Source organism: Neorhizobium turbinariae, from assembly GCF_023223505.1.
GTDB lineage: Bacteria > Pseudomonadota > Alphaproteobacteria > Rhizobiales > Rhizobiaceae > Neorhizobium > Neorhizobium turbinariae.
The window spans coordinates 225,688-445,333 of sequence record NZ_JALPRY010000001.1 but is presented as its reverse complement, the minus strand read 5'-3'; the positions used below and the strand labels follow the sequence as shown (position 1 = coordinate 445,333).

Genomic DNA, 219,646 nt, shown 5'->3' with positions numbered 1-219,646 from the left:
GTCCCTGTGCGGCACACATGGGGGTCGGGGATGATGATGTCGCCGGGCTTTCGGGTCCGTCGGGAAGCCTGGGATCAAACGCCAGCCTTTCCGCCACCGGCGAGAAGCATCGTCGTCCTGCAACCCTCGCAGAGAGACCCAAGTCGCGGGCAAAAACCGCCGAACGGGGCGCCGAAAGGTGCCACATACTACAAACTACCGAGGCAGCTTCCGGCGCCCCGTCCATTCATCAAATTTTTCGAGATCGCCAAGGGCGGAGTCTGCCTTGCCCTTGAGTTCCGGTTGAAAGACCCGCCGCACGACGGGCGACGATCGACGGCGGCGATCGGAGACCAGGCCCACCCCATCCAGTCCAAGGAGTTTCTTCATGACCGACACCCCTGACATACCCGACACTGCCGCGTCGGAGCCGCTCGACCTCAAACTCGCGATATGCGTCGTCGAGATGCTCGCCACGCCGCAGCTTGCCTGCCGCCACCGCAAGTGCCGGCGTGGCAACCGCTGCCACTATCACGTCATTGAGGAAGGCGTACCGGCTTGCGTCGGCAATTTCCGGCAGGCTCAGCTGGACGCATTCGTCGCGCTTTACGCCGACGCCTTTTATGTTCGCAACAACTGGCGCGGCCTCGACCTGATCCCGCCCGAAGCCGAGCAGCGCGAACTGCGCGACGCGGCGTTCGAAGTGGTCCGGCGAACCCTGCCCCGCCACGAATGGCCCGCCTTTTCGCGGCGGCTGCGCATTCGCGAGCGAGCGGCTTGATGATGCCCGCCGGGTTCGGGCGCATGGGATGCGCGTGGGGCGGCGGTGGTGCGGGAACATCGCCCGCACCCCACAGTTCTCCATCACAACCCATGAGGAGCCAGCCATGCCAGACCTGTCCAAGACCTTCATCGACGCCCTTGGGCGCCTCGAAACCGCCCGCGACGTCGAGACGATTGCCAGCCTGTTTGCCGACAATGCGGAAGTCTCCAACCCGCTGGTGACCTACCAGGATGGCGGCGCCGATGCGGCGAAAACCTTCTGGTCGCAATATCGCGACGCCTTTGACGAGATCCGCTCCGAATTCCGCACCGTGACGGAAAAGGACGGCCTCTCCTTCCTCGAATGGACCAGCAAGGGCTCGATCGACGGCAAGGGTTTTGATTACGAAGGCGTCAGCATCCTGGAAGGCGATGGCGACCGCATCACCTCCTTCCGCACCTATTTCGACACCCGCCACCTGCCGACCGCCCGCACCAGGGGCGGCGAAGGCACCGGCCGCGTCGAGGCCTCCGGCGAAGGCAACGGGAAAAGCGATGGCGGAAAGGACGACATGGTGGAGGCGCAGCGTGACGCGGCCGAGCAGCGCGCCGCCGGGGGCTACAGCTGATCAGGCCTCGTTCCCGGCGTTAAACGGACATCAACCTCCGCATGGCATGGTTCCGACCGCCAGCAGCATAAGGAGAGTCGGATGGCGCTGATCGGTTTCAAGAACACCCATAACCAGCCGGTTTACGTCAATCCCGCCCAGGTGGCCTATGTCACCACCTTCGAGGAAGGCGTCACGATCATCGCGCTCGCCGTCACCGGTGCCGGCGGCAAGCCGGTGGCGCTCTATGTCCGCGGCGACATCGATTACGTCCAGCACCGGCTGGTCACGCCGCCCGCCCGCCACGCGGCCTGAGCTCCTACGCCTCTAGTCGGCGTCGAGCGTTTCGCGCACCACCACGGCAAGCTGCTTCAGCGAGAACGGCTTCGGCAGGAAGCCGAATTTCGCATCCGCCGGCAGGTTGCGGGCAAAGGCGTCTTCGGCATAACCCGATACGAAGATGAACTTCATGTCCGGATAGGACTTGCGCAACTCGGTGAGCAGCGTCGGCCCGTCCATCTCCGGCATCACCACGTCCGACACGACGATGTCGACCTTGCCGCCCAGCTCTTCCATGATCTCCAGCGCTTCGGCGCCCGATCCCGCCTCGTGCACCGTGTAGCCGCGCGTCTCAAGCATCCGCTTGCCACCGCGCCGCACCGCCTCCTCGTCTTCGACAAGCAGAACCACGGCCGACTTGCCCGTGAGGTCGAGCTCTTCGGCGGCAGGCATCGCCGGTGCCGCGACCGGTGCAGGCGCTGCCGCTTGCCGGGGCTGGCCGGCGAGTGCCGGAGCAACAGGCTCCTGCTGGGGCTGCACCACGACTTCCGGGATATGCCGCGGCAGGAAGATCCGGAAGCTCGTTCCCCGACCCACCTCCGATTCCGGATGGATATAACCGCCGGACTGCTTGACGATGCCGTAGACCATCGACAGCCCAAGCCCGGTGCCCTTGCCCACTTCCTTCGTCGTGAAGAAGGGTTCGAAGATCTTGTCCATGATCTCCGGCGGAATGCCGGTGCCCGTATCCGACACCTCGACCATGACGAAGTCTTCGGCCGGCACGTCGCCCTGCCCGAAGGCAATTGCCTCCGCCGCCGTGACGTTGCGCGTCTTGATCAGGATCGTGCCACCGTTCGGCATCGCGTCGCGAGCGTTGACGCACAGGTTGATCAGCACCTGTTCGAACTGCGACAGGTCGGTGCGCACCGGCCAGAGGTCGCGGCCGTAATCCACCTCCAGCTTCACGTTGGTACCGGAGATCAGCCGGTCGACGAGCATCCGCAGGTCGCCCACGACGTCCGTGAGGTTCAGCACGGCCGGTCGCATCGTCTGCTTGCGCGAGAAGGCGAGGAGCTGGCGCACCAGGACCGCAGCGCGGTTGGCGTTGCGCTTGATCTCCATCAGGTCGGCAAAGCTTGGATCGGACGGCCGTGCCTGCAGCAGCAGATGGTCCGACGACAGGAGGATCGCGGTCAGCACGTTGTTGAAGTCGTGTGCGATACCGCCCGCCAGCGTGCCCACCGCATTCAGCTTCTGCGTCTGCGCCATCTGCGTCTCGAGCGCTTTCTGCTCCGTCGTCTCGACGGCGTAAACGATCGCCGCCTCTTCCGGCGCCTCGTCGCTCTCGTCGATCACGGCATTGACATAGAAGCGGACATAGCGGTTTTCGTCGCCCGGATGGCGGGAGTCGATCGGCGGAATATCGCCCTGCCGGTCCTTGGCCGCCGCCAGCGCCTGCATCAGGTGGGCGCGGGAGGTTTCGTGGACGATCCGCTCCAGTTCGACGCCGGCCTCGACATCGTCGCGGGAGACGACGCCGTGGTAAAGCTTGAGGAACGGTGCGTTGATGCGCAGGATGCGGCCGTCGCCGTTGACGGAGGCGATCGCCATGGGGGTATTGTTGAAGAAGCGGGTGAACCGCATCGCAGACGCCGACTGGTCGCCCTCGCCGCCCTTCGGCCGTGTCAGAACGATCGTGCGGCTTTCGCCCGGAGCGCCATCGCGCGCGGCGCTGACGTTGTGCACGAGGCGCACCGGCAAGCTCTGGCCGTTGGCGCGCCGCAAGTCGAGATCGAGCGTTTCGGTGCGCTTCAGCCCGGGTGCGGCCTGGACCGATTCAATCAGCGCCATGCCCTCGCCCGCAACGATGTCGGAGATCGTCACCGAACGTGGCACGAACTGCGTCAGGTCGAGGCCGAGCCACTCGGCAAGCGTGGCATTGAGGTAGAAGAGCTCGCCGTTCCTGCCGGCCGAGAAGAAGCCGACCGGCGCATGGTCCAGGTAGTCGATCGCGTTCTGCAGTTCGCGGAAGAAGCGCTCCTGGTCTTCCCGCTCGGAGGTGATGTCGGTGATCTGCCAGATATCGAGCGGGCCGCCACGGCCTTCCACCGGCGTCAGGATGCGGGCTTTCAGCCGATACCAGTGCGCGCCTGCATTCTTGCCCACAGCGCGGCCGAGCGGCTGCATCAGGCGGAATTCCTCATGCCCCTCACGGCCCTCGCGCAGCGCGGTGGTCAGGCGGTAGAGTGCTTCGGTGCTCTCGCGGGTCTTGGAAAGCAGCGCTTCAAGGCTTTGCGCGTCGCTCGCCTTCGTCGCACCGGTCATCCGCCCATAAGCGGCGTTGGCGTAAAGAATGCGGCCCTTGGGATCGGTGATCAGGATACCGTCCGGATGGCTCGCCAGAAAGCTGCGCGCCAGTTCGTCAGACCGCGACTGTGGCATCACCTCGACAAGGCCGATGATCGACGACACGAGGAAGAATATGCCGACCATGGCAAGGATGCCGAGAACGCCGAGCACGACCTCGTTGTCCAGCGCATCCTGGAAAAGCACGAATGCCGCAGCGACGCCGCAGAGAACCAACGCCAGGAGAACGATCCGGATGATGGTGCCGCCTCGTGCCCCGTGATCAACCAAAGGCGCGTCGTAGTTGCCGCCCTGCTGCAACTTCGTCATCAAGTCCTCGCATCTCGGCCGGTCTCGCGGCCATACAACACCTCGGGAGGCAATCCCGCGATTCTCTCTTAGCAAGTTGGGGGTAAAGCAAAAAGCTCTTGATGGGTATAAAACCCGGGACAGTTTGCGTTCGTGACCTATGTCTGCATTTTTAGCACCTCGTTTTACGCGGGAGCAGCGCCATCGGCGGCTTGCTTCACCCTGTAAAAAGTCGTCTGCTGCAACGGAATAGAGTCACGGAGTAGGATGAATGATTGAAGAACTGATTGGCGCATATGGCGGTCGCGTGATTGTCGCGATCCTGGGCGTAGGCGTCGGTTTCCTGCTTCTGATCGGCATCCTTTGGATGATCCGCGGGCGTGGCGCCTCCTCGCCCTTCGTGCGGGGCGGCAAGAACCGCCAGCCGCGCCTGCAGGTACTGGATGCCGCAGCGGTCGATACACGGCGTCGGCTTGTCCTTGTCCGGCGCGATGATGTCGAGCACCTGATCATGATCGGCGGTCCAACCGATATCGTGGTGGAAAGCCGCATCATGCCGGCGCAATCTCGCGACACGGCGCAATCTCGCGATCACTTCGTGTCGCCGGACGCCTTTGCCCGGCAGGAGCCGGTCGCTTCAAGATCCCAAGCAGTCGAAACGGCGGTGCAGCCACAGCCCCCCGCACCCGTGCGGCAACCGGTCCCGCCGCGCGTGGCACCAGGTGCACCTGAGGCGAAAGCCGACGCGATCAATCAGGCAGCCGCAACGCCCATGGCTCGTCCCCAGCCCGCACCGACACCTGCCCCGGCGCCCCAGCCTGCTCCGGTTCCGCGCCCGGCTCCCGTTGCGACGCCCCCGGTCAGCGCCGTACCGCCACGGGTGGAGCCCCAGCTTCGTGCCGCAACGCCAGACGTGCGCCCGGAACCACCAAAGCCACAGCCGGCTCCTGCACCCGTCATCGCCGAACCGGCCCCAGTTGCAGCCGCGGTGAAGCGTGATGTCGAACCGACGCTGATCGTCCCGGCGAGCGCTCCCGCGATTCCGGAGCAGTTGCAGGTCGCAGCAGAGCGCCCGAAACAACTCGGCACTGATTTCGACAAGCTTCTCCAGCAGGAAATGGAAGCGAACCTCGCCGCCCAGGAGGCGCCCAAGGTGCAGGCGCCGGGCACGGAACCGAATGCAGCTTCCACAACCGAAAAACCCAAACCGGCGTCCCTGAAAGACGAAGTGGAAGCCGTCTTCGGAGAAATGTCTGCCACGCGCGACCGGTAGAAACGATCCGGTCCTGCAGGCAATAAAAAACCCGGCCGAGGCCGGGTTTTTTATTTGATCAGACGAGGCGGCTTTGTTCGAGCGCCGCTTCGATGAAGCTTGCAAACAGCGGATGCGGATCCAGCGGTCGGCTCTTCAGTTCCGGGTGGTACTGGACGCCGATGAACCACGGATGATCCGGGTATTCGATCGTTTCCGGCAGCAGGCCGTCCGGCGACATGCCCGAGAACACCAGGCCGCAGCTTTCCAGCTTGTCCTTGTATTCGCGGTTCACCTCGTAGCGATGGCGGTGACGCTCGGAGATCTCCGTCGAGCCATAGATCTCGGCGATCTTGGTGCCCTTCTTGAGCGAGGCCTTGTAGGCGCCAAGCCGCATCGTGCCGCCGAGGTCGCCCTTGGCCGAACGCTTCTCGAGTTCATTGCCCTTCAACCATTCCGTCATCAGACCGACGACCGGCTCCGGTGCCGGACCGAATTCGGTCGACGAGGCTTCCTCGATGCCTGCAAGGTTACGTGCAGCCTCGATCACAGCCATCTGCATGCCGAAGCAGATGCCGAAATACGGCACCTTGCGTTCGCGTGCAAAACGAGCCGCGTTGATCTTGCCCTGCGCGCCGCGTTCGCCAAACCCGCCCGGAACAAGGATGCCATGCACCTTTTCAAGCCAGGGTGCCGGATCTTCCTTTTCAAAGACTTCCGATTCGATCCAGTCGAGCTTCACCTTCACATGGTTGGCGATGCCACCGTGATGCAGGGCTTCGATCAGAGACTTGTAGGCATCCTTGAGGCCAGTGTACTTGCCGACCACTGCGATCGTGACCTCGCCTTCCGGCGTGCGGATCCGGTTGCAGACCTCTTCCCAGGCGTTGAGGCGCGGCTTGGGTGCCGGCTCTATCCCGAAGGCTGCCAGGACCTCCGAGTCGAGGCCTTCCTTGTGATAGGCCATCGGCACGTCATAGATGTTCGCCACGTCGAGCGCCTGGATGACGGCAGATGGACGGACGTTGCAGAACAGCGAAAGTTTGCGGCGTTCCGCTTCCGGGATTTCCCGGTCGGCGCGCACGAGCAGGATGTCGGGCGCAATGCCGAGTGCCTGCAGTTCCTTGACGGAATGCTGCGTCGGCTTGGTCTTCAGTTCGCCGGCAGCCGGGATGAACGGCATCAGGGTGAGGTGGACATAGATCGCAGCGCCGCGCGGCAGGTCGTTGCCGAGCTGGCGGATCGCTTCCATGAACGGCATCGCTTCGATATCACCGACCGTGCCGCCGATTTCGCAAATGACGAAGTCGTATTCGTCATTGCCTTCAACCACGAAATCCTTGATCTCGTTCGTGACGTGCGGAATGACCTGGACGGTTGCGCCGAGGTAATCACCGCGCCGTTCCTTGTCGATGATGTTCTTGTAGATGCGACCCGTGGTGATGTTGTCGGTCTTGGTCGCCGAACGGCCCGTGAACCGCTCGTAGTGACCGAGGTCGAGGTCGGTCTCAGCGCCGTCGTCGGTCACGAAGACCTCGCCGTGCTGGGTCGGGCTCATGGTGCCCGGATCGACGTTAAGATAAGGATCGAGCTTTCTCAGCCGAACCCGGTAACCCCGTGCTTGTAACAAAGCTCCGAGTGCCGCGGCCGCAATTCCTTTCCCAAGGGAGGAAACCACGCCGCCAGTGATGAATACATATCGCGCCATGGGAGTCACCGGATACCTTCTCATTGGCGATTCCGCCAGCCCAAATCGTACAATTCCGACATCGGCTGCAGAATCTTCACAAAATAAAACCGGCAGGCTTTTGGCCTGCCGGAGCTTGAATGCTTGACCTTGCCTTACTGGCCGGTCGGTACGCCGCCCTCTGGGGCAGCTGGAGCGGCCGGAGCCGAAGGTGCTGCGGGCGCTGGTGCGGCAGGTGCTGCATCCGTTGCCGGAGCGGCCGGCGCCAGGGTGGCCGGAGCGGGTGCTGCAGCACCGGCACCCGACGGCACGCCGTTTTCAGACTGGTTCGGCGTCGCCGGACCAAGCTGGTCCAGAATGCCGGCGCCAGTGCCCTGCTGGCTCTGCGGAATGCGGTTCAGGATGTCGCTTGGACGCGAGTCGTAGCGGGCCATGATGCCGAGCGCGAGCGAGGTGATGAAGAACAGCGTCGCCAGGATGGCCGTTGTGCGCGTCAGGGCATTGGCAGTACCACGTGCCGACATGAAGCCGGAGCCGCCGCCGACGCCGAGCCCGCCGCCTTCCGAACGCTGGATCAGCACCACGCCAACAAGCGCGAGCACGATCATGAGATGAATAACAATCAGAACGGTCTGCATATCGTAATCCAGGCCTCCGGATGGGAGGCAGCGAATGAGGTTGGCGGCTCTTTACATGAGAGACGCGGCCATTCCAAGCCCTTATGGAAGCTTTGCCGCCATCAGATCTTCATAGACGCCGTAGATGGCGAGGAAGTCGGCCGCTTTCAAGCTGGCGCCGCCGATCAATGCACCATCGACATTCTCGATCGCCATCAACTCGGCGGCGTTGCTTGGCTTGACGGAACCGCCATAAAGGATGCGCATGCGCCGCCCCTCCTCGCCAAACCGCTCAACGAGTTCGGCGCGCATGAAGGCGTGCGCGACGGCAACGTCGGCCGCGGTCGGCGTCAGGCCGGTGCCGATCGCCCAGACCGGCTCATAGGCAACAACCGTATCGTCGGCCGTGGAATCATCCGGCAGCGAGCCGAAGATCTGCCGCTTCAAAACCTCCAGCGTCTCGTAGGCATCCCGCTGGTCGGCCGTTTCACCGACACAGACGATTGCAGCCAGACCCGCCTCGTGGGCAGCCTGCGCCTTGGCGCGCACCACTGCGTCAGTCTCCCGGTGATCCTGACGACGCTCCGAATGGCCAACGATGACATAGGTCCCGAAACAATCCGCAATCATCTCCGCGGAGATGTCACCCGTATGGGCGCCGCTCTGCTTGGCGTGGCAATCCTGCGCGCCGATCTGCAGCGGGCTGTCGGTCGCAAGCGCGGTCGCGACATAAAGGAGCGTGGCGGGTGGGCAGATCAGCGCCTCCACCCGTTCGGAGAGCGGCTGCAGGACCCCTTGCGCCATAGCCTTGATCTCGGAAAGGCTTTCGCGGGTGCCGTTCATCTTCCAGTTTCCGGCAACAAGCGGGCGCACGTCGGGCGTCATCGGCAACACATTCCTCTTCTCATGGCTCCATTGAAGGAGCTCCTCCACATGGGAAGCAAGCTCGTCGCCTCCTCCACCCACCTTCCTAAGCGAGGAACGGAGAGCACATCAAGGGCTTCTGCTTCAGTTCGACACCGAATCGGGCAAGTCAAGCGCCGCAGCCAGATGCCGATCACCGGCTGCGGGACGAGAGGATGAAGTTGAGGAGCTTGCGCCAGTCCACCATGCGAATGGGCGTGCCGTGCCCGCCGGTCTGAAACATGGTGAAGCGGGTCGGATAGCTGGATTTGCGCAGCTGGCGGAAGATGCCGAGTTGGTCGGTCGCCTTGTAGACGCTGTCGGCGCTGCCATGCGCGAAATAGATCGGCAGCTTGTTCTTCACCGCCGGCGTGGTTGCCAATCCGGGATCGGGAGGTCCGCCGAGCAGTGCCATGCCGCCAAGATATTGCACAGCCTCGCCATTGCGGCTGATATGCTGGCAGATGATGCCGCCCATGGACGCACAGGCAAGGATGACCGGGCGCCCGGCGCTCTGTTCGAAGGCAAAACGGATAAGGTTCGCGACATCGGCCGCGCCCTTTTCATCGAAGGACCGGATGCTTGGCGCGTAATAGACACCCCGGGATGCGACGACGAGGTTCTTGAGCCGGTTGAAATTGCCGCCAAAGCTGTAGTCGTTGGCGCCGAGGCGCCGGTCGCCACCGCGCCCGTGGATGAAGATCACCGAGAAGGCCGCATTCGCCTCCTGTCCCACCCTGGTGACATCGAGCTTGCGGCCAGCGAGGTTGAGTGTCTCATTCGCCTGGTAACGCCGTACCCCGAGCGAAACATAGGCATCCTTGACGCGCCGCTCCGGTTCCCGGTCGCGGCCGTTGATGTCGCGCATCTCCTGGTAGTCGATGACTTCGTAGGCGCCGGAATCAGCGGTTTCGAGCACGGTCATGCGCGAAAACAGCTCGTCCTTGAACGGACCGACGGGGCCCTGCTGCGCCGACACCGGAAGCGCCACGAGAAAGGCGAAAACGGCAAAAACAGCGTGACGAACGAAATGAACTGTGGACATGCCCGGCTCCACCTGCTTACTGATCGGCAAACGCCTTGCTAACGCAGGCTGCGCAACGCATTTCTCCAAGACGACCGTTTCCTCGCGGCATCGCGAACTCGCCGCCTTTCTGGCAGAATCGCGAGTGATTCGAAACAGCATGAGATGGGTATGGCTTCCTCTTCCGCGCCCCGACAGGTAGTAACGACGCAATCCATGGATGACAACAACGACCTCTTTGGCGACCTGACCGTGACGCCGAAGGTGGCTGCCAATGAAGCGGCTCCTGCGGCGCGGGCTGAACGTGCTGCACCGCGCCCTGCCCCGGCACCGACGGGCGGCGATGACTACGGCGCATCCTCCATCCGCGTCCTTGAGGGGCTTGAGCCGGTGCGCATGCGTCCCGGCATGTATATCGGCGGCACGGACGAAAAGGCGCTCCACCACCTGTTTGCTGAAGTCATCGACAACTCGATGGACGAAGCGGTTGCCGGCCACGCCAACTTCATCGAGGTGCATCTCGACGCCGATGGCTTCCTGACCGTCACCGACAATGGCCGCGGTATTCCTGTCGAAAACCACCCGCAGGTGCCGGGCAAGTCGACGCTTGAAGTCATCATGACCAAGCTGCACGCGGGCGGCAAGTTCGACGGCAAGGCCTATGAGACCTCCGGCGGTCTGCATGGCGTCGGTGTCTCGGTCGTCAATGCGCTTTCGGATGTGCTCGAAGTCGAGGTTGCCCGGAACCGCAAGCTGTACCGGCAGCGATTCTCGCGCGGTGTGCCGCAGGGTGGGCTCGAGGAGCTGGGCGACGTCCACAACCGTCGCGGTACCCGTGTGCGCTTCCATCCCGATCCGCAGATCTTCGGCGACACTGCCAGGTTCGATGCCGGCCGCATCTTCCGCATGGCGCGCTCCAAGGCGTACCTGTTCGGCGGTGTCGAGATCCGCTGGAGCTGCGACCCCGTTGTTCTGCCGGCTGGCGGCGAGATCCCTGAAAAGGCGGTCTTCCACTTCCCCGGCGGGCTCAAGGACTATCTGGCCGCAACGCTCGGCAAGGACTTCACCGTAACCCGCGAGATCTTCGCCGGGCGGACGGAAAAGACTGGCGGCCATGGCGCCATGGAATGGGCGATCACCTGGTATGGCGGCGACCCGCAGCTTCATTCCTACTGCAACACCATCCCAACGCCCGAAGGTGGCACGCACGAGGCAGGTCTTCGCATCGCCCTGACCAAGGGGCTCAAGAACTACGCCGAGCTGACGCAGAACAAACGCGCCGCGCAGATTACCACCGATGACGTGATGATCTCGGCTGTCGGCATGCTTTCCGTGTTCATTCGCGAGCCCGAATTCGTCGGCCAGACGAAGGACAAGCTGGCGACGGTGGAGGCCCAGCGCATTGTCGAAAACACGCTGCGCGACCCCTTCGACCACTACCTCGCCGGCAACCCGGCCGAGGCGGCGAAGCTGCTTGACTGGGTGATCGAGCGGGCCGAGGAGCGCCTGCGCCGCCGCAAGGAAAAGGAAGTCAACCGCAAGACTGCGGTGCGCAAGCTGCGCCTGCCGGGCAAGCTGGCTGACTGTTCGCAGAACACCGCCGAAGGCGCCGAACTTTTCATCGTCGAAGGTGACTCGGCTGGCGGCTCGGCGAAACAGGGCCGCAACCGTGCCAACCAGGCGATCCTTCCGCTACGCGGCAAGATCCTGAACGTCGGCAGCGCAAGCCGTGACAAGCTCTCGGCCAATCAGCAGATCGCCGACCTCATCCAGGCGCTCGGCTGCGGCACGCGCAGCAAGTATCGTGAAGAAGACCTCCGTTACGAGCGCGTCATCATCATGACCGATGCGGACGTCGACGGCGCCCATATCGCGTCGCTGCTGATCACCTTCTTCTACCAGGAAATGCCGGAGCTGATCCGCGGCAACCATCTCTATCTCGCGGTGCCGCCGCTCTATGTGCTGCGCCAGGGCGGCAAAACCGTCTACGCCCGCGACGACGCGCATCGTGCGGAGCTGATGAATACGGTGTTCAAGGGCAAGAAGGTCGAAATCGGGCGCTTCAAAGGCCTTGGCGAAATGATGCCGGCGCAGTTGAAGGAAACGACGATGGACCCGGCGCACCGGACGCTGCTTCGGGTGTCGATCGACGAGGTGGATTTCGAGGGCACCCGCGAAGCCGTCGATAACCTCATGGGCACCAAGGCCGATGCCCGTTTCCGGTTCATCCAGGAGCGCGCCGCCTTCGCCCAGAACCTCGACATCTAGCGTCGAAGCCTACAAAGCCTTCAAGACGACTGGGTGCCGTTCGTACGAGACACCAGCACGTTGGTCACGGCGCTGATCAGCGTCGCAGCCTCATACGGCTTGCGCACCACTGGTGCCGAGAAGCTCGACGGGATGATTGAGCGGTCGCTGTAACCGGTTGCGAAGACAAACGGGATGTCTCGGCGGATCAATTCCTCTGCGATCGGCAATGACGTGCCCGAGCCGAGATTGACGTCGAGAATTGCAAAATCCGGGGTGTACTCCTTCAGGCGGCGGAAGGCATCGGCCGCCGATGGCGTCGTCGTCACCTTGTTGATGCCGTGATCGGCAAGCATCGCCTCGACATCCGCTGCAATCAGCATCTGGTCTTCAACGAGTAGCAGTTCGAGATCCGCCAGACTTGCCGCGCCATTGGTGGCGGACGGCAACGCATCCGCTGAGACGACGACGGGTTCGGCTGGATCCGTTTCGACGTGGATATGCTTGCTCGGGATGAGGAAGCGCGCCTTGACGCCCTCAGGCCGGTAATCCACTGTCGCCTGGCCATCCAGTTCGTACGGAACGCTGCGTCCGATCAGCACGCTGCCAAAGCCGCTGCGCTGGGGCGGACGCACGAGAGGCCCACCCTCTTCGAGCCAGTTCAGTTCGCAATCGCCGTTCGGCAGATGGCTCCACTCGATATCGAGCCGTCCGCCGTCCTGCGACAGCGCGCCATATTTGGCGGCATTGGTGGACATCTCATGCAGCACCAAGGCCATGACTGAAAATGTCCGGCTATCGAGCCATACCCTCGGGCCCTTCAGGGTCACCGTGCGGCGACCCTCGCTATAGGGCTTGAGCTCGGCCTCAAGAAGATCGCAAAGCAGGCCGCCATCGCTGCCGCGCACGACCTGGTCATGCGCCAGCGCCAGCGCCTGGATGCGGCCCTTCAGGGCGGCAATGTAATCCTGAAGGCTGACCTTGGCATCGACCGAGTGGCCAACCAGCGCCTTGATGATCGACAGGATGTTCTTGACGCGGTGGTTCAACTCCTCGTTCAGCATCCGCTGGCGCACATCGGCCTTGTCGCGTTCATCGGCCAGGAGTTCGTTGTGATGCAGGACGATCTCCACCAGGACCGCACGGATCGCGTCGGCAATTTCCCGATCGCCGTCCGTCCAGGGCTGCGCCTGGTGATGGACGAGTTCCTTCCAGATCGCAAAGCTCTTGCGCGGCGTCAGGCGATCCCCCAGCGGCCCCACATTGTAGGACTTGTCAGGATTGCCGGCCCAGTTGAGCGTCTGCACAACCTCGCGGCGGAAGAAGAACAGGTAGTCCCTCGGACGCTGCGACAGCGGGATGGCGATGACGCCGCAGACATCCTCCGGGGACACACGCGAATCCGGCAGGTCCCGCGAGAGGTAGGATGTCGTCCAGACGCGTCCGCCACCGGCAACGCCGATCAGCTCCGCCAGTTCGGCAGCGAGTTCTTGCGACGGTGCGGTGCCGTTGCTCGACCAGATGCCGTCCAGCCACAGCCCGATGCCGTCGCACGGGATCATGGCGGAGAAGTCTCCGAGGGAGGTGCGCAGAAGCTCGCCGATATTGTCGTGATGCGAGGCCGTATGAAGGAAGCGGTCGAGCGAGCGGCGGGCGCCGCTGACGGTTTCCATCAACTGCCGCTGCTTCAGCGTGTTGAGGTGGAGAGAGAAGAACTCGCCAAAGGTTTCGGCCGCCACGCGCTGCGGCATCGACAGCGTCTTCGGCGAATAATGGTGACAGGCGATCAGGCCCCACAACTCCTCGTCGACAACGATGGAGATCGACATGGAGGCGGCGACGCCCATGTTGCGAAGGTATTCGCAGTGCACGGGGGACACGCTGCGCAGATGCGCGAATGAAAGGTCCAGCGGCTCCCCCGCCTCGTCCAGTTCCGGCACGATCGGCACGCGCTCGCCGCTGGCGTCGGCAATGATGCGAACGGTGTTCTTGAGGTAGAGTGCGCGGGCCTGCTTCGGGATATCGCTGGCCGGGAAATACTGGCCCTTGAAGCTTTCCAGGTCACGGCGCTTGTATTCGCTGACGACCTTGCCGGACCCATCCTCTTCAAAGCGGTAGACCATGACGCGGTCATAGCCGAGCATCGCATATGTGAGCCGCGCCGCAGCGTCGCTGAGCCGGTCGAGGCTGCCGACATTGCGGATGCGGCTGATCAGCATGCGGGCCACTTCAAGCGGCTGGTCGGAATCGGTCGAGGCCGGCTCGAACTCAAGGATGACGGCGGATGCCAGCCGATGGATGGCGATGTCGAAGATGCCGCCGGACGGCAGCCTTACCGCGTGCCGCAGCGCTGGTCGTGCCGGGTCATCGGAGGTCGCGAGCGCGTTGCGCAGGCTGTGGGCCGCCTCTCCACCGACAATGTCTTCAAGCCGCTTGCCGTTCAGGCCATCGCCGATGGACAACATCTCTGGCGCATTGGCGGAATACCGCAGGATCTCTGAGCCCGCGGAATCGCAGGCGAGAAGACACCCATGAGGCTGGATGCTGCCGGGAATGTGGATGGGCTCTCGGTCGCAGTTGGTGAGATCGACCGTCTGCATGGGGGGCATGTCAAAGTTCCTGAAAGCCGTCTCCGCCAAACGACATGAGCAGCAAAAGCACTGGTTCCCGCCAAAGACTGAAAACGGTCACCTCATTACGATTAGCATCAACTCCGGCACAAACCGGCACACAGCAACATATTTCTATCGCATCTGCTGTTTAGGGCAAGCAGATGCTTGCCTAATTGGCGTTACAAAGTCTTGCGGCAAGAGGCTCCGTCAGCCATATGATGACGGGGAAACCCCAAGGAATGAAGCTGGTGAATGGAAGTGTAGATCATAAGGCCGCCCCGGAGCCGCGTTGGCTGGGCCCGGCGGCGCCTAGTCGTGTTGCGTTGATCCCTCCCATTTCTGCAGCCCGATGGCTTCTCATCCTCGTTGTTGCGGCAGGCATCTACTTCTTCCACGGCTTCCTCGTGCCGGTGCTGGCAGCCCTCGTCATCGGTTTTGCAAGCTGGCCTCTCTATCGCAGGCTGCTTCGCGCTGTCGGCGGCAGCACCACGATCGGCGCAACGCTTGCCATCATTGCCATCCTCGTCTTCCTGATCGTTCCGCTCGCGGTAGCCATCACCTATACGATCGGCGAAGTTCGCCAGTGGATCGTCTGGGCTGCCGAGGTCAACCGGTTCGGTGCGCCCCCACCGGCCTGGATTACCGGCCTGCCATGGGTCGGTGAATGGCTCGGCGTGCAATGGGTTCAGCGGATCGGCTCGCCTGGCGCAATCGGCGAGCTCATCCAGATCGTCAGCGGTGCGAATATCGGCAATATCTACCGTGCGATCCTGGCGGCCGGCGACGGCGCCTTCCACCTTGCGCTGACCCTGATCTTCATGCTGATTGCGCTGTTCTTCGTGTATCGCGACGGCGCTTCCTTCAGCCAGCAGATCGACCTGCTTGGGGAACGCATCCTGCCGTCGCGGTGGGAGCGGATCTCGCGTGTCGTTCCCGCCACCATCAGTTCCACGGTCACCGGCCAGACGCTGATCGCCATCGGCGAAGGCATCGTGCTCGGCATCGCCTACTGGATCGCCGGCGTCCCCTCGCCCGTGACGCTTGGCGTCATCACCGGTTTCATGGCGCTCATTCCGGGTGGCGCGCCGCTCTCCTTCACGCTGATCTCCTTCTACCTCGTTGCCAATGGCAACTATGTTGCCGGCCTCGGGCTACTGACCTGGGGGACGGTAGAGCTCTTCATCGTCGACAAGACGCTGCGGCCCCGACTGGTCGGCGGCCCGATCAAGCTGCCCTTCCTGCCCACCTTCTTCGGACTGGTCGGCGGCGTCAGCACGATGGGCTTCCTTGGCCTGTTCATTGGCCCGGTGCTGATGGCACTGCTTGTGTCGATCTGGCGGGAATGGATCCGGGAAGTGCGCAACGCCGAGACAGGCGAGATCGAGGCGGCAGACCTCGCGACCGGTCCCGCCGAACATCCGGTGGTCCGGACCGCTGCGTCCATCAAGAACTGATTGGCTAAGGCTCAGGCTGCGATCGAAAGACGGCTTGCGTAAGAGCGGGCATTGAGGCGCTCTTCAACACGGCAGAGCTTTTCGAGCATGTCGAGGACTTCGATCGGCGCGGCGAGCGTGTTGCGGTCCTGGCGCAGTCTTTCGAGAAGACGCAGTGAGATGCTGCCGACGGCGAGTTCGGACGCGGCCTGACGCCACAGGAGCACGGCTTCCACGAATACTTCAGCCAGTTCCCGGCCGAGGCCTGCAGCTTCGAACAGCGCGCGCACGGCGTGAACGCGGGCAGTGGCTAAAATGGCGCGGACGCGCCGCTCCTCCAATCCTGACAGGGACACCATGGCTTTGGCAAAGAAATCTACCTTGCCGGTGCAGAGCGCGTGGATGAGGAAGGCAGGCGTCAGGTGACCGCCAGCACGCAGGTGCTCGACGAGCGCCACGACCTCGTTGCCGGCTGCCGTGCCGGCGATGGTGACGGTTGCCGCTTCGCCGGCCTCGCGCATGACGTGTTCGATGCGGCCGGATGCCATGGTCCCGCAGACGAGCGGCGAGCGCAGCAAGGTGTCGGCGACGCAGGTGACCAGCATGTGGCGGGCATCAGCCGGCAGGTCTTCGCGATCAAGCAGCATGTTGCGGATGTCGCAGCGATGGCCGAAGCGCTCAGCCAGGCGCCGCAGCGATGCCCGGGTGATGGATGCAGTCTCGTTTTCGAGCAGGATCAGCGCCTCGCCCTCGTCGCCGATTTCGGCGATCGCGGCGGCCACGCAGCGCGAGAGCGACGGGCGGGCGGCAATGATGCCTCTCCTGAGGCTGTCACCGCGCCCGGCGAGATCGACGAGGTCGTCATCCGTCAGCACGGGAGAGCGGGTAATGACGGTGCAGGCGATTTCCGGCTGGTCTTCGGCGAGCGAGATGATCACGCCCCGCGGGGCGATGTCAGCGTCAGCGAGCGCTTCGGCCAGAGCCAGGCGTACACGGGGAGACGGGTCATCAAGCAGGTAGGTCATTGCGAGCCCTGCGGCGCGCTGACGCTCCGTGCCTGCAAGACATTGCAGATAGGCGCGTCCCAATGCATTCGCCGCCTTGGCCCGATCACCCGCCTTTGCCGTTTCCGACCAACGAAGAAATGCCTCTACAATCACGCCCCAGCCCCAGAACACATGCCGGAGGAACTCCGGTCGGCTGTCATGAAAGGTAGCGCTTAATAGTTTAAGATTAGTTCACCATGTTTATTAAGGCTGAAAGGCCCGGATACCCCGGCCTTTCGGAGCCGAAATTCAGCCTCGGGCAACGGCCGGGCGAGACATCTGGAACACGTCCGTGCCCCCATCGGCATAGTCCATGTAGCCCATGCGGGCGATAGGCTTGGCAAGCGACATGTCGATTCGCCCGTCGCGCAGAATCGTTTCGCTGATGTGGATGCCGGTCACCTCGCCCAGCACCATGAACGAGTCTGACGCTTCGCCATCGAGCCCCTTGGGGTTGATGATCTCGGTCACGCGGCACTCGAGCACCGTATAAGCTTCCGCCACGAAGGGCGCATCCACCGTTACGGCCATCTTCGCCGTCAGGCCCGAGAGCTCGAATTCACTGACGCCGTATTCGACGGCCGCAGACGAGGCGTTCACCTGCTCGGCAAGATGCCGGCTGGCGAGGCTCGCAGTAAAGACGCCAGTTTCCTCGGCGTTCTTCAGGCTGTGCTTGCGCCCGCTCGACGAAAACATCACGAGCTTCGGCTGGTCGGAGACGATGTTGAAGAAGGAGTAGGGCGAGAGGTTCAGCGAACCATCTCTGCCCTTCGTTCCGATCCAGCCGATCGGCCGCGGCGCAACGATCGCCTTGAACGGATCATGCTTGAGGCCATGCTGGTTGGTGTCTGTTGTGTAGAACATCTGGCGTTACACCTCGCCGGCATAGGTGACGACCTGCGAGAGTTCAGGCCGCGGGCGGTCCGGCGTCGGGAAGTCACTCGAGCCGATATGGACGAAACCTGCCACCTTCTCGCCGGGCTTGACCCCGAGAACGTCGAGCGCGGCATCATCATAGGCGATCCATTCGGTGCGCCAGTTGGCGACATAGCCATGCGCTTGCGCCGCAAGCACGAGGTTGAAGGCCAGCGCGCCAGCCGAAAGAACCTGTTCCCACTCCGGGATCTTCGGATGTGGAGCCGCCGTGCTGACCACCCCGACGACGAGCGGCGCGCGGGTGAAACGGTTAAGTTCCGCCTGCCGGGCAGTTTCCGTCATCTCCGGGTCCTTCTCGAGCGCCAGCTTCAGGAACGCCTCGCCGAGCTTCTGCCGCAAATCGCCACGGTACACAACCAGCCGCCATGGTGCGATCTTCCCATGGTCGGGAACGCGCACGGCAAAGGTCAAGATCTCATCCAGTTCCTCCTGCGTCGGCCCCGGTTCCTTGATCTGGGCAACGGGGGTGGAGTGTCGGTCGCGGAGAAAGTCAATGAGCTTGATATCGTTCTGCATTATGTCATCTTTCGAGCGGGAGAGGATGCATCGGGAAGGCCTTGAAATCGCCCCGACATTAGTCTCAAGTGGCTCGCGGTAAAACAAGAGTCAATTGGTACCGTAATCATGTCAGGCATCATCACTGTGGCACGCACCCTTGTGGCGGGAGGGCTGGTCGTCGGACTGGCGTCGTCCGTGTGGGCTCAGGAAGATGCCTTCAAGAGCTTTCGTCAGCTCGACAGCACGGCCAAGATGCCGAAGATCAATGCCTTTTCGGCCGTCGGCAGCGAAGAAGCGAATACGAATGCGCGCGATGTCGCCTTCGATGCCAAGCTGACAGCGGATGGCGAGGTCATGCAGGAAGGCTTGGTCTGGCGCGTGTTCAGCCCGATTGCCGGTGAAGATGGCAAGCTTCCCCTTGTCGCAAGCTCAGAAGGTGGTCCGGCCGCGTTCCAGCTGTCGCCGGGCGAATATTTCGTCAACTGCGCCTTTGGCCGGGCGGGCGTCACGAAGAAACTGACCGTGCCTGAGACGGGTGACGTGCCAAAGCAGACGCTGGTGCTCGATGCCGGCGGCTTCGTGCTGAACGCCGTGGCTGGAACTGACCAGCGCATTCCGCCGAAGCAGTTGAGCTTCTCCGTTTATGCAGCCGAGCAGAAAGAGAATGGCGACAGGGCGCTGGTGATGGCCGACGTTGCGCCGAATACCGTTGTACGCCTCAACGCCGGCACCTACCACATCGTCTCCGAATATGGCGATGTGAACGCCGTGGTGCGCGCCGACATTCAGGTCGAGGCAGGCAAGCTGACCCAGGCTGTCCTGCAGCATCGTGCGGCGCAGATCACGCTGAAGCTGGTGTCACAGCCGGGTGGTGAAGCGATTGCCGATACGGCCTGGTCGGTGCTGACGGCGGCCGGCGACGTCGTCAACGAGAGCGTCAGCGCCTTTTCGACCATGGTGCTGGCGGAAGGTGAATATCTTGCCGTCGCCCGCAACAAGAACAAGATTTACCAGCGTGAGTTCAGCGTCAAATCCGGCCGCAACAGCGATGTCGAGGTGTTGATGCGGGACAGCAAGCAGGTGGCGGGCGCCACGAGCGACGTGAACTGATCCAAGGATCGCAGATTCCATAAGAAAAAGGCAGCGCCCGGTAACGAGCGCTGCCTTTTCTGTTTTAAGCGGCAGTCTTTGCCTTCTTCGCTTCCTGGCGGCGCAGGACATCCGGCGGCGTTGCCTCGAGTGCAAGCGAAGCGATTGCCTCGTCCAGCGACATGGAGGTCTGCGCCTGAGAGCCGAGGCGGCGGATGTTCACCGAACGGTTCTCCGCTTCCTGACGGCCGCATACGACGATCACCGGAACCTTCGTGACCGAATGCTCGCGGATCTTGTAGTTGATCTTTTCGTTGCGGAAGTCGGTCTCGACGACCATGCCAGCATCGCGCAGCGCTTCTGCGACTTCGCGCCCATAATCATCCGCGTCCGATGTGATCGTTGCGACGACGACCTGCGTCGGCGCGATCCAGAGCGGCATGTGGCCCGCGAAGTTCTCGATCAGGATACCAAGGAAGCGCTCCATCGAGCCGCAGATCGCGCGGTGGATCATCACCGGCTGTGTCTTCTCGGAGTTCTGGTCGATGTAGAAGGCGCCGAACCGCTCCGGCAGGTTGAAGTCAACCTGGGTGGTGCCGCACTGCCATTCGCGGCCGATCGCGTCCTTCAACGTGTATTCGAACTTCGGACCGTAGAACGCGCCCTCGCCTGGCAGAATGCCCGTCTTGATGCGACCGCCGGATTGGGCTTCGATCGTCTTCAGCACGTCCATCATGACGGATTCGGCGCGATCCCAAAGCGCATCCGTACCGACGCGCTTTTCAGGCCGCGTCGACAGCTTCACGACAACTTCCTTGAAGCCGAAGTCTTCATAGACGGACAGGATCAGGTCGTTGATGCGAAGGCATTCGGCTGCCATCTGCTCGTCGGTGCAGAAGACGTGTGCATCGTCCTGGGTGAAGCCACGAACGCGCATCAGGCCATGCAGGGCGCCGGAGGCTTCGTAACGGTGCACGGTACCGAATTCAGCAAGTCGAATCGGCAATTCGCGGTAAGACTTCAAGCCATGCTTGAAGATCTGCACGTGACCCGGGCAGTTCATCGGCTTCAGCGCGAAGACGCGGTTGTCGGCTTCCTTGTCGTCCGGATGCGTGAACGCATAGGCCGACTTCACGGCGAACATGTTCTCCTGGTACCAGCCCCAGTGACCGGAGGTTTCCCAGAGCGACGCATCCAGCACCTGCGGTGCATTGACCTCTTCATAAGTGCCGGCCAACCGACGGCGCATGTAAGCAGTCAGGGTCTGGAACATGCGCCAGCCCTTGCCATGCCAGAAGACAACGCCCGGGCCTTCTTCCTGGAAGTGGAACAGATCCATCTCACGGCCGAGCTTCCGGTGGTCGCGCTTTTCGGCCTCAGCCAGCACATGCAGGTACTGGTCGAGTTCTTCCTGCGTGGCCCAGGCCGTTGCGTAGATACGGGTCAGCATCGGGTTGTTGCTGTCACCGCGCCAGTAGGCGCCAGCTACCTTCATCAGCTTGAAGGCCGTGCCGATCTGGCCGGTCGAGGCCATGTGCGGGCCACGGCAAAGGTCGAACCACTTGCCCTGGCGGTAGATCTTGACATCATCGCCTTCCGGGATCGCGTCAACAAGCTCGACCTTGTAGGTCTCGCCCATGTCGCCGAACACCTTGCGGGCCTCATCGCGCGACCAGACTTCCTTGGTGAAAGGCTCGTTGCGCTGGATGATCTCCTTCATCTTCTTTTCGATCTTCGGCAGATCGTCAGGTGTGAAGGGCCAGTCTTCGCCCGTCTCCTTGTTGACGCGCTTGAAGTCGTAATAGAAGCCGTTCTCGATCACCGGGCCGATGGTGACCTGGGTTCCCGGCCACAGGGACTGCACCGCCTCGGCCATCACGTGGGCGGCGTCGTGGCGGATGAGCTCAAGCGCACGCGGATCGGTGCGCGTGACGATCTCGATCTTGCCGTCGGTTACGGGGTCGGAAAGGTCGCGCAACTGGCCATCGAGCGCGATCGCCACGGCCTTCTTTGCAAGCGACTTAGAAATGGATTCGGCGACAGCAAGGCCGGTCGTTCCGGCTTCAAAAGCGCGAACGGAGCCATCGGGGAATGTAAGGGAAACGGACATCTGAATTCTCCTGTCCAGTCCCGCCAACGAATGCGGGTGGTCAAAAAGGGCCGCCGACGCAGGCCAGCAGCATGAACGCGTGCGTATTAGTGAAAACAGGCGGACAAGTAAAGGTTTTAGGCGCTGTGGCTTGGCCGCCAATAACGCCACGGCATCCACCAATGCTGGCGCCCCGCCAGTGTCTCCGGCACCGGATCAAGTCCGCTGGCGCCGCCCGGCCCGCAACGCGCGACGCGAAACAGCGTCATCCAGCCGCCCGGCCACAAACCATGGCGGGCGACGGCCTCGTAACCGAATTCGGAACAGGTCGGGATATGCCGGCAGCTATTTCCGATGAAGCCGGAGAGCGTGAGTTGATACAGCCGGATCAGGCCCATGCCGAGCAGACGGTCCGGGGTCTTGCGGAAGGGACCGCGCCAGTTGCGTCCGGCGGAACGCGCCGGGGCTTCAGGATGTCGACAATCAGGCGCGCCGCACATGCCGGTCAGCCGACCGCCACGCTGGCCTGCGTCTTCGCCTCGATCTGGTCGATCGCATCGACCACGGCGTCGAAGGTCAGCATCGTGGAGGCGTGGCGGGCCTTGTAGTCCTTGACCGGCTTCAGGTAGCGCATTTCCTCGAAGCGACCTTCCGGCCCCTCACCGCCTTCCTTCAGCATCGCAAGCATGTCCTGGCGTGCCTGGCGGATCTCGGCGGCGCTGGCGCCAACGACGTGGCGCGCCATGATAGAGGACGAGGCTTGGCCCAACGCGCAGGCGCGCACCTCATGGGCGAAATCGGTGATGCGATCGCCGCTCATCTTCAAGTGCACTTTGACCTTGGAGCCGCAGAGCTTCGAATGCTTCTCCGAGCTAGCATCAGCATCGGGCAGAGTGCCGGCGCGCGTGATGTTGCCCGCGAATTCCAGGATCTTGCTATTGTAAATGTCGTCCATGGGGCTGTTTTGCCTGTTGGCTGGTGAACACTCTGTGCTCGCTGGCGATCTACCAGAATGAATCTCGGACCCTTATATGTGATGGTGCGCAGGGATCATCAAGAACGGATCTTTTCACGAAATCCTATCGAAATGAGGATAGGATGTCTTGTAAAAGAGCCGGGCAGCGGTCAGATAACGCCCAATTGCCTTACTATTCGTGGCGCTTCGGGGCCCGCTAAGGCGTGAGTGACGAACAGTCGGATGCGGCCTTGAACCGCATCGGGAGACGATAGATGGATGCCATCGTGAAGAATTTCCCGGGCACGCAGGAAAAGCAGGCCCGTCCAACCCAGCAGGAGGCAGAGGAAGCCGTTCGCGTTCTTCTGCGTTGGGCCGGCGACGACCCGAGCCGGGAAGGCCTGCTGGATACGCCCAAGCGCGTTGCTGCGTCCTACCGCGAGCTTTTCTCCGGTTATGACCTGGCCGCCGAAGACGTGCTGGGCCGCACCTTCGAGGAAATGTCCGGCTTCGACGACATCGTGCTGGTGCGCGACATTCCGTTCTTTTCGCATTGCGAGCACCACATGCTGCCGATCAAGGGCAAGGCGACCATCGCCTACCTGCCGTCCGGCCCGGTTCTCGGCCTGTCGAAGATCGCCCGCGTTGTGGAAATCTTCGGTCGCCGCCTGCAGACGCAGGAAAACATGACGGCGCAGATCGCCCAGGCAATCCAGAACACGCTGAAGCCGCGTGGTGTTGCCGTGTTGATCGAGGCGGAGCACATGTGCATGGAAATGCGCGGTGTGCAGAAGCATGGATCGCATACGCTGACGACCACCTTCACCGGTGAGTTCAAGACCAACGCCGCCGAGCAGGCTCGCTTCTTCACGCTTGCCCGCAATCGCTGACCAGAGGCGCCTCATGTCCATCTCGTTCGCAAGTCCATCTGCCGACAAGGCAGAGCTGGAAGCTGCCGGTCCGTTCACGCCACGATTCGATGCCAATGGCCTCGTCACAGCCGTCGTGACGGACGTGCGCGACGGCGAACTGCTGATGGTGGCGCATATGAACGCCGAGGCGCTGGCGTTGACGGTGGAAACCGGTGTAGCCCACTATTACAGCCGCTCGCGCGGCAAGATCTGGAAGAAGGGCGAATCTTCCGGAAACCTGCAGACAGTGCATGAACTGCGCACCGATTGTGACCAGGACGCCGTGTGGCTGAAGGTTTCCGTCGCAGGACATGACGCCACCTGTCACACCGGCCGGCGCTCCTGTTTCTATCGCACGGTCACAAAAGTTGACGGCGCGGCGGTTCTTGAAGTCAATGACGATCAGCGTCATTTTGATCCAAGTGTCGTTTATTCGGACGCGGGAACACGTTAGGCGTCTGCCCCGATTTCGGTCGGTTGCTCCCATCTGATGAACGGATTCGAAACCCTTTGAGGCGCTAGATTGGCGCCAAGGGGTATTCAGCTTTTCTTGGGGGTGTTTGCTGATGCTGAACTGGAGCTGGAACCGTCAGGAACCTGACGCCACCGCTGCCGAAGCAGGCGGCACAGCCGTTACGCCCCCGACCCCGCCGGAAAACGAAGCACCGCGGAAGGCAAAGCTTGCGCTCGCGCTTGGCGGCGGTGCAGCCCGAGGCTGGGCCCATATCGGCGTCCTGCGTGCACTGGACGAAGCCGGCATCGAGGTCGGCATGATCGCCGGCACCTCGATCGGCGCGCTGGTCGGTGGCTGTTACCTTGCCGGAAAGCTCGATGAACTTGAAAGCTTCGCCCGGTCGCTGACCATGCGCCGCATTGCAGGCCTTCTCGACCTGACGATCGGCGGCGGCGGACTGCTTGGCGGCATGCGGCTGACCAAGCGGATGCAGGAACACCTTGAGGGTCTCTCCATCGAGGATCTCGACCGGCCGTTCGTGTCCGTGGCGACCGAACTGCATACGGGTCATGAAGTCTGGATCTCCAGCGGCTCGCTGATCACGGGCTTGCGCGCTTCCTACGCGCTTCCCGGCATCTTCGAGCCGGTGCGGAGCAACAACCGCACGCTGGTGGATGGTGCTTTGGTGAACCCCGTTCCGACATCGGTGTGCCGGGCCTACGAGCAGCCCCTGGTCGTCGCGGTGAACCTCAACTACGAAATCTTTGGCCGTTCGGCGGTCGTGAAGCTGAACGCCAGCGTCCAGACGCCCGAAGAGCGGAAGAAGCAGGAAGAGACGCGGGTCAGCGTTACCGGAACCATGGTACAGGCCTTCAACATCATCCAGGAGAGGATTTCGCGGGCGCGTCTTGCCGGCGACCCACCGGATCTCGCGCTTCATCCGCGGCTGGCCGATATCGGTCTTTCCGAATTCCATCGCGCAGGTGAAGCAATCCAGCGTGGCTATGATGAAACCATGGCCCAGATTTCGGCGCTGAAGCGCATGCAGGAAGTCTTCGCCCGCTAGGAAGCGGGCGACTCCTCCTCGGCGGCGGCCTCAGCCGGCGATATAGGCCTTGATCTGCTCGGCCTCGAACTCGATCTCGCGAATACGCGATTTCACGACGTCACCGATCGACACGATACCCGCCAGCTTTCCCTCCTGCTCCACAGGCACGTGCCTGAAGCGTCCGGCGCTCATGATGCCCATCAGTTCATCGACGGTCGTGTCTTCCGTGCAGCGCTGCACGGTGGATGTCATCGCCGAGCGTACCGGCTGATCGAGGACCGAAGCGCCGGACCCGGCGACGGCCCGCACAAGGTCGCGTTCAGTAAAGATGCCTGCGACCCTTCCATCGACGCCGGTGATGACGACGGCACCGATCTTGTTGTCATTGAGGACACGGGAGACGTCGAGCAATGTCATGTCGGGCTTTACGGTCACGACATCACGGCCTTTTGCATCCAGCATATTCTTGACGTTGATTGCCACAGGTCTCTCCTCAAACCATTCGGCTTCCGGGTCCCCCTCCCCAGGACGGCACCGGACGCGCTATTTGTCCCACGCGCTGGCGAAAGTTTAGGACGGTCTGAAATGGAGATCAAGCTTGCGTGAATGCAGTCAGCGTCGTGCAGGCACCGGATCAAACAAGCCAAAGGTAAGGAAGCCGAACAGGAAGCCGCCGATATGGGCATCCCAGGCGATCGGTCCCACATCTGCGCCGAACAGCGTTACCCCGAAGGCGACGAGCAGGTTCCCGAGGAACCACATGGCGGTGAAGATCACTACCGTCCGATTGCGGAAGGCGCCGAGGATCGACTGCCGCGGCAGAAGGTGTCCGTACATGCGGTCATAGCCGCGCTCGCCCGGGAAGGCGAAACGGCAGGCAGCGCCCATCAGAGCGGATACAACGCCGGAAGCGCCGATCAGCAGTGTTTCATCACCCCAGTTGATCCAGGCATGGAAGAAGGCGGAGGCGACAGCCGATAGTGCCCAGAAGACCAGGTAGCGGACTGTCCCGATGCGACGTACAACAGGCGCGCCGAACGCCATCAGCCACAGGCTGTTGAAAAGGATGTGCTCGATGCTGCCGTGGAGCAGCGAATAGGTGACCGGCGTCCAGAGCCATTCATATCCCTGCTCCGCCAGCGGGTAAGCATAGCGGAGCGGCGCGAAGGCCAGGTCGATAACAAGGTAGGCGCGTTCCTCAGGGCCGAGCAGATATTCCTGCACGACATAGATGAGGGCGAGCAGCGCGAGCGTGAAAACGAGGCTGTTCGGCAGGTTGAATATTGGCGGCGACGGCTCGATTTCCTGCCCGCTGCCTTCCGGCTCCGCCGGCATGTCCCGCCCATCAACCATCGTAACCTCACCATGCATGTTCCCTTCGAGCCATACAGAAGCGCCCGGCCAAAGGAAAGGCGCAGCAAGGCTGTTGACCACGACGCATTGCCGCAACGAATCCTTAACCATGGCGGGCCTGCCATGGCACGCTTTTCGCTGAAGGAAGGCGAACGGTCGCGCATGACGCGCGGTTTTGGAATGAAATGTTACAGGTGCAGTGAATGCAAAACCATGCAAGCCGGTCCTTTTTCGACTACTGGCTGAACATCAAGGGCGATCGGATCGCGCCGCTACGAACCCAGGTTGACCCATCCGCACTGCGCCATCTCCTGCCGGACCTGTTCATCATCGCAAAGAGCAACACCGGCGCGCCAACGTTCCGCCTGGCGGGGACCCGTCTCTGCGACCTGTTTGATCGCGAGTTGAAGGACCAGTCCTTCGGTTATCTCTTCAGCGGTTCGAACGCGACCGATGGTGCCGATCTGGCACACAAGGTGCTCGAATACGAGACGCCGGCGCTTCTTGAACTCGTTCTCCCAGAGATCCGAAAGGATCAGCCATACCAGATGTTGCTGCTGCCGCTCTGGTCGACAGAGTTCGATGGCTGCGACCGGGTCCTGGGATCACTGATGCCGGTCATGCCCGGCCAGCCCCGGCCACGCTCGCCTGTCCCGGGCTTCCGGCTGAGGGACTGGACCTTCCTCACCGGCAGCGACGCCCACTTCGGCGTACCACTGACGGCAGACAAGGCCGACCAGCCAAACACGCGGCGGACGCCACAGCCGATGGTGGCGCGTACAACCTGAGGTGCAACAACCATCTGTTAACTCGGCCACGCTATTGTAGACGGGACGCACCAACAGGGCCGCACCCCTAATGTATTCATTCCAGCCGGCACCAACCCAGACGCAGGTTGCTCCCACGCAGCGGGCATTCCAGAGCGTGACGGTCAACGTGCCCGGTCGGCTGATGCTGGCGTCCTACGAAGAATTCCCGTGTGACGCTGTCGACATGTCGCCTGGCGACGTGAGCTTCACCTGCGCCGGCCGCCCGGCCGTCGGCGAGCGCGTCGTCGCCTATCTCGATCACCTGGGTCGCCTCGAGGGCAATGTCACCGCCCTCACAGCTAACGGCTTCGTGATGTCGATCAACGCGACGGACCGCAAGCGCGAGAAACTGGCCGCCCAGTTGACGTGGATCGCCAACAAGCACGAACTCGGCCTTCCGGAAGATCGCCGACATGATCGTCTTGCTCCGCGCAATACGCGCGCCGAGATCACTCTTGATGACGGCCGCCGTTATGCCTGCCGTATCATGGACCTTTCGCTGTCCGGCGCGGCAATCGACATCGATATCCGGCCTGCCCTTGGCACGGCCGTGCGCCTCGGCAGCATGCGGGGCCGCGTGGTTCGCCACTTCATGGAAGGCGTCGCGATCGAGTTCAGCTCGGTCCAGTCGCGCGAAACTCTGACCGAGTTTCTCTAAGCTTCATCCATTCCCTCTGTGATCAGCCCGTGACGACCTAAAGCGCCTGCGCCATGCGCATGCGCGCTATCACCTGTGTCATCGGCCCACATCGCACCTCTGCTGTCCCATTACGACCAGAAAAAAATGTGCCGTTTCGAGATTATTTTCTTGAGACGTTGCGGCGTAAAACCGGCGTGTGACGTGATTTTTCATGACAGCTTGTATGGATCAGCGCATCTCAGCCAGGCTTCGCGTTAACCTTTCACCGCGGTCTGCCACCATCGACCTGCTTCTTCCCCCTCGAACAAGCCCGAGTTCATTGGCCGACGAGCATTCCGCCGCGGTTACGGACGCTCTTCCGGCGTGCCATCTTCGATAACCCGATCGATCCAATTTTATCTGTATTCGATTGGTAATTTAGCAGAATTGAGTTCAAATAAGCATTTGTTTTTACTACGGGATTTTGCCGTCGCTCAAACCCTGCCTGGCATTGTCCTTCCCATAACGGGGAGACAAGAACATGAGCCACCTCAAGGGAATACGCCTCGCAGCCATCACCGCCGTCATGGCCGTCATCTCGGCCGGATCGGCCTTCTCCATGCCCGCCGGCGCCATGCGCGTCATCGGCCAGGCGAACCCGCCGATCGGGCATTACGAGTTCTGCAAGACCTATACGAGCGAGTGCACGGCTTCCTATAAGGATCGCGGGCCGATGACGCTGACCGAAGAGAAGTGGCGCACGCTTCTCGACGTCAACTACACCGTCAATTCGTCGATCACCCCGATGACCGACCAGGAGATCTACGGCGTCGAAGAGCGTTGGGCCTATCCCCGCACCGTCGGCGACTGTGAAGACTTCGTGCTTCTGAAGCGCAAGATGCTGATGACCAAGGGCTTCTCTCCCTCGGACCTGCTGATCACGGTCGTCCTGCAGCCAAATGGCGAAGGCCATGCCGTGCTGACCGTCCGCACCGATCGCGGCGACTTCGTTCTCGACAACATGCGCAACAAGGTGATGGTGTGGACCGACACGGAATACACCTTCCTCAAGCGACAGGCGAGCGACAACCCTGCGCGCTGGGTCAAGCTCCAGGACGGCCGCGCCATGGCCGTGGGTGCGGTTTCGAAGTGATCGTCAGGCGGACAGTTCAGCTCTGCTTGGCGTCCGCCTCCACGCATTTACTCCGCATTAACCAAGACACGCCAGAGTGACCGTCGCTTCGTCTTGCTGCGTTTCGGGTCCATCCCTACCCACGCGCGACGAGCCAACGACGACGGAGCGCATCGGGCAGTGTCTGGCCATCATTCTCAAACAGAAGAGGCACCGCTGATCTCCAACCGGTTCATCTACCGGTTGACGGCCGTGATTGCCCTTCTCGCACTCCTGACTGCCGGAATCAGCCTTGGCGGTCGCTGGTTCGGTGAAAAGATTTCCCTCGCAGGGCATACGGACAGCGAAGAACTCGTTTCGCTGCAGATCGGCCAGGATAAGTTGGAACTTCCCGCCAATGTCATCCGCTTCCGCGACCAGCGCCGTTCCGGGACATCCGAGCGCGCCGATCTTTACCTGACATGGCCGGAAATGTCGGGTTTTCGCCCCGAACTGCGCGCGCGCTTCGATGACGCCGGCCAATCGTCTACCCTGATTTTCCTGCAGCTTTCGCAAAGCACGATGTCGCGCGACATGTCGGGTCGGGTCGATCCCATCTACTCGAAGCTGTTCGACGGGCCACCCGAACAGGCGGAGTCCGGCCTCACCCTTCATCGACTCGATCCCGAGGCCGGCTATGGCCCGGAAGTGCTGCTGACGGCGTCACGTCCTGGCGAAGATGATTATGCCGTTCGCTGCCTCCTGCCTGCTGCGGGAGAGAGGTCAACGGGCGGTGACTGCCAGCGAGATATCCACGTCGGACAGGATCTTTCTGTGCTTTATCGCTTCTCCAGCGACCTTTTGGAGGACTGGCAACATATTGATGCCGCAGTTAGATCCTTTGTCGAAGCCCGGCTCTCCACCAGGTGAAATGCCCGCTGCTCCGCAAGGTTCGGATGCAGCAAACCGGGGCAACGGATTGTTCATCATAAACCTCTTGGTAACGCTATTCCCCTAGATTGCTGGATAACGGCTGCGATCGGGGGAGCGGCCGGATGTAATAACGTGAATGCAAGCGATGAGTGCGGCAGTGTCAAAAACAGTGTTTTCCGCATCCCCTAAGAAGGATGCTGCGGCCATCCCGGGGTGGTTCCTCGGTTATCTTCTCACCCTAGTGATAACCCTGACGGCGTTTGCGGCTCCCGCGGCTGCGGCTCCCAAATATGCCGGCATCGTTGTCGACGCGAAAACCGGCAAGGTGCTCTATTCGGAAGATCCGGATGGCCTGCGTTATCCCGCGTCGCTCACGAAGATGATGACCCTCTACCTCACCTTCGAAGCGCTTGAGGCCGGCCGCATCCGCCTCGACAGCACCGTTCCCGTTTCCGCCAATGCCGCCAAGGAGCCTCCGTCCAAGCTCGGCGTCCGCGCCGGTGGCTCGGTCACGGTCGACCAGGCGATCCGCGCCCTTGTCACGCGTTCGGCAAACGACATCGCAACGGCTCTCGGCGAATTCGTTGGCGGATCCGAAAACCGCTTCGCGCAGATGATGACCAGCAAGGCCCGTGCGCTCGGCATGACCCGCACAACTTACCGCAACGCGCATGGCCTGCCGAACACGGCCCAGATGACGACGGCACGCGATCAGGCTCGTCTTGGTATCGCGCTTCGCCAGCACTTTCCGCAGTACTACCACTATTTCAGCATCCGCAGCTTCAACTTCGGCAAGCAGGTCATCGGCAACCACAATCGTCTGGTTGGCTCCGTGAAGGGTGTCGACGGCATCAAGACCGGCTATACCCGCGCCGCAGGCAGCAACCTCGCAACCTCCGCAGAACTTGACGGCCGCTCCATCGTCGCCGTTGTACTTGGTGGTCGCTCCAGCGCCGCACGTGATGCAACCATGCGCAAGCTGGTCGCCGAATATCTGCCGAAGGCATCGCGCGGCGGCACATCGAACCTGATCGCCCAGGCTGCACCGACCGCACCGGTTGCCGTCCCGACCGCTCCCGTTCGCTCCGAGCCGAAGGTTTCCGAAGCCCGCCAGATGGCAGCGCTTGACCTGCCGCCGGCTGGTCCGCGTCCGGAATCCCGTTACAGCGAACAGCCTGCTGCATCGATCGCTCCGGCCGCCACCGCCTATGCCGGCGAATCGTCACAAAAGAAGGTGATCAACCAGGTCATGGACAAGGCTATGGCGAATGTCTCCGCCGTCCCGACGCCTGCCCCGGAATTCATTCCCGAGCGCCGCGAAGAAGTCGCTGCCGTTCGCACCAACAAGCCGGCGCTCGACCAGGTCACCACCGCGTCAACCAAGGCTTCCAAGGCTGCAGCGCTTCCGCAGGGGTGGGTCATCCAGATCGGTGCGTCGCCTGACGAGAAGATGGCCCAGGGCCTGCTTCAGAATGCGCAGGACAAGGGCGGCAAGGTGCTGCGTTCCGCAACGCCGTTCACGGTCGCCTTCACCAACAATGGCGAACAGATGTACCGCGCCCGTTTCGGTGGCTTCGGCGACCAGAAGAAGGCGGTCGAGGCCTGCAACATGCTCAAGAAAAAGGGCATCAGCTGCTGGGCTGCCCAGCAGTAAGCGAGAGTCTCGCCTGACGTAATGCCCGCGCCGGCTGTCGGCGCGGAGAAATCTCGAGAGTATAGCGTAAGCGGGGTTTCCTATGGGACTGAACGAAAACAGCGCGGATCTTGCATTCCGCAGTCCGTCTAAGAACCGGGCACGGGGCATTGCCCTCAACCCGCTTCACGAGGCGGCGATGCGTCTGGCCGGCATCGGGATCGGCCGCTCCAAGGAGAAGACGCGCGATCTCGTGGCACTGCTGCTCAGCCATGGTGCACGGGCATGGCGCCACACGCAGCCGGAAGCGCAGATCCATCTGCACGTCGCCGGCCGCTCCGGGCGGGCCCCGGTTCGTCTGAAAATCCGCTAAGAGATTACAGCAAGCCAAGCTCGGCGAGTTCGCGCCGAAGCTCTTCAGGAAGCGCCGTCAGGTCCTCGCCGAGATTTCCGAGGTCACGCGGCGCTTCTTCATGTTTCAGGTATCGCCAGCCCTGGAACGGCCGCTTCGGCTGCGGCGCCGTCTCGATCACTTCCGGGCCGAGGAATAGCTGGCAACGCTGGATACCGTCGCCGCCGGTCACCGTCTCGATCTTGAGCAGCTTCTGCCGCGCCATCACCTGGCCCTTGATCACCCAATAGAGCGAGCCATTTTCAAGCAGCTCGTCGATGCGCTTGGGAACCATACGCGTGGTGTGCACGCTGTGCGGCTCGAGGCCGGCAGCGATCGCATTGAGGGCGCGTTCGGCAACCCAATCCCGCAGATCCTGGATGGAGTCGGCCCCGACGCAAAGCTTGATCAGATGTAGCGACATCCGCTTCTTCAAGACCCATTCGCCGTGGAGGTCAAGGCGCATGACCTCCCCTCCACAGCGACGAAACGACTCAGCACTCCACCACGTTGACGGCGAGGCCGCCGGTCGAGGTTTCCTTGTATTTCTCGCTCATGTCGTTGCCGGTCTGGCGCATGGTCTCGATGCAGGCATCAAGCGGCACGAAATGAGCGCCGTCACCCTTTAATGCGAGCGAGGCCGCAGTCACGGCCTTCACGGCTCCGAGCGCGTTGCGTTCGATGCAAGGCACCTGGACGAGCCCCGCCACCGGGTCGCAGGTCATGCCAAGATGGTGCTCGAGCGCGATTTCGGCGGCATTCTCGACCTGCTCCGGTGAACCACCCATCACGGCAGCAAGCCCTGCCGCGGCCATGGCGGCAGCAGAACCGACCTCACCCTGGCAGCCGACCTCGGCACCGGAGATGGAGGCGTTGTGCTTGATGATTCCGCCGATGGCGGCCGCGGTCAGCAGGAAGTTGCGGATATCCTCCTGCGTCGCATCCTCATGAAAATGCAGGTAGTAGCGAACCGTTGCCGGGATGACACCGGCCGCGCCATTGGTCGGTGCCGTCACAACGCGACCACCGCCGGCATTCTCCTCGTTCACCGCCATGGCGTAGACGGAGAGCCAGTCATTGGCGAGCAGCGGATTGAGCCGGTTGCTGCGCCATTCCTCGTTCAGCTTGTCATGGATCGCGCGGGCCCGACGCCGAACCTTCAGCCCACCCGGCATGATGCCGTCGACCTTGAGACCGCGGTCGATGCAGCTCTTCATCGCTTCCCAGATTTCGTCGAGCCCCGCATCGAGATCCGCGCGGCTCATCCTGGTCTCTTCGTTGGCACGCTTCATCTGCGCGATGGTGAGACCGGAGCCTTGCGCCATCTCGAGCATCTGCTTGGCAGTGGAGAAGGGATACGGCACCCGCGCATCGCTGCTGGACTTCTTCGAAGCCCGCATGGCCTCAAGCTCGGTATCGGTCACGACGAAACCGCCACCGATCGAATAATAGATCCGCTTCAGGAGAAGCCGGCCATCGCGATCGAAGACGGAGAAGCTCATGCCGTTCGCGTGGCCCGGAAGAGGCTGCTTCTTGTCGAAGATCAGGTCGGTCTTCGGTTGGAACTCGTAAATCGGATGGCCGGGAGGCGAAACGCGTCCGGTCCGCTCGACCTCGGCGATGATCTCGTCCATGCGGTCGGGATCGACCTTTGCCGGCGCCTCGCCCATAAGGCCGAGGATGACCGCCCTGCCCGTTCCATGGCCGATGCCGGTAAAGGCAAGCGAGCCATGCAGGCTCACCTTCAGCGCTGCGACATGCGTGCCCGCCGGGCGCGGCCAATCATTGGAAAGTATCAGCTCGAGGAAGCGATTGGCAGCCGACATGGGTCCCATCGTGTGGGAGCTTGAAGGGCCTACACCAATCTTGAAAACGTCGAAGACGGAAAGAAACATCTGTATCCCGCTGACTAACCCGATGATGAAGTCTAGGTCGTCAGTTCCTATAGTTCAGGTGGTGATCCGACATCCACTTGGATGGCCGCGACACTGTTCTGAAATAGGAACGGCGCGGTAGCAATACCACGCCGCCAGGATCTTTTTAGGCTGGTCAGAATGCGCCGAAGAGATAGGCGAGCGCGAGAGCTCCTGCAAATCCCGCAAGCGCCTTGAAGGTTACGCTCCAGCAGGATGTCTGTGCAGTCTCTTCCATATCGTCTCCAAGGTCTCTAGACATTTTTCTACGTCCTTGCGCGGCCGTATGGCTAACCGTCTATTAAATTACCGCCGGCTCCGCAATCACCAAGATGGCGGAAAGAAGGCGGCAGCCACAGCTTTGTCATGTTTCAATGCTGCTGGACCGTCCAAGTTCCCTCCTGCCCTCTGACTCTTGCGAGACTCTGAGAAACCTCTCATGAGAGAAGCACGACCACCGTCCCCCAAGGTTGACCCATGACGACGCTCGACTATGCCGCACTAGCCCTCTTCCTCGTGCTCTGGTGGGTCTATTCGTGGATAACTGCCGGGTCCGGTGCGCGGCTGCTTCCGCGTGCGAGCCTCAATCGCGCCATGGCGGAAAGACGCAAGCTGTGGATCTACAATTCTCTGCGGCGCGACCTGAAGATGATCGACACGCAGATCATGGCCGGCCTGCAGAACGGCACGGCCTTTTTCGCCTCCACCTCGATCTTCGCCATGGGCGGCTGTTTTGCGCTGCTCGGCGCCACCGACCAGGTCGATGCCGTGTTTCGCGACCTTGCCTTCGTCGCCTATAGCGGACGCACGACCTTCGAGCTGAAGGTTGCAGGCCTTACAGTGCTGTTCGGCTATGCGTTCTTCAAATTCGGTTGGTCCTATCGGCTCTTCAACTACTGCACGATCCTGTTTGGCGCGCTGCCGATGATGCACGAGACCAATGTCGACCGCGCAGCAGCGGAAAAGGCGGCGGACCAGGTGGTCGAAATGAACATCATCGCGGCGCGGAACTTCAATGCCGGGCTGCGAGCAATTTTTCTGTCGATCGGTTATCTCGGCTGGTTCGCCGGGCCCTATATGTTCATGGCGACGACGGTGGTTGTGATCGCCGTCCTGACGCGCCGCCAGTTTTTCTCCGAGGCACGGCTCGCCTTGATGGAACCCGACGCCAAATAAGACGCCAGGTAAAACACGAAAGATCCCCGTGACACTCGCCGACGCTTCCCAGACCTCCACGAAATTCCCACGTATCCCACTGATCGACACGCTGCGCGGCGTCGCGCTGGTGGCGATGGCAACCTACCACTTCACCTGGGACCTGGAGTTCTTCGGTTACCTTGAGCCCGGAACGGCAACCCAAGGCTTCTTTCGCATCTATGCTCGGTGCATTGCCAGCAGTTTCCTGTTTTTGGCCGGTGTCAGCCTCGTGCTTGCCCACTACCCGGTGATCCGCTGGTCTTCCTTCTGGAAACGCTTTGCGGTGGTGGCAGGTGCAGCGCTCTTGATCACCATTGCGACACTCATCGCCGTCCCGAACGAGTGGATCTATTTCGGCATCCTGCACAACATCGCCCTGTCCAGCGTCGTGGGATTGGCGTTCCTGCGCGCGCCCATTGCACTAACGGCGGCCTGCGTTCTTCTGGTGATCATCCTGATGGTTGCCGACAGCAGTTTTGCACCAGGCTTCCTCCACTCCGCAGTGTTGGACACGCGATGGCTGAGCTGGCTCGGTTTTGCAGCCATCCCGCCCCGGTCGAATGATTACGTGCCGCTGTTTCCCTGGGTTGCCGCTTTGCTGGCTGGCATTGCCGTCACGCGGCTGGCGCTGTCACGCAACTGGCTGCCCCGGCTTGCAGCCGTTCAGCAACGGACAAATATCCTGTCGAAGGCCGGCCGCCATAGCCTGGCGATCTACCTGTTGCACCAGCCGGTGCTGATTGCATTTGTTTATCTGTTCTCGCTGGTGTCGCCAGCCCCGGTGCCGGATCCACGTACGACCTATGCCCGCAGCTGCGAGGCCGGCTGCCTGCAACAGGGCAATGATGCGAAAATCTGCGAGAACTTCTGCGGCTGCACCACAGACCAGCTGGCGTCACAATCGCTGCTCACTCCGCTTCTCCAGGGAAGCATCAAGCTGGAGGACGACCGCGTGCAGATGATCGCGCAGGAGTGCTCGGCGATCGCCCAGCCGCAGGAATAACTCTACAGATTGGTGGGGATCAGGTGCCGACGCCGATTTCCGCGAGGCGCGTGAGGCAGGCTTCTTCGGCCGTGTCCAGCTCGCTCAGCGTCTCGTCAATGTCCCGACGCTTCTGGCGCAGCTCGTCGCGCTTTTCGTCGATGCGCTTCATCATCAGCTTCAGCTGGCCCAACTCGCCCGGTGGCTCCTTGTAGACCTGGATGATCTCGCGGATCTCGGCGATGGTGAAGCCGATACGGCGGCCCCGCAGGATTTCCTGCAGGAGACGGCGGTCAGCAGCGCGAAACAGCCGTGTGCGGCCACGCCTTTCCGGATGGATGAGGCCCTCATCCTCGTAGAAACGAAGAGTCCGAGTCGAAACCCCGAATTCCCGTGTCAGCTCCGTAATGGTATAATACTTATTCACGTTCTCGCCCTGCTTACGTGCAGGAGCCTAAGTGACTTTTACGTTCAAGTCAATTTTCAGGGTGTCACGGCAAAAGCCAGATCGTGGCCAGCCCGAGGAATGCGAAGAATCCGGTAGTGTCGGTAATGGCGGTCACGAAGACAGCAGACGACACGGCGGGATCCGCGCCGGCCCGATCCAGCAGCAGCGGAATCATGATGCCTGCCATGGCCGCCGCAAACATGTTGATGAGCATGGCGGTCGCGATCAGTCCGCCGATATGGGGATCCTGAAACCACAAGCCTGCCACCGTGCCCACAAGAACCCCGATCACGACGCCGTTGATAAGCCCGACCCCCGCTTCGCGCCGGGCCACGCGCCACGCGTTGTGGATGTCGAGATTGCGCGTCGCAAGCGCCCGCACGGTCACAGTCATCGTCTGCGAGCCGGCATTGCCGCCCATGCCGGCAACGATCGGCATCAGAATCGCCAGTGCGACGACTTCCTCGATCGTTGCCTCGAAGAGCGAGATGACCGAGGCGGAAATGAAGGCAGTGAACAGGTTGACGAGCAGCCAGGGAATGCGTGACCGCGACGTCTGCTTCACGGAGTCGGACAGTTCTTCGTCACCCACGCCGGAGAGGCGCATGATATCCTCTTCCGCCTCTTCCTGGATGACGTCCACGACATCGTCGATCGTCAGCACGCCGACGAGGCGACCGTTGTTGTCGATGACGGCGGCGGAGAGAAGGTCGTATTGCTCGAAAAGCTGCGCGGCCTCTTCCTGGTCCATGTCCGCGGGAACCGGATAGTTGGTTTCCCGCATGATCGCCTCGATCTTCACCCCGCGCTTGGTGCGCAGGATCTTGTCGAGATAGACTACGCCGAGCAGCTTGAAGGTCGGGTCGACGACAAAGATCTGCGTAAAGCTTTCCGGCAGGTCCGCTTCTTCGCGCATGTAGTCAATCGTCTGCCCCACCGTCCAGAACGGCGGCACGGCGACAAACTCCGTCTGCATGCGGCGCCCGGCTGACTGCTCGGGATAATCCAGCGCCCGGCGCAGCCGCACCCGCTCGGTAAACGGCAGTTGCGCGAGGATCTCTTCGCGATCCTCCTGGTCGAGGTCTTCTAGAATGTAGACGGCGTCATCCGAATCAAGATCGCCGATTGCTGCTGCGATCTGCGCATTCGGCATCTGGTCGACGATTTCCATGCGGATCGCTTCGTCGACCTCGGTCAGCGCCGTCAGGTCGAAATCGTCGCCCAGCAGCCGAACAAGCGCCAGACGCTGTTCGGGCGGAATCGATTCCAGCAGGTCGCCAAGCTCGGACTCATGCAGGCGCGCCACATGCTTGCGCAGGAAAGACGTATCGGCATCGGCGATGGCCGCACCAACGGCGGCAAGGAAATCGCCCCGGATAGAGCCGTTTTCGGCGTAGATGTCGGCAGTTGCCTCATCAAGCTTGGTGCGGGGGCGAATGTCTTCACCGGTATCGCTCATCTGCCGCCCTCGCCGTTTGACGTTCACTGGAACACCTGGGACAGGACCGGCCACGACGCAAACGACTCTGCCGGACCCACCCTATCAACCGTCTGCTAAAACAATCGGTTGGAGGCGTCCAGCCAAGAACCTAATTCCGCAGCTTGAGCCACCAAGCCCCCGCCGGGTAAATGTCTGGCGAAAAGATCTCAAAGAGGCTGCCATGACCGTACTTCCGCTGGTGAAATATCCCGATCCACGACTTTCACAACCCTGCGACGCCGTGACGACCTTCGATGACGAACTATCAAGATTCGCGCATGACCTGCTGGACACGATGCGGGCTGCCCCCGGCGTCGGCATCACGGCGGCGCACGTCGGGGTGCTGCAGCGCCTCGTCGTGCTTGAGCTGTCGGCGGAGATGGGACCGCGCTTCTACGTTAATCCCGAACTTCTCGATGCCTCTGCGCAGATCATGCGCCACATGGAAGGCAGTGTCTCGATGCCGGGCGCGACCGAAGAGGTGGAGCGTCCGCGGCGGATCCGCTTTCGCTACCAGGATCTGAAGGGCGAGACGCACGAGGAGGAGGCGCAGGACTTCTACGCCATCTGCATGCAGCACGAGATCGACCAACTGAACGGTATCTTCTGGCTGAAGCGCCTCTCGCGGTTGAAACGCGACCGCGTCATCCGCAAGTGGGAAAAGGGAAAATCGTGAGCCTCCCCAGAACCAAAACCCGCTTCGTCCGTTGTTTCTCCACAGACGCGTCAGGCCCGCCCTGACCGGTAACGCGGTGCCTACTCCAGCCAGTTGAAACGCTCGGGGACACACCGGACATACGACAGGAGACAGACATGCCAGCCAAGCGCAACGTCGACGAGATCAACAGGGAAGAAGACTTCCGCGATTACGACACTCGCAACATCGATCAGGGCTGGCCATACGACGACGCCAGTGGCGCCGGCGCCAAGCCGATCGAAAACGCGGCCTATGGCGACCCCAACGCCAATTTCGACGACGAGCGCAACCGCGGCTTTACCGTCGACAAGACCGAGGCCGACGGCCAGGAAGAGCGCCTTGTAGACAGCGATCGGCCGGGTACCGAGGGCCTGGAAGAATCGGACGATCTCGAAGAGCGCATCACAGACGCGATTGAGAACCTTGACCTCGTCGACATGGCGCTGATCGACATTCATGTCGAAGACGGGGTCGTGACGATCGACGGCGGCGTCGACGATGCGCAGACGTCACGCACGATCGGCCGCCACATCCAGGCCCTGCGAGGCGTCAAAAGCGTCGTCAACAACCTGCGTATCGAGGGTGTCGACGCCCGCATACCTGACGACGACTAGGCGGTTCTCACCTCGAAAGAAGGAGAGCCCTTGAGCGTATTGCCGACGGTGCAGATCTCTTCCGCAAGACGGATGATCTGCATCTTCTCGTCGACGCCGAAGTCCCCATAGATCGCGAAGTCGATCGTGAACTCCTCGATCCGGGTTGGCTCGCTTTTGGCTTTTTCGCCCGTCACATGCACCCTCACCTCGACTAGCCGATCCAGAAGTTGGAGACGGCCTGCCGCGATGCGCGCGCTCAGCACCAGGCAGGCGGCAAGTGAGGAGAACATAAGGTCGAGTGGGTTGAAGCCCGGCTCCGACGCGCCGGTGACAATGGCCAGTCCACCGCCAGTCTCGCTTGTCACCTGCGGGTGACCATGGCGGCCAACGGTGGCGGTTGCGCCGATCGGACGCGGCTTTACCTTGATGTCGACCAACTCAGCGCGGCCCCTCGTTTACAGTCGGGCCAAAGATGTCTTCGAATGCTTCGCGCAGGGGCATGTCGACATCGGCCATCATCACCGGCAGCCCGAGGTCAACAAGGCTGGTGACGCCATAGGCGCTGATTCCGCAGGGCACGATTCCGCTGAAATGCGAAAGATCCGGATCGACGTTCAACGACAGGCCGTGAAAGCTCACCCAGCGCCGCAACCGGATGCCGAACGCGGCGATCTTGTCCTCCGCCATCGAACCATCGGTAAGCGGCGGCTTTTCCGGCCGGCGCACCCATACGCCCACCCGGTCCTCGCGCCTCTCACCTTTGACGTTCATCACGTCGAGGGTGCGGATCACCAGTTCTTCCAGTGCCGCAACATAAGCGCGCACATCCTGGCGGCGGCGCTTCAGGTCAAGCATGACATAGGCCACGCGCTGGCCGGGGCCATGATAGGTATATTCGCCGCCGCGGCCGGTGGCATAAACGGGAAATCGATCCGGCTCGATGAGGTCACTCGCGTCCGCGCTCGTACCGGCGGTGTAAAGCGGCGGATGCTCGAGAAGCCAGACAAGCTCGTCCGCCCGCCCGTCGGCGATCGCCGCAACTTCCGCCTCCATCTCCGCCACCGCCTGCTCATAAGGAACCGGGCTGTCGGAGATTCTCCAGCGCACGGGCGGCGAGCCTTCCTTGGGAAACATGGTGGCGTTGAGTTCGGTGCGCGTCAGCATGGAAAATCTTCTTCTAAGGGCTGTTCAAGGGTCGAGACAGGGCGCGAATACGCCCGGTTCATATAGGGATGAAGAACCAAAAATTTTATCCCTGAAAAATCTGTCGCAGTGCACTTGTGCCCGCCAAATCCTTTTGCTACATGCTCCCCCGCCGGCGCAAGTCGGACCTACCACGATGCGGTCGTGGCGGAATTGGTAGACGCGCAGCGTTGAGGTCGCTGTGTCGCAAGACGTGGAAGTTCGAGTCTTCTCGACCGCACCAAATCAACCCGGCTTCGGCCGGGTTTTTTGTTGTTTTAGCCACCGCTGATCAACTCTGGTGCATGGGCTGTGCAAAAGGGCGGATTTTAACCTCTCGTTAATCTTGCCGTCGCCATGTTCACCTTCGCTATCACTTGTGCGGAGTACGATATGCGCGCGTCCAATACCGGCTTGCTTCTACTTGTCCCCCTCATTGCTCTCCTCCTGTTCGGCGTCTCGGTTGCGTGGGATCGCCTCGAAACCATTGATCCGACTGTGACTGGTTCGATCGGCGTCTTCGAGACCCGACCGCCCGCTCCGGTGCCCTGAGCGTCAGCCGATTTCCCGCGGGAACAAAGGGCGATGCTTCAGGTTGGTCAGCCAGACTTCTATGGAGGCGACCCCGATGAAACTGACGATCCTTGCGGCATCTGCTGTGCTTTCCATCTCGTCCACGCTGGCACTCGCGCAGGCACCGACTGACGCGCCCGCCACGCCTCCGGCCTCGCCGGCTGACGCGGAGCGACGGCCTGAAGCACCACCCGCGCCACCTGAAGACGACCGCGACGAAGGCGCCAGCGCCGACACCGCGACCTCCCGTTCCTGGCGTGAGCGCGCCGCTCGTTTTCGCATCGAGGCAGGCGGAACGGTGATCGATTTCCGGTGTGCGGAAGGCGAGCCGACCAAGGAATGTGCCGACCTGCTCATCCAGGTCCTCGATCGCCTGCGCGTCGAGCGTGGAGACGATAATGACCGGCGCAGCTACGGCCGCGATTCAGACAGTGACCGGGATGATTTCCGGCCGAGGTCACGCGACGACTTTCGCTAGAAATCAGCCAACTCTGGGCGACACAAATTTTTCTGCGCAAAGCATGGAACGATCGGCGAAGAAGATCATTATGTGCATGTCGCGAGGGCAGTCCCCCCGTCCCCCCGGTAAGAGATTCCCCCCATCTCGCGCCCTCGCGACGCCCCCTCTCAAGGTTTAATGATGCTGCAGAACGTAACCATCATCGGCGTGGCCATTGCCGCGATCTTCGTGACGGCGAATCTGGCCCAGAGCGTCCTGTTCTTCCTGCTCTAGAGCTTGAAGAAGCCGGTTGGCTGTGGTTGAACCGCTGCTCATCGAAAGCGGCTCGCCATGAATCATTCCACCCCTGAAAATCCGATCAAGGGCATGGCCCTTATGGCAAGCTGCATGGTGGTCCTTCCCGTCATGGATGCGATCGCCAAGTACATGGCGACATTCGAGGCGATGTCGCCAGGCCAGGTCACCTTCTACCGGTTCTTTTTCCAGCTCGTCTGCCTGCTGCCCCTGGCGGTGGTGACGGGTTCGGCGCTCATCCACTCCCGACGGCCATGGATGAACCTGCTGCGGGGCGTGCTGCACGCGGCGGCCAGCCTGATGTTCTTCACGGCGGTGAAATACATGCCGCTTGCGGATGTCTTCGCCATTTATTTCGTCGAACCCTTCATGCTGACGATGATGTCGGCGGTCTTCCTCGGCGACCGGGTGGGCTGGCGTCGCTGGCTCGCGATTATTGTCGGGTTTGCCGGGGCGATGATCGTCATCCAGCCGAGTTACGCGATCTTTGGCTGGACGGCGCTGCTGCCGGTGGTCTGCGCCTTCCTGTTCACGCTCTATCTCTTCCTCAACCGCGCGATTGGTGATGGCGATTCGCCGCTCGTGATGCAGACCATGGCCGGCGTCGGCGGCACCGTGTTCATGGCTGCAGCCTTGCTGGCGGGCGATGCGCAGGGGATTGTCGATTTCGAGCCCTCGCTTCCGGCGACATGGCTTGGCCTGATCCTGCTGGTCGTGCTCGGCTCACTCTCCGGCTACGTCCACCTGCTGGTGGTCCGCGCTTTCCGGCTGGCGCCTTTGTCGCTGCTGGCGCCGTTCCAGTATTTCGAGATCATCTCGGCAACAGTGCTTGGTTATGCACTCTTCGGTGATTTCCCGACTGCCTCAAAGTGGGTTGGCATCGCCATCATCGTTGGCTCGGGCCTCTTCATCATCTGGCGTGAGCGTGCCAGGGAGGCACAGGCGGCCTCTGCCTGACGCGGCGGTAAACTGGCGTTAAGCATGTCTCCGCACCGCGCCTCAACTTCTCGAGGCAGCGCTCCACATCTTGTGCTGGATGAAAATGGAGATGGAAGATGAGCGCGTTCCGCTTCTCGTTTCCGGCCTGTGTCATCGCCGGCGCAAACCGTATCTCGACCGATGAAATCCTGCTGCTGCGTAAATACACCTTTCCGGACGGTGTTCGCACGCTGGAAGACGCTCGCACGCTTCTTGCACTTGCACATTGCTGCCCGGAAGCGTCTCCGGAATGGGTGGTCTTCTTTATCGAGAGCCTAACGCGCTACCTTGTCCAAGAGACGCCGCCTGCAGGTGCGATCAGCGAAGCGGGCGCCCGGTGGCTGATGCGAAACATTTCCGATGACGGCATGGTCACGTCCGTGCTGGAACTGGAACTGCTTCTGCATGTGATGGAGGTATCCGCCGAGGTGCCGGACAGCCTCTCCGCCTTCGCGCTGGACCAGATGCGGCACGCGATCGTCTCGCGTACAGGAGCCTATGCGGTGAGCCGCCCCGACTCGCGCAGCGTCTGCATCCACGATCTTCATTATCTCTGGCGGATCTTGAGAGGCGCGCTTGTGCGCGGCCGGCTGATGTTGTCTTCCCGCGAGGCCGCCATCCTCAAGGCGATCGACCGTGCCGCTCCCATATCGGAGCATCATCCGGCATGGCGAGAAATGATGGCTCTGGTCGTGACACTCGATCGGCCGGCCGACGACTTGCGAAGCGACCGATGGCTGGAGATGGATAATCTGCCGCCTCTGGACGATGACATCGCTGCCTGAACGTCGATGGCTGCAATCCCATTGACATGATCGTCGGAACGAGTTCCAAAACGATCCATGATCGAAGAACATCCCGCTCTTTCCACCGGCTACCACGCTTTGCCTCCGGGCAAGATCGCGACCATCGTAACCTTCCTCCAAATGCACGCCAGACCCGCCGTCAGGCCGGTGCGCGACCCTGCCGCTTTTGCCTGGACACGCTGGCACCCCGCGTCGCTGGATGAGTACCGGGCGCTGTTTCGCGAGGTCGGGGAATACTGGCTGTGGGAATCGCGTCTTGTCATGTCCGATGAGAAGCTCAATGCGATCCTCTCCAATCCGCAGATCGAGCTTTATACGCTGCAGGATCAGGGGCGGCCCGTCGGCCTCGTGGAACTGGACTTTCGCGAGGAAGCGGAGTGTGAACTTGTGTTTTTTGGCCTGGTGGGTGATGCGATCGGCAAGGGCGCCGGGCGCTTCATGATGAACCAGGCTATCGAGACGGCGTGGTCGAGGCCGATCAAGCGATTCTGGGTGCATACCTGCCACCTGGATTCGCCCGAAGCACTGCCGTTCTACCAGCGCTCAGGCTTCACGCCTTATGCGCTGAAGGTCGAGGTGTTGAACGATCCGCGGCTGACGGGGCTCCTTCCCCGCAGCGCCGCGCCCAACGTTCCGGTGATCGACCCTTAAGCAAGCAAGTCGTTGTGACTGCACAATCGTCCGTTCCCGCTTGAGCCGACGCATCGGCACGTGGCAAAGTCCGCCCGAAACAAAAACAGATTCTAGAACCCTCAAGGGAGAGACACCATGGATGTCCGCGCCGCCGTCGCCGTTCAGGCTGGAAAACCGCTCGAAGTGATGACCGTGCAGCTCGAAGGGCCGCGCGCCGGCGAAGTGCTGATCGAAGTGAAGGCGACCGGCATCTGCCATACCGACGACTTCACGCTCTCGGGCGCCGACCCGGAAGGCATCTTCCCCGCCATCCTTGGCCATGAAGGCGCAGGCATTGTCGTGGATGTCGGCCCGGGCGTCACCTCGGTGAAGAAGGGCGACCACGTCATCCCGCTCTACACGCCTGAGTGCCGCGAGTGTTATTCCTGCCTGTCGCGCAAGACCAACCTCTGCACCGCGATCCGCGCTACGCAGGGCCAGGGCCTGATGCCGGACGGCACGAGCCGCTTCTCGATCGGCAAGGACAAGATCCACCATTACATGGGTTGCTCGACCTTCGCCAACTACACGGTTCTGCCGGAGATCGCGGTGGCAAAGATCAACCCCGGCGCGCCTTTCGACAAGGTCTGCTACATCGGCTGCGGCGTCACCACCGGCATCGGCGCCGTCATCAACACGGCCAAGGTCGAGATCGGATCGACGGCAATCGTGTTCGGCCTTGGCGGCATTGGCCTCAACGTGCTGCAGGGCCTGCGGCTCGCCGGTGCGGACATGATCATCGGCGTCGACATCAACCCGGACCGCAAGGCCTGGGGCGAAAAGTTCGGCATGACGCATTTCGTCAATCCGAAGGACGTGGGTGATGACATCGTGCCCTTCCTCGTCAACATGACGAAGCGCAACGGCGACACGATCGGCGGCGCCGACTACACCTTCGACTGCACCGGCAACACAAAGGTAATGCGCCAGGCGCTCGAATCCGCGCACCGCGGCTGGGGCAAGTCTGTCATCATCGGCGTTGCCGGCGCCGGGCAGGAGATCTCGACGCGTCCGTTCCAGCTGGTCACCGGCCGGCAGTGGATGGGCACAGCCTTCGGTGGCGCCCGTGGCCGCACCGACGTGCCGAAGATCGTCGACTGGTACATGCAGGGCAAGATCCAGATCGACCCGATGATCACCCACACCATGCCGCTCGAGGACATCAACAAGGGCTTCGACCTGATGCACCGGGGCGAAAGCATCCGGGGCGTCGTCGTCTATTGATGACGGCGCAGCCTTACAAGGTCGACGTGCGGAGCCTGGACGCCTTCTCCGCGCGTGACCTCTACGCCATGCTGAAGCTGCGGGTGGATGTGTTTGTGGTGGAGCAGGAATGCCCTTATCCTGAACTCGACGGAAACGACCCGCAGTGCCTGCACCTGCGCCTGCTGGATGGAACCGACCTGCTGGCCTGCGCCAGGATCTGGCGCCCGGACCCGCAGCGCCCTCCCCGCATCGGCCGCGTTGCCGTATCCCCTGTCCATCGCGGAAAGCGGCTGGGCGAAGCGCTTATGCGCGAGGCGATCGCCGAATGCGAAAAGCTTCACCCTCATGAGCCGATCGAGCTGTCGGCCCAGAGCCACCTCGTGAAGTTCTACGGATCCTTAGGCTTTGAGCCCGTGTCGGAGGAATATCTCGAGGACGGCATCCCGCACACCGACATGCGCAGGCCCGCCTCATGATCTATGTCGACGCCGATGCCTGCCCGGTCAAGCCGGAAGTGCTTAAAGTGGCCGAACGGCACGGGCTTGAAGTGACCTTCGTGGCCAACTCAGGCTTGCGACCGTCTCGCGATCCTATGGTCCACAACGTGATCGTCTCCGGCGCATTCGACGCGGCGGACGACTGGATCGCCGAACGGGCAACGACGGGCGACATCGTCATCACCGCGGACGTGCCGCTTGCGGGGCGATGCGTGGCCAAGGGAGCGCTTGTCACCGGTCCCACCGGCCGTGTGTTCGACGAGGGCAATATCGGCATGGCGACCGCCATGCGGGATCTCGGCGCTCATCTGCGCGAAACAGGCGAGAGCAAGGGTTACAACGCCGCCTTCTCTGCACGCGATCGCTCCAAATTCCTCGAAACCCTCGACCGGCTTTGCCGCCGCGCCAAGAACACCCAATCCTAGGAAGAACTCCATGAAAGTCATCTCCCAGAACACCGCCTTTGGTGGCATGCAAGGCGTCTTCCAGCACGAGTCTGAAACGTGTCACTGCGAGATGACATTCGCAGTCTTCGTTCCGCCCCAGGCGATCCACGAGCCGCGCCCGGTGCTCTGGTACCTGTCCGGCCTCACCTGCACCCATGCCAACGTCATGGAAAAGGGCGAGTATCGTCGACTGGCCGCGGAGCTCGGCCTGATCATCGTTTGCCCGGATACGAGCCCGCGCGGCAGCGATGTCGCGGATGAACTGACGAACTGGCAGATGGGCAAGGGCGCCGGCTTTTATCTCGACGCGACCGAGGCGCCCTGGGCCGAGCATTACCAGATGTACTCCTACATCACGCAGGAACTACCCGCCCTGATCGGCCAGCAGTTCCGCGCCGACATGAGCCGCCAGGGCATCTTCGGCCATTCCATGGGTGGCCACGGCGCCATGACGATCGCGCTGAAGAACCCGGATCGCTTCAAGAGCTGCTCGGCCTTCGCACCGATCGTTCAACCTTCAACGGCCGACTGGTCTGCACCTGCGCTCGAAAAATACCTCGGCGCTGACCGGACTGCATGGCGCGCCTACGACGCTTGCGCGCTCGTGGAAGATGGGGCGCGTTTTCCGGAGTTCCTCATCGACCAGGGCAAGGCGGATGGCTTCCTGGAGAACGGGCTTCGACCGTGGCTGTTCGAGGAGGCGATCAAGGACACTGGCATCGGCCTGACGCTGCGCATGCACGAGCGTTACGACCACTCCTACTACTTCATCTCGACCTTTATGGACGACCACCTGCGCTGGCATGCCGAGCGCCTGGGGTAGCTCACGGAAACAGCGCATTGACGATGGCGGGTCGTCCGGGACCATCTAGGCGAAACTCGGTGGTGATCCGGTCTGCGATCCGCTGGGCCAGCGCTCGGTCGGCGCCGGCATTGTCGAGCAGGAAAACGGATGTCCTGAATGACCCTTCGGCGATCGGGTCGCCGCTTGCGACGGCAATCACCTTGACCGTCACCTTCGCCTCGTGACGGCTGCCGATCATCAGCGGCAACCTGGAGATCTGGTCGATCCGCACCGAGATAATCGTCCGCGGCAGCATGGTCTTGCGCACCGTTGCGCGAACCGCCTCGTCCACCAGCATGTCCGTGGCGATGACCAACTCTTGTGGTACGGTCGGGCGCGCTGTCACAAACGCACCGCGAACGTCGTAAAGCAGGCTTTCGGGTGACTCACTCGCTGCCGGCATCCGGAATGCCATCAATGGCAGGACGGTCAGGGCAACCAGAACGGGACGCGATACACAACGGAGCATGGAGGAACCCGAAAACGACGGTTCCTCATGTTGTTCCAGACACGGTTAGAGAAGCTTTAAGTCCGACGCCCCAGCGCGAGAAAAACCGCGGCGGCTGCCTGCAGTTCTTCGTGCCGCTTCTCGCGTCGATGCTGGGCCTCAGCATCCGTGCCCCAATGCTCGTTGGTCCAGTCCTCGTCGAGGTGGGCTAGATCCCAGACCTCTTCAGCAGACAGGCGCCCTTCTGCAAAGGCAAGAGCAAGGATGGCCGACCCCGTCAGCGTGGTGACCGCATGGAGCGCCGCAAGCTCGACCGGGCTCTGGTACTTCCGCAGCGTCACCGAAAAGGCCGCTGTCGCATCCCGCGGCTGTTCCTGCGGCATGATGCCTTCGATCAGGATGAATCGCGCGCCGAGATCATTGGCCGCCCAATCAATGATTGGATCCCAGCGCTCGGTCTGGCGGGCAACGAGGTTGTCCGGCCCGTCGGCGCGGTAGCAGAGCATGTCGCTGGAGGAAAACCGCAGTATGTCCTCGAAGACCGGCTGCGGATCGGGCGCGATCCCATCGAGCGCCGTGTTCATGAGCCGGGTGATCGGCATGATCCGCGGGTCGATGACCTCGACCTGATTCGCCCATTCATCGCGAATGAGTTCGGCAAGCTCGGGCGTCGATGCTGTCAGGGCCTGCCGCGCGGGCGTCTTCACCGGCTTTCCATCGAGGTGAATGGCATAACCGCCATCCACTTCGGCGACCGAGACCTCCTTGTAGAAGCGCTTCGGAAGCGGCTTCTGCATCTGGATCTGGGCACGCCGGGTGGGGTCCTCGTGGCTGAGGATTTCGGACGGGTCGGGAAAAATGTCACGCATGCGTATAAACCTGCCAATGAACCTATGTGCGCCGGGTTTAACCGATCAGCGCAAGAAGCTCTCGCGGATGATGGACGATGGCGTCGGCACCGGCCTGCTTGAGTTCGTCAATGGAGGCATAACCCCAAGCCACGCCGATGGCAGTCGCGCCGGCTGCCTTTGCCATCTGCATATCGTAGATGGCGTCGCCGATAACAAGGGTTTGAGCCGGATCGACGCCGGTTTCGCTGCAACATTCCGTCACCATGGCCGGATGCGGTTTTGACGGACAATCATCAGCCGTGCGACCGACGATGAAGTACTTGTCGAAGGCGTGCGTCTCCATCACCAGTTTCAGGCCGCGCCGCGACTTGCCGGTGACAGCGCCGATCAACAGGTCGTCGCGCGGACCGATCGTATCGATGACCTCCCGGATACCGTCGAAAAGCGGCTCGCGGAAACCGAGATCCTGGCGCACGACCGAAAACAGTGACTTGTAGTAGGCCATCATCTGGACGGCCTCGTCGTCGGCATGCGGCTTGCCCTGCATACGCGCAATCGCGATATCGAGAGTGAGGCCGATGATCGACTTGGTGGCGGCAATCTCGGGCTCCGGCTTGCCGAACTGGACAAAGGTTCGGCGCATGGTTTCGTGGATCAGCGCCGCGCTGTCGACCAGCGTGCCGTCGCAATCAAAAAGAACAAGTTTCATCAGTCGTCGTCCCGCGCGCCATTTTCCATGTCGAAGCCGAGCAGGTTCCAGCTCTGGACCATGTGCGGCGGCAGCGGTGCCGTGACGCGCAGGCGCCCGCCGCTCGGATGCGGGATATCGATATGGCGCGCATGCAGGTGAAGCTTCTTCTGGATGCCACCCGGGAACGCCCAGTTCGGATCATCGTCGAAATATTTCGGATCCCCGATGATCGGATGGCCAATGTGGAGGGCATGAACGCGAAGCTGGTGCGTGCGGCCCGTGTAGGGCTCCATTTCCAGCCATGCAAGCGTCTGCGCTGCCGTCTCGAGCACGCGGTAGTAGGAGATGGCGTGGTCTGCCCCCTCCTCGCCGTGCTTGGCAATACGCATACGGTCGCCGTCCGGCGTCTGTTCCTTCACGAGCCAGGTGGACAGCTTGTCCTCGTGCTTGCGCGGCACGCCCTTCACCAGCGACCAATAGGTCTTCTTCGTGTCGCGCTCGCGGAATGCGGCCGTCAGCTTCTGCGCAGCACCCCGGGTGCGGGCGATAACGAGGACACCGGAGGTATCGCGGTCGAGCCGGTGCACGAGGCGCGGCTTTTCGCCCTTCTGGCTGACGAAGGCGTCGAGCATCTGGTCGATATGGCGCGTGACGCCGGATCCACCCTGCACCGCAAGGCCGGCAGGCTTGTTCAGCACGATCACCTTGTCGTCTTCATGAAGGATCATGCGTGACAAGAGTTCGAAGTCGCTCGAATGCTTGAGGTCCTTGCCGGCGATCGGGCCAGACTTCTTGGCATCCACGTCCATGGGCGGAACGCGGACCGTCTGGCCGGGCTGCAACCGCGCATCGGTCTTCACCCTGCCCCCATCGACGCGCACCTGGCCCGAGCGAAGCAGCTTCTGCAACGCTCCGAAGCCGAGGCCCGGATAGTGGATCTTGAACCAGCGGTCGAGACGCATCCCTGCCTCGTCCGCCTCAACGCGAACATGCTCGATGCCTGCCATCAAAGCTCTTTCTATTCTTGGGTCGGCCCTGCCCTTTAGAGCATTGCCCGTCCTAAAGCCAGCCCGCCGAACACCGCTGCAAGTGAGATCACGACACTGAGGACCAGATAACCGGCTCCCGCAAAGCCCGATCCCCGTTCAAGCAGCGCTACGAAGTCCAGCGAGAAGGCCGAGAAGGTGGTGAAGCCACCGAGCATGCCGGTGATCAGCAGGAGCCGCATTTCGCTCGACGCGCCAAGACGCCGGATGATCCATTCGCTCACGAAGCCGATCAGGAAGGAGCCAAGGATGTTGACGGACAGCGTTCCCCAAGGGAAGCCCGGTCCGAACTGCCGGAGCGTCCAGGCGCCGACGAGATGACGGCAAACGGAACCGAAGGCGCCGCCAACTGCGACGAGGAGCACATTGATCATGATGTTTGGTGTAGTTCGCTACAGGAAAACGTCAATTCGTTAAAATGCGAACATCCCTGTTAATCACTGGCCAGTTGCTTTGCCCTTAGGCTCTTGCGATCGATGAACGGTGAGACCAATGACCCTCGTAGCAAGCATATCGGCGAACACGGCTGCAGTCGCCATAGAAGCGATCAAGCACCCGCGCCGGCTGGCGAAGAAGGATCAGGTCGCTGACGTGAAGGCGGACGCCGAACGCAACGCACAGCGCGTCGCCAACGGCGGCGCTCCCAACGGCATCCACACGGCCCCGCCTCCAACAACCATATCGCTTGATCTGTTGGGCGCAGAGCGCCAGGCCCATCAGCAGGCGACCCTGCACCAGGCACGTGCGGCGTATCGCGATCTCGACGTCTGACCTGTCGTAGAGCTAGTTGTGCTGGTGCCCAGCTGGGCCAGCAGCACCCACGGGGAGCACGAGGTCAACGGACCCCGCCTTCTCGAAGGTCAATGTCAGCGGAACGCTGCCGCCAGCCTTGAACGGCTCCTTGACCCTCATGAACATGAGATGCAGTCCGCCGGGCTTCAGTTCCACGGTCGCGCCTGCCGCAACGGGTATGCCGTCGTTCAGTTTGCGCATGCGCATGACCTCGCCCTGCATCGCCATCTCATGCAGTTCGACCATGTCAGCGACTGGGGAAGATGCGGAGACGAGTCTATCGTTGTTCGCGCCCTTGTTGTGGATGGTCAGGTAACCGCCACCGACCGGCTGGCCCGGCAGCATGGCCTTGGTGAAAGCGCCGGAAAGCTCAAGGTCACCCACCCTCACCGATGCTGGAGCCTCGGCAGAATGCGCCGCATGGCCACTGCCATGTGCATGCTGGGCGGACGCCGCACCTGGCCCCGCAACAGCGATCAATCCGGCAAGAGCAATCAGGCCAAGCGTTTTCATGGATCTTCCCTTCCCGAGCCGCGGCTCAAATCTGAGCCCGACATACTCCAAAACATGGGCTGCCGCAAAAGGCGTTCTGTCGCGTTCAGCCGGCGTGGTTCTGCTGCGACATAAATGATGATGGTGGCGACAGGGGGACTTGCCAAATTGCCGCACCAGCCGATAATACCAACGCACTCGCTGGGAGAAGCCGCTTCGATGCGGTGCCGAAGGAGCAACCGCCCCGGAAACTCTCAGGCAAAAGGACCAGTGGGTAACCGACAGGACTCTGGAGAGAGGCCTTCCCGAAAGGGAGGCTCGCCGAAGGGATAACAATCTCAGGCGACAAGGACAGAGGGGGCTCAAACACTGGCGCATCACTGTGCCCGAATCTGAGCCGGCGGAATCCGCCAAACCTGGAGGTGTCCCCATTGGGTGACCAAACCAACGACCAGACCGTTCTCAAGCAAACGCCGCTGCATGCGCTGCATCTGTCGCTCAACGCGAAGATGGTGCCGTTCGCAGGTTATGACATGCCGGTGCAGTATCCGCTCGGCGTCATGAAGGAGCACCTTCATACCCGCGCCGCGGCCGGGCTTTTCGATGTTTCCCACATGGGCCAGGTCATCGTCCGCGCCAGGTCGGGGTCCTATGCCGATGGTGCACTGGCACTGGAGAAGCTTGTCCCCGTCGACATCCTTGGCCTGAAGGAAGGCCGGCAGCGCTACGGCTTCTTCACCAACGAGAACGGCGGCATCCTCGATGACCTGATGATCACCAACCGCGGTGACCACCTGCTCGTTGTGGTCAACGCCGCCTGCAAGGATGACGACGTCGCCTACATGAAGGCGAACCTCGCCGACTGCGACGTCACGCTGCTCGAAGACCGTGCACTGGTGGCGCTCCAGGGCCCGCGTGCGGAAGCCGTGCTGGCGGAGTTCTGGCCGGACGTGACCGGGATGAAGTTCATGGACGTCCGCGATGTCACCATTCATGACGTCTCCTGCATCGTCTCCCGCTCTGGTTATTCCGGCGAGGATGGATTCGAGATTTCCATTCCGGCCGACAAGGCCGAGCACGTTGCCAAGGCATTGCTCGAAGATCCGCATTGTGAAGCGATCGGCCTCGGCGCGCGCGATTCCCTGCGGCTTGAAGCCGGTCTTTGCCTCTACGGCAACGACATCGACACGAGCACGTCTCCGATCGAAGCCTCGCTCGAATGGGCAATCCAGAAGGTTCGCCGTCCGGGTGGCGCCCGCGCCGGGGGATATCCGGGTGCTGAGCGCATCGAGGAAGACCTTGCGAACGGCCCGGTGCGCCGCCGCGTTGGCCTGAAGCCGGAAGGCAAGGCGCCAGTGCGCGCCCATGCCGGCCTGTTTGCCGAAGAATCCCCTGAGTCACCAATCGGTGAAGTCACCTCCGGCACGTTCGGACCTAGCACCGAAGGTCCTGTTGCCATGGGTTATGTGCCCGCCTCGCTCGCAGAACCGGGAAGCCGGGTCTTCGCGGAAGTCCGTGGCAAGTACCTGCCCCTGACCGTGACCGCCCTTCCTTTCATCACCCCCACCTACAAGCGATAGTCTCCGGAGAGAACCATGCTGAAATTCACCGCTGAACACGAATGGCTGAAGCTCGAAGGCGATGTCGCCACCGTCGGCATCACCACCCATGCCGCCGAGCAACTGGGCGATCTCGTTTTTGTCGAACTGCCGGAGGTCGGCGCCGAGCTGACCAAGGACGGCAATGCCGCCACGGTCGAATCCGTCAAGGCCGCCTCCGACGTCTACGCGCCGCTCGATGGCGAGGTGACCGAGGTCAACCAGGCGATCGTCGACGATCCCTCGCTCGTCAATTCCGATCCACAGGGTGCGGCCTGGTTCTTCAAGCTGAAGCTTAAGAACCCCTCAGATGCCGATGCTCTGCTTGACGAATCTGCCTACAAGGACCTGATCGGATGAGCGACAGCACCGATTTCCACTTTACCGACTATCAGCCCTACGACTTCGCCAACCGGCGTCATATCGGTCCTTCCCCGTCGGAAATGGCCGAGATGCTGAAGGTGATCGGCTACCCGACGCTCGATGCCATGATCGACGCAACCGTCCCAGCCTCCATCCGCCAGACGGAGGCCTTGGCATGGGGCCCGGCGCTGACGGAGCGGGAGGCGCTCGACAAGCTGCGCGAGACCGCCAACAAGAACCAGGTTTTAACCTCGCTGATCGGCCAGGGTTATTACGGCACGATCACGCCGCCGGTCATCCAGCGCAACATCCTCGAGAACCCCGCCTGGTACACGGCCTATACGCCCTACCAGCCGGAAATTTCGCAAGGGCGACTGGAAGCGCTCCTGAACTTCCAGACGATGATCTCGGACCTCACCGGCCTCGACGTCGCCAATGCTTCCCTTCTGGACGAAGCGACCGCCGCCGCCGAAGCCATGGCGCTCTGCCAGCGCCAGGCGAAGTCGAAGGCGACAGCCTTCTTCGTCGACAAGGAATGCCACCCGCAGACGCTCGCACTCATCGAGACGCGAGCGGCTCCTCTCGGCTGGCCTGTGATCGTCGGCGATCCCATGACGGATCTCGATCCGGTCGACGTCTTCGGCGCGATCTTCCAGTATCCGGGCACGCACGGCCATGTCCGTGACTTCACCGGCCTGATTTCCCGCCTGCACCAGACGGGCGCCGTGGCGGCCGTCGCCGCCGACCTTCTGGCGCTGACGCTTCTGAAGTCTCCCGGAGAGATGGGCGCTGATATCGCCATCGGTTCCTCGCAGCGCTTCGGCGTGCCCGTCGGCTATGGCGGCCCACATGCAGCCTATATGGCGGTCAAGGATGCCCACAAACGCGCCATGCCCGGCCGCCTTGTCGGCGTTTCCGTCGATGCGCGCGGCAACCGCGCCTACCGGCTTTCGCTGCAGACCCGCGAGCAGCACATCCGCCGCGAAAAGGCGACGTCGAACATCTGCACCGCGCAGGTCCTGCTCGCCGTCATGGCCTCCATGTACGGCGTCTTCCACGGCCCGGATGGCCTCAAGGCGATCGCCCAGCAGGTCCACAAGAAGGCCGTGCTCATGGCCAAGGGTCTCGAAAAGCTCGGCTATACGATCGAGCCAGACACCTTCTTCGACACCTTCACCGTCGAAGTTGGCCACATGCAGGGCCTGATCCTGCGGGCCGCAGTCGCAGAGGGCGTCAACCTGCGCAAGGTCGGCGAGACCCGGATCGGCATGTCGCTTGACGAACGCACCCGGCCGGTGACGCTGGAAGCGGTCTGGCGCGCCTTTGGTGGCAACTTCAAGGTCTCGGACTTCGAGGTCGAGTACCGCCTGCCGAACGCGCTCCTGCGCAAGTCGGCATACATGACGCATCCGATCTTCCACATGAACCGCGCGGAAAGCGAGATGACCCGCTATATCCGCCGGCTGTCGGACCGGGACCTCGCGCTCGACCGGGCGATGATCCCGCTCGGTTCCTGCACCATGAAACTCAATGCGACCGCCGAGATGCTGCCGATCACCTGGCCGGAGTTCTCCGACATCCATCCTTTCGTACCCGCGGACCAGGCGCAGGGCTACAAGGAGATGATCGACGACCTGTCGGCCAAGCTCTGCCAGATCACCGGCTACGACGCCTTCTCCATGCAGCCGAATTCCGGTGCGCAAGGGGAATATGCGGGGCTGCTGACCATCCGCAACTACCACATCGCCCGCGGCGACACGCATCGCGACGTCTGCCTCATCCCGACCTCCGCGCACGGCACCAATCCGGCCTCGGCGCAGATGGTTGGCATGAAGGTGGTGCCGGTGAAGGCCAAGGAGAACGGCGATGTGGATCTTGAGGACTTCCGCGCCAAGGCCGAACAGCACGCCGCCAATCTTTCGGCATGCATGATCACCTATCCGTCGACGCACGGGGTTTTCGAGGAAACGGTCAAGGAGATCTGCGAGATCACCCACCGCCACGGGGGTCAGGTTTATCTCGACGGCGCCAACATGAACGCCATGGTCGGCCTGTCACGCCCCGGAGACATCGGCTCCGACGTCTCCCACCTCAACCTGCACAAGACCTTCTGCATTCCGCATGGCGGTGGCGGTCCCGGCATGGGGCCGATCGGCGTCAAGGCGCATCTCGCCCCCTACCTGCCGGGTCATCCGGAGCAGGACGGACGTGATGGTGCCGTCTCGGCCGCCCCCTTCGGCTCGCCGTCCATCCTGCCGATCTCCTGGTCCTACTGCCTGATGATGGGTGGCGAAGGCCTCACCCAGGCGACCAAGGTGGCGATCCTCAACGCCAACTACATCGCCGCACGGCTGAAGGGCGCCTATGACGTCCTCTACAAGTCGGCAAACGGTCGCGTGGCGCATGAGTGCATCATCGACACCCGCCCGCTTAATGCTTCGGCAGGCGTCACCGTCGACGATATTGCCAAGCGCCTGATCGACTGCGGCTTCCATGCGCCAACCATGAGCTGGCCGGTCGCCGGCACGCTGATGATCGAGCCAACTGAATCGGAAACGAAGGCGGAAATCGACCGGTTCTGCGATGCCATGCTGACCATCCGTGAGGAGGCTCGCGCCATCGAGGACGGCCAGATGGACAAGGCGAACAACCCGCTGAAGAACGCCCCACACACGGTGGAAGATCTGGTCGGTGACTGGGACCGCCCCTACAGCCGCGAGCAGGCCTGCTATCCGCCGGGTGCCTTCCGAGTGGACAAGTACTGGTCGCCGGTCAACCGTGTCGACAACGTCTACGGCGACCGCAACCTGGTCTGCACCTGCCCACCGATGGAAGCCTACGCGGAAGCAGCTGAATAACGGAATGCGAGATCATGGGACGCCGGGCAACAGGCGTCCCATGGCTGTGACAACGGGCGCGGCGTATGCGTTTCGGGCGTCTAAAGGCAAAAAAATGAAGGCCCTGAGTTCTCGCTCAGGGCCTTCTTCTTGATGGCAGATGAACTGAAAAGACGTTTCAGCCGACGAAGGCGCGTTCGATGACGAACTCGCTCGGCTTGTTGTTGGCGCCTTCGGTCAGGCCCGCCTTTTCAAGCAGGTCCTTTGTGTCCTTCAACATGGCAGCCGAACCGCAGATCATTCCGCGGTCAACTTCCGGGTTCAGCGGCGGCACGCCGAGGTCGGTGAAGAGCTTGCCGCTCTCCATGAGGTCGGTTATGCGGCCCTGGAACGGATAGTCTTCGCGGGTGACCGTCGGATAGTGCTTCAACTTGTCACCAACCACTTCCGCAAGGAACTCGTGGTTGCGGATCTCTTCCATGAGGTCGAAGCCGTATTTCAGCTCCGCCACTTCGCGGCAGGTATGGGTGAGGATGACCTCGTCGAACTTCTCATAGGTCTCCGGATCGCGGATCAGGCTCGCAAACGGCGCAATGCCCGTACCGGTCGAGAACATGTAGAGCCGCTTGCCGGGTGTCAGCGCGTCGAGCACGAGCGTGCCCGTCGGCTTCTTGCGCATCAGCACGGTGTCGCCCGGCTTGATCGCCTGCAGGTGCGAGGTCAGCGGACCTTCCGGCACCTTGATCGAGAAGAATTCCAGTTCCTCGTCCCAGGATGGGCTTGCAATCGAATAGGCGCGGTAGATCGGCTTGTCGCCAACCATAAGGCCGATCATTGCGAACTCGCCGGAACGGAAGCGGAAGCCGGCCGGCCGCGTCATGCGGAAGCGGAACAGGCGGTCCGTGTAGTGCTCGACGGAAAGCACGGTCTCAGCATAAACGCCATCGGGAATCTTCACCGCTGCGTTCTGGACCACAAACTTGTCTGTCTTCGCTGGAGCATTCATGCCAATCGTCTTTCAGTCTCGTGTCTCACGAGGCGAAATATACCATCTGCCTCAAGTTTTAAAGCGCGTGCGTCAAGCGGTCGCTCGCCGGCGCCAGCTATAGCCGCCGGACTTCTCAGCCGGACGCGCCGTCGGCTGGTAATGTACCCCAATGCCGGGCAGTCGGCCCTCTTCCAACCGCTTCAGCGCCGTCGCGTTCTTCACGGCAAAACTGTCGATTCCACACCGCAGCATCAGCGGGATCTGATCGATCAGCACATCGCCGACCGCTCGAATTTCGTTCCGGAACGCCAGCCGTTCGCGCAGAAGCGAAGCGTGGGAGAAGGCTCGGCCGTCGTTGAAGGCCGGGAACTCAACCGCAACGATCTCCAGGCGGTAGAGATAGGGCTCAAGCTTGCGGACGTCATCCCCCGGCTTGATCAACACCCCGAGGCCAACGTCGTTGCTCGATTCCGCCTTCTCGATCAGGTCCGCGAGCGGCAGAAGCGCCTTCTGCTCTTCGCTCGCCTTCACCTCGTCGGTTTCGATCACCCAAGGGTCGTTCTCGACGAAACCCGTTTCTCTCCAGATCCGTGCATCCGTCATCACGCTGCCTCCGCCTTGGCGTCACCATAGAGCGCTTCCTTGAACGGCTGCGGCCCGACACGCCGATAGGCTTCGAGGAAGGTTTCTTCCCTGGAGGTCCGCAGACCCAGATAGGTATTGACGATCGTTTCGATCGCGTCCGTCACCTTGCTCGGTTCGAAACCGCGACCGATAATTTCGCCGACCGAAGTGTGCTCGTCGGCCGAACCGCCTAGCGTGATCTGGTAGAGCTCGGCGCCCTTCTTCTCCACACCCAGCAGGCCGATATGGCCGACATGGTGGTGGCCGCAGGCGTTGATGCAGCCGGAGATCTTGATCTTCAGCTCGCCAATTTCCGCCTGGCGCTCGGGCGAACCGAAGCGGGTGGAGATCTCCTGCGCGACCGGGATCGAGCGGGCATTGGCCAGCGCGCAGTAGTCCAGCCCCGGACAGGCGATGATGTCGGTGATCAAACCGGCATTTGCGGTGGCAAGGTTCTGCGCCACCAGAGCGCGATAAAGCGGCTCGAGATCGGCAAGCGCGACATGTGGGAAGATCACGTTCTGCTCGTGGCTGATGCGGATCTCGTCATGCGCGAACTCCTCCGCCAGATCCGCCAACGCATCCATCTGTTCATGCGAGGCATCGCCCGGGATGCCGCCGATCGGCTTCAGCGAAATGGTCACCATGCCGTAGTCGGGATGCTTGTGCGGCTGCACGTTCTGGCTCACCCAGCGCGCAAACGCTTCATCCTGCTTCTTCCAGCTTGCAAGCTGCGCCCAGCCTTCGCTCCGCTCAGGCAGTGCCGGCGGTGCGAAGTAGGCGGCGATCGCTGCCACATCGGCCTCCGGCAGCTTCAGCTCGCTGCCCTGGAGATGTGCAAATTCTTCCTCCACCTGACGCGACAGTTCCTCGATGCCGGTCTCGTGCACGAGGATCTTGATGCGCGCCTTGTATTTGTTGTCGCGGCGGCCGTGCAGGTTGTACACGCGCATGATCGCGGTCGTGTAGGACAACAGATCCTCTTCCGGCAGGAAGTCGCGGATCTTCTTGGCGATCAGCGGCGTGCGGCCCTGCCCGCCGCCGACGTAAACGGCAAAGCCAAGCTCTCCGGCTTCATTCTTCTTCAGATGCAGACCGATGTCATGCACCTGGATTGCGGCGCGGTCGCGCTCGGCACCGGTGACGGCAATCTTGAACTTGCGCGGCAGGAAGGAAAACTCCGGATGCACGGAGGACCACTGGCGCAGGATTTCCGCGTAAGGACGCGGATCGGCGACTTCGTCCGCCGCAGCACCTGCGAAATGATCGGCCGTGACGTTTCGAATGCAGTTGCCCGAGGTCTGCAGGGCGTGCATCTCGACGGTCGCAAGCTCGGCCAGGATGTCCGGCGTGTCAGACAGCTTCGGCCAGTTGTACTGGATGTTCTGGCGGGTGGTGAAATGCCCGTAACCGCGGTCATATTTGCGCGCGATGTGCGCGAGCATCCGCATCTGCCTTGAGTTCAGCGTACCGTAGGGGATTGCGACGCGCAGCATGTAGGCGTGCAACTGAAGATACACGCCGTTCATCAACCGCAGCGGCTTGAACGCATCCTCGGCGAGTTCGCCGGAAAGCCGGCGCGCGACCTGATCGCGGAACTGCTCCACGCGACCCTGGACAAAAGCGTGGTCGAATTCGTCGTAACGATACATGACTTTCCAGATCTTTCGGTATCAGACTGCGATGAATGCCGGATCGGCAGGACGATAACCGGCAGCATATTCCATGGTCGGCCCCTGGGCACGGATGCGCTCGCGCAAGCGGATGGGCCAGAGCTTTCCGTCCTGCTCCTGCACGTCAATAACTGCAACGTCAACGACCTTGTTCGCGCTGAAATCGCGTTTGCCGATCAGTTCAAGGGAGGCGACGGCTTCAGCGTGACGCGCAACAAGCGCGTCCTGCAGGTTTTCAACCCACTGGCCATTGGCGTCCAGCCACACGGCGATGCCATCGGCGAGGCGGTTGGCGGTCAAAACCTTGTCGGTCATTTTCTTATTGTCCCATGTCTTCGCGAACAGCGACTTTCCCATAAGCGGAAAGCGGTTCGGACTTTTCAAAATTGGCACCGGCGACAGCCTCGCCGATGATCACCATGACCGGGCCTGCCAGATCGTCCCGGTGCTCCAGGTCTTCGAGTTCGCCGAGCACCCCGTGCAACAGCTTGCGATCATTGCGGCTGGCGTTCTCGACCACAGCAACGGTGGTGTCGCGGCTCAGGCCTGCTTCGATCAGGCGGCCGGCCACCGAGGCGGCCACGGAGCGCCCCATATAGACGGCGATGGTGGCACCCGATACCGCGAGGCTTGCCCGGTCCGGCAGCACGTCTCCGGCAAGGTCATGGCCGGTCGTGAAAATCAGCGAGGACGCGACGCCGCGCAAGGTGAGCGGCAGGTCGAAATCGGCTGCCGCGGCAAAGGCAGAGGTGATGCCCGGCACGATCTCATAGGCGATGCCGGCCTCGCGCAGTGCCGCCATTTCCTCGCCGGCACGACCATAAACCAGCGGATCACCGGATTTCAGACGCACGACTCGCTTGCCCTGCCGACCGAGGTCCACCAGCAGGCGGTTGATCTCACCCTGCGACTTCGAATGGCAGTTCTTGCGCTTGCCGACAGACAGGCGTTCAGCGTCGCGGCGCCCCATATCGACAATCGACTGCGGCACCAGCGCATCATAAACGATCGCATCGGCTTCCATGAGAACCCGTTGGGCACGCAGGGTCAGCAGATCCTCGGCACCCGGTCCGGCACCCACTAGCCAGATCTTGCCCTCGGCGCGACCGCTCGTCGACAGAAGCACGTTGGCGGCACGACGGGCAGCCGCATCATCGCTGGCGGCAACGGCATCCGCGACATCGCCCGAAAAGAACCGGCGCCAGAAAATCCGACGCGAAACACCCCGCGGCACAAGCCGCTCGACAGCTTCGCGATAATCGGCGGCGAGCCTTGCAAGCCGCCCGAGCGACGGCGGCAGCATCTGGTCAATACGGGCACGGATCATCTGCGCGAGTACCGGCCCAGCGCCTTCCGTGCCGATCGCCACGGCCACCGGCGCACGATTAACGAGCGCCGGAGTGTAGAAATCGCAGAAATCCGGCTGATCCACCGCATTGGCGGGAATGCGTTTGGCGCGAGCCGCAAGAACAATTTCCTGGTCTCGCGCGGCATCACCCGTTGCAGCAAAAACAAGCGCAACACCGTCAAGCTGATCCGGCGAAAATGGCTCGGAAAGAGCAGGAACTCCCTCAGCAGCCAGCCAAGCGGCGTAATCCGCCTCAGGCTTGACGGCGTAAGCGACGATCTCGGCTTGCGTATTCCGCAGCAGGCGGGCCTTTGCGTAGGCCTCGTCGCCGGAGCCGAACACGGCAACCCGCCTTCCGCTCACGCGAAAGAACGCCGGAAAGACCGACAGACGGTTCGTACTGGACGACATGGAGGCTTCCTGACTCATACCTAGCCAATATCGTCGATTGCGTGGGGAAGGTGAAGGAATGGATATCCCGCCTTTGGGCAATACCCGTATTTCTGTTCCTCCGATCGGCGGATTGCGAGCAAAACCACCCGCGCCGCTTTCCCCAGCTTTTCCCAAAGCTTAACGGAAACACCTTCCGCAACTGCGCGCCAGGCAATAAAGTCGTGGAGAAACCAGCAGAAGTGACATCATGACCATAGCAGCCCGTCTCCTCGACGTCATCGAAAACGACATCCTCCCCCTGACTGAACGCGGCGTTGCCGCAGGCAACAAGGTCTTCGGTGCGGCCATCCTGAAAAAATCGGACCTTTCGCTGGTCATCGCCGAAACGAACAACGAGCTGGAAAATCCGCTCTGGCATGGCGAGGTCCATACGCTAAAGCGCTTCTACGAAAGAAGTTCAGGTCTCAAAACCAAGGACTTGATATTCCTGTCGACTCATGAGCCCTGCACGATGTGCATGTCGGCGATCACCTGGGCGGGTTTTGACAATTTCTACTCCTTCTTCACCCACGAAGACTCGCGCGATGCCTTTGCCATTCCGCATGACCTGAAGATCCTGAAGGAGGTGTTCGGCCTGGAGCCTGGCGGCTACCGCCGCAGCAACGCCTTCTGGAATTCCTTCTTCATCGAGGAACTGGTGGAAACGGAGAAGGAGCCGCTGCAGGCCGAACTCAAGGCGCAGGTTGCGCGCATCAAGGCTCGTTACGCGGCGCTCTCTGATAGCTATCAATCCGGCAAGACAAACAACAACATCCCGCTAGCCTGAGCGGCAACGCCTTCCAAGGGACGGATCATGGAAGCCTCCAAAGACATATCGCGCCTGCTCGAGATCATGGCAGCTCTCCGCACCCCCGTGACCGGCTGCCCCTGGGATCTTCAGCAGGATTTTGCGACCATCAAGCCCTACACGATCGAAGAAGCCTATGAGGTGGCCGACGCGATCGAGCGGAGCGACATGGACGACCTTCGCGAGGAACTGGGCGACCTGCTTCTGCAGGTAGTCTTCCACGCCCGCATGGCCGAGGAAGCGGGCGAATTCTCATTTGGTGACGTGGTGGAAGCCATCACGCGCAAGATGATCCGCCGCCACCCGCACGTATTCGATCGCTCGGATGCGGATACACCCGATGCCGTCAAGCTGCAGTGGGACGAGATCAAGGCAGAGGAAAAGCGCGAGCGGGCGGAACGGCGCGCGAGACGCGGCATCACCGAAGACTTCAAGCAGGGTTACCTCGGCGCGGTGCACCGGGCGCAACCCGCACTGACCGAGGCGCTGAAACTGCAACAGCGCGCCGCCAAGGTCGGCTTCGACTGGTCGGAGGCTGAACCGATCCTCGACAAGATCGAGGAGGAAGTCGGCGAACTGCGCGAAGCGTTGCGTACCGGTCGCAAGGAAAAGGTCGTGGACGAGCTCGGTGACCTGATCTTTGCGATAGTCAATATCGGCCGGCATGTGGGGGCCGATCCCGAAGATGCGCTACGCGGTACGAACACAAAATTTCGTCGCCGCTTCCGCCACATAGAAACCGAGCTTCAAAAAGCAGGTGAGAGCCTGGAGGAAGCCTCACTTGAGCGGATGGAAGACCTCTGGCAGGCAGCGAAGGGCGTACAGGACTAAGGGCGCGCAGTTACCGGTTAGCGCTCCCAGTCCTCGCGCTCCGGCTTGGCGCCGTTGCCGAGCTTGCGTTCAAGCTCCGCCGCCTGCGCCTCGGACAGGCGCACATCCAGCGTCACCGAACCGTCGTCGTTGTCGCTGCGTTCGTCGACCATGGCGTTGTCATAGATCCACGACAGCAGCGCGAGCTTTTCCGGCGGCAGCACGATCGTCGTCTCGACCAGAACGCCGGACAAGCGCTTGGAGATCTCCTCCATCAGCCGGTCGATGCCCTCGCCAGTGATCGCCGACACAGCCATGACATTATCGCGCCCTGCGGCACGCTCGGCCATGGCATCATGCGCTTCCGGTTCAAGCTGGTCGATCTTGTTCCAGACCTCGATGAGCCGCGCGGCACTTTCCTTCTCGTCGATCCCGAGATCGCCGAGGATACGCATCACGTCAGCGGACTGGGCCGCATTGTCCGGATCCGACATGTCGCGCACGTGCAGGATGAGGTCAGCTTCCAGAACCTCTTCAAGCGTAGCACGGAAGGCGGCAACCAGATGCGTCGGCAGGTCGGAGATGAACCCGACGGTATCCGACAGGATCACGGTGCGGCCATGCGGCAGCTTCATGCGGCGCAGTGTTGGATCAAGCGTTGCGAAGAGCATGTCTTCAGCCAGCACGCCGGCACCGGTGATGCGGTTGAATAGCGTCGACTTGCCGGCGTTGGTATAACCGACAAGCGCAACGATCGGGTGCGGAACTTTGCGGCGCTTGGCGCGATGCAGCTGGCGGGTTCGCACCACCTGCTCCAGTTCGCGCTCCAGCCGAACAATCCGCTCCTGCAGCAAGCGACGGTCGGCTTCGATCTGGGTTTCGCCTGGACCACCCATGAAGCCCGCACCACCGCGCTGGCGCTCCAAGTGCGTCCAACTGCGGACAAGGCGGCCCTTCTGGTAGTTGAGATGCGCAAGATCGACCTGCAGCGTGCCTTCCTTGGTGGAGGCACGACGGCCGAAGATTTCCAGGATCAGGCCGGTCCGGTCGATGACCTTCGCGTTCCATTCCTTCTCGAGATTGCGCTGCTGGACAGGTGTGAGTGGATGGTCGACGATGACAAGACCGGCGTCATGCTCATCGAGCAACGCCTTGATCTCCTCGATCTTGCCCGTGCCCATGAGCGTTGCCGGACGTGGCTGCGCCACCGGCACGATCAACCCTTGGACAATTTCGAGATCGATGGCCTTGGCAAGACCAACGGCTTCTTCAAGACGCGCTTCATTGGAGCGCTGCGGCACGGGGACACTGCCGTCCACCTGCCCTGCCCTCGGCTTTGCCTGCTTGAGCACCGGCACGATGACGGCCGCGCGCATGTCGTCCCGGCGCTTTTCAGCTTCCGGGACAAGGGATTCGTTCGAGGTATCGCGATTTGAAATACTGTCTGTCCTTAAGCCGCGTTTTCTTCCGTCTCGAACATCTGCATGGGCTGGCCCGGCATGATCGTCGAGATCGCGTGCTTATACACGAGTTGGGAATGTCCGTCACGGCGGAGAAGGACGCAGAAGTTGTCAAAGGACGTAACAACGCCCGTCAACTTCACGCCATTGATCAGGAATATCGTCAGCGAAATCTTTTGTTTGCGGACAGTATTGAGAAATAAATCCTGCAGGTTTTGAGAACGTTCCGCCATGGCGCCGCTTCTTTCTTATTTGCCGGATACACCGGATTCTGATCAAAAATGAAAGGAAAAACAGGGAAACGCCCTCGTGTTTCCCTTCCCCTGTGTCTGGTTATCAAATCGCTGTCTTTTCCGCAACGTCGAAAAAGGCATCACGTATAGCCGACGATGCTGTGCCGGGGTGGCCGTTGGCAACAGGTTTTCCGTCAATTTCCACAATTGGCACGCAAATGCCGGTTGCAGACGTGAGAAACACCTCGCGCGCAGCCATCATCTCATCGACCTTGAAATCCCGCTCCACTACGGTCAACCCAAGCTTGGCTGTCACATCGAGGGCAGTTGTTCGGGTGATACCTCTCAGGATGCCATATTCTGCGGGTCTGGTAACCAGTTCTCCATCCGCCGTCACTATCCACACGTTCGAAGACGCGCCTTCCAGCACAATGCCGTTGCGGTCAACGAAGATCGCGTCCTGCGCGCCGGCTTCCTTCGCCTGCTGCTTGGCCAGTACATTCGGAAGCAGGCCCACCGTCTTGATGTCGACACGGTCCCAGCGATTCTCAGGCACGGTGATGACCTTGATGCCGTTGGCGTACTTCCTGGTCATGATAGACGGATCGGTGCTCTTTGCGGTGATCGTCACCGTCAGCGGCGTATCCTGCGACGGGAAATAATGGTCCCGCCGGGCAACACCGCGGGTGATCTGCAGGTAGAACAGACCGTTGCGGACACGGTTGCGTCGTAGCACTTCGCGGATCACCGTGGTCAGTGCTGCGCGGCTCATCGGCGACGCCATCCTCAACTCGCTAAGCGAGCGATCAAGCCGCGTCAGGTGCCGGGTGAGATCGACAATCATGCCCTGGCGGACCTCGCAAACCTCATAAACGCCGTCCGCGAACTGAAAGCCGCGATCCTCGATATGCACGGCTGCGTCCGAATGCGGGAGATACCGACCGTTGACATAAGCGATACGGGACATCTTGGACCTCGACTAGAAATATTGGATGGAGACGCGGAAAAGCTGTTCGACGTCACGCACCGCATCGGCCGTGGCGAATAGGACGACCCGATCGCGCGCCTTGATTCTTGTCGCCCCATCGGGGCGGATCACGACACCGTCGCGGAAGATCGCACCAACGCGGATGCCGTCAGGCAGGTGAAGCTCGCGGAAGGACTTGCCGACCAGAGGCGATGTTTCCAGCGCCTCGGCCTCGATGATTTCGGCCGCGCCATGCTGCACGGCATAAACCGAGCGGATGCGCCCCTTGCGGACGTGCTGCAACACGCGGGAGATCGTTACCGCGCGCGGGTTGATCTGCGCATCGATGCCAACGGACTGGGTGATCTGGTTGAACGAGGTGGAGTTGATCAGCACCAGGTTCGACTTGCAGCCCAGCGACTTGGCCAGGAGGCCCCCTAGAATGTTGATCTGGTCGTTGTTGGTCAACATCACGATCAGGTCGGTTTCCTGGATATCCGCCTGAGACAGGATGTTCTGGTCGAGCGCCGATCCATGAAGCACGATCGTGTTGCGCAGCGTCTCAGAGATGGTGATCGCCTTGTCGCGATCGCTCTCGATGATCTTGAGCCGCGTCCGCGGCTGGTGTTCCTCGATCGTGCGCGCGACGAAATGGCCAATATTGCCGCCACCGGCGATGATGATGCGGCGCGCCTCCGGCTCCTCGTGGCCGAACAGGCCAAGCGTGCGGCGAACATGTTCCCGCTGGCAGATGACATAAGCCAGATCACCCACTTCCAACTGGTCGGCGGAGCGAGCCACCTTCAGTGAGCCCTCGCGGTAGATCCCGACCACCGTCGCCATGAGATCCGGAAAGAGGTCGGAGAGTTGGTGCAAAGGCGTCGAGACGACCGGGCAGTCTTCCATGCACTCGATCGCGACCATGGCGATCTGGTCGTCAGCAAAACGCATGACGTCCGTCGCGCCGGGGAAGGAGATGCGCCGCAACACCATCTTGCCCACTTCGACCTCCGGAGAGATCGTCACGTCGATCGACATGTTCTGCCGGCTGAAGAGATCGGCATATTCCGGCTGCAGGTAGCTCTGGGCGCGAATGCGGGCGATCTTGGTCGGCACCGAAAAGAGCGCATGCGCCACCTCGCAGGCGACGATATTGACCTCGTCAAAGAGCGTGACGGCGATGATCATGTCGGCGTCTTCGGCGCCGGCCTTTTCCAGCACGTCCGGATGGGCGCCGTGCCCGACATACCCCTTCACATCGAGCGCTTCGGTGATCGCCGCAATCAGCGTCTGCGACGTGTCGATGACGGAGACGTCATTGTCCTCCTGCGAAAGCCTTTCGGCGATGCCGTAGCCGACCTGCCCCGCGCCGCAAATGATCACCTTCATCGACAGAAACTTTCGCGGTCAGACGCCCAGGGATTTCAGCTTGCGATGCAGCGCCGACCGCTCCATGCCGACGAATTCGGCGGTGCGGGAGATGTTGCCGCCAAACCGGTTGATCTGCGCAATGAGATAGTCACGCTCGAACATTTCGCGTGCCTCGCGCAAGGGCAGCGTCATGATGTGATAGTCGCCCTTGGTGGACACCTTTGGCAGCATGTCGCCAAGATCGGTCGGCAGCATATCGGCGGAAATCGGGGTGTCCGGACCATCGGTGCGGGCAAGAATCATCAGCCGCTCGATATTGTTGCGCAGTTGGCGGATGTTGCCAGGCCAATCATGAGCCTGGAGGACCGCCATGGCATCTTCACCAATGCGACGCGGGCGAATACCGGCCTGCTCGGAAATCTGCCGCATGAACATGTCCACCAGAAACGGAATATCCTCGCGCCGTTCTGCAAGTGCAGGAACCTTCACCGGAACCACCGCGAGCCGATGGTAGAGATCTTCTCGGAACGAGCCTTCGGAGATCAGGTTCTCGAGGTTATAGGCCGTCGACGAGATGATGCGGACGTCGACCTTCACCCGCTTTGACCCACCCACGCGCTCGAACTGCTGGTCCACCAGTACCCGCAGGATCTTGTTCTGAGTCTCGCGCGGCATTTCACCCACCTCGTCGAGGTAAAGGATGCCGCGATGCGCTTCTTCCAGCGCGCCAATCTTGCGCGGCTGCCCGGGTGCGCCTTCCGTGCCGAACAAGGCCACTTCCATGCGGTCCGGCGTGATCGTCGCGGCATTGAGCGCCACGAAGGGCCCTCCCGAACGGGCCGAGCGCTTGTGGATCATCCGCGCGACCAGTTCCTTGCCCGACCCTGACGGCCCAAGGATCATGATGCGGCTGTTGGTCGGCGACACCTTGTCGATCGTCTGGCGAAGCTGGGAGACGGCAACCGAGGTGCCGACGAGTTCGGCCGCATCGCCGGTACGTTTCTTGAGTTCGGTCACTTCGCGCTTCAGCTTGGAGTTCTCGAGCGCACGCTCGGCAATCAGAATCAGCCGGTCTGCCTTGAACGGCTTCTCGATGAAATCGAACGCACCACGCTTGATGGCCGAAACGGCGGTCTCGACATTGCCGTGACCGGAAATCATCACCACCGGCAGTTCGGGATGGCGGCTCTTGATCTCATCCAGCAGCGCCAGCCCGTCGAGCTTGGAGCCCTGCATCCAGATATCGAGGAAGACGAGGCGCGGCACGCGATCGGAAATCGACGCCAACGCGCTATCGCTGTCGTGGGCCGTGCGGGTTTCATGCCCTTCGTCAGAAAGAATGCCGGATACAATATCGCGAATATCGGCTTCGTCATCCACGACCAGAATATCAGACGCCATATGCCAGTTCCTTGTTATTATCGTCCGTGCCCGGGACGGCCGCCTTGTTGAGACGCGGCAGCACGACCCTGATCATGGCGCCTTTGCCATGATCGAAATCGGCGGGAGCATCGTGCAATTCCAACTGCCCGCCATGTTCTTCGATGATCTTCTTGACGATCGCCAGTCCGAGACCGGTGCCCTTCTCCCGCATCGTCATATAGGGCTCCAGAATCCGGTGCCGGTTTTCCGTCGGCAGGCCGCTGCCATTGTCGATGATGTCGACAACGTAGGCGTCGCGGTTCGCGTCAAGATAAGAGCGGACCTTGACCTTGCGCCCATCGCGTTCCTGATCGCTCGGCACCGCCTCGATGGCTTCCACCGCGTTCTTCACGAGATTGCCAAAGGCCTGGCCAAGCATGCGCGCGTCGAACATGCCACGCAGCGGCTCATCGCCAAGTTCACGGATGAAGTCGACGTGGGTCGTCCCCATTTCGCGCAGGAAGACGGCGTCGCGGACAACATCCCGCAGGTCAGCCTCTTCCTTGGAAGGCTTCGGCATCCGCGCAAACGAGGAGAACTCGTCGACCATGCGCCCGATGTCGCCCACCTGCCGAACGATCGTGTCGGTGCATTGGTCGAAAACCGCCCGGTCGTCTTCCGCAATATGCTTGCCATAGCGGCGCTTCAAGCGCTCTGCCGACAGCTGGATCGGCGTCAGCGGGTTCTTGATTTCATGCGCAATACGCCGCGCGACATCCGCCCAGGCCGTCGAGCGTTGTGCGATCACCAGGTCGGTGATGTCGTCGAGCGTGATGACGTAGGAATCCTGCGACGAGCGTTGCTCCTCGCGCGTGACCTGCACCGAAAGCGTCCGCTCCTTGCCGCCGCGCATCAGGTTCACCTGCTTGCGGAACTCGCCGCGGGCACGGGCCCGCGCTTCGGTGAGCACCTGCTCGATCTCCGGCGCCACGTCCTGCAACTTCTCGCCGATAAGCTCCTCTGCCGGTACACCCAGGAAGGCTTCGGCGGTCGGATTGACGATGGTGATGCGCCGGTCTTCCTCGACGCCAATGACGGCGGCGGTGACGCCCGACAGCACGGCCTCGATGAAGCGGCGACGGTCATCCACCTCGTCCTTCGCCTCAAGGATTTCATCGCGCTGGCCACGGATCTCGGAAATCATCTTGTTGAAGGTGCGCGACAGGTTGCCGACGTCGCCATCGGCTGCCCTCACCGGTACGACGACGTTAAGATTACCGGTCGCCACGCTGTCAGCGGCGCTGATGAGGAGGCGGATCGGGCGCACGATGCGGTCAGCGACCGCGATGGCCGTCCAAATGGCCGCAAGCAGGACGATTAGTGCAAAACCGAGGTAAAGCACGGCAAAGGCGATCTGCAACGAGGTCCGGCCCGCCTCCATCGCCTGATACTCGGCGGTGTTTTCTTCCATCATCCGCATTGCGGCGATGACCTTCGGGTCGACGGCGCGGATCGTGTAAAGGAAGGCGCCGGGCACCGCATCCATCTTGATGACGGCACCAACGAGGTTGGTCACGCCCGGGGGGATTAGTGTCGGCTGCCCGGCAGCGGCAGATTGCAGCGCATCCTGCGGGATGGCGGGAAGCGGCTTCTCCGTCTTGATATCAGCCTGTACGATCGCCTGGCCGTCCTCGCGCACCAGGAAGGCGCCGAGCATACCGCGACCGCGCGCCTGGCGCGTCATCAATTCGATGAAGCCGGTCCGATCGAGATAGAACATCGCCCGGTTACGTTCGAGGTCGTTCGACATCGAAACCGTCTGGCCCTGCAAATAGCTGGCATTCTCCAGCATATAGGCCCGCGCCACGTCCTGCGACGACTGGACGATCGATTGCGTGCGCAGCGAAAACCAGCGATCAAGCCCGACATTCAAGGTCAGGCTGGCGAAGATCGCGACCAGAACCGCCGGCGTGATCGCCACGATCGAGAACAGCACGACGATGCGCACATGCAGCCGGGCCGCCGCACGGCCACGGTTGCGGGCTCGCACCAGCCGCGCCACCTCACGACCGATAAGGTACACCAACCCGAGAATGAACAGGGAATTCACAGCTGCGGACGCAATGACCACGTTGGTCGTCGGCGCGATCGGCGTCAGGCCAAGCAGAACAAAAAGCGTAAGCGAGGCACAGATGAGCGCGCCGCCAGCCAGCAGCAGACCCGGAAGCGCAAACGACGCCCGACCGTCCTGCCCGCCTGCCTCGCCGCCCGACACGTCATCTTCGGTCGCCGGCGCTGTCACACCATGCATCATCGAAATCACTCCGATCCCCAAGCCCTCGCGGGAGATCGTTTTCAGCCCGCCCGGCGGGAAAACGACAGCCACCTCAGCGATCTGTCAGTGCACTTGAAGCACTGTCGCGAACCGCCACTCCACCACCGGCATTGCGTTGCGTTTAAGCAACGCAATGTGGCGAAAATGCAACGATCGGCGAGTCCTGTCAAGAAGGCTGGAACATTCCTCAGATCACGCTGTGCGTGAACTGCGGTACACGGAGACGCCCAGTTCGCGGATCTTCTTGCGCAGAGTATTGCGGTTGAGACCCAGGAGATCAGCCGCCTTGATCTGGTTGCCGCGCGTCGCCGTAAGTGCGGCGAGGATCAGCGGATACTCCATCTCGGTGAGCACCCGGTCGTAGAGACCTGGCGGCGGCAGGCCGTCGCCGAAGCTCGCAAAATAGCTGCGCATGTTTTCTTCGACTGCCTGGGCAATGGTCAGCGATCCACTGCGGGCGCTGACCTTGTCGATCGGGCTGTCCGGCACATCCGAGCGCAGCTCCGCCTCGATGATTTCGCGGGTGATGACATCCTGCGGATAAAGCGCGGTCAGACGGCGGATCAGGTTTTCCAGCTCGCGCACGTTGCCCGGCCAGGCATAGGCCTTCATCAGGTCCAGCGCTTCGTTGTCGAACCGCTTGTGGTCAAGCCCTTCCTTTTCCGCCATCTGCATGAAGTGACGGACGAGATCCGGGATGTCTTCGGCCCGGTCGCGCAGCGGCGGCAGGCGCAGCGGCACAACGTTCAGGCGGTAATAGAGGTCTTCGCGGAAGAGGCCCTGGTTGATGAGGTGCTTCAGGTCCTTGTTGGTGGCGGCAACGATGCGGACGTCGGTGCGGATCGGGGTGCGGCCACCAACTGTGGTGTATTCGCCCTGCTGCAGGACGCGCAGCAGGCGCGTCTGGGCGTCCATCGGCATGTCACCAATCTCGTCAAGGAACAGGGTACCGCCCTCGGCCTGCTCGAAGCGACCGGTTGAGCGGCTTTGCGCGCCGGTGAAGGCGCCCTTCTCGTGGCCGAAGAGTTCGGATTCGATCAGGTCGCGCGGGATGGCGGCCATGTTGATCGCCACGAAGGGGCCGTTGCGGCGCTTGCCGTAGTCGTGCAGCGCGCGAGCGACAAGTTCCTTGCCGGTGCCCGACTCGCCGGTAATCATCAGCGTCAGGTCCGTCTGCATCAGGCGCGCCAGGACGCGGTAGATTTCCTGCATGGCAGCAGAACGGCCGACAAGCGGCATGCCGTCCTGCGTGTCGTCATCCAGCCGTGCTGGCTTGCGCTTCGGCTCAGCCAGGGCGCGTCCGATGATGGCGATGAGTTCAGTCAGGTCGAACGGCTTCGGCAGGTAGTCGTAGGCACCCTTCTCGGATGCCTTGATGGCGGTCATGAAGGTATTCTGCGCGCTCATGACGAGCACCGGAAGCTCCGGCCGGGCCTTCTTGATCCGCGGCAGCAGATCGAAGGCGTTCTCGTCCGGCATCACGACGTCGGTCACCACCAGATCGCCCTCGCCCGCCGAAACCCAGCGCCAGAGCGTGGCAGCATTGGACGTGATGCGCACCTCGTATCCGGCACGCGTCAGGGCCTGGTTGAGAACGGTGCGGATCGCCGCGTCGTCATCGGCGACAAGGATCGTGGCAGTCATTTCGAGCTTCCTGTGGAATGCGAGGCGCGATCGTCAGCCGCCTCTTCCTTGTGCATGGGCATCAACACCCGGAATGTCGTGCGGCGGGCCTGGCTGTCGCATTCAACGATGCCACCGTGGGCGCCGATGATCTTGGCAACCAGCGCAAGCCCCAACCCGGACCCGTTCGTCTTTGTGGTGATGAAGGGATCAAAGAGATGCGGCAGCAGATCCGCCGGCACGCCCGGACCGTTGTCGATGACGCAGAATTCGAGCGGCAGCGAAATCTTTTCGCGCGTACCGGAGACCGAGAGCTTGATCCCCGGACGATAGGCCGTCGTCAGCATGATCTCCGCATCCGGCTGGTCGCCCACTGCTTCTGCTGCGTTTTTCACCAGATTCAGGAAGACCTGCACCAACTGGTCGCGATTGGCAAAAACCGGCGGCAGTGACGGGTCGTACATCTCCGAGATCTTGATGTTGCGACCGAAGCCCGCTTTTGCCACCGCCTTTACATGGTCGAGCACCGAATGGATGTTGAGCGGCGTGCGCTGTACGGGGCGCTCGTCGGAGAACACTTCCATACGGTCGACCAGCGAGACGATACGGTCCGTCTCATCGCAAATGAGACGGGTCAGGGCGCGGTCCTCGTCCGGCACCGACGTTTCAAGAAGTTGGGCGGCGCCACGGATGCCGGAAAGTGGGTTCTTGATCTCATGCGCCAGCATGGAGGCAAGACCGGTGACGGAACGGGCTGCCGCACGATGCGTCAACTGCCGGTCGATCTTGTCTGCCATGGAGCGTTCCTGGAAGACCACGACAACCGAGCCAGATTCGCTCACCACCGGCGCGACATAAAGGTCGACGAGCTTGTCCTGGCCAAGACGGGGAGACGACAGATCGACCCGGTATTCATTGACCGGCGCCTTGCGCTCACGCACCTGGTCGATCAGTGCGAGAAGCGGGCTGCCGAACGGGATGAAGGTGGAGATCTCGTTCTTGGCGAGATAGGTGGCGCTCGCACCGAAGAAGGATTCCGCTTCCCAATTGGCGAAGGCAACCTTTCCGGCCGAATCGACCAGGATCACCGGATTCTGGACAGAGTTCAAAACGGCCATGGCGAGCGTATTGCCGACCGCGGCACCCAAAGCTCCGTTGGCTCCTTCGGCCTTGCTCATGCGGCCTTCCTTTGCTTCTCGCCATCCTCACCGGCGAAGGCCGACCTCATTCGAGACATGACGTCCTGCGGGTCCTTCGAGATCATGATCGCTGCCTTTTCCTCCACGGCAAGTGACGGCGCATAGCGGTCGAGATACCAGCCGAGATGCTTGCGGGCATGCCGCAGCCCCGGCTCGCGGCCGTAAAGCTCCAGCATCGCCTCGTAGTGCTCGCAAACGAGGTCCGGGATCTCGTTGGTAGCCGGACCCGGCTCGCCTGCAAGTTGGCCGACATGCCAAGGCCGGCCCTGTGCGCCGCGGCCAAGCATCACGGCGTCGGCGCCGGAGCGACGGACGATCTCTGCCGCATCCTCAGGCGTCTCGACGTCCCCGTTGGCAATCAGGGGAAGTGATATGACCTCACGCACATCACGAATGGCGTCCCAATCCGCCCTGCCTTCATAGAACTGCATCCGGGTGCGGCCATGGATGGTAATCAGCTGAACGCCGGCGTCTTCAGCACGCTTGGCGATCTCCGGCGCGTTGATCGAGTTCTGGTCCCAGCCGAGCCGCATCTTCAGCGTCACCGGCACAGAAACGGCCTTGACCGTTGCCTCGATCAGCGTAAGCGCGTGGTCGGGGTCGCGCATCAGTGCGGAGCCCGAATAACCGCCGGTTACCTTCTTGGCAGGACAGCCCATGTTGATGTCGATGACGTCGGCGCCATTGTCCGCCGAGATCTTGGCAGCTTCGCCCATCCAGTGGGCTTCACGCCCAGCAAGCTGCACCATGTGAGGGTTGATGCCGGTGCTCCTCAACCGCGCCCAAGTTTCACCACGGTTCATCACCAGTTCCCGGCTGGCGACCATCTCCGTCACGACCAGGCCTGCACCGAACCGCCAGGCGATCTGCCTGAACGGCAGGTCGGTGACCCCCGACATGGGCGCCAGGACAACACGGTTCCTGATGTCGACAGACCCGATCCGGAAAGGCGTGGAGAGATCCTGAAGCGGCAAATGATGATCTTTCGGGCACATGATGCTACTGCACTATTTTTATTCACCTCAACTGCATTTGCCAAGAGCAAATCAGGAGATGCGCAATATTTAGCTTGCTGGCTGGATTACCCGCCTTTCATTCTATAGTTCTGCGCCTGTCAATCCTCCAGTATCGAGAAACAGGTGCGGCGCATGGGCGACAACGCCATGACAAACAAAGCCATGACGAATGACCACATGCTCATCGGGATCGTCATTGTTGCGGCCGGGCGCGGAGAACGTGCCGGATCCGCTGAGGAAGGGCCGAAACAGTACCGCCCGATCGGAGGCAGGCCGGTGCTGTCGCACACCCTGAAGCAGTTCGTGACCTGGCCCCGCAGCGGGCCGATCGTCGTCGTGATCCACCCGGAGGATCGATCACTTTATGATGATGCAACGTCCGGGCTCCACGACCCGCAGCGGATCATCGTCACCTTCGGCGGCGCGACGCGCCAGCAGTCGGTCTTGGCAGGGCTGCAGGCACTATCGGGAACGAGCGCAACGCACGTGATGATCCATGACGCCGCGCGGCCCTTCATCGATCATTGGGTTCTCGATCGGGTCGCGACGATGCTGGACAGCGGCGCCCCCGCGGTGCTTCCTGTCATTCCCGTTACCGACACCCTGAAGCGCGGCGGAAATGATGGCCTTGTACAGGAGACGGTTTCGCGAACTGGGCTGTATGCGGCGCAGACGCCGCAGAGCTTCCGGCTTTCCGATATCCTTGATGCTCACGCGAAAGCCGCCGCAAGCGGCCGCCATGATTTCACCGATGATGCATCGATCGCCGAATGGGCCGGCCTTCCTGTTACTCTGGCGGAAGGGTCCGTCGACAACATCAAACTGACAGTAAAGCGCGACATGGCCATGGCCGATGAAAAACTCTCTCGATTTGTCGTTCCGGATGTGCGCACCGGCAACGGCTACGATGTGCACCAGTTGGAGCCGGGCGACGGCGTCACGCTCTGCGGCGTCTTCATCCCACACCACCTGAAGCTCAGCGGCCACTCGGATGCCGATGTGGCGCTCCACGCGCTGACTGACGCCCTGCTCGCGACCTGCGGCGCCGGCGACATCGGCGACCACTTCCCGCCAACGGACATGCAGTGGCGGGGCGCGGCCTCGACCATCTTCCTTGAGCATGCGGCAAAGCTGGTTCGCGACCGTGGCGGCGTCATCACCAACGCCGATGTCTCGCTCATCGCCGAAGCACCCAAGATCGCGCCGCACCGTGACCAGATGCGCAAGAATCTCGCCGATACGCTGGGCATCACGATCGACTGCTGTTCGGTAAAAGCGACCACCAACGAAAAGATGGGCTTTGTGGGTCGCAATGAGGGCATCGCCGCCATTGCCACCGCAACCGTCGTTTACCGGAGGAGTGTCGAATGAGCCTCTTTCCTCCGGAGATCATCGGCAAGGCCGAACAGATCATCGCCGGCTTCTCCAGCCGCGGCATGATGGTTGCCACCGCTGAATCCTGCACCGGCGGGCTGATCGCCGGCGTATTGACTGAGGTTCCGGGCTCCTCTGCCGTCGTTGATCGCGGTTTCGTCACCTATACCAATGAAGCCAAGGCCGACATGCTCGGCGTCAGCCCCGCCACGCTTGAGGCTTATGGCGCGGTGTCAAAGGAGACGGCGTTGCAGATGGTCCACGGCGCGCTCCTCCGCTCGCGCGCGACGGTCGCCGTCGCTGTGACGGGTGTCGCCGGGCCTGGTGGCGGTTCGGCAGAAAAGCCGGTCGGCCTCGTGCACCTTGCTGCCAAAAACCACTCAGGAACCATCCTGCATCGCGAGATGCGCTACGGCGATATTGGCCGCGACAAAGTGCGTCTCGCGACCGTTGAGACGGCACTGGATATGCTGGTGGAGGCTGCGGTCTAAGCGTAGATCTTGTCGGCTCTCGCCTCGAACGCTTCGGCAAACATCCGGAAAGCGCGATCGAACATCGATCCCATGAGCGCACCGAGAATCATGCTCTTGAACTCGTAGTCGATATAGAAGTGCACGACGCATGCGTCTGGCGACCCATCCGCCGCCGGTTCAAATCGCCACCGGTTGTCGAGATACTTGAACGGCCCCTCGATATATTTGACGTCGATCGCCTGTTCCGCCGGATTGAGCAGCACCTGGGTCGTGAACGTCTCGCGGATCGCCTTGTAACCGACCGTCATGTCCGCCAGCAAAAGCGTCTTGCCGTCCCGCTCCTTGCGCGAGCGGACCGAAAGCGCATCGCACAGCGGCAGGAATTGCGGGTAGCGTTCAATATCGGCAACCAGTGCATACATTTTCTCTGCACTGTGCTTCACGGGACGGCGGATCTCAAACTTTGGCATGCCCGTGAGTTAAGCCCGCTTCCGCACAATATCAAGCTGTTGAGCGGAGCCGCGACAGAATATCCACGCGACCGCTCCGACCTCTGCCTACGAAAATCAAGGCATGGAACGCCGGACGATCGGACATGGATTTCCTTCGCAACCAGACAATATTATACGGGTTGTCGAAGACCATGCTGCGGCGCCTTCGTGCACCGCAGGTAGTAGAATACGTCATGGTGTTCCGGGACTGTAACGATGAGGATGGGTGCGGTGCGCCGGGCTTGCTGAACGACGGGTTCGGCATCGAGTGACCGCCTCCCTCCTAGCGGAAAGACGTGCAGATGGATGATTTCGCCCAGATGATCAAGTTGCTGGAATCCGCCAAGCAGCTTGCTGACATGAACCAGCTACCCATGCTCGCATACCTGATCGAAATGGCAAAGGGAGAGGCTCGCGGCCACCGTTATACGCTGCGTGAGCGCCGGCGCGGGCAGGCAAAACGCCCGAAGGACGAGGCTGCGGAATAAAGAGAGAAGGATCGCCGCTTATTCAGCGGCGACCATCAGCTTCTGCTCGCGCGCTGCGCGAAGGCGCGCGAAATCGTCACCCGCATGATGCGACGAGCGGGTGAGCGGGCTCGAGGACACCATCAGAAAGCCCTTTGAGTAAGCCACGGTCTCGTAGGACTTGAACTCCTCGGGCGTCACGAACTTCTCGACCTTGTGGTGCTTGCGGGTCGGCTGCAGGTACTGGCCAATCGTCAGGAAGTCGACGTCCGCCGTGCGCAGGTCGTCCATCAGTTGCAGCACTTCGTTCCGCTCTTCGCCAAGGCCGACCATGATGCCGGACTTGGTGAACATGGTGGGGTCGAGTTCCTTCACCCGCTGCAGCAGGCGGATGGAGTGGAAATAACGGGCGCCCGGGCGAACGGTCAGGTAGTTGCCCGCCACGGTTTCCATGTTGTGGTTGAAGACGTCCGGCTTGGCGGCCACGACGCGTTCCAGTGCGCCCGGTTTCTTCAGGAAGTCAGGAGTGAGGATCTCGATCGTCGTGTCCGGCGACGCCGCGCGGATCGCCCAGATCACCTTTTCGAAGTGCTCGGCGCCCCCGTCTTCCAGGTCGTCGCGGTCGACGGAGGTGATGACGACGTGCTCGAGGCCCATCTGCTTGACGGCCTTGGCGACATTTTCCGGCTCATCGAGATCGAGCGCATTCGGGCGACCGGTTGCGACATTGCAGAATGCGCAGGCGCGGGTGCAAATCTCGCCCATGATCATGAAGGTGGCGTGCTTCTTGTCCCAGCACTCGCCGATATTCGGGCAGCCGGCCTCTTCACAGACCGTGACGAGCTTGTGCTCCTTCACGATCGACCGAGTTTCCATGTAGCCCTTGGAGACGGGTGCCTTGACGCGAATCCACTCCGGCTTGTGCATCACTTCCGTGTCGGGACGGTGTGCCTTCTCCGGATGGCGGACACGCTTCTCATCACTCAGAGCAGTCCTGTCGAGAATAGTGACCATCGAAAACCTGCTTTCGACCGCATGCCTGCGGTTCCTTCGTCAACGCCTGACGAGCTTGGCAACAAATAACAAAATGCAGGAGCCGACGAAACCCTGCACGAGGTAACCCAGCCATCCGCTGGCGACATGGATGTCGGCGCTTTCGAAGATGGCATTGGCAATAACGGCACCCACGATGCCGATCACGATGTTCATGAAGATGCCGAAGCGGATGTCCATCAGCTTGCCGGCGAGCCATCCCGCCAAACCGCCGATGATGATTGCCGCAAACCAGCCCACTTCCATGCGTGTCGTCCTTCCGCTTGTCCGAGAGATATGGGCAGTCGCCTGCCCATCTGCAAACTGTCGAGGATCAGGCGTTCAGGACCTTGCCATAGGCATCGAGAACGCTCTCCTTCATCGACTCCGAAATCGTCGGATGCGGGAAGATCGTGTGCATCAGGTCTTCTTCCGTCGTCTCGAGGTTCATGGCGACGACGAAGCCCTGGATGAGTTCGGTGACTTCAGCACCGACCATATGCGCACCGAGGAGTTCGCCGGTCTTCTTGTCGAAGATCGTCTTGACCATCCCTTGGTCCTCGCCAAGCGCCACGGCCTTGCCGTTGGCGGCAAAGGAGAAGCGGCCGACACGGATGTCGCGACCCTGATCCTTCGCCTTAGCCTCCGTGAGACCGACCGAAGCGACCTGCGGGTTGCAATAAGTGCAGCCCGGGATCTTCAGCTTGTCCATCGGATGGACGTTCGGGACGCCGGCAATTTTTTCGACGCATATGACCGCCTCGTGCTCGGCCTTGTGGGCGAGCAGCGGCGGGCCGGCAACGTCTCCGATCGCGTAGATGCCGTCCACGCTCGTCTTGCCATAGCCATCGATGACGATGAAGCCGCGGTCGGTCTTGACGCCGACGGCCTCGAGCCCGATGCCTTCGATATTGGCCTGGACACCGACAGCCGAGATCATCCGGTCGGCGGTGATCTTTTCGGTCGTGCCATCTTTCTTCTCGATGGTGGCAGTTACGGAACTGGCGCCCTTCTCCACCTTGGTCACCTTGGTTTCCAAGTGGATCTTGATGCCCTGGCGGTCAAACTGCTTCTTAGCGAAGGCCGAAATCTCGGCATCTTCCACAGGCATGACCTGCCTCATGATTTCCACCACGGTCACATCGACGCCCATGGTGCGATAGAAGCTGGCAAACTCGATGCCGATCGCGCCGGAGCCCATGACGAGCAACGACTTCGGCATTTCGTCCGGCTTCATCGCCTCGAAATAGGTCCAGATCAGCTTGCCATCCGGTTCGATCCCGGGCAGCGCACGTGGACGAGCGCCGGTTGCGACGATGATATGCTTGGCGGTGTAGGTACCCTCGCCGAGCGTGTTCTTCGGCACGGGGCCCTGCGGCTGGACGATCGGCTTGGAGATCTTGCCGACAACGATCTCGCCGGGCTTGGTGATCTTCGCCTCGCCCCAGATGATGTCGATCTTGTTCTTCTTGAACAGGAAGCCGACGCCGTTGTTCATGCGCGCCGCAATACCGCGCGAGCGTGCAACGATCGCCTTGATGTCCGGCTTGATCGAACCTTCGAGCGTCAGGCCGTAGTCCTTGGCGTGGCTGGCCGTGTGCATCACATCGGCGGACCGCAGCAGCGCCTTGGTCGGGATGCAGCCCCAGTTGGAGCAGATGCCAGCCAGGTGCTCGCGCTCGACGACGGCGACCTTCAAGCCGAGCTGGGCTGCACGGATTGCGGCAATGTAGCCGCCCGGACCGGCACCGATAACGATCAAGTCGTAGGATTGAGCCATAGCTTTGCGCCTTTTCTCTGGGAGCCAGCGGTCGTCGCGGCTCGCCTCTCAACTATTAAAGTCCGAGCATCATCCGGACGATCGGCTCGAGGCCGCGTCCGATGGCTCGCGTATTGTCTGCCGTCAGATGCACGCCATCGATCGGCGTGGTCTTTGCGACCGATCCGGCATCAAAGAAACCGCAGCCCATGTCGTCCGCCAGGTCCCGGTAGAGCGAAGCCAGCATCGCTGACTCTTCCACGCCGCCACGGAACATGGCGGAGAACACAGGATCTGCCGTCTCGCAAAGCGGCGGAGGCGAGACGATCAGCACGTCGGGCGCATCATAGTCGAAGGAGTATTCGTGATGCCGTATCAGCCCGACAAGCCGTTGCATGCCGGAACGCGCCGCGTGCGCGGTACCGGCAATGACCGGCTTCATGTCGTTCGACCCCAGCATGATGATGACGAGGTCGAGCGGCATGTGAGTATGAAGAACCGTCGGCAGCGTCCTCACGCCGTTGCGATCGCAATCGGCCAAATGGTCGTCATAGCCGGTGGTGCGACCGTTCAGACCTTCGGCGATTATCGTGACCTCGCTGCCGAGGGCCGCGCCAAGCACGCTTGGCCAGCGATCCTCATAGGCATGGCGACCGGGGCCATCCGGATTGTAGCCCCAGGTCAGCGAGTCGCCGAAGCAGAGAACGGTTTTCACAAGCCGGCCCTCCGGACTTAGACGAGCATCGCCATCGGATTTTCGATGTAGCGCTTGAAGGCAGAAGCCAGTTCCGCGCCGAGCGCACCATCAATGACGCGGTGATCGAAGGCGAAGGTGGCGGTCATGACAGTTCCGACCTCGATCTTGCCGTTGCGGACAACCGGCTTCTCCACGCCCGCACCGATCGATACGATTGAGGCCTGCGGCAGGTTGATGATCGAGGTGAAGTTCGACACGCCGAACATGCCAAGGTTCGACACGGATGTCGTACCGCCCTGATACTCTTCCGGCTTCAGCTTCTTGTCACGCGCACGCTTGGCAAGGTCCTTGACCTCATTGGAGATCGCAGACAGCGTCTTCGTTTCAGCCTTCCGGACGATGGGCGTGATCAGCCCGTCGGGGATGGCAACTGCCACGCCGACATCGGCATGCTTGTGCATGACCCGTGCAGTCGACGTCCAGGAGGCGTTCGCCATCGGAACGTCACGAAGCGCAAGCGCCATCGCCTTGATGATGAAGTCGTTGACCGAAAGCTTGAAGGCCGGAACCTCGCCCTTCTCGGTCTTCTTCACGGGAGCCGAGGCGTTGATCTCGCCACGCAGCTTCAACAGCGCGTCGATTTCGCAATCTATGGAGACGAAGTATGACGGAACCGTCTGGCTCGACTCGGTAAGGCGCGAGGCGATCGTCTTGCGCATGCCGTCATGCGGCAGAAGTTCGTAGGAACCCTGCTCGAAGAGCTTCAGCACGGCATCGTCCGACTGGCCCTTGGCCGGTGCAACAGCAGGTGCCGCGGCGCCTGCTTCGGCTGACGGAGCAGCCGACTTCGTGCCACCGGATGCGACTGCCTTCTCGATATCCGCCTTGACGACGCGACCGTGCGGGCCGGAGCCGGCAACAGACGACAGGTCGATGCCGGCTTCCTTGGCGAGACGGCGTGCAAGCGGCGAGGAGAACACGCGCTTGCCATCGGCAACCGGCGCAGGTGTCGACGGAGCAGGCTTGGCATCCGCGACAGGCGTCGAGGCCTGCGGCGCGGGCTCAGCAGCCTTCGGAGCCGGTGCTGTCTCCGCCTTTGCAGGCTCGGCCTTCGATGCCTCTGCCTGCGCAGGCGCACCACCACCGGAAGAGGCGGCTGCCGCGACATCTTCGCCTTCGGCAGCAAGGATGGCGATCAAGGCATTTACCTTCACCGCTTCCGTACCGGCCGGCACGACGATCTTCGCCACGGTACCCTCATCGACGGCTTCCACTTCCATGGTCGCCTTGTCGGTCTCGATCTCGGCGATGACATCGCCGGACTTGACCTGGTCGCCTTCCTTCACAAGCCACTTGGCGAGGTTGCCCTCTTCCATGGTGGGAGACAGGGCCGGCATGGTGATGTTGATCGGCATCGAACGCCCTCCCCGTTACTTGTAGCAGACGGTCTTCACCGCCTGGACGACTTCACCGACATTCGGCAGCGCGAGCTTTTCGAGGTTCGCCGCGTAAGGCATCGGCACGTCCTTGCCGGCGATCGTCAGGATCGGCGCATCGAGATAATCGAAGGCCTGCTGCATGACGCGCGTCGCAATTTCGGTGCCAACGGACGACTGCGGGAAACCTTCTTCAACCGTAACGAGACGGCCGGTCTTCTTGACCGATTCAATCACCGTCGGCAGGTCCATCGGACGGATGGTGCGAAGGTCGATGAGCTCGACGTCGATGCCTTCCTTCTCCAGTTCAGCCACAGCCTTGACTGCATAGGTCATGCCGATGCCGAAGGAGACGATGGTGGCGTCCTTGCCGGTCTTGTGGATGCGAGCCTTGCCAATCGGCAGCACGAAATCATCCAGCTTCGGCACCTCGAAGGAGTGGCCGTAGAGAATTTCGTTTTCAAGGAAGATGACCGGGTTCGGGTCGCGGATCGCAGCCTTCAGCAGGCCCTTGGCGTCAGCTGCCGTGTAAGGCTGCACGACCTTGAGGCCCGGAATATGGCTGTACCAGGCAGCGTAATCCTGGCTGTGCTGGGCCGCAACGCGAGCGGCTGCACCGTTCGGACCGCGGAACACGATCGGCGCGCCCATCTGGCCGCCGGACATGTAAAGCGTCTTGGCAGCGGAGTTGATGATCTGGTCGATCGCCTGCATGGCGAAGTTGAAGGTCATGAACTCGACGATCGGCTTCAGGCCCGCCATCGCGGCACCAACGCCGACGCCGGCAAAACCGTGTTCGGTGATCGGCGTATCAACGACGCGACGCGCACCAAATTCCTGCAGCAGGCCCTGAGTGATCTTGTAGGCGCCCTGATATTCGGCGACTTCCTCACCCATGATGAAGACGCTCTCGTCGCGGCGCATTTCCTCAGCCATGGCATCGCGAAGCGCTTCGCGAACGGTGATCGTCGCCATCTCCGTCCCTTCCGGAATATCCGGGTCGGAGGCAACATCAATCTTCGGCTGGGCCGGGACCTTGCTGTCAGCCTTGGACGAAGGCTCTTCGTCGGACTGGCGCGCCTTGCCGCCTGCTGCGTCAGAGGTTGCAGCAGGAGTATCGGCATCTGCCTTCGGCGCATCTGCCTGGGCAGGCTTGGCTTCCGAGATCGCGTCGGCGCTTTCGCCTTCGGCGAGCAGGACCGCGATCTTGGTGTTGACCTTGACGTTCTCGGTACCGGCTTCCACCAGCAGCTTGCCGATCACGCCCTCATCCACGGCTTCCACTTCCATGGTCGCCTTGTCGGTCTCGATTTCGGCGATAACATCACCGGAGGTGACCTTGTCGCCCTCTTTCTTGAGCCACTTGCTCAGCGTGCCTTCCTCCATGGTCGGAGAAAGCGCGGGCATCAAAATGTCGATTGGCATGAAGTTCTCTCCCGCGATCAGAGCAGAATGTCGGTGTAGAGTTCGGACGGATCCGGCTCAGGATCGGCCTGCGCGAAGTCGGCGCTATCCGAAACAACGTCACGGATGTCCTTGTCGATCGCCTTCAGTTCGTCCTCGCTTGCCCAGGACTTTTCCAGCAAACGCTGACGCACCTGCTCGATCGGGTCCTGCTCGGAACGCATCTTCTGCACTTCTTCCTTGGACCGGTACTTGGCCGGGTCGGACATCGAGTGGCCGCGGTAACGGTAGGTGAGCATTTCCAAGATGATCGGGCCCGCGCCAGAGCGGCAGTGAGCCAATGCTTCGTCGCCCGCAGCCTTCACGGCGCGAACATCCATGCCGTCGACCTGGATACCGGGAATGCCGAAGCCGGAACCACGCAGCGAGTAGTTCGACTGCGCGGTGGCGCGGGACGTCGAGGTGCCCATTGCATAACGGTTGTTTTCGACGATGTAGACGATCGGCAGCTTCCAGAGAGCCGCCATGTTGAAGCTCTCGTAGACCTGGCCCTGGTTGGCAGCACCATCACCGAAATAGGCAACGGCAACATTGTCATTGCCGCGGTACTTGTTGGCGAAGGCCAAGCCCGTGCCGAGCGATACCTGCGCACCAACGATGCCGTGGCCGCCGTAGAAGTTCTTTTCCTTGGAGAACATGTGCATGGAGCCGCCCTTCCCCTTGGAATAGCCGCCCCGACGCCCTGTCAACTCAGCCATGACGCCGCGGGCGTTCATGCCGGTTGCCAGCATATGGCCGTGGTCGCGATAGGCCGTGATGACCTGGTCACCTTCCTTCTGGGCCATCTGCATGCCGACAACGACAGCTTCCTGGCCGATATAAAGGTGACAGAAGCCGCCGATGAAGCCCATGCCGTAAAGTTGGCCGGCCTTTTCTTCAAACCGACGGATCAGAAGCATCTCGCGGTAGGCGTGGAGATCCTGTTCCTTGGTGAAGTCCGGCGAATTCTGGCCGGTAAATTCCTTGGAGGAGGATTTGGAAGCAGACTTTGCCGCTGCTTTGCGGCCGGATACAGACGCGGTATTGGGTTGCGCCATCGATCCCTCCCTTTGAGTTCTGCGTTATGCGAAATTGGCACACCCGCTAAGGATGCTGGAACTCCAATCCCATTTCGAGGCGTAACATAGGCAAGAAGTGAGGCCCCAGCAATGCCATATTTGCATGGCACACATTCCGGCTAAAGCCCTGTCATAATTACCAAAAACTGAAGTTAACCAGATTCCGATTAATTCAGTAGTAGCTTTTGAAGATGACGATTTCGTCGCTCCGAGAGACGTTCAACTGGTAACGCGCAATCTCGTCCAGCATATCCTTTTCAAGTGTCCCATCGCTCATCAGCCGCACCTGCCGCTCAAGGGCTTCACGCTTGGCCGTGAGCTTTGCAAGCTCGTCCGCACGCGCCGCGCGCTGACGTTCGAACTCCTCCGTCGCAATCAGACCAAGGTCACCATGCACGGAATGATAGCCGAAATATGAAAGGAAGGCGACGGTGATGAGGGGAAGAACAAGGCGGCCAAACTTCCGCTTCTTATGATGTTTGGTCCACATGCCGTTCTTGATGCCCTGCTACGCTTCAACGGATCTGGGGATTCGATCCGGACAGGATCCAGATTCCCATAACTTGCTTAACCATTCGTTGATCGAGGCAAATGGAAAAGCCCGCGCAGGGCGCGGGCTTGGTATTGCATCACATCGTTCTACGGGCTGACCCGAAAAGGCCTCAGCCCTTCAGGATGCTACGGCCGGCGTAAGCGGCCTGCGGGCCCAGCATTTCCTCGATGCGGATGAGCTGGTTGTACTTGGCAAGCCGGTCGGAACGCGACAGCGAGCCGGTCTTGATCTGACCGCAGTTGGTCGCGACCGCGAGATCGGCAATCGTGGAGTCTTCGGTTTCGCCGGAGCGGTGCGACATGACGGCCGTGTAGCGAGCCTTGTGCGCAGCCTCGACCGCGTCGAGTGTTTCCGACAGCGAACCGATCTGGTTCACCTTGACGAGGATCGAGTTGGCGACGCCCATCTTGATACCGTCGCGCAGGCGAGCCGAGTTGGTGACGAAGAGGTCGTCGCCGACGAGTTGGACCTTCGAGCCGATCTTGTCGGTCAGGTACTTCCAGCCGTCCCAGTCGTCTTCGGCCATGCCGTCTTCGATCGAGATGATCGGGTACTTGCCGGCGAGTTCCGCCAGGTAGTCTGCCATGGCTTCCGGCTCCAGGCTGCGGCCCTCGCCTTCCATCTCGTACTTGCCGTTCTTGAAGAACTCCGTGGAGGCGCAATCGAGCGCCAGGAACACGTCGTCTCCCGGCTTGTAGCCAGCCTTCTCGACCGAGCGCATGATGAAGTCGAGCGCCTCTGGCGCGCTCTTCAGGCCCGGTGCAAAACCACCTTCGTCGCCGACGTTGGTGTTGTGACCCTGGGCAGCAAGCTCCTTCTTCAACACGTGGAAGATTTCCGCGCCCATGCGCACGGCATCCTTCAGCGTGTCGGCGCCGACCGGCATGATCATGAATTCCTGGAAGTCGATCGGGTTGTCGGCATGCGCGCCGCCATTGATGATGTTCATCATCGGCACCGGCAGGAGATGCGCGCTGGCACCACCAATATAACGATAGAGCGGAAGGCCGGACGATTCAGCCGCAGCCTTGGCAACAGCGAGCGAGACGCCGAGGATGGCATTGGCGCCGAGACGAGACTTGTTCGGTGTGCCATCGAGCGCGATCATCGTCTTGTCGATGTGGATCTGGCTTTCGGCATCGAAACCGCCGATCGCATCGAAGATCTCGGTATTGACCGCTTCGACAGCCTTCTCGACACCCTTGCCGTTGTAGCGCTTGCCACCGTCGCGCAGTTCCACCGCCTCATGTGCGCCGGTCGAGGCGCCAGACGGAACGGCTGCACGGCCCATCGAGCCGTCTTCAAGATAAACGTCCACTTCCACGGTGGGATTGCCGCGGCTGTCGAGGATTTCGCGGGCAATGATATCGGTGATGGCGGTCAAGGGTCTCTCCCTGGTTGGACTTTTGAATGTCGTAGAAGCTTGTCTCGCGCCGGTGACACGAGACCGTGCTCAATTGGCCTTGGCGATCGCGTCGAAGGCGAGCAGTTTTTCGAGAAGGCGGCGCATATCCTTCAGGCGCACCATGTTCGGGCCGTCAGATGGCGCATTGTCCGGATCTTCATGGGTTTCAATGAATACGCCGGCGACGCCCACGGCAACGGCTGCCCGCGCCAGCGTTTCGACAAACTCGCGCTGGCCGCCGGATGAGCCACCCTGGCCGCCTGGCTGCTGCACCGAATGGGTCGCATCGAACACCACCGGCGCACCAAGCGAGGCCATGATCGGCAGCGAGCGCATGTCGGACACAAGCGTATTGTAACCGAAGGAGGCACCGCGTTCGCAGAGCAGCACATTCGGATTGCCGCTTTGCGTGAATTTGGCGAGCACGTTCTTCATGTCCCAAGGCGCGAGGAACTGCCCCTTCTTGACGTTGATGACGCGGCCCGTCTTTGCCGCCGCGACCAAAAGGTCCGTCTGGCGGCTGAGAAACGCGGGAATCTGCAGGATGTCGACAGTCTTCGCGACGAGGCCGCACTGCTCTTCGGTGTGGATGTCCGTCAGAACCGGAAATCCGAACTCCTTCTTGAGATCTTCGAAGATCTCCATGGCAGGCTCAAGCCCGATGCCGCGCTTGCCGGAGATGGAGGTGCGGTTCGCCTTGTCGAAGGACGACTTGTAGACCAGCCCGATGCCAAGTTCGGCGCAGAGCTCCTTGAGCGTGCCGGCAATGTCGAAGGCGTGCTCGCGTGTTTCCATCTGGCAGGGGCCGGCGATCAGCGAAAGCCTTGCATCCTGAGCGAAGACAACCTGGCCCGCGCCTTCACCAACGAGCACACGAGAATTGGCCGCAACTTCCATGATCTATTCCTCAAACCCGAACAGAACGCCCTGACCGGGCGCTGCCGAAACAAGCACCCGGCCCTCTCGGCGGATGAATGCGACGTCATTAGCAGCAAGGGTAATCTCTGTCACGGCAAGATCGGTAGTCTTGAAGATCACGGCGCAGCCCTGCAGCCCTTCCCCGCCAGCTTGAGGTGGAAGAAGGAAATGCAGCCCCAGGTCATCGTCGGACATCACCCGTGTACGGACGCCGTTCGCTGCCACGAAACCGGCGCCCAACTCATCCTGCTCATGCTCGAACACCTGCGCCAATAGCGGCACGGCCGCATCGGGCTGTGATGCACCCAGGATGATCTCGCTGATGCCGATCACCGCGTTCGCATGGCTCAGCAGTTCCTCCCGCCCCGAAGGCAGTGGATTCAATCTCTGACAGGAGAACAGAAAGAAATTGGGTGACTGCGAGTCGGCCGCAAAGGCGAGACGAAAGCGTGCCTCCGATTCCGTGCCATCCGGAAGCTTCATCGGCCGGGCGAACTCCAGCATCTCGCCGCCGGATATGCCCTGCGCCGTGAAAGCGGTATGATCCGCCTGCGCATCATCGGTGGCGAGCACGATGGCTGAAAGCCCCTCCCGATGCCTCGTGCGACAGAAGGCAAGATTGCGCTCGGTGAACACATTGCCACGCTTCGCAGCCGCTGCGGCCTGACGACGATTGGCGAATGCGAGCGGCTCCAGATAACTCCCATCCCGCAGGAAAACACAGGCGTTGGCGGTGCCAAATGGGTGCAGCGCATCGGGTGCAACCGTGAACCCAAGGTCACCAAGGCGCGCCCGCGTCACTGCCAGATCCTTCACCGGTAGGACCAGATGATCGATTGCTCTTGCGTTCACGTCATACCCCCGAGCCAGAACCGGCCTTTTAAATTGGCAACCGCGACGCCAGCAGCAAGTGCTCTCACGGCCAGATCACCGGCTCCTGATCAACAAAAATGCATATGACTTCACGGATATTTAGCCACTTGCGGAACACATACTGAACAGATAGTGTCTGTTCTGGATTTGTTTCCGACTCTTGGGGTGCTGACATGCTGACGCGCAAACAACAGGAATTGCTGCTTTTCATTCACGAACGAATGAAGGAGTCAGGCGTACCGCCATCTTTCGACGAGATGAAGGACGCACTTGATCTCGCATCGAAGTCTGGCATCCACCGGTTGATCACAGCGCTTGAGGAACGCGGCTTCATTCGCCGGCTTCCAAACCGCGCCCGGGCCCTGGAAGTCATCAAGCTCCCTGAGGCCTACTCCCCCAGCATGCAGCCCCGCCGCGGTTTCTCGCCGAGTGTGATCGAAGGCAGCCTTGGTAAACCGTCAGCGTCTACCGCGTCCGCCAAACCTGCACCCGCCGCGGCCGACAATTCCAATTCGGCGACTGTCCCCGTCATGGGACGCATCGCGGCCGGCGTGCCGATTTCGGCGATCCAGAACAACACCCACGATATTACCGTACCAGCCGAGATGCTCGGTGCGGGCGAGCATTACGCGCTTGAGGTCAAGGGCGACTCGATGATCGAGGCCGGCATTCTCGATGGCGATACGGTGGTGATCCGCAACGGCAGCACCGCCAATCCGGGCGACATTATCGTGGCGCTTGTTGATGATGAAGAAGCAACGTTGAAGCGCTTCCGTCGTCGCGGCGGCTCGATCGCGCTGGAGGCTGCCAACCCGGCTTACGAAACCCGCATCTTCCCGCCGGACCGGGTCAAGATTCAGGGCAAGCTCGTCGGCCTTATTCGCCGCTACCACTGAGAAGAGCCCGAAGCGGCGCCGGCAGCTCCGCGCTGAAACTTTTGCTCCGCCAGTCGTAATGGCGGTGCCGGTTCCAAGAGCGACTGAGCCCGACCATGGCAGCACTTGCTGTCCAAAGATCGCGTTGCTTCGCGCGGTTGAAGTTGATCTCAAGCGCCCCTGCCTTTCGAAGCGTTTGCCCGCTGATCATCAGCGCGCCGGAGCGACACTCGTGGAAGCGGGCGCTTGGAGCTATGACGATGTCGGAGGCATCACACGCCGCGCCTGCGAAACGTCCATCCTCGACCACCGCGACCGTCACGCTCCCATCGGTTTTGGCCGCACACCACGCCTTGGAGACACAGCTGAACCCGCCTTCCGGTGCTGATCGCATCGCAGAGCGGGCCGCCTCCACTTCCTGTTCCGTCAGCGCCCGCCGCTCACGAGACGGTTCAGTAGGCCTATTATTGTCGCCGCCCGGAGACAGGCTGGTCTTCACATCCGGCTTCAAAGGCTGCGACAGCGTCAGCGCTCTCGTCCACTGGCCAAAGATAAAGTCGGGTGGACGGGCACGATTGGTCGCTACTTGCTGGCCACGGGTTAGCGCCACCAGCGTCCCATCCTCGGAGATCAGAAGATCCGGCAGCCGTTTTGCCCGTTCCTGCCAGGACAAGATGACCGCCAGCATAAGAAGCGGCAGCCCGAGAAGCCGCAGCCGCGTGCGCAGGAGCACGAGCAACAACAATCCGGCGGTAGCGACAGCAAGAAACCACGGATGCTGCCGCCCAAGAGGAACATCGCCGCCCCAGTCGGCAACATGTTTGGCAACGGCGATGACCGCTTCAAGACCATAACCCATCACCGTCAGGAAGGGCCATTCAAGCCCGAACGGCATCAGCAGCATGCCGATCAGGCCTGCCGGCATTACCACGAAGGAAATGATCGGCATCGCCGCGAGGTTGGCAGCAAGGCCGTATGTCGCGAGACGATGAAAGTGTTCAATGGAATAGATCGAGGTGGACAACCCGCCGATGAGAGACGTCACGAAGATGCCGGAGAGGAAGGTCAGTCCCGCAAGCAAAGGCGTCATCAGCGGGTGACGCAGCAGAAAGTGCTCGGCATCCTTGCCCTCGCGGCGCCGCTTCCAGAGCGCGTAACCGGCAACCAGCGCCGCCGTCGCGGCAAACGACATCTGGAAGCTCGGGCCCAGGATCTCGGACGGCGTAAGTGCCATGATGACAAGTGCGGAGATCGCAACATTGCGCATGCTGATGGCGGGCCGGTCCAGGAGCGCGGCGACCAGCATCACCGCCATCATGATGTAGGCTCGTTGCGCCGACACCCCAAAGCCGGAGATCAGGTAGTAGGCGGTCGCCATGGCGAGAGCGCCGACGGCTGCGATCTTCTTGATTGCGTGACGCTGGGCAAATCCTGTGAAGACCGACAGCACGCTGCGCACGCCGATAAAGAAGATACCGGCGGCAAGCGCCATGTTGAGGCCCGAGATCGCCACGATATGCGCCAGCCCCGAAAGACGTAGCGCCTCGACGGTTTCGGCGGATATGGCGCGTCGTTCGTCGGTAACGATGGCGGCGGCGAACGCACCGGCATCTCCGAGTACAGCCGAGCGGATGCGTTCGGCGATCGCGCCACGCAGGCCAAACAGGAAGCGCCTGGTATCGAAATTCCACCCGGCTTCGGCGGGCGCGGCCTGCTCGACCTTCTTCGGCGCACCATAAAAGAAGCCAACGGCGCCAATCCCATCGAAGTAGGACGTAAAGGCGAAGTCATGCAGGCCGGGGAGCGCGGGGCCAGAGGGCGGCGAGAGCCGTGCGCGCCCATTGATGACGTCACCCGGCAGAAATGCCGGATGCTTCGACCTCGCCAGAAGCGAAACCTGCTCAGGCGACCGACCGACCGTCGGCTCCGCCGTCTTCGATACCTTCACGATATATCGCCAGCGCCCGGAGGCATCGACCTCTCGGCGCTCCACGACCCCGGTTACAAAGGTGGTGACGGGCGAGTCTAGGAGCACCGTGCTGCGCCGCCATGCTTCCCACTCGGCAAGCACCATGCCTGCCAGGAACAGCGCCACCGCCGTCAGCGAGAGGGCCATCGCGCCACCGCGGTTGCGCATGGCAATCGCTGCCAACGAGCTCGTGATGAGAAACACCACGAGAGGCCAAAATGGTGGGTCGCGCGCAAGGCTGAACCAGAAGGCCGCGCCGCCGCCCACAGCAACCGGGACGAACAGGAAGCCATGCCCGAAGGCTCTCTCCTCCTCGACAGCCAACGTCATGGCGCGAGGCAACCGTCGCAGCTTGCGACCGGCCGCCTGCTGGAGACGAGCGAGCGGTGCGGCAGGCTTGTCGGTGGGCAAACGCGTCAGCGTCCTGAACAATTGTCCGTGATGACCGACTGCCGGCGGGTCGTGTCTGGGGAGCCCCATGCCCTCCCCGAGCGACAGGTTCAGCTTGCGCGCTTCAAGAGATGCCGTTTCATCCGTCACCGCAACCCCTCAACCGCGGCCACACAAGGCATGTCGCTGCAACCCTAGCGTTTCCCGCCACGCCGTCAACTGGTGTAATCAGCACCTGCTTTCACCGCCTGATTGCCGGATGCACCAGTAGATTGCTCAATGAGTTAACCTGCTCTTTGGCATGCTGATTTCGCGGTGCACAAAATGCCTTTCGTATACCTTGGCATCGGCGGTCGGATCATATAGCAAAGCACGGGACGCTTAATTCTTGTGGCGCTTGTCAGGCGCCATGCCGCCGAACGGTTGGAGGATCAGAATGACGGAACAAAGCGCAAATGTGGTACTGGGCGACAAGAAAGTCGACCTGAAGGTCAAGTCGGGGACCATCGGTCCGGACGTGATCGACATCGGCTCTCTTTACAAGCAGACCGGTGCCTTCACCTATGACCCAGGCTTTACGTCGACGGCCTCCTGCGAGTCCAAGATCACCTATATCGATGGTGACAACGGTATCCTGCTACATCGCGGATATCCGATCGAGCAGCTCGCCGAACACGGCGACTTCCTGGAAACCTGCTACCTGCTTCTTTACGGGGAACTGCCAACTGCAGCCCAGAAGAAGGACTTCGACTACCGCGTGACCCATCACACGATGGTGCACGAGCAGATGAGCCGCTTCTTCACCGGCTTCCGCCGCGACGCTCATCCGATGGCCGTCATGGTTGGCACCGTTGGCGCTCTCTCGGCCTTCTACCATGACTCGACGGACATCACCGATCCACACCAGCGCATGGTTGCATCGCTGCGCATGATCGCCAAGATGCCGACGATCGCGGCGATGGCCTACAAGTACCACATCGGCCAGCCCTTCGTGTATCCGCAGAACAATCTCGACTACGCGTCGAACTTCCTGCGCATGTGCTTTGCGGTGCCGTGCGAAGAATATGTGGTGAACCCGGTTCTGGCTCGGGCCATGGACCGCATCTTCATCCTGCATGCCGACCACGAGCAGAACGCATCGACCTCGACCGTTCGTCTCGCCGGCTCTTCGGGTGCAAATCCGTTTGCCTGCATCGCGGCCGGCATCGCCTGCCTCTGGGGCCCGGCACACGGGGGCGCCAACGAAGCAGCGCTCAACATGCTGCAGGAAATCGGCACCGTTGACCGCATTCCGGAATACATCGCCCGCGCCAAGGACAAGAACGACCCGTTCCGCCTGATGGGCTTTGGTCACCGCGTCTACAAGAACTATGACCCGCGCGCCAAGATCATGCAGAAGACCACGCATGAAGTTCTTGGCGAACTTGGCCACAAGGATGACCCGCTCCTGCAGGTTGCCATGGAGCTCGAGCGCATCGCGCTGACGGATGAGTACTTCATCGAGAAGAAGCTCTACCCGAACATCGACTTCTATTCCGGCATCACGCTGAAGGCGATGGGCTTCCCCACCACCATGTTCACCGTCCTCTTCGCGCTGGCCCGCACCGTCGGCTGGATCGCACAGTGGGCGGAAATGATCGAAGATCCGCAGCAGCGGATCGGTCGTCCGCGTCAGCTCTATACGGGTGAACCGCAGCGCGACTACCTGCCGATCTCGAAGCGCTAGTCGCTTCATCGACACGAAACGAAAACCCCGGAGTTGGCGACAACCCCGGGGTTTTCTTTTGGCGTATTTGAGACTGCTTCAACCGACGCTCCTCGCAGTCGGTACCTGAAAACGAATGATCCGCCTCTAAGGGCGGATCATTGAGTTATAAGGCTTGATCAGGGCTTCGGTGCCGGCGTCGGGGCAGGCTTGGCCGGAGCCGCCGGCTTTGCCGGGGCTGGCTTGGCGGCCGGCTTTGCCGGTGCAGCCGCGCTGGTGTCCACCGTCGGTGCCTCGATCGGCGTTGCGTCGATCACGCCGCGTAGTTTCTCGGTGCTCTGGTTGGTGAGGTCACGCGAAATGCCGTTTGCCCAGATTTCCGCGGCGCGAACGAGTTCGCGGTTCACGAGCGGCTGGTTGGTGAGCAGTTTCTTGCCGGCCTCGGTGTTGAAGAAGGTCGAGATCACCTTCAGCTCATCGATCGAGAAGCTCTTGGCATAGATCGTCGCAGCTTCCTTTTCGAGATCAGCGCGGCGCGGTGCAAGAGCAAGCGCTGCTTCGTCAACCACGTCGGAAATCTGCGACTGGAAGTTCGGCGATGCCTGGATGAACTGAGCCTTCAGGCGTTCAGCCAGGTTCGGCAGGATGTTGTCGTAGCGGTCCGTCACATTCAGCGAAGCAATGGCGTCACGCGCAGCAGCGAGTTGTGCTTCCGACACGTCCTGCGCATGAGCCGGCAGCATGGAAGCGCCGGAGAAGAGGATCGCCAGGGCGGCGGCACGGCCGATAACCGCGAATCTGATCATGAGTTCGTTGCTCCTACTTTATTTCGCCTCAAGCGTTCGCGCTCCTGCCGGACCGGCAATGATCGCGATGGACGCCATTTGAATGAACAGCCCGTGTTCAACGACACCGGGTATGGAAAACAGTTCCGCCGACAGAGCCTCTGCATCAGGAATACGGCCAAAAGATGCGTCGACAATATGGTGGCCGCCGTCGGTCGTGAAGACACCATCGCCTAACCGGCGCAGCTTCAACTCGCCGGTGAGATTGAGCTTGGAAGCCGCGCGTTCGATGGCGATGATGGTCGCCGCTTCGCCGAACGGATTGATCTCGATCGGCAACGGAAAAGCGCCCAGCGTCTCCACCAGCTTGCTTTCATCGGCGATCACGATCATCCGGCTTGAGGCCGCTGCGACGATCTTTTCGCGCAGAAGCGCGCCACCGCCCCCCTTGATGAGGTTCAGCTTCGGATCAACTTCGTCGGCGCCGTCGATGGTAAGGTCCAGTTCCGGCATCTCGTCGAGCGATTTCAGCGGCACGCCAAGTTCGAGGCAAAGCCGCGCGGTGCGTTCGGAGGTGGGTACACCTTCGATCCGCAGCCCGCCATGCACCTTTTCAGCCAGAAGCCGGACAAATTCCTCTGCGGTCGAGCCAGTCCCGATCCCGAGCTTCATCCCGTCTTCGACATACGAAAGGGCGACCTGCGCCGCCTTGACCTTCATTTCCCTGGCGTCCATCCGCCAAAAGCTCCCCGCTATCTCGTTGCCCGCTGTTTACACGCCTCCTTCGGCAAACGAAAGTCCCCCTCGCCTGGCTTTCGCCCGCAAGACTGCCGGTGATTTGCTTTTTGACCCTGCTTTTCGTAAGCAAAAGACTGTCCCAACGCCTCGTGAGGATTCCTTGTCAGCACCCCTCGTCGTCTTTGATCTTGATGGCACGCTCATCGATACCGCGCCGGACCTGATCGACAGCCTGAACTATACGATCGAGGCCGTCGGTCTTGCGCCCGTCACTTTCGATGACCTGACGCATCTCGTGGGCCAGGGCGTCAAGGTGATGATCCAGCGTGCCTTCGAGTTGCGACGCGAGCCCCTGGACGAGGTGACGGCGGCAAAACTGTTCGATCGTTACATGGAGCACTACCAGGCGAACATGCCGGGCAAGAGCCTTCCCTATCCGGGTCTCGTGGCGTGCCTCGATCGGCTTGAGGCGGCCGGCATGCGCTTTGCCATCTGCACCAACAAGGGCAGCCAGCTTGCGACGCTGCTGATGGAGAAGCTTGAGCTCTCCCATCGCTTCGCCGCCATGACCTGCGGTGACACCTTCGCGTTCCGCAAGCCCGACGGCCGTCACGTCCTCCAGACCGTGGAACTCGCTGGCGGTGATCCGCTGAACGCCATCATGGTCGGCGACAGCATCAACGACATCCTGGCCGCCCAGAACGCCGGCGTTCCCGCCGTGGCGGTGACTTTCGGTTACTCTGACGTTGCGGTGGACCAGTTGAACCCCGACCGGATCATCGAAAGCTACGCCGATCTGACACCGGAGATGGTCCTCGAACTGCTGGACCGGGGAGCAGAGCGCTCGCGGCTGGCGCGGTAAACCAGACGCAAAAAAGGCGGCTCAAGGCCGCCTTTTTTCTGTTTTGCCCTAAAGCTTGATCAGACCTTCGTCGCCCGCGCCTTTGTGGTCGCATCGAATGCCTTGGCGACCGCATCGTCACGGCCGTAGACATCGTCGAAGAATTCGACCACGCCATCCTTGTTCGGCCAGGCCGTGAAGTAGGAGATGTAGACCGGGATCTTCACCGGCGCTTTCACTGCCACGTTCTGCCCGCCGGCAATGCGCGCGTTGACGTCCTCGATGGTCGTCCCTAGCACGGCAGCGGCCATCTTTCGCGGCTCCGCCAGGCGCACGCAGCCGTGGCTCAGTGCACGCATGTCCCGCTGGAAGAAGCTTTTCGAAGGCGTGTCATGCATGTAGATCGCATGGCTGTTCGGGAACAGGATCTTGAGGTCGCCGAGCGCATTGTCGCTGGACGGCGGCTGGCGGACCGAAATCTTGTCCGTCGAGCCGTACCAGTTGACGCTGGTCGAGGACACCGTCTTGCCGCCCACGGAAACCTCGTAACCCAAGCGGTCGAGATAGCTCGGATCCTGGCGCAGACGCGGCAGCATCTCGTTGATGATGATCGACTGCGGCACGCCCCAATACGGGTTGAACTCGACGGTCTCGATCTCGTCCTGGAAGAAATAGGTCTGGTTCGCCTTGGAACCGACGACGGTGCGCATCGAGAACTGCTCGACGCCGTTGTCGTGATAATAGACCCGGAACGCCGGCTGGTTGATGAAGACATACCGGTTGCCAAGCTCATCCGGCAGCCAGCGGGCCTGCTCCATCGCGACCACGATCTTCTTGATCTTGTCCTCGGCGGTGTGGCCGGTGAGCTTGCGGATCGTGGCTGCCCCGACGACACCGTCAGGCTTCAAGCCTGCTTCCGTCTGGAACGACTTTACAACGTCCACGAGTTCCGGCGTGTAATCCGGCGTCTGCTGGTAGGAGGCGAGCACGTCCGCATGCTTGGTCTTCAAGGCCTCGGAGGACTTCTGCTGGATCGCGGCAATGATGTTGCCAAGATCCGCGCTGCTCTTGCCAGGCTTCAGGAGGATCTGCGTCGGCAGCTCGATCTGCGGCCCGGCGGCGTTGTCCTCGGCGCGAAGCTTCGCGAGTTCGGCCTTCAGCGCCTGATAATGCGCGCTCTTCGGCTCAAGCCCTTCCAGATATGCAGCCGCATCCGTGGAGGTCTTGGCGAACGGCAGCACTACGGCGAGCTTCATGTCCTTGCGCTTGATGTCATGGTAGCCGGAGATGCGGTTGGCATCGATGCGGCCACGCAGCATGTCCTGCGCGAACATCAGGACCTTACCGGACAGCGCGAGTTCAAACTGCATCAAGGCCCGCTGATGGCCTTCAACCGGATCGGTCGCGCCAGCATCGGTCGCAACGCTTTCGTCCGTCGCAACATTGACGACCTCGGCCGCCGCATCCAGCGGTGCTGCAACGCTCGCCGTGACCAGTGCCGGAACCGTCAGACGGTAGTCGGCCGGATCAAGACCGAACTCTTCGGCGCGGTCGAACAGCGCAAGTACGCCCCTCGCCTTTTCGTTGATGTCGCCGTCTGCCACCCAAAGCGGCTCGGCATTCTTGGCATAATAACCTTCAAGTGCGGCTGCGATATCGGCAGGTGCCGTGACTTTCGCTTCCGCGATGAGCTGCGTGCCGTCGGCGGCAGATGCTGCGGCAAAGCCCGCTGTCTTCACCGCGCGCTGGGCATCAGCCTTATAGGTATAATAGCGCGGCCCGGTGACCTTCGGCAGCGGCTCGGGATCCGCAAGCGCCTTTTCGCTCGGCATCGCAGCACGACCGGTTGCCACACCCGGCACGACCTGCTGCGGTTCGACCTGGCGGTTCTTGCCGGGGCCACCACGCAGGATATCCATCAGTGTGATCGCATTTGCCGGCGCAACGGCACCGGCATAGACGGAGACGCTCGACACAAGCGCTAACGCGAGCGAAATTTTTCGAGATGAATGCTGCAAGGTCTTCCCCGTCTCTGGTCCGCACCGCACTGATGCGGCCTGGAATAAGTGTGACGCCATTTACCCGATCGGGTTCCCGATGAAAAGAATCGCGTGCCGGCGTCAAGGGTTCCATGAACACGGCAACCGGGGCGTGGCGCAGGCGGAACGTTAAGAAAATATTGGTTAATATTTCCTTCATGCGGCGCTGACCGGCGGACTTGAGGCGTGACGATCAGCGGCACTTTTTACCACCTCGTGTCATAAAAGGCACGCCGCAAACCGCGCCAGACAGGCCGCTTCCGGCTTGCAGCCGCAGATCAATCGTATAGTAATGCCGCAGCAAAATTCAGCGCTGGCGCCTGACCAAAGCGCCGCGACATCTACGAAGAGACAGAGGCAGCGAAAATGGCATCAACCCGCACCGAAACCGATACATTTGGCCCGATCGAAGTCGCAAGTGACCGGTACTGGGGTGCCCAGGCCCAGCGTTCGCTCGGCAACTTCAAGATCGGCTGGGAAAAGCAGCCTCTCGCCGTCGTGCGTGCGCTTGGCATCGTCAAGCAGGCTGCCGCCCGCGCCAACATGGAACTCGCCGGCCTCGACCCGACGATCGGCAAGGCGATCATTGACGCCGCACAGGAAGTGATCGACGGCAAGCTCAACGACCATTTCCCGCTGGTTGTCTGGCAGACCGGTTCCGGCACCCAGTCGAACATGAATGCCAACGAAGTCATTTCCAACCGCGCGATCGAGATGCTCGGCGGCGTGATGGGTTCCAAGAAGCCGGTTCACCCGAACGACCACGTCAACATGAGCCAGTCGTCGAACGACACCTATCCGACGGCCATGCACATCGCCTGCGTCGAAACGATCGTTCGCCACCTGATCCCGGCCCTGAAGCACCTGCACGAGGCACTGGAAGCCAAGGTCAAAACCTTCTCCCACATCATCAAGATCGGCCGCACCCATACGCAGGATGCCACGCCGCTGACGCTGGGCCAGGAATTTTCCGGTTACGCGGCTCAGGTCGCTTCCGCAATTGCCAATATCGAACTGACGCTGCCGGCGCTTTCCAGGCTCGCCCAGGGCGGCACTGCCGTCGGCACGGGTCTCAACGCACCGGTCGGCTTCGCTGAAAAGGTCGCCGAAGAAATCTCCAAGATCACCGGCCTGCCCTTCGTGACGGCACCGAACAAGTTCGAAGCACTTGCCTCGCACGACTCGATGGTGTTCTCGCACGGCGCGATCAATGCCGCGGCAACTGCGCTCTTCAAGATCGCCAACGACATCCGCTTCCTCGGCTCCGGCCCGCGCGCCGGTCTTGGCGAACTGTCCCTGCCGGAAAACGAGCCGGGCTCCTCGATCATGCCGGGCAAAGTCAACCCGACCCAGTCGGAAGCACTGACTCAGGTCTGCGCCCACATCTTTGGCAACCACGCTGCGCTCACCTTCGCCGGCAGCCAGGGCCACTTCGAGCTCAACGTCTACAACCCGATGATGGCTTACAACTTCCTGCAGTCGGTGCAGTTGCTGGGCGATGCGGCCGTGTCCTTCACCGACAACTGCGTCGTTGGCATCGAAGCGCGCGAAGACAACATCAAGCGCGGCGTTGAAAACTCGCTGATGCTGGTAACGGCGCTCAACCCCAAGCTCGGCTACGACACCTGCGCCAAGATTGCCAAGACGGCCCACAAGAACGGCACGACGCTGCGTGAAGAAGCTGTCGGCGGCGGCTACCTCACGAACGAAGAGTTCGACCAGTACGTCCGTCCGGAAAACATGATCGGACCGAAGTAAGACTGGAGATCATTGGATTTTCGAGAACCCCGCCTGCCTCAGGCGGGGTTTTTGCTGCTTTCTATCGCTTGAGCCGGCAATTCTACTTCCGACGCCACTTGCCTCGATACGACACGATCAAGCACTCGCACATCAACAGGAGACCTACACCTCTGCGTTGCGATGATCGGCGTTAATTTGCGCCTCTTAATTCTTTTCCAATATTTTTCGCATACCAATTCTCCTAGATAAAACTGGGTGGGAAAAGTGGGGACGTCGATGACGACGGCAACGGCGCAAAAGGCGCAATCCAGCGATCTGGTGAGCCAGATCATTTACGCAGTGCGATCGATGGGACTTGCGCCAATCCCGCGCAATTATCAGCTGTTTTACGAAGCCTATATCGGTTCCAACCCTGACCTGACACGGGATCTTGCAGCGCTTGGAAGCCGCGCCACCCAGGAAGAACTGGACGAGCTTTCGCACCGGCATCTCGGCACGGGACAGGCCGCGGTCATCGAAGACGCCCATTCCAAGCTCCTGGTGGAGCTCGACTCTCTTCTGAAGCTCCTCCGGCAGGAACAGAATTCGCTGGAAAGCTACAGCAAGCTGCTGGGCGAGACGGCTCAGCGCATCAACTCCAAGAGCCATTTCTCGACCGATCTCCTGAGCAACGCCATCACGCTCCTGAGCGAGGCCACGGGCACGACGATCGCGCACGGCGAAAAGACCGTCGGCGGTGTCGAGCAGCGTTCGCAGGAGATGGACCAGGTTCGCCGCGAGCTCGATGAATACAAGCGCATTGCGAATACCGACTCGTTGACGCGGATTGCCAACCGCCGCGCCTTCGATGAACGTCTTGCGGCGACCTACAACAACTCGACGCTGCTTCCGGTCACCGCCCTTGTGCTGGCTGACATCGACAATTTCAAGAAGATCAACGACAGCTACGGCCACCCCGTAGGTGACAAGATCCTGGCGACCGTCGCCTCGGTCATCCGCGCCAACGTCCGCAAGGATGTCTTCGTTGCACGTTCAGGCGGAGAGGAATTTGCGCTGATCGTCGAAGGCAATACTGCCGATGAAGTGATGATCATCTGCGAACGCGTTCGCCGGGCGTTGGAAACCCGCACCTTCCGCAATTCGCGTTCAGGCGTCGACTACGGCCCGGTCACCATATCCATCGGCTTTGCCATGGGCTCGCAGGCGAGCGATCCGGGCGAGCTTTACGCCAGCGCCGACACCGCGCTCTATTACGCCAAGAACGGCGGTCGCAACCGGACCGTCTTCTTCGAGGAGCGGATGCGCAAGGACTACGTCGGCAAGAGCTGGCTGATCTACAAGAAGTAACCTGCCGCGCATCGAGGTTCATGCCGCCGAGCCTGGAGCTGGCGGCTGTTTTCGTGTGCGGCATCACCACATGGTCTTGGCAGCGCGACCGGCCCACTCCCGATCGTAAGTCTCCTGGTCGAAGTCGCTCTTCGCAGCCTTCAGCAGCTTGCCCGGCGTCGGCAAAGCTGCCGGATCGAAAAAATGCTGTGGGTTCCAGAGTTCCGCACGCATCACCGCACGGGCACACTGGAAATAGACTTCCAAGATCGTGATCACGACCACCGTGCGCGGATTGCGACCATCCATCTCGAAGCTGGAGAGTAAATCCGGATCCGCAGACACGGCCGCGCGGCCGTTCACCCGCATCGTCGTGTTGGAGCCGGGGATCAGGAACATCAGGGCGACACGCGAATCACGAACAATGTTGAGGAGCGAGTCGACACGGTTGTTGCCGCGCCAGTCGGGAAGCAGAAGCGTCGACTCGTCTTGTACCCGAACCACGCCGCCGAGGTCTCCGCGCGGAGAGCAGTCCACGCCTTCCGGCCCAATTGTGGCAAGCGCCATGAAAGGCGAGGCCTCGATCATCTGTCGGTATTCGAGCGTCAGCGTCTTCGTCACCTTCGCCAGCGAGGCTTCCGAAACGTCGCCGTAGATCGCCGTCAGTTCCTCGACCGATCTGATGATGTTCATCCCGCCTCCCGCTTGCGTCGCCTCGGCGCAAGACTAGGACGACGGCACCCAGGCATCAAGCGGCGGCGTCCTTGCCTTCTGCCCGCGATGCGGCAGTCTCTGCCGTCAGGAACTGCGCGATCGTGCTGATCACGCCGGCGTCGCTAACGATTCGACGATGCCCGAGCCCATTGGCCCAATGCACCTTGGCGGTATCAACCTCTCCGAAACGACGCGCGTGTTCAGCCGCCACTTCCTTGTCATCCTCTGCATGGATCACCAGCAGCGGAGTGCTGGAGCGCGTGGCTGCGGCAATGGTGTCGAAATCATCAAGCGGAGCGCCGGCGATTTTCTCCGCGTAATGGATCATCAGCTCCCTGACCTTGGGCGACAGCCCGACCATCCGCGCGAAACCGTCAAAGATCCACTGGATATGGCTCGGCGAGCCGATGACGACCGCCTTTGCCGGCGAGATCGTGCCAACGCCCTTGAATACCTTACCGAGCGTCAGCAGCAGGGACGCACCGCCGAAGGAATGCCCTACAACGGCATCAAATGGCCCAAACTGCCTGTCCGCCTGGACGATAACTTCGGCCGCCTGCTTCATGTTGAGGCTGCGACCGCTGGACAATCCATGTCCGGGAAGATCAAGAGCCACCACATGTGCCCCGGCCTCCGCAAGGCCAACCGGCAGCGAAGCGATATAGGCGGCGTTCGAGCCCCAGCCATGCACGACGAGCCAACGCGGCTTCCTGGCACCCGTCTCGGTGTTCAGATGATATGACATCACCGTCGATCGGCCAGCTTGGAATGGGATCTTCCGCGCCGAAGCAAGCTTGCGGAGACCTTCCGCCTGCATCGCTGCTGCCTTGTGCCCTTTCGGTCGTCGCGATGGTGTGAGACAGAAGAGCTTGAACGCGAGCGACGCGGCGAGCCGCGGATAAAGAGGCCCGAGACTTGCAAACCCGAAACGGATGACCTTCAGCCCAAACTTTGCCATAGTGAGACACCTAAGAAAGTTCAATGCTGAACAATACAGTACAACAATGAACAAAAAGCAATCCCTCCCTTGGGACCATCCGCGCTTTCGCAGCTGGATTGCCGTCGCAAGAGCCTGCCAGATGATGCAGAGCGTACTGGCGCGGGAACTGGCGGCGCTCGACATCAAGCCGCCGCATCTCGACATCCTGATCAACCTCTATCGCTTCGAAGGGATTTCGCAGCAGGAACTCGCCCGCAAGCTCCTTGTCGGGCGCTCCAACATGAGCATGGCGCTTCCGCAGATGGAAAAGCGCGGCCTCATCGAACGCCGCGGCGACGAGAAGGACAAGCGCGTCTTGCGCCTTTACCTAACGAAAGCCGGTCGCATCGTGACCGAACAGGCGATGGAGGTGCAGACCTCGCTCATCGAACGGACGCTTGCCAATGAACCGCTTGAGCAGTGCATGGCGATGGCCGACACCATGGAACGGCTCGTCCACCGCCTCCAGTCCGGGCTCTTGGAAGAGCCCGCGGCGGAGGAGGCCATTGAGGAGTAAGGTTGCGGTTCAGGATCGCTTGGGATCGCGGCTCAAGCCCTTCTCGGCAAGCTCCGCTTCATAGGCAGCAAACAGGTCGGCACCGCGTTCACCGAGTTCACGCAGATATGACCAGGTGAAGATCCCGCTGTCGTGACCATCATCGAACGCGATCCGCGCGGCATAATTGCCGGTCGGCACGATGGCGCGGATACCGACATGGCGTTTACCGGGAACCGTCACCTTCTGGCCCGGCCCATGGCCCTGCACTTCGGCCGATGGCGAGAGGACCCGCATCATTTCCGCCGGCAGGGCAAAGACCTGGCCATCGTCGAATGTCACTGTCAGCGTCTGCCGGTCCTTCGAGACCTTCAGTTCCGTGGGCCAGTTGTCGCTCATGCGGTTCTCCATCCATGCTTTGCCTGCTGACTTATGGGCTTGGCGCCACCGCGGCAAGCACTATGCGCGTCAACCGGGCAGAGAGCGCATGCCGCACTTGACGCCTCCCGCCAAAGTGCCCACCTTTGGTGGCGAGGGAGAACCGCCACGTGAACAGTTTTGCAGGACCTTTCCAGGGAGCCTCGCCATTGGTGTCTGACAAGGCACCGATGATCGATCCTTTCGGCCGTGCCGTGACTTACCTGCGGGTCTCCGTCACGGACCGCTGCGATTTCCGCTGCACATATTGCATGGCGGAGAACATGACCTTCCTCCCGAAAAAGGACCTGCTTACGCTGGAGGAACTGGAGCGGCTCTGTTCCGCCTTCATCGCAACGGGCGTGCGCAAGCTTCGCCTGACCGGCGGCGAACCGCTGGTGCGCAAGAACATCATGTACCTCATCCGCCAGCTGGGAGAGCACATCGAGGCTGGCGCTCTCGATGAACTGACGCTGACGACCAACGGCTCGCAGCTCGCGCGTTACGCTGACGAGCTCTACGACTGCGGCGTCCGTCGCATAAATGTCTCCCTCGACACTCTCGACGCTGCCAAGTTCAAGTCGATTACCCGCTGGGGTGACCTGAACAAGGTCATGGAAGGCATCCAGGCGGCTCAGGATGCTGGCTTGAAGATCAAGCTCAATGCCGTCGCTCTCAAGGGCTTCAACGAGTTCGAAATCCCGGAGATGATCCGCTTCGCGCATGGCCGCGGCATGGACCTCACCGTCATCGAAACCATGCCGATGGGGGAGATCGACGAGGACCGCACGGACCAGTATCTCCCGCTTTCCAAACTGCGAGCTGATCTGGAAGAGCAGTTCACGCTGGTCGACATTCCCTACCAAACCGGAGGGCCAGCCCGCTATGTGGAGGTGAAGGAAACCGGTGGACGGCTCGGCTTCATCACGCCAATGACGCATAATTTCTGCGAAAGCTGCAACCGCGTCCGCCTCACCTGCACCGGCACGCTCTACATGTGCCTCGGCCAGAACGATGCTGCTGACCTGCGCACCGCGCTGCGTGCCTCCGACAGCAACGATTATCTCTCCGCAGCCATTGATGAAGCGATTGGCCGCAAGCCTAAAGGCCACGACTTCATCATCGACCGCACACACAACAGGCCGGCTGTCGCGCGGCACATGAGTGTCACCGGGGGGTGACGCCCCCCCCCGCCCTCACCTAAATTTCTTCGGCAGGTCGGCTTCGCCGGAATCTGTACTGGCGAGCACTATGCCATTGCTCTAAGACACTTCGCACAGAGGAGTCGTCGTTTATGCAGTGGTCGGAGAATTCGCGGGGAGCGCTGTTCATGGCGCTGGCAATGGCCTCATTCACCTGCAACGACGCGCTGACCAAATCCGTCACATCAGAGCTTACGACAGCGCAGATCATGTCGGTCCGCGGCGTGCTCACCGTGGCGATCGTCTACGGCGTCGCCCGATATTCCGGCGTTCGCCTTTCGCTCGGCTCCATGCTGCAGCCGCTGGTGCTTTTGCGCACGGGCGCTGAGATCGGCGCAACGCTGACCTTTCTTTATGCGCTGGCGCATATCGAATTCGCCGCGCTGTCGTCGATCATGCAGTCGCTGCCGCTTGTCGTTACCCTGGGTGCTGCGCTCTTCCTGGGCGAGCCGGTCGGCTGGCGTCGCTGGGCCGCGATCAGTGTGGGCCTCGTCGGCGTGCTCTTGATCATCCGGCCCGGCCCGGAAGGTTTCTCTTCCGCCGCGTTGGTCGGCATCGCCGCGATGCTGTTCACCGCCTCGCGCGATCTCATCACCCGGCGCATCAAGGCCAACATCCCGACGCTCACAGTGACGTTGTTCACCTGTCTTGCCAACACGGTGATCGGCACGCTGCTGATCGTGCCGATGGGTGGCTGGCAGCCGATGAGCCTGACAGCCTTCAGCCACCTGGCGCTCGCATCCGTCCTAGTGTTTGCAGGTTACCAGTCGATTGTGAAGGCGATGCGCGAAGGTGAAATCTCCTTCGTTGCGCAGTTCCGCTACACGAGCCTCATCTGGGCACTGCTCATCGGCATGTTCATTTTCGGCGAGCATCCGAACAGCTACATGCTGATGGGCGCCGCCATCGTTATCTGTTCCGGCCTCTACACCCTATATCGTGAGCGCAAGCGGCGGATTGACCTCGCAGACAAGGCAAGCGCCGCTCCCCCCGCGTGACATCCGGGCGAGAAGAAGGAAGACGACGTGCAGCAAACCAGGTTTCTGGATAAACAAAGCCCGCCTCACATCCTCACCCTCGTGATCTGCGCCGGTCTTGGCGCCCTTTCGCTCAACGTCTTCCTCCCTTCGCTGGCGGCCATGGCGGTGCATTTCGGCACCGAATACCATGTCATGCAGTTTGCGGTGTCCGGCTACATCGCCGGCACCGCCCTCCTCCAGCTGGTGATCGGGCCGCTTTCCGACATCTTTGGCCGGCGCCGGGTGATGATCGGAGCGCTGCTGGTGATGCTGGTCGGCACGGTGGTCTGCCTCGCCGCGCCGAGCGTCGAAATCTTCATGTTCGGGCGGCTGCTGCAGACGACCGTCGTTGCCGGTTTCGTGCTGCCGCGCGCCATCATCCGCGACACGGTGCCGATGGAAAGCGCAGCCTCCATGATCGCCTATGTCACCATGGGCATGTCGCTGATCCCGATGGTAGCGCCCACCGTTGGCGGAACGCTCAACGACCTCTTCGGCTGGGAAGCCAATTTCGTGCTGATGCTGTTTCTCGGCGTGCTGACGCTGCTCCTGGTATCCGCGGACCTCGGCGAAACCAACAAGACGCCGGCGGCAAGTTTTGCCGCACAGTTCAAGAGCTGGCCCGATCTGTTCCGCTCACGCCGCTTCTGGGGTTATGCCCTCACCTCCACCTTCTCGTCCGGCGTGTTCTTTGCCTTCCTCGGCGGTGCGCCCTTCATTGGAACTGCGATCTACAACCTGACGCCGACGATGCTTGGCGTGCAGTTCTTCCTGATCGCCGCGGGCTACATGGTGGGCAACTTCATCGCCGGTCGCTACACCAAGCGCTTCGGCACCATGACCATGATGATTTCGGGCAGCGTCGTCAGCCTCATTGGCATAATGGTTACGGCACTGGCGCTGCTGACCGGCGTAGACTCCGCGACCGCCTTCTTCGCACCGCTGGCGCTGACCGGCGTCGGCAACGGCCTGACCTTGCCAAGCTCCAATGCTGGGGTCGTCAGTGTCCGTCCCAAGCTCGCGGGTTCTGCTTCCGGCCTGGGCGGCGCGATCACCGTCGGCGGTGGGGCCGCGTTCTCGATGATTGCTGGCGCCGTGCTCACCCCAGGCAGTGGTGGTTGGCCGCTTCTTGCCATCATGGCGGTTTCGACCGTGCTCGCCATCGCGGCATCGGTCTATGTGCGGCAGGTCGAGCGCAATGAAGAGGCTGCCGGCGCGCAGGCAAATCCGTGAAATCACTCCCACCTGCCCTGATCCTCGCGGGCGGCAAGTCGAGCCGGATGGGCGAGGAGAAGACGCTGCTGACCATCGGCAGCGACACGATCCTCCGCCACATCGTCCGGCGGCTGATGCCACAGGTCTCGTCGGTCTACCTCAATGCTCCCACTACTTTCACGGAACTGCCCAAGCTTCCGCGCGTCCCGGATACGTTGAATGGACAGATCGGGCCGCTCGCCGGCGTGTTGGCAGGGCTCAGACATGCGAAGGGTTCGCATCCAGACCAGACGCACCTGCTGACGGTCCCATCCGACAGCCCATTCCTGCCGACGGACCTCGTCAGCCAGCTATCAGCAGCGGTGAGAGAGAACAACGACGTGATAATCGCCAGTTCCGGCGGGCGCGACCACCCCGTCTTCGGCCTCTGGCCCGTCAGCCTCGCCGATGATCTTGAGGCATGGCTTGCCGAACCGGACAACCGCCGCATCCATGCTTTCTTGCGACGTCACCCGACGGTGACGGTGGATTTCCCATTCAAGGAGACGCCGCAGGGGCTGCTCGATCCCTTCCTCAATATCAATACGCCGGACGATCTCGAACTGGCGCGGCGGTTTGCGGACGAACTGACATGAACGGTCATCGTGTCTTTGGCATTTCCGGCTGGAAGAACTCCGGCAAGACCGGGCTGACGGAGCGGCTTGTCGCAGAGCTGACGGCGCGCGGCTACCGCGTCTCCACCGTCAAGCATGCGCATCACGACTTCGATATCGACAAGCCGGGCGCCGACTCCTTTCGCCACCGCCAGGCAGGCGCGACGGAAGTCGCGATCGTCTCGGGCAAACGCTTCGCGATCATGCACGAGCTACGTGACGAGACCGAACCCACACTTGATGAAATCCTAGCCCGCCTCGCTCCCTGCGATCTCGTCCTTGTCGAAGGTTACAAGCGTGAGCCTATTCCGAAGATCGAGGCACGGCGCCGGGAGGCCCGCAGTCGCGAGCCGCTTTATCCGAACGATCCGCATGTCGTGGCCATCGCCGCCGATCACGCGGTAGAGGCCGGTCATCTACCTGTCTTCGATCTCAATGATGCCCCGGAAATCACCACCTTCATCCTCGACACTCTCGGTATAAAGCCGACATGAAAAAGCCGCCGGGGTTACCGGCGGCTTCACGAGTTCTGTCCCTGCCCCTTACTGCCGGGCAGCGACCGGCTTTACGAGCGGCGTGATACGCCGAACGGTCACGCGCCGGTTTTCCTGGTTCGCCGCTTCCGTGCGAACCTTAAGGTAGCGCTCGCCATAACCCTGCGTCGCCAGGTTTTCCGGCGGGATGCCGAACGCGTCCGTCAGAACCTGAGCCACGCTTTCCGCACGCCGGTCGGAAAGCACAAGGTTGCTTTCATCCGAGCCCACGGCGTCGGTGTGGCCTTCGATCAGGAAGGTCTCCGACGGGTCCTTCTCGAGAACCTTGTTGATCGCATCCGCTACCTTGCGAAGCGACGTTGCCTGGTTCATCGGGATCTCGGCGCTGCCGGTCGCGAAGGTGATGGTATCGAGGTCGATACGGCGCACCTTGTCACGAATACGGGCTGAATAGCGCACTTCGTCCAGCGAGTAGACGCGCTCGACACGTTCCACCGGCGGCTGTTCGAGGAACTCGTAGTAGTCGCGATCCGGCTCCGACGAGGTGTCGATGATGTACTCCTCGAGCGGAACGGTGAGACGCATGGGCGGCAGGTCGTCGCCCGGATCACGCCACACATAGTCCTCGCCGCGACGGTTATCGATGAGATCAGGTGCGTAATAAAGCACGTACTCCTCGCCACCACGAACCTCGCGCGTCCGGCGAACCACTTCGCCATAGCGGTTGCGGATCGTAACGATGCGGGTGCCGTCATCGCGGACGATGATTTCACGCACGCGTCCATCATCCAGGCGCTCGTATTCCGGCTCGCGGCCATCGCGCCAGAAACGACGGCTGTCGTCGTGGCGAACGATCGTCTGGTTGTCGATGGTGATGATCACGCGGTCATCGTCACGGTCGCGGCGGTTGCCGCCGTCACGGTTGCCACCACGAACTTCCCAGCCACGCGGGCGGTCGAAGTCCGGACGACGGTCCAGTCGCTCGCCACGCTGTTCGGCAAGCGCACGGAAGTTTTCCTCCTGCTCACGCGTCAGGCGGGTCGAACCCTGGGCTTCTGCATCGGAGGTCGGAGGCGCGGAAGGCTGCTGCTCGGCCTGCTGACCTTGCGGGCGCCGTGGCCGGTCATTCCCGGAGCGATCCCGTGCCCGAGGCGTTTCCTTGGCGCTGTCGAGCACGGCAGCACCGTTTTCAACCGGCAACACGACCTGCTCGCCGTCTTGTGCGGAAGCGGGATCACGTGCCAGTTCCTTGGCGCGCTCCACCTGTTCCGGCGTCTGCGCGGTCGTCGCTTCGCCCGGCTGTCCCTGTGCCGGAGCTGCCTGTCCGGTTCCCGGCGCGCCCGGAGCGGCAGGAGCCTCAGCTGCTGGCTGCCCTTCGGTCGTCTCGCGCTGCGGCGCCTGAGCATCGGTCGTCACGCCGGGGCGTGCCTGTGCAGGGGCATTGCGACCGGGCGCTACGTCGCCTGGCTTTGCGTCACCGGGTTTGGCGTCGCGAGGCGAGGCCTGATCCTGCGCAGCGTCAGTGCCGGTCTCTGCGTCCTTGCGCTCCGTGTTGCGGCGGGCTGGCTTCTCCGGCTGCTTTTCGGGCGTCGCTGCAGTGTCGCTGCCGCGGGGACGCTCAGCCGGTGTTTCAGCCTGGTCCGCCTCTGGCGCTGCCTTGCGATCGCGCGCATTGCGGCGCTCCTGGCGGTCATTGCCTTCCGGCGCGGCATCGCGCGGCTGCTGCGCCTCCTGCGTGCTAGGCTTTTCGGCTTCCGGTGCAGCCTGCTGTCGCTCGCGACGCGGCCGCTCGGCGCCACCATCATCCTGTCCCGCTTCCTGGCGCTGACGGCGTGGCTGCTCGTTGCCACCTTCGCTGCCTTCAGCCTGCTGTCGGCGTGGACGTTCACGTGCCGGAGCTTCTGCGGCGGGCGCTTCCGCAGCCGGTGCCTCGGCCTCTGCAGGACGCTGGCGACGGGGCTTTGCGGGCTCCTCCTCGGCCGGCGCCTGCTCACGCTGGGCGCGGCGACCCTGGCCCTGGCCTTCACCGGCGCCCTCGCCCTCACCTGCACTCTCGCGGCGACGCGGACGTTCGCGCTCGCCGCCACCTTCGTCGCCATCCTCAGGAACGATGATCTTCTCCTGGACATGGATGACATCCGACGCTGTCTCGGTATTCATTACCGGCTTCAGCGGCACGGCAGCCGCCGGCTGGATCATCAGCGGCAGCGCGACGATCGGCGCCGCGACACTGGCGAACAGTTTGGCTTTAAGTGACATCGACAATTCCTTTTCCTGGGTGTCATCCCTTCGAAGCGCGTCCTTTGGTGCCGGCTGGGGCAGACTTGCGCGCCCACCAATGCGTCTCGCACCATCTTTGTTCCAACACATCTTCGTGCCGTGGCGTGAACCACGGCTGAACGTGCCGTTCATGGTGAGGTGGCGCGACGTGCACGTAAAATGCGTTGCAATTTCAGCGGGGCATGTATCTATAGGCGTGGCTGGCGCTACCACGCGCTCGCCTCCTCCGGCGAAGAAGATCAAGACGCCGTGAGGCCGCCAACAGAGAGGATCATCATGAACATCTCCCATCGCTTCCTTGCCGCCGCTTCCATCGCGGCGCTTTCGCTTTTTGCCGGCTCCGCCATGGCTCAGGAAAAGCTCGTTATCGGCACCGAAGGCGCATACCCGCCCTTCAACAATCTTGAGGCAAACGGCGAACTGACCGGCTTCGACATCGACATGGCCAAGGCGCTTTGCGAGGAGATGAAGGTAACCTGCACGTTCGTCACCAATGACTGGGACGGCATCATTCCTGCCCTGCAGTCGAAGAAGTTTGACGCCATTATCGCTTCGATGTCGATCACCCCGGAGCGCAAGGAGCAGGTGACCTTCTCCAAGAAGTACTACAACACCCCGCCAGCCATCGCCGTACCGAAGGACTCGCCGCTCACCGAAGCCACGGCGGAATCGCTGAAGGGCAAGGCCATCGGCGCGCAGGGTTCGACAAGCCACTCGAATTATGTCGAAAAGCACTTCCCCGATTCCGAGCCGAAGCTTTACCCGACGGCTGACGAATACAAGCTCGACCTCTCCAACGGCCGCGTTGACGCCGTGGTCGACGACATCGTCGTACTGACGGAATGGGTGAAGTCGGACGCTGGCAGCTGCTGCAAGATCCTCGCTCCCCTGCCGCTCGATCCGGAGATCAACGGCGAAGGCGCCGGCGTTGCCGTCCGCAAGGGCGAACAGGCTCTGGCCGACAAGTTCACCGCGGCCATCGCTGCCATCCGCGAAAACGGCAAGTACAAGCAGGTGCAGGACAAGTACTTCGATTTCGACGTATACGGCGACAAGTAAGTCACAGCTTTGATCGCACAATGCGGCGGAAGGGTTGCCCTTCCGCCGTTTTTCTTTTTAATGGCGGGCACACAAGATTAAGCGGCAGCAAAGCCGCAGGGAAACTTATTGCATGAGCGGAATCTTCTCCGCCCTTTTTGGCGCGCTTGATCCGCTTTGCGGGCCGATCGGGATCTTCTCCCTGTTCGGCTCCAACAGCCTCATTGCCTGCGGTGATGCGGGCTGGGGCGATGAGATCGCGTTCGGGGTCCTGGTCACGATCACGCTGGCGGTCGCGACCGTGCCGGTCGGCTTGTTCATCGGCTTCCTCATCGCACTTGCGGCCCAGTCCAAGGACAAGACGCTGCGGCTTGCGGCCGGCATCTATACGACGATCTTCCGTGGCCTGCCGGAGCTGCTGACCCTCTTCATCATCTACTACGGGATGCAGATTGGCCTGCAGGCAGTACTCGCCTGGTTCAACTACGAAGGCCGCGTGGAGATCAACGCCTTCTTGGCCGGCATGATCGCGCTCGCGGTGGTCTTCTCTTCCTATTCGTCCGAGGTGCTGCTGTCGGCCTTCCGGGCCATTCCGCATGGCCAGTACGAGGCTGGCGAAGCACTTGGCTTGAGCCGCTGGCGCACGCTGCGGCTGATCGTCCTGCCGCAACTCATCCGCATTGCGCTGCCCGGCCTCACCAACCTGTGGCTGATCCTTCTCAAGGATACGTCCTATGTCTCGGTTATCGGCCTTGCCGACATCGTCCGGCAAACGGGCATTGCCGCGCGCGTAAGCAAGGAAGCGTTTTTCTTCTACTTCATCGCCTGCCTGCTGTATCTGGCGCTTGCGGTCATCTCCTCCTTTGGCCTGCGTTATGTCGAGCGCTGGGCACGACGTTCGGAGGTGCGCCGATGAGCTTCGTCACCGAGCTCATACCGCCCCGCCCGGCTCCCGCGGCTACGAAACAAGGCCTCACGGTCGCGCGCATCGCTGGCATCTCTGTTCTCGCGCTATGGGCGCTGCTGGCCGCCAGCCTGGTGCTGACGGTCATCAACGGCTGGAACCAGGACAAATTCCTCCGCTACGGCCCGCGCTATCTCCACGGGCTTTGGACGACGATCTCGCTTGTCGGCATCTCGGTGGTCCTGGGTGCGGCCCTTTCGGTACCGATCGCCTTCGCACGGATGTCGAAGAACCGCGTGGCAGGCGCCATCGCCTACGCCTATGTCTATGTCTTCCGCAGCACGCCGCTGCTCGCACAGCTCTTCCTGATCTACTACGGCCTCGGCAGCTTCAAGCCGCAGCTGGAATCGGTTGGTTTGTGGTGGTTCTTCCGTGACGCCTGGTATTGCGGGCTTTTGTCCTTCGTTCTCAACACCGCCGCCTACCAGGCCGAAATCCTGCGCGGCGCGATCGAAAGCGTCCCGCGCGGCCAGCATGAAGGTGCTGCCGCCCTTGGCATTTCGAAAAGCATTGCCTTCCGCAAGATCATCCTGCCGCAGGCGCTGATCGTCGCGCTGCGCCCTTACGGGAACGAGATCATCCTGATGATCAAGGGCTCTGCGGTTGTCGCCATCGTCACTGTCTATGACCTGATGGGCGAAACGCGCTACGCCTTCTCACGAACCTTTGACTACCAGACCTACCTCTGGGCAGCGATCTTCTACCTGGCGATCGTGGAAGTGCTGCGCCACGTCTGGGCGTTCCTTGAAGCGCGGCTGACCCGTCACCTGAAACGTTAGCAGCAGCCGGCGCATACGGCTGCTAAACATCTGAATTAATTCACGTTTCTGCACATAAAGATGAATTGTAAAGCCCGTGTTAAACGTGGCATGCTCCCATTCGGGTGGCGCACCGACGTCCACTCGAGCGACAATATGGGAACCGCTGATGTCTGACATGGAAATGATGCTGAAGGGCTATGGCCTGACCACGGCCCAGATTTTCTACCGCCTTCCCGACCACCCGTCCGTCCTGCAAAGTTACGTCTGGCAGAACTACGATCTCGCGCCGGACTTTCCTGAAATGAACGGCTTCCTGAAGTTCTGGCAGGAAAAGCTCGACGGGCCCCTCCACTCCGTCCGCTACGTCCACCGCAAGCTGATCTCGGCAAGCGAGTGGCGCTCGGTCAAGGGCGAGATCATGCTTCACTAGCATAGGCGCGCCACAGCTTCACACATGCACCTCGCCATGCGCGAACTCGCCGTCGTCGGGCTCGCGATGCAGGGCTGCGAAGATGATGCCGATATAGAGCGCTGCGACGATCACCACCACGATCCAGCCCGGCAGCGGGCCGAGTGCTGCATTGTTGATCGCTTCAGCGACGGAAAACACCTTGTCCGTCTTCGGCTCGTCGGGAAGCAGCTTCGGCGTGGTGATCTTGAGAAGCCATGCGCAGAGCAGGATCAGGTACATCCAGACGTAGTTGCGCCGGATGCGCCGGAACAAGGCTTCGCGGTAGCTGATGAGGAAGCATGGGTTGCGCAGGCTGGTTGCAATCGCTTGCGCCCAGTCGGGCTTCAGGTCGGCCTGCGGGTAAAGCGCCTGTGCAAAGTAATGGCGCTCCAGCTTTCGCACCCGCGCCCGGTAAACGTCGAAGAAGCGATAGCGTCGCGCCTCGATCAGCAGCAGCAGCGACACCAGCAGCATCGCGAACAGAACCACGCCATGGTGCGATGTGGAGGTAGACAATGACACCGAAAGCAGCGCCGCGACCATGGTGATCGCCCAGTTCGACGTCCGGTCGATCCGGTCGCGCCAGCTCGTCATCCTGCCCATCTCGCCACGATAATAGTGGATGATCATATTGGCTTTTTCGGACGAGGTGATCGGCAGCGATGGCGCACGCCGCTCTAAATTCTGCTCCAGAACCGTCTGAGACTGGTCCGCTGCCATGGCTTGAGAACTCCGGGAGGATTGCATTTCGGATGAACGATGAAGCCGGTCCGGCCGTTCCACTGCATGGACAAACACGGACGGTGGGCTTAAACGCCTCCCAAACGAAGGACGAGCCGATGAAGAAAATCGACGAAGAAGCACTGGCCGAGGCCTATAACCGCGCGCTCGCGCTGGAGAAGGCCGGCGATTTCGATGCAGCGGCCAAGGCCTATGAAGAAGTCCTCAAGATTGACCCAGAGGACCACGGCGGCGCCGCCGTCCGGCTTGCCTCCATGGGACGCGGTGAAACACCACCCAAGGCGCCCGACGCTTATGTTGAGACGCTATTCGATCAGCATGCCGAAAGCTTCGAGGATATCCTCGTTGAGCAACTGAGCTATGCCGTCCCGGTCATGGTGCGCCAGCGCCTCCAGGACCTTAAGCTCGGCCCCTTCAAGCGCATGCTCGACCTCGGTTGCGGCACCGGCCTCACCGGCGGCACGCTGCGCGACATGGTGGGAGACATCACCGGCATCGACATCTCCGAGAACATGGTCGAGATCGCCCACGAGAAAGACCTCTACGAGACGCTTTACGTGGCAGAGGTCGAAGATTTTCTGGAAGACAACGACGACGAGCCGTTTGACCTCGTCACAGCGACCGATGTGCTGCCATATCTCGGCGCGCTGGAGCCGCTGTTCTTCGGCGCTGCCGAAAACATGGTGCCGGACGGGTTCTTCATCTTCTCATCGGAAACACTGCCTGCCGATGACGGCCGCCCCTATATCGTCGGTCCGCATCAACGCTTCCTGCATTCCGAAAGCTATATCCGCGAGCGCCTCACCGATACCGGCTTCGAGATCGTCGACCTCAGCGAGATCAACGTGCGCATGCAGGACGGGCAGCCGAGCCCTGGCCATCTGGTAATCGCGCAACTCACAAAAGCTCACGACTAGGACGTCCGCGCAACCTCCGCGTGTCTACGATTGGTAGACACGCGGCGGATACATCGTAATCTCTCGATGCAACCATCGGGGGAAGGTCGTGCTGCAGCAACTTGCACAATGGGCAGAAGCCGACCTAACGACCGCTGCCAACGCCATCTTCACCACGGACGATCCCTTCCGCTGGATTGCACTCGCGATCGCGATACTCGTTCCGATCATCCTCATCTTTGCCCGCAACGAGATCCGCGCCCATCGCCTGCGAGTGATCGCCGATTTTATCGTCTCCTATCCGGCCACAAAACCTGAAGAAAAGGGATCGGACGACACAACGGGCACATCCACCAGCTACAACCCATCGCTTGAATTCGTCACGTCGAAGTATGTGTCGGACCTGCAGCCGGAGCCGGACGTCTACGTGCGGCGCAGCGCCGACGAGACGGCCAGGGACATCCAGAAGCTCGTTCGCCGCTCTCGCATGTTCGGCAATCTTGGCGACTACAAGCTGCTGATCTCATCGATCGGTTTTAGTGCTCTGACCTTCGCCGGCTTTCGGCACCTGTTTCAGGTCATCGATGGCGGCCTGCACGTCGAAGGGGCGACAGACATGTGCACAGGCGGCGCTGCGGCCACCTGTTGCTCGCCTCAAACTTTGTATGGCGAGATCTGCATCGTCGGCGCACTCGCTTTCGCCGGCGCCTTCATCGCGGCAGTGCGCATCTTCATGCGCAGCCTGGCCGTCTTCGATCTCTCCGCCTATACCTTCCTGCGGCAGTCCGTGGAGATATTCGCCTCCGTCCTGATCGTCATCTTTCTCTACACCGCCTTCCCCGACCCCTTGGCGAGCATCGGCGAACTTGTATCGATTGACCCTCAGCCGAGACCATGCGGCGCCGTGCCATGGCTCTGGATCGCGCTTGCGCCGCTGCTCGGACTCCTGCCGCAAAGTTCGACCAAGTTCCTGCTGACGCGCCTTCAGTCGCTTGTCGCCTGGGTGAAGCTGGACGATGACCGCTTCAACAAGCTGACGCGTTCCACGCCGCTCGATGTCATCGACGGGATCGACTACTTCACCCGGTTTCGGTTGGAGGAATGCGGCATCTTCGATATTCAGAACCTGGCGGTCTACAACCCGATCATGCTCTACGTCGAGTCACCCTATGGCATCTACCAGACTGTGGATTGGGTAGCGCAGGCGCAGCTATGCCATATTGTCGGGCTGGAGCGTTTCCTGCTGCTACGGGAAATGCACGTGCGCACGATCTTCGATCTGGAGCGCGCCATCGACTTCAAGAGCCGCTTGGGCGACGACGATGGTGGCGGCAAGACAGATCCGGCTCAAGGCGACCAAGCCCAAACACCACCAGATCCCGATAAACCCAAATCCTCCACTGTCATCGATGGGCCCGACGAGTTTGACAGGATCTATGCCGGCATCCTGTTTGCCTGCACCGACACGATGCGCGAGGCGGCAGGCTTGAGCAAGATCATGCCGCTGATCCCCGACACCGACAAAACAATCAAGGCGGCAAGCGTCGACGACTATTGCAAATGGGCGTGGGAGCATGTCAGCCGCGACGAGAAGCGGCTGAAGATCTGCGTCGAGCACCTGATGGCCTGGATTGCCGACGACCTGCATGTTCGCCGTCTGCGTCGCATCTGGCAGGAAATCTCCGACAGCCTCGGCACCCGCTCCGAACGCCTGGACAAGAGATTGCCCTAACCGGCTTCGAGCCGGAGGTCCAGGCGGCACAATTCGTCTTCTCATCCGGGGGCTTCACCGATAGGTTGCCAGCATCGGAGGGAGTCGCATGACACCGGAGTGCTATCTTCTTGCTCAGGCTTATAACAATGCCTGGGCCAACCACCGGCTGTTGAAGGCATGTGGACAGCTCTCTGCGCAAGAACTGGCCGCACCGCGACTGAGCTTCTTCCCTTCGATCATCCACACGCTGAACCACAACCTGACGGTCGACTGGCTGTATATCAGTGCGGTTGAGGGCGACTGCATTGGCGCAGCTGCCTTCGATCCGGAAATCCCCTTTCCCACCTTCGCCGATCTCGACCGCGAACAGCGCACCGCAGACCGCCGTCTCATCGACCACTGTCGGCTCATGGATGGGAAGGCCCTGGCGGACGAAGTTCGCATTCCCCGGGCAGACCATGTCCAGGTGGAGCGTCGGGATCGCATCCTGCTACATTTGTTCCAGCACCAGATTCACCACCGCGGCCAGATTCATTCCATGTTATCGAGCACGTCGGTCAAGCCGCCGCAGCTGGACGAGTTCTTCCCAGCAGACGAAGAACGGCTGCGCGCCCAAGATTTTGCTGAACTTGGCTTCACCGAAGCCGCTATTTGGAGTTGATGTTCTATGATGTATTTCGTGATCAAGTACCTGCACGTCCTGTCGGACTTCCTGCTCGTCGCCGGCATGCTGATCAATGCCTTCGTGATTTCCATGGTGCCGCCCACCATCCGTGTCGGCGTGATTGCCGCTCTCCGCAAATATGACCGCACGGTCACCACCGCAGCACTCGCCGGTGCCTGGATCTTCGGCATCTGGCTCATTGTCGCCTATGTCGGCTTCTCGGACGGCTGGCTGCATGCCAAGCTGCTGTTCGTCATCCTGCTCTCCGCACTTCACGGCATGCAGCAGGGCTGGATGCGCCGCATGCAGGCCGATCCGAAGCTTGATCCGCCTGCCTTTGTTCGCCTCGGCATGCCGATCATTCTCATCTCGGCGGTCATCATCATCGGACTGGCGATCATCAAGCCGTTCTGATCCAGCAAGCCGCACCAAGGGAACGCGGACGGTTTTCGGCTGGAGCCGGCTTTCGCAAGCCGGCTCCATGTTCTAATCCTCGAACACACGATGCAGGAGGTACAAGCATGGCCAAGGTGGCATTCATCGGTCTCGGTGTGATGGGTTTCCCGATGGCGGGGCACCTGAAGGAAAAGGGCAGCCACGAGGTGACCGTCTATAACCGCACCGCCTCGAAAGCCGATGACTGGGTGAAGAAGTACGGTGGCAGGTCGGCGGGAACGCCGGCCGAGGCTGCCAGGGAAGCGGATTTTGTTTTCACCTGCGTCGGCAATGACGATGACCTCCGTTCCGTCACGATCACCGAAACGGGTGTCCTTGCCGGCATGAAGTCCGGCGCGGTCCTGATCGACAACACGACCGCCAGCGCCGAGGTCGCGCGCGAACTGGAAGCCGCCGCCAAGGAAAAGGGCATCGGCTTCATCGATGCACCGGTCTCGGGCGGCCAGGCAGGCGCGGAAAACGGTGTGCTGACTGTCATGTGCGGCGGTGAGGAGGCGACCTTCGACAAGGCAAAGCCCGTCATCGATGCTTATGCACGCATGGTCGGCCTCATGGGTCCGGTCGGAAGCGGCCAGTTGACGAAGATGATGAACCAGATCTGCATCGCCGGCGTGGTTCAGGGCCTTGCGGAAGCCATCCATTTTGGCAAGCAGTCAGGCCTCGACATCGAGAAGGTGATCGACGTCATCTCCAAGGGTGCCGCCGGCTCCTGGCAGATGGAGAACCGCTACAAGACAATGAACGCGGGGAAATACGATTTCGGCTTCGCGGTGGACTGGATGCGCAAGGATCTCGACATCGTGCTTACCGAAGCGCGCCGCAATGGCGCCAAATTGCCGCTGACGGCGCTCGTCGACCAGTTTTATGGTGACGTTCAGGCCATGGGCGGCAAGCGGTGGGACACCTCGTCGCTGCTCGCGCGCCTTGAGAAGAAATAGAACCAGGAGGGCCGCTGAACCGGCGGCCCGCTCATCGAGCCTATTGGCTCAGTCCTCGCCGGCCTTCTGGTTGTCGAGGATCATGTAATCCAGCGGCAGTTCAGTCGTGTACTTGATCTGCTCCATGGCAAACGCCGACGACACATCGCGAATTTCGATCTTGGCGATCAGGCGCTTGTAGAAGGCGTCATAGGCGCCGATGTCCGGCACGACCACGCGCAGCAGGTAATCGACGTCGCCGCTCATGCGGTAGAACTCGACCACTTCCGGAAAGTCCACCACCACTTCGGAGAAGCGTTTCAGCCATTCGATCGAGTGGCTGGCGGTGCGGATCGACACGAACACGGTGACCTTGGTGTTGACCTTCACCGGGTCGAGCAGCGCCACGCGGCGGCGGATGACGCCGTCTTCTTCCATCTTCTGGATACGGCGCCAGCACGGCGTAGTCGACAGGCCAACCTTCTTCGCGAGGTCCGCAACAGCGAGTGTGGAGTCTTCCTGCAGTATGCGCAGGATCTTGCGATCAAGGCGGTCCATTATATCCCCTTCGAAATGATTTTTCGTTATACACCAGATTCTCCGGAATTAATCGAATTTTCTTCCCCTGATCAAGCTATCCACATGCTCGCGCAGCACCGGAAGCACGTCCTGCTCGAACCACGGGTTCTTGCGCAGCCATCCCGTATTGCGCCAGCTTGGATGAGGCAGCGGCAACACGCGCGGCGCCTGGTTGCCGAAGAAATACTCGCGCCAGTTCGCGACCGTCTCCGTCATTGCCTTCTTCCGTCGTGGTCCGAGATGCCAACCTTGAGCGTACTGACCGATTGCGATGACGAAATCGACCTGCGGCATAGATTTGAGCGCCCGCGTCCGCCAAAGCGGTGCGCATTCACGTCTCGGCGGAAGATCGCTCCCCTTGCTGTCGTATCCCGGGAAGCAGAAGCCCATCGGCAGGATCGCGAAGTTCGCCGGATCATAGAACTCCTCGCGGCTGACGCCGAGCCAGTCGCGCAGCCGGTTACCGGATGCATCGTTAAACGGCAGTCCGCTTTCGTGAACACGCAGCCCCGGCGCCTGCCCCGCAATCAGGATCTTCGCCGTCTGCGATAATACCGCCACCGGCCTTGGCTCGTGTGGCAGTCGAAAAGCGTCACCCTTGGCCGGCGCGTCACGACAGATGCGGCAGGCTGCGATCGCGGCAGACAGGGCTTCAACATTTTCTTCAGCCATGCTCGCCCTCGCTGACCTCTCGCCCCAGGGCATTCGAGATCCAACCGCCGATCATCTCGATGATCCCCGGCGCCTCCATCGAGCCGCGCGCCTGCCGCCAGGCCCGCGGCTCATCGAACGTCCCGCCCCAGAGACGTAATCGATCGCTGCGCGCCGCGACCTGTTCGCGTGCATAACCGCCGGAAGCGACCGCCAGGCCCTGCCGCACCATCTGGGCATTGATGTCGAACTCGCCCGACCGGCAACGCACCAGCAGGCGCCGGTAGCGGTCGCGGCCTCTTCCAACACACTCCACACCGTCCTCGCGCACGAACTCACCGAGCAATTTCTTAGCTTCGCGGCCGCATGCCCATTGCCCGCCGTCGGCATCTTCGCAGATCTGGTCCAGTTCCGGCGCATCGATGCCCTGAAGCCGCAGCCGCTCTTCGCCCACCGCCAGCGTATCCCCGTCCACCACATGAAAGGGGCCACTCATCCGGGTGTCGTCGCTGCCGTTCAGCCTGGCGGCGATCAGCATCATCAGAAACAAAAAGGCGGCAGCTATGCCGCCATCCCGGATTAACCTCGACAGTCGAGCCACATTTGAGCCTTAATCGAAAACGGAAGCTTCAGAGGAATGGCAAACAAATCCTTTCCCGGCAGTACTCTCTTAAGGTTTTAGCCATAGTCTCACAACCACCCGCGCAAGCAGTTCAGTGGCTATGAGTACCGGCGTCAGCACCTCAACCGACAAGATCATCGTCGATCGTTCGCGAAGCCACCGCAACAAGGCTGTGTCGAAGGCTGTCCGCGCGACGCGGGAACGTCTCCAGTCCAGCACCAAGGGCAACCAGGTCTTCGACCGCGATATGCTGGGCATGCACGTTACCTCCGTGCTGCAGGGCGCCTCAGTGGTGCCGCTGTTTGTCGTGCTCGTTACCGCCGTCGGCCTTTACCTCGACTCCGACCCGCAGTTCCTGGCCTGGGCGCTTCTCATGCTCAGCGTCCACGCACTCAACGTGTTCGTGTCGCGCCGGGCGAACCGCAAGGAAATCAGCGCCACCGAGGTCCAGGTCTGGCGACGGCGGCTGATGGCCGCACAGCTTCTCGTGGGCGTCGGCTGGGCAGCCTTTGCGCTGCAAAGCTGTAATGGCTGCTCCGGCGATACCTATTACTTCTACAAGGGCGCTGTGCTGCTACTGGCAGTGTCGATCACCGCGATGAGCAGTTTCATGCTGCGGCTCGGCATGCTGATCGGCTTCCTGCCCACGGTCGCGACCTTGGTCGGCATCGCCGTCTTTTCCCGCAGTGCGCTCGACATCGGCATGGCGGCCATGTGCGCTGTCGCGGTCGTCTTCTTTCATTATATCGGCGACCGGCTCTACCGCTCGAACCTCACCCTGATGTCCTACCAGTCGGAGAAGGACGACCTGATCGCCGAGCTCGAGGTGGCAAAGTCCATGTCCGACGAGGCGCGGCGACGGGCGGAAGAAGCAAACCTTGCGAAGTCGCGCTTCCTTGCCTCCATGTCCCACGAACTGCGGACGCCACTCAATGCGATCCTCGGCTTCTCCGAGGTGATGAGTTCGGAAGTGCTCGGCCCGCTCAACAACCCGACCTACAAGGAATATTCCGGAGACATCCACCGTTCGGGTCAGCATCTCCTCAACCTCATCAACGAGATCCTCGACCTGTCGCGCATCGAAGCCGGCCGTTACGATCTTGCCGAAGAAGCCCTGTCACTGCTGGAAATCGCCGAAGATTGCATCGGCATGGTCCAGCTCCGTGCGCGCGGCAAGTCGATCACCATCCGCCAGCAGTTCGAGCCGGAACTGCCACTCGTCTGGGCTGATGAAAAGTCCATGCGCCAGGTGCTGCTCAATCTCCTGTCCAACGCGGTGAAGTTCACGCCTCAAGGCGGGGAAGTCACGGTAAAGGTCGGCTGGACGGCCGGTGGCGGGCAATACGTCGCGATCAAGGACAATGGGCCAGGCATCCCCGAGGAAGAAATCCCGGTGGTGCTTTCTGCGTTCGGCCAGGGCTCGATCGCCATCAAGAGCGCCGAGCAGGGCACCGGCCTCGGCCTGCCGATCGTCCAGGCCATCCTCGCAAAGCACGACGGCCAGTTTATCCTGCGCTCCAAGCTGCGCGAGGGCACCGAGGCGATCGCCATTTTGCCGGCAACCCGCGTGCTGCAAAGCGTCCCGGCGGTTGCCGATGCACCGGCGGTCGAACGCCGCCGCAAGTCCTTCGCTTAAGCCTGGACAGCCAATCTCTTCATTATTGCTGAATGCCGGGAAGATCCGGACCCGGTCCCGATGGGCTCAGCGCCGGCGGCGGTGAGAGGATCTCGCTCTCCGGTGGAATGATGAACGGAGGTGGCGCCGCCTGCTTCTCGCGTTCCTCTTCCGCGGCCCGCGCGGCGGCGGCTTCCGCGGCCTGCCTTTGTCGCTCCGCTTCTTCCTCCTGAAGGCGCGCCCGCTCCTCGGCTTCCGCCTTTATCCGAGAGGCCTCGCGTTCTGCTGCCAGGAAATTGTAGAGCGCCACCTCGCGACGCAGGCGCTGCTTTTCCAGCACACTCGCCTGCAGGGCCTCCACCCGCCGCCGCTCCTGTTCATAGGCGCGCTGTGACAGGAAATTCGCCATCGGGCCGATCTCGATCCGTTGCTCCGGGCTGCTCAAGTTCCCGCGATACTGCAGTCGAACGGTCGGGTCGCCGCCTGCAAGCGCTTCCTCACCGGCGTCATAGGTCAAGGCCATTTCGGCGCTCATTCTGTCATCCACCACATCAAAGCGGCCGACGCCGACGAGCCTCGTCTTGCCGGTTGTCACAGTTACGGGCTGTGCCCGCGCCTCGCCCGCGGTGATGGTTACGGGCAACGTGACATCGCCAATCTCGGTCTTTCCTTGATTGACGAGCGCGGCAACCAGTGGCCGGATACGATCTTCGTTCACCTCGCCACCAAGCTTGTCCACCTGCGCCATCAGCGGACCGATCGCAGCACTGTTGATGCCGGCGATGCTCACGCCCTTCATGCGCAGTTCCGCCGAGCCGCTTGCCGCACCAATCAGTTCGGCCACACTCTTGCCGGTTGACTCCGCCGACATCGAAAAGTCGAGCCTGCCGGTCGCCACCGGCTTTTCGTCGTTCTGCCAGACAAGCGCAGACAGATCAGTATCGGTGCCGGACAGGCGTGCCTGCAACAACCCGGTGCCATCCGCGTTCGACATCATCAACCGGCCGGCAACTTCGCCGCTGCGCCACTTGCCCTTGCCGTCTTCGATGGTGATGCCGCCGCTGCGGTGGGTGACATTGGCACTGAAATCCCCAATCGTGCCCATGGCGCCCGCCCGCAGACTCTTGGCCTTCAGATCAAGCGTGACATCGAGGTCGGAAAACAAGGGATTCTGGAGAGGACTGGAGGAGAGCTTGCCTACACCTGGATCGGTGATCGGCCCGAACACCACCTCGCCAAGCCATGCTAGATCCACGTTGTCCACGGTAAGCGCACCGGTCGCCGGGCGACCCGGCGCCTTCCGGTCGACCGTCAGGTTGCCGGCAAAACTATTGCCCGCCGCGGCGCCCATAAGATCCGTCAGCTGAATCTGCTCCGGCTGCACCGCTAGATCAGCTTCAAGGTCCGTCGGGAGACCAATACCGAACTGCGGCAGCGTCCAACCCGTCATCAGCAGATAAGGCTCAAGATTGTCGCTCTTCAGCGCTAGGTGCCCTTGGCCCTCGCCAAAACCCTGCTCCTGCAGGTTCAGGTCACCGTTGAACGTCAGCGAGGTGCGGTCGGTGCGAAAGCTCAACTCCGTGCGCGCTGTTCCAGCCTCGACTTGCTGCAAGGTCAGTTCCAGCCGACCGGCACCATCTCCATCCTGCAGCAACGGGTCGAGGCCCGCCTGCCCGAGCAGGATCGAAGGGTCGGAATTGGCAAGCGATGCCGTGAGTGTCACCCGGTCACTGCCTGTGAGGTCGAACAGACCGGGCAGCTTGAGGTTAGCGTCCATCGCACTGCCGTTCGACTGGCCTTTTACAGTAACTTCCATCCCGCCGATCGCGCCACCGACGGTGAGGTCCGCTGTGAGATCCGTATCAGCAAACCAGCTCGCGCTGGCGGCCAGTCGCTGCAGCAGCGGATGCGGCGGCAGGCGATCACGCAACATGGCGAAGAAGGCCGACGGGTCCGGGGAGCGGAGGGTGAGATTGCCGCTGCCAGCATAGGACAGCAGCGAGCCCTCGACGCGGCCCTTGGCGGCAATTGCCGCACCCGAAAGGTCGCCGACCGTCAGGCGCTCCAGCGACAGGACGCCGCCGGCCGTGGTAAAGGCGGTATCGACCTTGCTCGCTGTCACCCCGAAGGCGTTGAACTTGTCCGCCTTCAGCGTTGCCGCGATCCGGTGATCCAGCACATCCTCGCCCGCATCGTTGCCGGTCAGAAGGCCGGCCAGCGCCTGCATCGCATCAATGTCGATCTCGTTGCCTGCCAGTGTCACAGAAAGGTTCGGCACCTCGCTTTGTGGCGACTGACGCTCCAGCCTTCCCTTCAGGATCGCGGGACCGATGGCCAGTTCCAGGTTGTCGAAGCGCTGCAGCTCCGGCGTCAGGTTGACGCGCGCCGAAAAGCCTGCCGAACGCAATTGCCGGATTGCCGGATCCACCCGCCCCGCAAGCCAATCCGCCAGACCCGACGGCTGGCTCGATGCCACCAGCATGTCGCCTGCGAAGGAGATGCGGTCACGCAGCGTCAGCGCACCCTTGGCTTCCAGCTGGGTGCGTCCGGGAAGCGTCGCCACCACATTGTCCACCGTCCAGCCGTTGCCGGCGGGCCGGACATCAAGGCGGATGTCGCGAATGGTTGTGTCGTTGGCCACGATCGCCGGAAGGCGCAGGCTCGCCCGGCCGGGCACCTGCGGAATCGGGATCGAGGCCGCCATGCGGATGAAGTTGTTGATCCGCCGCTGCGCGGAGGCGGCCGCATCACGGCTGGTCTTCGCCTGTGCCGCCCCCTCACCCAAGCGGTTGACATCGATCTGCTGGCCCTCGGCAGTCAGCAGGAACTCGGGCTGCGTCCCGGTGTCCAGCGTCGCTTCGCCCGTGATGACGTAAGGGTTGTCGAGCGCGCCAAGCTCAAGCCGGTATTCCGGAATTCGGATGCGCTCGTTGGTGAGTTCGAAGCCACCCTTTGCACGCGGTCCCGGTGGCGGCGGCGTGACCGGCTCCGTTTCGTCTTCCTCTTCCAGGAAGGTAAGGGTGAAGGCGCCGTTATAAGCTGGCTTGTTCTCGGCGATGCTGAGTTCGCCGTCGAGGTTCACCTCGACCGGCTGGGCGTCCGGCCAGAACCGCAGGCGCAGCGGAATGTGCCTCGCCTGCGCATCTGCCGTGCCGGTGGTGATGCTGAAGCGCGCCTCGTTGTCATCCAGCGTCGCATTGCCCTCGCCGCGCCACGGACCGAGCAGCGAGCCCGCCGACAGGTCCGCCGAAACGCCACGCAAATAGCGTGACTGGCCCGACTGCTCGTCGATCAGGTCGATCTCGCCGCCGGTGATGTGGACATCCTCAAGTACGACGCTGCGAGCCGGAATGGAAGCCTTGCCGCCCCGCATCCAGTCCAGCGTTCCGTCCTTCAGGATGCGGATACGCGCCTTCGGGCGATCGATGCGCATGTCGAAGATGCGCGCTTCGCCGGAGAGGAAAGGCGCAAGCTCCATGTCCATGGAAAACTGCGCGACCTGCACCAGCGGCTGGCCATCCGCATCCGTGCCCACCCGCACATCGTGCAGTGTTACCGAGGGAAACGGCAGGATGCGCGCATCGACGTTGCCGTGCACGGCGACCTTTTTCCCAAGGATGCGGCTTGCCTGATCCTCGAACGCGACGCGGAAGCTCGACCAGTCCAGGAAGAAGGGAGCCAGCAGCGCTGCGAAAAGCACCACTACGACCAATCCACCCAATGCCAATAGGATGCGCCCGAGCAAATCGCGTTCCCTGCGTTCAGAAGTTCTAAACTAGTTCCACCGCGCCCATAGCCAAGTCAAGCACATGCGGGCCACACTCACGCCCGATCAGGAGGTGGGGCGGAAGATCTTGCCCGGATTGAAGATATTGTCCGGATCGAGGCTCTTCTTGATCGTCCGCATCACGTCGACCGCGCCGCCAAGCTCGTCTTCGAGAAAGGACATCTTCCCCTGCCCGATGCCGTGTTCGCCGGTGCATGTCCCGTCCATGGAAAGCGCACGCTTGGTAAGCCGCGCCGTGAAGGCCTCGACCTTCCCAACGGAAGCCGGATCCTTGCCGTCGAACAGAACGAGCACGTGGAAATTGCCGTCGCCTGCATGGCCCACGATGGGCGCCAGCAAGCCCTCCGCCACGATGTCCGCCTGCGTTTCGACCACGCATTCGGCAAGCCGGGAGATCGGCACGCAGACATCCGTCGACAACCCATCCAGTTCCGGGGCAAGCGCGCGGCCTGCCCAATAGGCGTTGTGGCGGGCCTGCCAGAGCTTCGCGCGCTCGTCGGCATTCGCGGTCCACTGGAACTCGTCACTACCGCATTCCGCAGCAATTTCCGCAAACTGCGCAGATTGCAGCGCCACCGTTTCTTCCGTGCCGTGGAATTCCAGGAAAAGCGTCGGTTTCTCCGGATAGCTGAGCTTGGAATAAGCGTTGACGGCACGCATCTGTACGTCGTCAAGAAGCTCGATGCGCGCGACCGGAATGCCCATCTGGATCGTCATGATGACGGCGTCACAGGCTGCCTTCACCGTGGGGAAGGCACAGACACCCCCGCCGATCTTCTCAGGGATGCCCTGCAGACGCAGGGTGATCGAAGTGATGACGCCAAGCGTCCCTTCCGAACCGACGAACAGCCGCGTGAGGTCGTAACCGGCAGACGTTTTTTTGGCCCGTCGTGCGGTGCGGATCTCCTCACCATTTGCCGTCACGACGGTAAGCGACACGACGTTGTCTTTCATGGTCCCGTAGCGGACCGCATTGGTGCCGGAGGCGCGGGTCGCCGTCATACCCCCGAGCGTCGCATTGGCGCCGGGATCGATGGGGAAGAACAAACCCGTTGCGCGCAATTCGCGGTTCAGCTCTTCCCGCGTCACGCCGGGCTCCACGGTCACGTCTAGATCTTCCGGACTGATCCGTAGCACCTTGTTCATGCGGCTGAAATCGATCGAGATACCGCCGGACGGCGCATTCACCTGGCCTTCAAGCGACGTGCCGACACCGAAGGGGACGACCGGCACCTTGTGCTCGGCGCAGGCTTTGACCACCGCCTTCACGTCATCGGCGCTTTCGACAAAAACGACGCCGTCCGGAAGCTGGGAGGTGAGATAGCTCGTGGTGTGGGCGTGCTGCTCGCGAAAAGCCTGCCCGGTCTGGAAGCGCTCGCCGAAGGACTGTTTCAGGATGCCGAGCACCGTTGCGATGCCCTCTTCGTTGCGGATGCCCGCTCTCACGTCCTTCAGCGCCATGACCAATCTCCCAAAGCTTTCAATGCTTTGTTAGGCGACGTGCGCGTGTTTGTCCACTCGCTTGGTGGCGGGCAGTCGACCCCGCCACCCTCTGGCAACCTGCCCCCCCTCCCTATTCGGCAGCGAGCAGCGGCGGTTCCTTGTTGTCCTGGTTTTCCGCGTCGGTACCATCATCAGCCGGCTTGCGCTTGATGTGCTTGCCCGATGCGGCATCCACGAGTTCCTGGTGGAAGCGCGCTTCCTCATGCACGTGCGGCTTCGCGAAACGGGCGATTAGCAGGTAGGCGACCGGCGTGATGAACAGCGTCACGCTGACGGCGAGACCAAGCCCGCCGACGATGACCCAGCCAAGCGCGGCACGGGCTTCGGCACCCGCACCTTCCGCCAGCACCAGCGGCACGCCGCCGATGATCGTGGCGATCATCGTCATCATTACCGGGCGCAGGCGTACCGAGCAGGCCTGTTCGATCGCCTCACGAACCCCTGCCCCTTTGTCGCGAAGCTGGTTTGCGAACTCCACGATCAGGATGCCGTTCTTCGCCATGACACCGACCAGAAGAACAAGGCCGATCTGGCTATAGACGTTGAGGCTCGATCCCGTCAGCACCAGCGCGATGGCAGCGCAGGCAAGCCCCAGCGGCACCGTCGACATGATGATGATCGACGACAGCACGCTTTCAAACTGCGCCGCCAGAACCAGGAAGATGATGGCAATCGCAAAGCCGAAGGTCATCAGCATCGCGTTGGAGTTTTCTCCCAGCGTCTTCGCTTCCGCCATCGGCATCAGGCGCACACCTTCGGGCAGCAGCGGATCGGCAAGCGCCGTCATCTCGCGGACCGCGTCGCCCAGCGCGACGTTGTTCGGCAGGTTGGCCGAGATTGACACCGACGCCAGTTGCTGTTCACGGTTGAGCTGCGGCGCCACCGCACCTTCGTTCAACGTCGCAATGGTCGACATCGGCACGATCTTGCCGTCGCCGGTCTTGAGGAAGATGTTCTCAAGATCAGTCGGATCGTCGAGTGGACGCGTCGTTGACGTCAGCTTCACCGACAATGCTTCGCCGGCCACGAAGACATCCACAACCGAGCGCCCCTCGAGCAGCGACTGCACGGCGGTCGAAAGGCCGGTGATGTCGATGCCAAGGTCGGACGCCCGTTCGCGATCGATCGCGACAGAAAGCTGTGCCTGGGTCGGCTCGTTGGTGAGGCGCGGCGTATCGAAGAGATCGCGACGCTGCTCCATCTGCGTCACGAGCTTCTGGGCCGTTTCCGTCAGGAGATCATAGTCGTTGCCGACGAGCGCCATCTGCATGCCGTTGCCGGCGCCGCGGATCTTCAGGCTGTTTGCCTGGATCGCGAAACCGCGCAAAGCCGGCACCTTGGCGACTGCCGCGTTCACATCGGCGGCAATCTGGTCCTGGCTGCGTTCACGCTCACCCCACGGTGCCAGCGTGAGCACCATGAAACCGCTGTTCTTGTTGCTGCCGAAACCGGAGATGGAGAAGATGTTGGTAACTTCACCCGCCTCGCGCAGCGGCTCTAGGTATTCCTCGACGCGCTGCATCTGGTCGCGCGTGTAGTCGAGGCTGACGCCCTGCGGAGCCGTCAGCCGCAGCATCACCGAGGCGCGGTCCTCGCGCGGCGTGAGCTCATTGGTGACCTGGCCGAAGACCATGTAGGAGGCGAAGGCGAAGATCGCCGAAAATACGATCACGACGAGCGGCGCATTCAAGCAGAAGCGCAGCGCGCGCATGTAGATACGGGCGAAGCCGTTGCCGATTGCGCCCAGAAAACCGTGATCTTCGGTCATCGGCTTGGTCAGCATGCGCGAGGCAAGCATCGGGCAAAGCGTCAGGGCGGTGATCGAGGACAGCCCAACCGCGAGCGCCAGAACGAAACCAAATTCCTTGAACAGCCCGCCGATCTGGCCGGGAAGGAAGGAGAGCGGAATGAACACGGCAGCAAGCGTCGCTGTCGTCGCCAGAACGGCGAAGAACACTTCCTGCGTGCCGAGCACGGCCGCAGCCCTTGGCCCCATGCCTTCGGACCGCCGTCGCACGATATTTTCGAGCACGACGATACCGTCGTCCACCACGAGGCCCGTGGCCAGAACGATGGCGAGCAGCGTCAGGATGTTGATCGAAAAGCCGATGAGATAGATCGCCACGAGCGTGCCGATCAGCGCCACCGGCATGGTGAGCGCGGGGATCAGCGTCGCGCGCCAGTCACGCAGGAAGAGCCAGATGACGAGGAGAACAACACTCGCCGAGAGGGCAAGCGCGATTTCCACCTCATGCAACGCTCCCTGGATGAAGATCGCGTCGTCGCTGGTGACGATGAGGCGCGTGCCTTCAGGCAGGATGTTGGCCATGTCGGCCACCGCCTTCTTCACGCCTTCCGAAATGTCGAGCGTGTTCGACTGCGCCTGGCGGATGATGCCGAGACCAACGCCCTGGACCGCGTTGGAGCGCAGCACCGTGTTGCCGTCATCAGGACCCAGTTCCACCGTCGCGACATCGCGCAGTCGTACATTCGGAGCGACGAGGACGTTTTCGAAGTCCTGCGGTTTCGTCAGGTTGGCCGTAGCCCGCACCACGATGTCCTGGGTGCGGCTCTGCAGCGAGCCGGCCGGCACGTCCAGCGCAGCACTGGCCAGCGCCCGCGACACATCGGCAACCGTCATCCCGCGGCCGGCCAGGGCTTCCTGGTTGACGTCAACGCGGAAGATCTTCTCCTGGTCGCCATAAAGCTCGACGTCTGCGACGCCTTCGACGGCGGCAAGCCTGTCGATGATCTCATTGTTGACGAGCTGCGTGAGGTCATCCATCGACAGCGTCGATGAAGTGACGGCAAGGCGCATGATCGCCTCGGAATTGGCGTCCGCCTTGACGATCCGCGGCTCATCGACCTCGTCCGGAAGCCGGTTGCGAACGCGGCCGACGGCATCGCGCACATCGTTTGCAGCTTCCGACAGGTCCACCGTGTCGGAAAATTCCATGGTGACGCGGCTGGAGCCGAACTGCGACTGGGACGACAGTGCCTTCAGGCCAGAAACGCGTGCGACCGCGCCTTCGATGACCTGCGTGACCTCCTGGTCCATGGTCTGCGGTGACGCGCCGTCGTAATTGGTGCGAACGGTAATGACCGGCTGGTCGACATCCGGCAGTTCGCGCACTTCGATCCCGGCAAGCGCTGCAAGGCCTGCAACAACCAGAAGAGTATTGAGCACGGCGGCAAGCACCGGCCGGCGGATGAACAGCGCGGTAAAACTCTGGCCGGTCCGCGCGACGTCGACCTGTTCCTCGTCGGGCTGCTCGATCACGGGCGTGTCGGACTTCATTGGCTAGCGACCTCCGCCGTTTCCTGGGCACCACCGATGCGCACGGGCGCACCGTCACGCACCCGCTGCAGGCCTTCCGTGGCAACGCGGTCGCCTTCCTTCAGATCGGCTTCGACGAGAACCGCATCCGGGTTGCGCTGCACGACGCGCACCCGCGTCTTGTAGGACTTGTCGTCCTTGATCTGCCAGACGTACGAACCTTCGCTGTCCCACTGGATCGAGAGAGGATCAACGGCCGGGAACTGCTCGCCCTTGAAGCGCATGGTGACGCTGAAGGACATGCCTGCGCGCAGCTCGTCCTTCGGGTTTTCAATCCGGGCGCGCACGCGCATGGTGCGGCTCGCCGGATCGACGCGGTTGTCGATCGCATCAACCTTGCCAGCAAAAACCAGGCCGGGCCGTGCGATAGCGCTTGCCTCCACCGCCTGGCCGGGCTCGATCGCCACGGCAAAACGCTCCGGAGCCCAGAAATCGACGAGGATCGCTGACCTGTCGTCGATCGTCACGATGCTGGTCTGGGTGGTGACATTGTCGCCGACATTGACCGGGACGATGCCGGCAATACCCTCGATTGGCGCCACGATATCGCGACGCTTCAGGTTGAGCTCGGCGGTGGCAAGCGCCAGCTTGGCGGATTGTTCGGCGATCTGGGCATCAAGAACGTCAAGCCGCGCGACCGACTGCAGGTTCTTGTAGGAGGCTGATTTCTCCTGGGCGCTCTTCAGCGCGACCTGCGCCTTGTCGCGCTCGATGATCTGCTCGTCATCGTCGAGACGTGCCAGCACCTGGCCCTTCTCGACCTTCTGGCCGGCGGTGACCATGATCTCGTTGATGGTGCCCGATGCCTGCGGCATGACCACGACGGTCTGCACCGCCTGGCCGCTGCCGATTGCCGACAACTGGTCATTGACGACGCCGATCTTCACCGGCTGGACCGAAACGAGCGTGGCGCGATTTGCCCCGCCCGGACCACCGGGTCCACCCTGGCCGCGTCCCTGACCTGGGCCGTTCGCAGCAGCCTGCCCGCCATTGCGCGGCCCACCGGCTGCAGGCTCCTTAGCGGCAGATGCATCCTCGGATGGAGAGGTGATGGCCGCCAGCACCGGTTGCGGAACGCCCCAGCCTGCCAGCGTCTGGCCTGCGGATGGAACCATGTAAATCCAGAGTCCGAGTGCTGCCGCAAGCAGCACAAGACAGAGGAATAGCTGTTTCCAAATCCGCATTCAAAACTCCAGAGGTTGCACGTCGCGCATGATATTCTAAGGTCTGCCAAATATCGCCGATTCAGAGCCGTAAGCAATGCCTGCAGGGGCTTTCTTACGAAATTGTAATATCACGGAAAATTCAGTTTCACCTGCCTTTCCCATGCCCAAAGAACATGCAGCCGACGCCCGCGTCATGTGCAGGATGCATGCTCCCGACACACTTTAGCCGCCTCTTGCGGAAAGACTGGGAATAAAAGAAGAACGCTTCCTAGCCTTTCGGGCCCGAATCATTACATTGGCCGCATGACTAACAGTTTCGACGACATTCCGTTCTTCGGTGACGAAGACGAACCGGCAGCGCGCAAGCCGCAAGCGCCGGGAGAACGGCCTCAGGCTGCCGCAGGCGGTTTGGGTATCGCTGCCCGCGCCATGGCCGCACGCGGAGGCCAACGCGAGGCGCCCGATTATCTTTCGGGCCTTAATCCGGAGCAGCGGGAAGCTGTTGAAAAGACGGATGGCCCGGTTCTCGTGCTCGCAGGCGCCGGCACCGGCAAGACGCGCGTGCTCACCACCCGCATCGCCCACATCCTTGCAACCGGAAAAGCCTTCCCGAGCCAGATCCTGGCGGTGACCTTCACCAACAAGGCTGCTCGCGAGATGAAAGAGCGCATCGGCATGCTGGTCGGTGGCGCCGTGGAAGGCATGCCATGGCTTGGCACCTTCCACTCGATCGGCGTCAAGCTATTGCGCCGCCACGCGGAATTGGCAGGGCTGCGCTCCAACTTTACCATTCTCGACACCGATGACGTGGTGCGGCTGATCAAGCAATTGATCCAGGCGGAAGGGCTCGACGACAAGCGCTGGCCGGCCAAGCAATTCGCCGGCATGATCGACACCTGGAAGAACAAGGGCCTGTTGCCTGCCGACATTCCTGAGGGTGACGCGCGCGCCTTCGCCAATGGCAAAGGTCGCGAACTCTACGCCGCCTACCAGGCGCGCCTTCGCACCTTGAATGCCTGCGATTTCGGCGACCTGCTGCTCCACCCGATCGCGATCTTCCGCAAGACGCCGGACCTCCTGAAGGAATATCACCAGCGGTTCCGATACATCCTCGTCGACGAGTACCAGGACACCAACACGGCGCAATACATGTGGCTGCGGCTTCTGGCGCAGCGGCCGCAGGGCGTGCCGCAGAACGTCTGCTGCGTGGGTGACGACGACCAGTCGATCTACGGCTGGCGCGGCGCGGAAGTGGATAACATCCTGCGCTTCGAGAAGGATTTCCACGGCGCCAAGGTCATCAAGCTTGAGCGCAACTATCGCTCGACCGAACATATCCTCGGCACGGCCGGCCACCTGATTGCCCATAACGAAGGCCGGCTCGGCAAGACGCTTTTCACGGATCGGGTAAACCCTGATGACGAAAAGGTGATGGTGCATGCCGCCTGGGACTCGGAGGAAGAGGCCCGTGCGATTGGCGAAGAGATCGAGCGTCTGCAGCGTGGCGACGGCATTCCGGGAAGCGAAGGCAAGAAGCACGCCTTGAACGACATGGCGATCCTGGTCCGCGCCTCCTTCCAGATGCGCGAGTTCGAAGACCGCTTCGTCACACTTGGCCTCAACTACCGCGTCATCGGCGGTCCGCGCTTCTATGAGCGGCTCGAGATCCGTGACGCCATGGCCTATTTCCGCCTGGTCTGCCAGCCCGCCGACGACCTCGCCTTCGAGCGCATCATCAATACGCCAAAGCGTGGGCTGGGCGATACCACGATCCGTTACCTCCATGACTACGCCCGTGCCCGTGACATCCCGATGCTGCAGGCGGCTGCCGATATCGTCGAGACCGACGAGTTGAAGCCCAAGCCACGCAAGGCGCTGTTCGATGTCGTGCAAAGCTTCAGGAACTGGAGCCAACGGCTTGAATCGACTCCGCATCTCGACCTGGCGGAACAGATCCTCGAAGAAAGCGGCTATACCGACATGTGGAAGGCCGACAAATCGGCAGAAGCACCAGGCCGGCTGGAAAACCTGAAGGAACTCATCCGCTCGATGGAAGCGTTCGAGAGCATGCGCGGCTTCCTGGAGCACGTGTCGCTCGTCATGGACGCCGAGCAGAACGAAAACCTCGACGCTGTCTCGATCATGACGCTGCATTCCGCCAAGGGGCTGGAATTCGACACCGTCTTTCTTCCCGGTTGGGAGGAAGGTCTCTTCCCGCACCAGCGGGCGCTCGATGAAGGCGGACGTTCCGGGCTCGAAGAAGAACGCCGCCTCGCCTATGTCGGCATCACCCGCGCCAAGCGCCGCTGCCATATCTGGTTCGTGTCGAACCGGCGCATCCATGGCCTCTGGCAGTCGACCATGCCGTCACGTTTCCTGGATGAGTTGCCGCAGGCGCACGTGGATGTCGCAGCCTCCGAAACCAACTACGGCGGATACGGCGGTCGCGGCGGTTATGGGCAGTCACGCTTCGACAAGGCAGATCCCTTCGCCAACAGTTATTCGACGCCCGGCTGGAAACGCGCCCAGGCCAACAAGACCGACGCGACCCGCGACAACTGGGGCAGCCGCTCCGGCCATTCGATCGAGCGGATCGGTTACGGCGAAAGCGGACCTCGTGGCCGCACCATCGACGGCGAACTGGTCGCAAAATCGGTGGCGGACGTGCCGTCGCAGTTCTCCGTCGGCGACCGGGTCTTCCACATCAAGTTCGGCAACGGCAACATCTCGGCCATCGAAGGCAACAAGCTGACGATCGATTTCGACCGCGCCGGGCAGAAGCGGGTGCTGGAGGGATTTGTGGAGCGGGCATAGCGCCCACCCCGCTTCGCTTGCAGAAACAGGCCACCCCGGTTAACTCTGAAACCAGAGGATCCATTCGTGCGGAGGCGGCCATGTATCTCACCAACCAGGACATGATCGAGCTGACGGCATGGCGGCGTAAGCTGCATTCCATGCCGGAAGTCTCTCGTGAGGAAGTGGCGACCGCCGCCGAAGTCCAGGCTTTCCTGGCGCCGACCAACCCGGACCAGGTGATTTCCGGCCTCGGCGGCACCGGTGTCGCCGTCGTATACGACAGCGGCAAGCCCGGCCCCACCGTGCTCTTCCGCTCCGAACTCGACGCGCTGCCCATCGAGGAGCTCAGCGAGCTCCCACACCGCTCCAAGATCGCCGGCAAGAGCCATATGTGCGGCCATGATGGGCACACGGCGATCCTTGCCTCGCTCGGTCGTCAGTTCGGGCGCGAGCGGCCGAAGAGCGGACGCGTCGTGCTCATGTTCCAGCCGGCCGAGGAGGATGGCTCGGGTGCCGCCGCCGTTCTGGCGGACGAGCGTTTTTCCAAGGTGAAACCGGACTACAGCTTTTCGCTGCACAACTTTCCGGGCCTGCCGCTCGGGCATGTCTGGCTGAAGGAGGGCGTGGTCAACTGCGCCTCGCGCGGCCTCAAGATCAAGCTGTCAGGCCGCACCGCGCATGCCTCCATGCCGGAAACAGGTATCTCGCCTGCCCCTGCCGTGGCGCAGTTGATGACCGCCCTGACAAGCCTTAGCCGCGGCACTGTGGCGGGCGAGGATCTGGTTCTTGCGACCGTAACGCATGCGGTGATCGGCGAGGCCGCCTTCGGCATCGCGCCCGGCTATGCCGAAGTCTGGGTAACGCTGCGCACCATCACCGACGACGAGATGGCGACACTGACGAACACGGCGGAAACGCTGGTTCGGAAGGTGGCGGGCGATGGCGAGCTGGAATTCCAGCTGGAATATCACGACTTCTTCGATCACTCGGAAAACAGCCCGGAAGCAACGAGGATCCTGCGTGCGGCGCTGGATGCTGAAGGTGTAAGCCACGAGCCGGGGCTGGCGTTGCGGGCATCGGAGGATTTCGGGCGTTTTGCGGCGGTCTCGAAATCCGCCATGTTCTTCCTCGGGGCCGGCGAAAATGTCGCAGCCCTGCACAACCCGAACTACGATTTTCCGGACGATCTCATCCCGATCGGCACCCGGATCTTCATGCGCGCCGCACGCGACATTCTCGGGTAACCGCATTGGAACTGGGGAAGTGGTTGAAGCCGCTGGCAAACCAGCGGCTTTCTTCATGGTCAGGCGTCGCTGCCGCTGAAAAGCTTGGCAAGGAAGTTGCCGTTGGAGCCGCCGCCCGGGCGCTTTCCGTCCCACTTGGGCACAATCACCATGTGGGTGATCTCGCCGCGCTGGAAGGCCTTCAGGAACTTGTCGTACTGGGCAAAGGCAACGCAGCCATGCGAGTCACCTTTCACACGCAGCAGGTAGCTGTGAGCGAGAAGACCTGTGCGGTTCTGCGGATGCTTGCCATCAACGGAAGTCAGGCGGATTGCGGCAACGCCGTGGAACAGCTTCTCGCGCATTGAAAGCTTGTAGGTGCCGGGCGGGGTCGGCCCACGCATCTTTACATGGGTATATTTCGGGTTGTCACGCATGCTGCCGATGCCGGAATGCGCCTCGAGCTTCGTGCCGTTCGGCATGTGAACAACGCCGTTGGTGATGTCGTAGATGGCGACCTTCGAACCGATGCCTGGCCAGCTCGGAGCAGACGGCGCCGGACGCGACGGCTCCTGGCGCATCGGGTTGTCGGGCTTGGCAAAGGCAAGCGCAGTCGGCTTGTCGTCATCGTTGCCACGCGGCTTTTGCGGCGCAACAGCGGCGATGGCGGCCAGCGCATTTGGCTTCGCCGGCTTTTCAGCCTGTGCGAGGGAGGTCGACGGACGGATTACCGGCAGCGGGCCGGACTTCGGCAAAGAGTGGGTTTCCACCGGAGCAGGCTCGGGCAGCGAGGCGACGACAGTTTCTTCCGTCTCCTCCTCAAGCGAAGTATCTTCCAGCGCGGCCATTTCGACCGGCTTCATGTCCTTGAGCTCGGCAACCGAGGTGGCCGGCGGCGCATCCTGGATCAGGTCTGGCAAGCTGCTGTCGCCGCGCGGTGCCACGACCACGAGGCTCGCCATCGCGGAGCCCAGGATTGAGCGGACCTGGTCCGCGCCCGGGCGGCTTTTCTCGAGCGCTGCGAACTGCTGGTCCATTGCGCGGTTGCGGGCGGCGCTCGCAAGAGCCGCCTGCAGCGCAACCTGAACATCGGCAGGTTCCGGGCGGCGCGCGGCAAGTGCTGCGGCCGCGGCACCTTCAAGGCGACCGGCCTTCGGTTCGGCCGGACTGCTGCCCGGAAGCCGCGAGAACTTGTTCACGTCTATATCGATGGGGCCGCGATTAAGGGGGCCAGCGGCAAGCGCGACCTCGTCGAACGATGCCATCGTGGCGGCCGGCTTCGGCATCGCCACATTGATCTTTACTTCGGAGGCTGGTTTGACCGCTGTCGCCATCGTGGCCATGGAGGCGCAGACAAGCGCGCCCACCGTCATACCCACGCCAAGCGCGACATTTGTCAGAAGGGAGCGGGATTTCTTCCGGCGTGCAGTCGTCTTGCGAACCTGCTTGCCCTGGACTGCTTTCGGAACCGAACCCGCCATCACTCGTTACCCAAACCGTTACTCACACAGGCGGCCCATGCTTGCGCAAGGCTGCCGACACAAAGGCTGTGACCCGGTCGGGCTGAAGGATTACGTCCCTCACCCAAGCCATCAGCTCGAATGTGAGAATGAACGGATATGGTAACCAATGTCTTTACGCCGCCCCGCTTCTGAACTTCAGTCGAATGGTTAAAAGAGCATGCGGCCGGAAGTTTAGCCGAAATGCGGCAATGGCATGACCATCGCGTGCAGATTAAGGCGTCCACGTCCCTCAACTGTTGTTTCTTAGCCACAAGAACCTGCAACTTCAACTGAAATCGACTCACGTTCTTCTTGGCTGAAACGCCCGCAGAGACTTGAATATGGTTGCCTGCGAGCCGCCCCCTTGGCATGGTATTTCCAAGCGAAGGAGGATTGGCTGATGAAGGCGCTGCTGCTCGTCGATATCCAGAACGGTTTTTGTCCGGGTGGAAACCTGCCGGTTCCCCACGGCGACGAAGTCGTGCCGGTTGCAAACCGCCTCATCGAGGATGGCGGCTATGATGTCATCGTCGCCTCGCAGGACTGGCATCCGGAAAATCACGGCAGCTTTGCCTCCCAGCATGGAGGAAAAAAGCCTTTCGAGATGGGCGAACTCTGCGGCACTCCGCAGGTTATGTGGCCGGATCACTGCATCCAGGGCACACCCGATGCCGAGTTTCACCCCGATCTCAATATCGACGCGGTGGACTACATCCAGCAGAAGGGCGAGAACCCTGCCGTCGACAGCTACTCTGCCTTCCGCGACAATGACCAGGCGGCGGTCACCGGCCTCGCCGGTTATCTCAGGGCGCAGCAGGTGACGGAACTCGACATCTGTGGCCTCGCCACCGACTATTGCGTCAAGTTTTCCGCGCTCGACGCAATCGAGATGCTACCCAACGTCAAGGTACGCTTCATTGAGGACGCCAGCCGCGGCATAGATCCGCAGGGCGTGCGGGCCGCAATCGAGGAAATGCGGTCGCGCGGCATCGCCATCTGCAACAGCAGCGACATCCTTTCCGACTGACTTGCCGATGCAATAGTTCAGCGGAATCGATTGTCCTATCAGCCCAATTGAATTGCACCGGAGAACCCGCGGCCCTAAAGCCGGGGCGAAGGGAACTCCATAATGAATCGTACTGAACTGAGCGAGGGGCTGAAGGGCGGCATGATCATCGCCCTTTCCTCTGCGCCATTCGCGGTGCTGTTTGGCGCCGTCGCCGCCGACAATGGCCTGTCGGTCGCCGAAGCCGGCCTGATGAGCGCCATCGTTTATGCGGGCGCCAGCCAGCTGGTGGGCATCGAACTGTTCGGCCACCATGTTGCGCCCTGGCTCGTGGTGCTATCGGTCTTCGCCGTCAACTTCCGCCACATTCTCTACTCGGCGGCGCTTGCCCGCTTCATCACCCATTTCACGCCGCTGCAGAAGTTCTTTGCCTTCTTCCTGCTCACCGACCCGCAGTTTGCCGAAGGCGTCAACCGGGGCGAAAGCGGGCGGGGCGTCAGCTTCGCCTGGTATATCGGCTTTGGTGGCACGATCTATTTCCCATGGCTGTTCTTCAGCATGGTCGGCGCCTTCTTCGGGCGAATGATGGGCGACCCGCGTGTTTTCGCAATCGACGCGCTTCTGCCCATCTACTTCCTCGGCCTTGTTGTAGGCTTCCGCCGCAAGCCCGGTTTCTACCCGACCGTCATCGCCAGTGCGGCAGGCTCAGTGTTCGGTTACCATTTCGTCGGCTCGCCCTGGCATGTCAGCATCGGGGCAGCCGTTGGCGTCATTGTTGCCGCAGCGTTGCCGCTACAGCAGGAGGTGGTTGGCGAGGTACCGGCAGCAGCAACCGAGGCGGAGACCTAAGATGGATTTCCAGGTCTCCCTCGAAATGTCGCTCCTCATCCTCGCGGCTGCAGTCGCGACGTTTCTCACGCGCATCGGCGGCTATATCCTGATCACGCGGATGAACACGATCCCGCCGCGTGTCGAGCAGGCGCTGAATGCGGTGCCCGCGGCCGTCCTGACGACGCTTGTGGCGCCCGCCTTCTTCAACGGCGGCTGGGACTTCAAGATCGCCATGTTCGTCGCGATGGTGGTCAGCCTGCGTTACCCGGGCCTCTTGATGCTCGGCGCCGGATGGGCGGCGGCCATGGTCTGCCGCCACCTCTTCGGGCTCTGATCAGGCGAGCGGATCGGTCGCCTTCACCAGCCAGTCCTCGACCGCCGCGTCGTCCAGCAGCGGCAGCAGTTTTTCACGCACATCCGCATGATAGGTGTTCAGCCAGTCGAGCTCCTCGACCGTCAGCAGCGACGTCACGACAAGGCGCCGATCGATTGGGCACCACGTCAGCGTCTCAAACGACAGCATCGGCTGGTCGCCACCAGCGATATCTTCCGACGCCTTCACGAAGACCAGGTTCTCGATGCGGATCCCGAAGGAACCGGGACGGTAATAGCCCGGCTCGTTGGACAGGATCATGCCGGGCAGAAGTTCCTGCGTTGCAAGCCGCGAGATCCGCTGCGGCCCTTCGTGGACCGAAAGATATGAGCCCACGCCGTGGCCAGTGCCATGTGCATAGTCCGCACCCGCCTTCCAGAGCGCAATGCGCGCCAGAGGATCGAGGTCGCACCCGCGCGTTCCGTTCGGGAAACGGGCAGTGCTGATCGCAATCATGCCTTTCAGCACCAGCGTGAAGAAGCGCTTCTGCTCGTCCGGCACCTCGCCAATCGCAACCGTGCGGGTGATGTCCGTGGTGCCGTTGACATATTGGGCGCCTGAATCAACGAGGAAAAGCTCGCCCGCATTGAGCTTGCGGTCGGTTTCCGTGCTGACCCGGTAATGGATCACCGCGCCATGTTCGCCGGCACCGGAAATCGTTTCGAAGGAAATGTCCTTGAGCGGGTTCTGCATGTTCTGGCCGACACGAGCACGCGCAGCTTCCAGCGCCTTCACCGCATCGATTTCTGTCAGCGTACCCGGCGTTTGGCTGTCGAGCCAGTACAGATACTCCACCATGGCCGCACCATCCTGCAGATGCGCTTTCGCCGAACCTTCCAGTTCCGCCTGGTTCTTGCAGGCGCGCGGCAGCTTGGCAGGATCGGTCGCTTCCACCACTTCGCCACCGGAAGCGATGATCGCCTTGGTCACGGCGAGAGGTGCAAGATCCGGATCAACGAGCAGCTTTCCGCCATTGGCGGCATGAGCCGAAAGGCGGTCGAGGAATTCTGCAGGCGCACACTGCTCCGCCATCTGCGCAAGATATGCGGTCTGCTCAATCCCAGTCTTTGCCTTGTCGAGAAAGATCTCGGCCTTGCCGTCGGCCGCGATGATCGCCCGCGAAAGGGGGTGCGGCGTGTGCGGTACGTCCTCACCACGGATATTGAAGATCCACGCAACGGAGGATGGATCGGTGATGATGACGGCCGCCGCACCCTTGTCCTTCACCTGAGCGGCAATCTTGGTGATTTTCTCGGTGGCCAGAACCCCGGCATGCTCATGTTTCTGGATGGCGACGGGGCCGAGGGGTTCCGCCGGGCGATCCGTCCACAGGGCATCGAGCGGGTTTGTGGGGAGCAGCACCAGCTGCCCACCGATTTCGGCCAACGCTTTTTCGAGGCGGCGCACTTCCGCACCGGCATGCAGCCACGGGTCGATGCCCAGCCGAAAGCCTTTCGGCGCATTTCGCGGCAGCCAGACATGCGGCGGATCGTTGACGAGATCGCCGCCGGTAAACAACTCCTGGTCAACCTGCTCGGCAAGCTGGGTGACGTAACGGCCATCCACAAAGACCACCGCCTCGCGCTGCGTGATCAGCGCCACGCCGGCGGAGCCCGTAAAACCCGTCAGCCACGACAAGCGCTCGGCGCATGGCGGCACATATTCGCCCTGGTATTCATCGGCGCGCGGCACTAGGAAACCATCGATCCCGAGCTCATCGAACTTCGCGCGCAAGGACTGGACGCGGCCTCGCCCGAACTGTGGGGTGGATTTGACTTCAAAGGATTGGAACATGAAAAGGATCCGCGTCTGATTCTTGCGATATGCCATATGTTACCAAGTCGGGCGTGCTCTGCCAGCACCCACGATGCCGCCATCTTGAGCAGCAGCTGCCGCATCAGGTGGCAGCTCAGCCGAGACCCATGCAGATGGTGCATGGCACCATTGTAACAGCCCCTCTGACTGTGCGCTGCAGCATTAGCTATATACGGATCATCAGACGGGCGCCGAACAAGGCCCGCTTCCAAAGGATCATCATCATGGCAAGCTCCTTCTTCCGCAATGCTTTGAACCGTGTCGTCGAAGCCCGCGAACGTCAGGTTGCCCGTTATGTTAATGGCGCCCTGCTCGGCCTCGACGACGAGACCCTGAAGGGCCTCGGCACCAGCCGCGAAGAACTGCGCCGCAAGGGCGCACAAAGCTACGTATTCTGATCCAAGGCTCGGGCGGAGATCTCCTCCCTCATCCGCCCGCGCTTTCAGAATACGAGGTCCGCTCGAGCAGTTCCTCCCACAGCTCGCGGACATGATCGGCCTCACAGCTGATCTGAAGCGGCACCTCCAAGTGCCGCTTTTTCTTTGCTTTCAATTGTGAAATTTGCTCGCGTCGCGCTTAGTCCTTGCGCAGGTGGATAGTCACCCAACCGTTGCGCCAGATCGTGCGGATATGGCTGAGGCGAACGCCGCTATAGGCCGCCAGAACCTTCCAGCGCTGCTCCGCCAAGATCCCCGATAGGATAACCGAGCCGCCGGGCGCCAGATGCGCCACCAGCTGCGGCGCCATCTTGATCAAGGGGCGAGCCAGGATATTGGCGATGATGAGATCGAAGGGGCCGTGGCGATCAAACGCTGGCGAATGGAAGCCGGGCGCCGTTTCCAGGCTGATGCCGCTTGCAATTCCGTTGCTGCGGACATTTTCCTTCGCCACCCGCACGGCGACGGGATCGATATCGGTGGCGAGCACAGGCACCGGCTTCAGCTTGTGCACCGCAATCGCCAGGACGCCGCTGCCGGTGCCGAGATCCAAGGCGTTGCGAACGGGACGCGCCCGCACCACCTGTTCGATCATCTCCAGGCAGCCTGCCGTGGTACCGTGGTGACCGGTGCCAAACGCCTGGCCGGCTTCGATCTCGATCGCGAGATCGTTCACCCTCACCTTGTCGCGATCGTGGGAACCGTGGACCAGGAACCGCCCTGCCCTGACAGGCTTCAGGCCCTCCAGTGACTTGGCAATCCAATCAACATCGGGAATGACTTCGCGTTCGATGACGGCATCCGGGAAGGCATGACGGAGACCTTCGGCCACGCGCGCGCGCACCATGTCCTCGTCCTCGGCCATCATGTAAACGGAGGCTTCCCAAATGTCCCGCTTCTCGTCCACCTCCGTGGTGGCGATGGCGAAATCTTCCTCACCGAAGACCTCGCTCAGGATATCGAGTATCTCGGCCGCACCCTTTTCGGTGGACGTGACGTAAAGGCGGATTTCGCTCAAGGGTGGGTCTCGCTGCAAATATTTGGATGCCGGAGGATTGCCACACAATCGGCCCCGGCTTCAAGGCGTCAGCCGTTGATGAGGTTCTCGAGCTTCTTGATCGCCGTGTCCGGATTCTCGCCATAAGCGATCGTGCCGGCAAACCGGCCGCCATTGTCGAGCAGGAAGACGGATGCCGTGTGGTCCATGGTGTAGTCGCCGTCCGGGTCCTTTTCATCGACCGGCACCTTCTTGGCATAAACCTTGAAGCCCTTCACCATTTCGTTCACCTTCGCAGGCGGGCCCGAAATGCCCTTCACGCGGTCGGTGACGTTGGACACGTACTGGCCAAGCAATTCCGGTGTGTCGCGTTCGGGGTCAACGCTGACAAAGAAGCCGTTGATCTTGGTGCCGTCCGGGTCGACCTTATGCATCCAGCCGTTCAGCTCGAACAGCGTCGTCGGGCAGACTTCGGGGCAATGGGTAAAGCCGAAGAACAGCGCCGTTGGCTTCTCCTGGAACGCCTTCTCGGTGATCGGCTGGCCATCCTGCGCAACGAGCTGGAACGGTACGCCAAACGGCCCCTCGGCCAGCTGCTGCTTGGACTGGGTAATCGTCAGCGTCAGGAAGACAAGCACGCCTGCCAGCGCCACCACTGCGATCCAAAGAACAATGCGAAAGGTCTTCATCCGTGACTCGTCGGTTTCAGCGCGTGAGGGAGCATCCTTTGATGCGTGGCCTAAACCCCAAGTCTGCGCCGTGCAACTCAACAAACTGTTTGAAGGTCAGAAGCGCTGATTTGTCCCACCCGCCGGTGGCATCAGAAGCACCAGGGAATCCCGGTTTCCGCAAGCGACAGCAGGATGGAGGAGCCATGCTGCATCCAGCCATAGAAGGCCGCGCCACCAATCCCGAGAAGGAGGAGGCCGAAACCCATCATGATCGGAAGGTGGCTCGTGCTCATCACCCAATCCTACAACGCTTGCCGCCCCTGAGGAAGAGCACGCAACCGTCAAACAAGATTAGCCGTGCATTAACGTCTAGCTGATAAACCAATCCCAACGACGGAAATGGGAATTCTGACATGACGAACGCCATCAAGCAGTCCGGTGCCTATCTCGAGATTGTCTCGTTCCACCTTGGTGACCAGGAATTCTGCATCGATATCATGGCGATCCGCGAAATTCGCGGCTGGGCGCCGGTGACGCCGATGCCCCACACGCCACCATACGTACTGGGCCTCATCAACCTGCGTGGCGCCGTGATTCCGGTAATCGACATGGCCTGCCGCCTCGGCATGAAGATGACCGAACCTTCGGAACGTTCAGCCATCATCGTCACCGACATCCGCGGAAAGCTGGTAGGCCTCCTGGTCGAGCAGGTCTCCGACATGATGACCATCAAGGGTGAAGACCTGCAGCCGGCGCCGGAAATCATTCCGGAAACGCAGCGCGCTTTCTGCCGCGGCATCGTGGCGCTGGAAAAGACCATGGTCTGCTTCCTCAACCTCGACACCGTCATCGCTGACGAACTGTCGCGCGAAGCAGCCTAAGCAGAGAAACCACTCGACGACGACGCGGCAATCTGCCGCTTCACATCAAGGCTTGCCGTTTTTCCAGGTCACTTCCTGGCCGTAAAGCGGGATGGTGGAAATCGCCATCTTGGCCGAGCCATCGACGACCTGGCGCGAATGTGCCAGGTAGATCAGCGTGTTATTCGTCTTGTCGTAGATGCGCTTGACGAGCAGATCCTTCCAGATCAGCGAACGACCCTGCCGGAACACCTCCTCGCCGCCCTTGCCAAGGTTGATCTTGTCGATCGCGATCGGGCCCGTCTGGCGGCACGAAATCGAGTTGTTCGACGGATCCTCGAACCAGTTGCCGTTTTTCAGCCGGTCAATGATCCCACGCTCGAAATAGGTGACGTGGCAGGTGACGCCCTTGATCTGCGGATCGGGCACCGCTTCGATGATGATGTCATTGCCGATCCAGTCGACACCCACCTCGCCCACCACCTGCGCAGAGGCCGGCAGCGTCAAAGCACCTGCCGCGACTATGAGGGTGGATAGAAATCTGCTGAGGCGGTTCATGCGGGCTATCTCCGGTAAACGATACGTGATCAGAGATAGGATTAGCCGGCCGCGAAACAAGCAGCCTTGAGCTACTTCAACCGGATGGTGCAGGGAGCATAGCCGCCCGCGAAGAGCTGGCCGATCTTCATGCCGATCATAGATGGCACGTCGCGCACATGCGCGACCCCCAGCGAACGCGCAATCGCGATTGCCGCCTTGGCGCAGACCGCCGCGTCTTCCCCCGCATTGTGATGCGCAAACCGTAACCCGAGATGCTGAGCAAGGACGTTCAGCTTGTGCGATCCAAGGTGCGGCCAGACCTTTTGCGCCATCTTGACGCTGCAGAGGTAGGAAAGCTCCGGATAATGCTGCCGGTAGAGATCGAGGCAGGCGCGCCAGACGCTGAAGTCAAACGCAGCGTTATGCGCGATCATCGTCGCACCGCGAAAGTCATCGGCGAACTCGTCCATCACCTCGGGAAACTCGCCGGCATCCTCGACATGCTCCGGCCTGATGCCATGGACGGCTATGTTGAAGGAGGAGAAGCGCATGTCCTTCGGGCGGATCAGCCGCTCCTCGACCCGAACCACCTCGCCATCCTCGATCCAGGCAAGCCCGACCGAACAGGCGCTGCCGCGCTGTTCATTGGCGGTTTCAAAATCGATGGCGATGGTTTTCAATGGTCGGCCCCGTGTAGTCCCGCCCATTGCTTACAGACGCCGGAGCGATTCGGCAAAGATCAGCGACCGCAGCGGGCGCTCAACCGCCGATGAAGGCTAGCCACTCATCCTCGTCCATCACCGCAACGCCGAGCTCCCGCGCCTTGTCCAGCTTGGAGCCGGCCCCCGGCCCGGCCACCACATAGTCGGTTTTCTTCGACACTGACCCTGCCACCTTGGCGCCGAGGCTTTCCGCACGAGCCTTCGCTTCATCACGGGTGAACTTTTCGAGCGAACCAGTGAAGACCACCGTCTTGCCGGCGACAGGGCTGGAGCTCGCAGCCAATTGTTCGGCAGCCTGCGGCGTGACTTCGGCGAGCAGCCGTTCGATCACCTCGATATTGCGCGGCTCCTTGAAGAACTCGACGATCGCGCGGGCAACGACTTCCCCGATGCCTTCGATGGCGTTGAGGTCGTGCCATGCTTCGCCTGAGAAATCGGCCGCACTCTTCATGGCTGATTCGAAGCTCTCATAGGTGCCGTAGGCCCGCGCCAGAAGCTTAGCCGTCGTCTCCCCCACATGGCGGATGCCGAGCGCATAGATCAGCCGATGGAGCGCGATGTTGCGGCGCTCATCGATCGCGTCAAACAGCTTGCGGACACTCACCCTTCCGAAACCTTCGATATTCTCGAGCTTCGTCAGCGGAGATGCCTCCTGACGCTTTTTCAGCGTGAAGATGTCGGCTGCGGTGCGCACCTGCAGCGCCGGATCGTCGCTCTCAAAGAAGAAGTCGATCTGCTTGGCGCCGAGCCCCTCGATATCGAAGGCGGCGCGCGAGACGAAATGTTTCAGGTGCTCCACCGCCTGCGCCCGGCACACGAAGCCGCCCGTGCAGCGGGTGACGGAATCGAGCTTCCCCGTCTTCTCGTTTCTTTCGCGCACCGCATGGCTGCCGCAGACCGGGCATTTCTTCGGAAACTCATACGGGACGGCAACGGCCGGCCGCTTTTCCATGACGACATCCAGCACCTGCGGGATCACATCCCCTGCCCGCTGCACGATGACGGTATCGCCGACACGGATATCGTGCTCCTCCTCACGGATTCGTTCGCCGGAATTGCCTATGCCCTTGATGTAGTCCTCGTTGTGTAGCGTCGCATTTGTGACGACCACGCCACCCACCGTGACCGGCGTCAGGCGCGCGACAGGCGTCAGCGCCCCCGTGCGGCCAACCTGGATGTCGATCTTCTCCACATGCGTAAATGCCTGTTCGGCCGGGAATTTGTGGGCAGTCGCCCAGCGCGGCGAGCGCGAGCGGAAGCCCAGACGCGCCTGCAGGTCGAGCTGGTCGACCTTGTAGACCACGCCGTCGATCTCGTAGTCGAGATCGGGGCGCTTGAGGCCGATATCCTTGTAGTGGGCAATGATGTCTTCCACCGCGTTCAACCGCTTCATCAGCGGATTGACCGGAAAACCCCATTCCTTGAACTTCTCGACCATGCCCATCTGGGTGTCGGTCGGCATTTCCGACATCTCGCCCCAGGCATAGGCGAAGAATTTCAGGTTGCGGCTTGCGGTCACCTTCGGGTCAAGCTGGCGCAGCGACCCTGCCGCCGTGTTGCGCGGGTTCACATAGGTCTGCTTGCCCTCCGCCGCCATCTTCTCGTTCAATGCCAGGAAGTCGCTCTTGGTCATGTAGACTTCGCCGCGAACCTCCACGACATCCGGTACGCCGTCCGGCAGGCGGTTCGGGATCTGCTTGATCGTCTTGATGTTCTCGGTGACGTTCTCACCGGTGGTGCCATCGCCCCGGGTTGCGGCATTCACCAGCCGTCCCTGCTCGTAGCGGATCGACATGGAAAGGCCGTCGATCTTCGGCTCGGCAGTAAAGGCGATCGAGCCGTCCGGCAGGCGACCGAGGAAGCGGTAGACGGAGTTGACGAAATCGCGCACGTCCTCATCTGAAAACGTGTTGTCGAGCGACAGCATCGGCCGCGAATGGGTTATCGGCGCGAAGGTCGGCAAAGGCGCTGCACCCACCCTAATCGATGGGCTGTCAGCGCGCACCAGTTGCGGAAAACGCTTCTCGATCGCGTCGTTGCGGCGCTTCAGCGCGTCATATTCGGCATCCGAAATTTCAGGCGCATCATGTCCGTGATAAAGCTCGTCATTGCGCGCGATCTCTGCCGCGAGAAAGGCAAGCTCCGCTGCCGCCTCTTCTTCGCTGAGGTTTTCCACGGGTGTCTTTTCGGCAGACATGATGCGCGCTCCTCGAACTTGAGGAGTCGTTTTGTAGAGCAATTTTCAGCGATGGAAAGAGACGCCTCAGCCGTTTCCAGCAAGCAATCGCTTTGCCGCAGCCCGCGCCTCGTCTGTCACCGAAGCGCCGGCAAGCATGCGGGCTATCTCTTCGGTGCGATGCTCCGGCTCCATGGTGGCAACGCGGGTTGCAATCTTGTCGGAGCCTTCGCCGGCGGGTCCCTTTGAGATCAACAGATGCGTCGCGGCACGTGCGGCAACCTGCGGCGCATGCGTGACGGACAGCACCTGCACCTTGTCGGAAAGCCGCTTCAGCCGTTGACCAATCGCATCCGCGACCGCACCACCCACACCGGTGTCGATTTCGTCGAAGACAAGCGTCGGTGCCGAGCCGCGGTCGGCAAGCGCGACCTTGAGCGCCAGGAGGAAACGGGAGAGCTCGCCGCCCGAAGCGACCTTCATGATCGGCCCCGGCCGTGTGCCGGGGTTTGTCTGGACGTGGAACTCGACGGTATCGATCCCTTCGGCCGACGCCGCATCCGGATCGCTCGTCACCTCCACCATGAACCGGGCGCGTTCCAGCTTGAGCGCGGGAAGTTCAGCCATCACCGCGGATGCGAGCCCTTCAGCCGCATGACGGCGCTTCTGCGAAAGTGCACCGGCCGCTTGGTCAAACTCGGTCTTCGCTGCCGCAGCCACCTTCTCCAGCTCGGCGAGCTTTTCCTCGCCGGCATCAAGATCGGCGAGATCAGCAACCATCTTTTCGGCAAGCGCCGGCAGGTCGACAACCGCCACAGAATATTTCCGGCCGGCAGCACGCAGCGCGAACAACCGCTCCTCGACACGTTCGAGTTCCCGCGGGTCGAACTCGGTCCGCCGCAGCGCCGCCTCGACCTCCATTTGCGCATTCGACAGATGGTTGAGGGCCTGGTCGAGCAATTCGACCGTTTCCTCCAGCAGGCCCGGCGCCTCGTGGCTCTTGCGCTCGAGACGACGCACGAGGGAGGCGATCAGCGGAACCGGCGAACCGTTACCGTTCAGGAATTCGGAGGCCTCGGAAATGTCGCCAGCGATCCGTTCGACCTTCTGCATCCGCGAGCGCTGCTCGGCGAGTTCTTCTTCTTCGCCATCACGCGGAGAAAGCGCTTCCAGTTCCTCGACAGAGGCGCGGATGTAATCGGCCTCGCGCGCCGCGGCCTCTACCTTGGCACGGTGGGTCTTCAGAGCGCGGTCGGCATCGCGCCATGCGCGGTAGAGGCGCGAGACCTGCTGCACGTCGTCGCCAAGACCTGCGAATGCATCAAGGAGGTTGCGGTGCGCATCTGTATCGATCAGCGCTCGGTCGTCGTGCTGGCCGTGGATCTCAACCAACATCTGACCCGCCAGGCGCATCAATTGCACGCTGACCGGCTGGTCGTTGATCGAGGCGCGGGTGCGCCCGTCGGCAGACTGGATGCGCCGGAAGATCAGGTCCCCGTCATCGTCGATGCCGTTGTCGCGAAGAAGCGTGCGGAGCGCATGATTGGCGGGAACGTCGAAAACGGCCGTGACCTGGCCCTTGTCTTCACCATGCCGAACGAGGCCCCCGTCACCACGGCCACCAAGAGCAAGCGAAAGGCTGTCGAGAAGGATGGACTTGCCGGCGCCGGTCTCGCCGGTCAGCACGGACAGTCCGGCTTCGAAGGCGAGATCCAGCCGCTCGATCAGAACGATATCCCGGATCGACAACTGGATCAGCATGTTTCCTCAATCACGCGGTGCTTTGCCTCAAGCTCCGATGAGCTTTGCCCCGGCCCTGGAAATCCAGGAGCCGCGATTTTCGCGAGGCTGGACGCCTCCCGTCTGCAGCAGCTTGTAGGAATCCGCGTACCACTGGCTGTCGGGGTAGTTGCGGCCAAGCACGGCGGCTGCGGTCTGCGCCTCTTCCACGATGCCCATCGCAAAATAGGTTTCAACCAGACGCGCCAGCGCTTCTTCCACCTGGTTGGTGTTGGAATACTGCTCGACCACGACACGGAAACGCTGGATCGCGGCAAGGTATTCCTTGCGCTCCAGGTAGTAGCGGCCGATCTGCATTTCCTTGCCGGCAAGCTGGTCGCGCGCAAAGCGAATCTTCGCCTGCGCGTCTTCAACATATTCGGAATCTGGATAGTTGTTGACGACCTTGGTCATCGCCTCGATCGTGCTTCTGGCGGCGCGCTGATCCTGCGTCACGTCAGCGATCTGCTTGGAGTAAGCCAGGCCGACGAGATATTGAACGTAGCCCGAATCCTGCGACTGCGGATACTGGTTCATGTAGCGGTTGCCGGTGGCGATCGCGTCGTCATTGCGGCCGAGGCGATACTTCGTGAAGGTGCTCATCACGAGCGCCTTGCGGCCCCACTCGGTGAACGGGTTCTGGCGCTCGATGGCGTCGAACTTGCGGCTCGCTTCCGCCAGGTTGCCCGCCTTCATGTTGGCGAGACCCTGGTTGTACAGCACTTCCGGCGGTTCGGTCTGCAGGCCGAGCTTGGTGATGTCGATGTCCGGGTCAGATTGGCAGGCGGTAACGCCAAAGCCGGCGCTAGCGAGCACCATCGACACGAACGCGATTCTCGCGGCCTTACGCATTCCAACAGACCTTACATGGTTCATTCGACAGTTCCCGATCGTCCCGCGCGTCAAAACCCGCTGCCTAGGCAGGCGTTCTAGCCATAAAAGCAAAGGGAGAGCAACGCAATGCTGCTGCATTCATACATTTTTGTGGCACGCGGCGAGGTTATCGCCATGGGCGCAAAGAAAAGGCCGCTTCGGGTAGGAAGCGGCCAAGCAATTCGGCGAAGCCGACTGGAGATGGATTGATCAGGCAAACGATGGTGTCTGTTCCGGCATCTTCACCGGAACGAATTCGCTGGCGCGAACACGTGCCGAACGCGAAGACGGAGCCTCGACAATTTCGTAAGCCGTCGGATCGCTCATCAGCGCCTGCAGCGCCTGAGCGTTCATCTTGTGACCGCCACGATAGGAGCGGTAGCAACCGATGAACTGCGCACCAGCCAGTGCCAGGTCGCCCACGGCGTCCAGCGTCTTGTGACGGACGAACTCGTCCTTGTAGCGCAGGCCTTCGACGTTCACGACCGTATCGTCGTCAGAAATGACAACCGAGTTTTCAAGCGACGAACCCAGCGCGTAGCCGGCGGCCCACAGGCGCTCGACATCGCGCATGAAGCCGAAGGTGCGTGCCCGCGACAGTTCCTGCTTGAAGGCGGCAGCCGTCAGTTCGCCCTTCCAGCTCTGGCGGCCGATCAGCGGCGAGGTAAAGTCGATCTCGACCTCGAAGCGGGTGCCTTCATGCGGACGAAATTCCGACCAGGACGAGCCTGAGTCAATGCGAACCGGCTTCAGCACGCGGATGTAGCGGCGCTTTGCGCTGAGGTTGACGATGCCGACCTGTTCGATCGCATCGATGAACGGAGCAGAGCTACCGTCCATGATCGGCATTTCGGCGCCTTCGACTTCCACCACCACGTTGTCGATGCCAAGCGCATAAAGGGCAGCCATGACGTGCTCGATCGTCGCCACCCATTTTGCGGGCGAAGTGCCGAGAACCGTGCAAAGGTCGGTCGGGCCGACATGCGCGGAAAGGGCCCGATATTCAACGGAGCTTCCGTCTTCGAGCGTGCGGCTGAACACGACGCCAGTTCCGGCTTCGGCAGGCTGAAAGGTGATTCCGACAGTGGCTCCAGAATGCACGCCGGTGCCCTTGAGGCTAACCGGTGCGGCGATGGTGGTCTGGAAACCGAGCAATCCAATAGTCATTCTACTTGCCTTCTGTCGCGGACGCCCGCTCAGCGGAAGCCCGTTATTTCTGCGCCTCGCAGGCGGCCAAGCTTGATTCGACCGTGTGATTCAGGCGTCTTTTCATCCTCTATCTACGCACCCGCCCCGCGCATTCCAAATCACTGTTCGTTTCGGAATGTTACGATCCTAAGTCCATGTGGCTGTTGATGAAATGCACAAGGGCCCGATGCGTTCACACGGGCCCTCGTCACGTTTGATAACGGTCGTTAACTCAGTTCGACTGGCGGCGCAGGAAAGCCGGAATTTCGAGCTGGTCGTCTTCCTGGTGGCTTTGCGGAACCGCGCGGCCATGGTCGTCGAGATTGCCGCGGCGCGGCGCATACATGCTGGCTTCGGCCGAGAGCGGACGACGCTGTGCCACCGGTGCAGCCGGTGCCGCAGGCTCGACATGAGCCGGCTCTTCTTCCTCGCGGCGACCGAGCGAGCTCGTGATCCGCTTCAGAAGACCCATAGGGCCACGCTCTTCCTGGACATGCTGTACCGGCTGCGAACGCTGGTCCATCTCGGCTTTCACGATCGGCGGGAAGTCCTCGACTTTCGGCATGCGGACCGGCTCGACAGTGGCCGAAACGCTCGGAGCGGCCGGCTCGCGGAAGACCGGAGCGGCAGGACGCGGTGCGGCGGGCTGCTGCATGACCGGGGCCGGCTGCGGCTGGGCGGGGGCCTGAACCGGAGCAGGACGCGTCATGGCCGGAGCTTGCGGTTCTGCCGGAGCGGCAAACAGGCGGCTTGCCGGGCGGAACTCTTCCTGCTGCTGCGCGACAGGCTGCGGAGCCGGTGCGACGCGCTGAGGCTCGTTGATAGCCAGTTCGCGTTCCATTTCGGCTTCTGCGAGACGGATCTGCTCGGCGATCGGATCGACGGCCGGCTGCTGCTGGGCAACGGGCTGTGCGACCGGTGCCGGAGCGGCCTGCATGACAGGCGCAGGCTGCGGAGCCGGCTGATTCGGTGCAGATGCAGCCGGGATGGCAGCAGACGGACGGATGATCGGCTTAGACGCAGCGCGCATCTCTGCGGCACGCAGGTCAACCGATTGAACGCCACGGTCGATACCGGTTGCAACGACCGACACGCGGATGAGGCCTTCGAGCGCTTCGTCGAAGGTTGCGCCGAGGATGATGTTGGCATCCGGATCGACTTCTTCGCGAATACGCGTCGCTGCTTCGTCGACTTCGAACAGGGTGAGGTCGCGACCACCGGTGATGGAGATCAAGAGACCCTGGGCGCCCTTCATCGAGGTTTCGTCGAGGAGCGGGTTGGCGATCGCAGCTTCGGCAGCCTGCATTGCGCGGCCCGGGCCGGATGCTTCGCCGGTACCCATCATCGCACGGCCCATTTCGCGCATGACAGAGCGAACGTCGGCGAAGTCGAGGTTGATCAGGCCTTCCTTGACCATCAGGTCGGTGATGCAGGCGACGCCGGAGTAGAGAACCTGGTCGGCCATTGCGAAGGCATCGGCGAAGGTCGTCTTGTCGTTGGCGATGCGGAACAGATTCTGGTTCGGAATGACGATCAGCGTGTCGACCGACTTCTGCAGTTCCTGGATACCCGACTCGGCAAGGCGCATGCGGCGCTGGCCTTCGAAGTGGAACGGCTTGGTGACGACGCCAACGGTCAGGATGCCCTTGGAGCGAGCGGCTTCGGCAACAACCGGCGCAGCGCCCGTGCCCGTACCACCGCCCATGCCGGCCGTGACAAAGCACATGTGCGTGCCATGCAGGTGATCGACGATTTCCCCAATGCATTCTTCAGCGGCGGCGCGACCGACTTCAGGCTGGGAACCTGCACCCAGGCCCTCGGTAACCTGCACGCCCATCTGGATGACCTTGTCGGCCTTCGTCATGGTGAGCGCCTGGGCGTCCGTGTTGGCGACAACGAAGTCGACGCCTTCCAGGCCAGCGGTGATCATGTTGTTAACGGCGTTGCCACCGCCACCACCGACGCCGAATACGGTAATCCGAGGCTTCAGCTCAGTGATGTCTGGCTTCTGCAGCTTGATGGTCATTGCACCAGTTCCTTCTCTCTCAGGCCGCATCGCCGCCGGCCAATTCATGTCATGTCTTGCTGATGGTCGGGATTACCCGGCCGTCAAAAACTTTCCTTCAGCCACTGCCCCATGCGAGCGAGCCGGCCGTTGCTATTGCCGAGGGAGGCCATGAGGCCGCTCTGCGACGCATGCGTTTCCAGGTCAGCGACCTGCGGGTAGATCATCAGGCCAACGGCCGTCGAAAAGGCAGGCCCCTTGGCCGCCTGCGGCAGGCCGGAGACGCCCATCGGGCGACCGATCCGAACATTGCGCGCCAGGATCCGGCGTGCCGTTTCCGAAAGGCCTGTCAGCTGGCTTGCGCCGCCGGTCAGAACGACGCGCTTGCCAACGATCGGGCTGAAGCCCGACTTCTGGATGCGGTCGCGAATGAGTTCGAGCGTTTCCTCGATGCGGGCGCTCACGATGCGCGTCACGAGCGAACGTGGCACCTGGGTTGGCTGGTCGCGGTCGTCCTCGCCGATCGGCGGGACAGAGATGACGTCGCGTTCATCTGCACCATTGGCCAGTGCCGAACCGTGAACCACCTTCATGCGCTCGGCGTCTTCGATGCGGGTCGACAGGCCACGTGCGAGGTCGGTCGTCACGTGGTGACCACCGAGGCTGATTGCATCGGTATGGACAAGCTTGCCCTCCGCAAAAACGGAGATGGTTGTCGTGCCGCCGCCCATGTCGATGGCAGCACAGCCGAGTTCGACTTCGTCGTCAACGAGAGCCGCAAGACCGCTGGCATAAGGCGTCGCAACGATGCCTTCGACCGACAGATGCGCCCGGTTGATGCACAGTTCGAGGTTCTTCAGCGTCGCGCGTTCGGCGGTCACGACATGCATGTCGACACCGAGGTTGTCACCGTACATCGCCAGCGGGTCGCGGATGCCGCGTTCGCCGTCGAGCGAAAAGCCGGTCGGCAGCGAGTGAAGGATGGCGCGATCCTGGCGCAGCGAGCGCTGGCTGGCAGCAACCAGAACCTTCTTGAGGTCAGCGGCTTCGACTTCCTGGCCACCGAGATCGATGCTCGCGGTATAGACATCGCTTGCGAGGCGGCCGGCAGATACGTTGACGATCAGGCTGTCGACGGTGAGGCCTGCCATGCGCTCTGCCGCATCAACGGCAAGGCGTACGACACTTTCTGCTGCGTCGAGATCAGCAACCACGCCGGACTTCACGCCCCGCGAACGCTGATGGCCGATGCCGATGATTTCGATGTTATGGGTGCGACCCGGCAGGACCTGGCTTTCCGCCCGCGGCGTCAGCCGGGCGATCATGCAGACGACCTTGGTCGAGCCGATATCCAGTACAGACACGACATGGCTGCGCTTGGAAGAGAGCGGCTTCATGCGGGGCAGACCGAAATGAGACGATCCGAAAACACTCACGACTGCTCTCCCGCCTTCTTCAGCGCCTTGGCGCGCGCATCAACTGCCTCCTTGCGACGCTCAGCGGCAGCAGCCGTCAGCTGAACCGTCGCACGATCCTCCAGCCGCAGGTCCACCGAAGCGATGTCCCGCTGAAGGATCCCCTCTTCCTGCTCCAGCCGGCCGAGAACGGCGAGAGCCCGCTCAACATTGTTTTCCGGCAACTTCAGCACGACGCCGTTGTCGAGGTGCAGGTCCCAGCGACGACCGGCGACCCGGACGTAAGCTTTCACCCGCGACTTCAGCTCCGGCCAGGCAGCCATCGCTTCCTCGAAGGAGGCTGCAGCGCGCTCGGCGTCACGGCCAACGAAAAGCGGCAGGGAAGCAAACTTGTTGTCGCGAAGCGGCGCGATCACGCTGCCGTCCTTCTCGATCAGCGAAAGTTCCGAACCATGCTGCCAGATCCCGAAAGCCTGGCGCTCCTTCAGCATGACTTCGATCGTGCGCGGATAGACCTTGCGCACCTCGGCATACTGGACCCAGGGAAGCTCGGAGAGCTTGCGGCGCGCGGCATCGACGTCAAGCGCGACCAGCGACGTCGTGCCATCGAGGCCGAGAAGCTGGAGGATGTCGATCTCGGACGTCTGCTCGTTGCCGGAAACGCGAACATCTTCAATGGCAAAGCCGAGGGCAGCCGTGGTCGCCTGTGCGACTTCATGGCCATGGCCGCCAATCGACATGCCGTAGAGGCCGACCGCTGCCATGAAACCGAATGCGGAAAATGTGCCGACATGCTCCGGAATGTAGATGCGGCCGGTCGCGAGGCTGACGCAGAAGCGCACGACGCGACGCAGAGGGCGCGGCAGCACGCGGCGCTCATCGGCGCCGAGGTAAAGAGCCTGGGAACGGCCACGCGGCGAAGCCGCCTTCTTGCCGATCAACGCAAACACGTAGCATCCTCCACCATCCAACGGACGAGCTCACCAAAGGAATGACCTGCGTGTGCGGCCATTTCGGGCACAAGCGACGTCGGCGTCATACCTGGTTGAGTGTTGATTTCGAGCCAGATCAACTCGCCATTCTCGGAGAAGCGGTCGTCATAGCGGAAGTCCGAACGACTGACGCCACGGCAGCCCATCGCCTGATGCGCCTTGAGGGCCAGTGTTTGTATCTTCTGGTAAATATTCGGTGAAATCTGCGCCGGAATGACATGCTTGGAGCCACCGGCTGCATATTTAGCATCGTAGTCATAGAAGGCGTTGCCGGTCGGCACGACCTCGGTCACACCGAGCGCGACATCGCCCATGACGCCACAAGTCAGCTCGCGGCCATAGATGTAACGCTCAACGAGAACGCGATCACCATAACGCCAGTCGGACGAACCGATGACCTGCGGCGGATGAGATTGATTCTCCTGGACGATGACGACGCCGAAGGACGAACCTTCGCGCACCGGCTTCACCACGTAAGGCGGCTTCAACGGATGCACGTTGCCGATATCGAAGCGGTTCATCGCCTTGGCTTCAGCAACCGGAATACCGGCAGCCTTGGCCACATGCCGAGCCTGATGCTTATCCATGGCAAGCGCCGAGGCGAGCACGCCCGAATGCGTGTAAGGGATCTCGAGGTATTCCAGAATGCCCTGGATGGTGCCGTCTTCGCCATAGGGACCATGGAGAGCATTAAAAGCCACGTCGGGCTTCAACTCGGAAAGAACAGCCGCGACATTGCGATCAACGTCGACACGGGTGACCCGGTAACCCTCGCCTTCGAGAGCGTCCGCGCAAGCATTGCCCGACGACAGGCTGACAGGCCGTTCGGAGGAAAATCCCCCCATCAGAACAGCGACGTGCTTGTCGGTCATCGGTCACTCCTACAAAGGACTTCAGGCTAAAGCTCTGCGCTTGCGCCAAACTTGTTTCGGCCGACGATTCTGGCGGCTCATCAACGTGCTCCTATTGGTGCAGCAAAATGGTTAACAAATCGTTTACCTTGATTAATCCAGGACACTAAGGTGCTGACTTCCTTGGTATTATCAGGGAATGGAAAAGTTAACGCGAGATGGCGTGAGAGGCCTCCGAAGTGGCCGCCGCGAGAATCATGAGCTCGCTCGCTGACGCTGTTTCGAGGGTTCAGCGGACACCGGAAAGCTGAATCAAAATAACAAAAAAGCCCGCTAAGATTCTGACTTGGCGGGCCTTTCAGCGACTGACGGTTTGGGTGTTTTATTCGGTGGTAACGCCCTGGAACGGACGAACTTCCCGTCCCGGCATGAACACACCGAGGCGCTTGATCTCCCATTCAAGCTTGACACCGGAGTGTTCGAAGACACGCTGGCGCACCATCTCGCCGAGATATTCGAGGTCGTAGCCGGTCGCGTGGCCGATATTGATCATGAAGTTGCAGTGGAGAGACGACATTTGCGCCCCGCCGTTCATCAGGCCACGACCACCCGCGTCGTCGATCAGCTTCCACGCCGAATGACCTTCCGGGTTCTTGAAGGTCGAGCCTCCGGTCTTCTCCTTCACCGGCTGCACCGTCTCGCGGTGCTGTCGCACGGCATCCATCTCCGCGCGGATCTTGCCGCGTTCTTCCGGGTACCCTTCGAACACCGCGTGTGTGAAGATCAGGTCCGCCGGGGCCGCAGAATGACGATAGGTGTAGCCCATGTCGGCGTTCGACAACACGTGCTTGTTTCCCTGCCGGTCGAGCGCGTGGACTTCCACCACCCTCTCCCGCGTTTCGGTCCCGTTGGCACCCGCGTTCATGCGCAAGGCTCCGCCGATCGAGCCAGGGATGCCGTAGTAGAAGGCAAAGCCGCCGATGCCGTTGTCCATGGCCATCGCGGCGATATGCTTGTCCGGGCAGATGGCACCGGCCTTGATGCGGTTCTCGCCGGCAAGCTCGACCTGGCCAAATCCCTTGGCAGACAAACGCAGGACGACGCCCGGAATGCCGCCGTCGCGGACGAGCAGGTTCGAACCGACGCCGACCACCGTCAGCGGTACGTTGGCCGGCAGTATCTGCAGGAAGGTCGCGAGGTCCTCCACGTCGTGCGGCTGGAACATCAGTTCCGCCAGACCGCCCGCCTGGAACCACGTCACCCGGTCCATGGGGGCATCCGGCGTCAACCGGCCACGCAATTTTTCTACGCCGCTTCCCAGCGACGCCAGCAGCTTTTCCCCATTTACCTGTTTCATTCTCACTGTCCCGAAACGCTTTCCAGTTCCTTGGGCAGCGCTGCCGCCCATTGGGTGATGTTACCTGCTCCCAGAAGAACCACGAAATCACCCGGTTTCGCAATGCTGGATACGATGGACGCAAGTTCCGTTGAAAGTTCCATGTAGCGCGCGTCGCGGTGGCCTCCAGAGCGGATGCGCGATACCAGCGCTTCCGAATTGGCGCCTTCGATCGGCTCCTCGCCGGCGGCATAGACTGGTGCCAGGATGATGCTGTCGGCATCGTTGAAGCAGGTGGCGAAATCCTCGAACAGGCTCGACAGGCGCGTGTAGCGATGCGGCTGGTGCACCGCGATGATCCGACCCTTGCAGGCTTCGCGCGCGGCCTTCAGTACCGCCTTGATTTCCACCGGATGGTGGCCGTAGTCATCAAAGATCGAGACACCGTTCCAGGTGCCCGTCAGCGTAAACCGACGCTTCACCCCACTGAAGTTCGCAAGCCCCTTGCGGATATTGTCTTCGGAGATGCCGAGCCGGTTTGCGACGGCAATCGCCGCCGTGGCGTTCGAGATATTGTGGCGCCCCGGCATCGGCAGCGCCAGGTCCTTGAAATTGAAGACCTTGCCGGTACGACGGCGCCGGATCTCGACGTCGAAGATGGCGCGCGTGCCTTCCATGCGCACGTTGGAGAATCGCGCATCAGCCTGCGGGTTCTCACCATAGGTGACGATCTTGCGATCCTCGATGCGGGCCACGAGAGCCTGCACTTCCGGATGGTCGATACACAACACGCCAAAGCCATAGAATGGCACGTTCTCGACGAACTGCCGGAAAGCGTTCCGCACGGCGTCGAAGCTGCCGTAGTGGTCCAGATGTTCCGGATCGATATTGGTGACAATCGCGACATCGGCCGGGAGTTTCAGGAAGGTGCCGTCCGATTCGTCGGCCTCGACCACCATCCACTCGCCCTCACCCATGCGGGCATTGGTGCCATAGGCATTGATGATGCCGCCATTGATGACAGTCGGGTCGAGCCCACCCGCTTCGAGCAGCGTCGCGACCATCGAGGTTGTCGTCGTCTTGCCATGCGTGCCACCGATGGCGATCGCATTGCGGAAGCGCATCAGTTCGGCCAGCATTTCCGCGCGGCGCACGATCGGCAGCGACTTTTCACGCGCGGCGACAAGCTCCGGATTGTCCTTCTTGATCGCGGTGGAAACAACGATCACTTCGGCATCGCCCAGGTTGTTCGCCTGATGGCCAACGAAGACCGGTATGCCCTTGTCACGCAGGCGCTGGACGTTGGCGCCATCCGACTGGTCAGACCCCTGCACCTTGTGACCAAGGTTGTGCAGCACTTCGGCAATGCCGCTCATGCCGATCCCGCCGATGCCGATGAAATGGACGAGCCCGATGGCCTTCGGCATCTTCATGCGTGTACTCCCGCGTTTTGCGTCGCTTTGCCCAGCGACGCCTTAAATTCCGTAACTGACTTACGCTCTGCGATAACCGCGACCATGTCCGCAAGCAAGTCCGTCGCGTTCGGATGCCCGGCAGACTTGGCCGCCGCCGCCATTCTTTCCAGCTTGTCCGGATCCTTCATGGCACCGGAGATGATGGAGGCAAGCTTTCCCGGGGAAAGATCAGATTGCTTCACCACCTTGGCGCCACCGGTTGCGACCAGCGCTTCGGCATTGGCCGCCTGGTCGTGATCAAGGGCGTGCGGATAGGGCACGAGAACGGACGGTCGCCCGATCACCGCGATCTCGGAAACAGTTGAGGCGCCGGAACGGCAGATGACGAGATGCGCCATCGCAAGTCGCTCCGCCATGTCGGAAAAGAACGACGAGATATCAGCCGGCGAATTGAGCTTGGCGAAGCAGGAGGTCACCCGGTCCTTGTCCTCCGGGCGCGCCTGCTGCGTCACGACGAGGCGATCGCGTTCCGCGTCACTCAGCAGGCTCAGCGCCGTCGGGATGGCTGAAGAGAAGAACTGCGCGCCTTGGCTGCCGCCGAACACGACCAGCCGGAAGGGATCGGTACCGCGAGAGGCGACATAAGCCGTTTTGGCCGCTTCCAGCACCGCCGGACGCACCGGGTTGCCCGTTGTCACGGTCTTTCCGGCATAAGCACCCTTGTCCTCGGGCAGGAACCCGCCGGCGATCGCCTGAACCTTCGACGCTAACATCTTGTTGGCGCGCCCCATGACCGCATTCTGCTCGTGGATCATCGAGGGAACGCCAAGCGAGGTCGCAGCCAGCAGCGGCGGCACGGTCGGGTAGCCACCGAAGCCGACGACGGCGAGCGGCTTCAGCCGATTGATCAGGCGGCGGGCGGCGCGAAGTCCCGTCCACAGCTTCCAGCCGGTGCGCAACATTGCGACCGGATTCTTCGATGCAAAAGTGGCCGAGGGAACGACATGGATCTCGTCTGCGGGAAACTTGCCCGCAAAACGCTCTGCGCGGCTGTCGGTCACAAGGTGAACCGCGTAGCCACGCGCCTTCAACTCGTGCGCCAGGGCCTCCGCAGGAAACAAATGGCCGCCGGTTCCCCCGGCGGCTAGCAGGATGATACCCTTGCTCATCTAAAACTCACTCCGCCGGCACACTATGGCTGACCCGGAACAGGCTGCGTTCTTGCGCCCGCTTCTCCGGTCGATGGCGCGTCAATGCCAGGATGAAGCCTGCGGTCACACCGATCGCAATCATCGATGAGCCACCGTAGGAAATCAGCGGCAGGGTCATGCCCTTGGCCGGCATGAGTTCAAGGTTGACCCCGATATTGATCATCGACTGCATGCCGATCTGGAGAACGAGGCCGGCGACGGCAAAGCGGTTGAAGTCATTGCCCTCCTTGAAGGCATGGTTCAGTCCGCGAAGCACGACGAAGGCGAAGATCGCAACAAGCGCCATGCAAAAGATAATGCCGAATTCTTCCGCGGCAACCGAGAAGATGAAGTCCGTGTGGCTGTCGGGCAGGATGCGCTTCACGACGCCTTCGCCGGGACCCTGGCCGAACCAACCGCCCTGGAGGATCGCCTCATGCGCTGTTTCGATCTGGAAGCGGTCGCCCTCGCCGGTGAGGAACTTGTCGAAACGCGCCGTGACGTGCGGCAGGAGATAGTACGCGGCGACCATGCCGCCGACACCACACCCGCCCAGCAAGAAGATCCAGAGCCACGGCATGCCGGCCATGAAGAACATGCCGCCCCAGACGACACTGGTCAGAATCGTCTGGCCAAGGTCGGGCTGCGCCACGAGCAAGGCCGCGACGATGCCGAACAGGATAATTGCAAAAAGATTTCCCGGAATTTCCGGCTGGCGCGCGTGCTCCGCAAACAGCCATGCGCAGACAACGACGAAGGCCGGCTTCATGAATTCAGAAGGCTGGATGGAGAAGGCGCCGATGCCGATCCAACGGCGTGAACCCTTGACCTCGACCCCGACGAAGAGCGCCAGCACCATCATCGCAAGCGAGATGAGCAGGAGGATGATGGCCGTGCGCCGCACCTGGCGCGGAGTGAGGAACGAAAGGCCGATCATCACCGCCAGAGACGGGATGATGAAGAATGCGTGGCGCTCCACGAAGTGGAAGCTATCCAGCCCGATACGCTCGGCAACTGCGGGTGACGCGGCAAACGACAGCATGAAGCCGATGCCCATCAAAAGGATGAACGCGACGAGGAAGAAACGGTCGATCGTCCAGAACCAGTCTGCGAGCGGCCCACGATCTGCGCGGCTTACCATCGGTTTTCCTTTCCGTCCCTGATCGACCCGAGTGGTCAGGTCGGTTCAATGAGCATGGTGACATCCTTTAGCCCGGCAACGAGACCAACGAAGGCATCGCCGCGAACCTCGAAATTCTTGAACTGGTCGAAGCTTGCACAGGCTGGCGACAGCATCACGGCGGATGCAAGGCCATCCTCACCGGCATCTGCCGCAGCGTGGGCCACCGCCTTCTCCAGCGTGCCCGAAATCTCGTAAGGCACCGCCTCGCCAAGCGTCGCAGCAAATGCCGGAGCTGCTTCTCCGATCAAATATGCCTTGACGATACGCGGGAAGAGTGGAGCGAGGCTGACTATGCCACCTTCCTTCGGAAGGCCGCCCGCGATCCAGTAGATCCGTTCATAGCTCGACAAGGCCGGCGCCGCGGCGTCAGCATTGGTGGCCTTGGAATCGTTGACGAAGACCACCTGCCCGCGCTTGGCCACCGGCTGCATGCGGTGCTTCAGGCCCGGGAAGGATTTGAGCCCGGAGCGGATCTCGTCCGCGGAGACGCCCACGGCAAGGCAGGCGGCGATGGCGGCGGCTGCATTCTGGGCGTTGTGGCTTCCGCGCAGGGTCTGGATGCCGTCGAGATCCACGAGAGCGGAGGATGCACCGGCATGCGCTTCGATGATCCGGCTCCCTTCGGCATAGAGACCTTCGGCGACCACGTTGCGCTTCGAGATCCGTTTCACGGCAACACCAGCGCGCTCCACCCGGTCGGCGATGAGCGCACAGAAGGTGTCGTCGACGCCGATCACCGCCGTCTTGCTGCCGGCAACCAGACGCTCCTTCACCTCGGCGTAATGCTGCATCGTCCCGTGGCGATCGAGGTGATCCGGCGTCAGGTTGAGCAGGATGCCGGCCGTCGGGTTCAGCGTCGGCGCCAGGTCGATCTGGTACGACGAGCACTCAACGACATAGAACCGCTGGTCCTTCGGGGGGTCGAGCGTCAGGATCGCCGTTCCGATATTGCCGCCAAGCTGCGTGTCGCGGCCGCTGGACTTCAAGATGTGGGCGATGAGCGCCGTCGTCGTGGACTTGCCGTTGGTGCCGGTAATGGCAATCAGCGGGCAGTCCGGCGCATGCGCCCGGCGCTCCCGCACGAAAAGCTCCACGTCGCCGATGATCTCGACGCCTGCGGCGCGCGCCAGGTCGACGCTCCAATGCGGCTTCGGATGCGTCAGCGGCACGCCGGGAGACAGGACAAAGGCACCCTGCGCCGCCCAGTCAATGCCCCGCAGGTCCGCCGTCGTGAGCCCTTTCGCCACCGCCTTTGCAACGCTGTCGGGATTGTCGTCCCAGGCCGTGACGTCCGCACCACCGGCGACAAGCGCCTTCGCCGTCGCAAGGCCAGAGCCTCCGAGACCAAAAAGCGCGACCTTCTTGCCCTTGAATGTCGTGACCGGAATCATGGGCCTTTACCGCAGCTTCAACGTGGAGAGGCCAAGGAGCGCGAGGCCAACCGCAATGATCCAGAAGCGGATCACGACCTGGCTTTCCGTCCAGCCCAGCTTCTCGAAGTGGTGGTGGATCGGCGCCATCAGGAAAACGCGCTTGCCGGTCATCTTGAAGAAGCCGACCTGGATGATGACCGACAGCGTTTCCATAACGAAGAGGCCGCCGATGATCGCCATGACGATCTCGTGCTTGGTGGCAACGGCTACCGAACCAATCAGGCCGCCGAGCGCCAGCGAGCCCGTATCACCCATGAAGATGGCAGCCGGCGGCGCATTGAACCACAAAAAGCCAAGCCCGGCGCCAATCACGGCGCCAAGGATCACCGCCAGTTCGCCCGTGCCGGGCACGAAGTTGATCTGCAGGTAACCGGCGAAAACGGCATTACCGACGAGGTAGGCAATGACGCCGAAGGAGGCAGCGGCAATCATCACCGGAACGATTGCAAGGCCGTCGAGTCCGTCGGTCAGGTTCACGGCGTTGCCAGCTGCGACGATCACGAAGCCGCCGAAGATGACAAAGAAGATGCCGAGGTTGAGGAACAAGTCCTTGAAGAAGGGAAAGGCCACCGAGGTCCCGAGGTTGGGATTGGCGGTCTGGCCGGTGGTCATCGCCATGCGCATCATGAAGAAGGTCGCGATCCCTGCGATGACGAACTCGATCCCGAGGCGCGCCTTGCCGGAAAAGCCCTTGTCGGTCTGCTTCGTCACCTTCAGGTAATCGTCATAGAAACCGATCGCGCCGAAGCCGAGCGTCACGAGAAGCGTGGCGACAACATAGATGTTGGAAAGGTCTGCCCAGAGCAACGATCCGCCGAGGATGCCGGCGAGGATCATCAGCCCGCCCATGGTCGGGGTGCCAGCCTTCTTGAAATGCGTCTGCGGTCCATCAGCGCGAATCGGCTGTCCCTTGCCCTGCCGCACGCGCAAGGAGGCGATCATCTGCGGACCGAACATGAAGACGATGAAGGCGGAGGTGAAGAGCGCGGCGCCTGTACGAAAGGTGATGTACCGGAACAGGTTGAAGAATTGAATCTTGTCCGCCAGTTCCACAAGCCAGATCAGCATTCAGCGCCCTTTCTTAAGCCGCTTCGAATTCACGAGAGGCGCTCCGTGTCGGAGAATGCCGGATAGTTGTCAAGCAGCGCCGCCACAATCTTGCCGAAGCCAATCCCAAGCGAAGACTTCACCATCACCACATCGCCGGGCCGCACCGATCGAACGACGAAATCAGCAAGCGCTTCCGTCTGGAGCTCATGATGCACATCGACGCTCGGCGGCAGTGCCTCCTTGAGCGCCGTCATCTCCTCGCCTGCCAGCCACACATGTTCGATGCCGGCCGCGAGAATCGGACCGGCGAGCTCTTCATGCACCTGAGCTGAGAATTCGCCCATCTCGAGCATGTCGCCCAGAACGGCGATCCGGCGTCCGCCAGCATCGGGCTCTGTCGAAGCCAAAAGTGCGACGGCGGCACGAACCGAGGCCGGGTTGGCGTTGTAACTTTCATCGATCAGGGTCAGGCGCCCGTCGCCGATCCGCAACTGGTGGCGTTCGCCCCTGCCCTTGACCGGCTTTAACCCGGCGAGCGCATTCCTTGCACCGGTCATGTCGGCCCCGAGCAGGAAGCAGGCGCCCAAAACCGCCATGCCGTTTTCAGCGATATGGCGGCCGGGCGCACCGATATGCACTTCCGTCGTCTCGCCGTTCACCACAGCCCAGATCGTCGACGTTTCTGCGTTGCCCTCGAAGTCAACGAGGCGGAAATCAGCCTTCGCATGCTGGCCGAAGCTGTAGATATGCGAAACACCCACCGCCTGCGCCTGCTCGTCGAGGAAACCGAAGTGCTGGTTGTCACGGTTGAGGATCACCGCGCCGCCAGGCTCCACGCCTTCGAAAATCTCGGCCTTCGCTGCTGCGATTTCTTCGAGGTTCTTGAAGTGGCCAAGATGCGCAGCGGCAATGGTCGTGATGATGGCGACATGCGGGCGCACCATCTTCACGAGAGGCCGGATCTCGTCGGGGTGGTTCATGCCGATCTCGAACACGCCGAAGGCGGTATCCGCCGGCATGCGGGCGAGCGTCAGCGGCACACCCCAATGGTTGTTGAAGGAGGCAACGGCGGCATGAACCTTGCCGGACGCCGCCAGCGCGTGGCGCAGCATTTCCTTCGTCGTCGTCTTGCCGACGGATCCCGTGACGGCAACGATACGTGCGGCGTTGCGGGCGCGCGATGCAACCGCCAGCCGCCCAAGCGCCGCCAGCACGTCGTCCACGACGATCATCGGGATGGTCAGCTTGCCCAGCGCCGGCAGTTTGCCTTCCGACACGACGATCAGCGCCGCCCCATTGGCTACCGCCATGCTGGCATAGTCATGCCCATCAACGCGATCACCCTTGATGGCGAAGAAGGCCTCGCCCTCGCCGATCGACCGGCTGTCAATGGAAATGCCGGTAATCCCGGCCGGCAGACTGCCGATTGGGCGGCCTTCCATCGCGGAAACGAGGTCGGCGGAGGTCCAGAGAAAATTCAAGATGCAACCTCCTCCAAGGCTTTGCGGACTTCAACGTGATCGGAGAACGGCAGCACCGTCGCCCCGACCGTCTGGCCTTCCTCGTGTCCCTTGCCGGCAACGATCAGCGTATCACCGGACCGGAGCATGCCGACGGCTTCGCGGATTGCCCTTGCGCGGTCGCCGATCTCGATGGCGCCCGGCGCAGCGGCCATGATTTCCGAACGAATGACCTCAGGCACTTCGGAACGCGGGTTGTCGTCAGTGACGATCACCACGTCGGCCAGTCGCGTGGCGACCTCGCCCATGATCGGGCGCTTTCCCTTGTCGCGGTCGCCGCCGCAACCGAACACGACGATGACGCGGCCAGTGGTGAACGGCCGAACCGAGGCCAGCACGTTTTCCAGCGCGTCAGGCTTGTGGGCATAGTCGACATAGGCGAGCGCCCCGTCCCTCGTCTGGCCGACGAGTTCGAGCCGTCCGGATGCACCGACCAGTTTCTCAAGTGCGGCCATCGCAGTCGCGGCAGGAACACCGGTCGACATGGCAAGTCCGGCCGAAACGAGAGCATTGGCGACCTGGAAATCGCCGGCAAGCGGAATGTCGACTTCGAAAATTTCCGTGCCGACATGGATCTCGGCCATCTGCTTGTGGCGGAAGTGCTCGACGCGCTTGAGGCAGAGATAGTCACCGGCCCGTCCGACGGTGCGAACATCAAGACCGGCTGCGGTGGCGGCGCGGATTGCTTCCTTTGACCAGGCATCGTCCGAGAAGATGACGGCCGGTCCACCCTTCGGCATCAGCGTGTCGAACAGCCGCATCTTGGCGGCCATGTAGTCCTCGATCGTCGGATGGTAGTCCATGTGGTCACGGCCGAGATTGGTAAAGCCCGCCGCGGCCAGCTTCACACCGTCGAGCCGGCTCTGGTCGAGACCGTGGCTGGAGGCTTCCATCGCAGCATGCGTAACGCCTTCGGCGGCGAGTTCCGCCAGGAGCTTCTGCAATTCCACCGGATCGGGCGTCGTCAGCGAACCGTAGTCATTGCGGGTGGGCGACACGACGCCGGTCGTGCCGATCTGTGCCGCAGCGTGGCCGGCAAATGCCCAGATCTGGCGGGTGAAGGAGGCGACCGAGGTCTTGCCCGCCGTGCCCGTCACGGCAACCATGGTTTGCGGCTGCGCACCAAAGAAGCGAGCGGCCGCCAGCGCCAGCAAGCGACGCGGATTGGAAACAGCAAGCACGGGGATACCGGCATCTGCCGGCTGCGATGCAATGGCGGCGACTGCGCCGCGCGCAGCCGCATCCCCGATGAAGGCCGAGCCGTCAGCCTTCGCCCCGGCAAGGGCGGCAAACAACGTGCCTGGCACTGCCTTGCGGCTGTCGGAGGTCAGGCCGGTGATCTCCAGGTCGCCCGCCGGCCCAGCAAGGAGCTCCGCGAGTTCCGGCAAATCCTGACCTGCGAGGTCTCTGAGCTTCTTCGGCTGTGTAGTCATCTGAAAACGGTCCCCACGAATCGTGTGCCGATTTGTAGTACTCAATAAGACACGAGCAGGGCAGAACCGTCCTTGCCGAATTTTGGTTTAACCCCGAGAATGGCTGCCGAGCGGCTGATGATGTCCTTCACCATGGGCGCCGCACTGGTGCCGGCAAGCGCTGCACCATTGCCCTTGTCGGTTTTCGGCTCATCGATGAAGGTCAACACCACGTAACGCGGGTTATCCATCGGGAAGCCGGCCAGGAAGGCGTTGAAGTTCTTGTCATGCGCATAGCGGCCGTTGACGACCTTGTCGGCCGTGCCGGTCTTGCCCCCGACGTTGAAGCCGGGCACGCGGGCATTGCGGCCCGAACCATTGACGCCGTTCCACTCAAACAGGAAGCGCATGTCCCGGCTGGTCGTCGGCTTCAGCACCTGCGTCGCAATCTGGTCGGCTTCTTCGCGGCTGCGCGGCAGGAATGTCGGCGGAATGTACTTGCCGCCATTGAGAAGTGCAGCACCCGCAACTGCGGTCTGCAACGGCGTCGTCGAGACACCGTGACCGAAGGAAATGGTGATCGAGTTGATCTTCTTCCACGTCCGCGGCTGGCTCGGCTGAGCCACTTCCGGCAGTTCGGTTTTCATCTTGGTGAGCAGACCAAGCTTTTCGAGGAACGCCTTGTGGCCCTCGATCCCGACGGCGTCGGCAATCTTCGCCGTGCCGATGTTGGAAGAATACTGGAAGATCTCGGGCACGCTCAGCACGCGGCCCTTGCCGTGGAAGTCCTTGATCGTGAAGCCGCCGATTCGGATCGGGAAGCGCGCGTCAAAGGTGCTCTGGAGGTTCATCTTGCCATCATCGAGGCCCATTGCCACGGTGAAGGACTTGAAGGTCGAGCCCATTTCGAACGTGCCGTTCGACATGCGATTGAGCCAGCCTTCCTCGCCGCCTTCGGCAGGATTGTTCGGGTCGAAATCCGGAACCGAGACCATGGCGAGGATTTCGCCGGTATGGGCATCCATGACCACGCCACCGGCGCCAAGCGCCTGGAACTTCTGGATCGCGGTGGTTACAACCTCGCGAACAATCGCCTGCACACGCACATCGATGGACAGCTTCACCGGCTCAAGCGGCTGGCTGGAGGTCATGCCGACGGCAGCGAGATCCGCCAGGCCCTGGTTGTCGACGTAACGCTCCATGCCGGCAACGCCACGGTTGTCGATATTGACGTAACCGACAACGTGGGCGGCGGTCGGCCCACCGGGATAGAAACGGCGCTTCTCGGGACGAAAGCCGATGCCCGGGATACCGAGGGCGAGGATCTGGCTCTGCTGCTTCGGCGTCAGCTGACGGCGCAGCCACTGGAAGCGGGAATTAGACTTGAGCTTGGAATAGGTGCCCTTCACGTCGAGGTCATGCAGCACTGTCGACAGTTTCTCGATCACTTCGTCCGCATCGACAATCTTGTGCGGCTCGGCAAACAGCGAGACCGTGCGGATGTCGGTGGCAAGAACCTCACCATTGCGGTCCACCAGATCGGGACGCGACGCGAGCAGCCGGTCGGGCGGCAGAATGCTCGATGTCGTGAGCGGCTCGGCCATGCCGTATTGCACAAGGCGCCCGCCGATCACGCAGTAGAACACCGTGAAGCCGGCAATCAGCAGCCCGACGCGGTTCTTGGCCTGGGCCGACTTCTTCTTGCGCGTACCCTGGAAAGAGGCGCCAGCCGAGGGAGCACTGCCGCGACCGCCAGTGTTGAAATGGGCGCGGCTCTTCAGGACCATGATGCGGGAAAGGAAAGACATTAGCGTTTCACCGATCCAGTAGAGATTGCTTCAACGTTGGGACGGCGCGCAATCGGCACCGGAATCTTCGACGCGGGATTAGCCTTTGCGGCAGCAACGCCCTTGAGGGCCTTGGCAACTTCGCTGTTCTTGCCGGCAATGATGTCCTCGATCGTCGTCTCCGGCTGCGGCAGGGCCGCGCGCATCATCGGAAGTTCCTGCGGCATCGCCAACTGCGTAGGCTCTGTCGGAACCAGCTCGAGTTCCGCACTATAGGTATTGATCAGCCGATGCAGCCGGTTCGGCTGGGTCAGCAGTGCCCAGTCTGCCTTCAGAAGGTCGATCGTGTCCTTCTCAAGCCTGATTTCCTGCTCCAGCCGGCGCACCTCGGCAAGCTTCTCATCAGCACGATGCTTGATGGTGTAGGTCACCACCGCGGTTGCGGTCATGATGCCGATCAGCACGAGATCAAAGCTACGCAGCATGTCTCAGGCTCCCATCTTAGCTAGGCTTGCGAGATCAGGAAGATCGAAGATCGACAGGTCGGCGGTACGCGCTGCTGCCTCGGTTCGGACGCCGGCGCGAAGCTTGGCGGAGCGGGCCCGCGGGTTTGCTTCCGCCTCCTCGTCGCTTGCCGCGATCATCGACTTGCCAAGCGTTTCGAAAATGGCGGGCTTGGCTTCGACCATCGGCAGGTGCCGCGAACCGGATGCCTTGCCGGAACGGTCGGAGAAGAACTGCTTGACGATGCGATCTTCCAGCGAATGGAATGTCACCACCACGAGACGACCGCCGGGCTTCAGGGCACGCTCGGCGGCAAACAGTGCCTGCGCCAGTTCGCCCAGTTCGTCGTTGACGAAGATCCGCAGCGCCTGGAAGACGCGGGTCGCCGGGTGGATCTTGTCCTTCGCCTTGCGTGGATTGACGCTCTCGATGAAGTTGGCGAGGTCCCGGGTCGTCGTGAATAATTCGGAAGCGCGGCGCTTTTCGATGGCGCGGGCGATACGCCCCGCCTGCTTTTCCTCGCCCAGGAACCCGAAGATCCGGATCAGGTCACCGACCTTGGCGCGGTTGACGACGTCAGCGGCCGAGACACCCTGCCCGGACATGCGCATGTCGAGCGGGCCGTTCTTCTGGAACGAGAAGCCGCGCTCAGCCTCGTCGATCTGCATTGAAGAGACACCGATATCGAGCACGACTCCATCGAGCCCCGCAGCCGGCGCATGATCGGCCAACCGCGAAAACTCCGACTGGATGAGATGAAGATGACCACCACTCTGGGCCACCAGCGCCTGCCCGGCTGCAATCGCCGTCGGATCGCGATCAAGCGCGATCACATCGGCACCGGCGGCAAGCAGGGCGGACGTGTAACCGCCCGCCCCGAATGTGCCGTCGAGGATGATCTTGCCGGGTTGAGGCTCCAGCGCCTCGATGACTTCCCTCAGGAGAACCGGAATGTGACGAACCGGTCCGCCACCGGCCTCGGTTATTCCGCCGCCAGAATTCGCCCCCATTCCGCACTCCCGTCCTAGCCTGGACGCGAACTCGAGCGCCCCTCTCTTGCCGCCGCCTGCGCCTCGTGGAACGCCTGCGGCTGCCAAAGCTGAAAATGATCCGAGCGCCCGACGAAGGTGACTTCCGTGCTGATTCCCGTGAAGTCGCGGATGAAATCCGTGACCATCAGCCGGCCCTCCGCATCGAGCCTCATGAAGACGCCGCCACCGTGAACGAGCAGCGACATCCGGTTCGCTTCCACCGAGAACGGATCGACCGAGGCGATCTGCCGCTCGTAGCGATCGAGCAGATCCGGACCTCCGACGCTCACGGCCGGAAAGATGAAATCCTGGAGACAATACAACTCCTGAATCCCACGCTGCGAAAGAACCGCACGGAAACCCGCCGGGACGGAGACCCGTCCCTTCGCATCGATTCTGTTCGTCGCGTTCGACAGGAAGCGGCTCATCACGCCAAACATCCGCCCCGTTGCATCGATGGGCGAAAATCCGCCCCTCCAGCACTTCCAACCAAGACAAAGCTTCGCCACGCGCAGGGCCGATAACTCGCCCGGCGATGAAGCCGAAACTCTGGGATTGGCGGGCGCTTATTCGCCCCTTTGAAGTGCGATTTTGGGATACCATGGGACCATATGGGCGTCAATGGGAATGGCCCCGCTAGCCGCTCCCAAGCCTGATTTATTTATAAGCTGTTAAGTTTAACAAAGGGTTATCAGGCATGATGCACAAACTGCCTCTGCAGTCCCCGCCAAACCCACTTGAGGCATGTAATAAGCCAATGATCCGGCACGCTTATTAGCGATGCTGTGGATAATCTCAATCGCCCGCCGGACAGCCTCTGCGGTACACGGTTATGCGGTCATTGGAGGAGGAGAGGTAAACGCCAGTTGGCCTGTAAGCCGGGTTCTGTATGGCCTCGGTGCGAACACCGAAACGTGGCAGCCATTCATCTGGGACGACATTTGCATGCCGCCTCACGCAACCCACCCGGATGACTGGCCCGGAAACCGGCTGTAGCCCAGGCCGAGGCCTGGACCCACGTCATCCCTATTCGGTCTTGCTCCCGGTGGGGTTTACCTTGCCGCCGCTGTTACCAGAAGCGCGGTGGGCTCTTACCCCACCCTTTCACCCTTACCCCGCTAGCTCTGCCGCTTCTCAACAAGAGCGGTACAGCAAGCGGGGCGGTTTCCTTTCTGTGGCACTTTCCCTGGGGTCGCCCCCGCCGGACGTTATCCGGCACCGTGATTCCGTGGAGCCCGGACTTTCCTCACCCTACCGCCTTTCGGCATTGGTAAAGCGCGGCTGCCCGGCCAACTGGCAGCCGGTCAATAACGGAGGCAGCTCGAGATTACCAGAGGCTAGAGGTAATCGGCGCGGAAATCCGTTTCGGCCGCATAGGCGTCGTCGATGATACGTCCGTGGTGAACCAGTTCGGCGCCCAGCCGGCCAATCTCGTCGGAACTTTTGGCCGCCGCGCCGCAGCCGCCGCTGAGAACGCCGATGCGGTCCGCCTCCGTCATGGCAATGGCCGGGTAGCCCGTCGGCGTGAAGGAGGTGACACAGGCCGCCATGAAAGACCGTGACAGGTCGAGCTCCGGCATCAGCGTCCGCATGACTTCAGTCAGATGCCGTTTGGTGCCCTCGCGCCCGCCGCTCTTGAACCAGGTACGGATCTCCGACTCCGTCGGCAGGAGTACATCATCCGGATCGCCGCCAATCTTGATGTAGAGCTTGCCGTCCGGGTAGCGGACCGGCGGAAGGAGATAAATCCCCTCATCGGCTTCGCTCCATTTCCAGATAAGCGACGGGACCGAGCCCCAGGCGTCGAAAGTCTGCTGGTCGATCTCGAAGAATGCCACCGTGCGGGCATAAACCTTCAGATCAAGACGTCGCGGCAAGAGATTCTCGTTAATGGAAAAACCACCGGCGGCGATCAGCACCTTGTCGGCCTGATACGTCTTGCCCTCGACCGTCGAGACGGTGGCGAAATCCCCCTCTTGGCGGACGCTTGAAACAGTCTCCGGAATGATTGCTGTGCCCTGCCGCTCGGCAAGCAGGACCTGCGCGCTCACCAGCCTTCGCGGATTGATGTTGCCTGCCCGCTTTGCTTCCCACACCCCCTGGCTGCCAGTCGGAAAGGAGAAGTACGGAAATTTCGCTGCAAGCGCATCGTCCAAAACCGTTTCCGTCACCACATCGAGGCGCCGCGCGGCGTCAAGGATCCTGGTGACATAGGCCGCATCATTTTCCGGCTGCGGGCCAACGAGAAGGCATCCGGTTTCGGAATAGAAGTCGATGCCGCTTGTTGCGGCAATCTCTGCGTAGCGATCGATGGAGCGATTGGCGAGGCGCGCCCAGACCGGATCGGGGTCGATCGTCCTGGTAATGCGCGCCTCGTCATAGTGGCTGGCGAAGACGCCGTCATGGCGTCCGTAGTCCGCCGGCTCACCGGGACCGATCAACGCAACGCCATCGGTCCACTTCGACAGGTAACGGGCGGCGGCGGTGCCCATCATTCCCCTGCCGATTACGATACACCGGTATCGCGTCGCCATCTTTCAACCCTCTGCAGCATGACATTCATGCTGTCTTTCTAGAGGGTTCCGGCGACAACCGGAATCAAAATATCATCGGCGTCGAGGTCGGATATTTCAGCGGCCGCACATCAAACGCGAGTGACGAACCGGAGGAAGGCGCCGTTTGCTTTTCCTTTTCCAAGATCGCCTGCACCTTGGCGCAGTAGCGCTTGGAAACCGGGTTCATCTTCTTGGCGGCGTGGCCCGCATTGTACTTGAGGATCGTGCCGCAGACCTTGCCATCGCCGCGATCATGGGCGCCGGCGAGATACTTCATGCCGTAGCGAATGTTGGTTTCCGGGTCGAAGAGGCCGTGGTCAGGACCTTCGTAACCCATCTGGCGCGCCGTGGCCGGCTTGATCTGCATCAGGCCGATTTCGCCGGCGCTGCCCTTCACCGTCGGTCGGAAATTGCTCTCCACCTGAACGACGGCATGCGCGATGCCAACCGGAACGCCATAAAGTTCAGCATACTGGGTGATCAGTTTGGTGTAGTGGACGCGGCGCACCAGACGGCGGTCAACAGCCGTGGGAGCAGCAAAGCCGGTTTCGCGGGTTTCCCACGGAATGATCAGAGGCTTGGTATAGACACGGGCTTCGCCGCTGTCTTCAGCGCGCACAACTTCCCCTCCCGCGATCAGCATGGCAAGGCCAGCCGCGGCAGCAACAAACATGGTCTTCATTGAGTACAACTGTCTCCGGTACAACAGGCTCGCGGATGTCGATACGCAGACATCCTCTCACCGCGTCACCGGTAGACGGCGCGGGGCTTCACGAAACCTGAACGTTTATCTTTGCAACCCCGTCCTACTGTGGTGGCCGCACGAACGGTCTCTTTTAGAACCAGCTAATGCGGTCAGGATGTGGCAAGGGGGATTTTTCGGCCTCAGGCGACGGAACCAAACCGCGCGCTGCTCGTTCAAACTAGTTGAACTTCGGCAGCGCCTTCAGTAGCCGATGCAGCGTGTCGATCGTCGAGAAATCGGCGATCCCATCCACCAGCTGCGGACGGAAATGGCGCTGGAAGGCTTCCACGACGCCCTTGGTCCGTTCACAAAAAGTACCAGAAACTTCAATGGCGTAGCCGTATAGCGACAGCATCGATTGCAGCGCCTCGATCGGCTGCCCGCTCTCACCATACTGGAAAAACCGCCCGCCGGTGATTTGGGTCGGAGCGATCCAGTGGCCAATCCTGTCAAGGTGCAATTTCTCCCAGGGGAAATTTTCGCCGGGGTCGACCTTGCGAATGGGTGCCACATCCGAGTGTCCGAGCACCCGTTCAGGGGCGATCTTCCAACGTGTGCCGCAATCAAGACACAATTCAATCACCGCCTGGATCTGCGCATCCGGAAACGGCGGCAAACCACCGGGATGGCCGGGATTGGCTATCTCGATCCCGATTGAGCACGAGTTGATATCCGTCTCACCGGCCCATTCGCTCTTGCCCGCGTGCCAGGCGCGGCGCGCCTCCGGCACGAGTTGGTCGATGCGTCCGTCTTCATGGATGAAGTAGTGGCTGGAGACCTGGCTCTCGCCGTTGCAGAGCCAGGCGAGCGCCTGCCCCGCCGTCGGCATGCCCGTGTAGTGCAGGATGATCATATCCGGCTGCCGGCCGCCGGCACGTTCGCCGTGGTTGGGAGAAGGACAGACCGTCGCGCCGGAAAAATCGGCGGAAAATGCGGTCATGCTGCGCGGCGCTCTTTCTCGATAGCCGCATAGGCAGCATTGAGTGCAGCCATCCGCTCATTGGCGGCAGCATGCAGGGAAACGGGCACGCCACGCGCAATCAACCGGTCCGGATGATGCTCGGAGACCAGCAGCCGGTACTGCTTGCGGATCTTCGGGAAGTCATCTTCCGGCGACACACCGAGGATGAGGTAAGGGTCCGCACCGTCAAGATGGACGTGCCGCGCCATGATCCTGCGGAAATGCGCTTCGTCGATCCTGAAGATCTCGGCAATGCGTCCGAGGAAGACGAGTTCCTTCTCGTGCACGAGACCATCGGCCTTGGCGATGTGGAACAGCCCATCAATGACGTTTTCCAGCATCGGGCAGTTGTCGACCTTGCCGGCACCCGGGCTGCAGAGGCCTGCGAGCTTCGTCGCGTACGCCTCGTAGCCCGCAACGTCCTGGCGCGCGAGATTGTAAAGGCGCGCGACGTTGCGTGCTTCCTCATCCGGGAAATCGAAGATCTGCTGGAACGCCTTCACTTCCGCCTCGGTCACGATACCATCCGCCTTCGCCATCTTGGCCGAGAGCGCAATGATGGCGACAGAGAATGAAACCTGCCGACGCGTTTCTGGGTCGCCCTCAAAGACGGTCCGGATCGCCTCGACTACGCGGCCGAGCACGCCGCCCGCGGCGTCGCCAACGGCGCCGAGAAGACGTTCCCAGAGGGAGGAAAATTGGAGGCATGCAAAATCGAAAATCATATGCGCAGTGGACCAGAGATTCTTTACTGTTGCAAGACGCCCAAAGGCGCGTATCAGATTAAACTCTGTTCATGTTTTCCGAATAATCGACGGTCTTCCCACAACCCTTTCCGCCGCCTGCAGAGCCCGATCATGAACGTGTTCTTGCCCGGAAGAACCACGGGGATTCGCTCCGGTTCCCGTTGACGATGTCATGGACCTCGCAGCTGGACGCTTCACTTGGCACCCGCGACCGATGAGCCGCATTCAAACGATTAAGTCGCATCGACCAGTCATCAACATCTGCTCGATACCGCGAAATACCGGTTTTCGTTGAGAAATCCGCTTTACAGACGGCGCGTGGTATCGCATCCATTTGGCTTGGAACGTGTCATGCGCGATGGCGTCAAGGAGGAACGATGGCGAAGCAGAAAGTTGCAATGTTGACCGCTGGGGGCCTTGCCCCGTGCCTGTCTTCAGCCGTCGGAGGCTTGATCGAACGGTATTCGGACGTGGCGCCTGAGATCGAACTGATCGCCTATAGATCCGGTTACCAGGGGGTGCTCCTCGGCGACAAGATCGAGATCTCGCAGGACATGCGCGAGAAAGCCTACCTCCTGCACCGCTATGGCGGCTCGCCGATCGGCAACAGCCGCGTCAAGCTCACCAATACGGCCGACTGCGTCAAGCGCGGCCTCGTGAAGGAAGGCGACAATCCGCTTCAGGTGGCAGCCGATCGCCTGGCCGCCGATGGCATCACCATTCTCCACACGATCGGCGGTGACGATACCAACACCACGGCGGCGGATCTCGCCGCCTATCTCGGCGCCAATGGTTACGACCTGACGGTCGTCGGGCTCCCCAAGACGGTCGATAACGACGTCGTGCCGATCCGCCAGTCTCTCGGGGCCTGGACGGCCGCCGAGGTCGGCGCACATTTCTTCGACCACGTTTCCAACGAGCAGAGTGCCGCACCTCGCACATTCGTGATCCACGAAGTGATGGGTCGTCACTGCGGCTGGCTGACAGCGGCGACTGCGCGTGCCTATATCCAGAAGACCAAGGACAATGAATATGTCGAGGGCTTCATGATGAACACGTCGATGAAGAACATCGACGGGATCTATTTGCCGGAAATGGCGTTCGACCTGGAACAGGAGGCGGCACGCCTCAAGGACGTCATGGACAAGCGCGGCTTCGTGACCCTGTTCGTCTCGGAAGGCGCTGGGCTGGAAACCATCGTCGCCGAGCGCGAGGCAGCCGGCGAAGCGGTGCCACGCGACGCCTTCGGCCACGTGAAGCTCGACACGATCAATGTCGGCGGCTGGTTCCAGAAGCAATTTGCGGCCCTCATCGGCGCGGATCGCTCCATGGTTCAGAAGTCGGGTTACTTCGCCCGTTCGGCGCCCGCCAATGCAGACGACCTGCGTCTCATCCAGGGCATGGTCGACCTCGCGGTCGAAAGCGCACTGAACAAGGTGTCCGGCGTCACGGGCCACGACGAAGACCAGAATGGCAAGCTTCGGACGATCGAATTCCCACGAATTAAAGGTGGCAAACACTTCGATCTAAATGCAAAATGGTTTGCGGAAGTGATGGACCATATCGGCCAGCCCTTCCAGGCAGCGTAATCAATGGCATAGCGGACGGCATGGCGGCGGTCCGGGAGGTACGAGATGACGATAGAAACCTTGCTCGCTTTCGCCGCGACGACCATCGCGCTCGTCCTCCTGCCGAACCCGACCGCCTGTGAAGCCGCCCTTTTTGCCACCCAGAAAGGTCGCAAGACCGCGATCCTGACTGTGCCAGCCTGCGCCGTCGGCCTTTCGACAGCACTTGTTCTGGCTATGGTTCCGATGGCGCTCATCGCGCTTTTTGCCCCGAGCCTTCTTGCCGCCCTCGCCTGGGGCGGCGTCGGCTATCTCATGCTTTACGTGCTCTGGTCGCTTCAGGACCCGCGCGTCTGCGGCCTCGCCGCCGACAACGACAACCTGCCGCAATATGGCAGCACCCGGATCTTCAGCAATCTTGTCCAGCGCACGGCGATCGCGCCACGCTACATCGTCGTCCTGGCTGCCGTGCTGGCGACGGTCATCGAGCCGCGCCTCCCCCTCCTTCCCCAGCTGCTCGAACTGCAGTCCGTCTTCCTCGTCTGCGCCGTCATCGCGATGAGCGTGCACATCGCCTTCCCCCGTCGCCTGCTCGGCCGCAAGCGTCGCCTCGGATCGCTCAGTCCCGCCCTGGGCAAGCCGCGCGCCCAGTTCATTTCGCGACGTGCTGTCTCCGCAGGCTACCGCCGGATCGCCGCCTGACCCCCCTCTGCCGATCAGCATGGCGATCGGTCTTGCCGGATGCCGCCCAATAGGTTAATGAAACTTCGCTTTTTGTTAAGGCGTGGGCGGACGGTGGTAACCAATTCCATGAAAGTGACCTGATGGCGAAGATCTGGATCCTCGGTCAAGGAACTGTGCTCGCATGCGCGGTAACCTCCCTCCTGGCTGGTTGCTCGAGCGTCGAACGGGAAACCAAGCTGGCGACAAATGCGCCGGCAGCAGGAGCCCAGAATACGGCTTCCGGCCCGCAGCTTGCGCAGATGCAGACGACCGGAACGGGCGCCCAGACAACAGTCACTCTTTCCAAGACAGTCCGCCTCCCGATCGCCGTTCCGACCGAAGCCGAAGTCGCCACCGCCCAGGAACAGGCAATCGCCGCCCCCGAAATGGCCGCCCAGGTTGCTCTTGCCGATCCGGCAGCGGATGCGACGACGCAGCAGGTGGCCCAGGCTCCAGCCGCCGCACCAGCAACCTCGACACTTGTTGCCTCTGCCCAGGCCGCACCGGTCGCAGACTGGCATGCACCGGCAACCTCCACCATTCTTGCAGCCTCGCGCCAGCAGCCTTCGTCCACCGCAAAGGTTGGCCGTCTCGTCTCGACAGACGTCGCCCCGGGCGTTGCCGAGGGCAAGATCCAGCCGGCAGCCGCCGCGGCCATCGCGCTCGATGAACCAGAACTGACTCCCGACATGGTGGCGCTGCAGCGCGTGGTGCCGACGCCGCGCCCGGATCGCCCGACCATCACGGCAGCTTCCGCGCGCGCACCTTCTTCGGCGACGCTTGCTTACGCGTCCGCTCCGCATGCGGTCGCATCGCTGAAGGCCATGGAATTTCCGCCCGCACCCGACCCGCTGCCTGCAAGCGCGGCCAATGCCACGCCGGAGTTGATGAAGCTCATCAAGCGTTATTCGGGCCTTTACGGCGTGCCGGAATCGCTGGTGCACCGCGTCGTGCATCGCGAAAGTAAATATGATCCGTCGGCCTACAACAAGAACGGCTATTGGGGCCTGATGCAGATCAGCTACCCAACGGCCAAGTCGATGGGTTATGAAGGCCCGGCCTCCGGTCTTCTTGATGCCGAAACCAACCTCAAATATGCGATCAAGTATCTGCGTGGCGCGTGGCTCGTTGCAGACAACAAGAACGACCACGCCATCAAGCTTTATGCGCGCGGCTATTACCATGACGCCAAGCGCAAGGACATGCTGCACGTCCTCGAGAAATAGCAGCAACCTCTCTCAGCAGTTAGAACGGCGCCTCAGGGCGCCGTTCCCGCTTTCGCGGCAGCCTCTATGAGCCCTGCCAGCTTGTAGCCGAGCGTCCTTGGCGTCAGGCCAAGCCGCACCACGACCACATCCAGCGACGGAATGACGACGACGCTTTGCCCGTCATGTCCGTCGAGCACGAAGGTGTCCGGCGGAATGCCATCGCCTCCTCCCGGAAGCCAGGTCTGCATTTTCGAATAGCGGCCGTTGGAAGACCCATTCGGCTCATGCATCAGCCGGACGAAATTCTCCGGCAGGATCCTGTTGCCGTTCCAGACGCCATCGCGGGCCAGGAACAGGCCGAACTTCGCCCAGTCGCGTGCGGTGGCATACATGTAGGAGCTTCCGGTAAAGGTCCCGGCCGCATCCGTTTCCATCACCGCGCTCGTCATGCCGAGCGGCCCGAACAGGGCCAGGTGCGGATAAGCGAGAGCTGAGACGCGATTTCCGATCCGGTTCATCCAGATCTTCGAGAGCAGCACGGCGGTGCCCGAGGAATAGTTGAAGCGCGTGCCCGGATCGGCCTCCAGCGGCTGGTCGGCGGCATAGGCCGCCATGTCCGGCTCGAGGAAGAGCATCCGCGTCACATCGGCAACCGAGCCGTAACCTTCATTGAAGGCAAGCCCGCTTTCCATCGCCAGGAGATTGGCGACGGTAATCTCGGCGCGCTGGTCATTGCGCCACTGCGGAAACAGGCTCGTATCCTCAAGCGACATCCGGCCATCACGCACGAGCGTGCCGATGATCGACGCCGTTACCGTTTTCGTCATCGACCAGCCGAGCAGCGGCGTGTCCTTGCTGAAGCCCGGCGCATAGGCTTCCGCAATGATCCTGCCGCCCTTGACGACAACCACCGCCCGCATGCCGGGCCCGACAAGTGCGGGATCTGCCAGTTGCTCAGTCAACCGAGCGTCAGGCTCGATGGCGGCCCCCTCCGCCCACAACGCATTGCCGTCCACCGCAACTTCGTCATTCACCGCCAGATGCGGTAGCGCAGTCGTCCTCTCGTCGGGGGTGACCGAGCAGCCAAGCCCCTCCCGGTAAACCGCGTCATTGCCGCCGATAAAGCCGAGGATCGCGGCATGCACCGTCTTCTCGTCCTCGTCGACCGATACGCGCATCAGCCGCAGGAGCGGATGACCCGGCGCCTGGACATCCACTTCCAGCACCTCTTGGCTGTCGCGATTGGCAAGGAACACATTGGAGCAGACGATCTTGGCGGCATAACCGCTACCGACACGCAGGAGTTCGGGCGGCGCCACATAAAGCCATGTCACGCCCGCAACCAGCGCAACGGCGGCAACACCCGCACCGAGCTTCAAGATGCGCTTCATCGACCTCATCAACATCCCCCCGTTAAGCTCGCATGCAATCAGGATTCTCCCTCATGCGGAAGTGCCTAACGCTCAAGGAGACCCGTTGCTCCCCAAACCTTGTTCGCACATGACCTTGCCCTTGACCGTATTTTCAGACGTTATGGCGCTCGCGAGCCACGCGCATGCTTCGTCTGGCAATGTCGTGTTCCCTGCGGCCACCAATTCAGGATCTTCATGCCTCGATTTCTTATCGCCCTTCTTGCGACGACAATGATCGGGCTGACCGGCTGCACGTCCACCAGCTATGACTTCGGGCAGACCACATCGCTCAAGAAGATGCGCTACGGCGACCGCGATCCGCAGGATTTTGGCAGCAACCATCCAGGCAAGCACGAGGTCCATGGCATCGACCTTTCCAAATGGAATGGAACGGACATCGATTGGGCGGCTCTGAAGAAGGCCGGCGTCTCCTTCGTCTTCATCAAGGGCACCGAAGGCAAGGACCGCATCGATTCCGCCTTCCGCACCCATTGGCGCAATGCGGCTGCCGCAGGCATCCCGCACGCGGCCTACCACTTCTATTATTTCTGCTCGACGCCGGAGGAACAGGCCGACTGGTTCATTGCCAATGTGCCCAAGGAAGCAAACATGCTGCCGCCGGTGCTCGACATGGAATGGAACCACGCTTCCCCCACCTGCAAGCTGAGGCCCGATCCTGAAACCGTGCGCGACGTCATGCGCCGTTTCATGAACCGGGTGGAGACGCATTATGGGCGCAAGCCGATCATCTACACGTCGGTGGATTTCCACCGCGACAACCTCGTCGGCGCTTTCAACGACTATCACTTCTGGCTGCGTTCGGTGGCAGCCCATCCGAGCGCTATCTATCCGGGCCGCCGCTGGACCTTCTGGCAATATACATCGACGGGCTTGATCCCGGGCGTGAAGGGCGAGCTCGACATCAACGTCTTCTCCGGTTCTGCAAAGCACTGGAATTCCTGGGTCGCCGCCGCCAACAGATAAGCCAGATGCCCCAACTGCATCTGGCGCTTGGTCCGTGCTTGCGATAAAACGCCGCGATTGCCGGCCGCCCATGTTTTTGTCACGAATGTTTTGGAGATGAGGCGGTGCCAAACCTAGTTCAGGAACGCCTTATGTACGCTGCTTTTGCTCGTCGTCTCGCCATAACTTCCCTTGTTTCCGCTTGCCTTGCCTCGACGGCGCTTGCCCAGGCACCCGCCCCCGCCTGTGGCGGTGATCTTTCGACCTTCCTGGAGGGCGTTAAGGCCGAAGCCATCAGCATGGGCATTCCCGCCAGCGCAGCCGATGAAGCCTTGGCCGGCGCGCAGATCGACCCGAAGGTCCTTTCCCGCGACCGCGCCCAGGGCGTCTTCCGCCAGACCTTCCTTGAATTCTCCCAGCGCACGGTGAGCCAGGCCCGGCTCGATATCGGCCGCCAGAAGATGAAGCAGTTCGCCGATGTTTTCGCACGCGCAGAGAAGGAATTCGGCGTACCTGCGGGCGTGATTGCCGCATTCTGGGCGATGGAAACCGATTTCGGCGCCGTCCAGGGCGACTTCAACACGCGCAACGCGCTTGTTACGCTGGCGCATGATTGCCGCCGGCCGGAGCTTTTCCGCCCGCAACTGCTGGCGCTGATCGAGATGGTTCAGCACGGTGACCTCAACCCGGCCACCAACACCGGCGCATGGGCTGGCGAGATCGGCCAGGTCCAGATGCTGCCGAAGGACATCATCGCCTTTGGCGTCGATGGTGACGGCGATGGCCATATCAACGTCAAGGCGAGCGCACCCGATGCGATCCTGACGGCTGCCAGGTTCATCCAGAGCCTCGGCTTCAAGGCTGGCCAGCCGTGGATCCAGGAAGTGACGCTGCCCCAGACCCTGCCATGGGACAAGAGCGGCCTCGGCAATGAGATGCCGGCGGCGGAGTGGTTCAAGCTTGGCGTGACACCGCGCGATGCCAACACCAGCTTCGGTGACCTTCCCGCTGCGCTCATCCTGCCGCAGGGCCGCAAGGGACCAGCCTTTCTTACCTACCCGAACTTCGCGATCTACCTCGAGTGGAACAAGTCGTTCATCTACACGACCTCAGCCGCCTATTTCGCGACCCGCCTCTCAGGTGCCCCGCCCTACCAGAAAGGCACCCCGGATGCGGGCCTCGATGACGCGGGCATGAAGGCGCTGCAGACCAAGCTCCAGACGCTCGGCCATGATGTCGGCAAGATCGACGGTATTCTTGGATCCGGCACCCGCGTTGCCGTGCAGAAGGAACAGGCGCGCCTGGGACTGGCGGCTGACGGATGGCCGACCGCGGATCTGCTTTCCGCCCTGTAAGGCAAATACATGGGAAAGCGCCGCCCCGATGCAAATCGGGTGGCGCTCCATAGGTTCTGCGTTATTGCCCACCTCGAACGGAGGGACACCGCATGACATCGACCGCCATCACCAAGCCGAGCACCGGCACCTGGGCGCTCATCTTTCTGCTCGGATTGATCTGGGGCGGCTCGTTCTTCTTTGCGCGCGTGGCTGTCATGGAGATCCCGCCCTTCACGCTCGTCTTCCTGCGCCTCGGGCTCGCGGCACTCGCCCTTCACCTCTACCTCCACGGCGGCCACGACCTTTATGGCGTGCTGCGCACCCATTGGCGATCCTTTGTCGTGATGGGCCTCCTCAACAACGTGCTGCCGCACACGATGATCTTCTTCGGCCAGACCGAGATTGGCGCAGGGTTGGCCGCCATCCTGAATGCCAGCACGCCGATGTGGACCGTGCTCATCGCCAACCGCCTCACGTCGGATGAAAAGCTCACGCCGCTGAAGCTCGCCGGCTGCATTGCGGGCATGGGAGGCACGGTCGTGATGCTCGGTCCAAGCGTCACCTCCGCCACCTCCGCGCCGCTCTGGGCTCTGGCGCTGCCCGTCCTCGCCGCGATCTCCTATGGCTTTGCGGGGACCTATGGGAAACGCTTCCGCGGCCTTCCACCGCCGGTCACCGCCGCCGGACAGCTCACCGCCTCGACGCTGATGATTCTGCCCGTGTCGCTCATCATCGACCAGCCATGGACGCTGCCCCTGCCCTCGACCAGCGCGATTCTCGCCGTCCTCGGGCTTTCACTGGTCTCAACAGCCTTTGCTTATTTCCTGTTCTTCCGAATCCTCGCCACCGCCGGCGCCACGAACACCTCGCTTGTGACGCTGCTCGTGCCGCCAAGTGCGATCATCCTTGGCGTCGCCTTCCTTGGAGAACACCTGCAACCCACCGACCTTATCGGCATGCTGATGATCGGATTCGGGCTGATCCTGCTCGACGGAAGGGTGCTGTCGCGGCTTCGAAATGCAGCGTGACCTGTGCGAAACGGCACAAAAAGCTCACGCATTGTGTCTGCAGGTTACATTCAAACAGTTTTAATTTACCGCCGCACCACGACCGTTGAGAAAAAATTACGACCGCAGAACAGCACCTTAGCGGGCAACGACAGGATTTTCCGCGGCCAGCGCGCTGCACCGCAGCACAGTTTCCGCTTCCCCCGTGACACAAAAGCGACATACACTTTAACAGTCAACGCAAGGAGGCAGACATGGGACGTACATACTCTCTCAATGTCCTGGTAGTCGGTGCAGCGTTTGTGTTCGTGGCATCCATGCTCTTCATTTGAGCGCCACGCGAGCAACTACCCGGTCACGACTTGCATCCATGACCGTTTGATAATCAGCACTTCCAGTGAAAGCGCATGCTCCTTCCATAGGGCATGCGTTTTTTAGTTCTCAGGCAGCGACCGTGCGTGGCGCCCGTGCCTTGCCTCGGCCGAGACGATCCATCACGGCAGAGACGAGCGGCACCCGGTTCATCGTATAGATATGGAACTCGTGAATGCCGCGTCGGCGCAGGTCCTCGATCTGTTCGGCGGCAATATCGGCCGCCACCTCCGCCCGCTCTTCCGGCTTTTCATCCAGCCCTTCCAGACGTTCATCAAGGAAGGCCGGAACGGAGGAACCGCAACGCCGGGCAAAGCGCTTCAGCTGGGCGAGGTTCTGGATCGGCATGATGCCGGGCACGATCGGAATGTTGACGCCGGCAGCGCGCACCTTTTCCAGGTAGCGCTCGAAAACGTCGTTGTCGAAGAAGAACTGCGTCAGCGCACGGTTGGCGCCCGCATCCGCCTTGCTCTTCAAGGTCGCGATGTCCTCAGCCAGATCCCGGCTTTCCGGGTGCTTTTCGGGATAAGCCGACACGGAAATATCGAAGTCGCCGTATTCGACCAGCGCCCGCACGAGGTCAGCCGTCGTGGAATAACCGTCGGGATGCGGCGCATAGGCGGTGCCGATACCCGTTGCCGGGTCGCCACGGAGCGCCACGATCCGGCGTACGCCGGCCGCCCGCAGGTCCTCGATCACGGCACGGGTTTCCTCGCGCGAAGCATCGACGCAGGTCAGGTGTGCCGCGGTCGGCAGGTGCATCTCGCCCACCATGCGGGAGACCGCCGCCAGCGTCGGCTCCTTGGTGGAACCGCCAGCACCATAGGTCATGGTCACGAAATCCGGCTCCCAGACCGACAGGGCTTCCACTGCCTGCCAGAGCTGCCGCTCCATCTCGTCCGATTTGGGCGGGAAATACTCAAAGGATACGCTGAAGTCTTCGCGGGATGCGTTCATGGGTTCAGCTCCTCAAACGGTTTCGGATTCGGCAGGCGTATTGGTTGCAATCAGCAGCCGGCGGTCTCGGGCAAGCCAGACGGTGGCGGTCAGGCCACCCTCGCGTTCGGAGGCGAGATCCACGGCCTTCTCGACCTCAAGACCGTATTTCTCCAGCCACTCGGCCATGGCCTGGTGCGAGAAGCCAAGCCGCACATGGGCATGTTCGTCGCGCAGGTATTCGAGATCATGCGGCGCCAGATCAACGATCAGCAGCCGCCCGCCCGGGCGCAGCACCCGCGCAGCTTCGGCAATCGCCAGTTCTGGCTGGTCGAGATAATGCAGCACCTGGTGAATGGTGATGAGATCAAAATCCTGCCCTTCGAGCGGCAGGTTCAGGATATCGCCGTGACGCACGGATGCCTTGACGACCCCTTCCTTGTCGAGGTTTGAGCGGGCAACCGCCAGCATGTCGCGGCTGGCATCGACGCCGACGGCCCGGCGATACAACGGCGCCAGCAGTTGAAGGATGCGGCCCGTGCCGGTGCCAAGGTCAAGCAGGGAATCGACCGGCGTGGTGCCAATCAGCTTCAGGAGTGCGGCTTCAACCGCCTCATCGCTCACCTGCAGCTTGCGCAGTTCGTCCCAGGCAGACGCGTTGCGGCTGAAATAGGCCTGCGCCCGCTCTGCCCGCAGCCGCTTGACGCTGGCAAGCCGCTCGCTATCACGGCTCAAGACCGGATCGTCTTCCGAAGCCGCTGCAAGCAGCGTGCGCACCAGCGCAGCCGCCTTGCCTTCCTGGCGGATGCGGAAATACGCCCACGCCCCTTCCTGATAACGGTCGATCAGCGCCTCTTCAGCCAGGAGTTTCAGGTGACGCGAGATGCGTGGCTGCGACTGCCCGAGGATTTCGGTGAGGTCGGTGACGGTGAGGTCGCCGGCAGACAGGAGCGCCAGAAGCCGGAAGCGTGTCGGCTCCCCAGACGTCTTCAGCACATCCACCAAACTATCCAGCGACAGACCCACGGGCACACCTCATGCAATCAACATATAAAGATATGTTTATATGAATGCCGCGGTCAGCGCAACCGGCTTTCTGTCGGCAGCCCTAAAACAGGAAAGGCGGCCCGAAGGCCGCCTTTCTCAGAAGCAGAGGCTAAGGTTCTCTTAGAACTCTTCCCACTCGTCCACCGACTGGGCGACCGCGACATTGCCGCGAGCAACCGGTGCACGGCTGACAGCCGGGCGGGACGGTGCTGGCGCATAAGCCGGTGCGGCCGGTTCTGCCGCGGCACGCATGCGGGCTGCCGTCTGGCGCAGTTCGCTGACGGCGCTGCCCAGCTGGAACTGCGACAGCAAGCCGCTGAGCCGGCTGCTTTCCTGCGCAAGACCTGCGCCGGCAGCGTTCATTTCCTCGACCATCGCGGCATTCTGCTGCGTCGCCTGGTCCATGTGGTTGACGGCAGTGTTGACCTGGGCAAGACCAGCGGACTGTTCCTGCGCAGCAGTCGCAATCGCATCCATATGAGCGTTGACGGTCTGAACCAGCTGCTCGATTGCGCTCAGCCCCTCGCCCGTGTCGCTCACGAGCTTCACACCTTCGCCAACGGCAACCGCGGAGTTCGAGATCAGAGCCTTGATCTCCTTGGCGGCGTTTGCCGAACGCTGCGCCAGTTCACGCACTTCCTGTGCAACGACGGCAAAGCCCTTGCCTGCATCACCAGCGCGTGCGGCTTCAACGCCGGCGTTGAGCGCCAACAGGTTTGTCTGGAAAGCGATCTCGTCGATGACGCCGATGATCTGGCCGATCTGCTGCGACGACTTCTCGATCCGCTCCATGGCGGCAACGGCGTTGCGAACAACCTGGCCGGACTGGTCGGCGTGGGCGCGAGCATCCCGCACGACATTGCGTGCTTCGGCGGTACGCTTGGAGGTCGCAACCACGTTCGACGTGATCTGCTCCAGGGCTGCAGCGGTTTCTTCGAGCGAAGCTGCCTGCTGTTCGGTGCGCTTCGACAGGTTGTCGGAGGCGTCCGAGATTTCCTTCGAGCCGCTGGTGACGGTCGAAACGGAGTTGCCGACGCTGAGGAGTGCTTCGCGCAGTTGGCGAACAGAGGTGTTGAAGTCGTGGCGCAGGCCTTCGAACTGCGGAGCCAGCGGCTCGGTCACTTCGCAAAGCATGTCACCACTTGCCAGGCGGCGAAGGCTTGCAGCCAGCGCACCGGTCGCCTGGTTGAGGCGAGCTTCGGCGTCGGCCTCGGACTGGCGCTGCATTTCTGCACGCTCGGCTTCCGAACGACGGCGGGAATCGGCAGCTTCGGCTTCCAGCTGTGCATTGCGGATTGCAGCTTCGCGGAAGACTTCGACCGAGCGGGCCATGTCGCCGATCTCGTCCTTGCGGGTGACGAAGGGGATCGCGCTTTCGGCATCGCCGGCGGCCAGGGCCGTCATGCGCTCACCGATCGTGCGGATCGCACGGGACAGGATGCGGTTGATGCCGACAGCCAGGCCAACGGCGACGATGACGAAGCCACCAAGCGCCCCGAGGAACAGCAGCAGCGACGAGTAAGCGGCATCCAGCTTGTCACTGGCAAGCTTCGTCACAGCATTGGCGTTTTCGGACAGCAGATCAGCGACAAAGTCACGGCGTTCCGCCATGGCCTTCACCCAGTTACCGAAATCGGCAGGCGCTGGCATGTAGCCGGCATTCTTCGACATGTCCGCGACCGTCTTCTGGATCAGCGTGCCGGTCGGCGACTGCATGAAGGCGTCGAACTTGGCAACGGTGGCCGGATCAACGAATTCGCGAACGCCGCGCTCGTAAACCTTGACCTGCATGAGGCCGGAGGCGAAGCGGAAGAACTCGTCACCGTTGAGGCTGCCGTTCTTCGTGTACTGCTGGCCGATACGGTTGAAAATGAGGTAGCCTTCGTTGAACTGAAGGAAGGCGTGGTAGCCCTGCAGCGCGTGCATGAGCTCGCGGTCTTCCATCAGGTTACCGGCGCGCGACGTCACGCCGATTGCGGCGGTCGACAGCGGCTGCATGTAGATCAGCGACATCATCGTATCGACCGGGCCGGAGTCTACCGCAGTGCGGAACTCGGCGAGCTTCGAATAGCGGTCGTCGACCTGCTTCTTGATGTCGGCCAGGAACGTGTCGTTCACGCCGTTTGCGACGAGGGCGGCATAGGCGTCCGCGATTGCCTTGTAGGCATCATCGGTTCTCTTGCGTGCAGGAAGGCGCGCTTCGGGTGCGGCAGCGCTTTCAACCGGCAGAGCCATCATCAGTTCGCCGCCAGCGTTACCCAGCCGTTCAAGCAGCGCCGCGCGCGAAAGCTTGTCGTATTCCCGATAGCTATTGACCGTCGCCGTCACACCAAGCACGCCAACCGCGACAAGCGGCACTGCCGCCAGCATGAACAGCAGCACCCTGAAAGAAAGAGAGCCGAAAAATCTAGACATTATCCCACCTTATCATTTCCACGGCAGCGGAGGGGCTCCGCCACCGTACCCGGGCAGGAACCTAGACCTAAGTTGATAATGAAATACTTTAAGCTTCTAGGAGTATTGAAGGGTAAGATCTTGTAGTGCCAGGGTGACGCTGTCCGGGCCAGCGAGGCAAGAAAAAAGGCCCCGCCGTGGGGCGGAGCCTTCTGTCATTGTAGCTGTCCCGAGCCTTAGCGGGTCAGGCGCTTGTAGGCCTGGCTGCCCGGGTTCAGCGCATCGGGACCGAGGCGACGGATCTTGTCCTGCTCGTAATCCTCGAAGTTGCCTTCGAACCATTCCACGTGACCGTCACCTTCGAACGCCAGGATATGCGTAGCGAGACGGTCAAGGAACATGCGATCGTGGCTGATGATGATGGCGCAGCCGGCGAAGGCTTCGAGCGCGCTTTCCAGCGCACCGAGCGTTTCGGTATCAAGGTCGTTGGTGGGTTCGTCGAGCAGCAGCACGTTACCGCCAGCCTTCAGCATCTTGGCAAGGTGCACACGGTTGCGCTGGCCGCCCGAAAGGTTGCCGACCTTCTGCTGCTGGTCGCCGCCCTTGAAGTTGAAGGCGCCGCAGTAAGCGCGCGAGTTCATGTCGAACTTGCCGAGCTTGATGACTTCGGCACCGCCGGAGATTTCTTCCCAGACAGTCTTGTCCGGATCGAGCGAGTCACGGCTCTGGTCGACATAACCGAGATGCACGGTGTCACCGATGCGGATCGCACCGGCATCCGGTTTTTCCTGGCCGGTAATCATCTTGAACAGGGTCGACTTGCCGGCGCCGTTCGGGCCGATGATGCCGACGATGCCGCCCGGCGGCAGCTTGATCGACAGGTCGTTGATCAGCGTGCGGCCTTCGAAGCCCTTGGTGATGTTTTCAAGCTCAATGACGACATTGCCGAGGCGCTCGGAGACCGGAATGATGATCTGCGCGTCGCCCGGCCGGATGTTTTCAGCCGCATCGACCAGTTGTTCGTAGGCCTTGATACGAGCCTTGGACTTTGCCTGGCGCGCCTTCGGGCTGGATGCGATCCACTCCTGTTCGCGAGACAGGGTCTTCTGGCGACCGGCTTCTTCGCGGGCTTCCTGCAGCATGCGCTTTGCCTTGGCCTGCAGGTAGGCCGAGTAGTTGCCTTCGTACGGAATGCCACGGCCACGGTCGAGCTCGAGGATCCAGCCGGTGACGTTGTCGAGGAAGTAGCGGTCGTGGGTAATCATCATCACGGCGCCCGGATAATCGCGCAGGTGCTTTTCAAGCCAGGCGATCGTCTCGGCATCGAGATGGTTGGTCGGTTCGTCAAGCAGCAGCAGGTCAGGCTGCGACAGAAGCAGGCGGCAGAGCGCGATACGGCGACGTTCACCACCCGAAAGGTTGGTGACGTCCGCATCCTTCGGCGGGCAGCGCAGCGCTTCCATCGCCATCTCGACCTGCTGTTCGAGGTCCCAGAGGTTCTGGCTGTCGATGATGTCCTGGAGCTTGGCACCCTCTTCCGCCGTCTCGTCGGAATAGTTCATCATCAGCTCGTTATAGCGGTCGAGCACGGCCTGCTTTTCGGCGACGCCTTCCATGACGTTCTCGAAGGCCGTCTTGCTCGGGTCGAGCTGCGGCTCCTGCTCAAGGTAGCCGACGGTCGCGCCTTCGGCGAGCCAGGCTTCACCCGTGAACTCCTTGTCCTTGCCTGCGATGATGCGCAGCACGGTCGACTTACCGGCACCGTTCGGGCCGAGGATACCGATCTTGGCATCAGGGTAGAAAGACAGGTTGACGTTTTCGAGGATTTTCTTGGCGCCGTAAGACTTGTTCAGTCCCGACATATGATAAATGAACTGGCGTGCCATCGATAAAAACTGCTCCGGGGGATTTGGGTTTGCCGCTATGTAGGCGATCTGACGCCCGGGAGCAATGCGCAGCCGGGGAAGGATGACGGATGTTCAATGAAACGCGGTGGTTTGATAGCCCGACGGGCGCGAAACTCGCTTATCACCACCAGCCTGCCACCATTGAGCCCCTCGGCATCCTGATCATCTGCCATGGACTGGCCGAGCATTCCAAGCGATACGCCAACTTCGCGACCGCCATGGCAGCGGCAGGCTTCCATGCTTACGCCTTCGATCATCGTGGCCACGGCGAGACTACCGCACCCGGCGCCCCGACCGGCCGCTTTGCCAGGCGCAATGGCACCGACCTTGTCCTGCAGGACGTCAAGGCCGTGCGTGACCTCGCCGCCGGCGACCACCCCGGCCTCCCTGTCCTCCTCTTCGGCCACTCCATGGGCGGCCTCATCGCACTCAACGCCGCGGCCACCTATCCGGAAAGCTTCGACGCGCTCGCAGTCTGGAACTCCAACTTCAATCCGGGCCTTCCCGGTCGCGCTGCGCAAGCGATCCTGCGGATCGAGCAGGCGCTGAAAGGTTCCGACGTACCGAGCGGTTTGCTCCCCAAGCTCACCTTCGGCGCATGGGCCAAGGCGATCCCGAACCGCCGCACGGACTTCGACTGGCTCAGCGACGATCGGGAGATCGTTGACGCCTATATCGCCGACCCGCTCTGCGGCTTCGATGCCAGCGTCTCCCTGTGGCGGGACCTGTTCGAACTCACCTTCCGCGGCCCGACGATGATCGACCGGCTGCCGAAGCACTTGCCCGTGCACCTCATTGGCGGCGCCCAGGATCCCGCTACCAATGGCGGGCGCGAAATCCTCTGGCTCGCCGGGAAAATGAAGGCCGCCGGTCTCACCAACGTCACCGCCAAGGTCTGGCCGGCAACGCGGCACGAGACGCTGAACGACACGGTGCGCGGGCGCGCAACCGCGGAGTTTGCAGCCTGGGCGCAATCCGCCCTTTCGCCTGCAAGATCCCGGGTGCCGCAAACCCAACCGGAATAAGATCATGACATTTATTCAAGTGCCTCTGGCACGGGCTGCGGTTATACAAAAGCACGCCAGATCCCAATCAAGCGAATAGCGCCAAAGCACAGAGCGAATGACACTGACATCAGCAAAGAAGCCGCCGCTTGCCGGCATCCGCGTCATTGAGCTTGCCCGCGTACTCGCCGGTCCATGGGCAGGCCAGATGCTGGCCGACATGGGCGCCGACGTGATCAAGGTCGAGAATCCGGTGGGCGGTGATGATACCCGCGCCTGGGGCCCACCCTTCGTGGAAAGCGTCGACGGAACCAACCTTTCCGCCGCCTACTACCACGCCACCAACCGTGGCAAGCGCTCGATCGCGGTCGACCTGAAGACCGCTGAAGGCCAGGAGATCGTCCGGCAGCTCGTCAAGACGGCCGACGTGCTGATCGAGAACTTCAAGCTCGGCGGCCTGGTCAAGTACGGCCTCGACTACGAGAGCCTGCGCAAGATCAACCCGAAGCTCGTTTATTGCTCCATCACCGGCTTTGGCCAGGATGGCCCCTACGCTGAGCTCGCCGGCTACGACTATATCGTCCAGGGCATGTCGGGTTTCATGTCGATTACCGGCGAGCCGGACGGCGAGCCGATGAAGGCAGGCGTCGCAATCGCCGACATCTTCACCGGCGTCTACGCCGTCACCGCCATACAGGGCGCGCTCATCCACGCGATGAAGAGCGGCGAAGGCCAACAAGTCGACATGGCGCTCCTGGATGTCATGTCGGCGGTGCTTGCCAACCAGAACATGAACTACCTGGTGTCCGGCAAGGCGCCCACCAAGCTCGGCAACGCGCACCCGAACATCTCCCCTTACGAGGTGATCCCCACCGAGGACGGCTACCTCATCCTGGCGGTCGGCAATGACGGCCAGTTCCGCCGCTTCTGCAAGATCCTCGGTGTCGAGGAACTGGCAGATGACGAACGGTTCGCCACCAACAAGGCCCGCGTTGCCAACCGCGGCGAAGTGCGCCGCCTGGTGGTGGCACAGACCGCCAAGTGGAAGAAGACCGATCTTCTCGCGGCTTGTGGCCAGAACGCGGTCCCTGCCGGCCCGATCAACTCGATTGCCGAGATGTTCGATGACCCGCAGGTGAAGGCGCGCGACCTGAAGATCGACCTTACGGCAGACGACGGCACCGTGATCCCGAGCGTGCGCACACCGATCGTACTGTCTGAGACACCGCTTGCCTACAACAAGCCGAGCCCGGCTTTGGGCGGACACACGGCCGAGATCCTGGCCGAGCTTAAATTTGGCGAAAAGAAAGAGGACCAGGAATGAAGACCGGTGGCCAGTTGATCGTCGAGGCGCTCAAGGCAAACAACGTCAAGCGCGTGTCCTGCGTGCCGGGCGAGAGCTATCTCGCAGTTCTCGATGCCCTTTATGAAAGCGGCATCGATGTGCTGGTGTGCCGCCAGGAAGGTGGCGCAGCGATGATGGCCGACAGCTGGGGTCGCCTTACCGGCGAGCCCGGCATCTGCATGGTCACCCGCGGACCGGGCGCGACCAATGCCTCGGCCGGCTTGCATATTGCGAAGCAGGATTCCATTCCGATGATCCTGTTCGTCGGCCAGATCGGTCGCGAGATGAAGGAGCGCGAAGCCTTCCAGGAAGTCGAATACCGCCGCGCCTTCACCGAATTTGCCAAATGGGTGGGCGAGATCGATGACGCCCGCCGCATCCCGGAATTCGTCACCCGTGCATTTGCGGTGGCAACCTCTGGCCGCCCCGGTCCGGTCGTGCTGACGCTGCCGGAAGACATGCTGGTGGAAGAGGTCGAGGCGCCCGCCGCCCAGGCCTATACGCGGGTTGAGAGCCATCCCGGCCAGAACCAGATCGCCGCCTTCGAAGCTATGCTCAAGGAAGCGACGAAGCCGATGTTCATCCTCGGCGGCACCCGCTGGAGCGAACAGGCGGTTGCCGACTTCCAGGCGTTTGCCAGCCGCTTCAAGGTGCCGGTCGGCTGTTCCTTCCGCCGCCAGATGTTGTTTGACCACCTGCACCCGTCCTATGCGGGCGATGTCGGCATCGGCATCAATCCGGCGCTTGCCAAGGAGATCAAGGAATCGGACCTGCTGGTCCTCATCGGCAGCCGCATGTCGGAAATCCCCTCGTCCGGTTATAGCCTGCTCGACATCCCCTACCCCAAGCAGAAGCTCATCCACGTTTATCCGGATCCGGAAGAACTGGGCCGCATTTACCGCCCTGATCTCGCCATCTGTGCAGCACCGGCAGAGTTCGTGGCAGCCATCGGCAAGCTCGAGCCGCCTGCCCTGCCGCTCTGGGCCGAACGCAAGTCGGCCATGCATGACGCCTATCTGAAATGGTCGACCCCGCCAGAAACCGGACCGGGCGAAGTCCACATGGGCCCGATCATGAACTGGATCGAAGCCAACGTGCCGGAAGACACGATCTTCACCAACGGCGCCGGCAACTACGCGACCTGGGTGCACCGCTTCCACCGCTTCCGGAAATACAACACCCAGTCGGCACCGACCTCCGGCTCCATGGGCTATGGCCTGCCGGCCGCCGTTGCAGCCAAGAAGCTCTTCCCCGAACGCGAAGTCGTCTGCTTTGCCGGCGATGGCTGCTTCATGATGCACGGCCAGGAGTTCATCACCGCCGTGCGCTACGGCCTGCCGATCATCACCGTGCTCGTCAACAACGGCACCTATGGCACGATCCGCATGCATCAGGAGCGGGAATATCCCGGCCGCGTCAGCGCCACCGACCTCGTCAACCCGGACTTCGTGGCTTATGCGAAGGCCTTCGGCGGCCATGGCGAACTGGTCGAGAAGACCGAGGACTTCGGTGAAGCCTACCTTCGCGCCCGCGCCACGAGCAAGCCCTCGATCATCGAGGTGAAGCTCGACCCCGAGGCGATCACGCCAACCCGGACGCTGACGCAGATCCGGAACAAGGCATAAAAAAAGCCGGCGCAAGCCGGCTTTTTCATGTTCTCTGACCGAAGGATCAGATAGCGGCGGTTACGGTAAACTCGACCTTGTACTTCGGTGCAGCAAGCTTTGCTTCGCTCGTGGCGCGAGCCGGCGTGTTGGCCGGATCGACCCATGCTTCCCAGACAGCGTTCATCTCTGCGAAGTAGGACATGTCGGAAAGGTAGATCAGCGTCTGCAGGATCTTCGACTTGTCGGAGCCGACGGCTGCGAGCAGACGGTCAACTTCGCGCAGAGCATATTCGCACTGTTCCTTGACGGTCTCGCCTTCGCCGACCTGGCCGGAGAGATAGACGGTGTTGCCGTGGACGACGGCACCGCTCATGCGGGCGCCGGTTTCGATGCGCTTGATGCTCATGGATATGCTCCTGAAATGTTGAGCTGCGGATGGACACGCTAAGGCACAAGCCCAAGCGTGCAGGGAAAGGTCAGCCGCGGATATGCTGGCTCTTTTCGTAGATGGCGGTGGAGCGGGCACCCGAGCGGCAGAAGCCCAGCATCGGCCGCGGGAATTCATCGAGCGCGTCCACCATGGCCTGCACGCCCTGGGCATCAACACCCATGCGGCCGACCGGAATGTGGCGGATGTCGAGCCCGAGTTCCTTGGCGCGCGCTTCGATCTGGGCAAAGTGCGGCTGGCCGGGCTCCTCGTCGTCGGGACGATGGCAGACCACCGATTTGAATCCCATGGCCTTGATCTGATCGAGGTCTTCGACCGAGATCTGGCCAGTGACCGAATACTCGTCGTTGATCTGGCGGATATCCATGGCTGATGCTCCTTTATGGAAGAGGCGCAAGCTTTACGACGGCGGGACTGGAGCGTCAATTGCTCTTGGACGCGGACCTAGGCGAAGGAAAAACGCAGGCCGTATTCGGCACTTTCGCCTGGCTTCAGCCATTGGATCTCGCGGCCTTTGACAAGCTCGGCGCGGCCTGCCAGGCGATGAGAAACAGGTTCGATACCAAGCACGTGGGCCGGCGCCTTCTGGTTTCTCCACATCTGCAGATAAGGCAGGGTGTCGGTACGGAACTTCACCTTGAGCGTCAGCCCGCCGATCGACGCGATGGGACCGAGCGAGACTTCCGCCCATTCGCTCCCCTCCTGCCGTGCCGGCACGCAGAAGACGCTGCCGGGATCCTCGCCGAAATTCCAGGGCAACCCGCCACCTTCGAACATCGCACCCGACAGCCGCACCTTGTCGTCAAACAACCAGGCGCCGAGGTTCATGTGGTACATGTGAACTTTCGCGAGGGGCTTGCCGCCGGTATTGGAAAGCTTGTCGGAAAGGCATACCTCGCCGCTTCCGCCGTCGATGCGCCAGTGACGTTCCAGAAGCGCTGTCTCCCCCGTTGCCAGCGTCAGCGGCACGCGCGCCTGGCACTCCGCGTCCTCGCCCTGGGCATTCCAGAACAGGATTTCGGCCGGATGTGACGAATACGAGCCGTGCAGCGGATAAGTCTTGCCGTCGTCTCGACCTTCGATCGGCTCGGGATGCCGGATATGATCCGGCCCGCATGTAAAGAGGAAGCCTTCCAGTGAATGGTCGATGCGCGGATCGCCATCATCTGGAATCGCGCGTCCCGGAGCCACATCTATGTTACCGATGAAGCACCCGCCGATGTCGAGTACCGACGTCTCGTCGAGGAAAAGCTTCGGGCCTCGGGCAGCGGAAAACGCCTTCATGATCATCCTCTTCAAGCCAATTTGAAAACTTCTAAACGATTGTGATCGCGAATTAAGATCATGTTCATGACGAATTCACTTTTTCCACACTACCGTCAAATTTCCCTTGTCAGTGCCGACACGCGCACGCGGGGGAACCAATGTTGTATTTCCCGGATTACGTGGATGGATAACAAGGAAATCGGTGACACCGTGAAGCGACTTTTGATGACAAGCGTTTGCCTCGCTGTGGGGGTTGCCATCGGTGGCGTAGCGCCGGCGGAGGCCCAGACGCGCTACCAGCGCTATCCCACGGAAACGATTCTTGTCGCCCCTGACGGCGCCATACTCGACTATATCCCCAACAATGGTGATGTCGTGATCAGCCGCGACGGCATGGGCCGACGTGTGTTCTTTGACCGCTACGGCAATGTCGTCGCGACCGAGGTCCGCCAGGATGCCCGCCGCCAGCCGCGCCGTGATGAATTCCCTCCGGCACCCGGCGGCTATCGCGCCTTGCGTGACCGTGAAAGCTACCAGCAGGGCGCCGGTATTCGTGACTACCGCCAGTACAAACCGGGCGACCCGTACCAACTGGGCGAAGCCGCGCCGCAAGACGATTTCTACGATTCGGAGCCGGGCGCCATCACTGGCACGATCCCGGGCGCCGTCAGCCGCCTGCCACTCGATGACCAGGCTCTTCCGGGCGTGGATGATGGCTTCTCGCAGGAAGCCTCTATCGACCCGGACCTGCAGCAGCAACAGCCTGACGTGGTGCATCCGACGAAGCCGATCATCACGGTGACGAAGAAGCCGCAGGCGCAGATTGCTGCCCTTCAGGTCTTCCTCGATCGCGAAGGCATCTCGCCGGGCGTGATCGATGGCCACCTCGGCGACAACGTCAACAAGGCGATCGCCGCATGGCAGGAGATGACGGGCGAGACGCTCGACCCGAACAATTCCGAGGAGATCATGCAGCGCCTGAGCTATTCAGGCGGCTTGCCGATCGTCGACTACACGATCACCGCGGCAGATGCCGCAGGTCCCTATGTCGCCTCCATCCCGGACGACTACGCCCACAAGGCGCAGTTGCCGGCAATGTCGTACACCTCCGTATCGGAAAAGCTCGCCGAGCAGTTCCACATGGACGAGGGATATCTCAAGGCGCTGAACCCGGGCGTCGACTTCACGATCCCCGGCACGACCATCAAGGTGATCAACCCGGGCACGCCGAAGACCGGCGAAGTGACCCGCATCCTCGCTGACAAGGCCCGCAAGCAGGTCTTCGCCTATGGCGCCGACGGCAAGCTCATCGCCGCCTATCCGGCAACGATCGGCTCCAGCGACACGCCGTCGCCGACCGGCACGCACACGGTGCAGCGTATCGCCCTTGATCCGGGATACACCTACAACCCGAAGATCAACTTCAAGCAGGGCAACAACGACCAGATCCTGCAGATCCCGCCGGGACCGAACGGCCCTGTCGGAACCGTATGGATTGCGCTCTCCAAGCCCACATACGGCATCCACGGAACGCCGGAGCCCTCCAAGATCGGCAAGACGAACAGCCACGGCTGTATCCGTCTCACCAACTGGGATGCGACCGAACTCGCCAAGATGGTGAAGCCCGGCACGACGGTCGAATTCGTCGACTGACGGATTCGAACACCGAACATGAAAAAGCCCCTCCGGCAGATGCCGTGAGGGGCTTTTTTCCATGACGAAATACCTTGATCAGGCCGCGTGCCGGCCCATGCCGAAGATGCGCGAGATCGGCGAACGGGTGATCTTGGTCGGCATCAGCCGCAGCACTTCCCTCGCGAAAGCGCCGGCATTGTCCTTGGCCTTGTCGACGTTGCTGACCTTCTGCGGATCAAGCGTATGCAGCGTGCCGCCGGTCTCGAACAATTCCTTGAAGGCAATCCGCTCGCCGATCGGCGTATCGAGCACGTTGACGCCGCGGGCCGCCAGCAGCCCCTTGATGGTCAGCAGCGCCTTCGTCGTCACCATGGAGGTCACCCGCGTCAGGACCACGGAATGGGCGATGTGGAGGTTTGCCCTTTCCTTCATCGTGGCCAGCAGGTCGAGGATTTGTGCCGCGCCCTTGGCATCCATGGCCGAACCCTGCACCGGGATCATCACGTGGTCGGAAAGCCCGATCGCGGTCGTCACCAGCGCGTCACGCGCGCCAGCAAGATCGATGATGAAGTAGTCCGTCACGCCGGCCATTTCCCGCAGGTGACATGCGAGCGACGCGACCGTGACTTCGGAAATGACCTCGATGTTGCGAACCTTGCCGGACACCTCCGCCCACTGGCTGATCCACCGCTGCGGATCGCCATCGATGACGGTGACGCGGAAGCCCTGGTGGGCAAGTTCGGTTGCGAGCAGAAGGGCTGCGGTGGTTTTCCCGGCTCCACCCTTGGCGTTGGCGAAAGAAATTACGGGCATGCTAGTCCTCGAAAATCACGTGAGCCGCATCGCTCAGGGCGACACCGGATGCATGGTGTCTTGAAGGTCATCCTTCCCAAAACGTGGTTAACGAGTGGTTAATTTAGCAACAGTTGAATTTACTTGGTAGTTCTCGTTCAAACCCCAAAACGGCCAAAACCCAGGCGTTTTCGCCCGGGTTTTGGTTAACGTGGATCGCGATCGACGTGATCAGAAGCAGTCGAGGAAGAGCGCCTTGGTATTCTCCAGCGTCATCGGCACAGGATTGCCGCCGCAGCTCGGATCTTCGATCGCCATCGCCGTCAGTTCATCGATTCGGTCCTGCGCGATTCCCATCGCGGTGAGGTTCTCGGGCACGCCGAGTTCCGCGCGCAGCGACAGGACATACTGGTAGAATCCGTCGAAGCCGCCGTCGATGCCGAGATAGGCCGCTGCACGGGCAATCTTGTCTTCGATCGCCGGGCGGTTGAAACGCAGCACCATCGGCATCACGACGCCGTTCGTCATGCCGTGATGGGTGTTGTAGACGGCCCCAATCGGATGCGACAGCGAGTGGATCGCGCCAAGCCCCTTCTGGAAGGCTACGGCGCCCATGGCAGCCGCGGCCATCATGTTGGTGCGTGCCTCGATATCCTGGCCGTCCTTGAAGGCGCGCGGCAGGAATTCCTTCACCAGGCGCATGCCTTCCAGCGCAATGCCGCCCGACATCGGGTGGTAGAAGGGCGAGCAATAGGCTTCCAGGCAGTGCGCGAACGCATCCATCCCGGTGCCGGCGGTGATCGCCTTCGGCATGCCAACGGTCAGTTCCGGATCGCAGATTACGACGCCTGGCAGGAGCTTCGGATGGAAGATGATCTTCTTCACATGCGTTTCGGAGTTGGTGAGGACCCCTGCCCGACCGACTTCCGACCCCGTGCCAGCCGTGGTCGGTACCGCAACGATCGGCGCGATCTTGGCGGCATCAGCGCGGGTCCACCAGTCGCCGATGTCTTCGAAATCCCAGACCGGACGGGTCTGGCCCGCCATGAAGGCGATCAGCTTGCCGAGGTCGAGGCCGGAACCACCACCGAATGCAACGACGCCGTCGTGTCCGCCATCCTTGAAGGCCTTGATGCCGGCTTCCAGGTTCTTCTCGTTCGGGTTCGGATCAACTTCTGAGAAGATCGCCCGGCCAAGCCCTGCCTCTTCCAGCACGTCCAGCGCATGTCCGGTGATGGCCATGGACGCCAGTCCCCGGTCGGTGACCAGTAGCGGCTTCGTCAGCCCGAGCGTCTTGCACGCGTCCGCCAGTTCCTTGATGCGGCCTCGGCCGAGCTTGACGGCGGTCGGATAGCTCCAGTTCGCGACGATATTCATTTCGTGACTTTCTTGAGATGGTAGGACTTTGGCCGGGTCAGGTTGTGGAAGCCGAGGACGGACAGCGAGCCGCCGCGGCCCGTTTCCTTCACGCCGGTCCAGACAAGCGCCGGATCGAGGTAGTCGGCACGGTTCATGAAGACGGTGCCGGTTTCAAGCTGCTCGCCGATGCGGTTGGCGCGCTCGACGTCCGGCGTCCAGAGCGAGACCGTCAGGCCATAGCGGCTGTCGTTCATCAGCGAGATCGCTTCATCGTCGCTCTTGACCTTCATGATGCCGACGGCCGGACCGAAGGTTTCTTCGCGCATGAACGCCATGGAGTGGTCGACATCGACCAGGATCTGCGGCGCAAGATAAGCGCCCCCGTCATCGGCCGGGAAGAGCTTCGGGTCGACCAGCGCCTTGGCTCCCTTGGAAACCGCGTCGCCGATCTGCTCGCGCACGACCTTGGCAAAACGCTTGTGCGCCATCGGGCCCAGCGTGGTTTCCTGGTCGAGCGGGTTGCCGAGCTTGTAGTTCGAAACCCATGCGACCGACTTCTCGACGAACTGGTCGTAGAGCGACTCGTGCACATAGATGCGTTCGATACCGCAGCAGCACTGCCCGGAATTGAAGGTCGCGCCGTCCATCAGCGTGTCGACGGCGGCGTCGAGATCGGCGTCCTCCATCACATAGCCAGGGTCCTTGCCGCCGAGCTCCAGCCCGAGGCCGGTGAAGGTGCCGGCTGCTGCACGCTCGATCGAGCGGCCGCCTTCCACCGACCCGGTGAAGTTGATGAAGTTGAACGAGCCTTCCGCGATGAGCTTCGCCGTCGTGTCATGGTCCAGGAAGATGTTCTGGAATATGTCCTCGGGAACGCCAGCCTCGACGAAGGCGCGCACCAGCCGCTCGCCGACCAGCAGCGTCTGCGAGGCGTGCTTGATCATCACGGCATTGCCGGCCATCAACGCCGGGGCAACCGTGTTGATCGCCGTCATGTACGGATAGTTCCAGGGCGCGATCACGAAGACGACGCCATGCGGCTCGCGCTCGATGCGGCGCTCGAAGCTTGCGCTGTCTTCGATGCGAAGCGGCGCAAGAGCATCAGCGGCAATCGAAGCGACATAGTTGGAGCGTTCGTTGAAGCCCTTGAACTCGCCGCCGTAACGCACCGGGCGACCCATCATCCAGGCGAGCTCCGGCACCACTTCGTCGGCCATTTCGTTGAGGCGGGCCACACCCTTCAGCACGAGCTGGACACGCTCCTCGAGCGGCCGCTTCGCCCAGGCCTTCTGCGCCTTGCGTGCCCGTCCCACGGCCTCGGCCGCCGCCTCGAACGAGGCTGCCGGGCGCTCGGCGTAAACCGAGCCGTCGACCGGCGATATGCATTGGATCATTGTCATGATCTCTATTCCTGTTGCTTGCTGGAAATGCGTGGTCTCTACACTCTCTCGAAGCCGCGTGCCACTTCCCAATCCGTCACACGGCGATCGTATTCTTCCTGTTCCCACTGGCCGGCGCGCACATAGTGGTCAACCACGTCGTCGCCGAAGGCTGAGCGCAGCAGCGACGAGTTGTTGAGCAGCTCAACGGCGTCGCGCAGCGTCTTGGGGATCTCGCGGATGCCTTTCACGCCGTAGGCGTCGCCGACGAACTCGTCCTCGAGCTCCATCTTCTTCTCGATGCCGTCGATGCCGGCTGCCAGCAGCGCCGCCATGGCAAGATAGGGATTGAGGTCCGAGCCGCCGACGCGGCATTCGACGCGAATGCCCTTGGTACCTTCGCCGCAAAGCCGATAACCGGCGGTGCGGTTGTCCTTCGACCAGATCGCCTTCGTTGGCGCAAACGTGCCGGCCATGTAGCGCTTGTAGGAGTTGATGTAGGGCGCCAGGAAATAGGTGATCTCGTCGGCATGGCTCAGCAGCCCGGCCATGTAGTTCCGCATCAGGTTCGACATGCCGTGCTTGCCGGCCTTGTCGAAGAACAGCGGCGTCTTGCCATCGGCGCTCCAGAGCGACTGGTGGATATGCGACGAGCTGCCGGCAGCGCTGGCATTCCACTTGGCGAGGAAGGTGATGGCCTTGCCCTTCGACCAGGCGATTTCCTTGGCCGCCGTCTTGATGACGGAATGCCGGTCGGCCATCGTCAGCGCGTCGGCGTAACGGACGTTGATCTCCTCCTGGCCGGCAGACGCCTCGCCCTTGGAGCATTCCACCGGGATGCCGGCACCCTGCAACCCGTTGCGGATGGCGCGCATCACATCCTCTTCCTTGGTGGTCTGGAAGATGTGGTAGTCCTCGTTGTAGCCGCTTGCGAGCTTCAGGTTGCGGTAGCCTGCCTCGCGCGCCTGGTCATAGGTCTGGTCGAACAGGAAGAACTCGAGTTCGCTTGCCATGAACGCCTTCATGTTCATTGCCTCAAGCCGGGCGATCTGCTTCTTCAGCACGGCGCGCGGTGAATGCGGCACTTCCTCATGCGTATGATGGTCGAGCACATCGCAAAGCACGAGCGCCGTTCCCTCCACCCACGGCAGCTTGCGAAGGGTCGAAAGGTCCGGCTTCATGATATAGTCGCCGTAACCCAGCTCCCAGCTCGTCGCCTTGTATCCGGAGACGGTTTCCATCTCCATGTCGGTCGCCAGCAGATAGTTGCAGCTATGCGTTTCTTCGAAGGCGCTTTCGACGAAATATTCGGCATGGAACCGCTTGCCCATCAGCCGGCCCTGCATATCCACCAGGGCTGCAACCACGGTGTCGATGCGTCCCTCGGCAACATCCTTTTTCAGTTCGTCGAAAGTGTAGTGGGCGCTCATGCGTCGCTTCCGTCCCTTGCTGATACATGGAAACGCGGCCCGCCGAATGCGGTCCGCGCCATTGGTTCTATCGATGCGGCCTGTTTGTTTTTCGTCGTTGACCGCAGCTTGCTGTTCCCCGCGAGGTCTTATCCGTGGATCTTCGTTAGGCTCTCCCGCAATAGCCCGCTGAGGAAATCTGCCGCAACGTCCTGGCCATTGTCATCAGCGATGAGGTCATTCCTGATCTCGATCATGACGTTCAGCAGCCCAGCCGGCAGGGCATGAAGTTCAAGCGTATGCGTAACCCCATCTGCTGGTCCATAGGGTTCATTGCGCATGACGCGATATAAGCTCGTATCGGCGGCCGCTTCCAGCATCCGGTCGGCGAGACGCGCATCCGTATCGTGCAGGATGCCGATCTCGACCTCTCGCTGCTTGCCGAAGTAGACCGGCGTGAAGCTGTGGACCGTCACCAGCACCGTCTGCCGCCCGGCGTCGCGGCGTGCGGCAATCTCGTCGCGGATGCGCCCTTGGAAAGGCAGGTAAAGCCCCGTCGTGCGCCGAGAGCGCTCGGCTTCAGTCAGGTTCTCGTTGCCGGGAATGCGGAAGACTTCCGAAACATCGCGAATGGCTGCGGGCGATTCCGGCGGCCTGTTGCAGTCATAGAGCAGCCGCGAAAAGCGCTGATGGATCAGCGTCGCATCAAGGCTTTTCGACATGCGGCGCGCTACATCCAGTGCCCCTGGGTCCCAGGCGATGTGCGAGGTGAGCGCGTCTTGTGAGAGCCCCAGATCGCCATACCGCTCGGGCAGCCGCAGCGACGCATGTTCACAGACGAGCAGCACGTCGCTTTTGCCGGATGGATTATCCACCGCGACGGGTTCGCCGTCCGCTTCCGTGAACATGTCCGATTCGATCGACATCCGCGCATCCAATGAAGGTGAAGGAAACTGAATGAAGAAGAGAATTCTTCACTTTCCGGCCCTCGTCAATGTCGTTCTGAAACTTTCTCTTCATCAACACCGTTGACACCTGTTGTAAAACTTCTTTTAACTCTCGTCACAAACCGGCGAAGACCGGAGGGAACAGCTTTCGTGCCAGCCACTGCGCGCACCGTGTCGGATGTTATTCGTGTTCGTTACGACAGCTTGACGCGTGCAGAAAAACAACTGGCCGACAGCCTATTGGAGAACTATCCAGTGTCGGGCCTCGGCAGCATCACAGTGATCGCGGAGAACGCGGGTGTCTCGACACCCACCGTCGCGCGCATGGTGCAGAAGCTCGGCTACCGTGGTTACCCGGAATTCCAGTCCCACCTGCACCAGGAACTGGAAGCCACCATTTCCGGCCCGATCGCCAAGCATGACCGCTGGGCGACCAACGCGCCGGGCACGCATATCCTCAACCGTTTTGCCGACGCGATCACCGCCAACCTGCGCGAAACCCTTTCGGACCTCGACACCAGGACGTTCGAGCAGGCTGCAGCACTTCTGCAGGATCGGGAACGGAGCATCTATTTCGTCGGCGGGCGCATCACCGGCGCGCTTGCCGAATACTTCTTCACCCACATGCAGGTGATCCGGCCCAAGACGACGCTGATCTCCAACAATTCCAGTTCCTGGCCGCAGCATGTGCTCAACATGAAGCGCGGCGATGTCTTGGTGATCTTCGACATCCGCCGCTACGAGCAGGAGATGGCAACCCTTGCCGAGGTCGCCAAGGCGGCCGGGGTCGTGATCATCCTGTTCACGGATGTCTGGGCGTCGCCGGTTGCCAAGAATGCCCAGCATACGTTCAAGGTCCGCATCGAGGCACCATCCGCCTGGGATAGTTCCGTCATCACGCTGTTTGTCGTGGAGGCGCTGATCGAAGCGGTGCAGAGCGCCTCCTGGGAGGAGACCCGCGAACGCATGAATTCTCTCGAAGGCTTGTTTGAACAGAGCCGGCTCTTCCGTCGCCCAAATCGTCAAACACGTCTCGACTAAGATATGGAGCTGTGTGAAAAGTCGTTACACTGGAGTGGTTTATCAGCAATAGCTCACGTTCCGCACTGTCACATAGCTTACATGAACTGGCTCTACGAGTCGCGCCGAACCAACACCCAAGGCTTTGCCTGAACCCTAGGAGGATACCGTGCCCAACAAGATCCAACGCCTTCTCTCTCTGACGACGGCCATGGTCGTCGCCTCGTCGGCGATCGCTGCCGCCGAGCCGAGCGCCGAGCTTATCGAAGCCGCCAAGAAGGAAGGATCGCTGACGACGATCGCGCTTCCGCACAGCTGGTGCGGCTATGGCGATATCATCGCAGGCTTCAAGGCCAAGTACGGCATCGAGATCAACGAACTCAACCCGGATGCAAGCTCCGGCGATGAAATCGAAGCCATCAAGGCGAACAAGGGCAACAAGGGCCCGCAGGCTCCGGACGTTATCGACGTCGGTCTTTCCTTTGGCCCCTCCTCCAAGGCTGAAGGCCTGATCCAGCCCTACAAGGTCTCGACCTGGGACACGATCCCGGACGACGCCAAGGATGCTGAAGGCTACTGGTACGGCGACTACTACGGCGTTCTGGCCTTCATCGCCAACACCGACATCGTCAAGGATCTTCCGAAGGACTGGAAGGACCTCACCAAGCCTGAATACGCCAACGCCGTTGCACTCGCCGGTGACCCGCGTGGCTCGAACCAGGCCGTGCAGGCTGTTTACGCCGCCGGGCTCGCTGCTGGCGAAACCGACCCGACCAAGGCTGGCGAAGCAGGCCTGAATCTGTTTGCCGAGATCAACAAGGCCGGCAACTTCGTGCCCGTCATCGGCAAGTCCGCATCGCTCGCACAGGGTTCGACCCCGATCGTCATCGCCTGGGACTACAACGGTCTTTCCTGGCGTGACACGCTGAACGGCAACCCGCCGCTTGAAGTCGTGGTTCCGGAAAACGGCGTTGTCGCTGGCGTTTACGTCCAGGCGATCTCCGCTTACGCGCCGCACCCGAACGCTGCCAAGCTCTGGATGGAATACATCTATTCCGACGAAGGCCAGCTCGGCTTCCTGAAGGGCTATTGCCACCCGATCCGCTTCAACGATCTTGCCAAGAACAATAAGATCCCGAAGGAAATGCTGGACGCCCTGCCGCCGGCAGCGTCTTATGAAAAGGCAAAGTTCCCGACCCTTGAGGAGCAGGACAAGGGCAAGACCGCCATCACCACCAAGTGGGATAGCGTCGTCGGCGCCAACGTGCAGTAATAAGAATCGGCCTCTCCGCTTTGGCGGAGAGGCTTCCTTTCCTCCGACCGTGACGCCGGATACATGAACGCAGCTTCCTCGCCCATCATCGACCGCCGAACAGTGATCGACTGGCTCGGCATCGTGCCGTTCATGATCTTTGCGCTGATGTTCCTGATCGTCCCGACGCTCTACCTCGTCGTGGGCGCGTTCTTCACGCCCGACGGGCACCTGACGTTCGAGAATATCGCCGGCCTCTTTACGCCGACCATCCTCAGCGCCTACTGGATCAGTATCAAGGTCTCGCTTGCCTCCTCGCTGGGTGGCGCGCTGATCGGCTTCTTCCTCGCCTGGGCGGTGGTGCTGGGCGGCCTGCCCTCCTGGATCCGCTCGAGCCTCCTGACCTTCTCGGGCGTCGCTTCGAACTTCGCCGGCGTGCCGCTTGCCTTCGCCTTCATCGCAACACTTGGCCGAACAGGCCTCGTCACCGTCTTCCTGCGCGAATGGTTCGGCTTCAACCTCTATTCGACCGGCTTCAACCTGCTGTCGTTCTTCGGGTTGACCATCACCTACATGTTCTTCCAGATCCCGCTGATGGTGCTGATCCTGACACCGGCGCTCGACGGGCTGAAGAAGGAATGGCGCGAAGCCTCCGAAATCCTTGGCGCCTCGACCTGGCAATACTGGCGCATGGTGGCGCTGCCGATCCTGTGGCCGAGCCTGCTTGGCACCAGCCTTCTGCTGTTTGCCAATGCCTTCGGCGCCATCGCCACGGCCTACGCCCTGACCGGCTCATCGCTCAACATCGTGCCGATCCTGCTTTACGCGCAGATCCGCGGCGACGTGCTGCACAACCCGAACCTCGGTTACGCGCTGGCGCTTGGCATGATCGTCATTACCGGCCTCTCCAACATCCTATACATCTGGCTGCGGATGCGCGCAGAACGGTGGCAGAAATGAAGCCCGCAAAGATCCTCGCCTGGGTCGCGATCGCCGTCGGCATCATCTACTTCTTCGTGCCGCTGCTCGGCACGTTCGAGTTTTCGCTGCGCATGCGGCGCGGCGAATATTCCTTCGATGCCTACGGATCGGTGTTCTCCGATGCCGCCTTCCGGGCGACCTTCGGTTATTCGATGCTGATGGCGCTGTTCACCATCATCTTCGGCATGCTGCTGGTGGTCCCGACAGCCTACTGGGTGCGGTTGCGCCTGCCGCAGATGCGGCCCGTTGTCGAATTCCTGACGCTGATGCCGCTCGTCATCCCGGCGATCGTCGTCGTCTTCGGTTACCTGCGCCTCTACAATTCCTCGTCCTACATCCCCTTCACCGGCTCGATCACGGGGACGAATATCCTGCTCGTGATGTCGTATATCACGCTTGCGCTGCCCTACATGTACCGCTCGGTTGATACCGCGATGCGCACGATCGACGTGCGCACCCTGACGGAAGCGGCCGAGATCCTGGGGGCGAAGTGGCCGACGATCATGTTCCGCTGCATCTTCCCCAATGTCATGTCCGGCGTCCTGTCAGGCGCCTTCATCACCTTCGCCATCGTCATGGGCGAGTTCACCATGGCCGCGCTGCTCAACCGGCCGGCCTTCGGTCCGTATCTGCAGTTGGTGGGCGCCAACAAGGCCTACGAGCCTTCCGCGCTTGCCGTCATCGCGTTTGCAATCACCTGGCTTTCGATGGGGCTGATCCAGCTCGTGACCCGTTTCAGCAAATTGGCGCCGTCGCGCGCCTAAGGAATATTGATGTCGTTCCTCGTACTCGAAAACTTAAGGAAGAGCTTCGGCCAGATCCAGGTCGTCAAAGACTTCAACATGTCCATCAACAAGGGCGAGTTCGTGTCTTTCCTTGGACCATCAGGCTGCGGCAAGACCACCGTTCTGCGCATGATCGCGGGCTTCGAGACGCCGAGCGATGGCACGATCACGATCAACGGCACGAACCAGACCAGGCTCAAGACCAACCAGCGCAATATCGGCATGGTCTTCCAGGCCTATGCGCTGTTTCCGAACATGAACGTGTTCGACAACGTCGCCTTCGGGCTGAAGGTCGCCGGCAAGCCGAAGGCCGAGATTGAAAGCCGTGTGCGCGAGATGCTGAAGCTGATCTCTCTCGACCACCTTGCCGACCGCTACCCCTACCAGATGTCCGGCGGACAGCAGCAGCGCGTGGCGCTTGCCCGTGCGCTGGCACCGAAGCCGCAGGTGCTGCTGCTCGACGAACCGCTTTCGGCACTCGACGCCAAGATCCGCGTGTCGTTGCGCGAAGAAATTCGGCAGATCCAGAAACAGCTCGGCATCACCACCGTCTTCGTGACCCACGACCAGGAAGAAGCGCTGTCGATCTCGGACCGGATCGTAGTGATGAACGCCGGACGCGCCGACCAGATCGGCACGCCGTCGGAAATCTACAACCGCCCGGCGACACGCTTCGTCGCCTCCTTCGTCGGCACGCTCAACATCATCGAGGCGACGGTGATCGATCCCGCCGCCAACACGGTGAAGGTTGGCGACAACACGATCATCCTGCGCGAGTCGATCGGTGCGCTGAAGGGCGGCGACAAGCTGTCGATCGCGCTGCGCCCGGAAGCCGGTTCCCTGTCGGAAAGCGCCCGGGGCGACACAGCGCTCAGCGGCAAGGTGATTTCCTCACATTTCCTCGGCTCGGTCATCCGCACCAAGGTGGATGTCGGCGGCAACCAGATCTCATTCGACATGTTCAACTCGCCGGATGCGGTGATGCCGCGCGAAGGCGAGATGGTGACGCTGCGCTTCAATGCCAGCGATTTCCTGATCGTGCGGGAGTAAGTCACCTACCTGCCCGCCAGCAGTTCGCGTCCCCGCGCGGTGTCCCGCCGTGGCTTTGTCATTTCTGTTGCCGCAGCGTCCCGGAAACCGATTCCCGCTTTTCGCGGGCGCTGCACGATCGGAGAGCCCACGCGAATGCGAAACCTCTCTATTGTTTAGTTTTGTGGCTCCGCATTCGCGTGGCCTTCGGCGTTTTTTTCGGGACTTCCGGTCCCTACAGGTGATCGCCTCGCCTCGCTGCGTGGTTTCTTTCGCATGATCTTGTCCGAAAACCGCTTCACACTTTTCGGGATCATGCGCTGCCCATCCACTTGCACGGCTCAACCGAACCTGGCCTGGCGACCAGGGGGAGGCTTGATAGGGTGCGGCACTGAAAACACATCCGCTCCCATGGCTTTCACCTCTCATCCCCTCCCCGCACGTTACGGTTCAAGGATGAGCGCCGGCTTCCGCCTGCCCGCGAACGTCTCGCGAAACACTCCGGCGACGGAAGCAGGCACAGAATAACGGGTGCCGAAAAGGCGGGGATGAAAATCGTGCTAAGTGCTTGAACGGGCTCAAGCGACCCGCGCAATTGTCCACGTTCAGGCCGCGTCGTCGACCACCTGCTCGGCCCGCGCGGGCACGTAGTTCAGCACCGGACCGAGCCAACGCTCGACTTCCGCGATCTCCATCCCCTTGCGTGCGGCATAGTCCTCGACCTGGTCGCGCTCCACCTTGGCGACGCCAAAGTAATAGGATGCGGGGTGGCCGATATAGAGGCCCGATACGGAGGAGCCGGGCCACATGGCGTAGCTTTCCGTCAGTTCCACGCCGGTCGTGGCGGTCGCATCAAGCAGGCGGAACAGCGTCGCCTTTTCCGTGTGGTCGGGCTGGGCCGGGTAACCGGGCGCCGGTCGAATGCCGCCATAAGCTTCGTTGACCAGTTCATCGGCCGAGAAGGCCTCCTCCGGGGCGTAACCCCAGAACTCCTTGCGCACCCGCTCGTGCATGCATTCCGCAAATGCTTCGGCGAACCGGTCCGCCAAAGCCTTCACCAGGATCGACGAATAATCGTCGTTGGCGCGCTCGAAGCGTTCTGCAATCGCCACTTCCTCAATGCCAGCGGTCACCACGAAGCCGCCGACATAATCGCGCAGGCCGGACGCGGCCGGGGCCACAAAATCCGACAATGCCACGTTCGGGCGGCCATCCCGCTTCGAGAGCTGCTGGCGCAACGTGAAGAAGGTCGCAAGATCCTTGTCGCGGTTGTCATCGGCATAAAGACGGATGTCATCACCGACCGTGTTGGCCGGCCAGAAGCCGATGACCGCACGCGGGCGGAACCACTTCTCCTCGATGATCTTCGCAAGCATGGCCTGCGCATCGGCATAAAGCTGCCGGGCAGCTTCGCCCTGTTTCTCATCTTCGAGGATGGCGGGGAACCGGCCCTTCAACTCCCAGGTCTGGAAGAACGGCGTCCAGTCGATGTATTTCGCCAGTTCCGCAAGGTCGTAGGTTTCAAACACCCTGGTGCCAAGGAACTGCGGCTTGGTCGGCTGGTAGGTTGCCCAGTCGAGCTTTTCGGCGTTGTCGCGAGCGCGTGCGATGGAAAGACGCGTCTTCTCCGCTTCCGAGCGGGCATGGGCGGCCGCCACCTTGGCGTATTCCGCCTGGATGCCGCTGACATAAGCTGGCTTCTGCTCCGGCGAAAGCAAGGCAGAGACGACGCCCACGGCGCGGCTCGCATCGTTGACATAGATCGCCTGGCCGCGATCGTAACGCGGATGGATCTTCACGGCCGTATGGACGCGGCTCGTGGTCGCCCCGCCGATCAGGAGCGGAATGTCGAAACCCTGGCGCTCCATTTCGGAGGCGACATGCACCATCTCGTCGAGTGACGGCGTGATGAGGCCGGACAGGCCGATGATGTCGACCTTTTCCGCGATCGCCGTTTCCAGGATGTTGGTCGAGGGCACCATGACGCCGAGATCGATGATCTCATAGTTGTTGCAGGCGAGCACGACGCCGACGATGTTCTTGCCGATGTCGTGGACATCGCCCTTGACGGTCGCCATCAGCACCTTGCCGGCCGCCTTCTTCTGGTCGCCGCCATTGAGGCGCTTTTCCTCTTCCATGTAAGGCAGGAGCACGGCGACCGCCTGCTTCATGACGCGGGCCGACTTCACCACCTGCGGCAGGAACATCTTGCCCGAGCCGAACAGGTCGCCGACGACATTCATGCCGGCCATCAGCGGGCCTTCGATGACGTGGAGCGGGCGCTCCGCAGCCTGGCGGGCTTCTTCCGTATCGGCTTCGATGAACTCGGTGATGCCGTTGACCAACGCATGCGACAGGCGCTTTTCGACCGGCCATTCGCGCCATGCGAGATCCTGGGCCTTGGCTTCCTTGCTGCCCGAACCGCGGAAACGCTCGGCGATTTCCAGCATTCGTTCGGTGGCATCGTCGCGACGATCGAGGACGACATCCTCGCAGGCCTCGCGCAGTTCTGGCTCGATGTTTTCGTAGATCGCGAGCTGACCCGCATTGACGATACCCATGTCCATGCCGGCCTGGATGGCATGGTACAGGAAGACGGCATGCATGGCTTCGCGTACCGGCTCATTGCCGCGGAACGAGAAGGACAGGTTGGAGACACCGCCCGAGACATGCACGAGCGGCATGCGCTCGCGGATCGTCCGGGTCGCCTCGATGAAGGCGACGCCATAGTTGTTGTGTTCCTCGATGCCGGTGGCGACGGCGAAGATATTCGGGTCGAAGATGATGTCTTCCGGCGGGAAGCCCGCCTCTTCCGTGAGGAGCTTGTAGGCGCGTTCGCAGATCGCGACCTTGCGCTCATAGGTATCCGCCTGCCCCTGCTCGTCGAAGGCCATGACGACGACGGCGGCGCCATAATTGCGCAGCAGCTTTGCCTGGGCGATGAATTTTTCCTCGCCCTCCTTCATGGAGATGGAGTTCACCACCGCCTTGCCCTGCACGCATTTGAGCCCGGCTTCCATGATCTCGAACTTGGAGGAATCGAGCATCAGCGGGACGCGGGCGATGTCCGGCTCGGCAGCAGTGAGGTTGACGAAGTCGACCATCGCCTTCTCGGAATCGATCAGCCCTTCATCCATGTTGATGTCGATGATGGAGGCGCCGTTCTCCACCTGGTCGCGGGCGATCGCCAGTGCGGCGGTGAGGTCGCCGGCGGTGATGAGCTTGCGGAATTTTGCCGAGCCGGTGACGTTGGTGCGTTCGCCAACATTCACGAAGGGTACGTCCTTTGTGAAGACGAAGGGTTCAAGGCCCGACAGCGCCATGAACGGCTTGTGCTCCGGCACTTCGCGCGGCTTAAAGGAGGCGACGGCATCGGCGATCGCCTTGATGTGCTCGGGCGTCGAGCCGCAGCAGCCGCCAACGACGTTGACGAGGCCCTCTTCTGCGAAACCGCGGATCTGGCGGGCCATGTCGTCCGGCGTTTCGTCATAGCGGCCGAACTCGTTCGGCAGGCCGGCATTCGGATAGGCAGAGATAAAGGTATCGGCAACACCCGACAGTTCCTGCAGGTGCGGCCGCATGGCGTCCGCGCCGAGCGCGCAGTTGAGACCGATCGTGAAAGGATTGGCGTGGCGCACCGAGTACCAGAAGGCGGACGGGGTCTGGCCTGACAACGTGCGGCCGGACAGGTCGGTGATCGTGCCGGAGATCATCACCGGCAGGTGCAGGCCCTTGGCTTCGAAACGTTCGGCGCAGGCAAAGATCGCCGCCTTGGCGTTCAGCGTGTCGAAGATGGTTTCGATGAGGATGATGTCGGCGCCGCCATCAATCAGACCGTCGATCTGTTCGGCATAGGCAAGGCGCAGGTCATCGAATGTCACCGCGCGGTAACCGGGATTGTTGACGTCCGGGGAGATCGAGGCGGTGCGGTTGGTCGGGCCGATGGCGCCGGCGACGAAACGGCGGCGGCCGTCTTCCTTCTGCGCCCGGATGGCGGCCCGGCGGGCGAGCCGCGCACCGTCACGGTTGAGGTCGTAGACGGCGTTCTCCATCTGGTAATCGGCCTGCGCGATGCGGGTCGACGAGAAGGTGTTGGTTTCGATGATATCCGCGCCGGCCCTGGCGTAGCGATAATGGATGTCTTCGATCGCCTGCGGCTGCGACAGGATGAGCAGGTCGTTGTTGCCCTGCTGATGGCAGGCGCAGCCGGCAAAACGCTCGCCGCGAAAATGGTCTTCGCCAAAGCCGAGCTGCTGGATCTCGGTACCCATGGCGCCGTCGATCACCAGGATCCGCTCACGCGCCGCAGCCTGCAACGCTGCCAATATCTCGTTTCCGTCGCGTTGTGCCGCTTCCGGGCCGAACAATTGGTCAAACATTGGGAAGTCCTCATCGATTCAATTAGGCGATAAGGACATAAACATATCTTTATGTCAATGCAAACGGCGCGTGCCTGTGGCTGGAAATGGATTTGCCATGACAGGTGACGGGCCGATGGGTATAGGCTTTGTGAAGACGTGAGAGCATGAGCGACGGAGAGGTTTTTGCATGAGCGACAACAGCCAGACGACATCCAATTGGGCGAGCCTCCCCTACCATCGACGCTGGCTCCTGGATCAGGCGGACGGCCTCTTCGATTTCTTCCAGTACAAGGCTGTGAACCCCAAGGGTGGCTTCTTCGACCTTGATGAAAGCGGTGCGCCGATCGGCGGCGCCAACCCCACGCGCGGCATCCATTCATCAACCCGCATGGTACATTGCTTCTCGATTGCCTACCTGCTCGGACGCCCCGGCGCCGGCGAGATGATCGACCACGGCATGCGCCATCTTTGGGAGCACCACCGCGACAGCCAGCATGGCGGCTATTTCTGGCAGGTGAACGACGACGGCCCGGTCGACTCCAACAAGCAGGGTTACGGCCACGCCTTCGTGCTGCTTGCCGCCGCCTCGGCAAAGGTTGCCGGCCACCCGCTGGCGGACAAGATGCTGGCCGATATCACCGAAGTGCTGGAAACCCGCTTCTGGGAAGCGCAGCACGGCGCGATTGCCGAGGAATTCGCCCGCGACTGGTCGCCCATCGATGGCGGCAGCTACCGCGGCCAGAATTCCAACATGCACCTGACCGAAGCGCTGATGGCAGCCTACGAGGCGACCGGCGACAGGAGCTATCTGGAGAAGGCGGAAAGCGTCGCCGACCTCGTCATTCGCCGTTGCGCCGGCAGCGTCGGGTTCCGCGTGGCCGAGCATTTCGACCGCAACTGGGTGATCGACAAGAATTATTACCACCCCGACGAGATGTTCCGCCCCGCCGGCACGACGCCCGGCCACTCGCTGGAATGGTCACGCCTCCTGCTGCAGCTGTGGGCACTCGGCGGCAAGACGCAGGCCTGGATGCCGGATGCTGCAAAATCGCTGTTCGTGCAGGCCATGTCACTGGGTTGGGACAAGGCCAAGGGCGGCTTCTTCTATACGCTCGATTGGGACGACAACCCGGCCAAGACCAACAAGCTGTGGTGGCCGATGTGCGAGGCGGCGGGTGCCGCCCACTTCCTCAACGAACACCTGCCGACCGACAGCTTCTACGAGGACAGCTACCGGCTGATCTGGGGCACGATCGCCAACCGCTTCATCGACCACAGACATGGCGGCTGGCATGAGGAACTGACGGAGGACCTGGTTCCTGCGCACACGCTGTTCCCGGGCAAGGGCGACCTCTACCATGCGCTGCAGGCCTGCCTGATCCCGCTGTTTCCGGCAACCGGCAGCCTGACCAACGTGATCGTCCGTGCCGAAGGCCGGATCTGAGACAAGCATGCGGAGCCTGATCCCGACGGATCAGGCTCTTGCCGCGGCGACCATGGAACGGATGCGGCTTTCCAGCTGGCTGTAGTCATAGGGTTTGATGAGCAGTTCCATGGCCTGGACGTTTTCCGCGCCCGGAACATTGCGGTCACCGGTGGCGAAGATCACCGGAAGCGCCGGCCAGGTTTCCCGCAGCTTCAGCGCCAGATCGAGCCCGCTCATCTCCGGCAGGTGGACATCCGTCACCAGGATATCGACCGGCTGGTCGCCGCAGGCGCCGATTGCCTCGTTGGCCGAACCGGCATCCACCACCACCATGCCGACATCCTGCAGGAAATCGGCCGTCGAGATGCGGATCAGCGCCTCGTCCTCGACAAGCAGGACGCGGATTGGCCGTGCCGCCTGAGGGGCTGGAGTTCCTGATGCGGCCGGTGCCGGCGCAGCCTCTTTCTTCCAGCTCCAGATGCTGGCTTCGCGCGTCTGCTCGAGCACCTGGCGGATCTTCCGGGCCAAAGTCTCCCGGGTGTAGGGCTTGCTCAACAGGTTGACGCCGGCATCAAGCCGCCCGCCATGGACGATCGAGTTTTCCGTATAACCGGAGGTGAAGAGGACAGCGAGACGCGGCAGCCGTTCCTTGGCCTTGCGCGCCAAGTCGCTGCTCTTCAGGCGGCCGGGCATGACGACATCGGTGAACAGCAGGTCGATCGGCACGCCGCTTTCGACGATGGCAAGGCCGCTATCGGCGTCCCTCGCCTTCAAGACGCGGTAGCCGAGTTCGGTCAGCAGGCTGACGGTGATGTCGCGCACGGCATCGTCATCCTCGACGACCAGAACGGTTTCGCTGCCGCCGGTGGCGGGCGCATTGCTGTTTTCGACGGTGACGTCCTCTTCCTCCATCGCGCGCGGCAGGTAGATCCGCACCGTCGTGCCATTGCCGGGCTCGCTGTAGATCTTGATGTGGCCGCCGGACTGCTTGACGAAACCATAGACCATGGAAAGGCCAAGGCCGGTTCCCTTGCCTTCCGGCTTGGTGGTGAAGAACGGATCGAAAACCTTGGCGAGGATGTCCGGCGTCATGCCCGTGCCGGTGTCGGAAACGGCGAGCATGACATATTGCCCGGCTTCGACATCGAAGGTGCGGCGGGCATATTCGTCATCGAGATAGGCGTTGCCGAGTTCGATGGTGAGCTTGCCCTGCCCGTTCATCGCGTCGCGGGCATTGATGGCGAGGTTGAGCAGCGCGTTCTCGACATTGCTCGTGTCCACCAGCGTATTCCACAAGCCGCCAGCGACAATCGTGTCGATCTCGATTGCCTCGCCGAGGCTGCGCCGCAGCAGATGATCCATGTCGCGGATGAGCCGGCTGAGGTTGACGACCTTGGGTGACAGCGGCTGCCGCCGACCGAAGGACAGGAGTTGCGAGGCAAGCCGCGCACCGCGGGAGGCTCCGGCAAGCGCGCTATTGATGCGCCGCTCCGCGGTCGCGTTGCCTGCGAGCTCGCGGCTGAGCAGCTGAAGGTTGCCGGTCACCACCTGCAGCAGGTTGTTGAAGTCGTGGGCGATGCCGCCGGCCAGGTTGCCGATCGCTTCCATCTTCTGGCTCTGGCGCAGGACCTCCTGCGTCCTTTCGAGCTCAATCGTCCGCTCCTCGACGCGATGCCCCAGCGTTTCCGCGAGATTGGTGAGGTGCGTTTCGGTGTTCTTCTGGTCCTCGATATCGGTGTTGGTGGCGACCCAGAACTCGATCTCGCCCTGGGCATTGGACACCGGGACTGCGCGGCTGAGGAACCAGCGGTAAACGCCATCGTGACGCCGTACGCGAAGTTCGGTTTCGAAGGTCCTGCCGGTGCGCAGAGCCTCGTTCCAGCGCATCTCGACATTCGGGTTATCATCTGGATGCACAATGCCGGAGCGGACTTCGGCATCGAAATAGAAGGAGGTGAGCCCGCTATAGGCGAGGATCTGGTCGTTGCACCACTGAACCCGTCCATCCGGCGATGCGGTCCAGACATGGTTCGGCAAGGATTGCGCCAGCGTCCGGAAGCGGTATTCGTTCTTCCTCGCCGCCTCCTGCGCCCGGCGAAGCTCGGTGACGTCATGCCCCTGCACGAAGATGCCGGTGACATTGCCCTCCTGGTTGCGGATCGGCTGGTAGACGAAGTCGACGAAGTGCTCCTCCGGCATATGATCCGGTTTCGGCCGAAGCAGGACGCGCGCCGCATGGGCACTGTAGGGCACGCCAGACTTATAGACCTGGTCGAGAAGCTCGTAGAAGCCCTGGCCGACAAGATCCGGCAGAGCCTCGCGAACGGTGCGGCCGAGAAGGTCCTCGCGGCCGACCAACTGCCGGTAGGTGCTGTTTGCAATCTGGAATCGGTGATCCGGCTCCCGCAACACCGCCATGAAGCCCGGCGCCTGCTCAAACAACGTCCGGAGATATTCCCGCTCGGCTTCGAGCGCAGCATTCTGCCCCACCACGGCATCGACGCGACGCAGGACATCCGTTTCGGCCTGAAGCGAACCACCGTCCACAAGCCGGCTGCGCAGGCGGTGGATGTCGGTCACGTCGACGGTATGCTGCAGGATGAAGACGATCTCGCCCGCCGAGTTCTTCATCGGGCTATGGGTGGCGCTCCAGAAACGCTCCTGCATCTGCCCGTCGGCACCGGCGATCGGATAAGGGATGAGCGGCAGATGGTCGACCTCGCCGGTCGCCAGCACCTTGGCGAAGGACTGGCGCAGCATGCGGTTCGAGGCAGAGGCCGGATCGCTCGGAAAAGCCTCAAACATGTTGCGGCCGACCAGCTCTTGGCGCGTCCTGTTGGTCACCACAAGGTAGGCGTCGTTCATGCCCACGATGCGAAGCTCCGGGTCCATGATCACATATGGATTTGGAGAGACGTTGAACAGCTGATGCAGATCGAGGTCGGTGAACTCCGTGAGTCGGAACATGCTGTATTCCTGATGCGCGTCCGGTGAGCTTATAGGTGTTGCCAGCGCATTGACAACGGAAAACCATTGGATGCAAGCAGCGGAACAACCGGGTACCCTGGCGTGTTTCCCTGCGTTACCACACGGAGGAGACCATCATGGCAATCGAGCAGGCACCAAGTGAAAAGGGCCGCGAATCCGCGCGCGGACTGAAGCAGGAATCGCGCCGGGAAGAAAAGAAGGTCGAAGCACAAAAAGGCTCCGACCTTGCCAAGGGTGCAGACCGTTTCGAGGAACGCGCCACGAGCTCCGACGGCAAGAGCGCAGGCGACAAGCAGCACTAGCCACGCGAACACGCAAGAATGAGCGGCCCTGCCGGGACAAGGCCGCTCCAAGTGCTTGCGCCGCTTTGTCAGACCTTCCGGGTGCGCCAGCTTTCGGCGTAGTTTTCGCGAGCCTCGCGGGCATAAGGCGTCGGCGAAACGCGCACGCGGATTTCCGCCTGCTTGTGGCCCTTCTCGATCGACGTCTTGTCCGTGCCGCCGTTCGGCTCGCCCCAGATCAGCGTCAGCACATTACCTTCCTTGATGTCCGGATCGACGACGCCGAGCGACAGCATGCAACGCTCGTTGTAGCTGTAGCCGTTGAACATCGACATGCCGACGAGACGGTCACCGAGCATGATGCGATCGGCGCTGGAGGAGGCATAGTTCGGCTGCGGAAGGTCGATCCACTTGTAGGGCTGCTCGCCTGGCACGAAATTGGACGCGATCACCTTCATCACGTCTTCCGCATTCCACTCAAACGTCACCTTCTTGCGGTGCGGCTTGCCCTTCATGGCTTCCAGCGCAGCGCGGCCGACAAAGTCATGGTCGAACTTGATATAGATGCCGTAACCGAGCTCGTACGGGGTGACGTAGTAGTCCTCGATATTCTCCGAGACGAGGCTGCCGCCGATGGAGCCGGTGGCCTCATAGCTGTCTTCCGTCAGCCAGTCGCGATAACCCTGCAGCTCATCACCGGTATAGATGGCCGGCAACGGCGACGGGATCCAGCCGGATTCGAGCGTATTGGTGGAATAGGCGCGCGCGCCGACGAGGTAGAGATCGACGCCGGCATCCTTGGCGGCCTTGACGATGATGTCGCGAACCTCGTCCTTTTCGGCATAGGGACCCCAGACTTCGAGCCCCGGAGCGCCGGCCATGCCGTGGCGCAGCGCCTGCACCTTCTTGGAGCCGATATTGATCCAGTCGACATGGAAGAACTTGATGTCCGGGATCGGCCCGCCATTCATCTGCTCGAAGATCTTCGGAGCGTCCGGCCCCTGGATCTGGAAGCGGTAATGCACGCGGTTGACCTCCTTCCCGTCCGGGCGCGAGGGCGAACGGGGGTCATGCGTCAGCTTCACATCGTGCTTGCCGAGCGAAGCGTTGTAGCGCAGCCAGTTGGCGGTCGGCGCACGACCGACAAGCACGAACTTGTCCTGGCGCTCGCGGAAGATGATCATGTCGCCGATGACATGGCCGGCGGGCGTGACCGGCACGTAAT

199 protein-coding genes, 1 tRNA gene, 1 other RNA gene, 1 pseudogene and 1 riboswitch (1 of these 203 cut by a window edge) are annotated in these 219,646 nt (G+C 61.8%); of the genes and pseudogenes, 85 read left to right on the top strand and 117 right to left on the bottom strand.

Going from position 1 to position 219,646, the window contains the following annotated elements; translation table 11 throughout:
- Positions 1 to 195: 195 nt before the first annotated feature.
- Entirely contained in the window at positions 196 to 369 is a 174-nt protein-coding gene (locus M0654_RS02100; RefSeq protein WP_248681612.1) for a hypothetical protein, read from the bottom strand.
- Between M0654_RS02100 and M0654_RS02095 the strand changes: the two genes are divergently transcribed.
- The 3 genes from M0654_RS02095 (at position 368) to M0654_RS02085 (ending at position 1,664) form a co-directional block, all read left to right on the top strand.
- Positions 368 to 760 (top strand): hypothetical protein, encoded by a 393-nt coding sequence (locus M0654_RS02095; protein ID WP_248681611.1) that lies wholly within the window; start codon positions 368 to 370, stop codon positions 758 to 760. The genes M0654_RS02100 and M0654_RS02095 overlap by 2 nt on opposite strands.
- 106 nt (positions 761 to 866) lie before the next feature.
- Positions 867 to 1,370: a nuclear transport factor 2 family protein gene (locus M0654_RS02090; protein WP_248681610.1), complete on the top strand. Its 504-nt coding sequence runs from the start codon at positions 867 to 869 to the stop codon at positions 1,368 to 1,370.
- Between the two features lie 81 nt (positions 1,371 to 1,451).
- A complete protein-coding gene (locus M0654_RS02085; RefSeq protein WP_118849836.1) occupies positions 1,452 to 1,664 on the top strand; it encodes a hypothetical protein in 213 nt (70 codons plus the stop codon).
- Between the two features lie 12 nt (positions 1,665 to 1,676).
- On the opposite strand, the gene cckA is transcribed toward M0654_RS02085, so the two are convergent.
- Positions 1,677 to 4,307, bottom strand: a complete 2,631-nt coding sequence (gene cckA / locus M0654_RS02080; protein ID WP_248681609.1) for a cell cycle histidine kinase CckA — start codon at positions 4,305 to 4,307, stop codon at positions 1,677 to 1,679.
- 250 nt (positions 4,308 to 4,557) lie between these two features.
- On the opposite strand from cckA, the gene M0654_RS02075 reads away from it, so the two are divergent.
- Entirely contained in the window at positions 4,558 to 5,559 is a 1,002-nt protein-coding gene (locus M0654_RS02075; protein ID WP_248681608.1) for a flagellar biosynthetic protein FliO, read from the top strand.
- Positions 5,560 to 5,617: 58 nt separating this feature from the next.
- Here M0654_RS02075 and M0654_RS02070 read toward each other — a convergent pair whose 3' ends face one another.
- The 4 genes from M0654_RS02070 to M0654_RS02055 all read right to left on the bottom strand — a co-directional run bounded on the left by M0654_RS02070 (position 5,618) and on the right by M0654_RS02055 (position 9,790).
- On the bottom strand, positions 5,618 to 7,255 hold the full coding sequence (locus tag M0654_RS02070; RefSeq protein WP_313791064.1) for a CTP synthase: 1,638 nt from the start codon (positions 7,253 to 7,255) through the stop codon (positions 5,618 to 5,620).
- A 125-nt stretch (positions 7,256 to 7,380) separates the two neighbouring features.
- On the bottom strand, positions 7,381 to 7,863 hold the full coding sequence (secG, locus tag M0654_RS02065; RefSeq protein ID WP_248681606.1) for a preprotein translocase subunit SecG: 483 nt from the start codon (positions 7,861 to 7,863) through the stop codon (positions 7,381 to 7,383).
- A gap of 81 nt (positions 7,864 to 7,944) precedes the next feature.
- On the bottom strand, positions 7,945 to 8,727 hold the full coding sequence (tpiA, locus tag M0654_RS02060; RefSeq protein ID WP_248681630.1) for a triose-phosphate isomerase: 783 nt from the start codon (positions 8,725 to 8,727) through the stop codon (positions 7,945 to 7,947).
- Positions 8,728 to 8,899: 172 nt separating this feature from the next.
- Complete coding sequence (locus tag M0654_RS02055; protein ID WP_248681605.1) at positions 8,900 to 9,790, bottom strand: alpha/beta hydrolase; 891 nt, start codon at positions 9,788 to 9,790, stop codon at positions 8,900 to 8,902.
- A gap of 195 nt (positions 9,791 to 9,985) precedes the next feature.
- Between M0654_RS02055 and parE the strand changes: the two genes are divergently transcribed.
- Positions 9,986 to 12,037, top strand: coding sequence for a DNA topoisomerase IV subunit B (gene parE / locus M0654_RS02050; RefSeq protein WP_390919423.1), 2,052 nt, complete (start codon positions 9,986 to 9,988; stop codon positions 12,035 to 12,037).
- 20 nt (positions 12,038 to 12,057) lie between these two features.
- On the opposite strand, the gene M0654_RS02045 is transcribed toward parE, so the two are convergent.
- Positions 12,058 to 14,625 (bottom strand): HWE histidine kinase domain-containing protein, encoded by a 2,568-nt coding sequence (locus M0654_RS02045; RefSeq protein ID WP_248681603.1) that lies wholly within the window; start codon positions 14,623 to 14,625, stop codon positions 12,058 to 12,060.
- A gap of 242 nt (positions 14,626 to 14,867) precedes the next feature.
- Between M0654_RS02045 and M0654_RS02040 the strand changes: the two genes are divergently transcribed.
- Complete coding sequence (locus M0654_RS02040; RefSeq protein WP_118849844.1) at positions 14,868 to 16,082, top strand: AI-2E family transporter; 1,215 nt, start codon at positions 14,868 to 14,870, stop codon at positions 16,080 to 16,082.
- A gap of 11 nt (positions 16,083 to 16,093) precedes the next feature.
- On the opposite strand, the gene M0654_RS02035 is transcribed toward M0654_RS02040, so the two are convergent.
- From M0654_RS02035 to M0654_RS02025, 3 genes are all read right to left on the bottom strand, one after another.
- The gene (locus tag M0654_RS02035; RefSeq protein ID WP_248681602.1) at positions 16,094 to 17,221 is read right to left on the bottom strand and encodes a DUF2336 domain-containing protein; all 1,128 of its coding nucleotides are present in this window, start codon (positions 17,219 to 17,221) and stop codon (positions 16,094 to 16,096) included.
- Positions 17,222 to 17,356: 135 nt separating this feature from the next.
- On the bottom strand, positions 17,357 to 17,971 hold the full coding sequence (locus M0654_RS02030) for a flavin reductase family protein (RefSeq protein ID WP_248681601.1): 615 nt from the start codon (positions 17,969 to 17,971) through the stop codon (positions 17,357 to 17,359).
- 6 nt (positions 17,972 to 17,977) lie between these two features.
- Positions 17,978 to 18,559 (bottom strand): nitroreductase family protein, encoded by a 582-nt coding sequence (locus M0654_RS02025; RefSeq protein ID WP_248681600.1) that lies wholly within the window; start codon positions 18,557 to 18,559, stop codon positions 17,978 to 17,980.
- Between the two features lie 108 nt (positions 18,560 to 18,667).
- Here M0654_RS02025 and M0654_RS02020 point away from each other — a divergent pair, with 108 nt between their 5' ends.
- Positions 18,668 to 19,651, top strand: a complete 984-nt coding sequence (locus M0654_RS02020; RefSeq protein WP_248681599.1) for a hypothetical protein — start codon at positions 18,668 to 18,670, stop codon at positions 19,649 to 19,651.
- Between the two features lie 64 nt (positions 19,652 to 19,715).
- Here M0654_RS02020 and thrS read toward each other — a convergent pair whose 3' ends face one another.
- From thrS to M0654_RS02005, 3 genes are all read right to left on the bottom strand, one after another.
- Positions 19,716 to 21,740 carry a threonine--tRNA ligase gene (gene thrS, locus M0654_RS02015; RefSeq protein ID WP_282571487.1) on the bottom strand — a complete coding sequence of 675 codons (2,025 nt, stop codon included), beginning with the start codon at positions 21,738 to 21,740 and terminating at the stop codon, positions 19,716 to 19,718.
- Positions 21,741 to 21,856: 116 nt separating this feature from the next.
- A complete protein-coding gene (yidD, locus tag M0654_RS02010; protein ID WP_248681598.1) occupies positions 21,857 to 22,219 on the bottom strand; it encodes a membrane protein insertion efficiency factor YidD in 363 nt (120 codons plus the stop codon).
- A gap of 5 nt (positions 22,220 to 22,224) precedes the next feature.
- A complete protein-coding gene (locus tag M0654_RS02005; protein ID WP_248681597.1) occupies positions 22,225 to 22,674 on the bottom strand; it encodes an iron-sulfur cluster assembly scaffold protein in 450 nt (149 codons plus the stop codon).
- A gap of 275 nt (positions 22,675 to 22,949) precedes the next feature.
- Here M0654_RS02005 and folE point away from each other — a divergent pair, with 275 nt between their 5' ends.
- The 3 genes from folE (at position 22,950) to M0654_RS01990 (ending at position 25,105) form a co-directional block, all read left to right on the top strand.
- Positions 22,950 to 23,564, top strand: coding sequence for a GTP cyclohydrolase I FolE (folE, locus tag M0654_RS02000; RefSeq protein WP_118849850.1), 615 nt, complete (start codon positions 22,950 to 22,952; stop codon positions 23,562 to 23,564).
- Between the two features lie 13 nt (positions 23,565 to 23,577).
- Positions 23,578 to 24,039: a phosphoribosyl-AMP cyclohydrolase gene (gene hisI, locus M0654_RS01995; protein ID WP_248681596.1), complete on the top strand. Its 462-nt coding sequence runs from the start codon at positions 23,578 to 23,580 to the stop codon at positions 24,037 to 24,039.
- A 112-nt stretch (positions 24,040 to 24,151) separates the two neighbouring features.
- Entirely contained in the window at positions 24,152 to 25,105 is a 954-nt protein-coding gene (locus M0654_RS01990) for a patatin-like phospholipase family protein (protein WP_248681595.1), read from the top strand.
- 30 nt (positions 25,106 to 25,135) lie between these two features.
- Here M0654_RS01990 and M0654_RS01985 read toward each other — a convergent pair whose 3' ends face one another.
- Entirely contained in the window at positions 25,136 to 25,570 is a 435-nt protein-coding gene (locus tag M0654_RS01985; protein ID WP_248681594.1) for a CBS domain-containing protein, read from the bottom strand.
- Positions 25,571 to 25,699: 129 nt separating this feature from the next.
- On the bottom strand, positions 25,700 to 26,458 hold the full coding sequence (locus tag M0654_RS01980) for a rhomboid family intramembrane serine protease (RefSeq protein WP_390919418.1): 759 nt from the start codon (positions 26,456 to 26,458) through the stop codon (positions 25,700 to 25,702).
- A 185-nt stretch (positions 26,459 to 26,643) separates the two neighbouring features.
- On the opposite strand from M0654_RS01980, the gene M0654_RS01975 reads away from it, so the two are divergent.
- The 6 genes from M0654_RS01975 to M0654_RS01950 all read left to right on the top strand — a co-directional run bounded on the left by M0654_RS01975 (position 26,644) and on the right by M0654_RS01950 (position 31,918).
- Positions 26,644 to 27,228, top strand: coding sequence for a PAS domain-containing protein (locus M0654_RS01975; protein ID WP_248681593.1), 585 nt, complete (start codon positions 26,644 to 26,646; stop codon positions 27,226 to 27,228).
- 70 nt (positions 27,229 to 27,298) lie between these two features.
- Positions 27,299 to 27,907 (top strand): PilZ domain-containing protein, encoded by a 609-nt coding sequence (locus M0654_RS01970; protein ID WP_118849855.1) that lies wholly within the window; start codon positions 27,299 to 27,301, stop codon positions 27,905 to 27,907.
- A gap of 547 nt (positions 27,908 to 28,454) precedes the next feature.
- Positions 28,455 to 29,021, top strand: coding sequence for a transglutaminase-like cysteine peptidase (locus M0654_RS01965; protein WP_245450457.1), 567 nt, complete (start codon positions 28,455 to 28,457; stop codon positions 29,019 to 29,021).
- Between the two features lie 159 nt (positions 29,022 to 29,180).
- The gene (locus M0654_RS01960; RefSeq protein ID WP_248681592.1) at positions 29,181 to 29,909 is read left to right on the top strand and encodes a hypothetical protein; all 729 of its coding nucleotides are present in this window, start codon (positions 29,181 to 29,183) and stop codon (positions 29,907 to 29,909) included.
- A gap of 139 nt (positions 29,910 to 30,048) precedes the next feature.
- The gene (locus M0654_RS01955; protein WP_248681591.1) at positions 30,049 to 31,566 is read left to right on the top strand and encodes a D-alanyl-D-alanine carboxypeptidase; all 1,518 of its coding nucleotides are present in this window, start codon (positions 30,049 to 30,051) and stop codon (positions 31,564 to 31,566) included.
- Positions 31,567 to 31,648: 82 nt separating this feature from the next.
- Positions 31,649 to 31,918 (top strand): hypothetical protein, encoded by a 270-nt coding sequence (locus M0654_RS01950; protein WP_118849858.1) that lies wholly within the window; start codon positions 31,649 to 31,651, stop codon positions 31,916 to 31,918.
- A gap of 4 nt (positions 31,919 to 31,922) precedes the next feature.
- Here the strand turns inward: M0654_RS01950 and M0654_RS01945 are convergent, their stop codons facing one another.
- Positions 31,923 to 32,360: a DUF1489 family protein gene (locus M0654_RS01945; RefSeq protein ID WP_248681627.1), complete on the bottom strand. Its 438-nt coding sequence runs from the start codon at positions 32,358 to 32,360 to the stop codon at positions 31,923 to 31,925.
- Positions 32,361 to 32,430: 70 nt separating this feature from the next.
- On the bottom strand, positions 32,431 to 33,831 hold the full coding sequence (locus M0654_RS01940) for an L-serine ammonia-lyase (protein ID WP_248681590.1): 1,401 nt from the start codon (positions 33,829 to 33,831) through the stop codon (positions 32,431 to 32,433).
- Between the two features lie 495 nt (positions 33,832 to 34,326).
- Between M0654_RS01940 and M0654_RS01935 the strand changes: the two genes are divergently transcribed.
- Together M0654_RS01935 and M0654_RS01930 are read left to right on the top strand one after the other, a co-directional pair.
- On the top strand, positions 34,327 to 35,025 hold the full coding sequence (locus M0654_RS01935) for a DUF599 domain-containing protein (protein WP_248681589.1): 699 nt from the start codon (positions 34,327 to 34,329) through the stop codon (positions 35,023 to 35,025).
- Positions 35,026 to 35,053: 28 nt separating this feature from the next.
- Entirely contained in the window at positions 35,054 to 36,049 is a 996-nt protein-coding gene (locus tag M0654_RS01930) for a heparan-alpha-glucosaminide N-acetyltransferase (protein ID WP_248681588.1), read from the top strand.
- Positions 36,050 to 36,068: 19 nt separating this feature from the next.
- Here M0654_RS01930 and M0654_RS01925 read toward each other — a convergent pair whose 3' ends face one another.
- Together M0654_RS01925 and mgtE are read right to left on the bottom strand one after the other, a co-directional pair.
- Entirely contained in the window at positions 36,069 to 36,455 is a 387-nt protein-coding gene (locus M0654_RS01925; RefSeq protein ID WP_118849862.1) for a MerR family transcriptional regulator, read from the bottom strand.
- A 64-nt stretch (positions 36,456 to 36,519) separates the two neighbouring features.
- Positions 36,520 to 37,935, bottom strand: a complete 1,416-nt coding sequence (gene mgtE / locus M0654_RS01920; protein ID WP_248681587.1) for a magnesium transporter — start codon at positions 37,933 to 37,935, stop codon at positions 36,520 to 36,522.
- A 202-nt stretch (positions 37,936 to 38,137) separates the two neighbouring features.
- Between mgtE and M0654_RS01915 the strand changes: the two genes are divergently transcribed.
- Together M0654_RS01915 and M0654_RS01910 are read left to right on the top strand one after the other, a co-directional pair.
- Complete coding sequence (locus M0654_RS01915; RefSeq protein ID WP_248681586.1) at positions 38,138 to 38,632, top strand: peptide deformylase; 495 nt, start codon at positions 38,138 to 38,140, stop codon at positions 38,630 to 38,632.
- A 137-nt stretch (positions 38,633 to 38,769) separates the two neighbouring features.
- The gene (locus tag M0654_RS01910; protein WP_248681585.1) at positions 38,770 to 39,267 is read left to right on the top strand and encodes a BON domain-containing protein; all 498 of its coding nucleotides are present in this window, start codon (positions 38,770 to 38,772) and stop codon (positions 39,265 to 39,267) included.
- Here the strand turns inward: M0654_RS01910 and M0654_RS01905 are convergent.
- Positions 39,264 to 39,686 carry an OsmC family protein gene (locus M0654_RS01905; protein ID WP_248681584.1) on the bottom strand — a complete coding sequence of 141 codons (423 nt, stop codon included), beginning with the start codon at positions 39,684 to 39,686 and terminating at the stop codon, positions 39,264 to 39,266. The genes M0654_RS01910 and M0654_RS01905 overlap by 4 nt on opposite strands.
- Position 39,687: 1 nt before the next feature.
- Complete coding sequence (gene lipB / locus M0654_RS01900; RefSeq protein ID WP_248681583.1) at positions 39,688 to 40,413, bottom strand: lipoyl(octanoyl) transferase LipB; 726 nt, start codon at positions 40,411 to 40,413, stop codon at positions 39,688 to 39,690.
- Between the two features lie 177 nt (positions 40,414 to 40,590).
- Between lipB and M0654_RS01895 the strand changes: the two genes are divergently transcribed.
- The 10 genes from M0654_RS01895 (at position 40,591) to fghA (ending at position 47,186) form a co-directional block, all read left to right on the top strand.
- A tRNA-Leu gene (locus tag M0654_RS01895) sits at positions 40,591 to 40,675 on the top strand.
- A 149-nt stretch (positions 40,676 to 40,824) separates the two neighbouring features.
- Positions 40,825 to 40,983, top strand: a complete 159-nt coding sequence (locus tag M0654_RS01890) for a hypothetical protein (RefSeq protein ID WP_199925254.1) — start codon at positions 40,825 to 40,827, stop codon at positions 40,981 to 40,983.
- A 76-nt stretch (positions 40,984 to 41,059) separates the two neighbouring features.
- On the top strand, positions 41,060 to 41,482 hold the full coding sequence (locus M0654_RS01885) for a hypothetical protein (RefSeq protein ID WP_248681582.1): 423 nt from the start codon (positions 41,060 to 41,062) through the stop codon (positions 41,480 to 41,482).
- 312 nt (positions 41,483 to 41,794) lie between these two features.
- Entirely contained in the window at positions 41,795 to 42,715 is a 921-nt protein-coding gene (locus tag M0654_RS01880) for a DMT family transporter (protein WP_248681581.1), read from the top strand.
- Positions 42,716 to 42,813: 98 nt separating this feature from the next.
- On the top strand, positions 42,814 to 43,521 hold the full coding sequence (locus M0654_RS01875) for a hypothetical protein (RefSeq protein ID WP_248681580.1): 708 nt from the start codon (positions 42,814 to 42,816) through the stop codon (positions 43,519 to 43,521).
- Positions 43,522 to 43,578: 57 nt separating this feature from the next.
- Positions 43,579 to 44,193, top strand: a complete 615-nt coding sequence (locus M0654_RS01870; RefSeq protein ID WP_248681579.1) for a GNAT family N-acetyltransferase — start codon at positions 43,579 to 43,581, stop codon at positions 44,191 to 44,193.
- 117 nt (positions 44,194 to 44,310) lie between these two features.
- Positions 44,311 to 45,438: an S-(hydroxymethyl)glutathione dehydrogenase/class III alcohol dehydrogenase gene (locus M0654_RS01865; RefSeq protein ID WP_248681578.1), complete on the top strand. Its 1,128-nt coding sequence runs from the start codon at positions 44,311 to 44,313 to the stop codon at positions 45,436 to 45,438.
- Entirely contained in the window at positions 45,438 to 45,896 is a 459-nt protein-coding gene (locus M0654_RS01860; protein ID WP_118849873.1) for a GNAT family N-acetyltransferase, read from the top strand. Before M0654_RS01865 ends, M0654_RS01860 begins: the two co-directional genes overlap by 1 nt.
- Positions 45,893 to 46,342 (top strand): YaiI/YqxD family protein, encoded by a 450-nt coding sequence (locus tag M0654_RS01855; protein ID WP_118849874.1) that lies wholly within the window; start codon positions 45,893 to 45,895, stop codon positions 46,340 to 46,342. Before M0654_RS01860 ends, M0654_RS01855 begins: the two co-directional genes overlap by 4 nt.
- Positions 46,343 to 46,352: 10 nt before the next feature.
- Positions 46,353 to 47,186, top strand: a complete 834-nt coding sequence (fghA, locus tag M0654_RS01850; protein WP_248681577.1) for an S-formylglutathione hydrolase — start codon at positions 46,353 to 46,355, stop codon at positions 47,184 to 47,186.
- Position 47,187: 1 nt separating this feature from the next.
- Here the strand turns inward: fghA and M0654_RS01845 are convergent, their stop codons facing one another.
- Genes M0654_RS01845 through crcB form a run of 5 tightly spaced genes read right to left on the bottom strand, consistent with a single transcriptional unit; the run spans position 47,188 to position 50,617 of the window.
- Positions 47,188 to 47,676, bottom strand: a complete 489-nt coding sequence (locus M0654_RS01845) for a hypothetical protein (RefSeq protein WP_248681576.1) — start codon at positions 47,674 to 47,676, stop codon at positions 47,188 to 47,190.
- Positions 47,677 to 47,732: 56 nt separating this feature from the next.
- Positions 47,733 to 48,524 carry an ATP12 family chaperone protein gene (locus tag M0654_RS01840; protein WP_248681575.1) on the bottom strand — a complete coding sequence of 264 codons (792 nt, stop codon included), beginning with the start codon at positions 48,522 to 48,524 and terminating at the stop codon, positions 47,733 to 47,735.
- Positions 48,525 to 48,561: 37 nt separating this feature from the next.
- Positions 48,562 to 49,215, bottom strand: a complete 654-nt coding sequence (locus tag M0654_RS01835; RefSeq protein ID WP_248681574.1) for an HAD-IA family hydrolase — start codon at positions 49,213 to 49,215, stop codon at positions 48,562 to 48,564.
- Positions 49,215 to 50,204: an RluA family pseudouridine synthase gene (locus M0654_RS01830; protein WP_248681573.1), complete on the bottom strand. Its 990-nt coding sequence runs from the start codon at positions 50,202 to 50,204 to the stop codon at positions 49,215 to 49,217. The genes M0654_RS01835 and M0654_RS01830 overlap by 1 nt, the downstream gene beginning before the upstream one ends.
- 35 nt (positions 50,205 to 50,239) lie before the next feature.
- A complete protein-coding gene (gene crcB / locus M0654_RS01825) occupies positions 50,240 to 50,617 on the bottom strand; it encodes a fluoride efflux transporter CrcB (RefSeq protein ID WP_248681572.1) in 378 nt (125 codons plus the stop codon).
- A gap of 118 nt (positions 50,618 to 50,735) precedes the next feature.
- Here crcB and M0654_RS01820 point away from each other — a divergent pair, with 118 nt between their 5' ends.
- A complete protein-coding gene (locus M0654_RS01820) occupies positions 50,736 to 51,014 on the top strand; it encodes a hypothetical protein (RefSeq protein WP_118849883.1) in 279 nt (92 codons plus the stop codon).
- 12 nt (positions 51,015 to 51,026) lie between these two features.
- Here the strand turns inward: M0654_RS01820 and M0654_RS01815 are convergent.
- A pseudogene (locus M0654_RS01815) lies at positions 51,027 to 51,491 on the bottom strand (copper chaperone PCu(A)C); the annotation flags it as partial.
- 228 nt (positions 51,492 to 51,719) lie between these two features.
- Positions 51,720 to 51,807, top strand: a riboswitch (glycine riboswitch).
- A gap of 151 nt (positions 51,808 to 51,958) precedes the next feature.
- On the opposite strand from M0654_RS01815, the gene gcvT reads away from it, so the two are divergent.
- From gcvT to gcvP, 3 genes are read left to right on the top strand one after another with little or no spacing between them, the layout of a single operon-like run.
- Positions 51,959 to 53,107, top strand: coding sequence for a glycine cleavage system aminomethyltransferase GcvT (gene gcvT / locus M0654_RS01810; protein WP_248681570.1), 1,149 nt, complete (start codon positions 51,959 to 51,961; stop codon positions 53,105 to 53,107).
- Positions 53,108 to 53,122: 15 nt separating this feature from the next.
- A complete protein-coding gene (gcvH, locus tag M0654_RS01805; protein WP_239997702.1) occupies positions 53,123 to 53,485 on the top strand; it encodes a glycine cleavage system protein GcvH in 363 nt (120 codons plus the stop codon).
- Positions 53,482 to 56,346 carry an aminomethyl-transferring glycine dehydrogenase gene (gene gcvP / locus M0654_RS01800; protein WP_248681569.1) on the top strand — a complete coding sequence of 955 codons (2,865 nt, stop codon included), beginning with the start codon at positions 53,482 to 53,484 and terminating at the stop codon, positions 56,344 to 56,346. The genes gcvH and gcvP overlap by 4 nt, the downstream gene beginning before the upstream one ends.
- Positions 56,347 to 56,503: 157 nt before the next feature.
- On the opposite strand, the gene M0654_RS01795 is transcribed toward gcvP, so the two are convergent.
- The 5 genes from M0654_RS01795 to cysG all read right to left on the bottom strand — a co-directional run bounded on the left by M0654_RS01795 (position 56,504) and on the right by cysG (position 61,369).
- Complete coding sequence (locus M0654_RS01795; RefSeq protein WP_248681568.1) at positions 56,504 to 57,331, bottom strand: ferredoxin--NADP reductase; 828 nt, start codon at positions 57,329 to 57,331, stop codon at positions 56,504 to 56,506.
- A gap of 72 nt (positions 57,332 to 57,403) precedes the next feature.
- On the bottom strand, positions 57,404 to 57,916 hold the full coding sequence (locus tag M0654_RS01790) for a DUF934 domain-containing protein (protein ID WP_248681567.1): 513 nt from the start codon (positions 57,914 to 57,916) through the stop codon (positions 57,404 to 57,406).
- A complete protein-coding gene (locus tag M0654_RS01785; RefSeq protein ID WP_248681566.1) occupies positions 57,916 to 59,589 on the bottom strand; it encodes a nitrite/sulfite reductase in 1,674 nt (557 codons plus the stop codon). Before M0654_RS01785 ends, M0654_RS01790 begins: the two co-directional genes overlap by 1 nt.
- A 21-nt stretch (positions 59,590 to 59,610) precedes the next feature.
- Complete coding sequence (locus M0654_RS01780; protein ID WP_248681565.1) at positions 59,611 to 59,925, bottom strand: DUF2849 domain-containing protein; 315 nt, start codon at positions 59,923 to 59,925, stop codon at positions 59,611 to 59,613.
- A 4-nt stretch (positions 59,926 to 59,929) separates the two neighbouring features.
- Complete coding sequence (cysG, locus tag M0654_RS01775) at positions 59,930 to 61,369, bottom strand: siroheme synthase CysG (protein ID WP_248681564.1); 1,440 nt, start codon at positions 61,367 to 61,369, stop codon at positions 59,930 to 59,932.
- Positions 61,370 to 61,598: 229 nt separating this feature from the next.
- Between cysG and M0654_RS01770 the strand changes: the two genes are divergently transcribed.
- On the top strand, positions 61,599 to 62,177 hold the full coding sequence (locus tag M0654_RS01770) for a deaminase (RefSeq protein WP_248681563.1): 579 nt from the start codon (positions 61,599 to 61,601) through the stop codon (positions 62,175 to 62,177).
- Between the two features lie 27 nt (positions 62,178 to 62,204).
- Positions 62,205 to 63,029: a nucleoside triphosphate pyrophosphohydrolase gene (mazG, locus tag M0654_RS01765; RefSeq protein ID WP_248681562.1), complete on the top strand. Its 825-nt coding sequence runs from the start codon at positions 62,205 to 62,207 to the stop codon at positions 63,027 to 63,029.
- A gap of 17 nt (positions 63,030 to 63,046) precedes the next feature.
- Here mazG and hflX read toward each other — a convergent pair whose 3' ends face one another.
- The 9 genes from hflX to dusB all read right to left on the bottom strand — a co-directional run bounded on the left by hflX (position 63,047) and on the right by dusB (position 74,553).
- Entirely contained in the window at positions 63,047 to 64,384 is a 1,338-nt protein-coding gene (hflX, locus tag M0654_RS01760; RefSeq protein ID WP_248681561.1) for a GTPase HflX, read from the bottom strand.
- Between the two features lie 74 nt (positions 64,385 to 64,458).
- Positions 64,459 to 64,701 (bottom strand): RNA chaperone Hfq, encoded by a 243-nt coding sequence (gene hfq, locus M0654_RS01755; RefSeq protein ID WP_007757453.1) that lies wholly within the window; start codon positions 64,699 to 64,701, stop codon positions 64,459 to 64,461.
- Positions 64,702 to 64,804: 103 nt separating this feature from the next.
- Positions 64,805 to 65,668: a D-amino-acid transaminase gene (locus M0654_RS01750; RefSeq protein WP_248681560.1), complete on the bottom strand. Its 864-nt coding sequence runs from the start codon at positions 65,666 to 65,668 to the stop codon at positions 64,805 to 64,807.
- 12 nt (positions 65,669 to 65,680) lie between these two features.
- The gene (trkA, locus tag M0654_RS01745) at positions 65,681 to 67,057 is read right to left on the bottom strand and encodes a Trk system potassium transporter TrkA (RefSeq protein WP_248681559.1); all 1,377 of its coding nucleotides are present in this window, start codon (positions 67,055 to 67,057) and stop codon (positions 65,681 to 65,683) included.
- An 18-nt stretch (positions 67,058 to 67,075) separates the two neighbouring features.
- Positions 67,076 to 68,440: a nitrogen assimilation response regulator NtrX gene (ntrX, locus tag M0654_RS01740; protein ID WP_248681558.1), complete on the bottom strand. Its 1,365-nt coding sequence runs from the start codon at positions 68,438 to 68,440 to the stop codon at positions 67,076 to 67,078.
- On the bottom strand, positions 68,430 to 70,712 hold the full coding sequence (locus tag M0654_RS01735; RefSeq protein ID WP_248681626.1) for a sensor histidine kinase NtrY-like: 2,283 nt from the start codon (positions 70,710 to 70,712) through the stop codon (positions 68,430 to 68,432). Before M0654_RS01735 ends, ntrX begins: the two co-directional genes overlap by 11 nt.
- Before the next feature lie 216 nt (positions 70,713 to 70,928).
- Positions 70,929 to 72,380 carry a nitrogen regulation protein NR(I) gene (gene ntrC / locus M0654_RS01730; protein ID WP_248681557.1) on the bottom strand — a complete coding sequence of 484 codons (1,452 nt, stop codon included), beginning with the start codon at positions 72,378 to 72,380 and terminating at the stop codon, positions 70,929 to 70,931.
- On the bottom strand, positions 72,377 to 73,537 hold the full coding sequence (locus M0654_RS01725; RefSeq protein ID WP_248681556.1) for a two-component system sensor histidine kinase NtrB: 1,161 nt from the start codon (positions 73,535 to 73,537) through the stop codon (positions 72,377 to 72,379). Before M0654_RS01725 ends, ntrC begins: the two co-directional genes overlap by 4 nt.
- On the bottom strand, positions 73,534 to 74,553 hold the full coding sequence (gene dusB / locus M0654_RS01720) for a tRNA dihydrouridine synthase DusB (RefSeq protein ID WP_248681555.1): 1,020 nt from the start codon (positions 74,551 to 74,553) through the stop codon (positions 73,534 to 73,536). The genes M0654_RS01725 and dusB overlap by 4 nt, the downstream gene beginning before the upstream one ends.
- Before the next feature lie 168 nt (positions 74,554 to 74,721).
- Between dusB and M0654_RS01715 the strand changes: the two genes are divergently transcribed.
- On the top strand, positions 74,722 to 75,945 hold the full coding sequence (locus tag M0654_RS01715) for a bifunctional 2-C-methyl-D-erythritol 4-phosphate cytidylyltransferase/2-C-methyl-D-erythritol 2,4-cyclodiphosphate synthase (protein WP_248681554.1): 1,224 nt from the start codon (positions 74,722 to 74,724) through the stop codon (positions 75,943 to 75,945).
- Complete coding sequence (locus M0654_RS01710) at positions 75,942 to 76,439, top strand: CinA family protein (RefSeq protein ID WP_248681553.1); 498 nt, start codon at positions 75,942 to 75,944, stop codon at positions 76,437 to 76,439. The genes M0654_RS01715 and M0654_RS01710 overlap by 4 nt, the downstream gene beginning before the upstream one ends.
- Here M0654_RS01710 and M0654_RS01705 read toward each other — a convergent pair.
- Positions 76,436 to 76,891 carry a type II toxin-antitoxin system RatA family toxin gene (locus tag M0654_RS01705; RefSeq protein WP_248681552.1) on the bottom strand — a complete coding sequence of 152 codons (456 nt, stop codon included), beginning with the start codon at positions 76,889 to 76,891 and terminating at the stop codon, positions 76,436 to 76,438. The two genes, M0654_RS01710 and M0654_RS01705, sit on opposite strands and share 4 nt — an antisense overlap.
- Positions 76,892 to 77,016: 125 nt before the next feature.
- On the opposite strand from M0654_RS01705, the gene M0654_RS01700 reads away from it, so the two are divergent.
- A complete protein-coding gene (locus M0654_RS01700) occupies positions 77,017 to 77,184 on the top strand; it encodes a hypothetical protein (RefSeq protein WP_248681551.1) in 168 nt (55 codons plus the stop codon).
- Positions 77,185 to 77,214: 30 nt separating this feature from the next.
- The gene (locus M0654_RS01695) at positions 77,215 to 77,400 is read left to right on the top strand and encodes a hypothetical protein (protein ID WP_248681550.1); all 186 of its coding nucleotides are present in this window, start codon (positions 77,215 to 77,217) and stop codon (positions 77,398 to 77,400) included.
- Between the two features lie 18 nt (positions 77,401 to 77,418).
- On the opposite strand, the gene lipA is transcribed toward M0654_RS01695, so the two are convergent.
- From lipA to M0654_RS01640, 11 genes are all read right to left on the bottom strand, one after another.
- On the bottom strand, positions 77,419 to 78,393 hold the full coding sequence (lipA, locus tag M0654_RS01690) for a lipoyl synthase (RefSeq protein ID WP_248681549.1): 975 nt from the start codon (positions 78,391 to 78,393) through the stop codon (positions 77,419 to 77,421).
- Between the two features lie 39 nt (positions 78,394 to 78,432).
- Entirely contained in the window at positions 78,433 to 78,678 is a 246-nt protein-coding gene (locus M0654_RS01685) for a GlsB/YeaQ/YmgE family stress response membrane protein (protein ID WP_118849906.1), read from the bottom strand.
- Between the two features lie 67 nt (positions 78,679 to 78,745).
- Positions 78,746 to 80,191 carry a dihydrolipoyl dehydrogenase gene (lpdA, locus tag M0654_RS01680; protein WP_248681548.1) on the bottom strand — a complete coding sequence of 482 codons (1,446 nt, stop codon included), beginning with the start codon at positions 80,189 to 80,191 and terminating at the stop codon, positions 78,746 to 78,748.
- 55 nt (positions 80,192 to 80,246) lie between these two features.
- Entirely contained in the window at positions 80,247 to 80,885 is a 639-nt protein-coding gene (locus M0654_RS01675) for an SGNH/GDSL hydrolase family protein (RefSeq protein ID WP_248681547.1), read from the bottom strand.
- Positions 80,886 to 80,902: 17 nt separating this feature from the next.
- Positions 80,903 to 82,282, bottom strand: a complete 1,380-nt coding sequence (locus M0654_RS01670) for a pyruvate dehydrogenase complex dihydrolipoamide acetyltransferase (protein WP_248681546.1) — start codon at positions 82,280 to 82,282, stop codon at positions 80,903 to 80,905.
- 15 nt (positions 82,283 to 82,297) lie between these two features.
- Positions 82,298 to 83,728 carry a pyruvate dehydrogenase complex E1 component subunit beta gene (locus tag M0654_RS01665; protein ID WP_248681545.1) on the bottom strand — a complete coding sequence of 477 codons (1,431 nt, stop codon included), beginning with the start codon at positions 83,726 to 83,728 and terminating at the stop codon, positions 82,298 to 82,300.
- Positions 83,729 to 83,745: 17 nt separating this feature from the next.
- Positions 83,746 to 84,804 carry a pyruvate dehydrogenase (acetyl-transferring) E1 component subunit alpha gene (gene pdhA, locus M0654_RS01660; RefSeq protein WP_248681544.1) on the bottom strand — a complete coding sequence of 353 codons (1,059 nt, stop codon included), beginning with the start codon at positions 84,802 to 84,804 and terminating at the stop codon, positions 83,746 to 83,748.
- A gap of 193 nt (positions 84,805 to 84,997) precedes the next feature.
- Entirely contained in the window at positions 84,998 to 85,315 is a 318-nt protein-coding gene (locus tag M0654_RS01655; RefSeq protein WP_118849912.1) for an FtsB family cell division protein, read from the bottom strand.
- Positions 85,316 to 85,487: 172 nt separating this feature from the next.
- Positions 85,488 to 86,762, bottom strand: coding sequence for a phosphopyruvate hydratase (gene eno / locus M0654_RS01650; RefSeq protein WP_248681543.1), 1,275 nt, complete (start codon positions 86,760 to 86,762; stop codon positions 85,488 to 85,490).
- A 69-nt stretch (positions 86,763 to 86,831) separates the two neighbouring features.
- Positions 86,832 to 87,680 (bottom strand): 3-deoxy-8-phosphooctulonate synthase, encoded by an 849-nt coding sequence (kdsA, locus tag M0654_RS01645; protein WP_282571485.1) that lies wholly within the window; start codon positions 87,678 to 87,680, stop codon positions 86,832 to 86,834.
- A 3-nt stretch (positions 87,681 to 87,683) separates the two neighbouring features.
- On the bottom strand, positions 87,684 to 88,553 hold the full coding sequence (locus M0654_RS01640) for a VOC family protein (protein ID WP_248681542.1): 870 nt from the start codon (positions 88,551 to 88,553) through the stop codon (positions 87,684 to 87,686).
- A 194-nt stretch (positions 88,554 to 88,747) separates the two neighbouring features.
- On the opposite strand from M0654_RS01640, the gene lexA reads away from it, so the two are divergent.
- Positions 88,748 to 89,470 (top strand): transcriptional repressor LexA, encoded by a 723-nt coding sequence (lexA, locus tag M0654_RS01635; protein ID WP_248681541.1) that lies wholly within the window; start codon positions 88,748 to 88,750, stop codon positions 89,468 to 89,470.
- Here the strand turns inward: lexA and M0654_RS01630 are convergent.
- Positions 89,451 to 91,958 (bottom strand): ComEC/Rec2 family competence protein, encoded by a 2,508-nt coding sequence (locus M0654_RS01630; protein WP_248681540.1) that lies wholly within the window; start codon positions 91,956 to 91,958, stop codon positions 89,451 to 89,453. The two genes, lexA and M0654_RS01630, sit on opposite strands and share 20 nt — an antisense overlap.
- Positions 91,959 to 92,244: 286 nt before the next feature.
- Here M0654_RS01630 and gltA point away from each other — a divergent pair, with 286 nt between their 5' ends.
- Positions 92,245 to 93,534: a citrate synthase gene (gene gltA / locus M0654_RS01625; protein ID WP_248681539.1), complete on the top strand. Its 1,290-nt coding sequence runs from the start codon at positions 92,245 to 92,247 to the stop codon at positions 93,532 to 93,534.
- Positions 93,535 to 93,692: 158 nt separating this feature from the next.
- Here gltA and M0654_RS01620 read toward each other — a convergent pair whose 3' ends face one another.
- The gene (locus tag M0654_RS01620) at positions 93,693 to 94,319 is read right to left on the bottom strand and encodes a DUF2059 domain-containing protein (protein WP_118849918.1); all 627 of its coding nucleotides are present in this window, start codon (positions 94,317 to 94,319) and stop codon (positions 93,693 to 93,695) included.
- Positions 94,320 to 94,337: 18 nt separating this feature from the next.
- Positions 94,338 to 95,033: a ribose-5-phosphate isomerase RpiA gene (gene rpiA, locus M0654_RS01615; RefSeq protein ID WP_248681538.1), complete on the bottom strand. Its 696-nt coding sequence runs from the start codon at positions 95,031 to 95,033 to the stop codon at positions 94,338 to 94,340.
- A 163-nt stretch (positions 95,034 to 95,196) separates the two neighbouring features.
- Between rpiA and gph the strand changes: the two genes are divergently transcribed.
- Complete coding sequence (gene gph, locus M0654_RS01610) at positions 95,197 to 95,898, top strand: phosphoglycolate phosphatase (RefSeq protein ID WP_248681537.1); 702 nt, start codon at positions 95,197 to 95,199, stop codon at positions 95,896 to 95,898.
- A gap of 59 nt (positions 95,899 to 95,957) precedes the next feature.
- On the opposite strand, the gene M0654_RS01605 is transcribed toward gph, so the two are convergent.
- Positions 95,958 to 97,955, bottom strand: coding sequence for a L,D-transpeptidase family protein (locus tag M0654_RS01605; protein WP_248681536.1), 1,998 nt, complete (start codon positions 97,953 to 97,955; stop codon positions 95,958 to 95,960).
- Between the two features lie 327 nt (positions 97,956 to 98,282).
- On the opposite strand from M0654_RS01605, the gene fumC reads away from it, so the two are divergent.
- Complete coding sequence (gene fumC / locus M0654_RS01600; RefSeq protein ID WP_248681535.1) at positions 98,283 to 99,674, top strand: class II fumarate hydratase; 1,392 nt, start codon at positions 98,283 to 98,285, stop codon at positions 99,672 to 99,674.
- 258 nt (positions 99,675 to 99,932) lie between these two features.
- On the top strand, positions 99,933 to 101,003 hold the full coding sequence (locus tag M0654_RS01595) for a GGDEF domain-containing protein (RefSeq protein WP_118849922.1): 1,071 nt from the start codon (positions 99,933 to 99,935) through the stop codon (positions 101,001 to 101,003).
- A gap of 63 nt (positions 101,004 to 101,066) precedes the next feature.
- Here the strand turns inward: M0654_RS01595 and M0654_RS01590 are convergent, their stop codons facing one another.
- Positions 101,067 to 101,675, bottom strand: a complete 609-nt coding sequence (locus M0654_RS01590) for a pyridoxamine 5'-phosphate oxidase family protein (RefSeq protein WP_248681534.1) — start codon at positions 101,673 to 101,675, stop codon at positions 101,067 to 101,069.
- 55 nt (positions 101,676 to 101,730) lie between these two features.
- Entirely contained in the window at positions 101,731 to 102,654 is a 924-nt protein-coding gene (locus M0654_RS01585) for an alpha/beta hydrolase (protein ID WP_248681533.1), read from the bottom strand.
- A 46-nt stretch (positions 102,655 to 102,700) separates the two neighbouring features.
- Between M0654_RS01585 and M0654_RS01580 the strand changes: the two genes are divergently transcribed.
- Entirely contained in the window at positions 102,701 to 103,192 is a 492-nt protein-coding gene (locus tag M0654_RS01580; protein ID WP_248681532.1) for a MarR family winged helix-turn-helix transcriptional regulator, read from the top strand.
- 9 nt (positions 103,193 to 103,201) lie between these two features.
- Here M0654_RS01580 and M0654_RS01575 read toward each other — a convergent pair whose 3' ends face one another.
- Positions 103,202 to 103,570 carry a gamma-butyrobetaine hydroxylase-like domain-containing protein gene (locus M0654_RS01575; RefSeq protein WP_248681531.1) on the bottom strand — a complete coding sequence of 123 codons (369 nt, stop codon included), beginning with the start codon at positions 103,568 to 103,570 and terminating at the stop codon, positions 103,202 to 103,204.
- Between the two features lie 209 nt (positions 103,571 to 103,779).
- On the opposite strand from M0654_RS01575, the gene moaA reads away from it, so the two are divergent.
- The 5 genes from moaA (at position 103,780) to mobB (ending at position 108,171) form a co-directional block, all read left to right on the top strand.
- The gene (gene moaA / locus M0654_RS01570) at positions 103,780 to 104,769 is read left to right on the top strand and encodes a GTP 3',8-cyclase MoaA (protein ID WP_248681624.1); all 990 of its coding nucleotides are present in this window, start codon (positions 103,780 to 103,782) and stop codon (positions 104,767 to 104,769) included.
- A 113-nt stretch (positions 104,770 to 104,882) separates the two neighbouring features.
- Complete coding sequence (locus tag M0654_RS01565) at positions 104,883 to 105,788, top strand: DMT family transporter (RefSeq protein ID WP_248681530.1); 906 nt, start codon at positions 104,883 to 104,885, stop codon at positions 105,786 to 105,788.
- Positions 105,789 to 105,815: 27 nt separating this feature from the next.
- Positions 105,816 to 107,042 (top strand): multidrug effflux MFS transporter, encoded by a 1,227-nt coding sequence (locus tag M0654_RS01560; protein ID WP_248681529.1) that lies wholly within the window; start codon positions 105,816 to 105,818, stop codon positions 107,040 to 107,042.
- Complete coding sequence (gene mobA, locus M0654_RS01555; protein WP_313791063.1) at positions 107,039 to 107,659, top strand: molybdenum cofactor guanylyltransferase MobA; 621 nt, start codon at positions 107,039 to 107,041, stop codon at positions 107,657 to 107,659. Before M0654_RS01560 ends, mobA begins: the two co-directional genes overlap by 4 nt.
- Positions 107,656 to 108,171, top strand: coding sequence for a molybdopterin-guanine dinucleotide biosynthesis protein B (gene mobB / locus M0654_RS01550; protein ID WP_248681528.1), 516 nt, complete (start codon positions 107,656 to 107,658; stop codon positions 108,169 to 108,171). Before mobA ends, mobB begins: the two co-directional genes overlap by 4 nt.
- Before the next feature lie 48 nt (positions 108,172 to 108,219).
- On the opposite strand, the gene M0654_RS01545 is transcribed toward mobB, so the two are convergent.
- On the bottom strand, positions 108,220 to 110,430 hold the full coding sequence (locus tag M0654_RS01545) for an OmpA family protein (RefSeq protein ID WP_248681527.1): 2,211 nt from the start codon (positions 110,428 to 110,430) through the stop codon (positions 108,220 to 108,222).
- 297 nt (positions 110,431 to 110,727) lie between these two features.
- On the opposite strand from M0654_RS01545, the gene M0654_RS01540 reads away from it, so the two are divergent.
- The 4 genes from M0654_RS01540 to M0654_RS01525 all read left to right on the top strand — a co-directional run bounded on the left by M0654_RS01540 (position 110,728) and on the right by M0654_RS01525 (position 113,644).
- Positions 110,728 to 111,510 carry a transporter substrate-binding domain-containing protein gene (locus M0654_RS01540; RefSeq protein ID WP_118849932.1) on the top strand — a complete coding sequence of 261 codons (783 nt, stop codon included), beginning with the start codon at positions 110,728 to 110,730 and terminating at the stop codon, positions 111,508 to 111,510.
- A gap of 112 nt (positions 111,511 to 111,622) precedes the next feature.
- Positions 111,623 to 112,405: an ABC transporter permease gene (locus M0654_RS01535; RefSeq protein WP_118849933.1), complete on the top strand. Its 783-nt coding sequence runs from the start codon at positions 111,623 to 111,625 to the stop codon at positions 112,403 to 112,405.
- The gene (locus tag M0654_RS01530; protein WP_248681526.1) at positions 112,402 to 113,232 is read left to right on the top strand and encodes an ABC transporter permease; all 831 of its coding nucleotides are present in this window, start codon (positions 112,402 to 112,404) and stop codon (positions 113,230 to 113,232) included. Before M0654_RS01535 ends, M0654_RS01530 begins: the two co-directional genes overlap by 4 nt.
- Positions 113,233 to 113,377: 145 nt before the next feature.
- A complete protein-coding gene (locus tag M0654_RS01525; RefSeq protein ID WP_118851555.1) occupies positions 113,378 to 113,644 on the top strand; it encodes an usg protein in 267 nt (88 codons plus the stop codon).
- Between the two features lie 18 nt (positions 113,645 to 113,662).
- Here M0654_RS01525 and M0654_RS01520 read toward each other — a convergent pair whose 3' ends face one another.
- A complete protein-coding gene (locus M0654_RS01520) occupies positions 113,663 to 114,385 on the bottom strand; it encodes a DUF2270 domain-containing protein (RefSeq protein WP_248681525.1) in 723 nt (240 codons plus the stop codon).
- A 119-nt stretch (positions 114,386 to 114,504) separates the two neighbouring features.
- Between M0654_RS01520 and M0654_RS01515 the strand changes: the two genes are divergently transcribed.
- The 5 genes from M0654_RS01515 to M0654_RS01495 all read left to right on the top strand — a co-directional run bounded on the left by M0654_RS01515 (position 114,505) and on the right by M0654_RS01495 (position 119,074).
- Positions 114,505 to 115,323, top strand: coding sequence for a class I SAM-dependent DNA methyltransferase (locus M0654_RS01515; protein WP_248681524.1), 819 nt, complete (start codon positions 114,505 to 114,507; stop codon positions 115,321 to 115,323).
- Between the two features lie 88 nt (positions 115,324 to 115,411).
- Positions 115,412 to 117,034, top strand: a complete 1,623-nt coding sequence (locus tag M0654_RS01510; protein ID WP_248681523.1) for a hypothetical protein — start codon at positions 115,412 to 115,414, stop codon at positions 117,032 to 117,034.
- Positions 117,035 to 117,122: 88 nt separating this feature from the next.
- The gene (locus M0654_RS01505) at positions 117,123 to 117,677 is read left to right on the top strand and encodes a DinB family protein (RefSeq protein WP_248681522.1); all 555 of its coding nucleotides are present in this window, start codon (positions 117,123 to 117,125) and stop codon (positions 117,675 to 117,677) included.
- A 6-nt stretch (positions 117,678 to 117,683) separates the two neighbouring features.
- A complete protein-coding gene (locus M0654_RS01500; protein WP_248681521.1) occupies positions 117,684 to 118,094 on the top strand; it encodes a CopD family protein in 411 nt (136 codons plus the stop codon).
- Between the two features lie 107 nt (positions 118,095 to 118,201).
- A complete protein-coding gene (locus M0654_RS01495) occupies positions 118,202 to 119,074 on the top strand; it encodes an NAD(P)-dependent oxidoreductase (protein WP_248681520.1) in 873 nt (290 codons plus the stop codon).
- 48 nt (positions 119,075 to 119,122) lie between these two features.
- Here M0654_RS01495 and M0654_RS01490 read toward each other — a convergent pair whose 3' ends face one another.
- The 3 genes from M0654_RS01490 to M0654_RS01480 are packed head-to-tail and all read right to left on the bottom strand — an operon-like array spanning position 119,123 to position 120,884.
- On the bottom strand, positions 119,123 to 119,611 hold the full coding sequence (locus M0654_RS01490) for an Lrp/AsnC family transcriptional regulator (RefSeq protein WP_118849941.1): 489 nt from the start codon (positions 119,609 to 119,611) through the stop codon (positions 119,123 to 119,125).
- A gap of 48 nt (positions 119,612 to 119,659) precedes the next feature.
- A complete protein-coding gene (locus M0654_RS01485) occupies positions 119,660 to 120,304 on the bottom strand; it encodes a uracil-DNA glycosylase family protein (RefSeq protein ID WP_248681519.1) in 645 nt (214 codons plus the stop codon).
- Positions 120,297 to 120,884 (bottom strand): thermonuclease family protein, encoded by a 588-nt coding sequence (locus tag M0654_RS01480; protein WP_248681518.1) that lies wholly within the window; start codon positions 120,882 to 120,884, stop codon positions 120,297 to 120,299. Before M0654_RS01480 ends, M0654_RS01485 begins: the two co-directional genes overlap by 8 nt.
- Before the next feature lie 121 nt (positions 120,885 to 121,005).
- On the opposite strand from M0654_RS01480, the gene M0654_RS01475 reads away from it, so the two are divergent.
- Positions 121,006 to 122,541, top strand: a complete 1,536-nt coding sequence (locus M0654_RS01475; protein WP_248681622.1) for a sensor histidine kinase — start codon at positions 121,006 to 121,008, stop codon at positions 122,539 to 122,541.
- 22 nt (positions 122,542 to 122,563) lie between these two features.
- On the opposite strand, the gene M0654_RS01470 is transcribed toward M0654_RS01475, so the two are convergent.
- From M0654_RS01470 to M0654_RS01455, 4 genes are all read right to left on the bottom strand, one after another.
- The gene (locus M0654_RS01470; protein ID WP_390919389.1) at positions 122,564 to 126,265 is read right to left on the bottom strand and encodes an AsmA family protein; all 3,702 of its coding nucleotides are present in this window, start codon (positions 126,263 to 126,265) and stop codon (positions 122,564 to 122,566) included.
- A gap of 87 nt (positions 126,266 to 126,352) precedes the next feature.
- On the bottom strand, positions 126,353 to 127,768 hold the full coding sequence (locus tag M0654_RS01465) for an FAD-binding oxidoreductase (RefSeq protein WP_248681516.1): 1,416 nt from the start codon (positions 127,766 to 127,768) through the stop codon (positions 126,353 to 126,355).
- A gap of 112 nt (positions 127,769 to 127,880) precedes the next feature.
- Positions 127,881 to 131,108, bottom strand: coding sequence for an efflux RND transporter permease subunit (locus tag M0654_RS01460; RefSeq protein WP_248681515.1), 3,228 nt, complete (start codon positions 131,106 to 131,108; stop codon positions 127,881 to 127,883).
- Entirely contained in the window at positions 131,105 to 132,331 is a 1,227-nt protein-coding gene (locus M0654_RS01455) for an efflux RND transporter periplasmic adaptor subunit (RefSeq protein WP_248681514.1), read from the bottom strand. Before M0654_RS01455 ends, M0654_RS01460 begins: the two co-directional genes overlap by 4 nt.
- A 285-nt stretch (positions 132,332 to 132,616) precedes the next feature.
- Here M0654_RS01455 and M0654_RS01450 point away from each other — a divergent pair, with 285 nt between their 5' ends.
- Positions 132,617 to 135,127 (top strand): ATP-dependent helicase, encoded by a 2,511-nt coding sequence (locus M0654_RS01450; protein WP_248681513.1) that lies wholly within the window; start codon positions 132,617 to 132,619, stop codon positions 135,125 to 135,127.
- An 80-nt stretch (positions 135,128 to 135,207) separates the two neighbouring features.
- Entirely contained in the window at positions 135,208 to 136,353 is a 1,146-nt protein-coding gene (locus M0654_RS01445) for an amidohydrolase (RefSeq protein ID WP_248681512.1), read from the top strand.
- A gap of 59 nt (positions 136,354 to 136,412) precedes the next feature.
- Here the strand turns inward: M0654_RS01445 and M0654_RS01440 are convergent, their stop codons facing one another.
- On the bottom strand, positions 136,413 to 137,813 hold the full coding sequence (locus M0654_RS01440; RefSeq protein ID WP_248681511.1) for a DUF2778 domain-containing protein: 1,401 nt from the start codon (positions 137,811 to 137,813) through the stop codon (positions 136,413 to 136,415).
- 421 nt (positions 137,814 to 138,234) lie between these two features.
- Here M0654_RS01440 and pncA point away from each other — a divergent pair, with 421 nt between their 5' ends.
- The 3 genes from pncA (at position 138,235) to M0654_RS01425 (ending at position 140,005) form a co-directional block, all read left to right on the top strand.
- Positions 138,235 to 138,861, top strand: a complete 627-nt coding sequence (pncA, locus tag M0654_RS01435) for a bifunctional nicotinamidase/pyrazinamidase (protein WP_248681510.1) — start codon at positions 138,235 to 138,237, stop codon at positions 138,859 to 138,861.
- A gap of 102 nt (positions 138,862 to 138,963) precedes the next feature.
- Positions 138,964 to 139,689, top strand: coding sequence for an AzlC family ABC transporter permease (locus M0654_RS01430; protein WP_248681509.1), 726 nt, complete (start codon positions 138,964 to 138,966; stop codon positions 139,687 to 139,689).
- Between the two features lies 1 nt (position 139,690).
- Positions 139,691 to 140,005 (top strand): AzlD family protein, encoded by a 315-nt coding sequence (locus M0654_RS01425; protein ID WP_118849954.1) that lies wholly within the window; start codon positions 139,691 to 139,693, stop codon positions 140,003 to 140,005.
- Here the strand turns inward: M0654_RS01425 and M0654_RS01420 are convergent, their stop codons facing one another.
- A complete protein-coding gene (locus tag M0654_RS01420) occupies positions 140,006 to 141,838 on the bottom strand; it encodes an aminopeptidase P family protein (RefSeq protein ID WP_248681508.1) in 1,833 nt (610 codons plus the stop codon).
- Between the two features lie 245 nt (positions 141,839 to 142,083).
- On the opposite strand from M0654_RS01420, the gene M0654_RS01415 reads away from it, so the two are divergent.
- Positions 142,084 to 142,257, top strand: a complete 174-nt coding sequence (locus M0654_RS01415) for a hypothetical protein (RefSeq protein ID WP_199925257.1) — start codon at positions 142,084 to 142,086, stop codon at positions 142,255 to 142,257.
- Between the two features lie 178 nt (positions 142,258 to 142,435).
- Here M0654_RS01415 and M0654_RS01410 read toward each other — a convergent pair whose 3' ends face one another.
- The 3 genes from M0654_RS01410 to M0654_RS01400 form a co-directional block, all read right to left on the bottom strand.
- Complete coding sequence (locus M0654_RS01410) at positions 142,436 to 143,314, bottom strand: 50S ribosomal protein L11 methyltransferase (protein WP_248681507.1); 879 nt, start codon at positions 143,312 to 143,314, stop codon at positions 142,436 to 142,438.
- A 68-nt stretch (positions 143,315 to 143,382) separates the two neighbouring features.
- Positions 143,383 to 143,982 carry an SCO family protein gene (locus M0654_RS01405; protein WP_248681506.1) on the bottom strand — a complete coding sequence of 200 codons (600 nt, stop codon included), beginning with the start codon at positions 143,980 to 143,982 and terminating at the stop codon, positions 143,383 to 143,385.
- A 131-nt stretch (positions 143,983 to 144,113) separates the two neighbouring features.
- On the bottom strand, positions 144,114 to 144,257 hold the full coding sequence (locus M0654_RS01400) for a hypothetical protein (RefSeq protein WP_248681505.1): 144 nt from the start codon (positions 144,255 to 144,257) through the stop codon (positions 144,114 to 144,116).
- 120 nt (positions 144,258 to 144,377) lie between these two features.
- On the opposite strand from M0654_RS01400, the gene M0654_RS01395 reads away from it, so the two are divergent.
- Positions 144,378 to 144,845: a chemotaxis protein CheW gene (locus tag M0654_RS01395; protein WP_118849958.1), complete on the top strand. Its 468-nt coding sequence runs from the start codon at positions 144,378 to 144,380 to the stop codon at positions 144,843 to 144,845.
- A 45-nt stretch (positions 144,846 to 144,890) separates the two neighbouring features.
- Here the strand turns inward: M0654_RS01395 and M0654_RS01390 are convergent, their stop codons facing one another.
- The 27 genes from M0654_RS01390 to M0654_RS01260 all read right to left on the bottom strand — a co-directional run bounded on the left by M0654_RS01390 (position 144,891) and on the right by M0654_RS01260 (position 176,212).
- A complete protein-coding gene (locus M0654_RS01390; protein ID WP_248681504.1) occupies positions 144,891 to 145,382 on the bottom strand; it encodes a CreA family protein in 492 nt (163 codons plus the stop codon).
- A gap of 71 nt (positions 145,383 to 145,453) precedes the next feature.
- Positions 145,454 to 146,044, bottom strand: a complete 591-nt coding sequence (locus M0654_RS01385) for a 3'-5' exonuclease (RefSeq protein WP_248681503.1) — start codon at positions 146,042 to 146,044, stop codon at positions 145,454 to 145,456.
- A 79-nt stretch (positions 146,045 to 146,123) separates the two neighbouring features.
- Positions 146,124 to 148,283, bottom strand: a complete 2,160-nt coding sequence (gene ligA, locus M0654_RS01380; protein ID WP_248681502.1) for an NAD-dependent DNA ligase LigA — start codon at positions 148,281 to 148,283, stop codon at positions 146,124 to 146,126.
- A gap of 66 nt (positions 148,284 to 148,349) precedes the next feature.
- Positions 148,350 to 150,023, bottom strand: a complete 1,674-nt coding sequence (gene recN / locus M0654_RS01375; protein ID WP_248681501.1) for a DNA repair protein RecN — start codon at positions 150,021 to 150,023, stop codon at positions 148,350 to 148,352.
- Between the two features lie 27 nt (positions 150,024 to 150,050).
- Positions 150,051 to 150,917: an outer membrane protein assembly factor BamD gene (locus M0654_RS01370; protein ID WP_248681500.1), complete on the bottom strand. Its 867-nt coding sequence runs from the start codon at positions 150,915 to 150,917 to the stop codon at positions 150,051 to 150,053.
- A 207-nt stretch (positions 150,918 to 151,124) separates the two neighbouring features.
- On the bottom strand, positions 151,125 to 152,081 hold the full coding sequence (gene lpxC, locus M0654_RS01365; protein WP_118849964.1) for a UDP-3-O-acyl-N-acetylglucosamine deacetylase: 957 nt from the start codon (positions 152,079 to 152,081) through the stop codon (positions 151,125 to 151,127).
- Positions 152,082 to 152,334: 253 nt separating this feature from the next.
- On the bottom strand, positions 152,335 to 154,128 hold the full coding sequence (gene ftsZ, locus M0654_RS01360; protein WP_248681499.1) for a cell division protein FtsZ: 1,794 nt from the start codon (positions 154,126 to 154,128) through the stop codon (positions 152,335 to 152,337).
- Positions 154,129 to 154,211: 83 nt separating this feature from the next.
- Positions 154,212 to 155,543, bottom strand: coding sequence for a cell division protein FtsA (gene ftsA, locus M0654_RS01355; RefSeq protein WP_248681498.1), 1,332 nt, complete (start codon positions 155,541 to 155,543; stop codon positions 154,212 to 154,214).
- A complete protein-coding gene (locus M0654_RS01350; RefSeq protein WP_118849967.1) occupies positions 155,540 to 156,472 on the bottom strand; it encodes a cell division protein FtsQ/DivIB in 933 nt (310 codons plus the stop codon). The genes ftsA and M0654_RS01350 overlap by 4 nt, the downstream gene beginning before the upstream one ends.
- Positions 156,460 to 157,386, bottom strand: coding sequence for a D-alanine--D-alanine ligase (locus tag M0654_RS01345; protein ID WP_118849968.1), 927 nt, complete (start codon positions 157,384 to 157,386; stop codon positions 156,460 to 156,462). The genes M0654_RS01350 and M0654_RS01345 overlap by 13 nt, the downstream gene beginning before the upstream one ends.
- Positions 157,387 to 157,747: 361 nt before the next feature.
- Complete coding sequence (murB, locus tag M0654_RS01340) at positions 157,748 to 158,722, bottom strand: UDP-N-acetylmuramate dehydrogenase (RefSeq protein WP_248681497.1); 975 nt, start codon at positions 158,720 to 158,722, stop codon at positions 157,748 to 157,750.
- 2 nt (positions 158,723 to 158,724) lie between these two features.
- Positions 158,725 to 160,134 carry a UDP-N-acetylmuramate--L-alanine ligase gene (gene murC / locus M0654_RS01335; RefSeq protein ID WP_118849970.1) on the bottom strand — a complete coding sequence of 470 codons (1,410 nt, stop codon included), beginning with the start codon at positions 160,132 to 160,134 and terminating at the stop codon, positions 158,725 to 158,727.
- Positions 160,131 to 161,285, bottom strand: coding sequence for an undecaprenyldiphospho-muramoylpentapeptide beta-N-acetylglucosaminyltransferase (murG, locus tag M0654_RS01330; protein WP_248681496.1), 1,155 nt, complete (start codon positions 161,283 to 161,285; stop codon positions 160,131 to 160,133). The genes murC and murG overlap by 4 nt, the downstream gene beginning before the upstream one ends.
- Positions 161,286 to 161,292: 7 nt before the next feature.
- The gene (gene ftsW / locus M0654_RS01325) at positions 161,293 to 162,447 is read right to left on the bottom strand and encodes a putative lipid II flippase FtsW (protein ID WP_118849972.1); all 1,155 of its coding nucleotides are present in this window, start codon (positions 162,445 to 162,447) and stop codon (positions 161,293 to 161,295) included.
- Between the two features lie 35 nt (positions 162,448 to 162,482).
- Complete coding sequence (gene murD, locus M0654_RS01320) at positions 162,483 to 163,880, bottom strand: UDP-N-acetylmuramoyl-L-alanine--D-glutamate ligase (RefSeq protein ID WP_248681495.1); 1,398 nt, start codon at positions 163,878 to 163,880, stop codon at positions 162,483 to 162,485.
- Between the two features lie 6 nt (positions 163,881 to 163,886).
- Positions 163,887 to 164,990: a phospho-N-acetylmuramoyl-pentapeptide-transferase gene (gene mraY / locus M0654_RS01315; RefSeq protein ID WP_118849974.1), complete on the bottom strand. Its 1,104-nt coding sequence runs from the start codon at positions 164,988 to 164,990 to the stop codon at positions 163,887 to 163,889.
- A 29-nt stretch (positions 164,991 to 165,019) separates the two neighbouring features.
- Complete coding sequence (locus M0654_RS01310; RefSeq protein WP_248681494.1) at positions 165,020 to 166,453, bottom strand: UDP-N-acetylmuramoylalanyl-D-glutamyl-2,6-diaminopimelate--D-alanyl-D-alanine ligase; 1,434 nt, start codon at positions 166,451 to 166,453, stop codon at positions 165,020 to 165,022.
- Complete coding sequence (locus M0654_RS01305; RefSeq protein ID WP_248681493.1) at positions 166,450 to 167,925, bottom strand: UDP-N-acetylmuramoyl-L-alanyl-D-glutamate--2,6-diaminopimelate ligase; 1,476 nt, start codon at positions 167,923 to 167,925, stop codon at positions 166,450 to 166,452. The genes M0654_RS01310 and M0654_RS01305 overlap by 4 nt, the downstream gene beginning before the upstream one ends.
- Positions 167,926 to 167,966: 41 nt before the next feature.
- Positions 167,967 to 169,712: a peptidoglycan D,D-transpeptidase FtsI family protein gene (locus M0654_RS01300; protein WP_118849977.1), complete on the bottom strand. Its 1,746-nt coding sequence runs from the start codon at positions 169,710 to 169,712 to the stop codon at positions 167,967 to 167,969.
- Positions 169,712 to 170,176 carry a cell division protein FtsL gene (ftsL, locus tag M0654_RS01295; RefSeq protein WP_118849978.1) on the bottom strand — a complete coding sequence of 155 codons (465 nt, stop codon included), beginning with the start codon at positions 170,174 to 170,176 and terminating at the stop codon, positions 169,712 to 169,714. The genes M0654_RS01300 and ftsL overlap by 1 nt, the downstream gene beginning before the upstream one ends.
- A 3-nt stretch (positions 170,177 to 170,179) precedes the next feature.
- Positions 170,180 to 171,205, bottom strand: coding sequence for a 16S rRNA (cytosine(1402)-N(4))-methyltransferase RsmH (gene rsmH, locus M0654_RS01290; RefSeq protein ID WP_248681492.1), 1,026 nt, complete (start codon positions 171,203 to 171,205; stop codon positions 170,180 to 170,182).
- A gap of 14 nt (positions 171,206 to 171,219) precedes the next feature.
- Positions 171,220 to 171,654 (bottom strand): division/cell wall cluster transcriptional repressor MraZ, encoded by a 435-nt coding sequence (gene mraZ / locus M0654_RS01285; RefSeq protein WP_248681491.1) that lies wholly within the window; start codon positions 171,652 to 171,654, stop codon positions 171,220 to 171,222.
- A 430-nt stretch (positions 171,655 to 172,084) separates the two neighbouring features.
- Positions 172,085 to 172,523, bottom strand: an RNA gene (gene rnpB / locus M0654_RS01280) — RNase P RNA component class A.
- 40 nt (positions 172,524 to 172,563) lie between these two features.
- A complete protein-coding gene (locus M0654_RS01275; RefSeq protein WP_248681490.1) occupies positions 172,564 to 173,760 on the bottom strand; it encodes an NAD(P)/FAD-dependent oxidoreductase in 1,197 nt (398 codons plus the stop codon).
- A 64-nt stretch (positions 173,761 to 173,824) separates the two neighbouring features.
- Positions 173,825 to 174,463: a lytic transglycosylase domain-containing protein gene (locus M0654_RS01270; RefSeq protein ID WP_248681489.1), complete on the bottom strand. Its 639-nt coding sequence runs from the start codon at positions 174,461 to 174,463 to the stop codon at positions 173,825 to 173,827.
- A gap of 241 nt (positions 174,464 to 174,704) precedes the next feature.
- A complete protein-coding gene (locus tag M0654_RS01265) occupies positions 174,705 to 175,466 on the bottom strand; it encodes an N-acetylmuramoyl-L-alanine amidase (RefSeq protein WP_248681488.1) in 762 nt (253 codons plus the stop codon).
- Positions 175,463 to 176,212, bottom strand: a complete 750-nt coding sequence (locus M0654_RS01260) for a J domain-containing protein (protein ID WP_248681487.1) — start codon at positions 176,210 to 176,212, stop codon at positions 175,463 to 175,465. The genes M0654_RS01265 and M0654_RS01260 overlap by 4 nt, the downstream gene beginning before the upstream one ends.
- A 398-nt stretch (positions 176,213 to 176,610) precedes the next feature.
- Here M0654_RS01260 and M0654_RS01255 point away from each other — a divergent pair, with 398 nt between their 5' ends.
- From M0654_RS01255 to M0654_RS01245, 3 genes are all read left to right on the top strand, one after another.
- Positions 176,611 to 177,822: a pyrophosphate--fructose-6-phosphate 1-phosphotransferase gene (locus tag M0654_RS01255; RefSeq protein ID WP_248681486.1), complete on the top strand. Its 1,212-nt coding sequence runs from the start codon at positions 176,611 to 176,613 to the stop codon at positions 177,820 to 177,822.
- 45 nt (positions 177,823 to 177,867) lie between these two features.
- Positions 177,868 to 178,503: a hypothetical protein gene (locus M0654_RS01250; RefSeq protein ID WP_248681485.1), complete on the top strand. Its 636-nt coding sequence runs from the start codon at positions 177,868 to 177,870 to the stop codon at positions 178,501 to 178,503.
- A gap of 122 nt (positions 178,504 to 178,625) precedes the next feature.
- On the top strand, positions 178,626 to 179,750 hold the full coding sequence (locus M0654_RS01245) for a transglycosylase SLT domain-containing protein (protein WP_248681484.1): 1,125 nt from the start codon (positions 178,626 to 178,628) through the stop codon (positions 179,748 to 179,750).
- A 32-nt stretch (positions 179,751 to 179,782) separates the two neighbouring features.
- On the opposite strand, the gene M0654_RS01240 is transcribed toward M0654_RS01245, so the two are convergent.
- Positions 179,783 to 181,132, bottom strand: a complete 1,350-nt coding sequence (locus tag M0654_RS01240; RefSeq protein ID WP_248681483.1) for a serine hydrolase domain-containing protein — start codon at positions 181,130 to 181,132, stop codon at positions 179,783 to 179,785.
- A gap of 207 nt (positions 181,133 to 181,339) precedes the next feature.
- Here M0654_RS01240 and M0654_RS01235 point away from each other — a divergent pair, with 207 nt between their 5' ends.
- From M0654_RS01235 to M0654_RS01225, 3 genes are all read left to right on the top strand, one after another.
- Positions 181,340 to 182,128: a glycoside hydrolase family 25 protein gene (locus tag M0654_RS01235; RefSeq protein WP_248681482.1), complete on the top strand. Its 789-nt coding sequence runs from the start codon at positions 181,340 to 181,342 to the stop codon at positions 182,126 to 182,128.
- Positions 182,129 to 182,259: 131 nt separating this feature from the next.
- Positions 182,260 to 183,462, top strand: coding sequence for a lytic murein transglycosylase (locus tag M0654_RS01230; protein ID WP_248681481.1), 1,203 nt, complete (start codon positions 182,260 to 182,262; stop codon positions 183,460 to 183,462).
- 92 nt (positions 183,463 to 183,554) lie between these two features.
- Positions 183,555 to 184,472, top strand: a complete 918-nt coding sequence (locus M0654_RS01225; RefSeq protein ID WP_248681480.1) for a DMT family transporter — start codon at positions 183,555 to 183,557, stop codon at positions 184,470 to 184,472.
- Between the two features lie 420 nt (positions 184,473 to 184,892).
- On the opposite strand, the gene metF is transcribed toward M0654_RS01225, so the two are convergent.
- The 4 genes from metF to ettA all read right to left on the bottom strand — a co-directional run bounded on the left by metF (position 184,893) and on the right by ettA (position 191,086).
- Positions 184,893 to 185,780 carry a methylenetetrahydrofolate reductase [NAD(P)H] gene (metF, locus tag M0654_RS01220; protein WP_248681479.1) on the bottom strand — a complete coding sequence of 296 codons (888 nt, stop codon included), beginning with the start codon at positions 185,778 to 185,780 and terminating at the stop codon, positions 184,893 to 184,895.
- Positions 185,781 to 185,792: 12 nt separating this feature from the next.
- Positions 185,793 to 186,761 carry an ArsR/SmtB family transcription factor gene (locus M0654_RS01215; RefSeq protein WP_390919376.1) on the bottom strand — a complete coding sequence of 323 codons (969 nt, stop codon included), beginning with the start codon at positions 186,759 to 186,761 and terminating at the stop codon, positions 185,793 to 185,795.
- A gap of 165 nt (positions 186,762 to 186,926) precedes the next feature.
- Positions 186,927 to 189,221 carry a methyl-accepting chemotaxis protein gene (locus M0654_RS01210; RefSeq protein WP_248681477.1) on the bottom strand — a complete coding sequence of 765 codons (2,295 nt, stop codon included), beginning with the start codon at positions 189,219 to 189,221 and terminating at the stop codon, positions 186,927 to 186,929.
- A gap of 215 nt (positions 189,222 to 189,436) precedes the next feature.
- Complete coding sequence (ettA, locus tag M0654_RS01205) at positions 189,437 to 191,086, bottom strand: energy-dependent translational throttle protein EttA (protein WP_248681476.1); 1,650 nt, start codon at positions 191,084 to 191,086, stop codon at positions 189,437 to 189,439.
- An 89-nt stretch (positions 191,087 to 191,175) separates the two neighbouring features.
- On the opposite strand from ettA, the gene M0654_RS01200 reads away from it, so the two are divergent.
- The 3 genes from M0654_RS01200 to M0654_RS01190 all read left to right on the top strand — a co-directional run bounded on the left by M0654_RS01200 (position 191,176) and on the right by M0654_RS01190 (position 195,081).
- A complete protein-coding gene (locus tag M0654_RS01200) occupies positions 191,176 to 192,132 on the top strand; it encodes an alpha/beta fold hydrolase (protein WP_248681475.1) in 957 nt (318 codons plus the stop codon).
- A 97-nt stretch (positions 192,133 to 192,229) separates the two neighbouring features.
- On the top strand, positions 192,230 to 193,435 hold the full coding sequence (locus M0654_RS01195) for a CaiB/BaiF CoA transferase family protein (protein WP_248681474.1): 1,206 nt from the start codon (positions 192,230 to 192,232) through the stop codon (positions 193,433 to 193,435).
- The gene (locus M0654_RS01190; protein ID WP_248681473.1) at positions 193,432 to 195,081 is read left to right on the top strand and encodes a thiamine pyrophosphate-binding protein; all 1,650 of its coding nucleotides are present in this window, start codon (positions 193,432 to 193,434) and stop codon (positions 195,079 to 195,081) included. Before M0654_RS01195 ends, M0654_RS01190 begins: the two co-directional genes overlap by 4 nt.
- A gap of 46 nt (positions 195,082 to 195,127) precedes the next feature.
- On the opposite strand, the gene M0654_RS01185 is transcribed toward M0654_RS01190, so the two are convergent.
- From M0654_RS01185 to M0654_RS01175, 3 genes are all read right to left on the bottom strand, one after another.
- Positions 195,128 to 195,469, bottom strand: coding sequence for a RidA family protein (locus tag M0654_RS01185; protein ID WP_118849996.1), 342 nt, complete (start codon positions 195,467 to 195,469; stop codon positions 195,128 to 195,130).
- 70 nt (positions 195,470 to 195,539) lie between these two features.
- Positions 195,540 to 195,878 carry a TIGR01244 family sulfur transferase gene (locus M0654_RS01180; protein WP_248681472.1) on the bottom strand — a complete coding sequence of 113 codons (339 nt, stop codon included), beginning with the start codon at positions 195,876 to 195,878 and terminating at the stop codon, positions 195,540 to 195,542.
- A 77-nt stretch (positions 195,879 to 195,955) separates the two neighbouring features.
- Positions 195,956 to 196,795: a DUF4432 family protein gene (locus M0654_RS01175; protein ID WP_248681471.1), complete on the bottom strand. Its 840-nt coding sequence runs from the start codon at positions 196,793 to 196,795 to the stop codon at positions 195,956 to 195,958.
- A 192-nt stretch (positions 196,796 to 196,987) separates the two neighbouring features.
- Here M0654_RS01175 and M0654_RS01170 point away from each other — a divergent pair, with 192 nt between their 5' ends.
- The gene (locus M0654_RS01170; RefSeq protein WP_248681621.1) at positions 196,988 to 198,430 is read left to right on the top strand and encodes a L,D-transpeptidase; all 1,443 of its coding nucleotides are present in this window, start codon (positions 196,988 to 196,990) and stop codon (positions 198,428 to 198,430) included.
- 78 nt (positions 198,431 to 198,508) lie between these two features.
- On the opposite strand, the gene M0654_RS01165 is transcribed toward M0654_RS01170, so the two are convergent.
- From M0654_RS01165 to M0654_RS01145, 5 genes are all read right to left on the bottom strand, one after another.
- Positions 198,509 to 199,225 carry an AAA family ATPase gene (locus M0654_RS01165; protein ID WP_248681470.1) on the bottom strand — a complete coding sequence of 239 codons (717 nt, stop codon included), beginning with the start codon at positions 199,223 to 199,225 and terminating at the stop codon, positions 198,509 to 198,511.
- A gap of 210 nt (positions 199,226 to 199,435) precedes the next feature.
- Entirely contained in the window at positions 199,436 to 200,581 is a 1,146-nt protein-coding gene (locus M0654_RS01160; protein WP_248681469.1) for an iron-containing alcohol dehydrogenase, read from the bottom strand.
- Complete coding sequence (locus M0654_RS01155; RefSeq protein ID WP_248681468.1) at positions 200,578 to 201,963, bottom strand: aldehyde dehydrogenase family protein; 1,386 nt, start codon at positions 201,961 to 201,963, stop codon at positions 200,578 to 200,580. The genes M0654_RS01160 and M0654_RS01155 overlap by 4 nt, the downstream gene beginning before the upstream one ends.
- Positions 201,964 to 202,001: 38 nt before the next feature.
- A complete protein-coding gene (locus tag M0654_RS01150; protein WP_248681467.1) occupies positions 202,002 to 203,372 on the bottom strand; it encodes a glutamine synthetase family protein in 1,371 nt (456 codons plus the stop codon).
- A gap of 128 nt (positions 203,373 to 203,500) precedes the next feature.
- Positions 203,501 to 204,277 (bottom strand): N-formylglutamate amidohydrolase, encoded by a 777-nt coding sequence (locus M0654_RS01145; RefSeq protein ID WP_248681466.1) that lies wholly within the window; start codon positions 204,275 to 204,277, stop codon positions 203,501 to 203,503.
- A 171-nt stretch (positions 204,278 to 204,448) separates the two neighbouring features.
- On the opposite strand from M0654_RS01145, the gene M0654_RS01140 reads away from it, so the two are divergent.
- From M0654_RS01140 to M0654_RS01120, 5 genes are all read left to right on the top strand, one after another.
- Entirely contained in the window at positions 204,449 to 205,339 is an 891-nt protein-coding gene (locus M0654_RS01140) for a MurR/RpiR family transcriptional regulator (protein ID WP_248681465.1), read from the top strand.
- Positions 205,340 to 205,529: 190 nt separating this feature from the next.
- A complete protein-coding gene (locus tag M0654_RS01135) occupies positions 205,530 to 206,591 on the top strand; it encodes an ABC transporter substrate-binding protein (RefSeq protein ID WP_282571499.1) in 1,062 nt (353 codons plus the stop codon).
- Between the two features lie 63 nt (positions 206,592 to 206,654).
- A complete protein-coding gene (locus M0654_RS01130) occupies positions 206,655 to 207,530 on the top strand; it encodes an ABC transporter permease (RefSeq protein ID WP_248681463.1) in 876 nt (291 codons plus the stop codon).
- Positions 207,527 to 208,315 (top strand): ABC transporter permease, encoded by a 789-nt coding sequence (locus M0654_RS01125; RefSeq protein WP_248681462.1) that lies wholly within the window; start codon positions 207,527 to 207,529, stop codon positions 208,313 to 208,315. The genes M0654_RS01130 and M0654_RS01125 overlap by 4 nt, the downstream gene beginning before the upstream one ends.
- Before the next feature lie 9 nt (positions 208,316 to 208,324).
- Complete coding sequence (locus M0654_RS01120; RefSeq protein ID WP_248681461.1) at positions 208,325 to 209,386, top strand: ABC transporter ATP-binding protein; 1,062 nt, start codon at positions 208,325 to 208,327, stop codon at positions 209,384 to 209,386.
- Positions 209,387 to 209,970: 584 nt separating this feature from the next.
- Here M0654_RS01120 and metH read toward each other — a convergent pair.
- Positions 209,971 to 213,744 carry a methionine synthase gene (gene metH / locus M0654_RS01115; RefSeq protein WP_248681460.1) on the bottom strand — a complete coding sequence of 1,258 codons (3,774 nt, stop codon included), beginning with the start codon at positions 213,742 to 213,744 and terminating at the stop codon, positions 209,971 to 209,973.
- Between the two features lie 169 nt (positions 213,745 to 213,913).
- On the opposite strand from metH, the gene M0654_RS01110 reads away from it, so the two are divergent.
- Complete coding sequence (locus M0654_RS01110; RefSeq protein WP_248681459.1) at positions 213,914 to 215,170, top strand: AGE family epimerase/isomerase; 1,257 nt, start codon at positions 213,914 to 213,916, stop codon at positions 215,168 to 215,170.
- A gap of 30 nt (positions 215,171 to 215,200) precedes the next feature.
- On the opposite strand, the gene M0654_RS01105 is transcribed toward M0654_RS01110, so the two are convergent.
- Positions 215,201 to 218,119 (bottom strand): hybrid sensor histidine kinase/response regulator, encoded by a 2,919-nt coding sequence (locus M0654_RS01105; protein WP_248681458.1) that lies wholly within the window; start codon positions 218,117 to 218,119, stop codon positions 215,201 to 215,203.
- 137 nt (positions 218,120 to 218,256) lie between these two features.
- Between M0654_RS01105 and M0654_RS01100 the strand changes: the two genes are divergently transcribed.
- Positions 218,257 to 218,442, top strand: coding sequence for a hypothetical protein (locus tag M0654_RS01100; protein WP_118850011.1), 186 nt, complete (start codon positions 218,257 to 218,259; stop codon positions 218,440 to 218,442).
- A 68-nt stretch (positions 218,443 to 218,510) separates the two neighbouring features.
- On the opposite strand, the gene ligM is transcribed toward M0654_RS01100, so the two are convergent.
- Positions 218,511 to 219,646, bottom strand: the 3' portion of a protein-coding gene (gene ligM, locus M0654_RS01095) for a vanillate/3-O-methylgallate O-demethylase (protein ID WP_248681457.1). 271 nt of this gene lie beyond the right edge of the window; the window shows 1,136 of its 1,407 coding nt (coding positions 272-1,407); its start codon lies off the right edge, out of view — the gene reads right to left on this strand; its stop codon occupies positions 218,511 to 218,513.

What these genes read in the sequence shown, in the direction of transcription:
- M0654_RS01105 (WP_248681458.1), bottom strand. Translation starts at nt 218,119, where the DNA reads ATGTTCCGACTCACGGAGTTCACCGACCTCGATCTGCATCAGCTGTTC.
- M0654_RS01125 (WP_248681462.1), top strand. Translation starts at nt 207,527, where the DNA reads ATGAAGCCCGCAAAGATCCTCGCCTGGGTCGCGATCGCCGTCGGCATC.
- M0654_RS01345 (WP_118849968.1), bottom strand. Translation starts at nt 157,386, where the DNA reads ATGACCGACAAGCACGTCGCTGTTCTGATGGGGGGATTTTCCTCCGAA.
- M0654_RS01840 (WP_248681575.1), bottom strand. Translation starts at nt 48,524, where the DNA reads ATGCGTGACATTTTTCCCGACCCGTCCGAAATCCTCAGCCACGAGGAC.
- mraZ (WP_248681491.1), bottom strand. Translation starts at nt 171,654, where the DNA reads ATGAGCCGCTTCCTGTCGAACGCGACGAACAGAATCGATGCGAAGGGA.
- cckA (WP_248681609.1), bottom strand. Translation starts at nt 4,307, where the DNA reads ATGACGAAGTTGCAGCAGGGCGGCAACTACGACGCGCCTTTGGTTGAT.
- fumC (WP_248681535.1), top strand. Translation starts at nt 98,283, where the DNA reads ATGGCATCAACCCGCACCGAAACCGATACATTTGGCCCGATCGAAGTC.
- M0654_RS01160 (WP_248681469.1), bottom strand. Translation starts at nt 200,581, where the DNA reads ATGAATATCGTCGCGAACTGGAGCTATCCGACCGCCGTCAAGCTCGGC.
- ftsL (WP_118849978.1), bottom strand. Translation starts at nt 170,176, where the DNA reads ATGCTGCGTAGCTTTGATCTCGTGCTGATCGGCATCATGACCGCAACC.
- thrS (WP_282571487.1), bottom strand. Translation starts at nt 21,740, where the DNA reads ATGTCCGTTTCCCTTACATTCCCCGATGGCTCCGTTCGCGCTTTTGAA.
- mraY (WP_118849974.1), bottom strand. Translation starts at nt 164,990, where the DNA reads ATGCTGATCTGGCTTGTGGAACTGGCGGACAAGATTCAATTCTTCAAC.
- ntrC (WP_248681557.1), bottom strand. Translation starts at nt 72,380, where the DNA reads ATGACTGCCACGATCCTTGTCGCCGATGACGACGCGGCGATCCGCACC.
- M0654_RS02025 (WP_248681600.1), bottom strand. Translation starts at nt 18,559, where the DNA reads ATGCAGAACGATATCAAGCTCATTGACTTTCTCCGCGACCGACACTCC.
- M0654_RS01795 (WP_248681568.1), bottom strand. Translation starts at nt 57,331, where the DNA reads ATGAATGCTCCAGCGAAGACAGACAAGTTTGTGGTCCAGAACGCAGCG.
- M0654_RS01885 (WP_248681582.1), top strand. Translation starts at nt 41,060, where the DNA reads ATGAAACTGACGATCCTTGCGGCATCTGCTGTGCTTTCCATCTCGTCC.
- kdsA (WP_282571485.1), bottom strand. Translation starts at nt 87,680, where the DNA reads ATGGAAGTTGCGGCCAATTCTCGTGTGCTCGTTGGTGAAGGCGCGGGC.
- M0654_RS01430 (WP_248681509.1), top strand. Translation starts at nt 138,964, where the DNA reads ATGAATCGTACTGAACTGAGCGAGGGGCTGAAGGGCGGCATGATCATC.
- M0654_RS01695 (WP_248681550.1), top strand. Translation starts at nt 77,215, where the DNA reads ATGGATGATTTCGCCCAGATGATCAAGTTGCTGGAATCCGCCAAGCAG.
- M0654_RS01735 (WP_248681626.1), bottom strand. Translation starts at nt 70,712, where the DNA reads ATGCATGGTGTGACAGCGCCGGCGACCGAAGATGACGTGTCGGGCGGC.
- M0654_RS01195 (WP_248681474.1), top strand. Translation starts at nt 192,230, where the DNA reads ATGACACTGACATCAGCAAAGAAGCCGCCGCTTGCCGGCATCCGCGTC.
- M0654_RS01980 (WP_390919418.1), bottom strand. Translation starts at nt 26,458, where the DNA reads ATGCATGGTGAGGTTACGATGGTTGATGGGCGGGACATGCCGGCGGAG.
- M0654_RS01265 (WP_248681488.1), bottom strand. Translation starts at nt 175,466, where the DNA reads ATGACCGCATTTTCCGCCGATTTTTCCGGCGCGACGGTCTGTCCTTCT.
- M0654_RS01655 (WP_118849912.1), bottom strand. Translation starts at nt 85,315, where the DNA reads ATGTGGACCAAACATCATAAGAAGCGGAAGTTTGGCCGCCTTGTTCTT.
- M0654_RS02095 (WP_248681611.1), top strand. Translation starts at nt 368, where the DNA reads ATGACCGACACCCCTGACATACCCGACACTGCCGCGTCGGAGCCGCTC.
- M0654_RS02020 (WP_248681599.1), top strand. Translation starts at nt 18,668, where the DNA reads ATGTCAGGCATCATCACTGTGGCACGCACCCTTGTGGCGGGAGGGCTG.
- M0654_RS01790 (WP_248681567.1), bottom strand. Translation starts at nt 57,916, where the DNA reads ATGACGGATGCACGGATCTGGAGAGAAACGGGTTTCGTCGAGAACGAC.
- lpdA (WP_248681548.1), bottom strand. Translation starts at nt 80,191, where the DNA reads ATGGCTCAATCCTACGACTTGATCGTTATCGGTGCCGGTCCGGGCGGC.
- M0654_RS01490 (WP_118849941.1), bottom strand. Translation starts at nt 119,611, where the DNA reads ATGGACCGCCTTGATCGCAAGATCCTGCGCATACTGCAGGAAGACTCC.
- pncA (WP_248681510.1), top strand. Translation starts at nt 138,235, where the DNA reads ATGAAGGCGCTGCTGCTCGTCGATATCCAGAACGGTTTTTGTCCGGGT.
- M0654_RS01705 (WP_248681552.1), bottom strand. Translation starts at nt 76,891, where the DNA reads ATGCCAAAGTTTGAGATCCGCCGTCCCGTGAAGCACAGTGCAGAGAAA.
- M0654_RS01935 (WP_248681589.1), top strand. Translation starts at nt 34,327, where the DNA reads ATGACGACGCTCGACTATGCCGCACTAGCCCTCTTCCTCGTGCTCTGG.
- M0654_RS01155 (WP_248681468.1), bottom strand. Translation starts at nt 201,963, where the DNA reads ATGACAATGATCCAATGCATATCGCCGGTCGACGGCTCGGTTTACGCC.
- M0654_RS01950 (WP_118849858.1), top strand. Translation starts at nt 31,649, where the DNA reads ATGGGACTGAACGAAAACAGCGCGGATCTTGCATTCCGCAGTCCGTCT.
- M0654_RS01990 (WP_248681595.1), top strand. Translation starts at nt 24,152, where the DNA reads ATGCTGAACTGGAGCTGGAACCGTCAGGAACCTGACGCCACCGCTGCC.
- gcvH (WP_239997702.1), top strand. Translation starts at nt 53,123, where the DNA reads ATGCTGAAATTCACCGCTGAACACGAATGGCTGAAGCTCGAAGGCGAT.
- tpiA (WP_248681630.1), bottom strand. Translation starts at nt 8,727, where the DNA reads ATGACGCCCGACGTGCGCCCGCTTGTTGCCGGAAACTGGAAGATGAAC.
- M0654_RS01750 (WP_248681560.1), bottom strand. Translation starts at nt 65,668, where the DNA reads ATGTCCCGTATCGCTTATGTCAACGGTCGGTATCTCCCGCATTCGGAC.
- lipA (WP_248681549.1), bottom strand. Translation starts at nt 78,393, where the DNA reads ATGGTCACTATTCTCGACAGGACTGCTCTGAGTGATGAGAAGCGTGTC.
- M0654_RS01460 (WP_248681515.1), bottom strand. Translation starts at nt 131,108, where the DNA reads ATGAAGTCCGACACGCCCGTGATCGAGCAGCCCGACGAGGAACAGGTC.
- M0654_RS01260 (WP_248681487.1), bottom strand. Translation starts at nt 176,212, where the DNA reads ATGATTTTCGATTTTGCATGCCTCCAATTTTCCTCCCTCTGGGAACGT.
- gltA (WP_248681539.1), top strand. Translation starts at nt 92,245, where the DNA reads ATGACGGAACAAAGCGCAAATGTGGTACTGGGCGACAAGAAAGTCGAC.
- murG (WP_248681496.1), bottom strand. Translation starts at nt 161,285, where the DNA reads ATGAGCAAGGGTATCATCCTGCTAGCCGCCGGGGGAACCGGCGGCCAT.
- M0654_RS02090 (WP_248681610.1), top strand. Translation starts at nt 867, where the DNA reads ATGCCAGACCTGTCCAAGACCTTCATCGACGCCCTTGGGCGCCTCGAA.
- M0654_RS01725 (WP_248681556.1), bottom strand. Translation starts at nt 73,537, where the DNA reads ATGAGCAAGGCCGAAGGAGCCAACGGAGCTTTGGGTGCCGCGGTCGGC.
- M0654_RS01975 (WP_248681593.1), top strand. Translation starts at nt 26,644, where the DNA reads ATGCAAAACCATGCAAGCCGGTCCTTTTTCGACTACTGGCTGAACATC.
- M0654_RS01940 (WP_248681590.1), bottom strand. Translation starts at nt 33,831, where the DNA reads ATGTTTCTTTCCGTCTTCGACGTTTTCAAGATTGGTGTAGGCCCTTCA.
- M0654_RS01820 (WP_118849883.1), top strand. Translation starts at nt 50,736, where the DNA reads ATGACCCTCGTAGCAAGCATATCGGCGAACACGGCTGCAGTCGCCATA.
- M0654_RS01450 (WP_248681513.1), top strand. Translation starts at nt 132,617, where the DNA reads ATGACTAACAGTTTCGACGACATTCCGTTCTTCGGTGACGAAGACGAA.
- M0654_RS01475 (WP_248681622.1), top strand. Translation starts at nt 121,006, where the DNA reads ATGAGTACCGGCGTCAGCACCTCAACCGACAAGATCATCGTCGATCGT.
- M0654_RS01700 (WP_248681551.1), top strand. Translation starts at nt 77,017, where the DNA reads ATGGATTTCCTTCGCAACCAGACAATATTATACGGGTTGTCGAAGACC.
- lexA (WP_248681541.1), top strand. Translation starts at nt 88,748, where the DNA reads ATGCTGACGCGCAAACAACAGGAATTGCTGCTTTTCATTCACGAACGA.
- M0654_RS01175 (WP_248681471.1), bottom strand. Translation starts at nt 196,795, where the DNA reads ATGAAGGCGTTTTCCGCTGCCCGAGGCCCGAAGCTTTTCCTCGACGAG.
- M0654_RS01970 (WP_118849855.1), top strand. Translation starts at nt 27,299, where the DNA reads ATGTATTCATTCCAGCCGGCACCAACCCAGACGCAGGTTGCTCCCACG.
- M0654_RS01770 (WP_248681563.1), top strand. Translation starts at nt 61,599, where the DNA reads ATGACCATAGCAGCCCGTCTCCTCGACGTCATCGAAAACGACATCCTC.
- hflX (WP_248681561.1), bottom strand. Translation starts at nt 64,384, where the DNA reads ATGCGCGCGGCCGTCATCGTGCCGGTGCTCAAGCAGGCAAAGCCGAGG.
- M0654_RS01135 (WP_282571499.1), top strand. Translation starts at nt 205,530, where the DNA reads ATGGTCGTCGCCTCGTCGGCGATCGCTGCCGCCGAGCCGAGCGCCGAG.
- M0654_RS01665 (WP_248681545.1), bottom strand. Translation starts at nt 83,728, where the DNA reads ATGCCAATCGACATTTTGATGCCCGCGCTTTCTCCGACCATGGAGGAA.
- M0654_RS01590 (WP_248681534.1), bottom strand. Translation starts at nt 101,675, where the DNA reads ATGAACATCATCAGATCGGTCGAGGAACTGACGGCGATCTACGGCGAC.
- M0654_RS01245 (WP_248681484.1), top strand. Translation starts at nt 178,626, where the DNA reads ATGGCGAAGATCTGGATCCTCGGTCAAGGAACTGTGCTCGCATGCGCG.
- M0654_RS01440 (WP_248681511.1), bottom strand. Translation starts at nt 137,813, where the DNA reads ATGGCGGGTTCGGTTCCGAAAGCAGTCCAGGGCAAGCAGGTTCGCAAG.
- gcvP (WP_248681569.1), top strand. Translation starts at nt 53,482, where the DNA reads ATGAGCGACAGCACCGATTTCCACTTTACCGACTATCAGCCCTACGAC.
- M0654_RS01395 (WP_118849958.1), top strand. Translation starts at nt 144,378, where the DNA reads ATGACGAACGCCATCAAGCAGTCCGGTGCCTATCTCGAGATTGTCTCG.
- M0654_RS01455 (WP_248681514.1), bottom strand. Translation starts at nt 132,331, where the DNA reads ATGCGGATTTGGAAACAGCTATTCCTCTGTCTTGTGCTGCTTGCGGCA.
- ftsW (WP_118849972.1), bottom strand. Translation starts at nt 162,447, where the DNA reads ATGGTAAGCCGCGCAGATCGTGGGCCGCTCGCAGACTGGTTCTGGACG.
- M0654_RS01890 (WP_199925254.1), top strand. Translation starts at nt 40,825, where the DNA reads ATGCGCGCGTCCAATACCGGCTTGCTTCTACTTGTCCCCCTCATTGCT.
- M0654_RS01390 (WP_248681504.1), bottom strand. Translation starts at nt 145,382, where the DNA reads ATGAACCGCCTCAGCAGATTTCTATCCACCCTCATAGTCGCGGCAGGT.
- M0654_RS01620 (WP_118849918.1), bottom strand. Translation starts at nt 94,319, where the DNA reads ATGATCAGATTCGCGGTTATCGGCCGTGCCGCCGCCCTGGCGATCCTC.
- M0654_RS01870 (WP_248681579.1), top strand. Translation starts at nt 43,579, where the DNA reads ATGATCGAAGAACATCCCGCTCTTTCCACCGGCTACCACGCTTTGCCT.
- M0654_RS01915 (WP_248681586.1), top strand. Translation starts at nt 38,138, where the DNA reads ATGACCGTACTTCCGCTGGTGAAATATCCCGATCCACGACTTTCACAA.
- mobB (WP_248681528.1), top strand. Translation starts at nt 107,656, where the DNA reads ATGAACGGTCATCGTGTCTTTGGCATTTCCGGCTGGAAGAACTCCGGC.
- M0654_RS01370 (WP_248681500.1), bottom strand. Translation starts at nt 150,917, where the DNA reads ATGAACCATGTAAGGTCTGTTGGAATGCGTAAGGCCGCGAGAATCGCG.
- M0654_RS02055 (WP_248681605.1), bottom strand. Translation starts at nt 9,790, where the DNA reads ATGTCCACAGTTCATTTCGTTCGTCACGCTGTTTTTGCCGTTTTCGCC.
- M0654_RS01505 (WP_248681522.1), top strand. Translation starts at nt 117,123, where the DNA reads ATGACACCGGAGTGCTATCTTCTTGCTCAGGCTTATAACAATGCCTGG.
- folE (WP_118849850.1), top strand. Translation starts at nt 22,950, where the DNA reads ATGGATGCCATCGTGAAGAATTTCCCGGGCACGCAGGAAAAGCAGGCC.
- M0654_RS01275 (WP_248681490.1), bottom strand. Translation starts at nt 173,760, where the DNA reads ATGGCGACGCGATACCGGTGTATCGTAATCGGCAGGGGAATGATGGGC.
- M0654_RS01305 (WP_248681493.1), bottom strand. Translation starts at nt 167,925, where the DNA reads ATGACTACACAGCCGAAGAAGCTCAGAGACCTCGCAGGTCAGGATTTG.
- M0654_RS01200 (WP_248681475.1), top strand. Translation starts at nt 191,176, where the DNA reads ATGTTCAATGAAACGCGGTGGTTTGATAGCCCGACGGGCGCGAAACTC.
- M0654_RS01965 (WP_245450457.1), top strand. Translation starts at nt 28,455, where the DNA reads ATGGCCGTCATCTCGGCCGGATCGGCCTTCTCCATGCCCGCCGGCGCC.
- M0654_RS02040 (WP_118849844.1), top strand. Translation starts at nt 14,868, where the DNA reads ATGAAGCTGGTGAATGGAAGTGTAGATCATAAGGCCGCCCCGGAGCCG.
- M0654_RS01945 (WP_248681627.1), bottom strand. Translation starts at nt 32,360, where the DNA reads ATGTCGCTACATCTGATCAAGCTTTGCGTCGGGGCCGACTCCATCCAG.
- lpxC (WP_118849964.1), bottom strand. Translation starts at nt 152,081, where the DNA reads ATGACTATTGGATTGCTCGGTTTCCAGACCACCATCGCCGCACCGGTT.
- M0654_RS01780 (WP_248681565.1), bottom strand. Translation starts at nt 59,925, where the DNA reads ATGACCGACAAGGTTTTGACCGCCAACCGCCTCGCCGATGGCATCGCC.
- ettA (WP_248681476.1), bottom strand. Translation starts at nt 191,086, where the DNA reads ATGGCACGCCAGTTCATTTATCATATGTCGGGACTGAACAAGTCTTAC.
- M0654_RS01880 (WP_248681581.1), top strand. Translation starts at nt 41,795, where the DNA reads ATGAATCATTCCACCCCTGAAAATCCGATCAAGGGCATGGCCCTTATG.
- M0654_RS01715 (WP_248681554.1), top strand. Translation starts at nt 74,722, where the DNA reads ATGACAAACAAAGCCATGACGAATGACCACATGCTCATCGGGATCGTC.
- M0654_RS01250 (WP_248681485.1), top strand. Translation starts at nt 177,868, where the DNA reads ATGACGATAGAAACCTTGCTCGCTTTCGCCGCGACGACCATCGCGCTC.
- M0654_RS02085 (WP_118849836.1), top strand. Translation starts at nt 1,452, where the DNA reads ATGGCGCTGATCGGTTTCAAGAACACCCATAACCAGCCGGTTTACGTC.
- recN (WP_248681501.1), bottom strand. Translation starts at nt 150,023, where the DNA reads ATGCTGATCCAGTTGTCGATCCGGGATATCGTTCTGATCGAGCGGCTG.
- parE (WP_390919423.1), top strand. Translation starts at nt 9,986, where the DNA reads ATGGATGACAACAACGACCTCTTTGGCGACCTGACCGTGACGCCGAAG.
- M0654_RS01580 (WP_248681532.1), top strand. Translation starts at nt 102,701, where the DNA reads ATGAACAAAAAGCAATCCCTCCCTTGGGACCATCCGCGCTTTCGCAGC.
- metF (WP_248681479.1), bottom strand. Translation starts at nt 185,780, where the DNA reads ATGAACGCATCCCGCGAAGACTTCAGCGTATCCTTTGAGTATTTCCCG.
- M0654_RS01130 (WP_248681463.1), top strand. Translation starts at nt 206,655, where the DNA reads ATGAACGCAGCTTCCTCGCCCATCATCGACCGCCGAACAGTGATCGAC.
- M0654_RS01500 (WP_248681521.1), top strand. Translation starts at nt 117,684, where the DNA reads ATGATGTATTTCGTGATCAAGTACCTGCACGTCCTGTCGGACTTCCTG.
- trkA (WP_248681559.1), bottom strand. Translation starts at nt 67,057, where the DNA reads ATGAAGGTGATCATTTGCGGCGCGGGGCAGGTCGGCTACGGCATCGCC.
- M0654_RS01520 (WP_248681525.1), bottom strand. Translation starts at nt 114,385, where the DNA reads ATGGCAGCGGACCAGTCTCAGACGGTTCTGGAGCAGAATTTAGAGCGG.
- M0654_RS02030 (WP_248681601.1), bottom strand. Translation starts at nt 17,971, where the DNA reads ATGTTCTACACAACAGACACCAACCAGCATGGCCTCAAGCATGATCCG.
- M0654_RS01605 (WP_248681536.1), bottom strand. Translation starts at nt 97,955, where the DNA reads ATGGCGTCACACTTATTCCAGGCCGCATCAGTGCGGTGCGGACCAGAG.
- ligA (WP_248681502.1), bottom strand. Translation starts at nt 148,283, where the DNA reads ATGTCTGCCGAAAAGACACCCGTGGAAAACCTCAGCGAAGAAGAGGCG.
- M0654_RS01540 (WP_118849932.1), top strand. Translation starts at nt 110,728, where the DNA reads ATGAACATCTCCCATCGCTTCCTTGCCGCCGCTTCCATCGCGGCGCTT.
- M0654_RS02045 (WP_248681603.1), bottom strand. Translation starts at nt 14,625, where the DNA reads ATGCCCCCCATGCAGACGGTCGATCTCACCAACTGCGACCGAGAGCCC.
- M0654_RS01405 (WP_248681506.1), bottom strand. Translation starts at nt 143,982, where the DNA reads ATGAAGACCTTTCGCATTGTTCTTTGGATCGCAGTGGTGGCGCTGGCA.
- M0654_RS01210 (WP_248681477.1), bottom strand. Translation starts at nt 189,221, where the DNA reads ATGTCTAGATTTTTCGGCTCTCTTTCTTTCAGGGTGCTGCTGTTCATG.
- M0654_RS01165 (WP_248681470.1), bottom strand. Translation starts at nt 199,225, where the DNA reads ATGCCCGTAATTTCTTTCGCCAACGCCAAGGGTGGAGCCGGGAAAACC.
- cysG (WP_248681564.1), bottom strand. Translation starts at nt 61,369, where the DNA reads ATGTCGTCCAGTACGAACCGTCTGTCGGTCTTTCCGGCGTTCTTTCGC.
- rsmH (WP_248681492.1), bottom strand. Translation starts at nt 171,205, where the DNA reads ATGGGGGCGAATTCTGGCGGCGGAATAACCGAGGCCGGTGGCGGACCG.
- M0654_RS02075 (WP_248681608.1), top strand. Translation starts at nt 4,558, where the DNA reads ATGATTGAAGAACTGATTGGCGCATATGGCGGTCGCGTGATTGTCGCG.
- M0654_RS01240 (WP_248681483.1), bottom strand. Translation starts at nt 181,132, where the DNA reads ATGAGGTCGATGAAGCGCATCTTGAAGCTCGGTGCGGGTGTTGCCGCC.
- M0654_RS01145 (WP_248681466.1), bottom strand. Translation starts at nt 204,277, where the DNA reads ATGTCGATCGAATCGGACATGTTCACGGAAGCGGACGGCGAACCCGTC.
- M0654_RS01685 (WP_118849906.1), bottom strand. Translation starts at nt 78,678, where the DNA reads ATGGAAGTGGGCTGGTTTGCGGCAATCATCATCGGCGGTTTGGCGGGA.
- M0654_RS01785 (WP_248681566.1), bottom strand. Translation starts at nt 59,589, where the DNA reads ATGTATCGTTACGACGAATTCGACCACGCTTTTGTCCAGGGTCGCGTG.
- M0654_RS01180 (WP_248681472.1), bottom strand. Translation starts at nt 195,878, where the DNA reads ATGGATATCCGCCAGATCAACGACGAGTATTCGGTCACTGGCCAGATC.
- M0654_RS01465 (WP_248681516.1), bottom strand. Translation starts at nt 127,768, where the DNA reads ATGGCGCTGAAGGACGTGAGAGCGGGCATCCGCAACGAAGAGGGCATC.
- M0654_RS01670 (WP_248681546.1), bottom strand. Translation starts at nt 82,282, where the DNA reads ATGCCGATCAACATCACCATGCCGGCCCTGTCTCCCACCATGGAAGAG.
- M0654_RS01425 (WP_118849954.1), top strand. Translation starts at nt 139,691, where the DNA reads ATGGATTTCCAGGTCTCCCTCGAAATGTCGCTCCTCATCCTCGCGGCT.
- M0654_RS01860 (WP_118849873.1), top strand. Translation starts at nt 45,438, where the DNA reads ATGACGGCGCAGCCTTACAAGGTCGACGTGCGGAGCCTGGACGCCTTC.
- M0654_RS01120 (WP_248681461.1), top strand. Translation starts at nt 208,325, where the DNA reads ATGTCGTTCCTCGTACTCGAAAACTTAAGGAAGAGCTTCGGCCAGATC.
- yidD (WP_248681598.1), bottom strand. Translation starts at nt 22,219, where the DNA reads ATGTGCGGCGCGCCTGATTGTCGACATCCTGAAGCCCCGGCGCGTTCC.
- M0654_RS01865 (WP_248681578.1), top strand. Translation starts at nt 44,311, where the DNA reads ATGGATGTCCGCGCCGCCGTCGCCGTTCAGGCTGGAAAACCGCTCGAA.
- M0654_RS01255 (WP_248681486.1), top strand. Translation starts at nt 176,611, where the DNA reads ATGGCGAAGCAGAAAGTTGCAATGTTGACCGCTGGGGGCCTTGCCCCG.
- M0654_RS01190 (WP_248681473.1), top strand. Translation starts at nt 193,432, where the DNA reads ATGAAGACCGGTGGCCAGTTGATCGTCGAGGCGCTCAAGGCAAACAAC.
- M0654_RS01545 (WP_248681527.1), bottom strand. Translation starts at nt 110,430, where the DNA reads ATGTCACTTAAAGCCAAACTGTTCGCCAGTGTCGCGGCGCCGATCGTC.
- M0654_RS01575 (WP_248681531.1), bottom strand. Translation starts at nt 103,570, where the DNA reads ATGAGCGACAACTGGCCCACGGAACTGAAGGTCTCGAAGGACCGGCAG.
- M0654_RS01270 (WP_248681489.1), bottom strand. Translation starts at nt 174,463, where the DNA reads ATGAAGACCATGTTTGTTGCTGCCGCGGCTGGCCTTGCCATGCTGATC.
- M0654_RS01845 (WP_248681576.1), bottom strand. Translation starts at nt 47,676, where the DNA reads ATGCTCCGTTGTGTATCGCGTCCCGTTCTGGTTGCCCTGACCGTCCTG.
- ntrX (WP_248681558.1), bottom strand. Translation starts at nt 68,440, where the DNA reads ATGGCGTCTGATATTCTGGTCGTGGATGACGAAGCCGATATTCGCGAT.
- M0654_RS01585 (WP_248681533.1), bottom strand. Translation starts at nt 102,654, where the DNA reads ATGGCAAAGTTTGGGCTGAAGGTCATCCGTTTCGGGTTTGCAAGTCTC.
- M0654_RS01875 (WP_248681580.1), top strand. Translation starts at nt 42,814, where the DNA reads ATGAGCGCGTTCCGCTTCTCGTTTCCGGCCTGTGTCATCGCCGGCGCA.
- rpiA (WP_248681538.1), bottom strand. Translation starts at nt 95,033, where the DNA reads ATGGACGCCAGGGAAATGAAGGTCAAGGCGGCGCAGGTCGCCCTTTCG.
- M0654_RS01710 (WP_248681553.1), top strand. Translation starts at nt 75,942, where the DNA reads ATGAGCCTCTTTCCTCCGGAGATCATCGGCAAGGCCGAACAGATCATC.
- M0654_RS01485 (WP_248681519.1), bottom strand. Translation starts at nt 120,304, where the DNA reads ATGGCTGAAGAAAATGTTGAAGCCCTGTCTGCCGCGATCGCAGCCTGC.
- M0654_RS01150 (WP_248681467.1), bottom strand. Translation starts at nt 203,372, where the DNA reads ATGAGCGCCCACTACACTTTCGACGAACTGAAAAAGGATGTTGCCGAG.
- M0654_RS02100 (WP_248681612.1), bottom strand. Translation starts at nt 369, where the DNA reads ATGAAGAAACTCCTTGGACTGGATGGGGTGGGCCTGGTCTCCGATCGC.
- mazG (WP_248681562.1), top strand. Translation starts at nt 62,205, where the DNA reads ATGGAAGCCTCCAAAGACATATCGCGCCTGCTCGAGATCATGGCAGCT.
- M0654_RS01185 (WP_118849996.1), bottom strand. Translation starts at nt 195,469, where the DNA reads ATGAGCATCAAGCGCATCGAAACCGGCGCCCGCATGAGCGGTGCCGTC.
- metH (WP_248681460.1), bottom strand. Translation starts at nt 213,744, where the DNA reads ATGTTTGACCAATTGTTCGGCCCGGAAGCGGCACAACGCGACGGAAAC.
- mgtE (WP_248681587.1), bottom strand. Translation starts at nt 37,935, where the DNA reads ATGAGCGATACCGGTGAAGACATTCGCCCCCGCACCAAGCTTGATGAG.
- M0654_RS01300 (WP_118849977.1), bottom strand. Translation starts at nt 169,712, where the DNA reads ATGTCTTTCCTTTCCCGCATCATGGTCCTGAAGAGCCGCGCCCATTTC.
- M0654_RS01955 (WP_248681591.1), top strand. Translation starts at nt 30,049, where the DNA reads ATGCAAGCGATGAGTGCGGCAGTGTCAAAAACAGTGTTTTCCGCATCC.
- moaA (WP_248681624.1), top strand. Translation starts at nt 103,780, where the DNA reads ATGATCGATCCTTTCGGCCGTGCCGTGACTTACCTGCGGGTCTCCGTC.
- M0654_RS01830 (WP_248681573.1), bottom strand. Translation starts at nt 50,204, where the DNA reads ATGGCAGGCATCGAGCATGTTCGCGTTGAGGCGGACGAGGCAGGGATG.
- M0654_RS01835 (WP_248681574.1), bottom strand. Translation starts at nt 49,215, where the DNA reads ATGAAACTTGTTCTTTTTGATTGCGACGGCACGCTGGTCGACAGCGCG.
- M0654_RS01420 (WP_248681508.1), bottom strand. Translation starts at nt 141,838, where the DNA reads ATGTTCCAATCCTTTGAAGTCAAATCCACCCCACAGTTCGGGCGAGGC.
- M0654_RS01535 (WP_118849933.1), top strand. Translation starts at nt 111,623, where the DNA reads ATGAGCGGAATCTTCTCCGCCCTTTTTGGCGCGCTTGATCCGCTTTGC.
- M0654_RS01530 (WP_248681526.1), top strand. Translation starts at nt 112,402, where the DNA reads ATGAGCTTCGTCACCGAGCTCATACCGCCCCGCCCGGCTCCCGCGGCT.
- M0654_RS01445 (WP_248681512.1), top strand. Translation starts at nt 135,208, where the DNA reads ATGTATCTCACCAACCAGGACATGATCGAGCTGACGGCATGGCGGCGT.
- M0654_RS01515 (WP_248681524.1), top strand. Translation starts at nt 114,505, where the DNA reads ATGAAGAAAATCGACGAAGAAGCACTGGCCGAGGCCTATAACCGCGCG.
- M0654_RS01400 (WP_248681505.1), bottom strand. Translation starts at nt 144,257, where the DNA reads ATGAGCACGAGCCACCTTCCGATCATGATGGGTTTCGGCCTCCTCCTT.
- M0654_RS01230 (WP_248681481.1), top strand. Translation starts at nt 182,260, where the DNA reads ATGTACGCTGCTTTTGCTCGTCGTCTCGCCATAACTTCCCTTGTTTCC.
- M0654_RS01225 (WP_248681480.1), top strand. Translation starts at nt 183,555, where the DNA reads ATGACATCGACCGCCATCACCAAGCCGAGCACCGGCACCTGGGCGCTC.
- M0654_RS01100 (WP_118850011.1), top strand. Translation starts at nt 218,257, where the DNA reads ATGGCAATCGAGCAGGCACCAAGTGAAAAGGGCCGCGAATCCGCGCGC.
- ftsZ (WP_248681499.1), bottom strand. Translation starts at nt 154,128, where the DNA reads ATGACCATCAAGCTGCAGAAGCCAGACATCACTGAGCTGAAGCCTCGG.
- lipB (WP_248681583.1), bottom strand. Translation starts at nt 40,413, where the DNA reads ATGCTGACGCGCACCGAACTCAACGCCACCATGTTTCCCAAGGAAGGC.
- murC (WP_118849970.1), bottom strand. Translation starts at nt 160,134, where the DNA reads ATGAAGATGCCGAAGGCCATCGGGCTCGTCCATTTCATCGGCATCGGC.
- M0654_RS01415 (WP_199925257.1), top strand. Translation starts at nt 142,084, where the DNA reads ATGGCAAGCTCCTTCTTCCGCAATGCTTTGAACCGTGTCGTCGAAGCC.
- dusB (WP_248681555.1), bottom strand. Translation starts at nt 74,553, where the DNA reads ATGTGCCCGAAAGATCATCATTTGCCGCTTCAGGATCTCTCCACGCCT.
- M0654_RS01495 (WP_248681520.1), top strand. Translation starts at nt 118,202, where the DNA reads ATGGCCAAGGTGGCATTCATCGGTCTCGGTGTGATGGGTTTCCCGATG.
- M0654_RS01595 (WP_118849922.1), top strand. Translation starts at nt 99,933, where the DNA reads ATGACGACGGCAACGGCGCAAAAGGCGCAATCCAGCGATCTGGTGAGC.
- hisI (WP_248681596.1), top strand. Translation starts at nt 23,578, where the DNA reads ATGTCCATCTCGTTCGCAAGTCCATCTGCCGACAAGGCAGAGCTGGAA.
- hfq (WP_007757453.1), bottom strand. Translation starts at nt 64,701, where the DNA reads ATGGCGGAACGTTCTCAAAACCTGCAGGATTTATTTCTCAATACTGTC.
- M0654_RS02005 (WP_248681597.1), bottom strand. Translation starts at nt 22,674, where the DNA reads ATGGACGACATTTACAATAGCAAGATCCTGGAATTCGCGGGCAACATC.
- M0654_RS01110 (WP_248681459.1), top strand. Translation starts at nt 213,914, where the DNA reads ATGAGCGACAACAGCCAGACGACATCCAATTGGGCGAGCCTCCCCTAC.
- fghA (WP_248681577.1), top strand. Translation starts at nt 46,353, where the DNA reads ATGAAAGTCATCTCCCAGAACACCGCCTTTGGTGGCATGCAAGGCGTC.
- murB (WP_248681497.1), bottom strand. Translation starts at nt 158,722, where the DNA reads ATGAAACAGGTAAATGGGGAAAAGCTGCTGGCGTCGCTGGGAAGCGGC.
- M0654_RS01855 (WP_118849874.1), top strand. Translation starts at nt 45,893, where the DNA reads ATGATCTATGTCGACGCCGATGCCTGCCCGGTCAAGCCGGAAGTGCTT.
- crcB (WP_248681572.1), bottom strand. Translation starts at nt 50,617, where the DNA reads ATGATCAATGTGCTCCTCGTCGCAGTTGGCGGCGCCTTCGGTTCCGTT.
- M0654_RS01235 (WP_248681482.1), top strand. Translation starts at nt 181,340, where the DNA reads ATGCCTCGATTTCTTATCGCCCTTCTTGCGACGACAATGATCGGGCTG.
- secG (WP_248681606.1), bottom strand. Translation starts at nt 7,863, where the DNA reads ATGCAGACCGTTCTGATTGTTATTCATCTCATGATCGTGCTCGCGCTT.
- murD (WP_248681495.1), bottom strand. Translation starts at nt 163,880, where the DNA reads ATGATTCCGGTCACGACATTCAAGGGCAAGAAGGTCGCGCTTTTTGGT.
- M0654_RS01910 (WP_248681585.1), top strand. Translation starts at nt 38,770, where the DNA reads ATGCCAGCCAAGCGCAACGTCGACGAGATCAACAGGGAAGAAGACTTC.
- pdhA (WP_248681544.1), bottom strand. Translation starts at nt 84,804, where the DNA reads ATGGCGCAACCCAATACCGCGTCTGTATCCGGCCGCAAAGCAGCGGCA.
- M0654_RS01565 (WP_248681530.1), top strand. Translation starts at nt 104,883, where the DNA reads ATGCAGTGGTCGGAGAATTCGCGGGGAGCGCTGTTCATGGCGCTGGCA.